The 230686-nt window shown below is 59.9% G+C and carries 199 protein-coding genes and 17 pseudogenes (2 of these 216 cut by a window edge); 131 read left to right on the forward strand and 85 right to left on the reverse strand.

Annotated elements, in window-relative coordinates:
• A protein-coding gene (locus ACEN42_RS32335; RefSeq protein ID WP_371882768.1) for an HAD family hydrolase crosses the window boundary here: on the reverse strand, positions 1-253 show its 5' end (the start). It extends 410 nt beyond the left edge of the window; only the first 253 of its 663 coding nucleotides appear in the window; the start codon lies at positions 251-253; its stop codon lies off the left edge, out of view.
• Between the two features lie 231 nt (positions 254-484).
• Between ACEN42_RS32335 and ACEN42_RS32340 the strand changes: the two genes are divergently transcribed.
• Genes ACEN42_RS32340 through ACEN42_RS32350 form a run of 3 tightly spaced genes read left to right on the forward strand, consistent with a single transcriptional unit; the run spans position 485 to position 2859 of the window.
• Positions 485-1423 (forward strand): Ku protein, encoded by a 939-nt coding sequence (locus ACEN42_RS32340; protein WP_371882769.1) that lies wholly within the window; start codon positions 485-487, stop codon positions 1421-1423.
• A complete protein-coding gene (locus tag ACEN42_RS32345; RefSeq protein WP_371882770.1) occupies positions 1420-2259 on the forward strand; it encodes a tetratricopeptide repeat protein in 840 nt (279 codons plus the stop codon). The genes ACEN42_RS32340 and ACEN42_RS32345 overlap by 4 nt, the downstream gene beginning before the upstream one ends.
• Before the next feature lie 9 nt (positions 2260-2268).
• Positions 2269-2859 carry a DUF2934 domain-containing protein gene (locus ACEN42_RS32350; protein ID WP_374191228.1) on the forward strand — a complete coding sequence of 197 codons (591 nt, stop codon included), beginning with the start codon at positions 2269-2271 and terminating at the stop codon, positions 2857-2859.
• 68 nt (positions 2860-2927) lie between these two features.
• Here ACEN42_RS32350 and ACEN42_RS32355 read toward each other — a convergent pair.
• From ACEN42_RS32355 to ACEN42_RS32365, 3 pseudogenes are all read right to left on the reverse strand, one after another.
• Positions 2928-5045 (reverse strand): annotated as a pseudogene (locus tag ACEN42_RS32355) (PHP domain-containing protein).
• A pseudogene (locus ACEN42_RS32360) lies at positions 5036-5782 on the reverse strand (DNA polymerase Y family protein); the annotation flags it as partial. The pseudogenes ACEN42_RS32355 and ACEN42_RS32360, both read right to left, overlap by 10 nt.
• Positions 5781-6093: pseudogene (locus ACEN42_RS32365) on the reverse strand (integrase); the annotation flags it as partial. The pseudogenes ACEN42_RS32360 and ACEN42_RS32365, both read right to left, overlap by 2 nt.
• A 993-nt stretch (positions 6094-7086) precedes the next feature.
• Between ACEN42_RS32365 and ACEN42_RS32370 the strand changes: the two are divergent.
• Together ACEN42_RS32370 and ACEN42_RS32375 are read left to right on the forward strand one after the other, a co-directional pair.
• A pseudogene (locus tag ACEN42_RS32370) lies at positions 7087-7708 on the forward strand (tyrosine-type recombinase/integrase).
• Between the two features lie 154 nt (positions 7709-7862).
• A complete protein-coding gene (locus ACEN42_RS32375; RefSeq protein ID WP_371882771.1) occupies positions 7863-8099 on the forward strand; it encodes a hypothetical protein in 237 nt (78 codons plus the stop codon).
• A gap of 31 nt (positions 8100-8130) precedes the next feature.
• Here the strand turns inward: ACEN42_RS32375 and ACEN42_RS32380 are convergent, their stop codons facing one another.
• Positions 8131-8844, reverse strand: a complete 714-nt coding sequence (locus ACEN42_RS32380) for an IclR family transcriptional regulator (protein ID WP_238210594.1) — start codon at positions 8842-8844, stop codon at positions 8131-8133.
• A 200-nt stretch (positions 8845-9044) separates the two neighbouring features.
• Between ACEN42_RS32380 and ACEN42_RS32385 the strand changes: the two genes are divergently transcribed.
• From ACEN42_RS32385 to ACEN42_RS32445, 13 genes and pseudogenes are all read left to right on the forward strand, one after another.
• Positions 9045-9737 carry an RraA family protein gene (locus ACEN42_RS32385; RefSeq protein WP_187609366.1) on the forward strand — a complete coding sequence of 231 codons (693 nt, stop codon included), beginning with the start codon at positions 9045-9047 and terminating at the stop codon, positions 9735-9737.
• Positions 9737-10681, forward strand: a complete 945-nt coding sequence (locus tag ACEN42_RS32390; protein WP_371882772.1) for an NAD(P)-dependent oxidoreductase — start codon at positions 9737-9739, stop codon at positions 10679-10681. The genes ACEN42_RS32385 and ACEN42_RS32390 overlap by 1 nt, the downstream gene beginning before the upstream one ends.
• Before the next feature lie 20 nt (positions 10682-10701).
• Positions 10702-11628, forward strand: a complete 927-nt coding sequence (locus ACEN42_RS32395) for an SMP-30/gluconolactonase/LRE family protein (RefSeq protein ID WP_371882773.1) — start codon at positions 10702-10704, stop codon at positions 11626-11628.
• Between the two features lie 114 nt (positions 11629-11742).
• Positions 11743-12964, forward strand: a pseudogene (locus ACEN42_RS32400) (MFS transporter).
• Between the two features lie 52 nt (positions 12965-13016).
• Complete coding sequence (locus tag ACEN42_RS32405; protein WP_371882774.1) at positions 13017-14168, forward strand: porin; 1152 nt, start codon at positions 13017-13019, stop codon at positions 14166-14168.
• 1 nt (position 14169) lies between these two features.
• Positions 14170-15213: an amidohydrolase gene (locus tag ACEN42_RS32410; protein ID WP_371882775.1), complete on the forward strand. Its 1044-nt coding sequence runs from the start codon at positions 14170-14172 to the stop codon at positions 15211-15213.
• Positions 15213-16493, forward strand: coding sequence for an MFS transporter (locus ACEN42_RS32415; protein WP_371883210.1), 1281 nt, complete (start codon positions 15213-15215; stop codon positions 16491-16493). Before ACEN42_RS32410 ends, ACEN42_RS32415 begins: the two co-directional genes overlap by 1 nt.
• Positions 16490-17719 (forward strand): MFS transporter, encoded by a 1230-nt coding sequence (locus tag ACEN42_RS32420; RefSeq protein WP_371882776.1) that lies wholly within the window; start codon positions 16490-16492, stop codon positions 17717-17719. Before ACEN42_RS32415 ends, ACEN42_RS32420 begins: the two co-directional genes overlap by 4 nt.
• Before the next feature lie 25 nt (positions 17720-17744).
• A complete protein-coding gene (locus tag ACEN42_RS32425) occupies positions 17745-19121 on the forward strand; it encodes an MFS transporter (RefSeq protein WP_371882777.1) in 1377 nt (458 codons plus the stop codon).
• Positions 19015-19911 (forward strand): 2Fe-2S iron-sulfur cluster-binding protein, encoded by an 897-nt coding sequence (locus ACEN42_RS32430; protein ID WP_371882778.1) that lies wholly within the window; start codon positions 19015-19017, stop codon positions 19909-19911. The genes ACEN42_RS32425 and ACEN42_RS32430 overlap by 107 nt, the downstream gene beginning before the upstream one ends.
• A 94-nt stretch (positions 19912-20005) precedes the next feature.
• On the forward strand, positions 20006-21121 hold the full coding sequence (locus ACEN42_RS32435) for a Rieske 2Fe-2S domain-containing protein (RefSeq protein WP_371882779.1): 1116 nt from the start codon (positions 20006-20008) through the stop codon (positions 21119-21121).
• Positions 21122-21221: 100 nt separating this feature from the next.
• Entirely contained in the window at positions 21222-22661 is a 1440-nt protein-coding gene (locus tag ACEN42_RS32440) for a short-chain fatty acid transporter (protein WP_371882780.1), read from the forward strand.
• Positions 22662-22915: 254 nt separating this feature from the next.
• Positions 22916-24214 carry an MFS transporter gene (locus ACEN42_RS32445; RefSeq protein ID WP_187609085.1) on the forward strand — a complete coding sequence of 433 codons (1299 nt, stop codon included), beginning with the start codon at positions 22916-22918 and terminating at the stop codon, positions 24212-24214.
• A 15-nt stretch (positions 24215-24229) separates the two neighbouring features.
• Here ACEN42_RS32445 and ACEN42_RS32450 read toward each other — a convergent pair whose 3' ends face one another.
• A complete protein-coding gene (locus ACEN42_RS32450; RefSeq protein ID WP_371882781.1) occupies positions 24230-25126 on the reverse strand; it encodes a LysR family transcriptional regulator in 897 nt (298 codons plus the stop codon).
• Positions 25127-25283: 157 nt separating this feature from the next.
• Between ACEN42_RS32450 and ACEN42_RS32455 the strand changes: the two genes are divergently transcribed.
• Positions 25284-26300 (forward strand): TauD/TfdA family dioxygenase, encoded by a 1017-nt coding sequence (locus ACEN42_RS32455; protein ID WP_371882782.1) that lies wholly within the window; start codon positions 25284-25286, stop codon positions 26298-26300.
• Here ACEN42_RS32455 and ACEN42_RS32460 read toward each other — a convergent pair.
• The 5 genes from ACEN42_RS32460 to ACEN42_RS32480 are packed head-to-tail and all read right to left on the reverse strand — an operon-like array spanning position 26288 to position 31283.
• The gene (locus tag ACEN42_RS32460; RefSeq protein ID WP_371882783.1) at positions 26288-27823 is read right to left on the reverse strand and encodes a class I adenylate-forming enzyme family protein; all 1536 of its coding nucleotides are present in this window, start codon (positions 27821-27823) and stop codon (positions 26288-26290) included. The genes ACEN42_RS32455 and ACEN42_RS32460 overlap by 13 nt on opposite strands.
• Positions 27824-27836: 13 nt before the next feature.
• Entirely contained in the window at positions 27837-28571 is a 735-nt protein-coding gene (locus tag ACEN42_RS32465; protein ID WP_371882784.1) for a CoA-transferase subunit beta, read from the reverse strand.
• Positions 28564-29397 (reverse strand): CoA transferase subunit A, encoded by an 834-nt coding sequence (locus ACEN42_RS32470; protein ID WP_371882785.1) that lies wholly within the window; start codon positions 29395-29397, stop codon positions 28564-28566. The genes ACEN42_RS32465 and ACEN42_RS32470 overlap by 8 nt, the downstream gene beginning before the upstream one ends.
• A gap of 12 nt (positions 29398-29409) precedes the next feature.
• Complete coding sequence (locus ACEN42_RS32475; protein ID WP_371882786.1) at positions 29410-30138, reverse strand: enoyl-CoA hydratase/isomerase family protein; 729 nt, start codon at positions 30136-30138, stop codon at positions 29410-29412.
• Positions 30135-31283, reverse strand: a complete 1149-nt coding sequence (locus tag ACEN42_RS32480) for a CaiB/BaiF CoA transferase family protein (protein ID WP_371882787.1) — start codon at positions 31281-31283, stop codon at positions 30135-30137. The genes ACEN42_RS32475 and ACEN42_RS32480 overlap by 4 nt, the downstream gene beginning before the upstream one ends.
• Before the next feature lie 228 nt (positions 31284-31511).
• On the opposite strand from ACEN42_RS32480, the gene ACEN42_RS32485 reads away from it, so the two are divergent.
• Positions 31512-32261, forward strand: a complete 750-nt coding sequence (locus ACEN42_RS32485; protein WP_371882788.1) for an IclR family transcriptional regulator — start codon at positions 31512-31514, stop codon at positions 32259-32261.
• Positions 32262-32336: 75 nt separating this feature from the next.
• Here the strand turns inward: ACEN42_RS32485 and ACEN42_RS32490 are convergent, their stop codons facing one another.
• From ACEN42_RS32490 to ACEN42_RS32500, 3 genes are read right to left on the reverse strand one after another with little or no spacing between them, the layout of a single operon-like run.
• On the reverse strand, positions 32337-32855 hold the full coding sequence (locus tag ACEN42_RS32490) for an IclR family transcriptional regulator (protein ID WP_371882789.1): 519 nt from the start codon (positions 32853-32855) through the stop codon (positions 32337-32339).
• A 48-nt stretch (positions 32856-32903) separates the two neighbouring features.
• Complete coding sequence (locus ACEN42_RS32495; protein WP_371882790.1) at positions 32904-33155, reverse strand: 3-keto-5-aminohexanoate cleavage protein; 252 nt, start codon at positions 33153-33155, stop codon at positions 32904-32906.
• Positions 33156-33159: 4 nt separating this feature from the next.
• A complete protein-coding gene (locus tag ACEN42_RS32500) occupies positions 33160-34077 on the reverse strand; it encodes a LysR family transcriptional regulator (protein WP_371882791.1) in 918 nt (305 codons plus the stop codon).
• Between the two features lie 104 nt (positions 34078-34181).
• Between ACEN42_RS32500 and ACEN42_RS32505 the strand changes: the two genes are divergently transcribed.
• The 7 genes from ACEN42_RS32505 to ACEN42_RS32535 all read left to right on the forward strand — a co-directional run bounded on the left by ACEN42_RS32505 (position 34182) and on the right by ACEN42_RS32535 (position 44885).
• Positions 34182-35624 (forward strand): aldehyde dehydrogenase family protein, encoded by a 1443-nt coding sequence (locus ACEN42_RS32505; protein WP_371882792.1) that lies wholly within the window; start codon positions 34182-34184, stop codon positions 35622-35624.
• A gap of 23 nt (positions 35625-35647) precedes the next feature.
• Positions 35648-36634 (forward strand): dipeptidase, encoded by a 987-nt coding sequence (locus ACEN42_RS32510; RefSeq protein ID WP_371883211.1) that lies wholly within the window; start codon positions 35648-35650, stop codon positions 36632-36634.
• A gap of 59 nt (positions 36635-36693) precedes the next feature.
• Positions 36694-38253, forward strand: a complete 1560-nt coding sequence (locus tag ACEN42_RS32515) for a BCCT family transporter (RefSeq protein ID WP_371882793.1) — start codon at positions 36694-36696, stop codon at positions 38251-38253.
• Positions 38250-39998, forward strand: coding sequence for a hypothetical protein (locus tag ACEN42_RS32520; RefSeq protein WP_371882794.1), 1749 nt, complete (start codon positions 38250-38252; stop codon positions 39996-39998). Before ACEN42_RS32515 ends, ACEN42_RS32520 begins: the two co-directional genes overlap by 4 nt.
• A gap of 8 nt (positions 39999-40006) precedes the next feature.
• Positions 40007-40717, forward strand: a complete 711-nt coding sequence (locus tag ACEN42_RS32525; RefSeq protein ID WP_371882795.1) for a DUF3726 domain-containing protein — start codon at positions 40007-40009, stop codon at positions 40715-40717.
• Positions 40704-41126 (forward strand): RidA family protein, encoded by a 423-nt coding sequence (locus tag ACEN42_RS32530; RefSeq protein ID WP_371882796.1) that lies wholly within the window; start codon positions 40704-40706, stop codon positions 41124-41126. Before ACEN42_RS32525 ends, ACEN42_RS32530 begins: the two co-directional genes overlap by 14 nt.
• Before the next feature lie 417 nt (positions 41127-41543).
• Positions 41544-44885: an AAA family ATPase gene (locus ACEN42_RS32535; protein WP_371882797.1), complete on the forward strand. Its 3342-nt coding sequence runs from the start codon at positions 41544-41546 to the stop codon at positions 44883-44885.
• A 170-nt stretch (positions 44886-45055) separates the two neighbouring features.
• On the opposite strand, the gene ACEN42_RS32540 is transcribed toward ACEN42_RS32535, so the two are convergent.
• Both ACEN42_RS32540 and ACEN42_RS32545 read right to left on the reverse strand, forming a co-directional pair.
• Positions 45056-45220 (reverse strand): hypothetical protein, encoded by a 165-nt coding sequence (locus tag ACEN42_RS32540; RefSeq protein WP_371882798.1) that lies wholly within the window; start codon positions 45218-45220, stop codon positions 45056-45058.
• 402 nt (positions 45221-45622) lie between these two features.
• Positions 45623-46234 carry a hypothetical protein gene (locus tag ACEN42_RS32545; RefSeq protein ID WP_371882799.1) on the reverse strand — a complete coding sequence of 204 codons (612 nt, stop codon included), beginning with the start codon at positions 46232-46234 and terminating at the stop codon, positions 45623-45625.
• A 1422-nt stretch (positions 46235-47656) separates the two neighbouring features.
• Here ACEN42_RS32545 and ACEN42_RS32550 point away from each other — a divergent pair.
• Positions 47657-48652 (forward strand): AraC family transcriptional regulator, encoded by a 996-nt coding sequence (locus tag ACEN42_RS32550; RefSeq protein WP_371882800.1) that lies wholly within the window; start codon positions 47657-47659, stop codon positions 48650-48652.
• A gap of 2092 nt (positions 48653-50744) precedes the next feature.
• On the opposite strand, the gene ACEN42_RS32555 is transcribed toward ACEN42_RS32550, so the two are convergent.
• On the reverse strand, positions 50745-51767 hold the full coding sequence (locus ACEN42_RS32555) for an IS30 family transposase (protein ID WP_086974111.1): 1023 nt from the start codon (positions 51765-51767) through the stop codon (positions 50745-50747).
• Between the two features lie 407 nt (positions 51768-52174).
• Here ACEN42_RS32555 and ACEN42_RS32560 point away from each other — a divergent pair, with 407 nt between their 5' ends.
• The 5 genes from ACEN42_RS32560 (at position 52175) to istB (ending at position 56758) form a co-directional block, all read left to right on the forward strand.
• Positions 52175-52378 carry a hypothetical protein gene (locus ACEN42_RS32560; RefSeq protein WP_371882801.1) on the forward strand — a complete coding sequence of 68 codons (204 nt, stop codon included), beginning with the start codon at positions 52175-52177 and terminating at the stop codon, positions 52376-52378.
• 95 nt (positions 52379-52473) lie between these two features.
• Positions 52474-53304, forward strand: coding sequence for an ADYC domain-containing protein (locus ACEN42_RS32565; protein ID WP_371882802.1), 831 nt, complete (start codon positions 52474-52476; stop codon positions 53302-53304).
• Between the two features lie 396 nt (positions 53305-53700).
• Positions 53701-54483 carry an ABC transporter substrate-binding protein gene (locus ACEN42_RS32570; RefSeq protein WP_238294720.1) on the forward strand — a complete coding sequence of 261 codons (783 nt, stop codon included), beginning with the start codon at positions 53701-53703 and terminating at the stop codon, positions 54481-54483.
• 413 nt (positions 54484-54896) lie between these two features.
• Positions 54897-55943: an IS21 family transposase gene (gene istA, locus ACEN42_RS32575; protein WP_371882803.1), complete on the forward strand. Its 1047-nt coding sequence runs from the start codon at positions 54897-54899 to the stop codon at positions 55941-55943.
• Positions 55940-56758 (forward strand): IS21-like element helper ATPase IstB, encoded by an 819-nt coding sequence (istB, locus tag ACEN42_RS32580; RefSeq protein ID WP_371882804.1) that lies wholly within the window; start codon positions 55940-55942, stop codon positions 56756-56758. The genes istA and istB overlap by 4 nt, the downstream gene beginning before the upstream one ends.
• An 84-nt stretch (positions 56759-56842) precedes the next feature.
• Here istB and ACEN42_RS32585 read toward each other — a convergent pair whose 3' ends face one another.
• Positions 56843-57301: a response regulator gene (locus ACEN42_RS32585; protein WP_371882805.1), complete on the reverse strand. Its 459-nt coding sequence runs from the start codon at positions 57299-57301 to the stop codon at positions 56843-56845.
• Positions 57302-57661: 360 nt separating this feature from the next.
• Here ACEN42_RS32585 and ACEN42_RS32590 point away from each other — a divergent pair, with 360 nt between their 5' ends.
• Together ACEN42_RS32590 and ACEN42_RS32595 are read left to right on the forward strand one after the other, a co-directional pair.
• Positions 57662-57781 (forward strand): maltose acetyltransferase domain-containing protein, encoded by a 120-nt coding sequence (locus ACEN42_RS32590; protein ID WP_371882806.1) that lies wholly within the window; start codon positions 57662-57664, stop codon positions 57779-57781.
• Between the two features lie 223 nt (positions 57782-58004).
• Positions 58005-58208 (forward strand): cold-shock protein, encoded by a 204-nt coding sequence (locus ACEN42_RS32595; RefSeq protein WP_371882807.1) that lies wholly within the window; start codon positions 58005-58007, stop codon positions 58206-58208.
• Between the two features lie 136 nt (positions 58209-58344).
• Here ACEN42_RS32595 and ACEN42_RS32600 read toward each other — a convergent pair whose 3' ends face one another.
• On the reverse strand, positions 58345-59091 hold the full coding sequence (locus ACEN42_RS32600) for a hypothetical protein (protein WP_371882808.1): 747 nt from the start codon (positions 59089-59091) through the stop codon (positions 58345-58347).
• A 665-nt stretch (positions 59092-59756) separates the two neighbouring features.
• A complete protein-coding gene (locus ACEN42_RS32605) occupies positions 59757-60521 on the reverse strand; it encodes an H-NS family nucleoid-associated regulatory protein (protein ID WP_371882809.1) in 765 nt (254 codons plus the stop codon).
• A 164-nt stretch (positions 60522-60685) separates the two neighbouring features.
• On the opposite strand from ACEN42_RS32605, the gene ACEN42_RS32610 reads away from it, so the two are divergent.
• The 3 genes and pseudogenes from ACEN42_RS32610 to ACEN42_RS32620 all read left to right on the forward strand — a co-directional run.
• Complete coding sequence (locus ACEN42_RS32610; protein ID WP_371882810.1) at positions 60686-61033, forward strand: H-NS family nucleoid-associated regulatory protein; 348 nt, start codon at positions 60686-60688, stop codon at positions 61031-61033.
• 262 nt (positions 61034-61295) lie between these two features.
• On the forward strand, positions 61296-61859 hold the full coding sequence (locus ACEN42_RS32615) for a sugar O-acetyltransferase (protein WP_371882811.1): 564 nt from the start codon (positions 61296-61298) through the stop codon (positions 61857-61859).
• 405 nt (positions 61860-62264) lie between these two features.
• Positions 62265-63400: pseudogene (locus ACEN42_RS32620) on the forward strand (IS3 family transposase); the annotation flags it as partial.
• Positions 63401-63647: 247 nt separating this feature from the next.
• Here the strand turns inward: ACEN42_RS32620 and ACEN42_RS32625 are convergent.
• Both ACEN42_RS32625 and ACEN42_RS32630 read right to left on the reverse strand, forming a co-directional pair.
• Positions 63648-64778, reverse strand: a complete 1131-nt coding sequence (locus tag ACEN42_RS32625; protein ID WP_371882812.1) for an alkene reductase — start codon at positions 64776-64778, stop codon at positions 63648-63650.
• Positions 64779-64866: 88 nt separating this feature from the next.
• Positions 64867-65859 carry an LLM class oxidoreductase gene (locus ACEN42_RS32630; protein WP_371882813.1) on the reverse strand — a complete coding sequence of 331 codons (993 nt, stop codon included), beginning with the start codon at positions 65857-65859 and terminating at the stop codon, positions 64867-64869.
• A gap of 90 nt (positions 65860-65949) precedes the next feature.
• Between ACEN42_RS32630 and ACEN42_RS32635 the strand changes: the two genes are divergently transcribed.
• The 6 genes from ACEN42_RS32635 to ACEN42_RS32660 all read left to right on the forward strand — a co-directional run bounded on the left by ACEN42_RS32635 (position 65950) and on the right by ACEN42_RS32660 (position 69846).
• Positions 65950-66165, forward strand: a complete 216-nt coding sequence (locus ACEN42_RS32635; RefSeq protein WP_371882814.1) for a LysR family transcriptional regulator — start codon at positions 65950-65952, stop codon at positions 66163-66165.
• A 13-nt stretch (positions 66166-66178) separates the two neighbouring features.
• Positions 66179-66598: an IS66 family insertion sequence element accessory protein TnpA gene (locus ACEN42_RS32640; RefSeq protein WP_371882815.1), complete on the forward strand. Its 420-nt coding sequence runs from the start codon at positions 66179-66181 to the stop codon at positions 66596-66598.
• Between the two features lie 44 nt (positions 66599-66642).
• Positions 66643-66939 carry an IS66 family insertion sequence element accessory protein TnpB gene (tnpB, locus tag ACEN42_RS32645; protein ID WP_371882816.1) on the forward strand — a complete coding sequence of 99 codons (297 nt, stop codon included), beginning with the start codon at positions 66643-66645 and terminating at the stop codon, positions 66937-66939.
• Between the two features lie 63 nt (positions 66940-67002).
• Positions 67003-68526 carry an IS66 family transposase gene (locus ACEN42_RS32650; RefSeq protein WP_371882817.1) on the forward strand — a complete coding sequence of 508 codons (1524 nt, stop codon included), beginning with the start codon at positions 67003-67005 and terminating at the stop codon, positions 68524-68526.
• 14 nt (positions 68527-68540) lie between these two features.
• Positions 68541-69029: a hypothetical protein gene (locus ACEN42_RS32655; protein ID WP_371882818.1), complete on the forward strand. Its 489-nt coding sequence runs from the start codon at positions 68541-68543 to the stop codon at positions 69027-69029.
• Positions 69030-69147: 118 nt separating this feature from the next.
• Entirely contained in the window at positions 69148-69846 is a 699-nt protein-coding gene (locus ACEN42_RS32660) for a LysR substrate-binding domain-containing protein (RefSeq protein WP_371882819.1), read from the forward strand.
• A 348-nt stretch (positions 69847-70194) separates the two neighbouring features.
• Here ACEN42_RS32660 and ACEN42_RS32665 read toward each other — a convergent pair whose 3' ends face one another.
• Complete coding sequence (locus ACEN42_RS32665) at positions 70195-71847, reverse strand: sigma-54 interaction domain-containing protein (protein ID WP_371882820.1); 1653 nt, start codon at positions 71845-71847, stop codon at positions 70195-70197.
• 241 nt (positions 71848-72088) lie between these two features.
• On the opposite strand from ACEN42_RS32665, the pseudogene ACEN42_RS32670 reads away from it, so the two are divergent.
• The 21 genes and pseudogenes from ACEN42_RS32670 to ACEN42_RS32770 form a co-directional block, all read left to right on the forward strand.
• Positions 72089-72328: pseudogene (locus ACEN42_RS32670) on the forward strand (CoA transferase); the annotation flags it as partial.
• An 80-nt stretch (positions 72329-72408) separates the two neighbouring features.
• Complete coding sequence (locus tag ACEN42_RS32675; RefSeq protein ID WP_371882815.1) at positions 72409-72828, forward strand: IS66 family insertion sequence element accessory protein TnpA; 420 nt, start codon at positions 72409-72411, stop codon at positions 72826-72828.
• Positions 72829-72872: 44 nt separating this feature from the next.
• Positions 72873-73169, forward strand: a complete 297-nt coding sequence (gene tnpB / locus ACEN42_RS32680; RefSeq protein WP_371882816.1) for an IS66 family insertion sequence element accessory protein TnpB — start codon at positions 72873-72875, stop codon at positions 73167-73169.
• 63 nt (positions 73170-73232) lie between these two features.
• A complete protein-coding gene (locus ACEN42_RS32685) occupies positions 73233-74756 on the forward strand; it encodes an IS66 family transposase (protein ID WP_371882817.1) in 1524 nt (507 codons plus the stop codon).
• A 14-nt stretch (positions 74757-74770) separates the two neighbouring features.
• On the forward strand, positions 74771-75259 hold the full coding sequence (locus ACEN42_RS32690) for a hypothetical protein (protein WP_371882818.1): 489 nt from the start codon (positions 74771-74773) through the stop codon (positions 75257-75259).
• Between the two features lie 54 nt (positions 75260-75313).
• Complete coding sequence (locus ACEN42_RS32695; protein WP_371882821.1) at positions 75314-76294, forward strand: CaiB/BaiF CoA transferase family protein; 981 nt, start codon at positions 75314-75316, stop codon at positions 76292-76294.
• A gap of 20 nt (positions 76295-76314) precedes the next feature.
• Entirely contained in the window at positions 76315-77094 is a 780-nt protein-coding gene (locus tag ACEN42_RS32700) for an enoyl-CoA hydratase-related protein (protein ID WP_371882822.1), read from the forward strand.
• A gap of 32 nt (positions 77095-77126) precedes the next feature.
• The gene (locus ACEN42_RS32705; RefSeq protein ID WP_371882823.1) at positions 77127-78794 is read left to right on the forward strand and encodes a class I adenylate-forming enzyme family protein; all 1668 of its coding nucleotides are present in this window, start codon (positions 77127-77129) and stop codon (positions 78792-78794) included.
• 1 nt (position 78795) lies between these two features.
• Positions 78796-79566 (forward strand): enoyl-CoA hydratase/isomerase family protein, encoded by a 771-nt coding sequence (locus ACEN42_RS32710; RefSeq protein WP_371882824.1) that lies wholly within the window; start codon positions 78796-78798, stop codon positions 79564-79566.
• A 1-nt stretch (position 79567) separates the two neighbouring features.
• Positions 79568-80314 (forward strand): SDR family NAD(P)-dependent oxidoreductase, encoded by a 747-nt coding sequence (locus ACEN42_RS32715; RefSeq protein WP_371882825.1) that lies wholly within the window; start codon positions 79568-79570, stop codon positions 80312-80314.
• A 43-nt stretch (positions 80315-80357) separates the two neighbouring features.
• Complete coding sequence (locus ACEN42_RS32720; protein WP_371882826.1) at positions 80358-81524, forward strand: acyl-CoA dehydrogenase family protein; 1167 nt, start codon at positions 80358-80360, stop codon at positions 81522-81524.
• 9 nt (positions 81525-81533) lie between these two features.
• Complete coding sequence (locus ACEN42_RS32725) at positions 81534-82409, forward strand: 3-hydroxyacyl-CoA dehydrogenase family protein (RefSeq protein ID WP_371882827.1); 876 nt, start codon at positions 81534-81536, stop codon at positions 82407-82409.
• A gap of 2 nt (positions 82410-82411) precedes the next feature.
• Positions 82412-83065, forward strand: a complete 654-nt coding sequence (locus ACEN42_RS32730; RefSeq protein ID WP_371882828.1) for a 3-hydroxyacyl-CoA dehydrogenase family protein — start codon at positions 82412-82414, stop codon at positions 83063-83065.
• Entirely contained in the window at positions 83062-84207 is a 1146-nt protein-coding gene (locus tag ACEN42_RS32735) for a CaiB/BaiF CoA transferase family protein (protein WP_371882829.1), read from the forward strand. The genes ACEN42_RS32730 and ACEN42_RS32735 overlap by 4 nt, the downstream gene beginning before the upstream one ends.
• Complete coding sequence (locus ACEN42_RS32740; RefSeq protein WP_371882830.1) at positions 84204-85193, forward strand: NADPH:quinone oxidoreductase family protein; 990 nt, start codon at positions 84204-84206, stop codon at positions 85191-85193. Before ACEN42_RS32735 ends, ACEN42_RS32740 begins: the two co-directional genes overlap by 4 nt.
• A gap of 144 nt (positions 85194-85337) precedes the next feature.
• Positions 85338-86575, forward strand: a pseudogene (locus ACEN42_RS32745) (ABC transporter substrate-binding protein).
• A gap of 208 nt (positions 86576-86783) precedes the next feature.
• Complete coding sequence (locus tag ACEN42_RS32750; protein WP_371882831.1) at positions 86784-88124, forward strand: MFS transporter; 1341 nt, start codon at positions 86784-86786, stop codon at positions 88122-88124.
• A gap of 113 nt (positions 88125-88237) precedes the next feature.
• Complete coding sequence (locus ACEN42_RS32755) at positions 88238-88987, forward strand: electron transfer flavoprotein subunit beta/FixA family protein (RefSeq protein ID WP_371882832.1); 750 nt, start codon at positions 88238-88240, stop codon at positions 88985-88987.
• 15 nt (positions 88988-89002) lie between these two features.
• The gene (locus ACEN42_RS32760) at positions 89003-89935 is read left to right on the forward strand and encodes an electron transfer flavoprotein subunit alpha/FixB family protein (RefSeq protein ID WP_371882833.1); all 933 of its coding nucleotides are present in this window, start codon (positions 89003-89005) and stop codon (positions 89933-89935) included.
• Between the two features lie 410 nt (positions 89936-90345).
• Positions 90346-91548, forward strand: coding sequence for a 3-oxoadipyl-CoA thiolase (pcaF, locus tag ACEN42_RS32765; protein WP_371882834.1), 1203 nt, complete (start codon positions 90346-90348; stop codon positions 91546-91548).
• 7 nt (positions 91549-91555) lie between these two features.
• Positions 91556-92593: pseudogene (locus ACEN42_RS32770) on the forward strand (3-hydroxyacyl-CoA dehydrogenase); the annotation flags it as partial.
• Positions 92594-92631: 38 nt separating this feature from the next.
• Here the strand turns inward: ACEN42_RS32770 and ACEN42_RS32775 are convergent.
• The 5 genes and pseudogenes from ACEN42_RS32775 to ACEN42_RS32795 form a co-directional block, all read right to left on the reverse strand.
• Positions 92632-93120 (reverse strand): hypothetical protein, encoded by a 489-nt coding sequence (locus tag ACEN42_RS32775; RefSeq protein WP_371882818.1) that lies wholly within the window; start codon positions 93118-93120, stop codon positions 92632-92634.
• Positions 93121-93134: 14 nt separating this feature from the next.
• On the reverse strand, positions 93135-94658 hold the full coding sequence (locus tag ACEN42_RS32780) for an IS66 family transposase (protein WP_371882817.1): 1524 nt from the start codon (positions 94656-94658) through the stop codon (positions 93135-93137).
• A gap of 63 nt (positions 94659-94721) precedes the next feature.
• Positions 94722-95018 carry an IS66 family insertion sequence element accessory protein TnpB gene (gene tnpB, locus ACEN42_RS32785; RefSeq protein WP_371882816.1) on the reverse strand — a complete coding sequence of 99 codons (297 nt, stop codon included), beginning with the start codon at positions 95016-95018 and terminating at the stop codon, positions 94722-94724.
• Between the two features lie 44 nt (positions 95019-95062).
• Positions 95063-95482, reverse strand: a complete 420-nt coding sequence (locus ACEN42_RS32790) for an IS66 family insertion sequence element accessory protein TnpA (RefSeq protein WP_371882815.1) — start codon at positions 95480-95482, stop codon at positions 95063-95065.
• A gap of 54 nt (positions 95483-95536) precedes the next feature.
• Positions 95537-96678, reverse strand: a pseudogene (locus ACEN42_RS32795) (sensor histidine kinase).
• A gap of 374 nt (positions 96679-97052) precedes the next feature.
• On the opposite strand from ACEN42_RS32795, the gene otsA reads away from it, so the two are divergent.
• The 4 genes from otsA (at position 97053) to ACEN42_RS32815 (ending at position 99570) form a co-directional block, all read left to right on the forward strand.
• Positions 97053-98456, forward strand: coding sequence for an alpha,alpha-trehalose-phosphate synthase (UDP-forming) (otsA, locus tag ACEN42_RS32800; RefSeq protein WP_371882835.1), 1404 nt, complete (start codon positions 97053-97055; stop codon positions 98454-98456).
• A 123-nt stretch (positions 98457-98579) separates the two neighbouring features.
• Positions 98580-98828 (forward strand): DUF2934 domain-containing protein, encoded by a 249-nt coding sequence (locus ACEN42_RS32805; protein WP_371882836.1) that lies wholly within the window; start codon positions 98580-98582, stop codon positions 98826-98828.
• 31 nt (positions 98829-98859) lie between these two features.
• Positions 98860-99108: a hypothetical protein gene (locus ACEN42_RS32810; protein WP_187609336.1), complete on the forward strand. Its 249-nt coding sequence runs from the start codon at positions 98860-98862 to the stop codon at positions 99106-99108.
• Between the two features lie 252 nt (positions 99109-99360).
• A complete protein-coding gene (locus ACEN42_RS32815) occupies positions 99361-99570 on the forward strand; it encodes a response regulator (RefSeq protein WP_371882837.1) in 210 nt (69 codons plus the stop codon).
• 324 nt (positions 99571-99894) lie between these two features.
• Here the strand turns inward: ACEN42_RS32815 and ACEN42_RS32820 are convergent, their stop codons facing one another.
• The 9 genes from ACEN42_RS32820 to ACEN42_RS32860 all read right to left on the reverse strand — a co-directional run bounded on the left by ACEN42_RS32820 (position 99895) and on the right by ACEN42_RS32860 (position 108495).
• Positions 99895-100770, reverse strand: a complete 876-nt coding sequence (locus ACEN42_RS32820) for a manganese catalase family protein (protein ID WP_014253385.1) — start codon at positions 100768-100770, stop codon at positions 99895-99897.
• A 245-nt stretch (positions 100771-101015) separates the two neighbouring features.
• Positions 101016-101192: a hypothetical protein gene (locus ACEN42_RS32825; protein ID WP_238218426.1), complete on the reverse strand. Its 177-nt coding sequence runs from the start codon at positions 101190-101192 to the stop codon at positions 101016-101018.
• 61 nt (positions 101193-101253) lie between these two features.
• Complete coding sequence (locus ACEN42_RS32830) at positions 101254-102156, reverse strand: YsnF/AvaK domain-containing protein (RefSeq protein WP_371882838.1); 903 nt, start codon at positions 102154-102156, stop codon at positions 101254-101256.
• Positions 102157-102208: 52 nt separating this feature from the next.
• Positions 102209-102685, reverse strand: coding sequence for a YsnF/AvaK domain-containing protein (locus ACEN42_RS32835; RefSeq protein WP_371882839.1), 477 nt, complete (start codon positions 102683-102685; stop codon positions 102209-102211).
• Positions 102686-102717: 32 nt separating this feature from the next.
• The gene (locus tag ACEN42_RS32840; RefSeq protein WP_371882840.1) at positions 102718-103434 is read right to left on the reverse strand and encodes a hypothetical protein; all 717 of its coding nucleotides are present in this window, start codon (positions 103432-103434) and stop codon (positions 102718-102720) included.
• A gap of 395 nt (positions 103435-103829) precedes the next feature.
• Positions 103830-104396, reverse strand: coding sequence for a TIGR01841 family phasin (gene phaP, locus ACEN42_RS32845; protein WP_371882841.1), 567 nt, complete (start codon positions 104394-104396; stop codon positions 103830-103832).
• A gap of 262 nt (positions 104397-104658) precedes the next feature.
• The gene (locus ACEN42_RS32850; protein WP_371882842.1) at positions 104659-105735 is read right to left on the reverse strand and encodes a PHB depolymerase family esterase; all 1077 of its coding nucleotides are present in this window, start codon (positions 105733-105735) and stop codon (positions 104659-104661) included.
• 1149 nt (positions 105736-106884) lie between these two features.
• The gene (locus ACEN42_RS32855; RefSeq protein WP_371882843.1) at positions 106885-107154 is read right to left on the reverse strand and encodes a DUF1488 family protein; all 270 of its coding nucleotides are present in this window, start codon (positions 107152-107154) and stop codon (positions 106885-106887) included.
• A gap of 72 nt (positions 107155-107226) precedes the next feature.
• Positions 107227-108495, reverse strand: coding sequence for a tyrosine-type recombinase/integrase (locus tag ACEN42_RS32860; protein ID WP_371882844.1), 1269 nt, complete (start codon positions 108493-108495; stop codon positions 107227-107229).
• A 92-nt stretch (positions 108496-108587) separates the two neighbouring features.
• Here ACEN42_RS32860 and ACEN42_RS32865 point away from each other — a divergent pair, with 92 nt between their 5' ends.
• The 5 genes from ACEN42_RS32865 to ACEN42_RS32885 all read left to right on the forward strand — a co-directional run bounded on the left by ACEN42_RS32865 (position 108588) and on the right by ACEN42_RS32885 (position 113183).
• Positions 108588-109604, forward strand: a complete 1017-nt coding sequence (locus ACEN42_RS32865) for a DNA-binding protein (protein WP_371882845.1) — start codon at positions 108588-108590, stop codon at positions 109602-109604.
• 84 nt (positions 109605-109688) lie between these two features.
• Positions 109689-109964, forward strand: coding sequence for a hypothetical protein (locus ACEN42_RS32870; RefSeq protein ID WP_371882846.1), 276 nt, complete (start codon positions 109689-109691; stop codon positions 109962-109964).
• A 72-nt stretch (positions 109965-110036) separates the two neighbouring features.
• Positions 110037-110315, forward strand: a complete 279-nt coding sequence (locus ACEN42_RS32875; RefSeq protein WP_371882847.1) for an HU family DNA-binding protein — start codon at positions 110037-110039, stop codon at positions 110313-110315.
• Between the two features lie 375 nt (positions 110316-110690).
• Positions 110691-111026, forward strand: coding sequence for an SET domain-containing protein (locus ACEN42_RS32880; protein WP_371882848.1), 336 nt, complete (start codon positions 110691-110693; stop codon positions 111024-111026).
• A 1146-nt stretch (positions 111027-112172) separates the two neighbouring features.
• A complete protein-coding gene (locus ACEN42_RS32885; protein WP_371881115.1) occupies positions 112173-113183 on the forward strand; it encodes an IS30 family transposase in 1011 nt (336 codons plus the stop codon).
• Between the two features lie 1329 nt (positions 113184-114512).
• Here the strand turns inward: ACEN42_RS32885 and ACEN42_RS32890 are convergent.
• Complete coding sequence (locus ACEN42_RS32890; protein ID WP_371882849.1) at positions 114513-115370, reverse strand: hypothetical protein; 858 nt, start codon at positions 115368-115370, stop codon at positions 114513-114515.
• 60 nt (positions 115371-115430) lie between these two features.
• Positions 115431-115595, reverse strand: a complete 165-nt coding sequence (locus ACEN42_RS32895; RefSeq protein WP_371882850.1) for a hypothetical protein — start codon at positions 115593-115595, stop codon at positions 115431-115433.
• A 1437-nt stretch (positions 115596-117032) separates the two neighbouring features.
• Between ACEN42_RS32895 and ACEN42_RS32900 the strand changes: the two genes are divergently transcribed.
• The 3 genes from ACEN42_RS32900 (at position 117033) to ACEN42_RS32910 (ending at position 123502) form a co-directional block, all read left to right on the forward strand.
• The gene (locus ACEN42_RS32900; RefSeq protein WP_371882851.1) at positions 117033-118523 is read left to right on the forward strand and encodes a hypothetical protein; all 1491 of its coding nucleotides are present in this window, start codon (positions 117033-117035) and stop codon (positions 118521-118523) included.
• Positions 118520-121402, forward strand: a complete 2883-nt coding sequence (locus ACEN42_RS32905) for a trypsin-like serine protease (protein ID WP_371882852.1) — start codon at positions 118520-118522, stop codon at positions 121400-121402. Before ACEN42_RS32900 ends, ACEN42_RS32905 begins: the two co-directional genes overlap by 4 nt.
• A 1266-nt stretch (positions 121403-122668) precedes the next feature.
• A complete protein-coding gene (locus ACEN42_RS32910) occupies positions 122669-123502 on the forward strand; it encodes an alpha/beta hydrolase (protein ID WP_371882853.1) in 834 nt (277 codons plus the stop codon).
• 220 nt (positions 123503-123722) lie between these two features.
• Here ACEN42_RS32910 and ACEN42_RS32915 read toward each other — a convergent pair whose 3' ends face one another.
• The gene (locus tag ACEN42_RS32915; protein WP_371882854.1) at positions 123723-124337 is read right to left on the reverse strand and encodes a tyrosine-type recombinase/integrase; all 615 of its coding nucleotides are present in this window, start codon (positions 124335-124337) and stop codon (positions 123723-123725) included.
• A 423-nt stretch (positions 124338-124760) separates the two neighbouring features.
• The gene (locus ACEN42_RS32920) at positions 124761-126872 is read right to left on the reverse strand and encodes a hypothetical protein (protein WP_371882855.1); all 2112 of its coding nucleotides are present in this window, start codon (positions 126870-126872) and stop codon (positions 124761-124763) included.
• Between the two features lie 522 nt (positions 126873-127394).
• On the opposite strand from ACEN42_RS32920, the gene ACEN42_RS32925 reads away from it, so the two are divergent.
• The gene (locus tag ACEN42_RS32925) at positions 127395-129173 is read left to right on the forward strand and encodes an ATP-dependent endonuclease (protein WP_371882856.1); all 1779 of its coding nucleotides are present in this window, start codon (positions 127395-127397) and stop codon (positions 129171-129173) included.
• Between the two features lie 472 nt (positions 129174-129645).
• Here the strand turns inward: ACEN42_RS32925 and ACEN42_RS32930 are convergent, their stop codons facing one another.
• Positions 129646-129897, reverse strand: a complete 252-nt coding sequence (locus ACEN42_RS32930; protein WP_371882857.1) for a hypothetical protein — start codon at positions 129895-129897, stop codon at positions 129646-129648.
• A 368-nt stretch (positions 129898-130265) separates the two neighbouring features.
• Between ACEN42_RS32930 and ACEN42_RS32935 the strand changes: the two genes are divergently transcribed.
• From ACEN42_RS32935 to ACEN42_RS32945, 3 genes are all read left to right on the forward strand, one after another.
• Positions 130266-130667: a Fic family protein gene (locus ACEN42_RS32935; RefSeq protein WP_371882858.1), complete on the forward strand. Its 402-nt coding sequence runs from the start codon at positions 130266-130268 to the stop codon at positions 130665-130667.
• Between the two features lie 228 nt (positions 130668-130895).
• The gene (locus ACEN42_RS32940; RefSeq protein WP_371882859.1) at positions 130896-131750 is read left to right on the forward strand and encodes a hypothetical protein; all 855 of its coding nucleotides are present in this window, start codon (positions 130896-130898) and stop codon (positions 131748-131750) included.
• A 62-nt stretch (positions 131751-131812) separates the two neighbouring features.
• Positions 131813-132574 carry a substrate binding domain-containing protein gene (locus ACEN42_RS32945; RefSeq protein ID WP_371882860.1) on the forward strand — a complete coding sequence of 254 codons (762 nt, stop codon included), beginning with the start codon at positions 131813-131815 and terminating at the stop codon, positions 132572-132574.
• On the opposite strand, the gene ACEN42_RS32950 is transcribed toward ACEN42_RS32945, so the two are convergent.
• Positions 132571-132750, reverse strand: coding sequence for a hypothetical protein (locus ACEN42_RS32950; RefSeq protein ID WP_371882861.1), 180 nt, complete (start codon positions 132748-132750; stop codon positions 132571-132573). The two genes, ACEN42_RS32945 and ACEN42_RS32950, sit on opposite strands and share 4 nt — an antisense overlap.
• A 675-nt stretch (positions 132751-133425) precedes the next feature.
• Between ACEN42_RS32950 and ACEN42_RS32955 the strand changes: the two genes are divergently transcribed.
• Together ACEN42_RS32955 and ACEN42_RS32960 are read left to right on the forward strand one after the other, a co-directional pair.
• Complete coding sequence (locus tag ACEN42_RS32955) at positions 133426-134235, forward strand: AraC family transcriptional regulator (protein WP_371882862.1); 810 nt, start codon at positions 133426-133428, stop codon at positions 134233-134235.
• Between the two features lie 112 nt (positions 134236-134347).
• Positions 134348-135415 carry a low specificity L-threonine aldolase gene (locus tag ACEN42_RS32960; protein ID WP_371882863.1) on the forward strand — a complete coding sequence of 356 codons (1068 nt, stop codon included), beginning with the start codon at positions 134348-134350 and terminating at the stop codon, positions 135413-135415.
• Between the two features lie 409 nt (positions 135416-135824).
• Here ACEN42_RS32960 and ACEN42_RS32965 read toward each other — a convergent pair whose 3' ends face one another.
• Both ACEN42_RS32965 and ACEN42_RS32970 read right to left on the reverse strand, forming a co-directional pair.
• Positions 135825-137204, reverse strand: coding sequence for an MFS transporter (locus ACEN42_RS32965; RefSeq protein ID WP_371882864.1), 1380 nt, complete (start codon positions 137202-137204; stop codon positions 135825-135827).
• Between the two features lie 23 nt (positions 137205-137227).
• Complete coding sequence (locus ACEN42_RS32970; RefSeq protein ID WP_371882865.1) at positions 137228-138979, reverse strand: FAD-binding protein; 1752 nt, start codon at positions 138977-138979, stop codon at positions 137228-137230.
• 305 nt (positions 138980-139284) lie between these two features.
• Here ACEN42_RS32970 and ACEN42_RS32975 point away from each other — a divergent pair, with 305 nt between their 5' ends.
• Positions 139285-140277, forward strand: a complete 993-nt coding sequence (locus ACEN42_RS32975) for an ABC transporter substrate-binding protein (protein WP_371882866.1) — start codon at positions 139285-139287, stop codon at positions 140275-140277.
• 45 nt (positions 140278-140322) lie between these two features.
• On the opposite strand, the gene ACEN42_RS32980 is transcribed toward ACEN42_RS32975, so the two are convergent.
• The 3 genes from ACEN42_RS32980 to ACEN42_RS32990 all read right to left on the reverse strand — a co-directional run bounded on the left by ACEN42_RS32980 (position 140323) and on the right by ACEN42_RS32990 (position 144964).
• Positions 140323-141096 (reverse strand): SDR family oxidoreductase, encoded by a 774-nt coding sequence (locus ACEN42_RS32980; RefSeq protein WP_371882867.1) that lies wholly within the window; start codon positions 141094-141096, stop codon positions 140323-140325.
• Between the two features lie 68 nt (positions 141097-141164).
• Positions 141165-142037, reverse strand: coding sequence for a 4Fe-4S dicluster domain-containing protein (locus ACEN42_RS32985; RefSeq protein ID WP_371882868.1), 873 nt, complete (start codon positions 142035-142037; stop codon positions 141165-141167).
• Entirely contained in the window at positions 142007-144964 is a 2958-nt protein-coding gene (locus ACEN42_RS32990) for a molybdopterin-dependent oxidoreductase (RefSeq protein ID WP_371882869.1), read from the reverse strand. Before ACEN42_RS32990 ends, ACEN42_RS32985 begins: the two co-directional genes overlap by 31 nt.
• Before the next feature lie 217 nt (positions 144965-145181).
• Between ACEN42_RS32990 and ACEN42_RS32995 the strand changes: the two genes are divergently transcribed.
• Positions 145182-145718 (forward strand): MarR family winged helix-turn-helix transcriptional regulator, encoded by a 537-nt coding sequence (locus tag ACEN42_RS32995; protein ID WP_371882870.1) that lies wholly within the window; start codon positions 145182-145184, stop codon positions 145716-145718.
• A gap of 78 nt (positions 145719-145796) precedes the next feature.
• Here the strand turns inward: ACEN42_RS32995 and ACEN42_RS33000 are convergent, their stop codons facing one another.
• From ACEN42_RS33000 to ACEN42_RS33015, 4 genes are all read right to left on the reverse strand, one after another.
• Entirely contained in the window at positions 145797-146942 is a 1146-nt protein-coding gene (locus ACEN42_RS33000; protein ID WP_371882871.1) for a porin, read from the reverse strand.
• A 92-nt stretch (positions 146943-147034) separates the two neighbouring features.
• Complete coding sequence (locus ACEN42_RS33005) at positions 147035-148045, reverse strand: ABC transporter permease (RefSeq protein ID WP_371882872.1); 1011 nt, start codon at positions 148043-148045, stop codon at positions 147035-147037.
• Positions 148046-148053: 8 nt separating this feature from the next.
• Positions 148054-150531 carry an ATP-binding cassette domain-containing protein gene (locus ACEN42_RS33010; protein WP_371882873.1) on the reverse strand — a complete coding sequence of 826 codons (2478 nt, stop codon included), beginning with the start codon at positions 150529-150531 and terminating at the stop codon, positions 148054-148056.
• Between the two features lie 15 nt (positions 150532-150546).
• Entirely contained in the window at positions 150547-151674 is a 1128-nt protein-coding gene (locus ACEN42_RS33015; RefSeq protein ID WP_371882874.1) for a substrate-binding domain-containing protein, read from the reverse strand.
• 484 nt (positions 151675-152158) lie between these two features.
• On the opposite strand from ACEN42_RS33015, the gene ACEN42_RS33020 reads away from it, so the two are divergent.
• Positions 152159-152449 (forward strand): DUF4148 domain-containing protein, encoded by a 291-nt coding sequence (locus ACEN42_RS33020; protein WP_371882875.1) that lies wholly within the window; start codon positions 152159-152161, stop codon positions 152447-152449.
• Between the two features lie 123 nt (positions 152450-152572).
• Here ACEN42_RS33020 and ACEN42_RS33025 read toward each other — a convergent pair whose 3' ends face one another.
• Positions 152573-153115: a MarR family winged helix-turn-helix transcriptional regulator gene (locus ACEN42_RS33025; RefSeq protein WP_371882876.1), complete on the reverse strand. Its 543-nt coding sequence runs from the start codon at positions 153113-153115 to the stop codon at positions 152573-152575.
• 354 nt (positions 153116-153469) lie between these two features.
• On the opposite strand from ACEN42_RS33025, the gene ACEN42_RS33030 reads away from it, so the two are divergent.
• The 4 genes from ACEN42_RS33030 (at position 153470) to ACEN42_RS33045 (ending at position 157288) form a co-directional block, all read left to right on the forward strand.
• Positions 153470-154414 carry a 3-keto-5-aminohexanoate cleavage protein gene (locus ACEN42_RS33030; protein WP_371882877.1) on the forward strand — a complete coding sequence of 315 codons (945 nt, stop codon included), beginning with the start codon at positions 153470-153472 and terminating at the stop codon, positions 154412-154414.
• A 152-nt stretch (positions 154415-154566) separates the two neighbouring features.
• Positions 154567-155616, forward strand: coding sequence for a homogentisate 1,2-dioxygenase (locus tag ACEN42_RS33035; protein WP_371882878.1), 1050 nt, complete (start codon positions 154567-154569; stop codon positions 155614-155616).
• Between the two features lies 1 nt (position 155617).
• The gene (locus tag ACEN42_RS33040; RefSeq protein WP_371882879.1) at positions 155618-156127 is read left to right on the forward strand and encodes a nuclear transport factor 2 family protein; all 510 of its coding nucleotides are present in this window, start codon (positions 155618-155620) and stop codon (positions 156125-156127) included.
• A 51-nt stretch (positions 156128-156178) separates the two neighbouring features.
• Positions 156179-157288, forward strand: coding sequence for a Gfo/Idh/MocA family protein (locus ACEN42_RS33045; RefSeq protein WP_371882880.1), 1110 nt, complete (start codon positions 156179-156181; stop codon positions 157286-157288).
• 142 nt (positions 157289-157430) lie between these two features.
• Here ACEN42_RS33045 and ACEN42_RS33050 read toward each other — a convergent pair whose 3' ends face one another.
• Positions 157431-157571: a hypothetical protein gene (locus tag ACEN42_RS33050; protein ID WP_371882881.1), complete on the reverse strand. Its 141-nt coding sequence runs from the start codon at positions 157569-157571 to the stop codon at positions 157431-157433.
• Between the two features lie 44 nt (positions 157572-157615).
• On the opposite strand from ACEN42_RS33050, the gene ACEN42_RS33055 reads away from it, so the two are divergent.
• Together ACEN42_RS33055 and ACEN42_RS33060 are read left to right on the forward strand one after the other, a co-directional pair.
• Positions 157616-158032 (forward strand): hypothetical protein, encoded by a 417-nt coding sequence (locus ACEN42_RS33055; protein WP_371882882.1) that lies wholly within the window; start codon positions 157616-157618, stop codon positions 158030-158032.
• Between the two features lie 51 nt (positions 158033-158083).
• Positions 158084-158391: pseudogene (locus ACEN42_RS33060) on the forward strand (HAMP domain-containing protein); the annotation flags it as partial.
• 7 nt (positions 158392-158398) lie between these two features.
• Here the strand turns inward: ACEN42_RS33060 and ACEN42_RS33065 are convergent.
• From ACEN42_RS33065 to ACEN42_RS33080, 4 genes are all read right to left on the reverse strand, one after another.
• Positions 158399-159259 (reverse strand): pirin family protein, encoded by an 861-nt coding sequence (locus ACEN42_RS33065; protein ID WP_371882883.1) that lies wholly within the window; start codon positions 159257-159259, stop codon positions 158399-158401.
• 45 nt (positions 159260-159304) lie between these two features.
• Complete coding sequence (locus ACEN42_RS33070) at positions 159305-159721, reverse strand: hypothetical protein (RefSeq protein ID WP_371882884.1); 417 nt, start codon at positions 159719-159721, stop codon at positions 159305-159307.
• A gap of 199 nt (positions 159722-159920) precedes the next feature.
• Positions 159921-160826, reverse strand: coding sequence for an NmrA/HSCARG family protein (locus ACEN42_RS33075; RefSeq protein ID WP_371882885.1), 906 nt, complete (start codon positions 160824-160826; stop codon positions 159921-159923).
• 49 nt (positions 160827-160875) lie between these two features.
• Positions 160876-161454 (reverse strand): YceI family protein, encoded by a 579-nt coding sequence (locus tag ACEN42_RS33080; RefSeq protein WP_371882886.1) that lies wholly within the window; start codon positions 161452-161454, stop codon positions 160876-160878.
• 192 nt (positions 161455-161646) lie between these two features.
• Between ACEN42_RS33080 and ACEN42_RS33085 the strand changes: the two genes are divergently transcribed.
• Entirely contained in the window at positions 161647-162564 is a 918-nt protein-coding gene (locus ACEN42_RS33085; RefSeq protein ID WP_371882887.1) for a LysR family transcriptional regulator, read from the forward strand.
• Here the strand turns inward: ACEN42_RS33085 and ACEN42_RS33090 are convergent, their stop codons facing one another.
• The 7 genes from ACEN42_RS33090 to ACEN42_RS33120 form a co-directional block, all read right to left on the reverse strand.
• Positions 162565-163245 carry a MarR family winged helix-turn-helix transcriptional regulator gene (locus ACEN42_RS33090; protein ID WP_371882888.1) on the reverse strand — a complete coding sequence of 227 codons (681 nt, stop codon included), beginning with the start codon at positions 163243-163245 and terminating at the stop codon, positions 162565-162567.
• A gap of 85 nt (positions 163246-163330) precedes the next feature.
• Positions 163331-164275 (reverse strand): alpha/beta hydrolase, encoded by a 945-nt coding sequence (locus tag ACEN42_RS33095; protein WP_371882889.1) that lies wholly within the window; start codon positions 164273-164275, stop codon positions 163331-163333.
• Positions 164276-164283: 8 nt separating this feature from the next.
• Positions 164284-165111: an SDR family NAD(P)-dependent oxidoreductase gene (locus ACEN42_RS33100; protein WP_371882890.1), complete on the reverse strand. Its 828-nt coding sequence runs from the start codon at positions 165109-165111 to the stop codon at positions 164284-164286.
• Between the two features lie 10 nt (positions 165112-165121).
• Positions 165122-166387 carry a Rieske 2Fe-2S domain-containing protein gene (locus tag ACEN42_RS33105; protein ID WP_371882891.1) on the reverse strand — a complete coding sequence of 422 codons (1266 nt, stop codon included), beginning with the start codon at positions 166385-166387 and terminating at the stop codon, positions 165122-165124.
• A gap of 26 nt (positions 166388-166413) precedes the next feature.
• Positions 166414-167718, reverse strand: coding sequence for a Rieske 2Fe-2S domain-containing protein (locus ACEN42_RS33110; protein ID WP_371882892.1), 1305 nt, complete (start codon positions 167716-167718; stop codon positions 166414-166416).
• A 29-nt stretch (positions 167719-167747) separates the two neighbouring features.
• A complete protein-coding gene (locus ACEN42_RS33115; RefSeq protein WP_371882893.1) occupies positions 167748-168740 on the reverse strand; it encodes a 2Fe-2S iron-sulfur cluster-binding protein in 993 nt (330 codons plus the stop codon).
• 29 nt (positions 168741-168769) lie between these two features.
• Positions 168770-169213 (reverse strand): bacteriohemerythrin, encoded by a 444-nt coding sequence (locus ACEN42_RS33120; protein ID WP_371882894.1) that lies wholly within the window; start codon positions 169211-169213, stop codon positions 168770-168772.
• Between the two features lie 65 nt (positions 169214-169278).
• Between ACEN42_RS33120 and ACEN42_RS33125 the strand changes: the two genes are divergently transcribed.
• The 3 genes from ACEN42_RS33125 (at position 169279) to ACEN42_RS33135 (ending at position 171774) form a co-directional block, all read left to right on the forward strand.
• Positions 169279-169464: a hypothetical protein gene (locus ACEN42_RS33125; protein WP_371882895.1), complete on the forward strand. Its 186-nt coding sequence runs from the start codon at positions 169279-169281 to the stop codon at positions 169462-169464.
• Positions 169461-170612, forward strand: coding sequence for a porin (locus ACEN42_RS33130; protein WP_371882896.1), 1152 nt, complete (start codon positions 169461-169463; stop codon positions 170610-170612). The genes ACEN42_RS33125 and ACEN42_RS33130 overlap by 4 nt, the downstream gene beginning before the upstream one ends.
• Before the next feature lie 157 nt (positions 170613-170769).
• Complete coding sequence (locus ACEN42_RS33135; protein ID WP_371882897.1) at positions 170770-171774, forward strand: AraC family transcriptional regulator; 1005 nt, start codon at positions 170770-170772, stop codon at positions 171772-171774.
• Here ACEN42_RS33135 and antB read toward each other — a convergent pair.
• The 5 genes from antB to ACEN42_RS33160 all read right to left on the reverse strand — a co-directional run bounded on the left by antB (position 171765) and on the right by ACEN42_RS33160 (position 175707).
• Positions 171765-172256 (reverse strand): anthranilate 1,2-dioxygenase small subunit, encoded by a 492-nt coding sequence (gene antB / locus ACEN42_RS33140; RefSeq protein WP_371882898.1) that lies wholly within the window; start codon positions 172254-172256, stop codon positions 171765-171767. The two genes, ACEN42_RS33135 and antB, sit on opposite strands and share 10 nt — an antisense overlap.
• Positions 172253-173647, reverse strand: coding sequence for an anthranilate 1,2-dioxygenase large subunit (gene antA / locus ACEN42_RS33145; protein ID WP_371883212.1), 1395 nt, complete (start codon positions 173645-173647; stop codon positions 172253-172255). Before antA ends, antB begins: the two co-directional genes overlap by 4 nt.
• Before the next feature lie 11 nt (positions 173648-173658).
• On the reverse strand, positions 173659-174129 hold the full coding sequence (locus tag ACEN42_RS33150) for a bacteriohemerythrin (protein ID WP_371882899.1): 471 nt from the start codon (positions 174127-174129) through the stop codon (positions 173659-173661).
• Positions 174130-174140: 11 nt separating this feature from the next.
• On the reverse strand, positions 174141-175160 hold the full coding sequence (benC, locus tag ACEN42_RS33155; RefSeq protein WP_371882900.1) for a benzoate 1,2-dioxygenase electron transfer component BenC: 1020 nt from the start codon (positions 175158-175160) through the stop codon (positions 174141-174143).
• Positions 175161-175299: 139 nt separating this feature from the next.
• A complete protein-coding gene (locus ACEN42_RS33160; RefSeq protein WP_371882901.1) occupies positions 175300-175707 on the reverse strand; it encodes a nuclear transport factor 2 family protein in 408 nt (135 codons plus the stop codon).
• Positions 175708-175803: 96 nt separating this feature from the next.
• Between ACEN42_RS33160 and ACEN42_RS33165 the strand changes: the two genes are divergently transcribed.
• The 6 genes and pseudogenes from ACEN42_RS33165 (at position 175804) to ACEN42_RS33190 (ending at position 182229) form a co-directional block, all read left to right on the forward strand.
• Positions 175804-176379, forward strand: a complete 576-nt coding sequence (locus tag ACEN42_RS33165; protein ID WP_371882902.1) for a TetR/AcrR family transcriptional regulator — start codon at positions 175804-175806, stop codon at positions 176377-176379.
• A 30-nt stretch (positions 176380-176409) separates the two neighbouring features.
• Entirely contained in the window at positions 176410-177318 is a 909-nt protein-coding gene (locus tag ACEN42_RS33170) for a LysR family transcriptional regulator (RefSeq protein ID WP_371882903.1), read from the forward strand.
• 85 nt (positions 177319-177403) lie between these two features.
• Positions 177404-177835 (forward strand): MarR family winged helix-turn-helix transcriptional regulator, encoded by a 432-nt coding sequence (locus tag ACEN42_RS33175; protein WP_371882904.1) that lies wholly within the window; start codon positions 177404-177406, stop codon positions 177833-177835.
• Between the two features lie 124 nt (positions 177836-177959).
• Entirely contained in the window at positions 177960-179468 is a 1509-nt protein-coding gene (locus tag ACEN42_RS33180; protein ID WP_371882905.1) for an efflux transporter outer membrane subunit, read from the forward strand.
• A gap of 29 nt (positions 179469-179497) precedes the next feature.
• Positions 179498-180659 (forward strand): annotated as a pseudogene (locus tag ACEN42_RS33185) (HlyD family efflux transporter periplasmic adaptor subunit).
• Between the two features lie 13 nt (positions 180660-180672).
• On the forward strand, positions 180673-182229 hold the full coding sequence (locus ACEN42_RS33190; RefSeq protein WP_371882906.1) for a DHA2 family efflux MFS transporter permease subunit: 1557 nt from the start codon (positions 180673-180675) through the stop codon (positions 182227-182229).
• Positions 182230-182309: 80 nt separating this feature from the next.
• Here ACEN42_RS33190 and ACEN42_RS33195 read toward each other — a convergent pair whose 3' ends face one another.
• From ACEN42_RS33195 to ACEN42_RS33205, 3 genes and pseudogenes are all read right to left on the reverse strand, one after another.
• Entirely contained in the window at positions 182310-182759 is a 450-nt protein-coding gene (locus ACEN42_RS33195) for an ester cyclase (RefSeq protein WP_371882907.1), read from the reverse strand.
• Positions 182760-183219: 460 nt separating this feature from the next.
• A pseudogene (locus tag ACEN42_RS33200) lies at positions 183220-183438 on the reverse strand (aliphatic nitrilase); the annotation flags it as partial.
• Positions 183439-183758: 320 nt separating this feature from the next.
• Positions 183759-184115 (reverse strand): annotated as a pseudogene (locus ACEN42_RS33205) (LysR family transcriptional regulator); the annotation flags it as partial.
• 85 nt (positions 184116-184200) lie between these two features.
• Here ACEN42_RS33205 and ACEN42_RS33210 point away from each other — a divergent pair.
• The 5 genes and pseudogenes from ACEN42_RS33210 to ACEN42_RS33230 form a co-directional block, all read left to right on the forward strand.
• Positions 184201-185661: pseudogene (locus tag ACEN42_RS33210) on the forward strand (CoA-acylating methylmalonate-semialdehyde dehydrogenase); the annotation flags it as partial.
• A 149-nt stretch (positions 185662-185810) separates the two neighbouring features.
• Positions 185811-186197, forward strand: coding sequence for a MarR family winged helix-turn-helix transcriptional regulator (locus tag ACEN42_RS33215; RefSeq protein ID WP_371882908.1), 387 nt, complete (start codon positions 185811-185813; stop codon positions 186195-186197).
• Positions 186198-186510: 313 nt separating this feature from the next.
• Positions 186511-187521 carry an IS30 family transposase gene (locus ACEN42_RS33220; RefSeq protein WP_371881115.1) on the forward strand — a complete coding sequence of 337 codons (1011 nt, stop codon included), beginning with the start codon at positions 186511-186513 and terminating at the stop codon, positions 187519-187521.
• A 19-nt stretch (positions 187522-187540) separates the two neighbouring features.
• Positions 187541-187987: a tautomerase family protein gene (locus ACEN42_RS33225; RefSeq protein WP_371882909.1), complete on the forward strand. Its 447-nt coding sequence runs from the start codon at positions 187541-187543 to the stop codon at positions 187985-187987.
• 78 nt (positions 187988-188065) lie between these two features.
• Positions 188066-189691: an MFS transporter gene (locus tag ACEN42_RS33230; protein ID WP_371883213.1), complete on the forward strand. Its 1626-nt coding sequence runs from the start codon at positions 188066-188068 to the stop codon at positions 189689-189691.
• Positions 189692-189801: 110 nt separating this feature from the next.
• Here ACEN42_RS33230 and ACEN42_RS33235 read toward each other — a convergent pair whose 3' ends face one another.
• Positions 189802-190191: a tautomerase family protein gene (locus tag ACEN42_RS33235; RefSeq protein ID WP_371882910.1), complete on the reverse strand. Its 390-nt coding sequence runs from the start codon at positions 190189-190191 to the stop codon at positions 189802-189804.
• A gap of 1132 nt (positions 190192-191323) precedes the next feature.
• On the opposite strand from ACEN42_RS33235, the gene ACEN42_RS33240 reads away from it, so the two are divergent.
• A complete protein-coding gene (locus ACEN42_RS33240; protein ID WP_371882911.1) occupies positions 191324-191719 on the forward strand; it encodes a tautomerase in 396 nt (131 codons plus the stop codon).
• Between the two features lie 36 nt (positions 191720-191755).
• On the opposite strand, the pseudogene ACEN42_RS33245 reads toward ACEN42_RS33240, so the two are convergent.
• A pseudogene (locus tag ACEN42_RS33245) lies at positions 191756-192359 on the reverse strand (GlxA family transcriptional regulator); the annotation flags it as partial.
• A gap of 29 nt (positions 192360-192388) precedes the next feature.
• Complete coding sequence (locus ACEN42_RS33250) at positions 192389-192607, reverse strand: hypothetical protein (protein WP_371882912.1); 219 nt, start codon at positions 192605-192607, stop codon at positions 192389-192391.
• Between the two features lie 269 nt (positions 192608-192876).
• Between ACEN42_RS33250 and ACEN42_RS33255 the strand changes: the two genes are divergently transcribed.
• From ACEN42_RS33255 to ACEN42_RS33295, 9 genes are read left to right on the forward strand one after another with little or no spacing between them, the layout of a single operon-like run.
• Positions 192877-193611 (forward strand): VWA domain-containing protein, encoded by a 735-nt coding sequence (locus ACEN42_RS33255; protein WP_371882913.1) that lies wholly within the window; start codon positions 192877-192879, stop codon positions 193609-193611.
• Between the two features lie 34 nt (positions 193612-193645).
• Positions 193646-195421, forward strand: coding sequence for a Card1-like endonuclease domain-containing protein (locus ACEN42_RS33260; protein ID WP_371882914.1), 1776 nt, complete (start codon positions 193646-193648; stop codon positions 195419-195421).
• A complete protein-coding gene (locus tag ACEN42_RS33265) occupies positions 195421-195891 on the forward strand; it encodes a VWA domain-containing protein (protein ID WP_371882915.1) in 471 nt (156 codons plus the stop codon). The genes ACEN42_RS33260 and ACEN42_RS33265 overlap by 1 nt, the downstream gene beginning before the upstream one ends.
• Positions 195888-196607 carry a PP2C family serine/threonine-protein phosphatase gene (locus ACEN42_RS33270; protein WP_371882916.1) on the forward strand — a complete coding sequence of 240 codons (720 nt, stop codon included), beginning with the start codon at positions 195888-195890 and terminating at the stop codon, positions 196605-196607. Before ACEN42_RS33265 ends, ACEN42_RS33270 begins: the two co-directional genes overlap by 4 nt.
• The gene (locus tag ACEN42_RS33275) at positions 196600-197946 is read left to right on the forward strand and encodes a serine/threonine protein kinase (RefSeq protein WP_371882917.1); all 1347 of its coding nucleotides are present in this window, start codon (positions 196600-196602) and stop codon (positions 197944-197946) included. Before ACEN42_RS33270 ends, ACEN42_RS33275 begins: the two co-directional genes overlap by 8 nt.
• Positions 197943-201359: a DEAD/DEAH box helicase gene (locus tag ACEN42_RS33280; RefSeq protein WP_371882918.1), complete on the forward strand. Its 3417-nt coding sequence runs from the start codon at positions 197943-197945 to the stop codon at positions 201357-201359. Before ACEN42_RS33275 ends, ACEN42_RS33280 begins: the two co-directional genes overlap by 4 nt.
• A complete protein-coding gene (locus ACEN42_RS33285; RefSeq protein ID WP_371883214.1) occupies positions 201359-203395 on the forward strand; it encodes a hypothetical protein in 2037 nt (678 codons plus the stop codon). Before ACEN42_RS33280 ends, ACEN42_RS33285 begins: the two co-directional genes overlap by 1 nt.
• A 2-nt stretch (positions 203396-203397) precedes the next feature.
• A complete protein-coding gene (locus tag ACEN42_RS33290) occupies positions 203398-205911 on the forward strand; it encodes a chromosome partitioning protein ParA (RefSeq protein ID WP_371882919.1) in 2514 nt (837 codons plus the stop codon).
• A complete protein-coding gene (locus ACEN42_RS33295; protein ID WP_371882920.1) occupies positions 205908-209216 on the forward strand; it encodes a DNA-binding protein in 3309 nt (1102 codons plus the stop codon). Before ACEN42_RS33290 ends, ACEN42_RS33295 begins: the two co-directional genes overlap by 4 nt.
• A 615-nt stretch (positions 209217-209831) precedes the next feature.
• On the opposite strand, the gene ACEN42_RS33300 is transcribed toward ACEN42_RS33295, so the two are convergent.
• Positions 209832-210347, reverse strand: coding sequence for an RES domain-containing protein (locus ACEN42_RS33300; protein ID WP_371882921.1), 516 nt, complete (start codon positions 210345-210347; stop codon positions 209832-209834).
• Positions 210344-210748 (reverse strand): DUF2384 domain-containing protein, encoded by a 405-nt coding sequence (locus ACEN42_RS33305; RefSeq protein ID WP_371883215.1) that lies wholly within the window; start codon positions 210746-210748, stop codon positions 210344-210346. Before ACEN42_RS33305 ends, ACEN42_RS33300 begins: the two co-directional genes overlap by 4 nt.
• A 434-nt stretch (positions 210749-211182) precedes the next feature.
• Between ACEN42_RS33305 and ACEN42_RS33310 the strand changes: the two are divergent.
• Positions 211183-211419: pseudogene (locus ACEN42_RS33310) on the forward strand (NAD(P)/FAD-dependent oxidoreductase); the annotation flags it as partial.
• Between the two features lie 54 nt (positions 211420-211473).
• Here the strand turns inward: ACEN42_RS33310 and ACEN42_RS33315 are convergent.
• From ACEN42_RS33315 to ACEN42_RS33345, 7 genes are all read right to left on the reverse strand, one after another.
• On the reverse strand, positions 211474-211962 hold the full coding sequence (locus ACEN42_RS33315; RefSeq protein ID WP_371882922.1) for a MaoC family dehydratase: 489 nt from the start codon (positions 211960-211962) through the stop codon (positions 211474-211476).
• Between the two features lie 34 nt (positions 211963-211996).
• On the reverse strand, positions 211997-212836 hold the full coding sequence (locus tag ACEN42_RS33320; protein WP_371882923.1) for a sugar phosphate isomerase/epimerase family protein: 840 nt from the start codon (positions 212834-212836) through the stop codon (positions 211997-211999).
• A gap of 20 nt (positions 212837-212856) precedes the next feature.
• Positions 212857-214014: a dihydrodipicolinate synthase family protein gene (locus tag ACEN42_RS33325; RefSeq protein WP_371882924.1), complete on the reverse strand. Its 1158-nt coding sequence runs from the start codon at positions 214012-214014 to the stop codon at positions 212857-212859.
• Between the two features lie 16 nt (positions 214015-214030).
• Positions 214031-214891, reverse strand: a complete 861-nt coding sequence (locus tag ACEN42_RS33330) for a shikimate dehydrogenase (protein ID WP_371882925.1) — start codon at positions 214889-214891, stop codon at positions 214031-214033.
• Positions 214888-216492, reverse strand: a complete 1605-nt coding sequence (locus tag ACEN42_RS33335; RefSeq protein WP_371882926.1) for an acyl CoA:acetate/3-ketoacid CoA transferase — start codon at positions 216490-216492, stop codon at positions 214888-214890. The genes ACEN42_RS33330 and ACEN42_RS33335 overlap by 4 nt, the downstream gene beginning before the upstream one ends.
• A gap of 45 nt (positions 216493-216537) precedes the next feature.
• Complete coding sequence (locus tag ACEN42_RS33340; protein WP_371882927.1) at positions 216538-217878, reverse strand: MFS transporter; 1341 nt, start codon at positions 217876-217878, stop codon at positions 216538-216540.
• 115 nt (positions 217879-217993) lie between these two features.
• Positions 217994-218749, reverse strand: a complete 756-nt coding sequence (locus tag ACEN42_RS33345; protein ID WP_371882928.1) for an enoyl-CoA hydratase/isomerase family protein — start codon at positions 218747-218749, stop codon at positions 217994-217996.
• Between the two features lie 279 nt (positions 218750-219028).
• Here ACEN42_RS33345 and ACEN42_RS33350 point away from each other — a divergent pair, with 279 nt between their 5' ends.
• From ACEN42_RS33350 to ACEN42_RS33410, 13 genes are all read left to right on the forward strand, one after another.
• Positions 219029-219688 carry a TetR/AcrR family transcriptional regulator gene (locus ACEN42_RS33350; protein WP_187603358.1) on the forward strand — a complete coding sequence of 220 codons (660 nt, stop codon included), beginning with the start codon at positions 219029-219031 and terminating at the stop codon, positions 219686-219688.
• Between the two features lie 84 nt (positions 219689-219772).
• Positions 219773-220819: a Gfo/Idh/MocA family protein gene (locus ACEN42_RS33355; RefSeq protein WP_371882929.1), complete on the forward strand. Its 1047-nt coding sequence runs from the start codon at positions 219773-219775 to the stop codon at positions 220817-220819.
• Positions 220816-221631: a shikimate dehydrogenase gene (locus ACEN42_RS33360; protein ID WP_250484402.1), complete on the forward strand. Its 816-nt coding sequence runs from the start codon at positions 220816-220818 to the stop codon at positions 221629-221631. Before ACEN42_RS33355 ends, ACEN42_RS33360 begins: the two co-directional genes overlap by 4 nt.
• A 72-nt stretch (positions 221632-221703) precedes the next feature.
• Positions 221704-222738 carry a LacI family DNA-binding transcriptional regulator gene (locus tag ACEN42_RS33365; RefSeq protein ID WP_371882930.1) on the forward strand — a complete coding sequence of 345 codons (1035 nt, stop codon included), beginning with the start codon at positions 221704-221706 and terminating at the stop codon, positions 222736-222738.
• Between the two features lie 248 nt (positions 222739-222986).
• Positions 222987-223970 carry a TRAP transporter substrate-binding protein gene (locus tag ACEN42_RS33370; protein ID WP_187603354.1) on the forward strand — a complete coding sequence of 328 codons (984 nt, stop codon included), beginning with the start codon at positions 222987-222989 and terminating at the stop codon, positions 223968-223970.
• Positions 223971-223993: 23 nt separating this feature from the next.
• On the forward strand, positions 223994-224554 hold the full coding sequence (locus ACEN42_RS33375; RefSeq protein ID WP_371882931.1) for a TRAP transporter small permease: 561 nt from the start codon (positions 223994-223996) through the stop codon (positions 224552-224554).
• The gene (locus ACEN42_RS33380; protein ID WP_187603352.1) at positions 224551-225816 is read left to right on the forward strand and encodes a TRAP transporter large permease; all 1266 of its coding nucleotides are present in this window, start codon (positions 224551-224553) and stop codon (positions 225814-225816) included. The genes ACEN42_RS33375 and ACEN42_RS33380 overlap by 4 nt, the downstream gene beginning before the upstream one ends.
• Complete coding sequence (locus ACEN42_RS33385; protein ID WP_371882932.1) at positions 225792-226586, forward strand: 3-ketoacyl-ACP reductase; 795 nt, start codon at positions 225792-225794, stop codon at positions 226584-226586. Before ACEN42_RS33380 ends, ACEN42_RS33385 begins: the two co-directional genes overlap by 25 nt.
• A 40-nt stretch (positions 226587-226626) precedes the next feature.
• Positions 226627-227793: a dihydrodipicolinate synthase family protein gene (locus ACEN42_RS33390; RefSeq protein ID WP_371882933.1), complete on the forward strand. Its 1167-nt coding sequence runs from the start codon at positions 226627-226629 to the stop codon at positions 227791-227793.
• 11 nt (positions 227794-227804) lie between these two features.
• Positions 227805-228563: an enoyl-CoA hydratase/isomerase family protein gene (locus tag ACEN42_RS33395; protein ID WP_371882934.1), complete on the forward strand. Its 759-nt coding sequence runs from the start codon at positions 227805-227807 to the stop codon at positions 228561-228563.
• Between the two features lie 3 nt (positions 228564-228566).
• Positions 228567-229385 carry an aldo/keto reductase gene (locus tag ACEN42_RS33400; RefSeq protein WP_371882935.1) on the forward strand — a complete coding sequence of 273 codons (819 nt, stop codon included), beginning with the start codon at positions 228567-228569 and terminating at the stop codon, positions 229383-229385.
• 33 nt (positions 229386-229418) lie between these two features.
• Complete coding sequence (locus tag ACEN42_RS33405) at positions 229419-229883, forward strand: MaoC/PaaZ C-terminal domain-containing protein (RefSeq protein ID WP_187603347.1); 465 nt, start codon at positions 229419-229421, stop codon at positions 229881-229883.
• 1 nt (position 229884) lies between these two features.
• Positions 229885-230686: the 5' portion of a CoA-transferase gene (locus ACEN42_RS33410; protein ID WP_371882936.1), read on the forward strand. 746 nt of this gene lie beyond the right edge of the window; 802 of the gene's 1548 nt are visible here — the first part of the coding sequence; its start codon is at positions 229885-229887; the stop codon falls past the right edge of the window.

Below are 230686 nucleotides of genomic sequence, written 5' to 3' on the forward strand. Positions count from 1 at the left end.
GCACCATCGACAAATAGTTTTCCTTGAAGTGTTTTCCTCTCCAGGATTCGAGCTGTTTGCCATGGTCTCGCAGTTCAGCGTCGGACAGAAAGACCGGCATCAGATTATCTCCGCCCTTACCGATTTGACTGCGCGCCTGTTCGAAGCTGACGTCATGTCCGAAACGAGTGAAGGCCTCATGCCAGGCCAACGCATGGAGATCGACCGAGTCAATCAGCGTCCCGTCGATGTCGAAGATTGCAGCGAGTGGCATAGGGCCTCCGTGGATCAAGGCGTTATGCAAAGCGCGTACCAGCTCACTCTTCTAGGATAGGCAATCCGCCTGCTCCCGGCACGGCAACTGCGAGGATTGCGCGCGGTGCTATCCTGCATCTTGCTCGTTGATCCTTTGTTAGTCGCTCGCCTCACGTCCGTTGATCACGCGGACCAGCGTATTGATAAGCTGAATTCACTGGCTGCGGTCGTTGTCGCCAAGGAGAAGCCCATGCCGGCCCGCTCAATCGCCTCGCTTTCGCTGTCCTTTGGACTGGTCTCGATTCCGGTCAAGCTCTATTCAGCGACCGAAAGTGCCTCTGATGTCCGCTTCAACCTGCTTGGACCCGACGGCTCGCGCGTGAAGCAGCAATACGTGTCAGAAACCACGGGGAAGGTGGTGGAGCGCGCCTCCATGCAGAAGGGCTATCAGTTCGAGCGTGACAAGTACGTGGTCTTCACGGCGGACGAGTTGAAGGCGCTCGAGGAGAGCGCTAGTCACGTGGTCGAAATTGTCTCCTTCGTGCCCGAGAAGTCAGTCGATCCGGTTTTCTATGACAAGGCCTACTTCATCGCGCCGGACAAGCGTGGCGGGAAGCCGTACAGCCTCCTGCAAGAGGCACTCGCCCGGACCGGACGATGTGCGCTCGCCAAGTGGTCCTACAAAGGGCACACACGGATCGTTCAGGTTCGGCCAGCGGAAGACGGCATGGTCTTTCAGCAACTGCTCTTCGCTGACGAGGTGCGCTCGCTCAGAGAGCTCAACATCGAGCATGTGTCGGTTTCGGACTCAGAACTGAAGCTTGCGATCCAGATCATTGAGCAGGGTGCCGAGGACAACTACGACGCATCAGCCTATGAGGACGAAGAGAAGAAGCGCATCCTCGCGGCGATCGACCGCAAGATCGAGGGCAAGGAAATCGTTGCCCCTGAGGCGCCAGAAGCCGAAGCGGGTGGCGAAGTCATCGATCTGATGGAGGCGCTGCGGGCGAGTCTCGCCAAAACCAGCGCGAAAGCGACGAAGTCTGCGGCCACCAAGCGAAAGACCGCGGCCAAGCCCGTTGAAGAAGTCGCGGAGGTGGTGAGCGTTCCCAAGACCAGAAAGCCTGCCGCGCGCGCTCCGAAGGTTGCTGCGACGGAAGCACCCGCCAAGGTGCGCGCGCGCAAGTGAAGCGAACCCTTTCGCACGATGTGACGCTGTCGAAACTCCAGTCGATGCTGGGCGTGTCCCGGCGCGTGGTCGAAGGACTGATCGAAGCTGGGCTGGTGACGCCGGCGCGCGGCTCGCGCAATGAGATGCGCTTTTCGTTTCAGGATGTCGTGATGCTTCGCACGGCGCTGCAGTTGCGATCGTCCCGCACCTCGCCGCGCAAGATCCGCGAGGCGCTCGCTCGGCTCAAACGTGAGTTGCCCGATACGCTTCCGCTGTCCGGCATCCGTGTGGCGGCAGAGGGTGATTCAATCGTTGTCAAGACCGGGCCATCACGATGGGATGCCGTGACGGGCCAGATGCTGCTCGATTTCGAAGTGGCAGAGGTCAAGGGCGACGTCGTCGTCTTCGACGCGACGCCGGAGCGCAAGAGTGCTGCGGCCGCGCAGGCCCAGGAGTGGTATGAGTTGGCCGAACAGTTGGTGAAGAGCGACCCCGCCGGCGCGGAGCACGGATACCGACGCGCGATTGAGCTGGCGCCCGGGCCCTTCTATTCAGCGTATGTCGATCTAGGGGCCTTGCTCTGCGAGACGGAAGGCCAGTGTCAGGACGCGCTGACTGTCTTCGAAGAAGCCTTGTCGCACTTCCCGGACGATGCCGTTCTGCACTTCAATCGGGCCGTCGCACTGGACATGCTGGATCGGCTCGATGAGGCCAAGCAAGGTTACGAGCGGTGCCTTGCCATCAATCCAGAGTATGCCGATGCGCACCACAATCTGGCTATTCTTCTGGACAAACGCGGAGATAGGCACGGCCTCATCCGGCATCTGAGCGCGTACCGCCGACTGAGTAGCTAACAGCGCGATTTGGAACATGACGAGTTGAGCGCCCGGAGGCACCTTGCTAAGGTTCGCGCTGATGATTTTGTCCTCGGAGTCGGAATGCCACCCACGTCCAGCCTCGCCTTAGCCGAAGAGCATATTCGAACCCGCGCCTATCTCTTGTGGGAAGCCGACGGCTGCGCGCATGGCCGCGACGACCACTACTGGCGCGAAGCCATTGCGCAGCTTCAGGCTGAAAGCATTCAGCCATTGCCGAGTACGCCCGTGGCGCACGAAGTCATCGCAGTCGAAAAAGCTCAGACGACGTCGAGAGCGGGCAAGAGCGTCGGAAAGAAGGCCGCGAAGCATACCGCTGAGGCGGCTGGCAACGCGAAGGCTAAAACCAGCAAGAAGGGCAGCGAGAAGGCCTCAACGAAAGCCGAAGATAAAGTTGCCAGTAAGGCGGCCGAAGCGGTCGATGAGCCCAAGGCCGCAGCAAAAAAATCGAAGACTGCCAAGACAGTGGGCGAGGTCAGCCAGGGTGGAGCGGCGTCGCCTGCGCCCGCGCGAGCGAAGAAGCCTCGCAAGACCGCGTCCAGCGAGTCGAAAGTCTCGGCGCAGCGGTCCGCCGAATAGAACGTGGATCGCGATCTTTCAGCGTGATAGGCGTCACACGCAGTTAAGGGTTGCACCCAGCGTCCGCTTCAGCAGAAATTGCGACTGACGGTTGTGAGTCCGCCCAGAAGATGCGACATGTCGACAAGTCGCTGAGCGACGAGGTGGCGGACCTCGCCTTCGCATTGCCATGTGCCATACACGGCAAGAAGCGCCGCACCCAGGGCTTCCTTTCGTTGCTTCTCGAGGAGCGACGGCCAGATGATCACGTTGACGTTGCCTGTCTCGTCCTCGAGCGTCACGAACATGACGCCTTTGGCTGTGCCTGGCCTTTGCCTCACCGTGACGAGTCCGCAGCCGCGTGCAAGTCGACCGTTCCGATAACTGCGAAGCGTGGAAGCGGGCATGAGTCGATGTTCGAGCAACGTCGGGCGCAGGAGGGAGAGAGGATGGCGCCCCAACGTCAGACCTGCCGCGTTGTAGTCGCTGACGATGTCTTCGGCCTCGGACGGCGCGCCGAGCTCGGGCGTCTCGTCGTCGATCCGGCTGTCGGCAAGGATGTCCCGATCAGGCACGGCTGCAACCGACTGCCAAAGCGCTTCACGTCGATTGCCGGCAAGTGCGCTTAACGCGTTGGCGCCCGCCAACACCTGCAGGTCGTGCCGATCGAGCTGAGCGCGTCGCGCTAAGTCGCTCACGCTTGCAAAGGGCTTCACAGCGCGCGCGTTCTCGATGCGCTCCGCCGCGCCGTCACGCATGCCCTTGAGCAGCGACAGTCCGAGACGAACGACCGGCTTCGCACGATCGGTGCGTCGCTCAAGCACCGAGTCCCAGCCGCTGATCGTGACGTCGATCGGCACGACCTCGACGCCATGACGCTTCGCGTCTTGCACGAGCTGCGACGGCGAGTAAAAGCCCATCGGCTGCGAATTGAGCATCGCGGCGAGGAAAGCTGCGGGCTCATGAAACTTGAGCCAACTGCTCGCATACACCAGCAGCGCGAAGCTGGCCGCGTGACTTTCCGGAAATCCGTACTCGCCAAAGCCCTTAATCTGCTCGAAGATCGCTTCGGCAAATGCAAGTTCGTAGCCGCGCTCGCGCATGCCGTTGACGATGCGGTCGTAATATTGCTGCAGGCCGCCCTTGCGTTTCCACGCAGCCATCGCGCGGCGTAGTTGATCCGCCTCGCCTGGGGTAAAGCCTGCAGCAAGAATCGCCACTTGCATCACCTGCTCCTGAAAGATCGGCACGCCGAGCGTGCGACCGAGCGCCGTCTCCAATTCCGCACTCGGATAGGTCACGGGTTCGATCTTCTGACGTCGCCGCAGATACGGATGAACAGCGCCGCCCTGAATCGGACCAGGACGCACGATGGCGACTTCGATGACGAGGTCATAGAAGGTCCGCGGTTGCATGCGCGGCAACATGCTCATCTGCGCGCGCGACTCAATCTGAAACACACCGACCGTATCGGCCTGCGAGATCATCTCGTAGGTTGCGGGATCTTCTGACGGGATGTCCTGCATTTCGAACCGCTCGCCGCGCTGCTCGGAGACGATATCGAGCGTGCGGCGGATCGCCGAGAGCATGCCGAGCGCGAGCACATCGATTTTGAGAAGTCCGAGGGCTTCGAGGTCGTCCTTGTCCCACTGGATCGCGCTACGATCGGCCATCGCGGCATTCTCGACGGGCACGAGCCGCGTGAGCTTGCCTCGGCTGATGACAAAACCGCCAGAGTGTTGCGACAAGTGCCGCGGAAAATTCAGGATCTCAGCGGCCAGCTTGGCCCACATCACGATGAGCGGGTTCGCAGGATCGAGCCCCGACTCTTCGAAGCGTCGCAGCAGATCTTGCGAGTGATCGAACCATTGAAGGGCTTCGACGGGTCGTGCGGCGTGAGCAGGTAGGTGCCCTTCGCGGCACGCATGCGTCCGAGCGTGATCAGTTCGGACAGTTTGCCGTACCCGTTGCGGTTTTGAGCGAGCAGGATCAGTCCGAACGCCGGGCTTTTGTCCGCATGAACGAGACGGAAGTAAGAGCCAATGATCAGCGGTAGCTTTTCTTCCTTCGCCTGGACGTGCGCGCGCACCACCCGCAAGCGAGCACTCGTCGGTGATCGCCAGACCCGCGTAGCCGAGTTGCATCGCGCGCAGCACGAGCTCTTCCCCGTGCGACGCGCCGTGCAAGAACGAAAAGGAAGGAACCAGCGGACTTCCTCCGTCTTCACGCTCGGTCGTTCACGGTAGATCCAGTAACAGCTTTTATCGGTGGCCTCGGCGACATAGTAGTCGCGCGTCACCAGTTCGCCATCATGCCAGCCTGCTTCGATCCGCTCGCCCGTCGAGACCAGCTTGAGCGGCGAGCCATAAAACGGTCGATGATTCTTGATCATGAGCCGCACAGGCGCGTCGAGCAGCCACGTTGGACGGGGCAGTTCAGCCGGGGCCGTGCACGCTTTCGTCGTGTCCTGGACGGGTACCCATTGGTTCGCAAGCTCAGGTCTATGATCCGATGTCGGCGCGGGCCGCAGCACATTTTCCGCACCCAAGCGAGCGACCAGCAATTCGAGCAGGCGGTTGTGATCCTGCGCGGAACCACCCGGGTCCGGGAAAAGCGAATCGCTAGGCGGCTCAGCGGGCTGTACTTTCGATGCCGTGAGTCGAAGCGCGATGACGGCCGCTTCGAGCTCGACGCGCCCGAGCCGCTCCTTGAGCAGACGGACGAGGTGTTCCTCGTGCCATGTGGGTTCCGCGAGCGCGATGTCGATGACCGTCGGCTCGATCGCCTGGCGTCCGCGCTCGTGTTCGAGCGTGATGGTCGCCTGCGTGAGTGCGAGTTGCTGCGCGCTCAACCATCCGGTTAGCTGCACGATCAGGCGTCGCGCGGAAAAGAGGATCGCCTCAGCGTGCTCGACGCGATCGGGTAGTTCGGTGCGCGCGCTAAATGCGCAGCCCGCCGAGATAGAGCAGGGTGAACAACCATCGGACGCAATAAGCGTGGGCCTTTTCCCGGTCCGTTTGCTTCGGCATCGTCGTCGCGATGAAGTCCTTGACCTCCTGCCACACGCTCGGCTCCAGATAACGGGTGACGCGTGGCGCGGCGTGTCGGGTCCGTTGGCGTGAGAGACAGCGGATTGCCGGCCAGACAGCCGGCCTGCACCAGCCACGAGAACATCACGTTCAAGATGACGGTCGCCTGGCGTTGCTTGGATGGCGAGAGCGGACCGTAGAACGGCCGCCAGCGTGCGTCGCTGCGCGTGAATCAAACTAAGTCCGTCAACTCGGAAAGCTATCGATTGATCGAATACTTTTATGTCCGCATTGGCACATGTATTCGCAATTCGAACGAAATAAAATCATCAATTCGCATGAGTCCGCATTAACTTTGTCAACTCGCATTCTAGACTCCGACTCGCTGATCTAAGTATCTGATCCCATGGAACAATCTAGGAAGCCTCTGGAGCCAATCAGCATCGCCCGGCCGCGCGGCTCGCGTCGGATCGAAACGTTCATTCCGAAGATGAACCGAACGCTGACGCTATATCGTTGCAGTGAGTTGAATTTATGGGTGCGCATTGAGACGGGCCCGACTGTTCGCTCTCTTTGCGAGCGCCCTGGGTATGCTCAGTACGATAAGGATCGGCAGGTAGCAGATTTCCTGGCCGCGTATCGAGACAGTCAGGAGATTCTATTACTGACTGAGCGAGAAGTTCCTGACGATCTGAGATACGACGGGAACGTCGGAACCTCACTCAGCATCCGGTCTGTTAGCGCAGCCGACCTGGCCGCAACACAGGTTTGGATTGACAACTGGAAGCGCATGCTTCGCTGCATCATTATCACTCGGGGCCTCTTGTCGAACGCGCTCCTCAATAGGGTCAAGCATTTTCTGACAAGCGCCCAAACCTTGGCGGCCGTCGAACGCAAATTTTCAGGCGGGGATCCGATTCTTGCGCGCGCGGCAACGTTCGCGCTCTTTGTCTGCAGTTCGGGCTTACGACGAGTCATGCTACATCCCATGGCAGACGAACGGGGCCAACGACGACAATGACGTTACTTGATCTAGCGACTTGGCCCTGCGTTGCGTGGACGGAACTTGACGCGGCGGCGCGCACGCTCATCGAGACGCGAATGCAGGCCATTGAGCGTTTCGCCCGTGGCGACGCAATCAACCCTATCGAGGAGGCCACCGGCGTTGACCGGCGTCAATTATATCGTTGGCTGAAGCGCGGATTGGCGACTCACCCCGATGGACGGATTTTTGGGTTTCGCGGATTGCATAGGTACCGAAGGGTCGCGGACTACGTACGCGTCAGCAAGATCACCGTGCAGGGTGAGCGAGGTAGTCGCGGTGCGGCAGGGGCGTTCTGCCAACTGCTCGACGCTCATCCGTCACCTCGCGATCGACAGTAAGCTGCGAGCGTGCGACTTGACGCGACTACAGGTGCAGGACGTCTACATGGGAGGTCATGCCGTAGCTCGCGCGACATTCATGCAGCAGAAAACGCATCGACAAGTGCAGTTCGAAATCACGGAGCAGACTCGTCAAAGTGTCTCCGCCTGAATTTCGGCGCGGGGATTGAAGCCTGCCGACTATTTGTTTTCAAGTCGACTGCATGCCTCGGCGCATGTGTCGACGCGCCAGTATGCGCGCATCGTTCATCGTTGGATCGCGTCGATCGGACTTGATGACACTGCGTATGGCACGCACACGATGCGACGCGCGAAAGCCTCCTCGATCTATCCGACGCACCGAGAACCTGCGCGCGGTCCAACTGTTGTTGGGCCATACAAAAATTGAAAGCACGGTGCGATACCTCGGGATCGACGTAGACGATGCACTTGAGATGGCCGAGCAGACGGAAGTCTAATAGCCGGCGGCCGGCGAGCGTGCGCTTGCCGGCCACTTAGCGACATTCGCCCGCAGTCTCCTAGAGGCACCTAAGGGACTTCGACCAAACCGCGACCCACGATGTCATAAGCCATTAGGGGTGCGGCGAGCCCGTCTTCGACCGACCACCACAATTGCCGATCTTCAAGTCCGGCTCGCGCGATGCATACACGGCCGCTTTCGTGACGCCCGTGTTCTCGGCTGGGAACAAATTTGCAGGCGCGTTGACGCTCTCCGGCGCTGCGTCGACGCTCGAAGCGGCCAATGTCGCCGGCGAGTTCGTCGAGCCTCAGCTTGTCGCCGCGGCAAACCTCTCGCGAGCACTGGGCGCGAGCCGTGCGTTCTGCCAGCGTATCTACACGCCTCGATAAGTACATGGCCGCGTTGTCGGGCCTCGCCGGTTTAGCGGATGGCGTAAGTGAACTCGCAGAACGCGATACTTGCTCCGAGCTTTCGCGACAGGTCGGAGGCCGCGTTGAGTTGCAGCGCGATCAACTCGCCGGTCTTGTGGGCCGCATTAAGTCTCGACGCTGGTCCGGAGAGCGTGAGGGCGGCCATGAACTTGTCCGATGCTCCAAAAATCGGAGTGGCGAACGCGGCGGTATGTTCATCTCGCGCGCCTGAAGTGAAGAGCGGCAAAGAAGGAGCTTTCTCGTAAAGCGGCTCGCCTAGTCCCCAGTATCTCAGGACCTGGCTGATCGCCGTGTCATCCAGAGGCAAGGATGTTCCCGCAAGCCTGGTCTCTCTCAGACCTTCAGACGGCTCCACTCGGAAAAGGCAAAGGCGCTGCGTCTTGTCGATGACGTAATACGACGCGCTTTCCTTCGTCGAGACGGCAAGGGAGTGCAGGATCGGTTCGACGATCGTGGAGAGGTGGAAAGACTGCTCGTACAGCTTTCCAAGATACAGAACCCGATGACCCAGAGAATAGGACCCTGCTTCGGACCGAACGACATACCCCATCCGTTCGAGCGAGTTCATCAGCCGATAAACCGTCGTCTTGTGCATGCCCGACGCTTGCGCGAGCGCGGCCAATGAAAGCGACTCCACACCTGGTTTGAAGCAATCGAGCAGCGAAAGCGCCTTTTCAACCGCTGCCACACCTTCGTTTCCCACGCTTGTTCTCCCCGTCGCTTGTCTCGTCGTCGCATTTTACACAGTAAAACATCCTTGGCGAAGGTGTATCTAGTACAACGCTGTTGCACATAGTAAAATGGTTAACGCCGATGGCGTCGCGCCGAGGCCGTGATTAATATAATTTCATCATGTACACCACAGTTGTACCAGATACAACATCAACCAAGGGTGATTTCCAAATGAGCACGACGTCCAACTCTTCCATCGACCGCAGTGTCGAGCGCGTGAGCCCCGAACTCGTGGAGGCCGCTGGCAAGTTCCAAGCAGCCATTCTCGCCGACGTGGCGGGCCGCCGCGGCACGCTCAACGGCCGCGTGAAGCCGCTCGCGCCGACGATGAAGGTAGCGGGACCCGCCGTCACCGTCGAAGTGCGGCCGGGCGATAACCTGGCCATCCATGCAGCGCTCGCCGTGGCCAAGCCAGGCGACGTGATCGTGGTGGATGGAAAGGGCGACGTCAGCTGCGCCCTGATCGGAGAGATCATGGCGACTCAGGCCCACGCCACAGGTATCGCGGGCTTCGTCATCGACGCCGCCGTGCGCGACTCACATGAACTCGCGCAAGGCGAGTTTCCGGTATTCTCGGCCGGCCTCAATCCGTGCGGACCGACCAAAAGCGTCGCAGGCCGCGTCAACTTCCCGATTTCGGTGGCGGGCGCCAGCGTCAATCCGGGCGATCTCATCGTCGGCGACGCTGATGGCGTCGTCGTGATTCCGAAGGACGACGTTGCGCGCATCGTCGAACTCGCGCAAAAGAAGCTCGACGCCGAAACCGCCCGTATCGCGGCGATCCGCAACGGCGACACGCGTGCCGGCTGGCTCGAGAAGGAACTCCGCGCGGCGGGCATGCTCGCGGAAGGCGAGGTGCTGTAATGGCCGCGAATTCTGCCAAGCCCGTGCTGCTGGTGACGGCAGCGGACCTCGCTCCCCAAGCGCTGGAGATGCTCGACGATTTTGAACTCGTGTTCGCCGGCAAGCAGCCGACGGAAGACGACGTCGTCGCGCTGTGCGCACAGCACAAGCCGGTTGCCATCATCGTTCGGTACGGCAAGGTCAATGCCCGCATCATGGATGCGGCCGAAAACCTCCAGGTCATCTCCAAGCACGGCAGCGGCATCGACGTGATCGACCAGGAAGCCGCAGCGGCACGCGGCATTGCAGTTCGCGCCGCTGCCGGAGCCAACGCCGCGGCCGTGGCCGAGCACGCGTGGGCGCTGATCCTGGCATGCGCGAAATCGGTTCCTCAACTCGATGTGCGCATGCGCGCGGGTCACTGGGATAAGTCGACACACAAGTCCTTCGAACTCGAAGGACGCACGCTCGGACTTGTCGGACTGGGTGCCATCGGCCGTCGCGTCGCGAAGGCAGGTCTTGCTTTCGGCATGCAGGTTCAAGCGTTTGACCCGTTCGCGAAGGAGACACCCGAGGGCGTCAAGCTCGTGTCGCTCGAAGATATCTATTCCAGGTCGGACATCGTTTCGTTGCATTGCCCGCTCACCGCGGAGAACCGCGCAATGCTCAATCGTGAAGCGCTGAGCCGATTCAAGCGCGGGGCGATTCTCGTCAACACCGCGCGTGGCGGTCTCATCGATGAAGAAGCCTTGATCGAAGCGCTCGCGAGCGGTCAATTGCGGGCAGCAGGGCTCGACAGCTTCGCCGTCGAGCCGATGACGACGCATCCGTTCCAGTCCGTTCCCAACGTCATCCTTTCGCCGCACATCGGCGGAGTGAGCGATGCCGCGTACGTGAACATGGGCAAGGGCGCGGCAGCGAATGTCCTGGCCGTGGTCGCGGAAAACGCGCGCAACGTGGCCTGATCCGGTAAGAGAGGTCAAGCATGTTCTATCTCACATCGCCCGAAGTCCGCACCGCTGAAGTCTTCACGCGCATGCCGCAAAAGTTCCGTCAGCCGGACATTCAAACGGAATGGGCGCGCGCGAACCGAGGCGGCGTGTCCACGGACTCCTTCCTCGAAGGGCCCGTCTGGGATCCGGCCGGTTTTCTGTTCGTGACCGATATCCCGCACGGTCGCATCTTCAGGATTTCGCTGGCGGGCGAGTGGGAACTCGTCGCGAAGTACGACGGTGAGCCAAACGGAATGAAGCGTTTCGACGATGCCCATCTGCTCATCACGGACTATCGCAACGGGCTGATGCTGCTCGACATCGCGCGCGGAGAGGTTCGTCCCTACCTCGAGCGGCGCAATACGGAGCGCTTCCGGGGCGTGAACGACCTGACCTTCGATTCCGCCGGAAATCTCTACTTCACCGATCAGGGACAGACAGGGCTGCACGATCCGACCGGCCGCGTTTATCGGCTCGCGGCAGACGGCAAGCTGGACGTGCTGCTGGGCAACTGCCCGAGTCCCAACGGACTGGTGCTGTCGCCCGACGAAAAAGTGCTGTTTGTCGGCATGACGCGTGGCAATTGCGTATGGCGCGTTCCGCTTCAGGCCGATGGCTCCGTGAGCAAGGTCGGCCAGTTCTTTACGTCGTACGGACCAAGCGGCCCGGACGGACTGACCGTCGATCTCGACGGACGCATCCTGGTCGCCAATCCTGGGCTTGGCCGCGTGTGGGTGCTGAATCATCGCGCCGAACCGGTCGAGATTCTGACGAGCCCGGAGGGCGCTTCGCTCACGAATCTGTGTTACGGCGGCGCCGACATGAAGACGCTTTTCATGACCGAATCGGTATCCGGAACGATTCTGCGAGCCGACATGGCGGTCGCCGGCCCACTGCCCAAGCGAGCGAAGACGAGCTAGTCCGCGCGCTCGACTCATCCAAGCCACGAGAGAAACACGTCGCGCCAAAAAGAGCGCGATGGAGGAGCACACATGAACATGTCGCAAACTGTGAACGGCGCACAGACTTCGCCGATGATCGAAACGAAGCCGGTCCAGAGCATCAGCAGCGAGGAGTACGCCGCGAGCGAGCGCACCCTGGCGAAAGTCTTCCGGCGGATATTGCCTTTTATCTTTGCGTGCTACGTCATTAGCTACCTCGACAGAACGAACGTCGGGTTTGCGGCGCTGACCATGAACAAAGACCTCGGCTTGACGGCTGAGCAGTTCGGGTTCGGCGCGGGCATGTTCTTCATCGGGTATTTTTTGTTCGAGATTCCCAGCAATCTCATCATGCAGAAGGTCGGTGCGCGCATCTGGATCGCCCGCATCATGATTTCGTGGGGAATCCTCTCGATGGCGACGGCCTTCGTCGTCGGTCCGAAGAGCTTCGCAGCGGCGCGCTTTCTCCTTGGGCTGGCCGAGGCCGGCTTCACACCCGGCATCTATCTGTATTTCACGCACTGGTTCCCGGGAAAGTGGCGCGCCAAAGTGACGGCAGCTTTTCTCGTCGGTATTCCGGTGGCCAATATCATCGGCTCGCCCATCTCCGGCGCGCTGCTGCAACTGGGCGGCATGCATGGGCTACGACGAGAAGGCCGCGCTTGCCCGGAGGTTGTCGGCGGAGCAACGCGACATTGGTGCCAAGCACGGCAACAAGCTGCGCGACGCGATGACCAACTGGCGCGTGTTCGTGCTTGCGTTCATCAACTTCTGCGGCATCGTCGGGTCGATCGGCGTCGGCCTGTGGATGCCGCAGATCATCAAGCAGCTGGGCGTCGAGCATTCGGTCGTCGGCTGGCTGACCGCGATTCCCTACGTCGCAGGCGCCGTGGTCATGCTGCTGTGGGCAAAAATCGCTGCCCGAGCGGCGAACCGAATTCCCTACGTTGCAGGCGCGCTGGTGGTTGCAGCAGCGGCCCTTTGCCTGAGCACTTACGTTGACGGCGCCGTTCTCAAGCTGCTGTGCCTGTGCTTCACGGTGAGCGGAATCCTGTCGTTTCAAGCCACCTACTGGGCGATTCCGTCTGGCTTTCTTACGGGCCGGGCGGCGGCGGGAGGTCTCGCATTGATCGTGTCGGTCGGCAATCTCGGCGGCTTCGTCGGCCCGTCGATGATCGGTGCACTCAAACAGATGTCAGGCGGTTTCACTGTTCCGTTGTTCGCCATTGCGGCAGTGATGCTCGTCGGTGCGGGGACCATCGCATGGCTTGGCGATCCCGGCGCCAATGCAGGCGAGGCATCGGCGACGCATTAGAAAACACGCGCGTCGAACAAACAAAATCTATTACCCACTGTCTGGAGACACCATGTCTTTGAAGAAGGCTCCCAAGAAAGCCAACCTCAACACTAGCTTCTCGCTTGGCGCCGTCGCAGCGGCAAGTCTGGTATTCGGATCCAACCTGGCGCATGCGCAAAGCAGCGTGACGCTTTATGGCATTGCCGATGTCGGCGTCGAATTCCTCAACAACACGACGGCGGGAGGATCGCAGGTCAGGGAAGTGTCGGGCAATCTGTCCGGCTCACGCTGGGGCCTGAAAGGCGTCGAGGATCTGGGCGGCGGCGTGAAGGCCATCTTCCAGTTGGAGAACGGTTTCAACATCAACGACGGCACGACCGCGCAATCGACGCGCGGCCTCGGCGCGAATCCGACGACGACCAGCCGGCTTTTCGGCCGCCAGGCATGGGTCGGGCTTTCCTACAAGGGCCAGCAGTTGACGTTGGGTCGGCAGAACGCCCTTATCTATGAACAGTCGATCGTGTTCGACCCGATGGGCGTGTCGTCCCGCTACTCCGCGCTTTCGCTCGACTATGCGCTGGCCGCGCGCATCGACAATTCCGTTAAGTACACGGGAAAGTTTGGCCCAGTGACGGCCCAGGCGATGTATAGCACGCGCTATGACACAGGATACGGTGCCGAAGTGCCCGGCGCGCTCATCACCGGCCGGTTCTTCAGCGGCGCCCTGACGTATGCCAGCGGCCCGGTCGCCGCGACCGCCGTCTACGAGCAACGCAACAGCAACACGGTCGCCACCAACACGAGCACCGAACGTCGGGCACTGGCCGCTGCGAGCTACAACTTCGGGCCCGTGACGGCCTACGCCGGCTATCGCTATCTGCGTGCGTCGAATGCATTCCTGCCGGCGAATCCGATCGCAGTCGCCAACGGCTCGGATGCCAATGCCGCAAATCTCTACTGGCTCGGTGCGCAGTATCTGATCACGCCGTCGTTCCAGCTGACTGCTGCCGGCTACTACCACGACGTTCATTCGACGGGCGCGGATCCGTGGCTCGCCGTTCTTAACGCGGACTACTTCCTGTCGAAACGTACGGACCTGTACGCGACCGTCGCCTACGCGCACAACAAGGACAATTCGGCGCTCGGCGTGAACGGCTACGGCACGGTCGCAGCGGGCCATAACCAGACCGGCGTCACCGTCGGCCTTCGCCAGAAATTCTGACGTGCAAATCGTCCATGCCCCTCATTTGCCCGTCCGCGAAGACTGGCTTGCATTGCGCGAGGAGCCGGTCCTCGAGCCCGAGCTACCCATCGTCGATGCGCATCACCATCTTTGGGATCGTCAGACAGGCCGATACCTGACCGACGAGTTCGGCAAGGATGTGCGATGCGGTCATCGAGTCGTATCGACCGTCTATGTGCAATGTCGTTCCATGCTGCGTCACGACGGTCCCGAGTCGATGAAACCTATTGGCGAGATCGAATTCGCTAGCGGCATGGCGGCGATGTTCGCAAGTGGAGGGTATGGGCCGACGCGCGGTTGCGAGGCCATCGTTGGCGGTGCGGATCTCACGCTCGGCGACACGCTCGAGAACGTGCTTGAAACGATGCTGGAGGTTTCGGGCGGGCGGTTACGCGGCATTCGCAATCCGCTGGCGTGGCATGAGAGTCCCGAGGTGAGTTCGAGTCCGGTTACGCCGCCGCGCGATCTGATGCTCGATTCAGCTTTCCAGCGCGGCGTGAAGACGTTGGCCCGCTTCGGTCTATCGCTCGACGCGTGGGTGTATCACACGCAGTTGGGGGAGTTGTACGAGCTGGCTCGCGCTGCAGCGGATGTGACGGTCGTCATCGACCACTTTGGAGGACCGGTCGGCGTCGGGCCGCACGAAGGCAAGCGTGAGCAGGTATTCGCCGACTGGAAACGCGGCCTTGCACGTCTGGCGACTCTGCCGAATACACGTATCAAGCTCGGCGGCGCCGGCATGAGCGTATTCGGCTTCGATTTCGCGCGCCACGACTTACCGCCTTCTTCCGAGGATCTCGCCGCCGCGTGGCGACCGTACTTCGATACGTGCATCGAATTGTTCGGCGTCGAGCGCTGCATGTTCGAGAGCAACTTTCCCGTTGATAAGGGCATGTTCGGCTACGGCATCGTGTGGAACGCCTTTAAGAGACTAGCTGGTTCGATGACGCTGCAAGAGAAGGCAGCGCTCTTTAGCAAAACCGCGGCGGCGACTTACCGACTGTCACTTCACGGAGACAAATGATGAAGACAAGCGCGAGCCTTGCGCAGATTCGACCCGATAACGAGGTCGAGGCAAAGCGCTACAAGGACATCACCCGCGTCGAATGGCGGTCGCTTTCCCTTGCGGGACTCGGATGGACGTTCGAGAGCTACGACTCGTTCCTGCTGTCGCTTCTTCTGCCGACGCTCGCCCTACAGTTCGGACTCTCAAAAGCTCAGCTCGGGCTGTTCACGAGCATCACAGCGGCGGGGCAGATCATCGGCGGGATTTTGTTCGGCTACGTGTCGGACCGGCTCGGGCGCGTGCGCACGGCCATGCTGTGCATCGGCATTTATTCGCTATTTTCGGGGCTGCTCGCGTTCGCACCGAACGAACACTGGTTCGCCACCATCCGCTTTTTCGGCGCGTTGGGGATGGGCGGAACGTGGACTGCCGGTGCGGCACTGATTGCCGAAACCTGGCACGCGAGCCGTCGGGGCAAGGGCGGTGCGCTCATGCAGATGGGCTTGCCGATTGGCGCGATTCTCGCCATCACGATTTCGAGCATCGTCGCAAGCGTCAATGACGGCTTGGGCGGCAACGGCTGGCGAGTGTTGTTTTTGATCGGCGCGCTACCGTTTTTCATCCTCTTCTTTGTCGCACGCAAAACGCCCGAGTCGCCGATCTGGCTTGAACGCAAACGCGCGAATGCTCAACCCGTGATGCGAAAAGCACCGGCCGACGAAGCGCTCAACGTTCGTGGTCTCTTGACGGCGTTCACGTTCATCTTCTTTCTCCAGTACCTGTACTGGGGCGTGTTCACCTGGACGCCGACGTTTCTCGTCGCGGTCAAGCACCTGGATTTCGTACATAGCCTCAAGTTCGTTTTCGCCCTTCAGTTCGGCGCAATCAGCGGTTTTCTGTTGTTCTCGGCCTTCGTGGATCGTCTCGGCCGCCGGCCGATGTTCATGGCCTATCTGCTCGTCGGCGCGGCGGCGGTGTTCGGCTACATCATGTCGTCGAGCGCACTGGTTCTGATGGTGGCGATCTTCTTCACCGGCTTCAGCGTGAACGGCATCTTCGCGGGTGCGGGGCCATTTCTCGCGGAGATTATCGGGAATACGGCGTCGAGAGGGTTCTTCATGGGGCTCGCCTACAACGGCGGGCGACTCGGCGGCTTCATCGCGCCATTGGTCATCGGCACGCTGGCGTCGACGTCGGGTGGCTTCGTTCTCGGGCTTTCGACGACGATCGTCGCGTTCATCGCGGCGGCCATTGTTGTGTTCTTCGCGCCTGAGACGCGGGGCAAGGCGCTTTCATGAACACGGCCGCACGGTCATCGGGCATCGTCAGCCGGCTTTTTCCCGCGCTGACCGAGCCGGCGCTGCGGCGATATCTCAGCGGGCAAGTCGCATCTGTTCTGGGCAGCTGGACGCAGAACGTGACGTTGAATCTGCTCGTTTATCACCTGTCGGGTTCGGCGGCGATTCTTGCTCTGCTGAACTTCCTCCTGTACGGACCGCAGTTGGTCGTCGCGCCGATTGCAGGTTCGCGGATTCGTTCCGAGAACGCGAGGCGTGTCACGCTTTGCGTGTTGACGGTGTCGCTCGTTCTGACCGTCAGCCTGATTACTTTGTCGACGCTGGGCGTGTTGGGTGTCAAGCTGATCCTCGCGCATGCTCTGGCAATCGGCGTTTCGAGCGCCGTAGAAGTCCCCGCGCGCCAGGTCCTGCTGCTGACGAGCCTGCGAGACGGAACCCTCACGTCCAACGCCGTGGCGATGAACACCATGGTCTACAACGTCGGGCGGATGGTCGGGCCAACGATCGCGGGCTTCGTCTATCCGACGCTCGGACCGCGCGTATCGTTCGCCATCTACGCCGTGGCGCTTTGCTTCATGGCGACCTGCGTGCGCTCGATCCCCCTGTCCGATAAGGCTACACCGTCTCGCGCTGAAAGCAGCCTGCGTGACGCCGTCGGCTATGTCATGTCCGACGCTTTTTCAGCGCGCTACTTGCCGATTCTCGCGTGCATCGGTTTGTTCGCGGCGAGCTATCAAACGCTGGTTCCGCTGCTTGCGGACAAAGCGTTCCACGACGCCGCGCGCTTCACCGGCGTGTTCTTCGCGTGCGCGGGCGCCGGCTCGCTGAGTTCGGCGGTGCTGTTGTCGTCGGCGCTCGGGCCGCGTGCATCGGCTCGGTTCATCGCATGGGCGCCGTGGTCGGCCATTGCTGCTTTGATGGTCCTCGCGACGACCGATGCCGCCGCCGCGTCCATGCCGGCGTTTTTTATCCTGGGCTTCAGCCTCACCTTCGCCGCGACCTCGACGAACGCAACGATCCAGCGACAGTGCCCGGAACACGTGCGCGGCGGACTCGTGGGCATGTATGGCATGGCCTACAACGGGACGATGCCGTTCGGTTACCTGCTCGTCGGGACGGTATCCGAAGCGCTGGGTGTGCGGCACACATTTGCGGCGATGGCCGTGGTGCTCGCAGTAGGTGTCATTTCCATCGCCGCATGGCAACGAATCAAGGAACAGCGCTGAGGCGCAAAATAGAGTGGAGACAAACATGCAAGCTACCGGTGTCATGGCGAAATCGGACATTGAGCGCCGCACCATACGGAAGGTCGTATGGCGGCTGATTCCCTTCCTGATGATCTGCTACCTGCTGGCGTTCATCGACCGCGGCAACGTGGGCATGGCGTCCTTGCAGATGAATCATGACCTCGGCATGTCGGCGAGGGTGTTCGGATTCGGCAGCAGCCTGTTCTTCATCTCGTACTTCTTCTGCGAAGTGCCGAGCAATATGGCGCTGCAAAAGTACGGCGCCCGCATCTGGATTGCCCGCATCATGATTACGTGGGGCATCGTCTCGGCGGCAACGGCGCTGGTGCACAACGCAACGACGTTCTACATCCTTCGCTTTTTGCTCGGCGCGGCCGAGGCCGGATTCTTTCCGGGCGTGTTGCTGTATCTGTCGTACTGGATTCCTGCTTCATATCGGGCGCGCATTGTCGCCACGTTCATGGTCGCGATTCCGGCCGCGAGCTTCATCGGCTCACCCATTTCCGCGGCGCTGCTGCAGATGGACGGGTTTTGGGGGATGCGCGGCTGGCACTGGCTCTTCATCCTCGAAGGCATTCCCACGGTGCTGCTCGGCGTTGTCTGCCTGTTTGTCCTGACGAACAAACCTGCTGATGCAAAGTGGCTCCAGGACGACGAACGGCAGTGGCTCGTCGATGCGCTCGCCAGTGAGACCAAGGCACCCAAGAAGGTGCTCGACATGCCGCTGACGAAGCTCTTTCGCAATCGCTATGTGTTGTGTCTGGCGCTCGTTGATACCTGCGCTTCGGCTGCCGGCAGCACGTTGTCGGTATGGCAGCCTCAGTTGCTGAAGTCGTTCGGTCTGTCAGTCATGCAAACGGGTCTCATCAATTCGATTCCCTACGCAGTGGCATCTGTCCTGATGGTCTATTGGGGTCGCCGTTCCGACCGTTCGGGAGAACGTCGCTGGCACACTGTCGTGCCGATGCTTCTGATTGGTGGCGGGCTGTTTGCAACCTCGCTGAGCGGCTCGCTCGTGCCGACGATTTTCATGCTGTGCGCAGTGCTCGTGGGTGCTTACTCCTTCAAAGGGCCATTCTGGGCGCTTGCCACGGACATGTTGTCGAACAGCGCGGTTGCAGCGGGCCTCGCGACCATCAACGCGATCGCCAACCTTCTCGGCGGCGACGCGCGAGGAGGCGGTTGCTCGTCCGGACGACGAACGGCAGAAGAAACTGTACGTCACGCTGAAGTCCATTACCTCGCTGGCCGACGACATCAACGCATTCGAATTCGTGAGCGCCGATGGCGAGCCCTTGCCCGCGTTCACGGCGGGTGCGCATATCGACGTGCACCTTCCCGACGCAACCATTCGACAATATTCGCTCTGCAATTCGCCTGACGAACGAGATCGCTATGTGGTCGCCGTGCTGCGCGATCCGGCGGGGCGCGGCGGGTCGGTCGCGATGCACGACACATTGCGAGCGGGCCATAAGCTCTTTGTTTCAGCGCCGCGCAATCACTTCGCGCTTTCGAAATCGGCGCGCAGACATGTGTTTATCGCCGGTGGAATCGGCATCACGCCGGTCATGGCGATGATCGCGGAAGTGCGAAAGCGCGGCGAACCGTTCCATCTCTTCTATTGCGCGCGCAGCTCGCAACGTGCCGCGTTTCTCGATCGCCTGAAGACGCTCATCGACCGCGGCGATGTCTCGCTGCACTTCGATAACGGCGATCCGCGCAATGGACTCGATCTCGTATCGACGCTCGAAAGACGGCCCGCCGATACGCATCTCTACTACTGCGGCCCCGGCCGTTTCATGGACGCGATCGAAGCCGCCAGTGCGCATTGGCCCGCGGGCACGCGTCATTGCGAACGCTTTTCCGCAAGCGGCGCGATCAAGGAAAGCGAGGCAGCGACCGAAACCGAGACACCCTTCGATATCGAACTGCGGCGCTCGCAAAAAATCCTCACGGTGCCACCGGGCGAAACCATCGTCGATGTCATGCGCGCCAACGGCGTGGAAGTCGATACGTCGTGTTGCGAAGGGTATTGCGGCACGTGCATGACGCGCTATCTCGCGGGCGAACCGCTGCATCGCGACACCGTGCTCGACGACGAGGACCGCGAGGAATTCGTCATGATCTGCTGCTCGCGTTCGAAGTCGCCGAAGCTGGTGCTCGATCTTTGAAACGCCTTTTCAAGCGGTTTCAGTAAGAACACGCGGAGCGACTGGTTCCGCTCGACTCAACGTTCCCCACTCATCGAGAAAGAGGATGCGCGTCATGAGCACATTCGAATATGTGAAAGATTGCTGGTATCCGATCGGCTTTTCGTCGGAGTTTGCTATCGGCCAGTTGCAGGGGCATAAGATCGTCAATCGCCCCATTGTGATGTGGCGAGCCGAGAGCGGCGATGTCGTCGCGTTCGACGATCGCTGCTGCCACAAGCGCTTTCCGCTTTCACAAAGCAGGCTGCTCGATAACGGTCAGCTCGAATGCGCGTATCACGGCTTGTGCTACGACGCGGCGGGCCAGTGCGTGGCGATTCCGTCCGCACCCGACAAGCCGATTCCACCGCAAGCGCGCCTGAGCGTCGTGCCCGTGCGCGAACAGGACGGCGTGGTCTGGATCTGGCCGGGCAACATCGCGGCTTCGCAGCGCTGTGAGCCGCCGCGCACGCCCGAGGTCACCGATGCGGAGAACCTGTCGATCGGCTCGCCCGAACCGCTTTACGTGCCCGCAAATTATTTATTGCTGATCGAAAATCTGCTGGATATCACGCACTTTTATCCGCTACACGACGGCAATATCGGCGATAAGGAAAACAGCAGGATTCCGGTGGACCTCGAAGAAGGCGACAGCGAAGGCTACACATTCGTGCGTACGACGCGCCACGTGCATGGCTATCGGCAGCCGCCGTATCTGAAGGAATGGTTTCTGTATGACGAAGTGGAGCGCGTTCACACACATTGCATGGTCACGCCCGGACTCACGCGCGTGGTGATGCGCGTCGCGCCCGAGGGAGAACTTGGCACGGACAAGGAACGCGGGTATACGCTCCTGCATCTCCACTTGCCGGTCGATGAACGCAACCTCGTGTGGCGTTGGAACGTGTCGTGCAAGAATTGGCACACCACATTGAGCGATGCGAACATGCCCACCGCGAAGAAGGTCGCGGAGATGTTCCCTGCGGTCGTCGCGCAGGATCAATGGGCGCTGGAGCGGCAGCAACGGATGATGGAATACCCGGACGATGGCTATTCCGAACTCTTTCTCAAGACCGACAAGGCATTGCGCCGCGCCCGTCAGATTCTCGTCGGTCTGCAGCGCAAGGAGCGCGAGCTTCAGATCAGCCTGGCAGGAAAGAGTGCGCCCGCGAACGAATCTGCGATGGCGTAAATCTTTAGGTCACTGCCGCCTTTACCCGCCATCCCGCGTGAAAGGCCTGAAAACAAGGCTCCATACGAGAGAGCATCGACCCCGGTTCAGGAGACACACGATGGAAACCCATGATTCCCCGCCGCTGGCGGTGAGGCCTCAAGCCGTCCCCGATCATCCGGACGAAGGCAAGACCCTGTTGCAGCGAGCGGTGTCTTCGTGCGTGTATCTGTTCGAACGCGTGATGCCGGATCCGTTCGTCATCGTCATTCTGCTCACGGCGATGGTTGCGTGTCTCGCGCTCGTCTTCGCACCGAAGGGCACGCCCGAAGTGATCCTGACCGGCTGGTACAAAGGCATTTTCGGCATCTTCACCTTCGCGTTCCAGATGGTGCTCGTGCTCGTCACAGGCTATGCGCTCGCGAGCGCGCCGCTCATCAAGTCGGGCTTGCGCAGCGTGAGCAAGCTCGCGGTGGGGCCGGTTTCCGCCGTGCTGCTCGTGTTCGGCGTCGGGGCTGTCGCGACGTTCCTGAACTGGGGCTTCGGCCTGGTCGTCGGCGCATTGTTGTCCAAGCAAGTCGCGCGGCAGGTGCGCGTGGACTTCGCATGGCTCGTGGCCGCCGCGTATAGCTCATGGGTGCTGTGGGCGTTCACCGGCATGTCGAGTTCGATAGCGCTCTCTATCGCGTCGCCGGGCAATCCGCTCAATATCGTCGAGCAACATACGCACTCGGCGGTGCCGCTCGCGCATACGGTGTTCGCAGGATGGAACCTGCTCGCGGGCATCGCTGCAATGGTGCTGATTCCGGTCGTTTTCATCCTCATGCGTCCCGCCGATAAAGACGTGATCGCCGCCGACGCCGCGTTGCTCGAAGCGGAAGACAAGAAGGTCGACGATACTGACGATTCGCGCGCCGGGACCTTCGCAGGCCGGCTCGAACGCTCGCGCATCTGCGCCCTGTTTTTTGTGCTCGCGGGCGTGGGCTACCTGGCAATCCAGTGGACGCGTCACGGCGTGAGCCTGGACATCAACACGGTCATCTTTATCTTTCTGCTCGCAGGATTGTGTCTGCACGGCAGTCCGCGGCGGTATGTCGGCGCGGTGACGGAGGCCGCGAAGGTCACGGGGCCGATGTTGCTGCAGTATCCGTTCTATGGCGGAATCATGGGCATCATGAGCGCGACCGCACTCGATGAAACCGTCGCGCATGCCTACATTCACGTTGCTTCGAGCACGACCTTGCCGTTCCTGAGCTATCTCGCATCGGGCGTGATTACGTTGTTCATTCCGAGCGGCGGCGGTCACTGGGCGGTGCAGGGGCCGTTCACGATCCCCGCCGCCATGCAGCTCGGCGCGTCCTTGCCGGGCACGTCGATGGCGATTGCCGCGGGCGAAATGGCAGGCAGTCTGTTGCAGCCGTTCTGGGCGATTCCGGTCGTCGCCATCGCGGGCGTCGGCGTGCAGCGCGTGCTGGGCTTCACGCTGGTTATCTTTCTGACGGCGGGATCGCTGCTCGGCTTCGTGTATCTGTTCGTCGTGCCGGTGTGGGCGGGCACGTAGTCCGGTTATTTCACTGATCCGTTCGATGCCCGCGCGCTTCACACCCGCGCGGGCATCGGCATTTTTAGCATTCGATGGGATGCCTATCAACTTCGTCGAGATGGCGCGCTCGTATCGGACAGATAAGCCCATTCGTCCTATAACATAGGACTCTACATTCAAAATGTGGTTTACACGATGCTCGGTCCGTCGCAGAATGTGGTCGAACAAGAGGGCTGCGAGCAGAGAGCGCGAATCAAATGGAGACGCACGTCATGCAATCAGGCACATCGGGTAAAGCGCACGAGGCATCGGCACGAACGATCTTGCGCGTCACGAGCGGCAATTTCCTGGAGATGTACGACTTCTCCGTCTACGGTTTCTACGCGCTTTCGATCTCCCAGGCGCTCTTTCCGCGCGGCAACGAATTCGTCTCGCTGATGCTGTCGTTCGCTACATTCGGCGTCGGCTTTCTGATGCGGCCGATCGGTGCGCTCGTGCTCGGTTCCTACATCGACCGGCGCGGACGGCGTGCGGGCCTCTTGCTTACGCTCGCGCTGATGTCGGTCGGCATGTTGATGATCACCTTCGTGCCGGGCTACGACACAATCGGCATTGCCGCGCCGATCATCGTCGTGCTGGGGCGCTTGTTGCAGGGCTTTTCCGCGGGCGCGGAACTCGGCGGCGTGTCGGTGTATCTCGCGGAAATCGCGCCGCCGGGACGACGCGGCTTCTTCGTCAGCTGGCAATCGGCGAGCCAACAGGCGGCGGTGGTGTTTGCAGCGGTGCTCGGCGTGGGCCTGCGCTTCACGCTCACGGCCGAACAGATGAATAGCTGGGGCTGGCGCATTCCGTTCATGATCGGCTGTCTTATCATTCCCGTGCTTTTCATGATTCGCCGCCGTCTGCGAGAAACGAAAGAGTTCGAATCGCGCGCGCGGCATCCGACGAGCAAGGAGATCTTTGCGTCGCTGCGAGACAACGCGCGTCTCATCGGCGGGGCGATCATGCTGGTGACGCTCACCGCCGTCATGTTCAATCTCATCACCGCTTACACGCCGACTTACGGCTCGCGCGTGCTTCACCTGCCCGCCATCGATTCCTTTCTCGTGACGATGGCTGTCGGCATCATCAACTTCACGATGCTGCCTATCGTCGGCGCGATTTCGGACAGGGTCGGGCGGCGGGCCGTGCTCACCGTATGCGCGGTGCTCGTGATTCTTACCGCCTATCCAGCGATGTTATGGCTCGTGCAGGCGCCCAGTTTCACGCGCTTGCTCGCCGTGGAGATGTGGTACGCGATGATCTACGGCTCGTATCAGGCAGGCATGGTGGTCGCGCTTACGGAGATCATGCCCGCGAGCATTCGCGGCACGGGATTCTCGCTCGTATGGAGTCTCGCGCAGGCCATCTTCGGCGGCTTCACGCCGTTCATTTGTACCGCGTTGATTCAGGTCACGCAGAATCGGGCGGTGCCTGCGTTGTGGCTCTCGTTCGCCGCGCTGATCGCGTTGTTCGCGACCTTCCGCATGTTCGCGCGGCCTTCGGGCGAGCCCCGGACCGCGTTGCCTTGAGCCGACACAGCGCGATCACGCATTGCCCGGCCGTTCGAACTCGCTCGTCTCCAGCGCGAGCTCGGCCACGGCCGCGACGACGGGATCTGTCGTCGTATGCCGATGCAGCGCGACGAACTGCACCGGACCGATCTGCGGTGCGGTATCGATGACGCGCAGCTTGCCCGCCGCGATTTCCGCGTGATACGACGCGCGTGGCAAGAGGCTCACGCCCAGACACGATACGGTCAACTCCGCGAGCACGCGCACGTTGTTGCACGAGATGACCGGACGATAATCGGCGTTCGCATCGCGGAACCATCGTTCGATGACCGGATAGTGATGCGATTGCGACGACAAGCCCAGCACAGGCCACGTCGCGAGCTCGGCGGGCGATAGCTTGCGCGCGGGCACGGCAAGCGCGGGCGAGCACATCCAGACGAATTCGTCGTAGCCGAGCGAAATGGCTTGAAGCCCGCTTTCCACGACCGGGCCCGTCACGAGCGCGAGATCGAGATCACCGTTGCGCAGCTTGTCGACGAGCGTCGCCGTCAGACCCATATCGAGCACGACCGCGAGATTCGGATAGCGCTCGCGCAATGCGCCCATCAACTTCGGCAGCCACGTAATCGCGACGAGCCCCACGACGCCGAGTCGCACCGTGCCCGTGAGCGCGTCCTTATCGCCGATACGATGCCTCACGCGCGATGCCAGCGCGACGATCTCGCGCGCCGATACAACGAGGTCTTGCCCCTTCGCCGTGAGCCGCGCGCGATGCTGGCTGCGATCGAACAGATCGACGCCGAGCGAGCGTTCGAGCTCGCGAATGCGCGCGGAAACGGTCGATTGCGTCGCGTTGAGCGTTTGCGCGGCGGCGGCGAAACTGCCCGTATCCACGATGCGCAGAAAGGTCTCCAGTTGTCGAATGTCCATTGCTCTTCATGGCGGTTGGGCGGCATCACTTCATCGCTTATTTCGATGATGCGCGATCGGAAAGTCTCGCTATCCGGCGCGGCGCGCACGCCCTAGACTGGCTTGCATCGCGGCATAAAACACACGACATTGCGCCGCAAAAAAAGGAGCCCCGGAGATGACTGATCAAACGATGATACTGGAAGAAGACGCCGCGCACGATCTCGGCGAGCCGGTACGCATGACGCCTTTCACCGGCAAGATTGCGTGGACGCGTGACAGCCTCTCGCCCGAAGACGGCATCGTGAAGATCGACGATGCGTGCCGCCGCGAACTCGATGAAGTCGTGGCGACGCTGCGTGCGAATCCGCTGCCGACGCCGCTTCTGCGTCCAGACGACTTTTCGCTCGAACGCTGCCGCGCGATGATGCGCGAGGCGGCGCAATTGCTGAGCGACGGGCCGGGCTTCGTGATCGTCGACCGCTTGCCGATGGAACTGTGGAGCAAGGAAGAAGCAACGGCGGTGTATTGGCTGCTCGCGCAGATGGTGTCGCGTCCCGTCGCGCAGAGCTGGGACGGCAAGATGATTTATGACGTGCGCGATCTCGGCAAGCCGCCCGGCAACGGCGTGCGGCCGGACATCACCAACGCGGAACAGAATTTTCATACCGACAATAGCTATAACGTCTGCCCGCCGGATTACGTCGCGCTGTTGTGCCTGCATCCCGCCAAGGAAGGCGGCGTAAGCAGTATCGTCAGTTTCTATACTGTCTACAACCAGATGATCGAACGTTATCCGCATCTGCTTGAGCGCTTGCATCGGCCGTATCTGTTCGATCGGCAACGCGAGCACGCACCCGGCGATTCGACTATCATCAGTCATCCTCTATTTTGCAAAGAAGCGGACGGTGTCGTGTGCAGGCTTTCGCATCGTCATGTGATCAACGGCTATCGGATGGCGCAGCGGGAGATGGACGAGGAGACCCTCGAAGCACTGGAAACGCTCGAAGCCGTCATGCGCGAACCGCAATGGGCGCGTGAGTTCTTTTTCGAGCCGGGCCAGATTCAAATCGTCGATAACTTGCGTTGCGGACATCGACGCACGAACTTCGTCGATTTCGATGAAGAGCATCGCAAGCGGCATCTCGTGCGTCTGTGGCTCCGCGATGCACGCCGGCGGTTCTATAACGGCTGAGTATCGTAGAAGCCTTTGGCAAGGCGCGCCGCGAGCGCCTTGCGATCCACCTTGCCGACCGCCGTCTCAGGCAACGATTCGACGAACACCACGTCGTGCGGCACGTAGATGCGTGAAAGGCGCTTGCGTACGGCGTCCTGCACGCGTTCGGCATGTATCGCGGTAAGGTCTCTCGGCACGACGAACGCAACCGGCACTTCACCGAGATCGCGATCCGCGCGGCCCACGACACAGCACGCAGCGACATTCCCTTCCGCCACGATCACGCTCTCGATCAACAACGGCGAAATGTTTTCGCCGCCGCGGATGATCACGTCCTTGATGCGGCCTGTCACGTAGAGATAGCCATCGTCGTCGAAGCGGCCGAGATCGCCGGTGCGCAGCCATCCATCGACGATCGTGCGGGAGGTTTCATGGGCGGCGCCCAGATAGCCTGTCATGAGATTCGGCCCCGCGATGCAGATTTCACCTTCGAGATTCGGTGTATCGATCATCGTGTCGTCGGCGGCGCACAGCCTGACCGTCTGTCCCGGCACGACCTTGCCGACCGAACCCACGCGTCGCGCGTTCGGTGGATTGAGCGTGCTCGTACATGTAGCTTCCGATAAACCATAGGAAATCACGAGCGGACAACCGAGCTTCGCTTCCACTTCGCGATGCAAGGCTTCCATGATCGGCGCGGAACCGCAGCGCGCCATGCGCAGCGTTGCGAGCGAGTCGGCGTCGAAGTGCTGCGCCAGCATGCGCGAATACATCGTAGGCACGCCGGTGATGATGGTCGGCCTGAAGCGCGTCATCAAATCGGGCATGTCTTCCGCACGAAAACGCGGGCAAAACAGGACGCTTGCGCCCGCGAGCAACGGCGCGAACAACTGATTGTTCACGCCATTCGTGTGATAGATCGGCATGACATGAAGCAGCCTGTCATCGCTCGATAGCGCGCTTTGTTCGAGCACGCCGAGCGCATTGTTGAGCAGCGCGGCCTGAGTGAGTTGCACAACTTTCGGACGTCCCGTGCTGCCCGAAGTGAAGAGCAGGAGGGCAGGGCAATCGGCAGCGACATCGACAGGCGGCCAGTACGCCGGCTCCGTCAGACGCGCGAAGTCGATGATCGTCGTATGCGAGGGAATGGCAAGTTCGCTCACGAGCGATGTGTTGTCGTCGTCATGCACGAGAAAACGTGCACCTGTTTCGACGAGACGCGCGCTCACTTCGTCCGGTGCGAGCTTCGGTTCGAACACGCACGGACACAGTCCCGCGCGAATCGCTGCGAGCAACAACACAACGGCATCGAGCGAGCGCGACATCGTGATAGCGACGACATCGCCCTGGCGCGCGTGGCGGCCCGACAAGTGCGCCGCGACGCTGCCGGTCTCGCGTGCGAGTTCGACATACGTCAGCGAACGCGTGCCATCGCCGATTGCGGGAAGGTTCTGCACATTACGCACATGCCAGTACTGTTCGAAGGCTTGCGCGAGACTCGTCGGTCTGACATCGAAATGCAATGCGGTGGTCGTCGTCACTGTGTCGTTCTCGTTACCTAAGTCGAACGGCTGCATCGCGCTCGAATTGCCCGTGCGGGTCGAGTGATTCGAGCGCTTCACGCTCGCGCGATGTCGGCGGCGCGGTGGGCCCGGCGTCGCTTGCATCGAACGTGAAGCCGGTGCGTTCGCGCACTTCATCGAGACTCGATTCCGGATGCCACGATTGCAATGCAAGCTTGCCGTCGCGCCTCACGAATACGGCGATGGGCGTGACCACGCCATGCATGCCGCCCCACGATGTCACGAAGTCGAGCTTCGCGACGAGCGTGCGTTTCGAATGCTCGGTGCGCCACGTGCAGGCGCGTCTGGCCGTCGGCAGCATGACCGCGCCGCCGCCGCCGCCCGGCAGACGCACTTCCGGATGCGCCCATTCGCCGATGCACGAGTTGTTCGCGCAGCCTGCGCCGTCGAGTTGCGCCGCGCCTAGGAACGTGAGATCCATGCGGCCGCGCGTGCAAAGATCGTAAAAATCCTCGTTGGCGAAGATCGATGCCGAGCCTTCCGCAAGCAATGGGTCGGAGCTCGAAATCGGAATGGAAGAGGGCGACGGATCGACGCCGCCCGCCACGTTGATATACACGAAGTCCCAGTCATAAGCGCGCTTTGCGAGCAGACATGCGAGCATCGGCGGCGTGGAGTTCACGCCGCTGAACGTGATCTCGTCCGGCCGGATGAAGCGCGCGAGATTCGTGACGATGTAGGAGAAGCCGCTCCATTGTTCAGCCATGTCGATGAACCTCCGCTTCGGGCGCGGCATCGATATGGCGTGCGAGCGCTTCGGGGCCTTCTTGAAGATACGCATCTACCGCCGGATAGTCGATCGCATACGATGGCCAGCACGAGCCCGGCCATGCGCCGTTCTTCACGATCGCGTAGTTTTGCAACATGAAATAAGGCACGATCGTGAGTTCGGGCTGATCGGCGAAGCGCGTATCGCTGAGTTCTTCGGCCACGACGAGCACGCTTTTGGCGGCGCGGCTCATGATGCGGTCCCAGTGATACGTGCCGGCCACGCGCACGTTGCCATCGCGATCCACGCTCGATGCGTGAATCACGGCAAAGTCCGGCGAAATTGCGGGAATCACGTAGGTTTTCTGGCCGCTGCCATAGGGATCGTCGAGACGTTTCCAGTCGTTGATCCGCACGAGATCGCTGCCGTGCAAGCCGCCGCACGGCATGAACGGCACGCCGAAGGCAGCCGCGCGCAGTCCCGCGGTGAGGCTCGCGCATGCGTGTTCTTCGAGCTTCAGATGACCCTTCTCGACCGCGCGCCGATACCATGGCGCAAGCCCGAAATTGCCTTCCATCGCGACGATGCCGCAACGCGCGCGCGAGGCCACGCCCGCGCGGCAAAGTATGTCGATGTCGTAACCCGGCGACTGCTTGATGATCTCGATGTCGCGCTTCTCCTGCCGGATCAGTTCGCGCACGAACGCGAACGGCCCGCGATGCAGAAAGCTGCCGCCCAGGCCCAATGACGCGCCATTGGGTACGAGCGCAGCCAGTTCGGCGAGCGAGACCTGTTTGTCCTTGCTTGCGAATCCCGAACTCATACGAGACGTCTCCTAAGCCTTCTTCGACGACGCCAGGTACGCTTCGATGCGCTTGTGAATGCCCGGCGCGGACGCCGATCGAACGAGCGCGGCGAGGTCGGTATCGCCCTCTTCAGTGTCCAGCGCGCGTCGCAACATGGCGCGGCTCTCGGCGGGCAAGGCGCGCGCGCGTTCCACCGCTTCGGCGACGACTTCCGAGTACTGCTCCGGACCCGCCACGCGTTCGATGAACCCGTTCGCGCAGGCACGTTCGACATCGAACGTGGCGGCTGTTTCGAGAATGCGCTGCGCCTCACGCGTGCCGACGATTCGCGCGAATCGCGCCGAACCCAGCACGAGCCCGAACTTCAGCCCCGGCATGCGAAACGTCGAACCGGGCGCGGCCACGCGCAGATTGCACGCCGCAATCAGATCGACACCCGCGCCGAAATTTCTGCCATGCGCGAGCGCCACGGTGAAGCACGACGCGCTCGCAATCTTGTTCAGCAACGTTTCGATGCGGATAAAACGCAGCACAAGATCGCCTTCGCTTTGCGCATGCACGTCGCTCATATCGAATCCCGCGCTAAAGCATCGGCCTTCGCCTTGCAGCGTGACGAGCGATATTTTTGCGGCATCGGCAGCGTCGAAAGCCTGAATCAGTTCCTCCACGATACTCGCGGATAACGCATTCAGCTTGTCCGGCCGATTGAGCGTGATCGACCAATGCGTCGGGATTTTCTCGACGATGATGCCGCTCATGCCTCGACCTCCGAGCGCTTCAGCAACTCGGCGTTGTGTTCACCGAGTCCCGGCGGACGCAGGCGAATGTCAGGCGTTTTACCGGAGAATTTGACGGGCGATGCGAACGTCTTCGTCTGCACGCCATTGGGCAATTCGAGCGGCTGCACCCATTCCATATGCTCGACTTGCGTGTCCTTCAAAACTTGCGAATACGTGTTGATCGGCGCGCACGGCACGCCCGCCGCACGAAAGCGCTCGATCCAGAGTTCGGCGTCGTCAGCGGCGAAGATCGCCTCCAGCGTGTCGCGCAATTCGACCTGATGCTGCGCGCGCAGCGTGGTCGTCGCATAACGCGAGTCCGCCTTGAGATCGTCGCGTTGCACGACCTTGCACACCGATTCCCACAGCGCGTTATTGCCTGCAGCCATGCCGAAATACGTGTCCCGCGCCTTGAACGCCTGATAGGGCGCGTTACGCGGATGCGCCGAGCCGAGCTTCTGCGGATCGCGCCCCGTGCCGAAGTATTCGGACGTCTGCAATGCGGCGATGGCGAGCGTCGCGCCGAGCATCGGCACGTCGATATGCGTGCCTTCGCCCGTTGCCGCAACGCCGCGCAGCGCCGATGTCACCGAGAACGCGGCATACAGGCCAGCGGAGAAATCCGCGAGCGGTACGCCGCACTTGACCGGCGCACCATCGGGTTCGCCCGTGATGCTCATGATGCCGCTCATCGCTTGCACGGTCAGATCGAAACCGCCTTCCTGCGAGCGCGGCCCGGTCTGACCATACGCGGAGATCGAGCAATAGACGATGGATGGTTTCATCGCGCGAATGTCTTCGTAACCGAGCCCGAGGCGATGCATCACGCCGGGACGATTGTTCTCGATGACGACATCGGCTGTCTGAATCAACGACTTCGCCTGAAGGATGTCCTCGGGGTTTTTCAGATCGAGCGTGACCGAGCGCTTGTTGCGGTTGAGCGACGCGAAATTCTCGCTATAGCCATCGGAAATGGGTGGCCACGCACGCAACGTATCGCCGCCGTTCGGATGCTCGACCTTGATGACGTCCGCGCCCATGTCCGCGAGCAGCATTCCGCAATACGGCCCCGCCGCGACGTTGCAGAACTCGATGACCCTGATTCCTTGAAGTGGATGATCCATGTGTTTTCCCTGGCGATCCCGTTGGCATGCGGCGGCGCTCGTGCGCGTCGATTCGATTGTGGCGCGATCTTCCGGGCGTGTAAACCAAAAAATGATATACGAATCCTATAAAATAGGATGACGTGGCAGAGGACCGTGAACACGCACCGGGCAGATTGCCGGATCGATACGCGGCTCTTGCCGCTACGCGCGGTGTAGAATGAACTTTTAATCCTAAATCTTAGGACAATGGACAAGACGTTGCTGAAGGGCCTGATGCTGCTGGAGGCGCTCGCCGATCAGAATGGCAAGCCCGTCACGATCCCGGTGCTGGCCGAGCAGGTCGGGCTCACGAAGAGCAACACGCACCGCACGTTGCAAACGCTCGCGCACGCAGGCTATGCAACGCGCGATGAAACCACGGGCAACTATCGCAGCACGTTCAAACTCTTCGAGCTGGGCGCGAAGCAGATGGCGCAGATCGACGTGCGGCAGTTCGCGGCCGTGCATATGCGTGCGCTGGTCGATCTCACGCAAGAGACGGTGCATCTGTCGATTCTGGATGGCGCCTCGGTCGTGTATGTCGACAAGATCGAGAGCGCGCAGCCCGTGCGCGCGTACTCCGTGCTCGGCGGCCATGCGCCTGCGTATTGCGTTGCGACGGGCAAGATTCTTCTCGCGCATCAGACGCAGGAATTCCTCGCGCGGCATCTGGTCGATCTCACCGCACACACGAAGGCCACCATCACGGATTTGCAGGCGCTCAAGGTCGAGCTCGCGCGCGCGGCGACCAATGGCTATGCGATCAATCGCGGCGAATGGCGGGACAGCGTGGGCGGTGTCGCCGCGCCGATCTTCGATGCGTTCGGCCTTCCGGCTGCGGCCATCGGAATCTCGGGGCCGTTGGAGCGCCTGAGCGTCAAGCGCATGAAGGAATTCGCGCCGGCGGTTCAGGATGCGGCGCTGAACATCTCGCGGGCGATGGGATATCGCAAGTGAAGTGAGCGACGCTGGCGCCGGGGCATTTGCCCTGGCGCCGGATGTTCGCTGCGTTGGGCGGATGCGGGTCGTTTCCTACAACAACGCGGCCGAATCGCTCTGGGTCACGTGGCTGGCTTGTTTGTTGAGCGGCGCCATTGCATCCGCGATGGCGCTGGCCGCTCCACGCAAGTGCAGCGGCACGCGCGTACCCGGCTCCAGATGCAGACGCAAGGGCATCGGCGTTTCGACGCGATCGAGATAGAGCACCTGATTGCCGTCGAGGATCGTCACGTTGAAGGTTTCGCCCACTGCGTCCACGAGTTCCTGCAAGACCGTGTGCGGTTGCGAGCGCAAGGTGGAATGGCGCAGCACGTCGAGCGCGAGCGCGGCCGAGCGCGCGCCCACCGTGTACCGCTTGCCGAGCGGTTCGCGATAGACGAGATCGGCCTCGAAGAGCATTGACAGGATACGGAACACCGTCGGCTTGGGGAGCTTGCAGGCGTGGGTCACATCGTCGAGGGAAACGGGCGTGTTCGCATGCGCCACGTATTCGAGTACGGCAAACGCCCTCAACGCGGTCGATTCCGGCTTCTGTGGGTCAACGTTCAGCATTGCGCGTCGCAAGAATCCTCGAAGCGGCCATTGCACGTGAGCACCCCTTCACGCCGCCTGCGGCAGCTTCAGGATCGCGCGCGCTTCCTGGGGCGTCGCGGGTACGCGATCGAAGCGCTCGCAAGCGTCGACGATCTTGCCGACGAGTTCCGCGTTGCTCGACGCGAGCCGCGTCTGCACCGCATCGCGGAGGTCAGCAATGCGGCGCGCTGCAGTCCCAAGGCGGCTGAACGCTTTACCGATAGTGCGATCACGCTGGCCCGCATTCAGCATGTCCGCGATCTGCGCGTTCCAGACCATCGCATCAATCGAGCGTCAAGCGGCGAACCTGCTTCGGTAGTACCGACACGCCGAGATTCTCCAGGAAACTCTCGCGCAGCGCGAGCGCTGCCGGACTCAACGACCTTCCGGTCGGCTCGACGAAGCCCACGGTGCGCTCAACAGGCGGTTCGTCAAGCGGAATGAAGCGCAGCATGTCCCGATGTCGCTGCTGCGCGAGATAAGGCAGTACGGTGAGACCGACTTCACCTTCGACGGCCGAGAGCAGGGCGGTGGTGTTGGCGATGAAGATCTCCATCTGTCCGATCGCATCGAGCAGGGATGCCGGCAATGCGCGCATCGTGCCGTTGCCGATAAGTTGATACCCAGACAGATCCTTCCACTTGATCTTCCGATGCCGGAAGAGCGGATGGCCCGCCTTCACCACGACGCACATCACATCGGACAGAAGCGGTGTGAAGCTCAGCTCCGGCTCTCCCTTGGGCTCGCCTGCGATGCCGAAGTCGATCACGCCCGAGCGCACCCGGTCGTGGATATAGTCCGCGGTACCGTCTTCCACATGCAATTCGATGCCGGGATAGCGCTGCGCGAAGCGGCTGATCGCGCGCGGCAGCATTTCGTGCGCGATGGATGGCACCGCGGCCACGCGCACGCGCCCATGCCGCACCCGGACGACGTCGACGGCCGAGCCGATCACGCGCTCGTAATGCTCGACCAGCTTGCGCGCCTCGCCGTAGAGCATGGTGCCGAAGGGTGTGGGCGACGCGTGACTGCCCTTCTCGAAGAGCGCGGCGCCCAGCGCGCTTTCCAGCTCCTTGATGGACAGCGACAGCGCGGGCTGGCTCCGAAACACGGCGGCGGCGGCAGCCTTGAAGCCGCGATACTCGACCACGGCCACGAAATGACGCAGTTGGGTGATTTTGACGTCGGGGAGGCGGTCCATTTTTCGATAAGAGAAGCAAATAAAATCATAAAAATATTTGGCTTTGATTATCTTAGCCCGATTTTTAGAATCGCTTCAAGTCAATGGAAAAAGCGAGATCGGGTATGACGTCGCAGACCTTTTTGAATTACATCGATGGACGCTGGCAGGCCGGCGATGAGCTCATCGACAACCGGAGTCCGTCGGACACCGAGGACGTGATCGGCCGCTACGCGCAGGCCACGCCGGCGCAGGCGCGCGAGGCGATCGAAGCGGCGCGCATGGCTCAACCGCGCTGGGCGGCGAACGGTCTCGAAGCGCGTCACGACGTGCTGCGCGCGATCGGCGATGAACTGATCGCGCGCCGCGACGAACTGGGCCGGCTGCTGTCGCGCGAAGAGGGCAAGACGCTTGCCGAAGGCATCGGCGAAGTCGCGCGGTCGGGACAGTTCTTTCACTATTTCGCCGCGGAAGTGCTGCGTCAGCTCGGCGGCAAGGCCGATTCCGTCCGTCCCGGCGTCGAGATCGATATCCAGCGCGAGCCGCTCGGCGTCGTCGGTATCGTCACGCCGTGGAACTTCCCGATGGCGACCGCGAGCTGGAAGATCGCGCCCGCGCTCGCGTTCGGCAACGCGGTGGTGTTCAAGCCGGCCAATCTGACGCCGGCGAGCGCCTGGGCGCTGACCGAGATCATCAGCCGCCAGGCGCTGCCCGCCGGCACGTTCAACCTGGTGATGGGGCCGGGCGAGGCGATCGGCCGCGCGCTCGCGGATTCGCCGGACGTGGACGGCATCACCTTCACCGGTTCGCTCGAAACGGGCCGGCGCCTGGCCGCCGCCGCGGCGCCGCAGCTCATCAGGCTGCAGATGGAAATGGGCAGCAAAAACGCGCTGGTCGTGCTCGACGACGCCGATCTCGACCTCGCCGTCGATTGCGCTTTCAACGGCGCTTACTCGGGCACCGGACAGAAGTGCACGGCTTCGTCGCGCCTCGTCGTGACGCCCGGAATCCATGCGGCGTTTGTCGAACGGCTCGCGCAGCGTCTGCGTGACGTGCGCGTCGGACGGTCGCTGGACGACGGGGTGCAGATGGGGCCGGTGGTCGACCAGCGTCAGCTCGAATCGAACCTTCGATACGTCGCGCTGGGCCGACAGGAGGGCGCGCGGCTCGTGTGCGGCGGCGAGGCATTGGCCCGGCCTGAGCGCGCGTGGTGCATGTCGCCCGCGCTGTTCGACGAAGGCCGCAACGACATGCAGATCAATCGCGATGAAATCTTCGGGCCGATCGCATGCGTGATTCCCGTGCGCGACTACGAGGAAGCGCTGGCGGTCGCGAACGACACGCCCTTCGGGCTCACGGCGGGCATCGTCACGCAGTCGCTGCGGCACGCGACGCATTTCCGCCGCCACGCGAAAACCGGCTGTGTGATGGTCAATCTGCCCACCGCGGGTACGGACTATCACGTGCCGTTCGGCGGCCGCAAGGCGTCGAGTCACGGTCCGCGCGAGCAGGGGCCGCACGCGGCGGAGTTCTACACGACGCTCAAGACCGCCTACACACGGGCATGAACGGACAAGGAAACATGATGAGCCTGCACGACTCGCTGGTGGTGATCGACGGCACGCAGTATTCGAACTGGAACCGGCAGATTTTCGAGGAGATGCGCGAAGGTGGCGTGGCGGCGGTGAACGCCACCATCGTCTACTGGGAAAACGCGCGTGAAACGCTGTCGCGCATCGCCGAATGGAACGCGCGCTTCGAGCGCCATGCCGATCTCGTGATGCCGGCACGCACCATGGACGACGTGCTCGTCGCGAAGCGCAGCTGCAGGATCGCGATTCTCTACGGGCTGCAGAACTGCTCGCCGATCGAGGACGACATCGGTCTCGTCGAGGTGTTCCGCGATCTGGGCGTGCGCACGATGCAACTGACCTACAACAATCAGAGCCTGCTCGCGACGGGCTGCTATGAAGCCTGCGACGGCGGCGTCACGCGCTTCGGGCGCGCGGTGATCGAGGAGATGAACCGCGTCGGCATGATCGTCGACATGTCGCACAGCGCGGAGCGTTCGACGCTCGAGACGATCGCGCTGTCGAAGCGGCCGATCGTCATCAGTCACGCGAACCCTTCCTTTTTTCATGCGGCGAAGCGCAACAAGTCGGATGCGGTGCTGCGCGCGCTGGCGGAGCGGGGCGGTCTCGTCGGTTTCAGCCTCTATCCGTTTCACCTGAAGAACGGCAGCCGCTGCACGACGGGCGAGTTCACCGACATGGTGGCGCGCACGGTGGACATGATCGGCGTCGACAACGTGGGCATCGGCAGCGACCTGTGTCAGGCACAGCCATACAGCGTGCTCGAATGGATGCGCAACGGCCGCTGGAGCAAGCAGACGGATTACGGCGAAGGCAGCGCGGAGCACGCCGCGTGGCCCGACCCCGTGAACTGGTTCCGCTCGAACGCGGACTTTCCAAAGCTCACCGACGCGCTCGCCCGCGCGGGATTCTCCGATGCCGAGGTGGCGAAGATCATGGGCGGCAACTGGATGCGCATTCTGTGCGACGCCGAGCGGCGCGACTAGCGCGTGGTGCGTTGCACGAGACTACATCGCACGAGACTACTATTCGAACTGGAGGAGACATGGAAATAGATACCACGCCCGCGCTCGCGGCCAGACGCGATGAGCGGGAAGTTCATACGCGCAGCATCGACTGGCCCATCTTTCTCATCAGCGGGGGCTTCTTCGTGCTGTTCCTGGTGGCGGCGCTGTGCAACCTCTCGTGGCTCTCGACGGTCGTCGATACCGCCTTCGGCTGGGCGACGCGCGTCTTCGGCTTCTACTGGCAGGTGCTGATGCTCGCGACTTTCGCGGTCAGTCTCGCGATCGCCTTCTCGAAGCTCGGCCGCGTGAAGCTGGGCGGCGCCGCGCAGGTTCCGTCGAACTCGACGTTCAACTGGGTCGTCATCATCATGTGCGCGCTGCTGGCCGGCGGCGGCGCATTCTGGGCCGCCGCCGAGCCGCTCATGCATTTCATGAGCCCTCCGCCGTTCTTCGGCGCGGCGCCGCGCACGCAGGCAGGGGCCGTGGCGGCGCTCGCCCAGTCGTTCCTGCACTGGGGCTTTCTCGCGTGGGCCGTGCTCGGCAGCCTGCTCGCGATCGTGCTGATGCATCTGCACTTCGACCGCGGCTTGCCGCTCGCGCCGCGCACGCTGCTCTATCCGCTCTTCGGAGCGCGCGCGCTCAAGGGCCCGATCGCGACGCTCGCCGACGCCACCTCGATCATCGCAGTGGCGGCCGGCACCATCGGCCCGATCGGCTTTCTCGGGCTGCAGATCGCCTATGTACTGCATTCGGTCTGGGCCGTGCCCGATACCGTCGTGACACAGGCGCTCGTGATTCTCGCGGTGACCGTGATCTTCACGTCGGCCTGCATCGCGGGTCTGGAAGGGCTGCGCTTCGTCTGCAAGATCCACGTGTGGCTCATGCTCGGGCTGGCGGCCTATCTTTACGTCTTCGGGCCGACGGCCTTTCTGACGAGCGTGTTCTTCCAGGCGTTCGCGACGCATGTCGTCGATTTCGTCCAGACCGCGATGTATCGCGGCGACGACAAGTGGCTCAATGCCTGGACGCTCTTCTACTGGGGCTGGTTCATCGGTTATGCGCCGATGATGGCGATCTACGTCGCGAAGGTGTCGCGCGGCCGCACCATTCGCGAGCTGGTCGTGCTGCTTTCCATCGCAGCGCCCGTGATCACGATGCTGTGGTTCACGCTGGTGGGCGGCGCGGGCATCGGCATCGAGCTTGCCTCACCGGGTAGCGTCGTTTCGCACGGAAGCCTGCCCGAGGCGCTGTTGCTCGGCGTGGCGCAGGCGCTGCCGTTGCGCAACCTGATCTCGGCGCTGTTCCTGTTTCTCAGCTTCTTTTCGGTCGTGACCAACGGCGGCTCGATGGCGTATACGATCGCCATGGCGATGTCGGGTGATCGCGGTGAGCCGCGTCACTGGCTCAAGATTTTCTGGGCCATCGGCATGGGGCTGGTGGGCGCGGTGCTGATCACGATGGGCTCAGGCGGCGTCAGCGCGCTGCAGTCGTTCATCGTCATCACGGCGGTGCCGGTGTCGATCCTGATTCTGCCCTCGCTTTGGGACGCCGTGCGTATTGCCCGGACGATGGCGATCGAGCAAGGAGTCGACCGATGAACGATGAGGCCATCATGAATGACGACAGCGTGAACATCATGCAGAACACGCATCCGGCGCTGCGCAGCGCCGACGTCACGAACCGCACCGAACGTCTCGGCGCGATGCACGGCACGCGGCTGAGCTTCGTGCGGGCGCTCGTCAGGCGCATGGCGCGCGACCAGTGGCGGGTTCGCGTCGCGCACATGGAGCTGGACGACGAGGGCTACGGCGTCTGCATCTATTCGATCGAAGCCTACGGCGAGCGCTACAGCCAGGTGATTTTCTCGCAGCATCTCGACGCGGCGGAGCGCACGGATCGCGTGATCGCGCAGAAGTGGGACATCACGTCCGCACTCATCTGCGGCGTGCCGCAGCCGGGCGACCTCGAGCGATTGCGCGCCAATGTGCCGTTGCAGGAGGCGGGCCGGCTCGATGCGAACGATCTAGTGCTGTGCCGCGCCAACAAGAGCGTGCGCAACTTCGACCATGTGGTGAGCTGTCTCGCCGAGGGGCGTCAGCCGGATTCATCCGTCTTCGAGCGGGTCGGCTACCTGGTTCGTACGACGGCCGTGTATGGCAACGGCAAGTTCGGTATCGCGGACTATCCGCGGATTGCCGGCACTCGAGCGTTTCGCTCGGGCTTTTCGGCGCAGATGTGCGCCGTGTATGTGCTACGAGACTTCAGCGTGCGTCTCGCCGAACACGTCGCGGTGCGCCGCAATCCACGCATCGCCGTGAAGCTCGCGCGCAGTTGCCGGCGCTATCTCGGCGTCGGCAACGCCACCGGGCTTGGCATGGCGCCGTTCCTCGTACGGCATCCGCTTCAGCTCGATCAATGGGTGCGCGGACGGGAGACCGCGCTAGCACGCGTGCTGGCCGTCGAGTCCGTCGATGCCCCTGCGACGACACGCGCACAAGCCCTGCTGGCCCGCGCGGCGCGTCACATCGCGCAGGTGCACACGGACCATCCGCGCGAGGCCGCGCGCAACGCGGTGATCGTCGGCGAGCTGCCGATCATCCAGGATGCGCTGCGGCGCCTTGCCGCGACGCCTGAAGCATTCCACTGGGATATGTTGCTGGCGTGGACCGGCGAGCGGGTGTCGAGCGCCGCGCAGGAGGTGCTGGTGGCCGTCCTGCTGGAACTCTATCCAGAACTCGTCGATTCGATCGATTGCGGCGCGCCCGTCGACGATACCTTGCGCCTCGATTCCGATATGCGTACGGGCGAGTTGCGCCAGCTCGTTGAGGACGACTATCGATGGGCGTTGCAGCAGCCCTCTGCGCTCCGCGACGATACGCATTTCTTCTGGTATCGCTCGGCGGAAAAAGAGGAGCCGCGTCTGGGCGTACGAGACCGTGAGCCGGGCTCGGAGCGTGAACTGCCACTCGATATCGCGCGCCAGGTCGGACGGCTTCACGCGGCCCTGCACGCGCTGCGCGACGACGACATGAGCGTCGCGGAGTTCGTCGGGATGCATCCGGAGCACCGCGCGATCGTGCGCCGCGTGCAGACCCTGATCGGCCGGCCATACGGCGAGATCCGCGAGAACCTGCTGGCGGCGGACACCCTGCCGATCGACCTCATGCGTGCCAAGCTCGCGATGTTCGGTGCGAGCAAGTTCGATCCCAAGTCGAACCTCTGGGTACGCGTCACATTGTTCCAGGGCGCGCCGACACTCGATGAGCTCGCGCCAGACATGGCCGATGACTGGATTTTTCCGTGCGTGCCGGACAGCAACGAAAGAGGACTTGGACAAGCATGAAGACGGCGATGAATGAGTTGACGTCGCTGTGCCGCGCGGCGCTGGAAGGCAGCGGATGGGCGCAGGGCGATTACGAGGATGCAGCGGATGCGGCCGTATGGCTTCAGGCCGTATGCTTTGGCGGTCTCGAAGCGCTTGATGGCATGCTCGGCGCGCAGGCGCGCGAGCAATACACCGTCAAGGGCGCGGCCTGTGGCGAACATCCGGCACGGCAAGCGCCCGGTCTCGCTGGATGCGTGCTGGCGTTCGAGCTTGCATGGGCGAGGGCGACGAAAGAAGGCATCGGCGTGGTGCGCGTTTCGGGTGCACTTGCGCCGCGTCTCGCGCTGTATGGTCTGAAGACGATGAGCGGGCGCTCGCGCCGCTTCGATCTTTCGTGGCGGGACGCGGGCGGCTGTCATTTCGCTTGGACGGATGGGGGTAGCCTTTACCCCACCTATCTGGGCTGCAACGCGCGCTCCGGTGCGGCCATTGGGGAGATCGTCGTATGCTGCCGCACGAGCGAAGCGATTCCTTCGCCGATCGACGTAGAACCCGGCCTCTCGCACGAGCTTGATCCGGAAGAGTTTGAAGCGCGGCATTACGGAGCGATCTGGAATGGCGTCGATGTAGAGCCCGCGCAACTGGCGCGGCTAGTCGACTGGAAGCGCCGCGTGCTAGTGGCCGAGAGCGAGGCGTCGCGCACGCATGGGGCAGGAGGTTCCGATGACGGCTTCTGACCGGAACGCGCGGGGGGCGCGCAGCGTCAGGCAGATTCACACCGGACTACCGGAGCGCGCGGACTCGCTCTTCTCCTGGGCGGTCGCGGCGAACGGAACACTCTATACCGCACAGATTCCCGTGAGCGCGGACGGCGCGCTCGTGAGCGGCGGCATCGAGGCACAGACACACCAGGTATTCGAGAACCTGTTCCGGACGCTAGAGGCCGCGGGCGCTACGGCCGGCGACGTCGCTCAGGTGCTCATCTACGTGACGGACCGGGCGTGGCTTCCTTTCGTCAACGCGGTCTGGCTGCGGCATTTTCGGGCGCCGTTTCCAAATCGTGCGTCGTTCGTCGTGGCCGGTCTCGCGCGCGAAGAGATGCTAATCGAGATCGTTGCGTACGCAGGCGTGGCGAACAATGCCTGACTAGATGCGTTGCTGCGGTGTCGATCTGATGAGGGTTGGCTCGACCAATTCCAGACGTTCACCGTCGAGAGACTGCAGACATTCAAACGGCAGACCGCAGGCGTCGACGAGCCGGCCAGCAATGGCACCTTCGTCAACGCCTAACGACATCGGTGACGCGGTACAGAAGTCGCTTTCCTGCCGTCCAACCGTTGTCAGGCGAGAATGTCAGGCCCCGCTGCCAGCAAACGCGTGATACTCCCAGACTTCAGTTTCCGCACGTGCATGATGTATGGTTTGTAGCCCACAAAAATGCGCCTTGCCTACGAGCCATCTGCTTGCTACGGTATGTAGTAGGTTTGGTTGCCCAGATTAATTGCGTTTCACCTTGACGCCCTGGCCTGGCAAGCAGGTTGCAGTCGTCACCAGAGTCTGTCCATGGATACGCTCGCATCGTGGCTGCGCCCCCTCGGGCTTGACCAGTACGTGCCATTGTTCGAATCCCATGGCATTGACCTGCATTCGCTGCCACTTCTCTCGGAGGAAGATCTAGTCAAACTCGGCGTGCTGCTCGGGCACCGCAGGCTTTTATTAAAAGCTATTTGCACGCTTGACAACGACAGGCACGTTGTGGCGTCGACAATGCAATCGGCCCAGGATGCCGGGCGCCGTCAACTCACTGTACTGTTCTGCGACCTTGTCGGCTCGACGGAACTCGCGCGGCGGCTCGACGCGGAGATGCTAAGGGACCTGATGCACGCTTACCAACGCGCATGCGGGGATATTGTTTCCCGCTATGCCGGTCACGTGGCGCAATACCTCGGCGACGGCATAGTCGTGTACTTCGGTTTTCCCCAGGCGCATGAGGATGACGCGGAGCGCGCCGTGCGCGCTGCGCTCGAAATGGTAGCCGTCGTCAGCAAAGTGCCTGCTTCAACTCCGTTGAGAGTGCATGTTGGCATCGCAACCGGTTCGGTCGTTGTCGGCGACAGCGGCGCGTGGGACGCTCTGCGATCGAATGCGGCCGTGGGCGAAACCCCCAACCTTGCCGCGCGTCTGGCCGCGCTTGCCGACCCAGATCAAATTGTGATTTCTTCGGGCACATGTCGGTTGCTCGGAAATGCCTTCAGGATCGAGGATCTCGGTGAGCACGCGTTGAAAGGCATCACCGAACCCGTAAAGGCATATCTCGTCAGGGATCTGACACGTAATGAAAGCCGGTTCGACGCGAACCGAAAAAGCCGCTATACACCTTTTGTCGGTCGCGAGTCCGAAGTTGCTTTACTTCTGTCCCGCTGGGAAAACGCACGCGAAGGCGAAGGTCAGGTCGTACTACTGACTGGGGAACCCGGCATCGGGAAAAGTCGCATTGCACACGTGCTCAGTCGACATCTCGCTGACACACATCATCTGCGGCAGTTCTATCAATGTTCTCCCTATCACAACGGTTCGGCCTTCTATCCGCTTGTCGAACCGTTCGAGCGCGCTTTTGGATTTGAGCGCGATGATACGCCAGAGCAGAAGCTCGATAGGCTAGAAGCGTCACTGAATCTCGACTTCGACGAGTTGCCGCTCGTCGCACCTTTTTTTGCCGCGCTACTGTCGCTGCCGACCGATCGTTATCCGACGCAGATGCTCGCACCGCCAAAGCACAGGGAGAAGACGATAGCCGCATTGGTCGAGCAGATGCTGCGTTTGGCGAAACGCCAGCCCATCCTGATGATCTGCGAAGACGCACAGTGGGCCGACCCAGCGACACTCGAGACGATGGCGTTGATGGTCGAGCGGATACGTGAAGCACCCGTCCTCCTCATCGTAACCTGTCGCCCCGAATTCGTGCCACCCTGGACGGGACACGGCAATGTGACGCTTCTGCATCTGAACCGCCTGTCGAGACGGCAGGGAGAGGCGATCACTGATCAACTCGTCAGCGGAAAGCCGTTGCCCGGGGAATTGCTCGACCAGATTCTCGAACGTACCGACGGGGTGCCACTATTCGTCGAGGAGCTGACACAGGCGGTGCTCGAGTCCGGTATCCTGCGCGATGCTGGCGACCATTGGGAACTGCCGGGACCGCTGCCGCCGCCAGCGATTCCAACAACGATTCAGGACTCGTTGATGGCACGCCTCGATCGTCTCGGAACATGCAAAGAAGTCGCTCAGATCGGCGCGTGCATCGGCCGCGAGTCCGATCGCGGACTGCTCGCGGCGATCAGCCCGACGAACGAGGCTGATTTGCAGGAGTCACTCGACCGCCTCGTCGACAGCGGACTAATCTTCAGGCATGGCAGCGGTGGGGAAGCCGTGTACATGTTCAAGCATGCGCTCGTGCGCGATGTCGCCTACGACGGGCTACTGATGAGCCGGCGAAAGCAGATTCATGCGGCGATTGCACGCGCGCTGGCCACCGAACTCAAGGACCGGACGAAGACCCGGCCCGAACTGCTTGCGTTGCACCTGACACGCGCGGACCTGGTCGATCTCGCACTGCCGCAGTGGCGTACGGCTGCGCGGTCGGCGATCACGAAGAACCGTCATCGCGAAGCCCTGGAATATGTCGATGCAGGCCTTGCACTGATCGATCGGGCCGCTATCGAGCACCGTGCGGACCACGAAGTGGGACTCCTTGTTACGGGCGCCGCCTGTCATTGGGTGCTCACAGGCTATGCGTGCAAACAGGCTTCGGCGTTGTGGGCACGTGTCGAAGCGTTGGTCGATCAGGTGACTGATCCACGGCTCTCGATCCTCGCGCTGTCGGGCATCAACATCTGTGCGTATGCTGGTGCGGATACCCGAAAGGCGCTCGCCACCGCGGAGCGGCTGATCTTGCTGGGCGAGAGTACAAAGGACATCGACAGCAAGCTCGTCGCGTTCTCGTGCGTCGGACCCATTCTCCACCAACAGGGTCAATTCGAGCGCTGCACCAGATTGCTCGAATTTGTCATCGACTCGTACCGACCAGACCGGCAAAGCGGTTTTGGCCGGCTCAACGACTCGAAGGTGACTGCATGCAACTGGCTCAGTTATTGCCATCTGGCTGGTGGCCGCTTCGATCAGGCGAAGCACTATGCGCGACTGGCCGTCGACCATGCGACGGATATTGCGCAGCCGTTTGTGCTGTCACAGGCACTGAGCGTCGCGGCACGGGCCTTCGCGGAAACCGGTGATGAAAAGACGACGTTCGACCTGTGCGATCGCTGTATCGAACTGTGCGACACGCAGAACCTTCCGTTTTGGAAAGGCTGGGCAATGGTGTACGAGGGAGTCGCGCTCGAGCGGCGCGGAAAACATCAGCAGGCTGAGGCGCGCCTCGCGCAAGCAATCGAACATCTCGCTGCAGGCGGTGGCCGCAGCGATCTGGGATACATGTACGCATGCAGGGCGCAAGCGCTCGCAAATCTGGGCCGTTTCGATGATGCGCGGCGCGACATCGAGACGGGTTGCGCCGAATGCATCAGCACTGGACAAATGATCTCATTGATCGAGCTAGCCTACTCCCGTGCCGTGACCGAACTGCTTGATCCCGGATCTGACGCCCGCGTCGCGGAACACTGGTTCAACGTTGCCCTGACCGACGCGCGCTCGCTTGGTCTGACACTCGTCGAACTGCGTGCGGCGATGTCCCTGGCCAGCTTGTGGAAAGCCGACGGAAAATGCCGCCAAGCACAGGTCGTACTCGGGCGCGTTGTTAGCGCCTGCACCGAGGGGCTGGACTGCCAGGACGTTATGGCCGCGATCGCACTGCTCGACAGTCTCGATGATGTTGACCGGAAAACGTGAATCCGATGGGTCTGGCCGATTCGCGCCGGTCGAGCGCCCCAGGATCAATTGGATCGCAGCTAGAGTTGGGACACTTGGGCCGTCGATCGCTCATTGTCGATCGACAAGACGAACGCCGGTGACGCATGCTCAAGTGCGAATACGGTCTTGAGCGCGTCGCGCGCATCTGACTACTTGTCGGTCATGACGACATCCGGCGTCGAACCGGCGAGGCAATCGGCGAGCGCTTTTGCGTTGGCTGCACCACCCGCGAACCCGAGCGCCGGTTTAGCCTCGACAAGCGCCTGCAGGCTTGCGCGCAGTTGCGACGACTGCTCGAATCCAATACCTGCCATTGAACTTCTGACGGCGCGACCGTCGGCTTCGGGTCGCCAAGCGAAGCTCGCCCGCCATCGCGTTCAGCGGCGAGCCGCGCGTCCGACGAACTTCGGGGATCGGCCAGTCGGAGACGTTCAACCTAACGTTCAATTGGACGTTCAAACGTCCGCTTCCTCAGCAACGACCGACTCACGCTCGCGACCATGTCGATCGACACTCGCATCGTCAGTTGCCCCGATCACGTTGGTGGCGCCGGTATTCATCACGTGCATCGGTGCCCCGGATCGTGATAGGTCGGGGACGTGGCGCAATCTTCAGGAAGAAAGCGCCGAGAGTAAAGGACCGAAAACCCTGCGGAAGGTCGGGCTCAGCACCACTCACGGGAAGCGCGTTTCGCGAGTAGGCCATCCAGGACCCGACTAACGGAAGCCGTAGACCAGGACCTTCTTCCCCTCAAAGCTTTCCTGCACACCTTGCTCGCAATTTGGTGGACACTTTGCCATAAGGTCCGCACTCGCGCCTGACACGGTGACCGCCCTGGAGACAACGGATTCGATGAGCGTCCCGTCGGCAGCGACGACGATGTTCAGATCTGTTTCGACGCCAGCCGGCACGGCTCCGCCGGCCTCATAGACGATTTTCATGGTGCCGGTGCAATCGGAGTTCACCCTGTAGGTGCCTTTCTGGTTTGGATTGAAAGTCGTCTGCCCCCCTTTCGGAAGCCCGCCGATGACTCCGAAGTCGGTGCGTGTAAAACCGCCTGTGCCGTCGAACGTCACCAGTGCGACGTCATCGAGGATCAATGGGGCTGCGTACGGATGCAATGTGCCATCGGCAATCAATCCAAGAATTTCTCCATGACCGATAAATCCAAACGGTCCCTTTAAGGTTGCGTTCGAGCACAACCCACGGTGGTGGCCGTGGCCGCTGGAGTCGCCGGAGTCGTCGGAGTCGCCGGCCTGCGCGGCACCGCTGAGCAAGAGAAGTGCAACGGCTGCTGCCGACGCAATGCTTGAATGCTTGATATTCACGGTCATCTCCTTGTCAGCGAATCGGGCTCTCAACATCGCGGCGCGCATGGCCTATGGCCGGATAGAGCACCCAATTCAGAATGAAATTCAAAAAAGGCCGCAGCGAATCCTGACTACCGTCGTTTGCGGAGAAAGCAGAGATTGAGTGGGAGTCAATGCGCCCCGGTGTTCCGGAGTGTGAGGCGAGAAGCCGAGGTGCGGGCGAAGTAATAACGGAGAAACGCTTTACCGAGCAGTTATTTTCGCTTGGTGTCGGCAGACCCGCGCAGAAGAGGTGCACGAAAGTCCGCGCCTTTGTGACTTCGTGAGTCGGCCATGCATTAAGGTCGCATGGTAAAAATAGTGTAATCCACGATCGTCCCACGTGCCAGGTAGAATTCGGACCAAATGACAGGCGTGTCGAAAATCGAGCGGTGCGAATAATGCGCTCTCACCATGTCGCGATGGATGCCGCATAGGTCGGCAACACGAAGCGGCGATGACAGTTGCGCCCCGGAAGCTGCAGCTCACTTTGTGCATGCCTCAAAGGCGGTTCTGGGTCGCATGCAGCCGATCGCCACCCGCCAGCGTTGGCCATGAACCCTCCACGAAACAATGCGAGTCGAGCCGAGCAATCCAATTGATAGCGGCCCAACCACCACGCCGTTTCATCAGCACTTCGAGAGGTACATCAGACCCCTTCTTGCGCAGACCATGTCTGCGAATCCTCGCCGGCGCACTCTATTCGGAGTTCTGTCAATTCCCACTTTGCCTAAGCGCTTCGACCAAAATCCCAGTTTCATCGCCCGGGTCAAGTTTGTCATATTGACTAGGCGTACCTTGCTCGCGGTCTTCAGATTCACAATGAATTCCTGCTTGATAGGCACTACCCGCGTTGCCATCAAGATAACAAGCCAGATCGCGTACAAAAAAGAGCTTGATATTTCTTCACAAGAGCTCCCCCGACGAGTGCGGTTGAAAGGCGGCTTACCGAAATGGCCAGACGAACTATCCTTGGAGCGGTCCAGGCATGTGGTGATTCGCGTGCCAAAGCCAACCCCTCAAGTCGAGGTATCGCAAGCGGGAGCCGTGTCAAGCTCACGACCGTTCGCTTTGGTCTCCGTTTGCGTAGCAACGTAGCGAGCCATAGTCTATCGGGCATTGCATCGACCCTAGCAGGATAAATCAAGAGGGGACGACAGTTCTTGCCCCTCGAGACTGGCAAAGGCCGAGAACGAGCATGATCGATGATGGAGCGACTGCACCAGATGCGCATAGAGCCTTACGCTATTCGGGCGGCCCTAGTTTTGCTCGATCATACCCTGTACCCTTGAAACGGTCATCACTCGGATACACGGTTCTCGAGGCCGTAAATGCGAGGGACGATCGGAAAATTGACGGGCGACAGAACGAGCAACGCGGGCACTAACAGGAGACTGTGTCATGGACGCGGTTTCTGACGTACTGAGCATGGTGCATTTGCGCGGGGCCGTGTATCTCAATGCGACGTTTACGGCACCGTGGTGCGTTATTGGTCGACCGGTTGCTGCGCTCTGTGCGGCCTACCTACCGCAATGCGAGCGCGTTGTTTCGTATCATCTGATAACGGACGGAAGCTGCCAGGCCCAATTGGCGGGCGACCCATGTTCGGCCATACAGCTTAACGCGGGCGAATTGCTGGTAGTGCCTCAAGGGGAGATGCACCTGATGGGCAGCAGCTTGGACGTCACACCCGCTCCGGTAGAGTTGTTGTTATCTCATCTAATAGCGATAGCGCCAGGCGAGGTGATGACGCTGTCTCATGGCGACGGCGGAACGCCGACTCGCATGGTGTGTGGCTTTTTGGCCTGTGACGATACGCTGAACAACCCTTTGCTCTCCTCGCTGCCGCGAATCTTCAAGATTGATCTACGTAACGAGCCGCGTGCGGCTTGGCTCGAGGCGTCACTCAGGTTTGCTACCGCAGAGGCGGCCGAATCCAGGGTGGGAGGGACGATCGTACTCGGCAGGCTGTCCGAATTACTATTCGTCGAATCGGTCCGTTGCTGTATTGAAGCGTTGCCTGAGGAACAAACTGGATGGCTGGCCGGAGTGCGCGATCGCTTTGTGGGGCGCGCACTTTCACTGCTTCACGCTCAACCACTCTACAGTTGGACGGTCGATGAACTTGCGCGCCGAGTGGGACTATCGCGTTCGGCGCTGGGACATCGATTTACGCATCTCCTCGGACGACCGCCAATGCAATACCTGGCGCGGTGGCGCCTGCAAATTGCGGCGCAAGAACTCCTGATTCAAGGTAAGTCGCTTGCTACGGTCGCGGAGCAGGTTGGTTACGAGTCGGAGGCTGCATTCAGTCGTGCCTTCAAGCGCGAATTCGGAATGCCTCCGGCCGGGTGGCGTAAGAATCAACAGGGAGAGTGTACAGCGCCTCCGAGTTGACACATATCATGCCTGCAACGCGCTAACATTCCGAAGCACGCTTATGATGACGTGGGCCGGCCCCACGAAAGCCAGGCAATGGGCAACGGTGAAACGACGCGGTAGTCTTCCCACCTATGTTTAAGCCTACGACTTCCATTATGGAACCGTTGAGGTCCCGACCCAGCCGCAGCCGCACCAACGACGCTCGCTCGGAGAGAATCTAGCGATTGTGCGAGAAACCTTCGAACTCGGAGACATCGTCTCTGGTGTGAGCCGTCGTCATAACGTGATTGCGAACCGGGCGTTCGCGTGGCGCGGGCCCTATCAGTACGGCAGCTTGCGCGGTGAGTACCGGTAAGCGGGTGGGTTGGACATCCGACCTAGCTGAAGCCATGAAGCATATCGGCAACTCCAGCGACTACTGGGTAAAAAGGCAGTGGAAGTGGGCATTCTGCGCGAAGCAGCGGGGTATGGTCGGGCAAAAAAGTCAATTTCTTGCTCCACCATTGCCGTCGTGTGATGACCGATGAACACGGTCTGTGAAGCCTTTGGGTGTGTCGCATTCGAACCTCGTAGTTAAATCAAGGCGACAGTCGATTGCGCTGCCAGACGCAAGACGCCGACCCTGGACGCCAAGCCGCTTGTTGCAGAGAGCCGGGAGTTGGTTGCCGACCTATCCATCTACGGTTATCGGCGTGCATGGGCGCTGCTCAGACGTCGCCGCGAAGCGCTGGGCCGTCCACGTTTTAATGCAGAACGGGATTATTGCGTTAGGTACGCCTATCGTTTGCTAATTGACCGCCGTCCACGCCATTCCTCGCCCTCGCGGCAACACGATAGCAAGGTCGCGACGAATTGGAGCAATGCCCTCTGACGCTCGAACGGCTTCGAATTTCGCCGCGACGACAGCGCGCCGTTGTGCGTCATCTTTGCATCGGACTGTTGCGGCGGGAAGCCATAATCCAAGGTTTGACGACGGGTGGCTATATCGGCGACATGGTGCGCGCCGTGATACGTCAGGTGGTGGAGAACCGTTTCAATGATGCTCGAAGGCCGACGGCGAAACTGAATGGCTCAGTGATAACGGTTCCCGCTAGATCGACGTGGAAGCGCTGGTGTTCTTGCAGAAAAGCGGCTTCCCGCCCGTTACAACGCCTTTCGGGAGTCCGCAGAGGAATAGCAGAGCGGTTGGTCAAAACGATAAAGTGAGACTGTGTTTCGTGGATGTACTGCAGAACCCTTGATCATCCCGTTTGACCACTATCACGAGCCGTATCCGCGCAGCGCCTTGCCAGATTTGCTTGCCACGCGAATTCCGTCTGCGTGTCCGCTCGTGCAGGGGCAAGTCCATGACGTTCTTTGCACTCGCCAAACTAATCCGGCGTTTCGGCAATAACTCACGGCAGCCTGATCATAGAAAGCTCGATGTCTTAATCCTATATTTCGGTGCAATGGTAATGCCTGAACGCGGTTCTTGGAAACCATATAGCGAATTTAAGTTTGGATCAACTGTTTGCGTATAGCCGCTACGCAAACCGTCACTCGCTAGCGGCAAATCCAGCCTCGACGCGACCGAAGCGCGTCGAATTTGTGGAGACATATCGTGAAATACTCATTTAGGTTTTCCTTCTGCGGAGCCGTCGCTGCTATTTGTGCTACGGGCATCGTGTTTGCTCAGGGTGGTGGAAACGGTAATGGTGGGAGTGGCGGAGGCAACGCGCATGGTGCGGCGACTGCCGGCACGACCTATCACGGAGATTCAGTTCCCCGCCAGTTAAATGCTATGTCCGGCGAAACGGGCGGGTACGGCCAAGCAATCGAAGGTACTAGTACAAGTGGCAGTGCAACTCTCTATCAGCCGGCTAAATGTGGTCATCTCTTCCAATGCAACGCCGATAGCGGGCGGTAAGCGAGAACGTTGGAACGGTACCCGTTTCCCCGGATCGGCTTGGCTCTTTCACGAGGGCCGTTGCGCCACAGAAGATTGCATAGAATCGCGGTTGCGTGGGTGGTCCCTGAGAAGGGAATAGGAGTGAAAAATTGGCCCCGCGATGGGATAGATGCTCAAGGCAAGGCTGGGCGGTTTCAAGGTTGAAGTGCAACAGCGGTTTTAATGTTTAGAGCCATGAGGTTGAGCTGCCGAAGCGAGTGTTGCGGCGAAGACCTCGAGCGGCGAATGGAAGGCGTGAGTGGCGCGAGGCCTGCTGTTCAGACTGTCGGCAATGGCGTCAAGTTCGTCCTGACTGTAGACGGAAAGGTCGGTGCCTTTGGGCAGATACTGGCGCAGCAGGCCGTTGGTGTTTTCACACGTGCCGCGTTGCCATGGGCTGTGCGGGTCGCAGAAGTACACCTTCACACCGGTGGCGGCGGTGAGCTCTGCATGCCGCGACATCTCCTTGCCTTGGTCGTAGGTGAAGCTCTGCCGTAATGGCTCGGCAATCGAATTGAGTTTGGTAGAGAAGCCTGCCAGCGCGGAAGCAGCTGTAGCATCTTCCATCTTCGCCAGCAGCACCAGGCGGCTGGTCCGTTCCACCAGCACTCCGACTGAAGACGCATTGTTGGCGCCCTTGATGAAGTCGCCCTCCCAATGTCCGGGCAGCAGTCGGTCCTCGATTTCGGGCGGCCGCACATGAATACTGACCATGTCGGGAATCTGTCCGCGTCGGTCTGTACCCCGTGTGCGCGGCATGCGTGTGCTGTGGCCGTGGCGCAGGCAGGCGATAAGCTGACGGCGCAGTTCGCCGCGCGGCTGGGCGTAGATGGCCGTATAGATAGTTTCGTGGGACACGTGCTGGGTCGGGTCGGTCGGATACATGCGCTTGAGTGTGCCCGATATCTGCTGAGGTGACCATTTCCACTCGAGCAGGGTAAGAACGATGCGCCAGCACACACTCTGCGGGCAGAGCTTTGTGGGACGGCGACCCGCACTCCGACGCGCGGCGCTGAGCACTTCTGCAGGTGCGGATGCATAGCCCGCAGGAGAACGATTTCGCCTCAGTTCACGGCTGACGGTGGCTGGCGAGCGGCCGAGTATCCGGGCCATGGCCCGGATACTCGAACCCTGCAAATGCAGGCTGGCAATGGTCAGGCGCTCTTCGGGTTGAAGCTGTTGATACTGGGTCTTTTCGTGCATCGCAACACCTTATACGAAACAGGTGTTGCACTTCAGATTTGAGGCCGCCCTGCTTTATTACGGCCGCCTCCGCCTAGGGATGCATAAAACGGACGTCTTCCGACGGAGATGTACATTAAATAAGGAAGTATCCATAGTCGCCTATTCGTCTTGATTCAATACACACTCGAACACGATTCAGCTCACGTTGAGGTTTATGCACGCATCGCAATACCAACCGCTCACCTCATCGTTGGCGGAATCGTATCCGTAGCGGTGTATTTGGGATCCCGCTATGAGACGCGATTTGTTGCGACGGGCCCCATGACTATTTGATCGTCAATGTCGACGAAGTCGGTCCCACGGCAATGTACGCGTGTGAATCACTATTTTCGCGCGGGTACTCCACCTTACTCAGGAGATACACCATGAAACCTCTCAAGACTCTCGCCACCGCCGCAACCCTGGCTGCCGCTGGCGCCATCACCGTCGTCCCTGCCGAGGCGAAGCTTAGCGCCAACGGCGTCTCCTTAAACGGCATGGTCATGAATGGCGCTATCGCCGCCGGCATCGAGACCGGCCAACCTGTCGCTGTAACCCTGCCCGACGGTAGCAGCTACGCCGTTCGCTAGCCGCTGCGATCTGTACACCTGGCGCCAGTCCCGCGCTTCAAATCACCCTCGGCCGGAGACTGGCGTTGTTTAAAGCTGATTTGACGAATGCAAGCATGTTCCTCAACGTCCCCATCCGCGCAGGATTTCAGCGCGGCACGGTTATTGTCATGCTAGCCTTACCTTCGGTACGAGCGCTGCCCGATGCCGGGCTGCGCATTGCAAAACTCAGCGTCGAGGGCACCGCCTTTGTCCTGCGCCTTCCTGATGGCCGCGTGCTAAAGGGCGCGGAACTGCAGGGCGCAATCGTGCAATTGGCCAGCGACGACGGCCAGATCACCCCGATGCACCTCAAGAGCATCCAGCCCGATCCGAAAGACCCCGAGATCCTGCGCCACGAATATGAGATGCCGGACGGCAAGGGAGGGTGGAAGCCGGCGTGCCAACCGAATTTCTACGGCGAGACCTGGGGCTTTCCGATCATGCTTCCGAAAGGGCACCCGGGTCGCGACGGCGTGATTACGTTGACTTGCTCATCCGGCGCCGTCGGCAAGTGCGTACGCTTCGGCTACAAGCCCTGGAGCAAGGGCCCCCACGGTGAGGATCTCACTCCCTATCACGCGGCCTGCGTGCGCATGGTGCGTGCCGACTACTGTGGCGACGGCCAGACACACACCAAGAACGGCACCTCCATCAATCTTTATGACGTACTCGGCGTCCAGAAACGGGACCCCAACGACGCGGACTTCGCTTTCGAGGCCGGCTGGGCTCCCAGTGGTGCAGTGTGTGTAGCACACACGCGCTGGAGCCACGTAGTGACATTGGCCGAGTTGCACCAGAGCTGCCCGCGGCTCGCGCAGGCCGAGACCTGCGACGAGGCAACCGCACGCAGCAAAGGCGCGCTGCTGTTCAACAGTTCGCGGCCCACGCCACGGATCGGAGAATAGGCAACCGCTTCTCCTGGCGAACAAGAACCCGCCGCACCGCCCACTGACGGTCCGCCTCCTGAACCCTGGTGGCTTCGCCCTCAGGTCGTCGTGATTGAGGGCCACCGCGCATGCACTTGGGCCGTTGTCGAGCGCGTACGCAATGAGGAAGGCAAAGAGCAATAGAAGGAATCTCGCGCGGCGCGGCATGGCTTTTCGGTTTCCTCGGCCGCACGCCTCCGAAGATTCCGGCAGCACTGCTCCTACGCTGGCATAAGCGGTAAGGGCATTTCTCACCGGCGCTAGCACTAAACGGTTGATTGATGGTTGAGACATACTTCGCGGGGTCGCCGTTCCTTGCAGACTCATGGGATTCAACATCGCCGCCACCGGCGCTGCGGTCACGAGAGGGACATCATGAACAAGTTCAGCAAAATGGTGATCGCGACGGTCGTCGCGTTGGGCGCGATCGATTGCTCGCCGCCTTCTTGGGCGCAGCAACCAATCAAGGTCGCAGGTCAGGACGTGCAGCCATGGGTTTTCCACGAAAAGAACTCGAGCTCGCTCTCTGGAGTCTTCGTCGACCTGACAAACGCCATCGCCAAAGATGCGGGCCTGCCGGTTCAGTATCAGGTCATGATATTCGGCGACCTCATCCCTGCGCTGGCCAGCGGCAAGATCGACGTGATCGCGACTAATATGGCGATCACCCCCACACGCGCTGAGCAAGTCGATTTCAGTAACCCGATTTACAATGCGCCCACAGAAGCCTTGGTCGTCCTAGCGAACGACACGACGTCCTATCGAAGTCTGGCGGACCTCAAAGGTTTCCCCGTAGGCGCACAGAAGGGGAGCATTCAACTTGCGCTCCTGCAAAAGATTGGCGGCTTCTCCGAAATAAAAATCTATGACACGGTAGAGGATGCCTGGTCGGCGGTCGTTTCAGGCCAGGTTAAAGCAGCGGTCACCGCCGGCCCTGATACGATATTCGCTGGTAAACATGATCGACTACCAAATCTGCGAATTGTGAGCTCCTACCAGTCGCAGTCACCAAAACCTCGGATCGGCATCGCGGTGCGAAAGGGAAACAGCGACCTGCTTGAAAAAATAAATCGCTCTTTGGCCAAGCTCGAAGCAGACGGCACGCTCAGAGCGATCTTCGTCAAATATGGTGTCGATGATTGGGCGCCGCCGAAATAGGACCGTCGCATAAGATCGGACTGCACAGGATCGCGGGTTAGGCGGCATCGCACGCGCCAGACAGATCCGCGATCTGTCGGAACCATTCGCTGCCTTATCCCCACGTTGTGGAGGAGCGTTAAGCCAGGCGCAACCGATCCAGTAGTATTTCGAGACCTGCTTGACCGCTTCAGATTCTGCTCCGCATCATCACGGTCGCTTGGCTCCATCGCGGCGCGAATGCTGGCCGCGTCGAGATGGAATGGCTCGCTCGTTCGCCTCTTTCGTCGGCAGCAACATGGGGCGTTGGCGCTTGTCTCCCTTCGCCTCGGTGCACTTCGCGTTACTGTCATCGGCACCTGTAAATTGATACACCGTCGGCACTGAGGAATTGATACACCTCGACAAAGGGATAATATCCGCTTTGAGCGGCGATGATCTCGTACGAGGGATACATGCAGATCAGGATATTGCACAAGCAGGGCAAGAGCCTGCGTGCCATTGCTTGTGAGGTTGGCTGCTCCGTCAATACGGTGAGGAAGTATCTGGCGACGCAGGACGCGCCGACGTTTCGGCCCACGGCGACTCCGCGCGAGTCGATACTGAAACCGTTCGAAGCCTATCTTCGGGAACGGATTGCGTCAGCGGCGCCGGACTGGATTCCAGCGACAGTTCTGTGGCGCGAGATTCAGTCGAAGGGATTCGATGGCGGCGAGAGAATCGTGCGCAAGTTCGTTGCCACATTGCGGCCTGTACCGGTGCCCGATCCTTTGGTGCGATTCGAGACTGCTGCGGGCGATCAGATGCAGGTCGACTGGGTCGAGTTCCGCAGACGCAAAGGAGCGAATCTGTTCGCATTCGTGGCCACTCTCGGCTATAGCCGTGCGACCTACGTCGAATTCGTTTCCGACATGCGGCTCGATACTTTGCTGAGGTGTCACGTCAACTGTTTTAACTGGTTCGGCGGTGTGCCGCGCCGTGCGCTGTACGACAATATGAAGACCGTTGTCATCGAGCGGGATGCATACGGTCCGAAGCAGCACCGCTTCCAGCCGGGGTTTCTCGACTTCGCCCGGCACTACGGGTTTCAGCCCCAGCTCTGTCGGCCCTATCGCGCGAAGACCAAAGGCAAGGTCGAACGGATGAACGGATATTTGCGCCGCAGTTTTTACGTTCCGCTGGCCGCTCAGTTCAAGGCGGCCAACGTCGAACTGGACGTGACGACCGCCAACACTGAAGTCTGGCGTTGGCTACGCGAAGTTGCGCATGTCCGGATACATGGAACGACCCGGTTGAAGCCAGGCGAGCAACTGCTTGTTGAGCAGAAGGCCTTGCAGAGCGTGCCGCCACCGTATCCGGCGCTGTTACCAGCAACGACACCGGCGAGCGGACAGGAGTTGCGCGAGCGATTCCACGACTGGCTGTCTCCGCTGCAGCACCCCCTGTCCGTGTACGACCAGCTGATTCGGGTTGCCGCATGAACATCGCACACGAACGCGTGGCGCAGCTATGCGCCCAATTGAAGCTCACGACCATTGCAGACGCGCTGCCACACCTGGCGCAAAAAGCAATCGCCGACGAGGTGAACCTGACAGAGTTTCTCGAATCGGTACTAAAGGCCGAGCACACAGCGCGGCTCGTCAGACAGCGCGCGACGTTTGCGCGCCTGGCAGGCTTCCCGACGATCAAGACCCTCGACGGCTTCGACTTCGCGGCAGCCAGCGGTGTGCCCAGATCTCAGGTCCAGGAGCTGGCGAGTCTGACGTTTCTGGAGCGCAACGAGAACATCGTACTGCTCGGTCCGAGTGGCACAGGCAAAACGCACATTGCAATGGCACTGGGTTATGCAGCAACGCAAGCTGGGATCAAGGTGCGCTTCATCACCGCAGCGGACCTGCTGATGATACTGACCACGGCACATCGACAGAATCAGCTGGGAGACGCGCTAAAACGATTCGTCAACCCGTACAGGCTGTTGATCATCGATGAGATCGGATACCTGCCGATGAGCCGTGAGCAGGCCAACCTGTTCTTCCAGGTGATCGCCAAACGATACGAGCGCGGCAGTCTGATCGTGACCAGCAACCTTCCGTTCGGGCAGTGGGACCAGACGTTCGCCGATGACGCAACGCTCACTGCTGCCATGCTCGACAGGCTATTGCATCACGCTCACGTCGTGACAATCCAGGGCGAGAGCTATCGACTACGCGACAAGCGGCGCGCCGGACTGGTTATGAAGAGATCGACTACAGCAAAGGAGAACGCCGCCAACGGAATGCGGTCGGCACCGCAATAACACTACAACCCGGTGTATCAAATCTGAAGTGCCGATGCCGACAGAAACTGTATCAATTCCTGAGTGCCGTTGACAATCGGATGTTCATTCCCCATTTGCCGGCTCAGCCGTCGTTCGCGTGAGGTCCGAGAGCAGGTCGATAAGAGGTTCGAGCATTAGTCCCTTCTGACAGTATCCGTCAAAGTCCTCCTCGGAAGCTCTGTCTTCCACGTATCTCCGGTCATGTGCGGTCAGCGCGACGATTATGAGCGACGACGTCCGGTCGTCGCCCCGAAGCGCCTTCGCCGCAGCGAAACCATCCACTTCAGGCATCGAAATATCAAGGAGAACGATGTCAGGCTTCCAGTCTATGGCTGCGGCGAGTGCAGCAGTCCCGCCATAGACTGCAAGCGCCCGTGCGCTCAGTCTGCTTACTTCGAGGTACGTTGCGAGGGCGTCCGCGCCATGAACGTAATCGTCAACGACGAGAATGCGCGGATTTCGACCGATTACGTTCGCCGACCGGGAGGTCCAGCGGAGCGGAGGTGCAGTGTGACTTCCCATCTCTCAGATGATTAATTAGCTATTTCACGACAAGATTAGCTCATTTCGCGTCGCTCCTGAGGTGCAGGCTCACAGTGGAGGCAGGTTGCCGCTTGCAAACCCCTGCTAAGGGTTTATACTCGGTTCGTCTACTCCATGTCTCAACCGACTCGGATTCAAGCCTGCGTTCGCGCAGGCTTTTCCTTTTTTCGGAGTCGCTTTTCGGGACCTGGACGATAGCGTCGGCGTTGCACGCCACGCCGCAGGCTTCAGTTTCACTGTGACGTTCCAAACGTTTCGTTGGCGTTATGCTAATGACGCCGCGGTCGCGAACGGCGAGCCTCGAACGCGAGGTACGTATGGTCCGAACAGAGAGAGAAGATGCTGGCAGGCGAGTTGTACACGGCCAATTCGCCGGAGATACAGGCAGACCAGGGCGAGGCCCGAACGTGGATGCAGCGATTCAATGCGAACATCGACATGCCGCTTGCCGAGCGATAGCAGATGTTGAAGGACCGCTTCGCCGGTGTCAGAGCAGTCCCTGTGCAGAAGTCAGAGCGTCGCGAGAGGCCCATGCCCGACTCAACCATGACCTTGCATGCTCCTTGCTGACACGCAGATGCGGCAGTCATTCACGGCGTGATATAGCCCGATTTGCTGCGTCGTGGGGTGAGCCGCAGCCTCAAATCGCTGCGAGTTATTGCTTATTCTGAAGAGGTTACAAATGGCAACTGGCACAGTGAAGTGGTTCAACGATGCGAAGGGGTTTGGCTTTATTAGCCCGGACGACGGTGGGGAAGACCTGTTTTCGCACTTCTCCGAAATCAAGGCCGAGGGGTTCAAGTCGCTGCAAGAAAACCAGAAAGTGAGCTTCGAGGTGAAAATGGGTCCGAAGGGCAAGCAAGCCTCGAATATCAAACCTGTCTAATTAGGAAGGTCGTCGGCGCTGGACATTCGCGGCGTCGGTGGCTAGCACACGGCAGGTCGCGCCTGGCGCTTAAATGCCTCTCAACCACAAGCGGTTATGTTGATGAGCCCGTCTGAGCAATCGCACGGGCTCATTGCTATTCAGGTGCGGTAAGCTTTGTACCATCGGCATAGACTAAAGATTCGGGCACGAACCGAGATTTGTACTGACCGTTTTGCAGATTCCAAATGGCCCGGTGCTCCGGAATGAACTGGTTGTAGTCGCGCTCGCCATGCCACAGATATTCCCCGCCAGATGCGATATGTTGGATGATGCTGAACTGAACAGACCCGACTTGCTTGTCGAACACGTCGATGAACTGGAGTTCTCCGGAAACGCCGACCAATTCTTTCTCTGAAGTGTTCTTGACACCAATCTTGAGCCGTTGCGTGTCGCTGTATCGGCGGACGCGGTAGTCTGACGGTTGCTCGGACTTTTCGACCAGCGTGACGATTACCGCTTTGTTCATTGCGGCGACGGCGGCTGTGCGTTCGGCCTCAAGCTTTTGTTTGAGAGCCTGCGCGTCTGCCTCCTGCTTCTTTTGGTCCGCCGCCCAGCTGCGTTGCTGCTTAATCGCATCTCCGATAGTGAAACCCACTGGTATGCCTTTGCCGCCGAGCGCTTCGCCCACTTTGGCGCGCATCAAGTATCCCACCGCAAGCCCGCGGTCCTCTTCAGAGAGCTTCTGAAGTTTTGGCGCCAGCTGCGTGTCCCATTGCGCCATGTCGGTCGGGATGACGGTATTGGTCGGCGCAGAGCATGCGACGAGAGCTATGCTCATCACAGCAGCCGCAATCGCCGAGGCTAGGCGGCGATTATTCGAAGTTTGATTGTGGGTAGACATCGTAATGCTCCGTGAGTCCATAGAAGCGCCCGATTTTCGAGCGGCTCTGCGACGACTCTTTTCGTGTAGGCACTCCAGTGAAGTTGTCAGTGCATTGGCCTGGAGTGGCTGTCGCCGGCTGGTTCGGTTGCTGTTGGCATTCGTTCGTAAGCTGGCTTACTAAATATTAGGTGGTGGCATTACCCAAATGCTGCGGCGGGCTGTCGCACTTTTCGTCGATTTTATGAAACAAACAATTTCGAGAATGGCGGCAGCGGGACGTCGCAATTGCAGCACGCGAAACTCCTTCTTTCCCTTCGTGGGACTGCGCGTATTCTGGCTATCGTCTCAACGGTAAGCGACCCGGCGTTTCAGGATGTCGCCGGCCGTATCACATCGCTTGTTCTCTCGCGTGATTCGCGCATAGGCGTTGAACCGAAGCCCCGACGGCGGACATTAAACCTCCGATGAGCGTCGACGCAGATTTGAATCTGAGACGTACGCTCTTAAACGATGAGGCCGCTTCCGCGGGTCGTCACGTGATTGTTTGTCCTGTCTTTCGGCATATGCCGGAGGCATCGGGTGTCGCCGCGGTGAGCCTGGTCCTTGGCAAACACCATAACTGACCGTTCGAACGAGAGCTTCCGCGTATTGCTGTGAATGTTACGCCGACAACCCTCGCAGCTTCAGACGTCAGCATTCACGCCGGCGCCGTGAGCAGCGTGAGAAGAAACCTTTTTTGCAGCCCGGGTTGGCTTTGCGGAAGCATTCTTCGTGGTCTTCTTTACGACCGCAGAATTCTTGAGTGCCGCCGTCTTCTTGGCACCGACTTTCTTGCTCGTAACACGGACCTTCGGCGCAGCTTTCGACGTGGTCGACTTGCGAGCCGGCGTGTCTGTCGGAGCGGAAGATGCCTGTTCATTCAAAAACTTGGTTCGGTCCTTTGCAGAGGTCAGCCACTTGGGCGCAGGGCCGCGACCGCTCCATGTAGCTCCGGACTTGGGGTCTCGATATTTTGCTGGCAGCGCACCTTTTGATCGCACTTTGCGAACCGGGGTCTTGCTTCCGGACACGTCGACTGCCTTTGTTGAAGACGCAGTACCGGCGCCGCTGATGAGGAATTTCGTGCGGTCTTTTACGTCTTTAATCCACGCCGGTGGCCGAGCATGCCCGCTCCAGGTCTCGCCGGTTTTGGGATTTAAGTATTTTGCGGGCAACTTTCCTTTGGTAGCGGTGAGTGTCTTAACGCCTCGACTGGCGGCGATGGGACCGCCTGCTTTTGCGTCTCTTTTCGCTTTCGCCTTGGCCTCGATGTCGGCGGTGGTCAGGCCGTGCTTCAACATTAACTTCCGAATCTGGTCGACTGCGGATTGTGCGTTCTTGGCGAGAATGGTTTCCGCTTGTGCTTGCAGCTTCTTCATTCGGGCCTGGATTTGTTCTAGTGTCGCCATGGTCTTCTCCGTGTGGTGTTCCGGAAAACTATGACACACTGCCGACCGATTTGGTACGCTACCTTACACCGCCTAAAGGGACCAAGAAGCGTGGCGGTCTATAATCTCCAATCCCACTACTTGGTCTCGCTTCAATCGAAGTCCGACGACAGTTCTCCGAACCTATGGCATATCAAAGTTCTGAAATCGCACAGCTTCGTGCCCAGCAGGAAGCATTAGACAAACTGTTGGCTGAATTAAAAGAGCGCGAGACGCGCCAAGCGTTGAATGAAATCATGGCAAAGATGCGCGAGTACGGCATCTCCATCAACGAACTGATGGGCCGCAAGGCGGACTGTCTGTCTGATGAGCATTCAGCGAAGTATCGAGACCCGGTGACCGGGTCAACTTGGAGCGGACGGGGGCGCGCACCCGGCTCGCTTGCTGGCAAGGACCGTAACGAGTTCCTGGTCGATACGCAGGCAGCCACTCGAACCAAAGTTCAAGCGGCGTTGTTTGCTCGGGAACGGTGAGTAATACTCGCTTGCAAACCCGTGGTAAGGGTTTATACTGGGTTCGTCTCCTCCATGTCTCAACCGACTTGGATTCAAGCCTGCGTTCACGCAGGCTTTTCTTTTTCGGTTGTCGTTTTTCGAGGCCCTAACTTTGACGTCAGCATTGCGCTTCACTCCGTCACGCAGGCTTCAATTTCGCCGTCAGGTTCGAAGCTTCTCGTTGGAGTTATGCTAGGTGACGTCGCGGTCGCGAACGGCCAGCCTTGAATGTGAGGTACATATGGTCCGAACAGAGAAAGAGAAGATGCTGGCAGGCGAGTTGTACACGGCCAGCTCTCCAGAGATACAGGCTGACCAGGCTGAGGCCCGAGCGTGGTTGCAGCGGTTCAACGCAAACATCGACATGCCGCTTGCCGAGCGATACCAGCTGTTGAAAGACCGCTTCGCCAATGTCGGAGCGGACTCGATGGTCCGCCCGCCGTTTTTCTGTGACTACGGCTACAACATAACGCTGGGGGCTGGTGTATTTCTGAACTATGGCTGCACAATTCTTGATGTCGTGGCAGTGGAAATCGGCGACATGACGCAGATTGCTACCGGTGTGCAAATTCTGACCGCTGACCATCCGCGCGACCCAGCGGTCCGAGCAAGTGGCTTGGAATTCGGTCGTCCCATCCGGATTGGGCGGAACGTTTGGATAGGCGCAGGCGCAATCATTCTTCCGGGAGTCACCATCGGTGACGACGCATTGATTGGTGCCGGCAGTATCGTTACTCGCAATGTTCCGGCGGGGATGACGGCGGTAGGTAATCCGGCTCGAATTCGTACGGGCGAAACACGATAAATCGTGAGTTGACGGCAGAAAGACAAGCCGTAACCCAAGACAGCCACCCATCTTGGGTAAAATGGTGATGGAAGGGAGCAAGCGATACAAAAAGCTCGGCGGACAAGGCTATGCGAACACTCACCTAAAGGCGAACGAATCTACGACTGCATGTCGACCCGCATTCCGGAGAAATTACCAAGAGTGAGCGGAAGCGCTGACAGCATGTAGTCGCACGCGTGCCGGAGCAGGATAAACGCTTCGGCACCAAATCGCGCGCGCTACGGTTTGAGGTCGGGCCACGCCGTCGCTTGGGCGAGCCGAGCTTCCTCCGAGCCCTCGGGTGCCAGGTAATCGTCGCAAACGGCAATTGAGATTGACCCGCCAAAACGGACACCTATCCTTTAGGAAAAAGGGGGTGCCAAAATGGGCAAGCATCGAGCACCGTACCCGGCGGAGTTCCGGGCTCACATCGTCGAGCTGGTGAAGGCGGGGCGAACACCCGAGGAGCTAGCGCGAGAGTTCGAGCCTAGTGTGCAGACGATAATCAACTGGGTGGCGCAGGCGGATATTGACGCCGGCGTGCGTCAGGAGGGGTTGACCACGGCTGAGCGCCAAGAACTCACCCGTTTGCGCCGCGAGAATCGGCAATTGAAGACGGAGCGCGACATTCTCTCTCACGCTGCAGCCTGGTTCGCCCGCGAGACAGGAGCCGTATCCTCGAAGGATACGGATTCATGAGAGCGAATCAGGCCCGTTGGCCCGTTGCCACGATGGCCCGGCTGCTGGGAGTCTCGACCAGCGGCTACTACGCGTGGCTGGTGCGGGAGCCATCAAAGCGGTCACGTAGCGATGCTCAACTACTGACGCGCATTCGTACGTTGCATGCGAGTTCACGAGGTACGTATGGGGCGCCGCGCATCCATGCGCAACTTGCGCGCGAGGGAGTGCACGTGGGACGCAAACGAGTCGCGCGCCTGATGCGCATCGCGGACCTACGGGGAGCAAGCCGACGGCGCTGGCCACGTACAACGCGCCAGCGTGCCGGGGCACGGCGCGCGCCGGACCTCGTGCGCCGGCACTTCAATGCGGAAGGGCCCAACATACTGTGGGTCGCAGATGCCACCTACATTCCGACAACAGAAGGCTTTCTCTTTCTGGCTGTGGTGCTTGATGTCTTCAGCCGGCGCATCGTCGGCTGGGCGATGTCGAACCACTTGTACACCGAACTGATGTTGCGCGCGCTCGACATGGCCCTCCAGCAGCGACGTCATGAGGGCGTGATTTTGCATTCCGACCAGGGGGCCCAATACACATCCATCGCCTTTGGGCGACGCTGCCGCGAAGCCGGCGTGCAGCCGTCGATGGGTACAGCCGGCGACGCGTACGACAATGCGATGTGCGAATCCTTCTTTGGGACACTTGAAGCAGAGCTCCTGTCGCGCGAACACTTCGCGACCCATGAACAAGCACGGAGGCGCATCTTCTCCTTCTTGGAAGGCTGGTACAACGTACGCCGCCTGCATAGCAGCATCGGCTATTGTTCGCCGCTCGAATTCGAAAACCTGAGCGCGAAGACAAAAACCGCATCACCCTACGAGTTGTCCACCGACGGGCAGCGTCGTGGTCGTGAGAAGCGACCCGCTGCCCGTCCGTGGACAACTCGCGACTCAACGCTTAAGGGAGGCCGGACCACGACAAATCTTTAACTGCAAATCTGTCCGTCGGACCGGGTCAATCTCAGTAGACCCGGGGGCGCAGATACATTCCACTTGAAAAGCGCTCTACCGCATCACTGACTCCAAGCCGTCAGGCCTGAGCGTAAGGCGGGTAGTCGATGTAGCCCTCCGGTCCGCCGCCGTAAAAGGTGCTTGGGTCAGCGGGCGTCAGAGGCCACTCGTTCTGCATCCGAGCGACGAGGTCCGGATTGGAGATGAACGCCGCGCCAAAAGCCGCCAAGTCGATAACGTTATCGGCAATCATCTGCTCGGCGCGATGCCGGTCCATCTTCCCAGCTAGGATGAGAGCGGTATCTGGCAAGAGCGGTTTCATCGACCGCAGCAAGCCGAGAAAGCCAGTTTCGGCTGCACTTTCAAGCGCGTGGTCGAGTCGAGAGTAGCCCGATTGATTCATGACGTGCACATACGCGACGCGTCGACGACCTAGTTCACGGCAAAGCTCCATGTACGTTTCATCAATTTCATGATGTTGCGGCATGTCGAACAACTGCCCGTAGGGCGAGATTCGAATGCCGACATGTTCAGCGCCGATTCGCGCCGACACAGCGTCAATCACCTCAAGCGTGAAACGCAGGCGGTTCGCTATAGTGTCTCCTGAATAGGCGTCAGTCCGGTCATTGATGAGCGGATTCATGAACTGCTCAAACAAGTAGCCGTTGGCCCCATGAATCTCGACGCCATCGAAGCCCGCCCGCATAGCGTTGTCCGCTGCCTGCGCGAACTCCTGCACGATGCGCGGAATCTCGTCTGTTTCCAGCTGGCGCGGTGCGGGAGTGTCAACCGGAGCGGGGTCGCCGTGCTCGTTATAGGCGAATGCTTTTGCGTTCATCGCTTTCTTTGAGCTCGGGCTGACCGGCAGCTTTCCGTCCTCCTGCAGAGAGGGATGCGAGACGCGGCCGACATGCCAGAGCTGCGCGAAGATGCGTCCTCCCACTGAATGGACTGAGTCGGTCGTGATGCGCCAGCCGGCAACCTGCGCCTCGGTGAAGATTCCCGGGTTAAAGAGGTAACCCCGACCTTCCCTTGAGATTGACGTGCCCTCGCTGACAATGAGGCCAGCGGTCGCGCGCTGGGTGTAGTAGAGCGCCGTTCGCTCATCAGCGACGTCATTTGATGCTCGCGCACGGGTGAGCGGCGCCATGACCACGCGATTCTTGAGAGCCGTGCCTGAAAGATTGAATACGTCGAAGAGAGATTTCATGGGTGGATTCGGTTGGCTTAAATAGTCTCATGGAAGTTCTCCGGGAGCGGGGTTTCGCGACGAGAAAGCTGCCTGATGAGACAGTCGGTCATTGCGACGGGAAGTGAGGCAGGACCTCCGCGGCGAGCTCGTCCATCAGGTCCGCATAAGGTCGTCGACTAACCTTCGGATTGAGCGCAATGTGATTCACACCGGCGGCTTGCGCATCCTTCAAGAAGCGCATCAGACTTCGGCTGCCCGAGCGGAAGCCGCCTCGAGTACGAACGAGCGGCTCTTCTGGGTCTTTCACCAAATCGAGGAAGCCGCCGATGCCCAGGGGTTTGAATTGCTCTTCACCGCACTGGGCTTGCACCTCATCTCGCCACTTCGCGGCGAACGCCGGGCGCTGCTGCGGGACGGGCGAGGATCCGATGAAGGCGTCCATGTTTTTCGCAATCCACGCCAGACTCTGCTGTGCTTGACCTACCGCGATGGCGGGTGTGCGAGCAAAGGGTGCCTTTGGCACCAAGTCGTGCATGCCGTCGGAATGACCGAAGCGAGGCGACGAAAAGCGCGGAAAGCTTTGCTCGGAAACCGTCTTGTACACTTCGAAGGCATCTCTGAACCGGTCACCACGAGTCTCGAAGTCGATATCAAAGAGCGGATACTCGGCGGGCCGGTCACCGGACGAGAGTCCCAGTACCATACGTCCTCCGGAGAGGTGGTCCAAAGATGCAATCTGCTTCGCAAGTATCAGCGGTTCTCTCATTGGCAAGACGATGCCAGCGGTTCCGAGGGCGATTCGTTGCGTGAACGCGGCGAGATAACCGATATAGGCAATCGGGTCAAAAAATTGGCCTACATCACCGTAACGCGGGTCATAGAACGGCACGTCTCGCATCCACAGCGCGGCGAACCCAAGCTCCTCTGCCTTCTGCGCCATGGTCACATGGTCGCGCATGGTGGGCGCGGGACTGTCGGGATGAGTTTCGAGCGGAAGGATGAGGCCGACTGTCAGCTTTTCAGGTGCGAACAGCCGAGCGTAAGCCGGCTGTTCGACGATAGGGTCGATGGAAAAATCGTGCTCGGCAACGGTGTTCATGCGGACCTCCACGGTTATTTACATTCTAATTTTGTCGTTGTGGGAAAATAACCGTCTCGAATTCCAATCACTTCATCCTGGGATTCCAAAATGATCGATAAGGAACGGTTTTCCGGGCTACACGAGTTCGTGCTCTCGGCACAGGCGGGCAGCTTTACGGCAGCAGGTCTCCAACTGGGTTTGACGAGCAGCGCGGTGGGTAAGGCTGTGACCCGTCTCGAGGAGCGGCTGGGAACAAAGTATCCGTCAGCGCAACCCGTCTTGAGTGTCCGAGTGCACGATGCGAAGGTTTCGGCATCGTGGTGATTGGAGTGGTGCGATGGACGACGACGTGATGGGGAGAACTGCCGTGCGAACGGGCGCTCGGCGCCCCCGCCAAGGCGAGGCGTTCTGGCGAGAGATGGTGGCAGCATGGAAGATGAGCGGCGTTGGCACTCGGCGCTTCTGCCGCGAACAAGGCCTGGCCGTCAGCACTTTCGGGTTGTGGCGCAAGAAGTTTACGGGCGAGACGCCTGCAACGATTCCGCTGGCTGTGACGGCCGACGCCGCGTTTGTCGTCGCTCGCCTCGAAGGTGAGCCTGCGGCGACACCATCAACTGCGTCGGCCGATACGTCATCGTTGTCAACGCGTGATCGCGTCACCTTATCGATCGCCGGCGTTCGCATCGAAATGAGCGGCGTGCATGCGGAGCGCATTGTGCGCTTCGTGCTCGGACAGCTTGGCGGTACACGGTGCTGATCGCCGCTGACGTTCGAGCTTACATATGCCGCGAGCCGGTCGACATGCGCAAGTCGATCGACACACTGTCGTATCTGGTCGAACCGCTGCTTGCGCAGAAGCCAAGTTCAGGCAACTTGTTCGTGTTCGTCGGCCGTGACCGCAAGAAGGTGAAGTGTCTCTATTGGGACCGTACCGGCTTCGCGCTTTGGTACAAGCGGCTCGAACTTGGGCATTTTCCATCGCCCGCGGCATTGGCACAGCGCGGTTTCACGCTCGCAGAGCTCAATGCATGGCTTGAAGGTATAGAGATTCCGGCGCGCGAACCTCATCGCGCCGTCGCCGTGACGCGCGTTGCGTAAGCGCCTGAATCGCGCGTAATTCAGGGCTGGCGACGCTTGTAAACGTCGCAAGAGTTGGGCATCATGGTTGACATGTTGCCCGCCGCCGTCACTGCCGGGGATCTGCCACTGGAGCTCGAGGCGCTGCAAGCCTTCGCACTCGAACAGAACCGGCTCGCATGCGTGTTGTGGGAGCAACTGGAGAGCCTTCAGCATCAGATCGCACAACTCAATCGCGCACGCTTCGGCGCGAGTTCTGAGCGCCTGGCGGGTCAGGCCGAGTTGTTTGACGCTGCCTTAGATATTCCCGTTCCTCCCGAGCCGGCGAAGGTTCAAGTCACGGGGCACACCCGGAAGGGACGCCCCGCGTTGCCAAAGGACTTGCCACGCACGCGCATCGAATATGACTTGAGCGACGAGCAGAAGGCCGCATTCGACGCGCTTGAGCGCATCGGCGAAGAGCGTAGCGAGACGCTGCACTACGAGCCATCAAGGCTCACGGTCATCGAACATATCCGTTTCAAGTATGCAGCGAAGAAGGATGGCGAGTCGACCATCGTGACGGCGAGCGCTCAACCTTCGCCGCTGCCCAAGAGTAACGCGAGCGCGAGTCTGCTCGCGAACATCCTGGTCAACACCTACGTCGATCATCTCCCGTTGAATCGGCAGGAGATGCGCTATGCGCGCCGTGGCATTCACCTGCCGCGGGCCACGCTGTGCGAATGGAAGCTGGCCGCAGCAGAATTGCTCGCTGCGCTTATGCCACCGCTGCGTGCGCATCAGTTGCAGGCGCCGCGCATGCACGTCGACGACACGACACTGCCTTTGCTTGAGAAGGGCCGCAAGACCACCCGCACTGCTCGATTATGGGGCTATCTGGGTGCGGGCCAACGCGAGGAGAACGGCGTTTGGGTAGATCACCCTCCGGCGGTCGTGTTCGAGTTCGCTGAATCACGCGCGGGCTCGCATCCGCAGGGTTACCTACGAACTTACAAGGGCTACTTGCAGGCCGACGCATACAGCGGGCACGAGGCCCTCTACGAAACCGGCGACATCATCGCGGTCGGTTGTTGGGCGCATTGCCGCCGTCGGTTCTTTGAAATCGCCAAGACCCAAAGCAAGCCGGGACTCGCGGCACAGGCGCTGCAATGGATCGCCCAGCTATACGCCATTGAGTCGCGAATCAACCATCAGACCCCTGACCGCAAATACGCGGCGCGGCAAGCGGAGGCATTGCCGGTACTGGCGAAGTTCCGTCAATGGCTGGAAGGCAACGCCATCGGTTTGCCGACTCAGGCACCGCTCGCCAAAGCGTTTGGCTACGCGCTACGTCATTGGCAAGCGCTGATTCGCTACACTGAGAGCGGTGTTCTGTTACCGGACAACAACGCGTTGGAACGGCAAATCCGGCCGATTGCTCTTGGAAGAGTCAACTGGACCTTCGCGGGCTCGCCGCGAGGCGCTCGTGCGACGGCCACCATGTATTCGTTGCTTGGCACGGCTCGCTTAAACGGTTTCGAACCGTATGCATGGCTGAAGGAAACACTGGAGAAGTTGCCGTCGTATTCCGTCAATCGCGTGCACGAACTGCTGCCGCTTGCCCGCTAGCTACCCCGACATTTATGGACATTCTGGATTCCCTTCGGCAGGCGCCCAGCGCCGAGTTGTATCGCCTCTATCTGACCATCGGCAAAATGCTCGATGACCCCCGACGCATTCTCGAAGTCCGTCAACGACTGCACATCGGCATGACCGTCAGATACATCGGTGACAATCCGTTGGGACCCCCTTCGGAAGGCACTATCACCGAGCTGCGACATACGCAAGCGGTCGTACAGGACAACGTGACTCGACGCCGATGGGCAGTGTCGTATGCGGCGATTCTCCTCGATGCCACCGCAGCCCCAATTCAAAAGGAAGCGCCGCCACCGCGCCCGCGTCCCGAAGAGTTCTTCATCGGCGACACCGTGGGATTCACCGACAAGCATCTAAACGAGCGTGTCGGCACCGTCGTCAGGCTGAACGCCAAAACGGCGTCGATCGCCGTGACAGACTCCGAAGGACACTGGCGCGTCTCGTACGGTCTATTACGGAAAATCCTCGATATTTGATTGAAGCCCTGTCAACACGGGATGCGCTGACGGATACGGAACAAAGCTCGTCCATCGCACGACGCGGCGCCTGACGCTAACGAACGAGGGAGAGGCGTACCTCGCGACCTGTCTGCGTGTGCTCGGAGACCTAGATGAGACGGAGAGTTTCCTGACTACTGGCCGTCAGGAGCCGGTCGGAAGAGTTCGAATCGAACTCCCCGCGACATTTGGCCGGCGTCATGTCCTACCGTCACTGCTTCGGCTCGCATCCCAGCACCCGCGCCTGGACTTTTCCACGAATTTCAGCGAACGTCTGGCGGACCTTATCGGCGAAGGCGTGGATGTCGCCGTTCGAATCGGCCGCTTGAAGGATGATGCCGACATCGCAGCGCGACGGCTTGGCGAGCAGCGGCTGGTCATTTGCGTCGCGCCTGACTACCTAGACCGCTACGGAGCGCCGAAGAACAGAGAGGAACTGCTGACCCACAACTGCATCGCCGGCTTGCAGCGAGGTCAGCGTGCGGCCTGGTTGCTCCGAAATGAGGCAGGTGAATTCGAACTCACGCCTGTCACGGCTCGTCATGAATGGGGCGACGGCGAAGCGATGCTTAACGCTGCGCTTGCCGGATGCGGCGTGGCGCAACTGCCGACCTGGCTCGTGGGCGAACATATACGGCGTGGAGAGCTGGTGGAGATTCTCAGCAATCTGTCCGGAGGAGAGATGCCTGTCCATGTGATCTGGCCACGAACGAAGTATGTGCAACCGCGCGTGCGTGTAGTGATCGACGAACTTGTTCGTCTCGCTAACGAAGATAGCTCCGGCTTCAAGCCGTGAAAAATGTCAGGTCATCTTTTAACAATGTTACGACGCCGGCACGACCATCACAAAAGTCGTCGTGCGGTCCGGGGAATCGGTACTGTATACCCGCGCGCTCGCCTATGTCCCGGTCAGGTGAGGGTTCGCCTGCAGAATCAAATAAATCGCTGGCCTGCTTGGCATAGGAGATAGCAGGCGGTGCTTGAAAATCACTTCCATGATTGACTGCAGTACAGCCGGGAGTGGGAATGGGGGCCTGCCGCCGCGACACGAGTGATATTGGATTGAATCGGGCAAGCGAATCTCGCCGATTGCCCCAACAAACCCGGCGTCGCTCGAATCGCGCACCATGCGCGGGCCAGACGTTCAATGGTTTTCAAGCTCCTTCAACCGCTTGTATAGATATGAGCGAGACATTCCAAGCGATTCTGCAACGCGCTTCTTGTTTCCGTTGTGCTCTGCCAAGGCTTGCTTAATCAAGTCGAGTTCCACCTTCTCCTTAGCGACCCGAATACCTGCCATGCTCAGCGATGGACGGGGAGCGAGATCGGGATAGCCGGAAGGCTCAAGGTCGGATTGAACCGACGATTGTTCGAAGTTATCTACACTGAGGTACTCGGTGTCCGAGAAAATTGCGGCTCGCTCGATGGCATGCTGCAACTGTCGAATATTGCCGGGCCACGGACGCTGTTGAAGATGAAGTATCACGTCTGGTTGCAAAGACTTTTTTGTCATCCGATGGCGGGTGGCGAAATCGTTGAGGAATTTATCCGCTAGCAAGGGGATGTCGTCTAGGCGCTCTCTCAGAGGTGGTAGACGAAGCGTGACAGCACTGATCCGATAGAAGAGATCGAGCCGAAAACTGCTATCTTTAATCATGGCGTCGAAGTTGCGGTTACTTGCAGAAATGAGCCGAAAATCCGAGCGCATCGGGCGGCCACCTCCCAAGCGTTCGAAAGTGCCATCCTGCAGTACGCGCAGTAGCTTGACTTGCATCTCGAGCGGCATGTCGCCGATCTCATCGAGGAACAGGCTTCCCGTGTCTGCAAGTTCGAACTTGCCTTTGCGTCCCTTCTTATCGGCGCCAGTAAAAGCGCCGCCTTCATAGCCGAACAGTTCACTTTCTACCAGATTGGCGGGCATTGCTGCGGCGTTGACGAGGACTAGGGGTTTGTCGCTGCGACCACTGAGAAGGTGTATCGCGTGTGCTACCAGTTCCTTACCTGTACCGCTTTCGCCAACGAGCAAGACCGGTACGTCAAGCGGAGCAACACGAACGATGTCGTCCTTCAGGCGTCTCACCAATTCACTGTCTCCAACGATTTGGTCAAGCCCGTATGCGCGATTACGCATGCCTGACAGTTCGCGCTGGTAGAAAGCCAGTTCCTGACGCACTCGTGCCAATTCGACGCTCAGTTGCTCAATTGCTTCCGGACCTTTGAACATAACCTGGCCAATCGCGCCAACGCAGTTCTGATCGCGATCGAAGATAGGTGTGCGCGTTACGACGCGCGTAATCCCGTTCATCTCCTGCACCTGTCCAATCTCGCGCTTTCCGGTTTTCGCGACTTCCGGTAGCCGGGTGTTCTCGATTACCTCAGTGACGGGCCTTCCCGTCCCAGCTCCGTGGCGCAATCCAAAGAATCGTTCGTGTATTGGGCTGATGTAGCGAAGTGTTCCTTCCTTGTCGACTACGGTGACCGCCTCGTATGGGTTGGTGACGAAGTGGCGCAGAATTTCGTCAGAAAAATCTACGCTGGCGATGAATTCAGATAACTCGTCGCCTTGCTCGCCAAGAAATAAGAGAAAGCACGCGCCTTGGGCCGTGCTAACGGTCGCTACGGTCAGGGGCCGCTCCGATTCGTTGAGAGCGAACATACGCTTAAGCGGCGTTGTTGCTCGCCGTTGCCAGCGAGTGGTGACAGCATCAATAACGGATGTATCACTGCCCAATCCGGCAGCAAATCGCACCTGGCCCGCTGTGTCGAGCACCAGCACGCCGGTAGTAGGGTGTCCCACGTCCCCTCCCTTAGATGTGTTTTTGTGTATTCCAAGTGTAGTCGAAAACACACAGAGTCTCGGTGAGTGTCCTCATTGATGGACACATTTCTTTCGCTATTTATTTTTGCGACGCAGCATTTTTCAACTTACAGACAGCGCGGAGCGCTTTAATAGTCGCCTCTATCGGAAAGTTGCGACGCAGCATTTCCCAAGTTGGCACGGTTGTCGCATAAAGAGAGCAAACAACAGAGACACCGCAATGAGCCCATTAGACACACTTCCGACCGCAGCAGGTACCACCGGACTTGAACTTTTAAAGGGAGTTCGAGTGTTAGACCTGACGACCTCCATTGCCGGACCCTACGGAACACAACTACTAGCCGACCTTGGCGCAGAAGTAACTAAGGTGGAGCGCGTCGGCGCTGGCGATGATACACGCGCATGGGGGCCGCCGTTTCTGGATGGGGAATCACTTTGGTTTCTCAGCATTAACCGCAACGTATCCGTCAGCGCAACCCGTCTTGAGTGTCCGAGTGCACGATGCGAAGGTTTCGGCATCGTGGTGATTGGAGTGGTGCGATGGACGACGACGTGATGGGGAGAACTGCCGTGCGAACGGGCGCTCGGCGCCCCCGCCAAGGCGAGGCGTTCTGGCGAGAGATGGTGGCAGCATGGAAGATGAGCGGCGTTGGCACTCGGCGCTTCTGCCGCGAACAAGGCCTGGCCGTCAGCACTTTCGGGTTGTGGCGCAAGAAGTTTACGGGCGAGACGCCTGCAACGATTCCGCTGGCTGTGACGGCCGACGCCGCGTTTGTCGTCGCTCGCCTCGAAGGTGAGCCTGCGGCGACACCATCAACTGCGTCGGCCGATACGTCATCGTTGTCAACGCGTGATCGCGTCACCTTATCGATCGCCGGCGTTCGCATCGAAATGAGCGGCGTGCATGCGGAGCGCATTGTGCGCTTCGTGCTCGGACAGCTTGGCGGTACACGGTGCTGATCGCCGCTGACGTTCGAGCTTACATATGCCGCGAGCCGGTCGACATGCGCAAGTCGATCGACACACTGTCGTATCTGGTCGAACCGCTGCTTGCGCAGAAGCCAAGTTCAGGCAACTTGTTCGTGTTCGTCGGCCGTGACCGCAAGAAGGTGAAGTGTCTCTATTGGGACCGTACCGGCTTCGCGCTTTGGTACAAGCGGCTCGAACTTGGGCATTTTCCATCGCCCGCGGCATTGGCACAGCGCGGTTTCACGCTCGCAGAGCTCAATGCATGGCTTGAAGGTATAGAGATTCCGGCGCGCGAACCTCATCGCGCCGTCGCCGTGACGCGCGTTGCGTAAGCGCCTGAATCGCGCGTAATTCAGGGCTGGCGACGCTTGTAAACGTCGCAAGAGTTGGGCATCATGGTTGACATGTTGCCCGCCGCCGTCACTGCCGGGGATCTGCCACTGGAGCTCGAGGCGCTGCAAGCCTTCGCACTCGAACAGAACCGGCTCGCATGCGTGTTGTGGGAGCAACTGGAGAGCCTTCAGCATCAGATCGCACAACTCAATCGCGCACGCTTCGGCGCGAGTTCTGAGCGCCTGGCGGGTCAGGCCGAGTTGTTTGACGCTGCCTTAGATATTCCCGTTCCTCCCGAGCCGGCGAAGGTTCAAGTCACGGGGCACACCCGGAAGGGACGCCCCGCGTTGCCAAAGGACTTGCCACGCACGCGCATCGAATATGACTTGAGCGACGAGCAGAAGGCCGCATTCGACGCGCTTGAGCGCATCGGCGAAGAGCGTAGCGAGACGCTGCACTACGAGCCATCAAGGCTCACGGTCATCGAACATATCCGTTTCAAGTATGCAGCGAAGAAGGATGGCGAGTCGACCATCGTGACGGCGAGCGCTCAACCTTCGCCGCTGCCCAAGAGTAACGCGAGCGCGAGTCTGCTCGCGAACATCCTGGTCAACACCTACGTCGATCATCTCCCGTTGAATCGGCAGGAGATGCGCTATGCGCGCCGTGGCATTCACCTGCCGCGGGCCACGCTGTGCGAATGGAAGCTGGCCGCAGCAGAATTGCTCGCTGCGCTTATGCCACCGCTGCGTGCGCATCAGTTGCAGGCGCCGCGCATGCACGTCGACGACACGACACTGCCTTTGCTTGAGAAGGGCCGCAAGACCACCCGCACTGCTCGATTATGGGGCTATCTGGGTGCGGGCCAACGCGAGGAGAACGGCGTTTGGGTAGATCACCCTCCGGCGGTCGTGTTCGAGTTCGCTGAATCACGCGCGGGCTCGCATCCGCAGGGTTACCTACGAACTTACAAGGGCTACTTGCAGGCCGACGCATACAGCGGGCACGAGGCCCTCTACGAAACCGGCGACATCATCGCGGTCGGTTGTTGGGCGCATTGCCGCCGTCGGTTCTTTGAAATCGCCAAGACCCAAAGCAAGCCGGGACTCGCGGCACAGGCGCTGCAATGGATCGCCCAGCTATACGCCATTGAGTCGCGAATCAACCATCAGACCCCTGACCGCAAATACGCGGCGCGGCAAGCGGAGGCATTGCCGGTACTGGCGAAGTTCCGTCAATGGCTGGAAGGCAACGCCATCGGTTTGCCGACTCAGGCACCGCTCGCCAAAGCGTTTGGCTACGCGCTACGTCATTGGCAAGCGCTGATTCGCTACACTGAGAGCGGTGTTCTGTTACCGGACAACAACGCGTTGGAACGGCAAATCCGGCCGATTGCTCTTGGAAGAGTCAACTGGACCTTCGCGGGCTCGCCGCGAGGCGCTCGTGCGACGGCCACCATGTATTCGTTGCTTGGCACGGCTCGCTTAAACGGTTTCGAACCGTATGCATGGCTGAAGGAAACACTGGAGAAGTTGCCGTCGTATTCCGTCAATCGCGTGCACGAACTGCTGCCGCTTGCCCGCTAGCTACCCCGACATTTATGGACATTCTGGATTCCCTTCGGCAGGCGCCCAGCGCCGAGTTGTATCGCCTCTATCTGACCATCGGCAAAATGCTCGATGACCCCCGACGCATTCTCGAAGTCCGTCAACGACTGCACATCGGCATGACCGTCAGATACATCGGTGACAATCCGTTGGGACCCCCTTCGGAAGGCACTATCACCGAGCTGCGACATACGCAAGCGGTCGTACAGGACAACGTGACTCGACGCCGATGGGCAGTGTCGTATGCGGCGATTCTCCTCGATGCCACCGCAGCCCCAATTCAAAAGGAAGCGCCGCCACCGCGCCCGCGTCCCGAAGAGTTCTTCATCGGCGACACCGTGGGATTCACCGACAAGCATCTAAACGAGCGTGTCGGCACCGTCGTCAGGCTGAACGCCAAAACGGCGTCGATCGCCGTGACAGACTCCGAAGGACACTGGCGCGTCTCGTACGGTCTATTACGGAAAATCCTCGATATTTGATTGAAGCCCTGTCAACACGGGATGCGCTGACGGATACACCGCAACAAGGAAAGTTTGACGCTCGATATCAAGCAGCCGGAGGGACGGCACATTCTCGACCAACTCCTAGCTACGACAGACGTAGTTGTGGTCAACGTGGTTCGAGACGTTCAACGAAGGCTTGGACTGGACTTCGAGTCGCTGAAAACCCGATACCCGAAGCTGATTCATGTGGCACTTACAGGGTTTGATTCGCACGGTTCACGGGCCAATCTGCCATGTTACGACCTCATCGCGGAGGGATATTCAGGGGTGATGGACCTTACCGGAGAGAAAGAATCTGGCCCGCAGAAAGTAGGCACGCCGGCAGCAGACCTGCTTGCCGGTCAGGACGTTGCTTTGGCAACTGTCGCAGCCCTGTTTGAGCGGCAACGGACAGGTCAGGGCAAGAGCATTGATGTTTCGATGGTAGCCAGCATGGTCCGATTCATGGCCCCTCGCGTTGTTCCTTATCTTGGGTCGGGTGAGCGCATCACTCGGTCGGGAGGTCGAGACTCGGTCATTGCCATCTATCAGGTCTTTGAGACCGCGGATGAGCCGATCACTCTCGGGCTAGGCAACGACGCCATATGGCAGCGTTTCTGGACGGCGGTAGGGAAACCGGAATTTGGCGCTTCAGCGTCGCTCGCGACGAATGCAAGCCGGCGGGCTCAGCGCGCAAGTATCGTAGAGGCGATTCAATCATTGCTCGTGACTCGCGAGCGCCACTACTGGTTAGCGTTATTTAACGAAAACCGAATTCCGGCAGGTCCGATAAATCGAGTGGACCAGGTTGTAGAGGACGAGCACCTTCTGTCCGAAGGACTGTTCTATTCGGTCGAAGGAGTGGGGGGCAAAGTCCCGCAGGTTGGTCTGGGTATTCGCTTCGATGGCAAGAGTGATGTGCATCGCCGTGCTCCGCCAGTTCTCGGTGCCGACACCGAACGGGTCTTACGCGAGCGCTTGGGCATGTCAGACGTTTGCATTGCAGGGCTTAAAGATCGTCAAATTGTTTGAATCTTAGAACGGAGACAAAGATGAAATTCGAAGAAATCTTGTATCAGGAAGACGGTCCCATCGGCACGATTACGCTGAATCGTCCGCACGACGGAAACATGTTTACAGAAAAGATGTGTCACGAGATCCGCGACTGCATCGAACTCATCCGTCGGGAAACCCGCACGCGGGTCGTGGTCATCACAGGTGCGGGGGACAAGTTCTTTTGCACGGGTGGCCGAAAAGATGGCATGGAAGACTCGTTGCTCTACGCGGGGGTGCTCCCGACGCTGGAGATGTACGAGAGCATCGACCGCTTGCAAAAGCCCGTTATCGCGTCGGTAAATGGCTTCGCGGTTGGCGGTGGAAACGTACTGCAGGTCGTATGCGACGTCACCATCGCGAAGGAAAGCGCCGTCTTCAGGCAGGTTGGTCCGATGGTCGGCAGTTTCGACGCCGGTTACGGAACGTGGTACCTAGAGGACCTCGTCGGAAAGAAGCGTGCGAAGGACATCTGGTATCGGAACCCGAAGATCAGCGCACGGGAAGCACTCGAGTGGGGTCTCGTCAACATGGTTGTGCCAGATAACGAATTGAAGGACGCGACTCGCAAGTACGCTCTCGAGATTGCGCAACGTGGATCGTTGGCACTTGCGTCGATCAAGTCAGCCTTCAACGCGCGGCATGGCGGCGTGAGCGGGCTGTCCCGGATGTCGCATGACATTCTGCTGCGCGGCTACCTTGAATCCGATGAGCACGCCGAACTCGCATCGGCATTCTCCGAGCGCCGTGAGCCCGATGCGTCTAAGTTTGGTCACTGACCAGCCTTCTCATCGACTTTCGGACGGACGCCATGCAAAACATACTGACGCTTCACAATCCCCAAAGGGCGCGGGAATACTATCTGACGGGCGTGTGGCAGCAGGACACGCTGTACAGCCTCGCGCGTCGTCATACCCGCGAGCGGCCTACGGCTTACGCGCTGCGGGACGCTACCCGGCGGCTCACGTGGCGTGAAGTCACTGAATGGGTCGACAGTGTCGCAGAGTCGTTGCATCGCGGCGGGCTGCGACCGGGTGACCGAGTTGGGGTGTGGCTCCCGAACGTCATAGAAACGGTCATTATCTTTCTTGCGTGCTCGAGAAATGGCTACGTTTGTGCGCCGTCCTTGCATCAAAACTATACCGTTGAGGAAATTGCAACTCTGCTCGAGCGCATCCAGTGCAAGGCGTTTTTTGCGGAGCGCGAGTACGGAGCCAATGGTCGCGAGCAGTCCATCTTCGAGCGAGCGGAGTCCATTCCCGGACTTTTGATGGTCTTCGATCGTCAGGCTGAGTCAGACAATCTAGGGCAGCTGCCTTTCCCCGAAGGAACCCCTCCCTCCGTGCTGCTTGCCCCCGATCTGGATGCAGACAAGATCGTATATCTTGCGTTCACTTCAGGGACGACAGGCGCACCCAAGGGCGTAATGCACAGTGACAACACGCTTCTAGCCAACGGTCGCGCGCTTGCAGCGGACTGGGGGCACTCAAGCAATACCAAGCTGCTTTCTCTAAGCCCGATGAGCCACCATATCGCGACCGTGGCGATTGAGCAGATGTTAGTGGCGGGCCTCGAGTTGATCATGAGCGATCCTACGAAAGGCGCGTCCGGTTTTGATTGGATTGTCGAAACAGAAGCGGACTATGTGATGGGTGTCCCGACGCATGCAATGGATGTTCTCGCAGAGCTGCGTCGACGTGACATTGCTACTCTTGGAAGCGTGAAGACGTTTTATATGGCGGGGTCAGCGATTCCGCGTGACATCGCGCAGCGCTTCATGAGCCTCGGTATCACGCCGCAAAATGTCTATGGCATGACCGAGAACGGCTCGCATAACTATACGCGCCCCAGCGATACCGCAGATACCATCGTCTCCACGTGCGGGCGCCCTTGCAACGGCTACGAAATCAAGCTTTGGAAGCAGGACAACATCGATGTCGAAGTGGAGCCCGGAGAGATTGGCGAGATTGGTGGGCGCGGCGCCGTTCTCATGCTCGGCTACTTTAACAATCAGGCGGCCACTGAATCTTCCTTCAATCGAGACGGTTGGTTCATGAGCGGGGATTTGGGTGTGTTGACCGAGACTGGATGTCTGCAGATTGTCGGCCGCAAGAAAGACCTGATTATTCGCGGCGGCCACAACATCTTTCCGGCGACTATCGAAGAACTTGCAATGCGTCACGCCGATATCGACCGTGCTGCCGCATTTCCCGTATTTGATGAGCGACTCGGCGAGAAAGTCTGTCTGGCGATCGTCCCGAAATCGGGAACGATCGTCAGTGCTGAATCGATGCTCGACCATTTGGCGGAAGCCGGCTTGTCGAAGTACGACATGCCCGAGTACTTCGCCTCGCTGGATGTGTTTCCACTCACGGCGAGCGGAAAGATTCTGAAACGGGAACTGGTGGATTGGGTGAAATCAGGTGGCCTTTCTCCCGAAGCGGTTCGTTACCGCGCGAAGTCCACTACAGGAGGTTGAATTGTCAGTCACGCTCAACATCATTGACGGCCTGGCATTGGTAGGCCTGAACCGTCCTGAAGCACTCAACGCTTTGAGCTTCGCTGTTCTCAATGAGCTCTCTACAGCCTTTGACGAGGTTGCACGTACCGATGCTAGAGCGCTCGTGATTACTGGGAGCGGGGGCAAGGCATTCTGCGCCGGCGCGGATATCAAGGAGCTCATGGGAAGAGACCTTGTGGCCCAGCGAGACGGAGCCGAACTCGGACAGGCGACGTTTTCAAAGCTGGACAAGCTGCACATTCCGTCGATCGCGGTCGTCAATGGCTACGCATTTGGCGGCGGACTCGAACTTGCGATGGCCTGCACGTTCCGGATCGCCACACCCAACGCGAAGATGGGTTTGCCAGAGATTAAGTTGGGGCTCATTCCAGGCTATGGCGGAACGCAACGGCTGCCGCGCCTGGTCGGTCAGGCGCGGGCGCTTGAAATCATACTTTCCGGCAAAAGCATCGACGCGGTTGAAGCGGAACGCATCGGTCTGATCAACCGGATTGTCGAGGGTACCGACCCGGTAGCGCTGGGGCGCGAGTTTGCTGCTCAGTTTGTTGGGTATAGCCGCTGTGCGACGCTTTTCGCAAAAGAGGCGATACAGCGGGCCGCGGAGGTCAGCCTTCAAGATGGTTTGAAGGTTGAGGCCGACCTGTCAACGTTGGCTTACCAGACTGCGGATGCCGCAGAGGGTATGAACGCCTTTGTTGAAAAGCGCAAACCTGCTTTCAAGGATCAATGACATGAACAAAGGCTGCATCCTCGTAACCGGCGCAAGCAGAGGGATCGGCGCCGCGATCGCTGAAGCGCTGGCAAACGACGGCTTCGCGGTGGGTTGTCTCTCACGCTCCGGCGCACTTCCGACTCGGGACATCTCAGACCCCGAAGTTCGTGCGCGCTTCATTACCGCGGAATGCGACGTAACAAGCTACGAATCGGTCAAGTCGGCTATCGCAGAAGTTATGCGCCGAGCCGACGGACCACTCGTCGGTCTGGTTAACAATGCGGGCCTCCATATGGACGGAGACGCAGAGTCTCAGTCCATCGGCGACTTCGAAAAAGTTATGTCGGCGAACGCCAGTTCTGTGTTCATGACGAGCCAGCTTGCATATCCCTATCTTTGTGAGGGCGGGAGCGGGACGATCGTAAATATCGGCTCCTTCTTCGACAAGCTTGGCGTCAAGCGTAACGCCGCATATTGCGCATCGAAGGCAGCCGTCGGAGCCATTACACGCTGCCTGGCCGTGGAGTGGGCAAGCCAGGGAATACGCGTTCACAACGTTGCCCCCGGGTACATTGCCACCGATTTGAATAAAGAGTCGCTTCAAAGCGGTCCGCTCAGCCGGTTCCTCGCGAAACGGATCCCCACCGGTGCGCCTGGTGCCTCCGAGGATGTAGCCCAGTTGGTAAGGCTGCTCTTCACAGTCCCTGGCGGCTTCATGACGGGCGAGACGCTGTACTTGGACGGCGGACAAGGCATGGCGCTCTAGGCGTCCATGAATCGGCACAGATAGTATCAAGGCGATTTCAACGATGAATGTACTTGAAAGACTTGACGCGAGCATCACGTTATCCGACGAAGAAAAAATGATCGTTGATAGCGTGAAGTCGCTGGCCCGTGAACAAATTGCGCCGCGCGCGGCGGAGTATGACCGCACAGGGGCGTTTCCGTGGGACAACATCAAAGGCATCAATGAACTGGGCTTGAATGCGATGTTTATCCCGGAAGAGTATGGCGGGGCGAAGCTCTCCTTCACCTGCTATGCCGCATGCGTGAGGGAAATCTCGGCGGCGTGCGCTTCGACCGGCATCGTGTGGGCGACCAACTTCCACGCCATTAAACCGCTCGTCGAGTTTGGAAACGAGGAACAGAAGGCGAGGCTTTTGCCACGGATTGCAGAAGGTGGTCTCGCTTCTCTCGCAATCACCGAGAACGGTGCCGGTTCAGACGCGACGGGCATGCGGACAACGTTTACGCCAGATGGCGACGACATCGTCATCAACGGCAGTAAGGTCTTCATTACCAATGGCGACGTGGCGGACTTGTATTTGCTGTTTGGCAAGTGGTCAGAGATCGACAACGGCAAGGACGCTATCTCAGTACTCGTTCTGGAAAAAGGAACAGAGGGAATGTCGGTCACCGGAACCGAACACAAGATGGGCACGAGAGCATCGAGCACGGCGGCGCTGTCGTTCGACAACTGTCGCGTACCGCGCGCTAATCTCATCGGCCAGCCGGGTGACGGGCTGCGAATCCTATTCGGTTCTTTGAACCGTTCGCGTCCGAGTGTCGCCGCGCATGCCCTTGGCATAGCGCGGGCGGCGTTCGACGACGCGACAGCATATATCAACGAACGAAAGCAGTCAGGGCGAAAGATCATCGAGTTCCAAGGGATTCAATTCATGCTGGCCGATATGGCTGCTGAACTGGTTCTTTGTGAATCGCTGTTGTGGCAGGTAGCGGGCAGGGTGGACGGTGGCGAAACCGACATCGGAATCGAAGCATCGATTCTTAAAATGCGCGCGACGGACGCCGCAATGCGGATCACGACTGACGCTGTGCAACTGCTTGGTGGCTATGGTTACTGCGCAGACTATCGAGTGGAAAGGCTGATGCGTGACGCCAAGATTACTCAGATCTGGGAGGGCACTAATCAAGTCCACCGCCAGCTCATCGGTCGCAGCTTCATCGAAAAATAGGAGACTCACATGACATCTATCAAAACCGTGGGCGTTGTTGGTGCCGGCACAATGGGCGTAGGGATTGCTATCGTCGCCGCGCGCGCAGGATTCGTCACGCGAGTTTATGACACGCGGGAGGACGCGCTCGCTCGCGCACGTACGCAGACAAACGCTTTTCTCGACACGTCTGCACAGCGTGGCAAGCTCCCAGCCGACTCGATCCCTGAGATCATGTCCCGCTGGCACGGGACGACGCAGATCGAGGAGCTCAAGGATTGCGACATCGTAATCGAGGCGGTGTTTGAGGACCTGCGTGTAAAGCATGATCTGTTTGAGCAGCTCGACTCGATTTGTCCGGCTCATGCGCTCTTCGCATCCAACACCTCAACTATTTCCATTACTGAAATCGCGGGTGGGTCGGGACGGCCGGACCGATTTGTCGGTATGCACTTCTGCCTCCCTGCGCAGTTGATGAAACTGATTGAAATGTCCGCCGGGCTCACTACAAGCGCTGAAACATTTGATGAAGCCTGGAAATTTGCGCAGGCTCTGGGTCAGACGCCGGTGCGAACGCAAGACACCCCCGGATTCATCCTCAATTATTTCCTCATCCCTTTCAACAACGACGCTATCCGTCTGGTCGAACAAGGCGTTGCCGAGCCGGCAGACATCGATCTCGCAATTAAGACGGCGTTGGGATATCCAATGGGGCCTCTGGAACTCTTGGATCTGGTTGGGATGGACACGCAAAAACTCCTTTGCGCCGCGATGTACGAACTGACCAATGAGCCTCGCGCGGCATGTCCACCGTTGGTGCGTCGAATGATGGCTGCCGGGTGGCTCGGCAAGAAAGCAGGGCGAGGTTTCCATTCCTACAGTGACACGAAGATGTTTGGAGCATGACCATGAGCTACAAAGTAATTCAGTCTGGCGAGAGCCGCTCGTTTCCGTCTGCTCATCCGTTTGTCACGGCAGGAAATGAGGGACCTTCGATGGTCTTTGTAGGCGAAGCTGCGGGCACTGCATTTCGCGACGCTAGTGACCTGGCTCAAGATGCGCCATTCGTGGCGATTGAGCTCGGGACCGAATGTCTCGGTGAACATACCGGCGAGAACTCCGCAAAAGAAGGGTCGAACGTAGTCGGATTCGCACGCTTTCGGCTCGGTGACGCTGAGCCGAGCAATCTGATAGAGCTGGTTCGCCAACCCCAAACCGAACCCGAAGCGATTGCGCAAGCGCGTGCCGCCTTCGAGGCTGCTGGGTTCAAGGTCGCCGTCTGTGGTGATTTCCCTGGACGCATTGTTGACCGCCTGGTTAGGCCTTATTACAACGCTGCATTGCGCCGTCTCGATGAGAAACTGGCTACCGCAGAGGATCTGGACATGACGTTGCGTCTTGGACTTGGCTATCCGGAAGGACCGATCGCGCTACTGAATCGCACAGGCCTGAGTCACCATTGCGAAGTGTCCATGGCGCTCTATCGAGCGCTTGGAGACCCAGCCTATGCGCCGGCGCGTCGGGCGCAGGTAGCCCATCACCGTGTTGCGGGAGGCGAATGATGTCTCATCAGCCTCTCAGCGGGTTGAAAGTCCTGGATTTCAGTACGCTCTTGCCGGGTCCTTTGTGCACGTTGTTGCTTGCAGAGGCGGGAGCCGACGTCCTCAAGGTTGAGAAACTTGAGGGCGGCGATGATATGCGGTCGTACACGCCCCGCTGCGGTGACGATAGCGTCAACTTTGGCTTGTTGAATCGTGAAAAAAGGTCGATCGCGATCGACTTGAAGTCCGATGAGGGACGAAAATCGATACTCTCCCTCGTTAACGAGGCTGACGTGTTGGTTGAGCAGTTCCGGCCGGGGGTCATGAACAGGCTAGGGCTTGGCTTTGAGGCGCTTGTTCAGTTGAATCCAAGGCTCATCTACTGTTCGATTACGGGGTATGGCCAGTCAGGGCCGAAGTCGAACCGCGCGGCTCACGATCTTAACTACATGGCTGAAAGCGGTCTGCTCGGATTGACGAGAGGGTCTGATGGCGCTCCCGTTCTTCCCCCTGTGCTGGTTGCCGATATCGCCGGCGGAGCTTATCCGGCGATGATGAATATTCTCCTCGCTTTGCGACAGCGCGAAGCGGACGGGCAGGGGCGGCATCTCGACGTGTCCATGTCAGACAACCTCTTCACGTTCGCGTATTGGGGGTTGGCGCAGGGCCTAACGGGAAACGGCTGGCCACGCCCTGCGGGCGAGCTTGTGACGGGCGGCACTGCGCGATATCAAATTTACTGCGCCGCAGATGGCCAGTATCTTGCCGCAGCTCCACTCGAGAACAAGTTCTGGCGCAATTTCGTAAATGAGTTGGGCCTGCCTGAACTTTCCACCGCTGAAGGCACCGGTGACGAGGTGAAAGAAAAGATTGCGTCCGTTATTCGGCAAAAGCCCGCGGCCTTCTGGCTAGACAAATTCGCTGGCGTAGACGCGTGCGTTGCTCGCGTCGTTGATCTCGAAGAGGCGATGGCGGATCAGCATTTTCAGCAACGCGGAATTTTTTCAGACAAGGTTCGGCTTTCCGGCGGCGAGTCAATATCCGCACTTCCTGTACCCGTCGATCGGCTGTTCCGCGCTAAGCAGGAGGTCATTGACGCTCCTGGCCTGGGCGCAGATGCGGCGTCCTTCCAAGACCCTGAGCGACGAGGTGACCAAGAATGAAGGCGCTCGTTGTTCGCAAATTTGGAGAACCGGAAGATGTTGACGTGGGAGAGATCGCTGACCCTGTATTGAGTGACGACTCCGTTTTGATTGACGTCCACTCAGCGGCTATCAACTATCCGGACTTGCTCGTTATTCGTGGCCGCTATCAGAATCTGCCTGCTTTGCCCTTCGCTCCCGGCAAGGATGCTGCAGGTGTGGTGCTCGCGGTCGGGCCAGCTGTCCGTCAAATCAAGCCAGGGGACAGGGTGGTGGCTCAGATGGAATACGGTGGCTACGCTTCGCGCGTCGCCGTTCCGGAGGCCAACTGTGAGTCGTTGCCGGAGAAGATGTCGTTCGATGACGCCGTGGCCATGGGCTTGCCCTTCCAGACGGCCTACTTTGCTCTATGCGAACGCGGTCGATTCTTTGCGGGAGAAACGGTGCTTGTCACCGGTGCGAGCGGTGGAGTCGGAGCGGCCGCGTTGCAACTGGTGCGCGCACTTGGAGGGAAGGCCATTGCGGCAGTCAACCGCCCCGAACAGGCGGCGCAGGCCCTTGCGGACGGAGCATCACACGTCGTCGACCTCTCGATGCCCGACGTCCGCGAGAGCTTGCGACGGCAGGTCCTGCAGGCGACGGGTGGCCACGGAGTGGATATCGTTCTCGATGCGCTCGGTGGAGATGTGCTTGGTGCCGCACTTCGTGCACTTGCGTGGTGTGGAAGGGCGGTTGTGATTGGCTTCGCGTCTGGTGAGATTCCGCAAATCAAAGCCAATTACTTGCTCGTTAAGAACGTTGAAGTTTCGGGCCTGCAGTGGAGCGACTATCGCGATCGGATGCCACAAAAGGTAAAAGAAGTTCAGCGGAGGCTCAATGAACTTCACGTAGCAGGCCATATTCGAGCTCGCATTGCGCTCAAAGTGCCTCTCGAGAGCGGGGTCCAGGCGTTGATGGCAGTCGAAGGGCGTGCTGTCTCGGGGAGGGCGATTCTTAGCTTCGAGTAACGAGAGAAGCATTCAAAGATCCAGCGTAGGACTCAATCGCCATCAATTAGGTATGCGAATAAAATTAATTGGATTCAGTGGCGTCGGCGGCGGAACGACTGACCGAACAGATACAACGAACTAAAATATGCAAGGAGACACAGAATGAAATCGCAACACTCATCCGTAACTCGGACGGTCATAAGCTTTCTGACCGCTTGTTCTCTTGTATCAGTGACGACTGTTAGCCACGCAGCCGATGCGGCTGCGGCGGGGCCGCTGCGCATCGGCGTCATCGTTGATATGAGCGGCGTGTATTCGGGCATTGGGGGTGCGGGGGGCGTAACGGCGGTCAAGATGGCGGTACAGGATTTCGGAGGCAAGGTCCTGGGCAAGCCGGTCGAAGTCCTTTCGGCCGACTATCAGAATAAAGTAGACGTAACCGCGACCAAAGTTCGTACGTGGTACGACCAGGATAACGTTCAGGTCGTTATTGAATCGACCGACTCAGCATCGGCCCTGGCGATGCAAAAGCTTGGTGCCGACAAGCGAAAGATCACCATCTTCGCCGGGTCTGCGACGACTGAACTTACAGGGAAACAGTGTTCACCGTATGGCGTCCACTATGTCTACGATACCTATTCCCTCGCCAACGGAACTGCACGTGCGTTGGCTAAGGCAGGCTATAAGCGCTGGTTCTTCATAACGGCTGACTACGCATTTGGGAATTCTCTTCAAGGCCAGGCTACGCGGGTAGTCAAGGAAATGGGGGCGACGTGGTGGGATCCGTGAAGCATCCGCTGTCGGCATCAGATTTCGCGTCTTATTTGTTGCAGGCACAGTCCTCGAAAGCGCAAGTCATCGCTCTGGCGAACGCGGGACGCGATACCCAGAACGCGATGAAGCAAGCCGCCGAGTTTGGGTTATCGAGAAACGGTTCAATCGTGGCGCCGCTGCTCATCTTCGACACCGACCTCAAGGGGATGGGTCTGAATATCGCGCAGGGACTTCAGTTCACCACCGCTTTCTACTGGGATCAAGATGAACAGACTCGAGCATTTGCGAAGAAATTCTACTCGGCGACGAACAAGATGCCGACTATGGTTCAAGCGGGTATGTACTCTGCGACGATTCATTATCTGAACGCTGTCCAGGAATCGGGAACAACGGACAGCGACAGAGTCATGGAGAAGATGCGTGCGACGCCAATCAGGGATTTCTTCGCGAAGGATGGTCGCATAGAGGCAAACGGCCTGATGGTACATGACATGTATCTGGCAGAAGCCAAAAAGCCATCGGAATCCAAGGGCGAGTGGGACTTGTTGAAGATTCGTTCCGTCATCCCAAAGGCTGAGGCGTTTGAGTCATTGGCTGATAGTAGTTGTCCACTCTTGAAGAAATAACGAGTAGTGCTTGGACTGACTTATCTCGCCAGACGGGCCGCTGATCCTGCCACTTAGTGACGGGTGTGATCAAAATTGCGCGGCGGACGGTTTGTCAGCCGGCAATTACGGCCACGGTAGCTTTACGAGAATCACGGCGACATTTAGCTCGGGCGTAGTTGCGGCGCCTGACGATCGTGTCGGAGAGTATGAAAAATTGGAGACAGTTATGAAAACGGTAAGCGTTGACGAAATCAAGGACGTATCTCGAGAAGGGACCACCGACGAGAAGCGGAGGAGCGCCATCAAAGGCGCTGTGTTCTCGGAATTTATCGATATGTTTGACATATATCTTCCGGTGATCATCCTCGCACCTATGCAGGCGTACTTTCTTCCAAAAAACGTGTCGGGAGGGCATCAGGCAATCTTGGAGTCGCTCGTATTCATCACCACGCTTCTCGGCCGTCCACTCGGCGCGATTATTTTCGGCCGCATCGCGGACCGGGTTGGTCGCCGCGCTGCCTCAATTGCTTCGGTGAGTGGCTTCGCTGTTGTCACGTTCATGATCGCATTGATACCCGGTTATGAGTCGATTGGGATCGCGTCGTATTGGCTTCTGGTGATTCTCAGGTTTGTCGACGGGATTTTCCTCGGTGGTGGCTACACTGGAGCATTGCCGCTCGCGATTGAATACTCCAAGAAGGAGCAACGCGGTTTGGTGGGAGGCTTGATTCTGGCAGGCTTCCCCGCGGCATACGTCGCAATCAATCTGCTCGCCATGATCATGTTTGCCGTCTTTCCGATGGATGGACCGCAGTCGGAATACGCTCGCTGGGGATGGCGGATTCCTTTCGTTCTCGGCGCCCTAATGGCGGCGCTGCTGGCTCTCTACTATGTTCGCAAGGTCGCTGAGTCTCAGGTTTGGAAGGGAAAATCGTCAGGGAAGCCACAAAACACGTCCGCTAGCCGCTTGGTAAACGGTCAGGCACGACGCAACCTCTTGCAAGTATTGTTGATGATGACCGGGTTCTGGCTTACGCAGAATATCGTTGGTCTCTTCCTTCCGACGGGAATTCTGCTTAAGACTCTGCATCTCACGCCGCTCCAGATGACGGGAACTCTGATGCTTGCGTACACCGTTTTGTGCTTTAGCTATATCGGCGCGGGAATGCTGGGCCAGCTAATCGGCCGCCGGACGATGCTGTCTCTTATTGGGGCTTTGACGACGACCGTCGGTGCTGGACTTTTTTATTTTCTTATCAATGCAAGTGGGATGGGGCTTCCGATCATCGTGCTGGTTGTCTGCGCACTTGCAATCACCGCTAGTTCGGCATGGGCGGTCATTGTCACCTACATCAACGAACGTTTCGCGACCGGGGTTAGAGCGACTGGATTTGGCGTCGGATATAGCTTGTCGGTCATCATCCCTTCGTTCTATGCGTTCTACATGAATTGGCTGAGCGCGATTATGCCCATGAAATACGCACCGGTAGCGCTTCTCTGCATCGGGGGGGCAATTGCGTGCATCGGTGCGCTCATGGGCCCGGAGACGAAGGACGTCGATCTCTGATCGTGATTCGCTTTTTAGCGTTGCATTGAAGGTGGTGCGGCGTCGAAGACTTTGTCGCACCTGTCGCGGGAAGCAGAAGCCCCTTCTAGAGGCATCGTAGTTGGAGAAAGACAATGAAGATTCTTGTAGCTGTGAAACGCGTGGTCGACTACAACGTGAAGGTCCGTACGAAATCGGATGGCAGCGGCGTCGATATCGGGAACGTGAAGATGTCGATGAACCCGTTCGATGAGATCGCTGTTGAAGAGGCGGTGCGCTTGCGTGAGGCCGGGGTGGCGACTGAAGTCGTCGCGGTCTCGTGCGGTGTGACGCAGTCTCAGGAGACGCTGCGTACCGCGTTGGCAATTGGCGCGGATCGCGCGATTCTTGTCGAATCGACCGAGGAATTTCAACCGCTGGCGGTGGCGAAGATTCTGAAGGCGTTGGTGGATACGGAGCAGCCTCAACTGGTGATCCTCGGCAAGCAAGCCATCGATGACGATTCGAATCAAACCGGTCAGATGCTTGCCGCTTTAGCTGGCCTGCCGCAAGCTACATTTGCGTCGAGGGTTGTCGTAGCCGATGGCAAAGCCACGGTGTCGCGTGAAGTCGATGGCGGTTCGGAAACGCTGTCGCTGAAGCTTCCCGCCGTGATCACGACCGACTTGCGCCTGAATGAACCGCGCTATGTGACGCTGCCGAACATCATGAAGGCGAAGAAGAAGCCTTTGGAAACGGTGAAGCCCGCTGATCTCGGTGTTGACGTGGCCCCGCGCCTAAAGACGCTGAAAGTCGCAGAGCCGGCCAAGCGCTCCGCTGGTGTGATGGTGCCGGACGTGAAGACATTGGTCGAGAAGCTGAAGAACGAAGCCAAGGTTTTGTAAGGGAGACGCACGAAAATGACGATTCTGGTTATTGCAGAACACGACCACACATTGATCAAAGCGGCGACGTTGAACACGGTTGCAGCGGCGACGAGGATCGGTGGCGACATTCATGTGCTCGTCGCGGGCTCGAACGCACGAGCCGCAGCGGATGCTGCCGCGAAAATCGCAGGCGTCTCGAAGGTGTTGCTCGCCGATGCCCCGCAACTCGCCGAAGGACTGGCTGAAAACGTCGAAGGCACGGTGCTGAATATCGCGAAGAGTTATTCGCACATTCTGGCTCCGGCCACCGCTTACGGCAAAAACATCGCACCGCGTATTGCCGCACATCTGGACGTCGCACAAATTAGCGACATCACGGCAGTCGATTCTGCTGACACCTTCGAGCGCCCGATCTACGCGGGCAACGCAATCGCGATCGTCCAATCGAGCGATCCGATTAAGGTGATCACGGTCCGCTCGACGGGTTTCGATCCGGTGGCGGCGGAGGGTGGAAGCGCATTGGTGGAAGAAATCGGAGTTGCTGCGGACGCTGGCATCTCGCAATTCGTGTCCCGCGAACTGACGAAGCAGGACCGTCCAGAACTCACATCGGCTTCGACCATCGTGTCGGGCGGTCGTGGCTTAGGCAATGGCGAGAACTACGCCAAAGTCCTTGAACCACTCGCGGACAAGCTCAGCGCAGCGCTCGGCGCATCGCGCGCTGCAGTCGATGCAGGGTTCGTCCCGAACGATTACCAGGTTGGCCAAACCGGCAAGATCGTTGCGCCGCAGTTGTACGTTGCGGTCGGAATCTCAGGCGCGATTCAGCACTTGGCGGGGATGAAGGACAGCAAAGTCATCGTCGCGATCAATAAGGACCCGGAAGCGCCGATCTTCAGTGTCGCGGATTACGGTCTGGTCGCCGATCTTTTCGTCGCGATTCCGGAACTCGTCGGAAGCCTTTAGGCTTTCTTCTAACGACAGACTAACAATCTACCGGAGCAAACGTGCGGACGACTTGTCACGAGGAAGTGCGGGCCGATGCAGCCCAACTTGCCAATAAGGAAGATGCCTCCCTCTGGCGATGGTTCTGCGGGCTGTACGACGAAGAGCGCATACGGTGGTGCAGATCTGCGCAGGGGTGGCTTGTGAGCATAGACCACAAACACCTCGCAACCGAACAAGACTTTGACGCAGCCATTCGAGTGGCACGGCAACGCTTCTTCTCCGGAGGTAGACAGAGACTAGGGAGATCCTCTCAATCGGTCGTCCGGTAAAGAAGGGGCAATCGGTGCTTGGCGATCCAGGGAACCGGTGATGCTTGGCGAAAGTGCCAACAATTCTTGCCAATTCACTATCGTAACCTTGAGGAAATTATGGCAGACGTATTTATTTGTGACGCGATTCGGACACCGATTGGCCGCTATGCGGGAGCGCTTTCGTCAGTGCGTGCCGACGACCTCGGCGCCGTGGCCTTGCGCGCGCTGATGGAGCGCAACAAGGAAGTCGACTGGGACGCCGTCGAGGAAGTGATCTTCGGCTGCGCGAACCAGGCTGGCGAGGACAACCGCAACGTCGCGCGCATGTCGGCGCTCTTGGCGGGTTTGCCGGAAGGTGTGCCGGGCACGACCGTGAATCGCCTGTGCGGCTCGGGCATGGACGCGATTGGCATCGCCGCGCGTGCGATTAAGTCGGGCGAAGCAAGCTTCCTGATCGCGGGCGGTGTGGAGAGCATGAGCCGTGCGCCTTTCGTGCAGGGCAAGGCGACCTCGGCGTTTTCGCGTCAGGCCGAGATCCAAGATACGACCATCGGCTGGCGCTTCGTAAATCCGCTGATGAAGAAGCAATACGGCGTCGACTCGATGCCGGAGACGGCGGAAAATGTCGCCGACGACTATAAGGTCAGCCGCGCCGACCAAGACGCCTTCGCGATGCGCAGCCAGCAAAAAGCAGCGCGCGCGAAGGCAGATGGCACATTTGCCGAGGAAATCGTTCCCGTGACGATCGTGCAGAAGAAGGGCGACCCCATCGTCGTCTCGCAAGACGAGCATCCGCGCGAGACAAGCATTGAGGCGCTGGCGAAATTGAAGGGCGTCGTGCGTCCGGATGGCAGCGTAACGGCGGGCAACGCTTCGGGCGTGAACGACGGCGCAGCTGCGCTTCTGATCGCCGATGAAGACAGCGCAAAGCGATTTGGCCTCGTGCCGCGCGCGCGAATTCTCGGTCTCGCGACCGCCGGTGTGGCGCCGCGCGTGATGGGTATAGGTCCGGCGCCGGCGACTCAGAAGCTTCTGAAGCGCCTGAACATGACAATCGAACAGTTCGACGTGATCGAACTGAACGAAGCGTTTGCGTCGCAAGGGTTGGCCGTGCTGCGGATGCTCGGTGTCGCGGACGACGATCCCCGCGTCAATCCGAACGGCGGAGCGATCGCGCTCGGCCATCCGCTCGGCATGAGCGGTGCGCGCCTAGTCACGACCGCGAGCTACCAGTTGCAGCGCACAGGCGGACGCTTCGCGCTCTGCACGATGTGCATCGGGGTGGGGCAGGGCATCGCGGTCGCGATTGAACGAGTCTGAGGCCGAAATGAAGAACGTTCAAGACGCGAAGATTGGAATTGTGGGCGCCGGAGCTATGGGGCAGGGCATCGCCCAGATCGCCGCGGTCGCAGGCCTTGAAGTCCGGCTGATGGACATCGATGCCGCAGCAGCGGCGCGTGCCATCGCGGGGGTCGGTGTCATGCTCGACAAGCTCGCTGGCAAAGGCAAACTCACGTCGGATCAGGCGCAAGCGGCGCTGGGGCGCATTAAACCAGTTGACTCCGTCGGAGCACTCTCCGATTGCGATCTGGTGATTGAGGCAATCGTTGAAAAGCTCGAAGTGAAGCGGGCTTTGTTTGGGCAACTCGAAGAGGTAGTGCACGAAGACGCGGTGCTCGTTTCGAACACGTCGTCGTTGTCGATAACCGCAATTGCTGCTGGGTGTCGTCGTCCGCAGCGGGTTGCGGGCTTCCACTTCTTCAACCCGGTGCCGCTCATGAAAGTGGTTGAAGTAGTACGCGGGCTGCGTACCACCGAAGCCACCATCGACTGGCTTGCAGCGCTAGCCGCGAAACTTGGACACACGGCGGTCCGCTGCCGCGACATGCCGGGCTTCATCGTGAATCATGCGGGACGCGCATTAAACACCGAAGGCCTGCGCATCGTTCAAGAGGGGGTGGCGGACGAAAGCACCGTCGATGCGATCGTGCGCGATCAGATGGGCTTTCGCATGGGGCCCTTTGAATTGCTGGACCTGACCGGTCTGGACGTGTCACATCCCGTGATGGAGTCAATCTATCGGCAATTCTATGACGAGCCGCGCTTCCGACCGTCGCCGATTACAGCGATTCGCCTCGCCGGAGGAATGCTGGGGCGCAAGACTGGTTCGGGTTTCTATGAGTACGAGGGCGGGACAAAGGTGACGGCGCCCGCTGCCGCCCAAGCAATGACGGGATGGAAGCCCGCTGCGGTGTGGGTAAGTTCGCGTAATCCGGAAGAAGCGCAACGGGTCCTGGACTTGCTTCAGGCGTTGCATGTCGAGGTGGAGAAGGACATTGCGCCCAGTGACGACGCCTTGATCATTGGTATCCGTCAGCGCATCCCGTGTTGACAGGGCTTCAATCAAATATCGAGGATTTTCCGTAATAGACCGTACGAGACGCGCCAGTGTCCTTCGGAGTCTGTCACGGCGATCGACGCCGTTTTGGCGTTCAGCCTGACGACGGTGCCGACACGCTCGTTTAGATGCTTGTCGGTGAATCCCACGGTGTCGCCGATGAAGAACTCTTCGGGACGCGGGCGCGGTGGCGGCGCTTCCTTTTGAATTGGGGCTGCGGTGGCATCGAGGAGAATCGCCGCATACGACACTGCCCATCGGCGTCGAGTCACGTTGTCCTGTACGACCGCTTGCGTATGTCGCAGCTCGGTGATAGTGCCTTCCGAAGGGGGTCCCAACGGATTGTCACCGATGTATCTGACGGTCATGCCGATGTGCAGTCGTTGACGGACTTCGAGAATGCGTCGGGGGTCATCGAGCATTTTGCCGATGGTCAGATAGAGGCGATACAACTCGGCGCTGGGCGCCTGCCGAAGGGAATCCAGAATGTCCATAAATGTCGGGGTAGCTAGCGGGCAAGCGGCAGCAGTTCGTGCACGCGATTGACGGAATACGACGGCAACTTCTCCAGTGTTTCCTTCAGCCATGCATACGGTTCGAAACCGTTTAAGCGAGCCGTGCCAAGCAACGAATACATGGTGGCCGTCGCACGAGCGCCTCGCGGCGAGCCCGCGAAGGTCCAGTTGACTCTTCCAAGAGCAATCGGCCGGATTTGCCGTTCCAACGCGTTGTTGTCCGGTAACAGAACACCGCTCTCAGTGTAGCGAATCAGCGCTTGCCAATGACGTAGCGCGTAGCCAAACGCTTTGGCGAGCGGTGCCTGAGTCGGCAAACCGATGGCGTTGCCTTCCAGCCATTGACGGAACTTCGCCAGTACCGGCAATGCCTCCGCTTGCCGCGCCGCGTATTTGCGGTCAGGGGTCTGATGGTTGATTCGCGACTCAATGGCGTATAGCTGGGCGATCCATTGCAGCGCCTGTGCCGCGAGTCCCGGCTTGCTTTGGGTCTTGGCGATTTCAAAGAACCGACGGCGGCAATGCGCCCAACAACCGACCGCGATGATGTCGCCGGTTTCGTAGAGGGCCTCGTGCCCGCTGTATGCGTCGGCCTGCAAGTAGCCCTTGTAAGTTCGTAGGTAACCCTGCGGATGCGAGCCCGCGCGTGATTCAGCGAACTCGAACACGACCGCCGGAGGGTGATCTACCCAAACGCCGTTCTCCTCGCGTTGGCCCGCACCCAGATAGCCCCATAATCGAGCAGTGCGGGTGGTCTTGCGGCCCTTCTCAAGCAAAGGCAGTGTCGTGTCGTCGACGTGCATGCGCGGCGCCTGCAACTGATGCGCACGCAGCGGTGGCATAAGCGCAGCGAGCAATTCTGCTGCGGCCAGCTTCCATTCGCACAGCGTGGCCCGCGGCAGGTGAATGCCACGGCGCGCATAGCGCATCTCCTGCCGATTCAACGGGAGATGATCGACGTAGGTGTTGACCAGGATGTTCGCGAGCAGACTCGCGCTCGCGTTACTCTTGGGCAGCGGCGAAGGTTGAGCGCTCGCCGTCACGATGGTCGACTCGCCATCCTTCTTCGCTGCATACTTGAAACGGATATGTTCGATGACCGTGAGCCTTGATGGCTCGTAGTGCAGCGTCTCGCTACGCTCTTCGCCGATGCGCTCAAGCGCGTCGAATGCGGCCTTCTGCTCGTCGCTCAAGTCATATTCGATGCGCGTGCGTGGCAAGTCCTTTGGCAACGCGGGGCGTCCCTTCCGGGTGTGCCCCGTGACTTGAACCTTCGCCGGCTCGGGAGGAACGGGAATATCTAAGGCAGCGTCAAACAACTCGGCCTGACCCGCCAGGCGCTCAGAACTCGCGCCGAAGCGTGCGCGATTGAGTTGTGCGATCTGATGCTGAAGGCTCTCCAGTTGCTCCCACAACACGCATGCGAGCCGGTTCTGTTCGAGTGCGAAGGCTTGCAGCGCCTCGAGCTCCAGTGGCAGATCCCCGGCAGTGACGGCGGCGGGCAACATGTCAACCATGATGCCCAACTCTTGCGACGTTTACAAGCGTCGCCAGCCCAGAATTACGCGCGATTCAGGCGCTTACGCAACGCGCGTCACGGCGACGGCGCGATGAGGTTCGCGCGCCGGAATCTCTATACCTTCAAGCCATGCATTGAGCTCTGCGAGCGTGAAACCGCGCTGTGCCAATGCCGCGGGCGATGGAAAATGCCCAAGTTCGAGCCGCTTGTACCAAAGCGCGAAGCCGGTACGGTCCCAATAGAGACACTTCACCTTCTTGCGGTCACGGCCGACGAACACGAACAAGTTGCCTGAACTTGGCTTCTGCGCAAGCAGCGGTTCGACCAGATACGACAGTGTGTCGATCGACTTGCGCATGTCGACCGGCTCGCGGCATATGTAAGCTCGAACGTCAGCGGCGATCAGCACCGTGTACCGCCAAGCTGTCCGAGCACGAAGCGCACAATGCGCTCCGCATGCACGCCGCTCATTTCGATGCGAACGCCGGCGATCGATAAGGTGACGCGATCACGCGTTGACAACGATGACGTATCGGCCGACGCAGTTGATGGTGTCGCCGCAGGCTCACCTTCGAGGCGAGCGACGACAAACGCGGCGTCGGCCGTCACAGCCAGCGGAATCGTTGCAGGCGTCTCGCCCGTAAACTTCTTGCGCCACAACCCGAAAGTGCTGACGGCCAGGCCTTGTTCGCGGCAGAAGCGCCGAGTGCCAACGCCGCTCATCTTCCATGCTGCCACCATCTCTCGCCAGAACGCCTCGCCTTGGCGGGGGCGCCGAGCGCCCGTTCGCACGGCAGTTCTCCCCATCACGTCGTCGTCCATCGCACCACTCCAATCACCACGATGCCGAAACCTTCGCATCGTGCACTCGGACACTCAAGACGGGTTGCGCTGACGGATACATTTCTTCATCAACGTGTGTCGCGGAAGGCTGATCGTAAATATGCATCCGACGCCCGGAACATCGCGCACGCTCAGAATGCCATCATTCAGTTCGACGCTTCGACGTGCTATCGACAATCCGAGCCCTAGCCCGGATTTATCGGCTCCGAACTGGGTGAATGGCAGAAACATCTGTTCTGCCTTTCCTGGCGGCAAACCACCGCCATGATCTTTCACATCAATAAGTATCTTGTCGGCGATGGCATACGCGCTCAGTGTTACTTCGGAGTTTGGTTGGGTAAATTTAAAGGCGTTTTGTATGAGATTACCAAGCGCTGAATAAAGGAGGTCACGGTTTCCGCTGACAGCGAGCTGGGGATCGACTGACGTCACGACAAATTTGCACCCGCGTAGCTGTGCGGCCAGATTTGCCGCGTGCTTTGTTTCGTTTATGAAGTCAGAAACTGAAAACAGCGCCCATTTAGCGCTATCACCTGCGGGAACGCGGGCGTCGTCGATTGAACGCTCAATGAGCTTCTCCAAGCCCGTCAGGCTCCGCTCCAATACGGCACCCGTAGCGCCAAACAAGGGCAAATTTCCAGCTTTTGCAGCAGCAAACGCAAGGGTTGCCGTGTGCAGGAAGTTGCGAAGCTCATGAGCGAAAGACCCCATGCGTTCGCCTTCATCAAGTGCATTTTGAGTAGCTATCTTGAAATCGCGTTGGTAACTGAACTCGGTGACAGCATCGGCGATCGCGTTGTCCAGGCAGCGGTTCAGCGTGCGGAACTCGTCGATCGAAAACGGGGCATCGCGTTCATGTGCAAGGTCAGTAATGGCCTGACAGAGGTCTCCATAATCATGGACGACCTGGTCAACCGTTCGTGTCCATGACGGGCCGCTGCCTCCCCGATCTCCGAACGGCCGGAATTACCTCCAGGCGAGCCTGACACAATGAGGCTTTCTGACGGGCGTTCAGGTTGCTCGATTTTCAGCGTTTCAATCAGTTGTTCAAGAAACAGCGGAACGCCGTTTTCGAGTTGAAGGGCGGACGCACCACGCGCCGGCCGCAGCGCCACTTTGGACCTGCAGCGCACGATCAGTTCATCGCGGTTATTTGCTAGAAACGTATGAAGCATGGCGCCTCCTGCATGATGCATGCCGTAAGCCAAACTACTGCCGAAGCTCGCTGTCCTCCGCCTGGAAGTCGAACCATGCGCGTTCGAACATTTGATTCCCATCGGCCAGTCAAACCAACCGCGAATCGGCATAACGGAGAAGCGACATAAATGGTGCGAAGCAAAAAAGACGCCCATGTCTAATCGACCTGCACACAGATGCTGGTCGTCTCCGTGAGCCAACTCCTACGATGTCCTTGATATGGACCGTCTCGCGCGCCTGGACAGACGGTGGGCGGTAAATTAAGTCGTATTAGCGACGCCTTATCGACTGAAAGCGCGACGCATCATGTTACCGTGCCAGTGTGGATTAAATTGCCAACTCAGAGCCTGATATGAGCCGTCTGGTGGTCGTATCAAACCGCACTTCCGATCCTCGCAAATCTGCGGCAGGAGGCCTCGCCGTCGCCCTGCGGGAAAGTCTTGAACAAACTGGCGGAGTATGGTTCGGCTGGAGTGGCAAACTAAGCGACGACACGGAGGGAGGGGCTGCCGACCGGCATGGACTTGAGATTCATACAAGCGGCAACGTGACACTGGCAACGCTCGATCTGACCCGCGACGAGCACGACACCTATTACGTTGGATACTCCAACGGCGTGCTTTGGCCGGTGTGCCACTATCGCCTGGATCTCGCGAAATTCGACACACGCTTCGCTGAGGGGTACCGACGCGTGAACCGGTTGTTCGCGCGTAAGTTGCTCACGATGTTGAAGCCAGATGACATCCTGTGGGTGCATGACTATCATCTGATCCCGCTGGCCGCAGAATTGCGTGCGGCCGGCTGCAACCATCGCATCGGCTTTTTCCTGCACATTCCGATGCCGCCCCCACTGATCATGGCGGCGATCCCCGAGCACGAGTGGCTCATGCGGTCGCTCTTCGCATACGATCTCGTCGGCTTCCAGGCGCAGTCCGATGTCACGCACTTTTCGCACTATGTCGAATCGGAGGCTCGGGCCGTCCGCGTGGGTCCGAATCACCTCCGTGCTTTCAATCGCACTTTACAAGTAGGGGCCTTTCCGATCGGCATCGACGTCGAGGAATTTGCACGCCTTGCCAGGGCCAAGGAAGGGCGCGAGATGTTTGCGCGCATGCGTGACGAATACTCGCGGCGGCGCTTGCTTCTCGGCGTCGACCGACTCGATTATTCGAAGGGATTACCGCAAAGGATTCACGCCTTCCGGCAATTGCTGGAGCGCTACCCGGAAAATCGTGACAGCGCTACGCTGATTCAGATTGCGTCGCCGAGCCGCGAGGACGTCGGGGCGTACGATGATCTTCGCCGTGAAATGGACAGCCTGTGCGGCGCAATCAACGGTGACTTTGGAGAATTGGACTGGATGCCGGTCAGGTACATTCATCGCAATGTAGCCCGAAAACGACTGCCGGGACTCTATCGCGCAAGTCGTGTCGCGCTGGTGACGCCGTTGCGCGATGGCATGAACCTGGTGGCGAAGGAGTTTATCGCTGCTCAGGACCCGGCTGACCCGGGCATGCTGGTGCTTTCGCGTTTCGCCGGTGCGGCCGAACAGCTGACGGACGCGCTGCTCGTCAACCCCTATGACACACAGGGCACCGCAGACGCCATCCAGCGCGCATTGGTCATGCCGCTCGATGAGCGCATGAATCGACATGCCGCACTCGCCGACCGGGTCCGCAAAGAGAATGTTCGCTGGTGGTCCGAATCGTTCTTGAAGGCGCTCGCCGAGACGGAGATGGCTTCGGGGAAGAATTGAACGAATCTATCCGCGGGTCGCCGGGTCTTTTCAAATATCAATCAAATCGCGCTGAGTTTCGCGCCGCAAAAAAGCGCATCATCAGGACTCGACCTGTGAATATTCGAAGCGTGTGACGGCACCATGACGGGTGCGCACGCAGGGTCGGCTCAACCTCAGCGAGGCAAGACATGGACGTTCGCATCACCGAAGACCAGATCCTCGTGCGCATATCAACTCTGGACCGAAGCGGGGTGTCCGGAAGGTCGGGCTGACGAATTCTGGCAGCGTGCCCAGTTGCAACTCGGCGTTATCGAAAAGCCGACTCAATCCGATCTCGTCGAGGATTCGGACGAATTCGCTGCCGCGCCAGCAGCGCCGTCGTCACCGTGATTGCCGCGGTGGCTCACTGGAGGGAGGGCTGATGACAGTTCAAAACTCGACATACAGGGATTGCAACATCAGCGTCGACGTGATCGGTCCTGACGCTCGCGGCGCTTACTCGGGAACGTTTGTTATCACGCATGAGGTGGGTGACGCTGACGACGACAGACAGTTCACGCCTGCCTGGCGGACCGCCGTATTCTCGGAAGCGGAAGCGCTCACCCGGCTCACACGGCTGGCCGAAGACGTCATCGATGGGAAGAGAGATGGTTCGGAAATTAGCACCTGAGTTCTTCGAATCACTCTTTTCCGCGAGCGAGCAATCATCGCGTACGCATGCAGTCGGCATCGAGTTCGACCTGTACGGGAACAACGTCGAACGGGCAAAACTTATGGCGGCACTTCGCCTGACTTCCCTGAAAGCTCATCCCAATGTCTGAACTTGTCGACGTTAGACAGCGGTTCGATCTGGGAGGGAATAATAATCCGTCCGTCGGGAATGCCACGTGCGCTTGATGTAGGGCACACCATCGAGAAGACAATGCGCAAACCGACAGCACCTCGGCTTCTCCTGGCTGATGACAACACTGTAGTGCTTAACGCGAGCGCGGCTGCTCTGATGCTGCACGGTTTCGAAGTTCACACGGCCATTGACGGATTATCTGCCTTGACCGCTATTCAGCACTGGCATCCAGACATTGCCTTACTCGATATCGAAATGCCACTGATGGATGGGCGCACCGTAGCTTGAAACGTTCGAGCCATGGTGTTAGAAACGCAACCCTTGCTGATCGCGTTGACGGCCTTGACGTCCCTCGCGGATCGGTTAGCGTCGATTCAGGCAGGTTTCAATTATCACTTCACTAAGCCTGTTCAGTTCGAGGCGCTCCTGCGAACGCTGGACTTTCATCTTGACCGGTCGCTCAAGCACTTTCAGCCTACCGACGGTACAACGTGAATACATTTCTAGGCATATATTCGAGTGATGTAGCAGGATTAGAGCGTAAGTATGACGCCCAACGCAAAGCGGCCCTTGCGGGCCGCCGATCCAGCTTTCCATGCGCAAAGTTGCGAGTCAGGCAGCTTGACCCGCCCCGAGTTCAGCACCCGTGACCGGGTCGCTGCTAGCGTCGGAAGCCGTGCGTGCCGCCATGGCTTGTAGTGTCTCCACATCCGCCGAAGTCACCGTTACCGTCGCCAATCCATCGCCGCCATCCACAGCGGGTCGGGGATCGTCGACGAACGTCCACTCCGGTCCCTCATTCCACGGGCCACGCGTTGCTGACTCTTCGCCTTGCGACATCTTGTAGTAGACGCCGGTGAATTCCGGGAAGCCGGGAAGTTTGCCTTGCGGAAAGTTCGGCTGTATCGAATGAAGGGCTTTTTCGAATGACTTTTGATGCGCGATCTCTCGCGTCATAAGAAAGCCCAGCGTTTCGCGAATGCCCGGATCGTCGGTTACGTTGATGAGCCGCTCATAAACAATCTTGGCGCGTGCTTCGGCCGCTATGTTGGAACGCAGGTCGGCGGTCGGCTCGCCGATCGTATCGACGTACGCGGCCGTCCACGGCGTGCCGGCCGAGTTGATCAGCGCTGGCCCACCACCATAAAGCAGGGACGTGGTGTGCGAATCGTTGCCGCCGCCAGTCATCGAGCGATAAAGTTCTGCCTCGCTTTCGACCGCTTCGGCCAACTGGCCTTTTGCACCCTTGTTCAGCATCGCGATAATCGAACCAATGATTTCCAGGTGGCTCAGTTCTTCGGTTGCAATGTCGAACAGGAGATCCTTACGGCCGGGATCGTCCTCACCCACTGCCTGCGTAAAGTAACGGCACGCAGCGCCGAGTTCGCCTTGCGGTCCTCCGAACTGTTCCAGCAGAAGGTTCGCAAGACCGGGATTGGGCGCTGCGACGCGCACCGTATACTGAAGGCGCTTGTTATGAATGAACATGACTTTTTCCTTTGGAGAAGAGCTTTCGCCATACGCGCGACGTTGCGCATTTGGTGAGCGTTTCTCGCGAGTGACGATCTTTCGCCGAGCGGTCCCGCGCCAGAATTGACGCGGCACGCCTCCTCATGGAGGCGCTCAGTTCTCAAAGCGAATATCGCTTTGGCGTGGTTACTTCAGGTTGCTGACGGGGTTTGTCGGGAAGAGGTGACTTCATCTCGCGATGAGATGTGAGCACCGGAGGTCAGTTATGGATTTACCTTGCGCTTTTTGGGTTTGGCGGGCGTAAGCGCTGCAGTCCAGAAATCGACCACACCGCGCTTTGCTGCGGCGTTCGCGCGACCTCGCGCCGAGCCAATCACCGTGTTCGCGCCGCTTAACCACATGCTCATAAACGGATTCTTTTTCGTCCAGGGATTCTTCATGGATGCTCCTGTGAGCAGGCGAGCGCCCTCCAGGCTGTCGGGCAATCGCCTTGTCTTTGATTTAGGCAGATTTCGTCGGCGTCTTGATCATCGATTCATTCGCGCTTGGCACGCCACGCGGAAGTTCCGACTCCCCCGGCTCAAGACCGGCTGCGCTCGCGCCAACACGCTCGACCTCGACATCCGTGCCACGCAGGGTCTCATTGATGGTTTCCGTGTGTTCCGTTGCCTCGCGGCCCACGACGACCTCTTCAATCACGTGTGCGGTTTTTGCCACCACGGCGTGCTCAGCCGTTTCACGAATTTCTACCGAGCCTTCCTTCAGGTCCGCTGCCGTGGCAATACGATCCACCGGCCGCCGCTCGATCGTCGCGTGTGCTTCGCGCAGATTCACGCTCTCGGAAACAGGCGTTTCCGTGGAACGGGAATAGACCCGCACGCCACCGGTTTCCACTTCGCGCTTGCCTACGTCGAGCGATTCACGCGTCACTGCGAACGCTTTGCGATCTGCGATGACTTCATCGGGGGTGTAAGCCTTGGCTGTCGCGTCGAAGCCTGTGTAACCATTGCTTTTCCATTGCGCGGCTCGCTCATCGACATCTACGGCCCCTGCCTCATGCATTGTCGAACGAACCATCCCGACGTGCGCTTCATCGGCCACCGTAACGGTCAGCAATGCGCCACCGCGCCGGACGGCTTCCTGATAATGGCCCACTTCTTCTGGCCGATCGTCGGCGCCGAACATATTGCTGAAGAAGTGCTCGATCTTGCCGAATACGCCGGCTTCTTCGGTCGTTACGGTCGACGGTCGAGCGTCGGCTAGAGCAACGTCGCCGGGCGCGCCGGCTTGATCAGCGGCATGCACTTCCATGTCGGTACGATTCAGGCCACTCGCGACCAGACGGGAGACAGCGGTCTCGGCGTCCTGAAACGAGTCGAATACACCTACGATTACTTGAGTCATGTGAAACTCCGAATGAGATTGAGCAGCCTGACGTGCGGCCAAGAAATAAAATCTAAACAGCGGGATTTGAAACGGAATCGCCTGCGCCAAAGGACGGTATCGCGGGGTCCGCAATCCAGTCTCCCGCTGATCCGACTCGTCTTTCAACGACGACTTGCTGACGCTGCACCTCTGCAACGTGAACGTCGGTCTCGGTAGAGACGACGGTCGTTATACGTACCTCTTCCTTGAGCAACAGCTTCAATTCGGTCACGGGCACGTACTCGAAGACGGGCACGATCAAGGTGTCGCCCTCTTGGTGCGGGGCGAACTGGGCGTCGACGAATCTATTGACTGCAACGCGTTCTACCTGCACCGTACGGCTGTGCAAGAGCACGGGAAGCTCGTGTAGCTCGGTATGAGTGACGGTTCGAACCCGAAGCGCGCCGGTCTCCTGTTCACGAGCCGTAAGGGCAAGCCGTTCCTCGCTCGCGATCAAGGTGGCCGACCCGCCTTCGAGATTCGGCGTGGGTTCATCGTTACCGCTCATGCCCGTCCTCCACTCGCAAAGTTGGATCGCGCTCAGTGCGCAGGACGGCTGCCCGGTACGGTGCGTCGCGGTGAGCGCACGGCGTCGTCCTTGTATGCAGCACCACCGGCGTCCTCGAACGGCGGCTGATGGCGAAAGCCCGCAACGCCGGAAACGATTGCGATGATCGCGCCGACCACGAGCGCTGCAAACGAGAACCATGATGCACGGGCGACGCCGCGCGCTGCAGTGTCTGCAGCCTGGCGTGTGTCGGCTTCAGCTTGCGGACTGGAGGCCATGGCCGTCGCCGAGGCCACCGCGCCCTGGACCTGCTCCTTGAGTGAACTCATCATCGTTCCACTGGCTGCGGACGGACCCGCTGCCGCGGTCGCCGTTGCGCCTGTCGACGCAATACTGCCGGCGGCGTTGACGGCGCTTCCTACCAGCGACGTTGCGCCGTAAGCCATAACGATGATCATCACCGCCCAGGCGAGGAGGCCGTGAAGCCAGCCCAGTACCGGCGCGCAACGGCCGGCGAAGTATGAACCGATGAACACCGCGATCACCGTCATCACGATCATGTAAGCGCCCGATCCGAAGGCGAATCCGCGCGCGGGATCGGGCTGAGTAAGCGGCGACAGGACAGACGCCCCAATTGCAGTTCCGAGCACCGTGAGGATCAGATAAGCGATGAGGGAGAGGATGACCCCGGCGATGACGGCACCCCAGGAGATACGGGGAAGACCGTCTTGTGTAGTGAGCAGGCGCATTTTGAAATCCATGAAGTTAGGAAAACGAAAAAAAATGATGTTCTTGGAAATTGGTGTTGTGGTGTATAGCGCAAGGGCTATTCCCAGGTGGGTCGGACGACGGCCCGAACCCTTATCTGCAAGTTACGCCACTTGAACGAATGCAAATAGGGGGTATCCGCTCCAAGCGTGAGAATCGAAAGAATTTATTGCCCACGACGAAAAGTCCAGCGTTGCACTGGAGCAAGTTCGAGTTGAGGGATGATTCAAAAGTCTGGAACGGCGGACAGCCACGCCAGGTCGCGAAGGGGCGCGCTTGCGTTGCTTTCGGAGTTCAACAAACAAAAGCCCGCTCGGAAGCGGGCCTTTGCTTGTCGTTGCAGTGACTAGTCCTGAAGCAGCGGGACTGCAGATGCTTAGTGCTTTTGGTTCGGCTTGTTCATCGATTGCATGGCCGTATCGGCGCCGGTCTTCATTGCATTGCTCGCGGCCGAGACATTCGACTGGGTTTCCTTCGCCAGGGATTCAGCGGCGTTCGCTGTCGCCTCGACCGAGGCCGTGGTCGCTTGCTTCAAGTTCGTCTCCAAGGCCACAGCAGCCTTTTCCGACGCCTCGGATGCGTGATCAACCGCAGTCTTGAAGATCTCGTTCATGTGACCGCCATATGAGGCAAACTGGCTTTGCGCCTCTCGCGCCACCTGCTCGCCTGTTGCCGAGACAATCGCAAAAAAATGCCGACTATACGATGCGGCCTTTTCGGGAACTTGCGTAAGCAATTTCGATTGCCATTCGTTCACGTCGCTGGCATTTTCAGGCGCTGGCCTGGTTACACCCTCGTTTTCGGAAATGAGCGTTCTAATGGTTTGCACATTAAGTTGCGTTAGCTTTTGAAAGCCGTCCATATACTTATCGGTCAAGCTCATCCACGCCTGGAATTTAGCTTTTTGAAATGCTGCCATTTGCTGCGGAGGAAGAAAGAACATGAATTACTCCATTTAATTTTTAGACGGGTTTGGAATTTCGGGAGAGGTGAAAAATGCGTTGCTGCATTGCACGGTGAAATTCATCCTACAGCATTAAATTCAAGCGTCAAGCCTTATTTCATTTATGCAAGAATGCAATTTGCGGTTAGTATTTTTTACGTCGCCCTTTTTTATTCCTAAGCTGAATAATTTGAAAAAGGTATAAACGACCCAATTATTATTTTGACGCGCTGCCTATTTGGCCCGCGCGTTTGCGGGCCATCTATCGTGAGTCGGCGACGGCCTCGAAGAATCGCATCATCTCTCGCGCAGCGTTCGGTCCCCGGGCGTCCGTGTGAGTGGCGTTGGGATCGCCACCCGACCAGGCGTGACCAAGCCCGTGGATCAGCCACTGTTCGCCGAAGACCTCCCCGCCGCCGCTACGTCGATACGTGTTGCGGGTATAGGGATAGCCTTGCTCCACTTGTCCGAGTTCGGTGGTAACCGAGGCGTATGCCTCATCCGTGCCGAGCATCAGGTTCCGATGCATCTGCATCAGCCCCTGGGCGTTCAGCGGATGCACCGTGGTGTCTTGATCACCGTGAAAGACGATGAGGGGCACCGCACGACAAACGCCCATCGCGTCTCGTGCGGCGCTCAGTTGGGCCGTGCAGGTTCCCGTCCTCATTGCGGTCATCGCCGAAAATGCTTCGTCGGCGACACCGAACGCCAAGCCTGAATGAATCCCGGCGGCCGAGTAAAGGTCGGGATGAGTGACCGCAAGGTTCACGGCCATCGCCGCGCCGGCCGACATTCCGGCAATGAAAACGCGGGTCGGGTCGATCTCGTAGCATGCCATCACCTCGCGCGTGATTCCCGCGATGATCGAGGCTTCGCCTGAATCGCGGACTTGATCTGCCGGCCGAAACCAGTTCCAGCACCGGAACATGTTGGCACCCGTTCCCTGTTCGGGATATACGACGATACAACCGCCACTTTCAGCGGCCAGATTCATTCCGGTGCCGAGAGCAAAATCATCGGCGTCCTGGCTGGCGCCATGAAGCATGACTATAAGGGAGGTGGGTGCGCCGCGATAATTCGCCGGAACGTAGACCTTGAAGTCGTGGACGCCCGTCGGGTGGGAAAACCGACCTGAGAGCCATTGCGGCCCGGATTGAAGCGCGCGAGTGGTTTTCTTTTGAGCTTCCGGTGAGCACGAATCGAGATCCGCAGCTTTGACCACGTCGTTGGCGACGCGAGAAACAAACAAGCCTATTAAGGGAGACGATGAACTTGATGAACTATCGAAAGAGGGGTGACCCGAATTGTGCATTACGGCTGTTGCGTTGATATTTTTCATTGGACTCTTTTATTCGGACTGATTTGCGCGAGTGTCGAGTATCGATCGGATAATGACCCGCCACCGGTTGGTGCCCGGAAACTCGAATGTATTTTTCTCGGCGAGGACAAATGCGGTGAATCCTTGGAAACCAGGTTGGACGCGTGGCTGTTGGGAAGGTCGGGCTCGGAAGCAAATATCGTTTGCGATCAATTCGCTTTCGTAATGGTGTTGATCCCGGATTTAGAACTTCGATTTCAGGTTCATCGTACCCGCGTTTACCCTTGGCGCGAAGCCGAATAAAGATATTTACGAGTTTAGGTACCACAAGGCATCGACATTCCGATGGGAGGTGGCAACACGGTCATCGTTTCCGGCGGGCGACCCTGCCGTCGGCCGGGGGGCGGTCCAAACGCGCAGCTAGGCAACCAAGACGAAACGTACCCGCTTCCTTCCACGGATTGAGCGTTGCCGATCCGCATTGAGCCACTCTATATCGAGCAGCAGCCAACTTCTGATCAGGCGGCAAGTGCCTAATTTGGATGATGTGAAGCACATCAGAGCGGCGGCGTCGGCGGCAAAAGGCCATAGATGCCTCGATTCGGCGATGGCTCGCATTGCTCATGAGGAGCGCAGGATCCCCCTGGTGCCTTAGCGCTGAACATTGGCTCGCGAGCATTGACAACAGGCACGTCGCGACGGATAGCAGCTTTGGTAAGGCGACCCGGATTACGAGAGAGGCCATACTGAAATCTGGAGCGGAGTCGTCGCAGAGACACAAGCGACAACAGGGCGGCCTGTACTGCGGCTCGCCGACGGAACAAGCGGCAGTTCAGCATGGTTGTCCGACCGCCCTCGTGTCAGAAAAAAATTACGGCGCTGGCGGGTTCAGGCCGCACGTCGCCAAGCCCCCAGTGAACACCAGAAAATCCGCGCGAGTGAAGGGCCGTTGAGCATTGCAATCGGCCGTTGCTTTCGCGGCAAACCGAATGGCGGCAAGGGGTCCGAAAGTGTGCGTTGCCGCCGACGCTTGGCGGACTTGCCGTGATCGGACAGGCGCGGTTTCGCCTGCCGGCGGATGCAACTAATCGTCTATGTTTCCCTTCCCCTTGAATTGCAACGAGCTCGCGAATTCCGGGGCCGTGTCTGCAAAAAGAGGAGACTAGCCGGTCAACCACTTGAAAAGTCAGCCTCCGTCAGGCGGACATGACTCGTTGGCCGCGCCCGCAGCTTTCGTCGGGCGACCGCTTCGATCCGAGCGAATCCGTCCCTGAACACGCTCACCAATCGGCTATCGTCCGCGTTGGGCGCAAGCCAGAAAAAGACTTCTAAGCAGCCGCGCGGCACGACACACGTTACGCTTTCTCCGCGCCAATCGATCACGAAGCTGAGCATTTGTTTGTATGTACAGATCTGGGGTTCGGACACAGGGACTTTCATGAGCGGAGTGGCGGTTGGCGGACGGAATCGGCAGGTACGTTCATCGGGATGGTTGGGTGACTTCGCCAAGTTTCACCAGTCTACCCGGTGTTTTTCTTCGGTCTCCTGATGCCGCCGATCGTCGTCGACGTGCAAATAAATGCTGGTTGTTGTCAGCGATGCATGTCCGAGGTTGTCGCGCACCATGCGCAGGTCAATCTTTTGGTCGGCCATGTGCGAGCCGGCACTGTGCCTGAGCCAATGCGCGGAGGCCTTCTCAAGCAGATCGGCGCGTGAGCTTGCCGCATCGTCGCGCTCCCGCAGACGCGCGGCGGCACCCGCGAACACATCCTTGACGATGACGTGCAGCGCCGCGCGCGTAAGCGGCGCGCACGTCTTGGTGCGTTCGTTCGACGCCGTGGCGCCTATCGGCAGCACGAGCGGTGTGTCTTCATTGGGCGACGGCAGAGCGCTCAAGCCAAGGTGCTGCCGATAGCGGGACAGTTCCATCATCATCTCGCGGGTGGCCGGCACGAGCCGTTGCTTATCGCCTTTGCCGTGAACGGTGAGCCACCAACGCAGCGCGACGTCCGCATCGTGTCGCACGAAGAACTGGCCCATGGTATTTGCGCCGACCTCCGCAATGCGCAGCCCGCCGAGATAGAGCAGGGTGAATAACCATCGGACGCGGTACGCGTGGGCTTTTCCCCGGTCCGTTTGCTTGGGCATCGTCGCAATGAAGTCCTTGACCTCCTGCCACACGCTTGGCTCCAGATAACGGGTGATGCGAGGCGCTGCGTGTCGGGTCCGTTGGCGCGAGAGCGATAGCGGATTGCCGGCGAGATAGCCGGCCTGCACCAGCCACGAGAACATCACGTTCAGGATGACGGTTGCCTGGCGTTGGCTGGACGACGAGAGCGGCCCATAAAACGGCCGCCAGCGCGCGTCGCTGCGCGGATGCTTGCGCCCGCCCCCGGCCACCCACGTGCCGGCAGGCTGCGGATCGGCGAGAAAATGCTGATAGCGCAAGCAGTCTTCGTGGGTCAGAGAAGAGAGGGGTTTGCCCATCTCGACGACCGACCAGAGCAGAAGGCGCTCGGCCTCCTTGCGGTAACTCTCGAAGGTGGTTTTCGTGTCGACAAAGCGTGACAGCCATGCGCGGATCGCATCGAGGTCGTGATCGGCGGCAATCTGGGCGCGCCCGGTCACTGCACGATTCAGCCCCGCGGAGCCGTCCAGCTCGGCTGGAATGACGAGCGTTTCGAGCGGTGCCGGCTGCAATGCATACGGTGGTGTGGTCGGCGCAGCGGGTTGTGAAGTCACGTTCGTTTTGGCGGCAATTCCGCATAGAATTATCAACATTATACGGTTAATGTCAAATCCAAGGCGCCGATGAGTTAGATAAATAGCGAAATACGTTGTATTATCATTGCATTCTCGGCTCTTACCCGCTTATGTCCGAACCACTTTCCGACGAAACCCGTCTCGCGTCCGATATCGAGCGCCTCAAGATCGAATTCCCCAAGACGCGCGAACTCTACCGTGAGGTGTGTGCGCTGCTGTTTTTCCGCTTCGGCGTCGCGCCGACCGCCAATCGTCTCTACAACCTGGTCCGCCGCGGCACCATGAGCACGCCGGCCTCCGTGTTGAGCGAGTTCTGGGCAGAGCTGCGCGAGAAAAGCCGGCTGCGCATCGAGCACCCGGACTTGCCGACGGACTTGAGCGAAGCGGCGGGCGAGCTGATCGGGACGCTCTGGACTCGGGCGGCGACGTCTGCCCAGGCCGAACTGACGTCCCTGCGCGACGAAGTCGAAGCGAGTCGCGCCGAGGCAGAGCAAAAGGTCGTCGCCGCACGGGAAGAACTGGGTCGCACGGAAACGGCGCTGGAGCAGCGTACCGCGGCACTGCTAGCGGCCCAGGTCGAGATTCGGGAATTGGAGCGACAGCAAGCAGAAGAGGCCGCCACGCGTAAAGCGCTCGAGGCGCAGATCAAGCATCTAAGCGAAGAGGCCGTCGCTCGCGAGCGGGAGCTGGAGAAGGTGCGCGACACGTTCTCGCGTGATCTGGAGAAGCTTCGTGAGACCGCGAGCCGTGCCGAGGAGCGCGTGCGCGCGTCGGAAAAGCGGGCGCTCCTGGAAATCGATCGGGAACGCAGCGCCACAGCAAAGGCTCAGAAAGAATTGGCCGAGGCGGCCAAGCGGGCAGACAAGCGAGAGGCCGAGCACCGTCGCACCATCGAAGCGCTGCAGGAGCAGCAGGGCGATGTGCGCCATCAGACCGGGGTGCTCCAGGGCAAGCTCGCCGCGCTCGAAGCGGCGCATCAGTCACTTCAGGAACAGTTGAAGTCGCTGCGCACAGCGGCGCGGCCGTCCACGCGACGTGTGCCCACCGCCGAAGCCAGTCCGCCAGCTAGGCGAGCCGCTCGAAAGGCAGCGGCAGTCAAAACGGCGAGCGTGAAAGGTCGCCCGTAGATATTGATCGGATGGCGCTGCGCAGCGGCGCGGTCCACGGCCAGTTAACGTCGAAGTCGCGCCGACGGCCCAAAAGGAGAACAGATGAGAAGATCAGCAGAGAACAAATTGAGGGTCGTGGCGGTGCGCATCGACCCCGTCATCGAACAGCGCTTGCGGGTGCTCGCGGAGGCAACGGGGCGCAAGCAGTCGTTCTTCCTGCAGCGGCTGATTGAGGAAGGCATCGACGCGATGGAAGAAATCTGGCTGTCGCCGGACACGTTGGCCAAGGTTCGAAACGGTGGCTTGCCCGAACTGCTCAGTGCACACAGCACCACCTCGGATCTGTTCGACCTGGATGCGACCGGCGCAGCCTCGTAGCAGTAGCGGTGGCCACATTTCAAAACCGATCGCAAAGATCGCGTTCAATTTCACTTGAGAGGAAGGGATTCAATGAACAAGCAGGAACTGATCGACGCAGTTGCATCGGAGTCGGGTACAAGCAAGAGCGCCGCTGAAGAGGCGATCAATGCCGTGTTGAACACCATTTCGAAGGAAGTGGCGGCAGGCCACGCCGTTCAACTTGTTGGCTTTGGTACCTTCGGAAGTGGCGAGCGGGCAGCACGGACGGGTCGAAACCCCGCGACGGGCGAAGCGATGGAAATTGCGGCCGCGAAAACCGTCAAGTTCACAGCGGGCAAGGCATTCAAGGATGCCGTCAATCAGGCTTGAATACAGCGAGGACCGGATGCGCGCTTGGCGGCAGACGACCCAGTTGTCTACTGCCTCGCCGATCGAGTGACACCCGGTCAGAAAAGCTGTGTCTCGAGGGGCACGAGGTTGACCCATTTCACCGCCGTGCGGCGCTCTTGTCCGTCCGGGTGAATCGAACGGATCATCACGCGTTGCCCGCGCGCTTCACCCATCACCTCGGCAATGCGATCCTGGTAACGCACCAAGGTCCCGCGCGCTGGCTTGCGCTTAAGTTTCGTGCGACGAGTGGGAGCGGGCATAGCTTGACGGCCGGGCACGCAATGATGTGCGATTATGCCTGTCGTCACGCAGCTGCGGACGTTTCGCCTGCTCGAAAACCTGTGAGAACACACCATGCGTCGTATTGCCGTTCGGACCTCGCTGATTCATGGTCGAGGCGTTTTCGCGCTCACCAACATCGCCGCCGGCGATCCAATCATCGAGTACAAGGGCGAGATCATCACGGCGAAGGAAGCGCAGCGCCGGGTCCAGCGGTCGACGGCGGAGGATGGACGTACTTTCTTCTTCAATCTCGACGACGGTCGTATGCTCGACGGCGCCCGAGGAGGCAATTCGGCGCGCTGGATCAATCACTGTTGCGCCCCCAACTGCGAAGCGGAGCAGCAAGGGGATCGGATCTTCATCCACGCAACCCGCGCGATTACAGAGGGGCACAGAACTCTTCATTGACTACCGGTTGGGTGTCGAAGGGCGCAGAACAACAGCGCTGAAACGGATGTACGCATGCCGCTGCGGCGCGCGTCGCTGTCGAGGAACCATGCTGGAGGCCCGTCGGTAGGGATCGGTTACTACGGCACCATGAGGTGGTGTGAGAACGACCACTGAAACGTGGGGTGACAGCTTCCTCGACGCGGTGAAATCGATTAGCCTAAACGCGCCTTCGCATGAATCCTTCTTGAGCGTGACGTTGATCGCCCTTCGTCAAGAACTCAGCCGCTTGCACGCCGGCCTGTTTGACGTGTACATGGCGACACGGAGCGTGCGGCATCGATGATTCAGCGTGTGCCACCGGCTTCGCTTCTGAACGGTTGCTGCGGACTTTTTGCTGGAATGGAACATAAACGCGCGCCGAGATGATGCCGCTAATGCTGGCTCTGCCTGCTCGATATCAAGTGAACAGTCCGCGCGATGATGCCAGAGGTCCCAATGCAGTCATCCCGAGTTGTCAATCATCCTCGAAGAGGGCCGGCGCGCTGCTGCGCAAAGCATCAACGCACTGATGAGGGCAACCTATTGGTTGGTCGTCCGTCGGATCGTCTAATCTGAGCAGGGTGGACAGGGCGGGCGGCATAGGACAGGCACTTTCGCAACGTCTCGTCTGACGGGGCTGGTTGGATGAGGCTTTGGCGCTGACAATCTGAAGTTGATGCGGCTCCTCTACCAGAGCTATCCGCCGGGCGAGGTTTCCGAATCGGTGATTTGGAAATCTCCAACACGCCCGTCCAGAACGAAAGCCGGATCACCGATTCGGGACTTTTCCCTTGCGCGGTTGGCCGAGCGCCGTCGCTCGCTATCCAACACGTTCAGTCGTCGGTCCGGTGATCGGCCTTTGCGGACATTGAGGTCGGTCGTGTTTAGCGTCTGCACCCCGGTGGATTGCTGACCTTGCCGGCGTCGCGCGACGGGACAGCAGCTACCGCCGTCAGCGAACTAACACTCACGACCCGAAGCCGTCTCTCGAACCTTCAGCTCTTCAACGGCACCTGTCAGAGTGAACCGGTCACCTAAATTTCTGACAAAAAAAATAGGTGGGCGGCCTCAAAAGCGAGGTGCAACACCTATCTCGTATAAGGTGTTGCAATGCCCGACAAAACTATTTCATACCAGCATCTTCAACCTGAAGAACGCCTCGCCATCGCAAGCCTACGACTGCAGGATGTGAGCATTCGGGCCATGGCCCGAATGCTCGGTCGCTCGCCGTCCACCGTGAGCCGTGAACTGACGCGCAACAGCTCTCCTGCTGGCTACGCATCCGTGCCAGCTCAAGCACTATGCGCCGCCCGCCGTAGCGCTGGGCGCGGCCCCGCCAAGCTTTGCACGCAGGGCGTTCGCTGGCGGGTTGTGCTCACGTTGCTGGACTGGAAGTGGTCGCCCCAGCAGATATCGGGCACACTTAGGCGAATGTATCCGACCGACCCGACCCAGCACGTATCGCACGAAACCATCTACACGGCTATCTACGCTCAGCCGCGCGGCGAACTGCGCCGCCAGTTGATTGCCTGCCTGCGCCACGGCCACAGTACCCGTATGTCCCGCACACGCGGCACAGACCGACGCGGGCAGATTCCCGAGATGGTGAGTATTCACGTGCGCCCGCCCGAAATCGAAGACCGCCTGCTGCCTGGACACTGGGAAGGCGACTTTATAAAAGGCGCCGGCAACCAATCCTCCGTTGGCGTACTGGTTGAGCGCACCAGCCGCCTGGTGTTGCTTGCCAAGATGGAGGATGCTACGGCCGCCTCAGCTCTGGCGGGCTTCTCGGCCAAACTCAATTCGATTCCTGAACCCCTGCGCCAGAGCTTCACCTATGACCAGGGCAAGGAACTCGCGCGCCATCAGGAACTCGCCGCGGCCACCGGCGTGCGCGTGTACTTCTGCGACCCGCACAGCCCGTGGCAACGCGGCACTTGCGAAAACACCAACGGATTGTTGCGCCAGTACTTACCTAAGGGAACCGACCTCTCGGTCTACACACAAGACGAACTCGATGCTATCGCCGACAGCTTGAACAACCGGCCGCGCGCAACTCACGCGTTTCATTCACCGTTCGAGGTCTTCGCCGCCACGCTCGCCTCAGCAAGTCAACCTCAAGACGCTAAACATTAACCCCTTGTTGCACTTCGGCTTGAAACCGCCGTGCTTAGTTCCAGGCTGTGGGGTCAAGTTAGAGCTTAAGTTGGCCGCTCAGTGCTGTCCGTCTGGCCAAAACTGGGAAGCGCGCTCGTCCGCCGACAAGCGCCTCCGCCCAAATGCATTTGTTTGCATACCGACCGCGGTCTACCTTGCAGCTAGGTCGATGCCATGGGGACGATGGTGAGCTGCCAAACCGGAATATCGGCCGCACTCGTTTTCACGCTCATCTGTGTGACAACCGCGGCCTCCGAACAAGCGCCAGCGAAGACAGCTGAGGAGCACGTGACGGGGGGCAATGAGTATCGGTTCACCTTACCGACGAACCACGACGGGTCACTAGGAACGCCACCCGTGGGCAACAAACATTCGTTCCAAGCGACTTGGTTGTACGAGACAGGCGTGCCTCCTGGCGACGGAAATCAGAGCAGTAAGTTCGTGATAAACCCAACGAAACCTTCCTATCGAGAAGCGAAGTTCTGGGCCACCAATACGCCTGCGTTGAAGACAAATCCGTTCCTAGAGAAACAGCGAGAGGGAACAGAGGAAACTTCGGGAAGAATGCGAATTGGCGCAAAACTGGATAGATTGCGGCGAGCTCGGAGAGATCGAGGACAATACACGTCTTTCCGAAGAGGCAAACGAGTAACGAATTCCAATCGTCATAACGAAGGCGCAAAAGAAGATCAAACGGATCCATGGTATGCCGCCCCGCCTGCGAATACCGATGGACGTGTCTCATGTTCCCAACGCTTTGCGCGTTCCGTGCGACGATCTCGCTCCAATTCACGAGCGACATCGATCAGTGGGTCGGTGCCAGACAGCGCGCGACCTAAGCGGTCAGCCAGTTGCAAGGCGTGGCGGCATAGATCGGTCTTGGGTCGCTCACCACCACTCAGGTCCTGGTGATCGAGTAAGGCCCAACGCGCATGATCACATTGGATACAGTAGAGGTTATCGGGCAATCAGTTGATAGCGTATGTCACGCTGTCTCTAAAGGGACCCAAACAATGCGGACGGGAAGAAATCCGGTGGCGATGGCGGTGGCAATTTGGCTTCGGAATTAAACCTGGTTCCCGACTCCGTTTTTATCCGTATGCCCGATATTCCCGTGAACCGAGGAAAAACCTAGCCGCTCGTGGAGGCACCGTACAGACACTGTGTCAGTGTAATGCGCGAAAAGCGCGATCGCCTGCGATTTCACGGCGCTCGTTGGCGGCAACAGTTTATTCGACGGATGCACTGTGAACGACTCCTCGTGACAGAATTGTGTGCGGGCACTCATCAGCGCTAGCCGGCTAACGCTTAGTTCGTTCCTGTGCCCTTGGGTCTGTGGGAAAGTTTACGGAAGGAGTTAGTCTTCTTACGTGGTGACTCTGGCACTGAGCGCCTCTGCTCTTGCAAACCCGAATTCGGAAGCAGTTGATTGGCACCAAGGATAGCTCCGACGCCCGAGATCAAACGATTTAGAAGCAAGATAACTAGTGTGGTGCTAAACCCTAACAGAAATGGAAGCAGGAGCCGTGCAGCTTGCTCCCATTCGCTTCGCTGTTTGCCGGACGCGTCGGATGAAGCAGACGTGGTGGAGGAAACCGATGTAGGGGGTGAAACGGGTTTAGTGGATGGGGCTGGCACAAAGAATGGAAATCGTTCATTAGAAGAAAGGGAACGCTGATCGTTGTGACTTGAAGTCGCGATATTATCCCCGAAATCCCAGAACACCTGCCACGAGAAGGGCAACGATAACACGAGCCCGAAGAGCGCACCGATGATAATTCGAACAACGAGCATGCGACCGCTTGTCAAGTCGAAGGTCACATCTTCCTGAACAGATAACAGATTCATCGAAACAAAAGCAATTGCTCCTAGAGCTCCCATTGACACCAGCCATATTACATAGGGTATGAAACCAAAAAGCGAGTCCAGCCCAAGTCCTTCAAAAAAAACTACTGCTACAAGACTTAATATCACGAATACAAGCGAAAGAACTGCGGCAACTGGCAACCACCATGGAAATTGACTCAATAGAAATCTGCGCCGCTCTGCGTCATTTAAAAGTGAAAAGAGGTCCTCAAGCGCGGTTTCCACTTCTTGCCACTGGCCCGCAGTCGGCAACGAGCCCCACCAAGAGAATCTCACATTCTTCAACGATGCGATATGCATTCGCGCTTTGACTTCTGGACGGATTTCAACGCCGTTGAAAAGTACAAAAGCATACAAATCTCATAACAGCATTGTTTGTCGAAAAAATTTGAAATTTCCCACCTTGCACGCAAGAGCCAACTTGTGTCGGTCAGATTCCTGCTCTGTCGGCGCGACCTCGGGCATTTCATTTTCCCCTTGTTTTTTTGGAACAATCCCAGGAACTTTCGAAGGTGAAATCGTCATGGCGCTCTCCCACGACAAACGGTTCGCTAAGATGTTTCCTTGCGGTCTATCTTGATGGTATGAGAAATCGATAGGTACGCAAGGTCGATTTAGCGAGAGAAACTTCTTTGTCAGCGTCGCCGGCGTCCAAGATTACGTACTGCTGTCGTTGATACATCGATAGGCGCGTGCGGAATTCGGCAAGCGACGTTGCTACGCGTGGCGTGGCGCGGCGTGACGTGGCGTGGCGCGACCTTAATTTATCCAACTAATTGCAGATTACGGGTGGAGAACAATCCGAACATATTCGGGGGCGATCAATGCCCTGAACAGCAAGTCGGCCGCGAACGAAAAAGGGGAGCCGTACTGGGTATGTCGAGCGGTTCACTGAAAGCGGGTCGGGCCTTAACAATTCGGTTCGCGTGATATCACATTTTGCCGCGCGGCGCGAACCGTGCCCCTACCCCTTAATCAAGCGCCTCCGCTAGATTTGGCCTTTCATCAAGCGTGCTCGTCAGATCTGAGTAATGCAATGGGCATCGTAGGCAAGCCCAGTACGCCAGCGACCGGAAACTGAGCGGAGCTGGCGCCTGCATGTCGGGTCCGCGATATCGACTAATGTCTTTTCACAGCCGGCTGCCGAAAATCGCAGTTCGAGCGTTGTTCATCTGCACCGACCGTGCCCAAGCTGCCCTACACCCGATCCGAGGCCAACAGTCAACTCGCCCCCGCCTCAATGGCAGCTCCCTGCGCGCGACGGCCAAAGGACATCGATAACCTATCAAATTATCTCGCAAGATGTGCTCGTCGAAGTTCATCTGAACACGCGCATACAACGTCCCTTCGCTTTCCGGATCTTGCGGATCGCTGACCGTTTCGCGCGCTGCGCGAGAATCTTGCACATCCGTGGCAGACGGACCAGGCTTTTGCGTGGTAGCTGCACTATACCGCGCGTGAATAGGAGGCTCATGCGAGGTGCGACCCTCGCACTTTATAGGTGACACGTTTTGAACGATCTCTTTCGTTATTTGCATACATAATTTCGATCAATGAACCAGCAAAACAATCCAAGTCTGCGAAAAACATCGAGTGTTACTTATCCCACACTCACCTCTGTTTGCCGATTTACGCGAGTCGGCCACAGACTATTCTTTGTTAGACGCCTAGCGATAGGCGTCTAAAATTGAACGAACATTCGACCTTATTATCGAGGAAATGTGAAATGAAAAAGCTATTATTAATTCTCGTTGCTGTGATATCAATGTTATGTGAGAGCTCAATTGTCATAGCGGCCCCGGATCCAGGACCTACTCCCCCACCGTCGGGTAAGCCATGAGGACGTTGTCTGCAAGAGTAAATATTTCGGTATGGTCGACCAAATAGGCGCGTCTGTGTCAGCGAACAAAAAGAGGTTAGGTCCATTCGATCTCTTACAATGAACAATGCTATGGAGGCGGAGTGAAAAAAATCCTGTTTGTCATCTCCGACCTTCATATTGGCGGCGCTTATTCTGTGCCGAGCGATCCTACCGGGCGTGGATTTCGCCTTTGCACCCACGTTGATGTTCTAGCAAGCTTTGTTCGAGCCCTGATAATGGGAAGATCGAAGACTACCGAAAAAATCGAACTTGTTGTAAACGGAGATTTTCTGGACTTCTTAGCCGAAGAGCGGGGAGTCGATCAAGAAGACCCAGAAACTGGTACAAAATGGTCCCCTCTGTTTAATAAGCCTGTAGACGCCGCAAAGACGCTAGCACGGATGATCGATAGAGATCAAAATCTATTTGATTCGCTTAGGAATTTTTTGGGGGCCGGCCATAGGCTCACCCTCTTACTAGGTAATCACGACATCGAATTGTCATATCCGTCCGTGCGGCGACTTTTGATCACCTCACTCGATGCGGATGGAAAGGACTTTCAGTTTATATACGACGGCGAAGCGTACGCCGCGGGAAATGTTTTAATTGAGCATGGCAATCGTTACGATGAGTGGAATGTCGTAAGTCATGATTTTCTGAGGAGAGAGCGTTCGATCCAGTCTCGAAATGAAAACACGCCTGACATTGAACAAATTTTCGAAGCTCCCGCAGGAAGTTACCTTGTCGCCGGAGTAATGAATTTAATTAAAGAGCGCTACCCTTTCATCGATCTTCTCAAACCAGAAGGTGAGGCCGCTGTTCCAATTTTGCTCGCACTGGCGCCGGAATACCGGCGCCATGTGATCGAAATCGCGGGACTGTTGTGCAGGTCTAGGAAACACCGCATCGGAAAGAATGGACTCCCGTCGTTCGCTGCTGATATCTCCGATCATGGCGAACTGGCTTTCGATGGTGAGCAACTTGTTCAGCAAATTCTGCGAAAACGACTTTCGTCTGAAGACGTAGAAGCCCTTTATTCAGGTGCTGCCGGCGTGCCCGACTTCGACGTCGACGTCGACATTTCTGATGTTGGATCAAATGTATTATGGTCAAAAATCAAGCTTCTAACTGTTAGCCCATTTCAGGGGCTCGAGGAAAGACTGCAAACTTTATCTCACGTATTGCAGGCAGCAAAAGGTGATTTTTCGTTCGACACAAACGCGGAATCTGAACAATACGTGACCGCAGCGAAAAGACTATTGAAATCTAATTTCGAATTGGTCATCTTCGGACACACTCATCTCGCGAAGGATATTACATTCGAGGTTGGAAGATACATCAACACCGGTACGTGGGCCGACTTGATTTCGCTGCCTAAAATTTTGACCGGTATCTGGGATGCAGAAGATCGAGAAAATAAACAAACGGAGTTTCTGAACAACGTTCGCATTTTTGTCGAAGACATGCGGACATCAAGACTCAAACAATACCTGCGATTCCGCCCTACGTATGCCCGTGTTGCACTTGACGAGGCCGGACATCTCATCGAAGCAGGTCTTTTTGAGTATTCGGGAGAGGAGCGCATCTCGTGATATCTGATGCTATCGGGCGTCTCATAGTCAGTCGCCAAGACGGAACTGAAGCTAGAGGCACCGCGTTTCTAGTGTCGGATCGTCTTATTCTTACCGCCTTTCACGTAATCGGAAATCGAGGTGAAACGCTGAAAGGCGGCAAACCGGTCCTATTCCCTAAAGCCTCCTTTGAACTGAGTCACTACGCGCAAGAAGCTACCCTGGTCGAGGAGTGTTACGACGCTGTCGACGACTGGGCTATGTTGTCTTTGACTTCGCCCATCCCCGGTATACGTCCTATTCCAATGGGAGAACTTCAATCGGATGAGATAAATGACGGCGGGCGTATATTCTTCAAGACGTGGGGATTCCCCCGAGCTGGAAAGATCGCGGGGCACCACATCATGCTAGAAGGCCGCATACAGGATGCTTGCGCAAGATTCCAGGACTCCCTCGCTTTCCAGCTCTACTCTGAAAACGCGGCGGCAGATAAGGGCGCTGCGCTCAATGGACTTTCCGGTGCCCCGTGCATCGTAGACGGAGCGGCTGTTGGGATAATACGTGCGAACCTCGTCAGCACAGTAAATGAAAGTGGCGTGCTTTTCGGCGTTATTTATGCCTGCCCATTGACCGCCGATAGTTTCATCAAGCGGACTTCCCGATTCCTCTACATAGTAGACCCATTGCGTGGTCTGCCTGGACTTCCGCGGCAGAAACTTCCTTCAAAACCTTTTCAATATCTTCACTGGTATGGCGCCGAACACTGTGAAGTGTATTTCGGCCGCTCAAAGAAGATTAGGGAACTCTTCGCGAAAATCTCGGGCCTTAATGCGCCTAAGATCATCCTCGTTTATGGCGCGTCCGGTGTGGGAAAATCTTCACTACTTGCTTCAGCCGTACTTCCTCGCCTAATGAATGATTATTGCATCACAGTTGCTCGTCGCAACCTGACGCAGACGCTTGTTCAAACGTTTGAGAATCTTCAGAAGTGCATTGAAGACGAAAAGAGTAGGCGACAAAAACCGGCTATTTTTCTGCTGGATCAGATCGAGGAAGTCTATACCGATCCGAGAGTGAATGGCGACCAAGAGCTCAGCGAACTTGCTGGCAAGCTGTTCTCTTTCACAGAATCCCATCCGTCCACTCGGATAGTTCTCAGCTTTAGAAGCGAGTGGCTGGCGCCGATCCGCCGCCGCCTTGAGGAAGCGGACGTCTCATACGGTGAATCCTTTATTGAACGAATGTCGAGAGAGGACGTGATAGAGGTCGTGCGCGGAGTATCACGAACTAAGCGTCTACGCGAATTCTACGGTGTGACAGTCGACCCGGGCCTTCCCGACCAAATTGCGGGGGATCTGCTCAGAGACCCCAACTCCCCGATAGCCCCTATATTAAGCATCATCATGACGCGGCTTTGGGAGCAAGTTAAAAATTCCGATGATGCCGATAAAAGGCTTACAACTGATCTGTATGTCAGTCGAATGAGAAGTCGGCTCGATCTTGACCATTTTCTGAGCGAGCAATTAGACCTTCTTGCTGAAACACGCAAAAGCGAAATAGAGTCGGGATTGATTCTCAACATCTTAGTCCAACACACCACGGAGTTGGGTACGGCAAAGGAAATTGGTCAGGCAGACCTTTTGCGTGATTACCCCCGACTGTCGGCTACTGGCACCGATGGCCAGTCTATATTACTCACGAATTCGTTGATTTCACATTCACTATTATTTAGCGCTCGACGCGAGAATGCAGACGGCAATAACTCGTCGAATGAACTAGTAACGCGTCTTGCTCACGACACGCTCGCACCTGCAGTTGCGGCGAAGCATCGACTTTCGAACGCACCCGGACAACGCGCTCAAAGGATTCTTGAAAGCCGGGTGTCGAGCTGGGACGAGACCCACCCGCGAGAAGGTGTTCTTGATGCCACGAACTTAAAAATCGTTAAGTCAGGATTAGAGGCTATGCGCCGCCGAACGGAAAAGGAAAAAGCACTGCTAAAGGCCTCTGAGTCAGCCGTCGGGCGCATGCGCGTGGCAAGATTAACGATCGCAGTTGCGCTCATAATTGGGGCCGGGGTCTCGCTCTCGTTTCTTCTATATCCTCCTATTGGACAGTCCGAAGTTTTTGAAACGCCTTCAGGCCGATTCGAACACAAGGCATTTTGGATATTTAATAATACATGGCACTACTACTATCAGATGCCAAAGGCTGAGGCTGATGAGGCTCAAGAAATCGCTTACACATTCGTCGAAAGTAACGATAGGAGAGATGGAAAAATCTTACTAACGAGTAATCCCGCTTTATTTCAGCATCCTCTCGATTGGATGGCAGTAAAATTAGGGGGAGCCAACGCGGGACTTGATATTGAAATTCCGATATCGGGCTGTGTGGCTGAAGGAAGGGTAAACAGTAGCCACAGCTCGCAATGGCAAGGCCTGTTCATTATCCGAAAGCAAGTTACGGCGATAGACGAGTTCGCTAACAGCAGAGCGATAGACGATACACCGTCCGTCTACTACCACCCCACATATGGACGCTTTCCAGAAGGAGAATACGTGCGAGAAGGAGATCAGTGGGTGGAGAAGCCACCCGCGCAGGATGGGAGCAATCCACCAGTGACACTCACTCATCGCGAATGGTGTCGTGATAAAAACTACATTTATTTATGGGACCATACCCGTGTTGCCAGTTTAAGAACAACTTTGAAACAGACTGATGCTCATCTACCGGATCCGCCTTTGAAAGGTTCGGTAGTTATAATCATGTACGTACGCATTCCCCTTAAAGGAGGAGATGCCGACTGGTCTTATCACAATCCGATTAGCTGGGCGCAAATGTATCCAGTAATTCCTGCATCGACGGACCAGCTGCAGAAGGCCGCTTCAATTACGCAATAGCGCTTCACACATAGGAAGAGAACGCGAATAATGATCGGCGCCTAAATCGAGGTGACCAGTGAGTGTCAGCGAGACGCTGTTTGGCCAATTGTTAGCCTAGAGCGCGAGCATCGATTGCGCCAAATTTTCTTTCAACTAATGCTTCCGCGTATCGGCCGCTCTGAAACTTGACCATCGCGAAAACTTCAAGTTACATCGCCACGAACCCCAATAGAGAACGACGCACACGCCAAAGCGTTTTCTGGGGCGTTCGACCGGCTTTTATGCTCAGTGTAGCGCCCCAGAAATGTCACTCAAACTAAAAAGATTCATTGGAGATGGCTAGTCAAATCAGTTGTGAAGGCCCCTGAGCCGGAACGGGTAGCTATCGCTTCAGGCTTCAATTACTGTACACCGGTATTGCCAGATCCACCGGAAGAACTGCCAGTGCCTCCGCTCGACGAACCACTTGAAGAACTTCCGCTCGAAGAGCTACTTGAAGAACCTCCAGAGGAGCTACCACCGGAGTGCGGTGTTGGACCCGGTGTCTGCGCAAAGCTTTGCAACGAAAACAGAAAAACAAAAAGCGCAACGGTCCCTCTCATAGCCGCCTCCCCTTATCAGTAAAGTTTTGCATTCGAAACGTAATCGGATCCCAGCAAGTTCATGCGACCGATAGTTACTAAGTATAGGAAAAGATAAACAATCCGCTAGGAGATTCTTAGAACGGAGAGGCTTACGTTTCTAGGAAGCCCAGGGTCCCTGAAAAAAGCGCCAGCAGCAAAACCTATGCGAGCCACAATGGGGCTCCGTTAGAGCAGTGCTGGCGCGCCTAACAACTGTGTCTCAGTCGTTTCACAACGCGACGGCAGCTTTCATGGCAGAGTTTAAAGGCAAATTCCAATTGCCGCCTCTTGAGCCGCCTTCCCGGCAAAAAGGAAGCCAACTATCAGCAACGTGATGAATGCGCGCAGAAGCGTCGGCCTTATCTATCGACTTCGGGATCGAAAGTATCAAAGCCGTCGGGATCGCGGACCGACTCGGTTGCTTCCGCGCAATCCTCTGCGCGGCACTGTGCCACCCGAACATGAAGATCTAGCCAGCGCCTCGGACGCGCTCCATGCAAGAAGAACCTGCGATTCCACGCAGATTCGACTACCGTGCATTGTAGCGATGGGGGCGATTTGAATTTACATATGATACCACCAATAGTCTACTGCTTTTGACCATTTCCCCCTTCGTCCGATGCCGTTAAGATATTTAGATTGCTCCGCCTAGGGAGACGGGATGAACAAGGGTATGACGTGGCTTGTCCTGTTTTCAACTTGGTGTGGAGGTGCATCTTGGGCATATACCGTTCAACGAGTTTCGTTGCCGAGCGCGGCCATGGACACGAGTCCGCTCGCCACAATCGTATTACCCGATGTGTACGCTACAACCAGCGGTTCTTACTCCACGATATATGTCCTTCATGGCTGGAGTGGGAACGATATGGACTGGACGGCGAACACTGATATAGGCAGGCTTGCCGACGAGTATGGCCTTATTCTCGTAATGCCAGATGGCGGTTATAACAGCTGGTACATCGATAGTCCCGTAATCGCGAAAAGCAAATTTGAAACCTACATCGGCAAGGAGGTTGTATCCTATATTGATTCACACTACCGAACGGTAACTTCGAAAGGCGGCCGAGCGATCACCGGTCTCAGCATGGGAGGCTTTGGAGCACTTAACATCGCGATCAATAATGCATCAACATTTGGTTCGGCCGGTAGTATAAGCGGTGCCGTCGACCCACGAAGCTTCTGGGAGAATTGGGGGCTTGAAGGAACGTTTGGGGATCACCTTGCGAACGCGAACTTCTGGAATGAAAAGGCAATCATCAATAACGCGGATCGTTTTGCCGAAAATGGAATCAATTTGACGATCGACTGCGGTGTAGACGACTTTTTTGTCGGCTCGAACAGGACACTTCACCAACGCTTGCTCGTTTTGAACGTCCCACACGATTACACCGAACGCCCCGGTGGACACACGTGGGCCTATTGGCGAAACGCGATTAGGTATCAGGTGCTTTTTTTCTCGATCAAGTTTGAAGAGGGACGCGGTTCGCTTCGCTGACTTAAGTCTTGAGACGAAATCGACAATTTATCTCACAAAGTCGACGCGGGTCATTGTCCCAGGTTTAGACAGTCAAAGACCGATGGGGCCGAGTAGAGCAGACTCTCGAGTGGCCCTGCGGTTGGAATTGCGAATGGCGGCAGTTGGCCGAGAGGAGCGGTGCGCTAAAAGCGCGAGGCGGCCGCAGCGACCAACAGCCTGTCGCACGGCCGCAGGACCTCTAGATCTCAGTTTGCTCGGAGATCTCAAGCGCATCGTCGACCTCTATACCGAGGTATCGAACCGTGCTTTCGAGTTTGCTATGCCCAAGCAGAAGTTGAACCGCTCTCAGGTTCTTCGTTCGCTTGTAGATCAATGTCGCCTTTGTCCGTCGCATCGAATGCGCGCCGTAGGCGGTCGGATCCAGGCCGACTGCGGCGACCCATTGATGTACCTTCCGGGCGTATTGCCGCGTTGAGATATGCGGCGAACCGGAAAAGCGGCTTGGGAACAGGTATTCGTCGGACCGCAGCTTAGCCTTTTCGATCCATGCAGCGACCGCAACCCGAGCGGGCTCGGTGACCTCGAATTGCACTGGCCGCTTGGTCTTGCGCTGCATTATCATCGCACGCGGCAGTATTTGATTGCCGTGGGTTACGTCGCGCACATGTAGGTTGACGAGGTCGCAGCCACGCAGTTTGCTGTCGATCGCAAGATTGAACAGCGCTAAGTCCCGAACCGCGTGCCTGTTTTGGAGGTGAATCCGGATTGCCCAGACGTCTTTCGGCTTCAGCGGCGGCTTCTGACCGACCAACTTGCCTTTGTTCCAGGGCTCACGGCTTAGATTGCTTCCCATGACAGACTCCCATTGAGTTGATGGGAGTTACATTGTCTTCCTTCATCTTTTTCGTCGTGAAGGTCCGTTGGTTCACCTTGCCCAAGTCGGCCTTAGCGGACGCTCGTTGATCGCGGGCGGAACGGCTGTTCAACTCTCGGCACCGGCCGTTAATATCGCGGTCATCTTGAACAGCAGTCTCCTCCCGACGGTCAGGCGAAATCGACCCACACTGCCGTTCGTCGCGGCGAGCCATCAGTGGCCGGTTGCGACGTACTACCGCCCTTTCCAAGATGCTTCGTTCGAAGCAGAATCGAACACCCACCTGGATCGCACCGGCTGGCGGCCTGGGCGGCATTTTTCGTTTTAGCTAAAGTAATAGCCTAGTTTGAAGTTGCTGGAGCAAATACTCCGATGACCGAGACAGGGCATCACTCGCTTTAGTCAGTCGAGCCGTACCTTCAACTTATCCTTGTAGATGCCGAGGCGCAGTTCGGCGCGATCGATAAACTGGTTATAGAACAGCAATTCCGAATACAACTCGCCATATCGGAAGCCGGTTTCAGGGTCCTCAAGCGCGCCAGTATGAAAGTATCCTTTGGTGCTCGCGAATCTAGTCCATCCCGTAGGCATACGCGAGTGATTCAATTTATCCCCAATGAGATAGCCGTAGAATTTCTTTATCTTCCCACTAGATTTCGCAGCCAACAAGCGAGCGTACTGAGCCAAGTCATTAATATGATCTTGAATCTCCACGTCCGGTGCCTTGAACTCGATGATGATAGCTGCGCCTTCTTGGTTGAAGAGAGCTATGTCAGGTCGCTTCGCCGCATGTTCCTGATTATTCTCTGCAAATAGAGCCTCTAGACTTTTATCAATATCAGCATCGAATAGAGTCTGACCGTCCAGCCATTTCAACGAACTAAGTGGCTTATCCGACGCGATGTGCTCAAAGTACTGATATTCTTCGTTCAATAGCCAGATATCGTGGTCTTTCGTGTCAGCGCTGTCTTTACCGGTCGGAAAAAAGACGTTATGGATAATGCGCTCATGTTCGTTCCGCTTTCCTTTCTCTTGCTGCTGGCAGACGAGAAGCTTATTAACGGCATGCCGAAGCACTTCAATCATCGCCGTGCGCCGGACGACCAGCTGAGACAGGTTTGTCATATCCATCTTTTTAATGGTGCTGGTGTATTTCCAGGACAGTTCATTAACTTTAGCGCGGAAGTCATCCGTTCGTGGGTCGAGCTTTAAGAGTTCCTCTTTCACCTTGAAGAGATTGGACGTATCGCCAACGATATCCTCCTGGAGCTTTTTCAGGACGCGGCGAGCAATATTTTCCTCAGTGTCGCTGTAATGGATTTTGACATTCGTGCCTTCAAGCATTTGCTGCGTGATGCCGAATTTACGTTCTGTTGCGCGGACCAATTCGTCCCTATCAAAATCTTTGGGAGTAATTATGCTGTAGACGTAGTCTTCTAATGAATTAATCACATCTTCCAATGAAAATTTCCCGTCGAGACTTTCGCTTTCTCCACATTCGGACGGTACATCAAATCCGTCACGCTGCTGATTGACTGTATCTTCGAGAAGATCGCTTTCCACCAAGATGAGTTCGAACCTACCGTCAATTGGCTTCCGTCTATCCGTTGCCGATTTCAAGTATCTTCGGGTAAGCCGTTGAACGATTGCAGAATTTGCACATAAAGCGACTTCGTGCTGGAAATTGGAAAAATCAGCTTCAGAGAATGAGTAGCGGCTGACTTTCAATTGCGGGCCAAGTCTACAATCCTTGCCGTGCATGCAAGTTAAAGGAATCGTCTTGGTGTCGGTCGGCGACGGTAAATCGATCCCACGAATGGTTTCGCTGTCAGTCTCGACGCCGCGAGTCGACTCGACCTGAATTGCAAAATCTCCAATCAGTCCCTTCAGAACGATCAGGCGTTGAAGAAAGGAAGTATACAAATGAGCCGCGACGGCACTACACAGGAACGATTCTGGTGCGCTCGCGTGCTCTGCTCGGTTCTCCGAATTGCCATACTCACTGCGGCGGTGGCTCAATTTGATCGTCGTAAACAGTTCGCCAGACTGCAGAGGCGTCTCAATAAATGATTCTTTTGAAATTTCTCGCGTGCTTGTGTCGACGATCAGACTCCTGCGAAGAAACGAATCACCTTGCCTGCATACGCTGTCGACGGAAAATCTATCGAAATGGTGGAAATATTGGATTCGCCCGGCGCCTTTGCACTTTCCAATCCCCTGGATTTGAAGCTGATCCTTGTAAGTTGAGTCCTTTGTTATGAAGGCTTTCACTTGATCATCTCCGAATCCCGCACCGTTATCTGTGCACGAGATTTCAACTTCGAAGCGATCGCCGAAGAGACTCGCGTCAATGATCGTTGTGTGAAACTTAACGAAAAAGACTGGCGAGCCGTTTTCCCCGTTTCGACGAATTAGATACGAATCTATTGCGTTAGAAAGCAGCTCTTCGAACACCACGTAGTCGCTGTTGTTGATTGCGGTATTCTTCAGTCCGCCGCGAATATCAAGAGTCATGTCTACGCCAGGAAATGGTACTAAGGTTAGAATGGTACAATGAAGGCAATTTGTAGGCTACACCAACGCGAGTTCCTTTTTTCACTGTCTTCTGAGCCATTGAGTGCGCGCGATTGGCTCAATGTTACTGCGGCCGTCGTCGATGGTGTCTCACGAGTCGATCGTCTAGGCTCGCACGGTCTTCGCCTTACCTGGTCCCCCGCAGACCGGCAAGGTCTGTTCCCCGGTGGTCTCGGGAGCGCGCAGCATTGCATCAATCAAACCCCGCACTTTTATCGCTCGTGATAGTCGGCTGCCGCCATCAATTATCCCTCAATCCGGCGGGAATAGTGGCCTGTTTGTACTTGCTCGGCTTGGAAGTAAGAATACTCACGATGTGGAAAGCTGGCTGCTCTCCCGAAGCAGAGGCCTACCGTTCAATGCAGGGCGCGCACCGTCCTACGCAATCGAGAGTCTCACCACTCCCTGCGGCGTCTATCCTATAATGTCGCGACATAATAAACTGAAGAGGTTACATGCGGGATGGCCAAACAATCTAATTCTGCACGAGTAACGAGCATAACGTTTTCCCACTACAAGGGATTTCGTCGCTACAGCGTGTCACTCGATCATATTAATGTTTTCACAGGCGCCAATAATTCAGGTAAGTCTACAATTATTGGCGCCTTTCGTAGTTTGGCTGTCGCGTTACGCACAGCTCGCACTCGGTCTCCTCAACTACTGACCGTTGGGGACGTGCAGACCTATGGTTACTTAATCAGTGAAAGTCAATTGCCTATTTCACTCGAGAATGTACGTACAAATTACGAGGAGGGTGAATCGCGTGTTAGTTTTCGGCTAAGCAATGGTAATCAACTCCATCTGCACTTCGACGAGAAGAGCTGCGTATTAGTAGCTGAGGCACGGGATGCTGCTGTCAGAACACCTGCTGCCTTCAAGGCGAACTTTCCTCTTGAACTGGCGGTCGTGCCGGTGCTTGGCCCGGTCGAACACCGTGAGATATTACGCGAAAAGGAGACAGTTTCATCTGCGTTGGCAACGCACCGAGCATCGCGCCACTTCAGGAGTTATTGGTACCATTTCCCTGACAATTTCCAACAGTTCGCCGAACTGCTCGAATCGACGTGGCCAGATATGATTGTCCATCCCCCAACGCTCGCGCTTAATCGTGAACTAACAATGTTCGTGCGCGAGGGACGAATCGATCGGGAATTATACTGGGTTGGCTTCGGGTTCCAGATATGGTGCCAACTGCTTACAAACGTCCATCGGGCAACAGATACTTCATTAATTGTCGTGGATGAGCCAGAAGTCTATCTTCATCCAGATGTGCAGCGCCGACTGTTGGAAGTACTTCGAGGTGTAGGTCCGGACGTTATTATTGCAACTCATTCTACAGAAATCATTGCTGAAGCCGACCCAACGGAAATCATTCTAATCGACAAGACAAAATACAGTTCAGAACGGATAAAAGACATCGACGGCGTACAGAGAGCGATGACGCAGCTCGGGTCTCAACAGAATATTTCACTGGCGGCGTTAGCGCGCAATCGTCGAGTTGTATTCGTCGAAGGTGAGCACGACTTCTCACTAATGCGGCGCTTCGCGAAACGCCTTGGATTAAACGATCTAGCAGCAGGAGTCGGCTTGGCGGCGATGCCTTCGGGAGGCTTCGGATCTTGGTCGAGAATCTCAGCGCTAGCGCAAGGCGTATCGCAGACGCTCGGCACTGATTTGCTCATTGCGGCAATCTATGACCGCGACTATTACTGCAACGCGCAAATCGAGGATGTGCAAGTCAAACTCCGAACGGCGCTGAAATTTGCACATGTGCATGAGCGAAAGGAGATTGAGAATTATCTCCTAATACCGGAGGCTCTCGACCGCGTAGTCACAAAGGGTATTGCCGAGCGGAGATCTAAAGGAGCAGAAGTAAGCGATTTGACGGAGCCGGTCGTTCAAACACTGCTGAGAATTTCAGACGAACTAAAAGATGATGCGCAAGATCAGTATGTTAGCAAATACCTTGAGTTCCATCGATCTGGACCCAAAGATACGTCGACGAGGATGAAGGAGGCGGCAACCGTCTTCCGTGCCCGCTGGAAAGTTCCAGAGGAACGCTTGAAAATTGCGCCGGGGAAGGAGCTGTTACGACGCTTCCGGGAGTATGTTCAAAACACTTTCGGGGTGTCCGTCACAGATGCCAAGATCATCGAAGCTTGCCGTCACGACGAGTTGCCGAACGACCTGATTCAGCTGCTCAGAGGCATCGATGCGTTTCGCCAACTAAAGGTCGCCTAACCTGACGTCGCTTCTAAACAGCCCGGCGAGATACACACGCGTGACACGACCCGAACCGAGAGCATGTCACCGAGGCGCTCTTGGAGAAAGGGAGCGTTCTGAAGGCTCTGACAGATATTTCCCGTTTGTTCGTGCGAGTTGGAATGATCGATTCGGCTGGCGACTGGTCACGAAAAGGCACGCGCGAAGAGCCGTTACCGTTTTGCAACCTGCCATAGCGCTAGGTATAAGGTTGAAAGACGGTTATGGTTCTGAGCGCGTGTTCGCTGATGAAGGCAGTTGCAGTGCTGCGGCGCGACGCGGCGAACGTCAGCAATCCGCCAGGCTGCTAACGCTGAACGGAACCGGCCTCAGTGTCCGCAAAGGCCGAGAAGCGGCAGAGATCCCGCGGAAACCGACCGTCCGACGCCGCTCGAACTCACTCTTGACGGCCTGGAAGTCCAATAGAAAGTTGACGGTCGAAACGGCGAATTCACCGATCCCAGAATCGCTTGTCCACCTGCACGATCTCACATGCGCGCCAACGTACCATCACGCTGACGCAGAGCGCGCTACGCTCAAGCGCAGCCGCGACCCAAAGTGTCCGCGCTGCTGACGAGGCAGGCTTCGGCCATCCATCAACCACCGCCACCTCCATCATTTCCAAAGCTGTTCCATATTGACGTTCGTTCAAACGCCAGTTCACACCCGCAGCCACACTTCGCCGCCGATAGACCGGAACCATGAACTCGTCCTTACAACGCATCGGGAAGCGATCGACGCCGACAAGGCACAACTGGACGTGACACGCCCGCTTTCCCCTCCAGCCATGGCATCGCTGCAGCAAAGGCTGAGGCTCGAATGGACGCCTGATGCGAGCGCATCCGAGCATCACACGCTCTCAGTGCGCGAAGCTCAGGTCGTATCGACAATTTGAGGTTGGCGACAAGTCGCTACGGCAGCACAGCGGGACCATGGGCCGTCCCAACGCGATACGCTACATCGAGGAGATCATCGCAAACAACGAGCCAATCTCGACCTGGCAGATCCGCAACATCCACAACGGCCGTGCTGTAGCACAGCGTCGGTGAGAGGGCGTGTCGGTACCGTCATGTGAATGTGGCGATCGCCGACGCGCGAACCACGTCGCCCGACTTCCTGGATCTTCCGGCTGAACTGGCGGCGCTCCTCGTGTGGCATGCAAGAGCCGGGATCATGCATCCCATCGAGCGCGCAGCGGAACTTCATAGGCGGTTGGTCGGGATCCATCCGTTCGTGGACGGAAACGGCAGAACAGGTCGCCTGCTTCTGAATATCGAATTGATGAAATCGAGCTATCCCCCGGCTGTTATCCGCAATGAGGAACGCGCAGCCTATTGCGATACGCTGGACGACGCTTGCGTGAGCAACAACCACGCGGGCATCGCTCGGCTGATCGCCGAATCGGTCCTGCGTTCATTCGACCGCTCGGTTTGGCTGCCGACCAAGGACCTTCCTCGGCCCCTCGGTAAATAATAGGGATACCGACACTAAGGCGCGCAGTCGCGTTATCTCTAACGTTCCATGTCGATGGCGTGACGCCGCGCCCAAGCGGCCAGATGTTAGACTAACAGCCCTAGTCTGGCCTCGTCACTGCGAGGAAGAGAGCCCTTCCATATCGAACGAGCGGCCACCCGGGCCCGTCGCATCAAGCACTTCTCAGGGCTGACGTTTCGTTCGCACTTCACGAGGAGGAGAGTTTAGATGGACGAACAAGGCGTTCGCGCCCCGATTGTCACGGGAACATGCGCACGCTGCGGAGGCAAGGTGCCGTGGCCGATTTCGTCCTGTCCTCATTGCGGTGCGCCTGCGCGGTTTGTGTTTGGCGATCGTGCACCCGCCGCGAGGAAGCCCGGAGCGGCAGCGCACAGTGCACCGAACGGGCGTGTTGATCGTCCGCCTAACACGCCGCCGTGGCCGCGGCAAAATGCATCCTCGTTCGCATCGAACGACGCCGTTTATCCCGACGACCAGGTCCATCCGACACCGCGCCGCGATACCGGTCGTCGGGGCATGAAAAAGGGGGCAGTGCTGACGCTTGCGGCGGCCTTCGTGCTCATCGGCGGATCGGGGCTCTTGTACTGGATTCAGAATCATGACACGCAGGAAGAGCCGACGAGATCGATCGGCACGCGAGGAATGGTGACGTCGAACGACTTGAATCAGCCCGCGCAGGCCCCGACCATGCCGCAGGTTCCGACGATTACGCCAAGTTCGGAAGCGCCGCTGCCGAGTGACAAGGCATCCGCTGACAAAAATCAGAAGTTGATGCCGCTTGCCCTCGCGAGAGCGCACGACGGTCTCCAAAAAAACAACCTGCAACTGGCGCGGTCCGGCATTTCTTGGGCGCTTTCGTTGCAGCCGGACAGTCCCGAGGCCCTCCGGCTCAAGCAGGATTTGCTGTCGCGGGAGAGGGCTCGCAATGCGGCCTTGCAGGCGGCACGCAGTTGCGTCGTGCAGGAGCGTGCCATGTGTGCTTGGCAAAATGCCAACACTGCGCTGTCGATCGATTCGAGCAGCAACGAAGCGAAGGGAATCGCCTCGCGCTCCATGCAGTAGCGCATCCAGCGGCTGAAGCAGCACTTCGGACTCAGGCTGTTCAGCCGAACACGCGCTCGCTGATGCTGACGCCGGAGGGGCGGAATCTTCTGGAGCGCACGCAGCGGTTATTGCGCGAGGCGGAAGGTATCGAGCAAGGCGTCGCCGCCGCGCGCGCGGAGCCGGCCGGAACGCTCAAGGTGACCGCGCCGTTGCCCGTCGGCGTGAACATCCTCGCGCCCGCATTGCCGGCGTTTTGCCGACAGCATCCGAAAGGGACGGTCGAGTTGCGCCTGAGCGAACGCTACGTCGACCTGAGAGAGGAGGGCGTGTATGTCGCCATTCGAGTCGGCGAACCCGGCGACACGCGGTTGATCGCGCGCCGTCTCGTTCCGCATCAGATTTGCTCGTTCGCATCGCCCGGATATCTGCGGGAGCGAGGCGTGCCGCAGCATCCGAACGATCTCTTGCGGCACGATTGCGTGAACTTCAGATATCAGTCGCCTGGACAGGAGGCGATTTGGCCGTTCGACGTGGGAGGCAAACTCGTCGAGTTCGCGCCTCCGTTGGCTTCAATTATCGACGTCAGCAACTCGATTGCCGCGACGTTTGCCGCCGGTGCCAGAATCGGAACATCGACGACGTACATCGCCGCGCCTCACGTTCGACGGCGCGAACTCGTGCCTGTACTTCACGAGTTCGCTTATGACCGATTCCATCTGCATGCGGTGTGGCCGGAAAGGCGCCGCAGCAACTCGGCGGTAAAAGCGTTCATCGGCATTTTGCAGGACATTTGTCCGTCTCCCGCGCCTTGGGACGTCCTGGTGCGGGATCATGCGATCTAGCGCGTGCGTGTTATCGGGCGCTCGTCCTTCGCCGCATCGAATCTTTGCGCATAACCGAGCTGCCGAAAGCTCTCAATCACGAAGTCGATGAATACGCGCGTCTTCCCCGGCAGAAGCCGCCGCGAAGCGTAGTAAAGCGAATTCGTGCCCGCGTCTGCATGCCATTTGGGCAGCATGCGCACAAGCTCGCCGTCAGCAAGATCCGGCAGTACGTCGAAGGCGCCAGCATCGCGACATCAGTTCAGTCCCGAGCGTGACGAAGCACATCCGCGGGGTCGGCGCAATGGACCTCATCCGCTCGGTCAGCGAGTGGTCGAGAATGCGGCGGATCGCGCCGCGGGATGGGTTCGTCGGTTAATGCGGCAGCAAGCGGCGAATTGCTTTGCTTCAAGAGAGACCGGCGCACCATGCGGGCGGGGCCGTGAGTACGTCGGCGCTCGAAATATTGGGAACTTCGTTCCGATCGGGACCGTCCCGCAAGGCGGGATCCCGCGCGCGCGGACGCGTTTTTATGCGCGCTAGTTTAGCGCCAAAATGCGGCTATTAGGATAATAGTAGTTATCTTAATAGTCGCGTTTTGGAGCAGACATCGGCGGAAAGGGGTCCCCATCGGACACGCGTGGATATACCGCTCGGATCTCGCATGCCGTTCACAAGCCGTGTTCATCTTCCTTCATTGAGAAGCTCGTCAATACCTCTCGAACTCGATATCGAGGCATGCATGATGGAGCAGGGTGCAGATGTGCCGCGCAGCCGGTGAACGAGCGCCTACCGGGGCTTCGCTGGATAGAGCTGAATCAAGCCGAAGCTGGGATAATGGAGCTGACGCTCAGCCTTTCGAGTAGGCTCCGATGCCAGAAGAAGTTCAATACAGTCATCCCGGCCATATCCCGGGATTGATCCTCGGTACCGCCCAGTTTGCGGCGTTTCAGTTCGAGCCCCATTATCATCTCGACTGTCACATCGCACTGGTTGCCAGCGGTGTGCAGCATCAATCTTTTCGGGGCGAATCCCTTCTGCTCACACGCGGCGCGATTCAGATCATGCCGCAGGGGGAAGTACATGATGGCAACGCGGGCGCCGACGAGTCGTATACCCTCCAGACCTTCCGCCTTTCGCCTGCATTGATCGAGAATTTCGGTGGGGAAATCACCGGCAGGCACTACTTTCCTTCGCAGGACGCCGTCGTTCTGCAAGATGGCCATCTCGCGGAGCAGTTGCTCGGAATACATGCGACCCTACGCCAGCGTCACGCCGACCCGATGCTGAGTGAGACATACGTTCTGGCGTTGCTGGAGTCGCTGTTTGCGCGTCTGAAACAACCCGCCCCGCAGACGATCAAGGGCAACCTGTCCGTCCAGCAAATGGGCACGGTCAGGGACTTTGTCGAATCCCACCTTGCCGACAAGATCATCCTTGAAGACCTATCCGTTCTTGTCGGCCTCGACCGGTTCCGTTTCCTGAAGATGTTCAAGCGGACCATCGGCATGACGCCCCACGCGTGGTTGCTGCGCTTGCGGCTGGAAAAGGCGATTGCGCTCATCAGCGCGAGCAAGAGCATGTCGATTACTGAAGTTGCGCACGCAGTGGGGTTTTTCGATCAGAGTCATTTTACGCGGGCTTTCCGCCAGGCGTACGGAGTCACGCCAGCCCGGTTCTGAGCGTGGAGCGGCAATTTTATACAAGGAGATTGGTTAGACCATCGATAACCTGCCGGCTTTAGATGTCGCGCTTCTCGCAACGCGACCTTCATCCAAGGCACAAAGGTACTCAATGGCTATCTACAGTTTTCTCGACGACTACAGTGAAGGCGCTCATCCAGATATTCTCAGCGCGCTGGTCGGATCGAACTACATTCAGCAAGCACCTTACGGCGAAGACACTTACTCTGCCGACGCCACGAATCTGATCAGGGCCCGTTTGGGATCCGGATTCAACGGTGCAATTCACTATGTTGCGAGCGGGACCACGGCGAATATCGTTTCGATATCGAGTTGCCTGCGTCCTCACGAGGCCGTCATCGCGGTGAACTCCGGCCATATTGTCGTGCGCGAAGCCGGAGCCATCGAGGCAACGGGCCATAAACTCATCACCGTCCCCGCCGTCGACGGAAAACTCACGCCGAAGAATATCGAAGCCGCGCTTTCGGGCAATGCCCATTTCCCGCACATGGCGAAGCCCCGGCTCCTTTACCTCTCGAATGCGACGGAAACAGGCACGGTCTATACCCTCACGGAACTGCGGGAAATCTCCGCCCTTGCCAGGCAACGCGGCCTCATCCTGTTTCTCGATGGCGCGCGTTTGGGCGCGGCACTGGCTTCGAGCAGGAACGACGCAACGCTGGCCGATATTGCATCCCTCGTCGATCTTTTCTGGATCGGTGGAACCAAGGCGGGCGCACTGCTGGGCGAGGCCATTGTCGTATGCAATCCGGCGTTGAAGGAAGACTTCGCCTTTCACATCAAGCAGCGCGGCGGCATGTTGGCGAAGGGCAGACTGCTGGGCATCCAGTTTCAGGCGTTATTCGGGGTCAAGGATCTGTTCGTCGAGAATGCCAGACACGCCAATGCGATGGCCGCAAGGCTCGCTGCGGGAATCGCGGATCGGGGTTACGCACTGGATGCGGAAACGGCCACGAATCAGGTGTTTCCGATCCTGCCGGATTCCGTCATCTCAGCATTGAAAGAGCACTTTGCCTTCTACATCTGGACAAAAGCACAAGGCGATCATTCAGTCATTCGGCTTGTAACGTCATGGGCGACGGACGAGCAGCAAATCGATGCGTTCCTGGCTCGGCTCGACGAGCCCTCGACGCATCGAAGAGCGGATGCGAGCGACTGAGGCCACGGAGCTCAAATGCCGCGTGGATGACGTGCGGTGACGGTGCACTGCGGCTTGGAGCGCGTGCGCTCCCCGATATCCTTGGCGGCCTTCGCCTCCGCCATCAGCCCCGTGATAGATGCAGCGCAGCCCGTCGCCTTCCGCGCGCGCCAGTTGCATCGCTTTCACCATCGACGGCGGCGTTGTCCCGCCCGCATCGACCCAGTTGCCCGGCGTGAATCAGACCGGGGTGGCGGCAGGCATGCGGCACACTATCTGAAGCGCCGGAGGCCACAGTTTCGTACAGTGGCCTTTGGAGCCTGCAAGCAGCGCGCGATGAAAAATGGCCCGCACGATTCGGCGGGCCGAGTCCATGCCCGGGGAGGCATGGCGGAGACGACGATGAACCCGAGCAGCCTGGCACCCGCAATCAGACCGGCGAGCGCGGCGTTCGAGGATCGATGGTGCTCACGACGTCATGCGTCGCGCGCGATGCCCGCGGACGTGCAAGGTGCTTGATCAGCAAGGCAATGCACGCGAGTCCCGCCGCAGCGGCAACCGTGGTGAAGACTCCGGCGAAAGCGAAGTGGCGGCGCATCAGTTCGGCGACAAGAAAGGACCCTGCAATGCCGCCAAAGCGGCCGATGCCAAGCATGCAGGCGACGCCCGTGCCGCGTCCTTCGGTCGGATAGAAGGCGGCTGCGAGCGCGTTCATCGAAGCCTGTGCGGTATTTAGCAACACGCCGGACAACAGCACGGTGGGCACCAGCAGCGCCACGTTTCCGACCGTCTGTCCGATGCACAGCAGGCTGATTGCCGCGAGCGCATAACAGCCGGCGATGACAAGACTGGCATTGAACCTATCCATCAACGCGCCGCACAATACCGCGCCGACACCGCCCAGCGGGAACAGGACCGAGATCAGCGTCGCGCTCGTTGCGCTCAGGCCCGCATCGCGCAGCAAGAGCGGCATCCAGTTGATCGCGGCGTAGAAGACCACGAGACCCATGAAGGCCGCCACCCAGAGCATCAGCGAACCGACGATGTACGGCCGCGACATGACGAGGCTCAGCCCTTTGAAGCCGGTCGGCGGCGCGCTTTCGGTCAGCGTGAATCTGCCTGCATGGTCTGCTTCAGGACCGATCCGCGCGAGCACGGCGCGCACGTCCGGAGCCGGTTTGCCGTTCGCGACCATGAACCGTACCGATTCAGGCATCACGAGCAGCAGCAGCGCGCCGTGCAGGATCGGCATCACTCCGCCCAGTATCAGGACGCTGCGCCAGCCTGCGTGTGGAATCAACCATGCGGCCAGCGTTCCGCCCAGGGCGGCGCCGAGCGGGAAGCCGCAACACATCAGGCTCGTGATCGTTGCGCGGCGCCGGGTGGGGCTGAACTCGTCGATCATCGTGACTGCGTTGGCCATCGCGGCGCCGAGACCGACGCCCGTGATGAACCGCAGCACCGTCAATTGACCGATGCTGGTCGCGAAGCCCGACGCGAGGCAGGCAATGCCGAAGAGGAACACCGCGCTGACGACCAGCTTGCGCCGGCCGACGCGATCGGACATCGGGCCGGACGCGAGCGCGCCGAACGCGAGTCCGAGCAGCGCGGCACTCAGCACCGGTGCCAGCGCGGGCTTCGCGAGGTGCCATTCGCCCAGCAATGCGGGAGCGATGAAACCAATCGCCGCTGTGTCGAAGCCATCCAGCAGGACGATCACGAAGCACATCAGAAAAGCGAGTTTCTGAAACCTTCCGAACGGATGCGCGTTGATGAACGTCTGAACGTCGACGACCGATTCATGTTTCATGAGCATCTCCATCGAAGCCCGAGTCAGGCCAGTTTCACGTTCGGTTCGGCGGGTGAAGCCAGCTCGGGATTCACTGGTTTCTCTGTCGCGTCATTCCGGGCCAACGCCATCGCGGCAAGGTAGCCGAACGTCAATGCCGGCCCGAGGGTAATGCCGGCCCCAATGTAATGTCCGCCTACCGGCGAGTTCATGTCGTTGCCACAGGCGTACAGGCCTCGAATGGGACGGCCGTGGTCGTCGAGAACTTCCCCGTGCGGGCCTGTCACGAGTCCGCGGCTCGTGCCAAAGTCGCCGGGCATCAACTTGACGGCGTAGAAAGAGCCTTTCTCGATGGGACCGAGACAAGGATTCGGCCCGTGCGTCGGGTCGCCCTTGTACCGGTTGTACGCGGAAGATCCCTTGCCGAAGTCTTCGTCGACGCCTGTCTTCGCGAAGCGATTGTTGCGCTCGACGCTTCTCGCCAGTCCTTTGGGATCGACGCCGATCCTGCTCGCGAGTTCGCCGAGCGTGCGGCCGCTGAACAGATAACCGGCCTTTTCATGGCGGCGCAATGAAAGGCTGCCGGGCAGGATCACGCCGATTCCATACTTCTTCACGGTCGCGGCATCGGCGATCAGGTAGGCCGGGATCGCGCCTGCGTCGAACATGCCGAGTGTGAAGGCATGGTACGAGGCAGCTTCGTTGGTGAAACGGTTGCCGTCCTTGCCGACGGCAATGAAGCCGGGTTTGGGGCGATCGAGCATGAAGTGCCCCCAGGGCTGCATGTTGCCCGCCTTGTCCGGAAAGAGGGACATGGGAACGTAATAGCCCGTGTCCCGAGCGTTATGGTCCATTCGGCCGCCGACCGATTCGCCCAGGCGCAGACCTTCGCCGACGTTGCTGGGCAGTCCCAGACCGAGTTCCACCGTTGGTTGACGGGAGTGCTCGCGGCGCATGGCCTGATTGCCTGGATAGCCGCCGGTCGCAATGACGATGCCGCGCCGGGCGCGAACGCGGATCTTCCGGCCGTCGCGCGTGACTTCCGCGCCGATGACCTTGCCGTCATCCATGATCAGACGCGTGGCGGATGCCTGCAGCCAGACGTCGATCTTCTGATCGAGCATCGTCTTGTAGAGACGACCTGCGAGTGCATTTCCGCCGACGAGCCGCGTGCCCCGGTGATGATTCACGCGGTCCACCGCATAACGCGCAAGGCGCTTCGATACGTGAACGAACGAACGCGCCGAGCGGGTGAATGAAAGGAAGTGAAGAAGGTCGACGAGATCGAGCATCATCCCGCCGAATGGTGCAAAAGCGGGCAGTGGGGCGCGCAGGTTTCTGAAGTTCGGGCCTAGCTTCCGGGCGTCGAATTCGATGGGAGCATGCGCACGCCCGAACATGCCACCCGCCAGTTCGGGACTGTAGTCCGGATACTCGACCGCCGCGACCTCGAGTTCCGAGTGGCGCAGCATATAGTCGAGCGCGACACGGCCCTGTGAAATATAGGCTTCCTGCAATGAACGATCGACTGTGTCCCCGACGGTCGCGGCGAAGTATTGCCGTGCCTTGTCGGGCGAATCCTTGAAGCCGGCCGCCTGCATCGGCGTGCTGTCGACGAACCACATCATGCCGACCGACCACGCGGTGGTGCCGCCGACCTGATCGGTCTTTTCGAGAACGAGCGGCACGAGACCTTCGTTCTTCGACACGATAGCGGCCGTCATGCCGGCCGCGCCCGCTCCCATGACGATGACGTCGACCTCGCGGTCCCAACTCTCCGCCGCACGATTGTTCATGACATTTGTCCTGTATCGGCACTGCTGTTCAAAACCCGGTTGTGCCGGCCACGACCGTGGGTCACGGGGCAGGCCATATGATCATCGCCGGGCATATAGATTTATATCGAATGATGCGTAACAGTATGAACCTTGTCAAGGAAGTATTGGGAAATCCCTCGTGCGGATCGAGGCAGACCTTCTTCCCGCTGATTCAGAAAACGTCTTGACATGAATTAACCGTAATAGGATCATTCGATATAGATCAAATTGGTGATGCGTCCGTCTTCACCAATCTACTTTCTTGGATATGTTCGGGAGCCACAATGAGCAAGCTTCAGCTTTCCGTCGCCGTAGGCAACTACGACCGGATCAGGCCGCTGGTCGACGGCGAGGTGCAGATCGAGGGGGTCGATCCGGTCTTCATGCTGCAGGATCCCGAGGAGATCTTCTTTCGGGCCTTCAGGCATGCGGATTACGATATCTGCGAACTCTCGCTCAGTAGTTACTCGGTGAAGACGGCTGCCGGCACGTCGCCCTATATCGCCGTTCCGGTGTTTCCGTCGCGAGCGTTTCGGCACTCCTCGATCTATGTGAGGGCGGACCGGAGCATCGACAGTCCGGAGCATCTGAAGGGCAAGCGTATCGGCGTGCCCGAGTACCAGTTGACGGCGAACGTCTGGGTCCGTCTCTTTCTCGAAGAAGAGTACGGCGTGAAGGCGTCCGATGTGACCTGGGTTCGCGGCGGTTACGAGGATGCGACCCGCGTCGAAAAGATCGCGCTGAATCTGCCTACCGATGTAAAACTCGAAAACGCTCCCCAGGGCCAGACGATCTCGAACATGCTGGCGGAAGGCCAGATCGACGCCGTCATCGGGCCGCGCGCGCCTTCGTGCTTCGACCGCGGGCATCCTCAAGTCAAATATCTATTCGATGATCCCCAGAAAGTGGCCGCCGAATGGTATTCGCACACCCGGCTTTTCCCGATCATGCATACGCTCGGGATCAGAAAGACGCTCGCGGACGCGCATCCATGGCTGCCGGGCGCCGTGGTGAAGGCCTTCGAGAAATCCAAGACTGTCGCGCTCGCGCGGCTCAGCGATACATCCGCTACGAAGATCACGCTGCCTTTCGTGGAGGATCAACTGCGCGCGGCCCGCAAGCTGATGGGCGACGACTTCTGGTCATATGGTTTCGCCGAAAACGAGAATGTGATCGACCGCTTTCTCGCACGTCACTACGCCGAAGGTCTTTCGAACCGCCGGCTCGAAGCACGGGAACTCTTCCATCCGGCAAGCCTTGAACGCTTTGCGATCTGACGATCTGATTGAAGCGCGGGCGACGCGGTCGCATCGCGCCGCCATTCACACCCGATACGCCGGTGCTCCTTGCGGAGCACCCGATGCGCCTCCATCGACGACGATTTCCGCTGCCTGAATGCTTCTGGAGTGGTCCGAAGCGAGAAACAGCGCGGCCTGCGCGACTTCGTCGACGTCATTGAGACGGCCGATCGGAATGCTTCTGATCAGGTTCCGCTCGAGCGCCTGCAACTCCGCCTCCGTGCTCGCAAGCGTGTTCCAGATCGGCGTATGCGTGGGTCCCGGAACCAGCGTGTTCACGCGAATGCTTCGAGGGGTGAGCTCCGAGGCCAGCGCGCGTGCCATGCCGGAGAGTCCGGCCTTGCTTGCGGCATAGGCCGAGAATCCGGCGATGCCCATCGTCGCGACGACGGAGCCGACGAGAATGACCGATGCGCCCGCGCTCAGGTAGGGCAATGCGGCCTGGACCGTGTAGAAGCTGCCGGCGACATTCACGCTGAGGATGCGTTCGAAAAGCTGCGAAGGCGTGTCATCGAGCGGCGTGGGCGATACGATGCCGGCGCCCGCCAGCAGAACGTCGATGGAAGCAAATCGGCGGCCGACTTCGCCGAAGGCGGCGCGCAGGGCGTGCGCATCGGTGACATCCGCCTCGAGCGTCAGGACCTTCGCGCCCAGCCGATCATGAACCGCTCCGAGCGAGACCGGATCGTTGCTGATGATGACGACTTCGGCGCCCTCCTGCTGGAACAATCGCGCCGAAGCCAATCCGATTCCACTGTCTCCGCCTGTGATGACGGCCACCTTGTTGGTCAGTTGCATGTCTGTTGCCTGTCGTGATCGTGCGAGATGGAGTGAGGCTGGTTGTGTCGCCTCGTTCGGGGCCGATGTCAATACAGCAAGGTGCCGAGATTGACGCTCCCCGAGCGTTCTCTCGTTGCGATGACCTTCTCGCCGCCATCCCTTCTTACGCGTAGCTCGATGGTCGAACTCGCTTCGGTCAGCCCTGAAAACCGGAAATCGCCGAAGCTGTCTGTTGTGGTGGTGCGTTCCCGGTCATCGGAGAAGTCGCGCATCACGATCTCGACGCCTTCCAGATTGCGCAGCCGGCCGTCAGCGGCTGCTTCGCAGATATTGCCCGCGACGAGATGCGTCAGAGCGTCATCGAGATGCCGGTAAAAAACGCGTGGCTTCGTGCCGAACTCCGGATGGATGACCGACAGACCTTCGTTCGCGACCATCGCGTCCAGTTCCTTGTCCTGCATGTTCACTGCGCGAATCGCCCTGGTCGGACACGCTTGCGCGCAGCGTGGCTCTTTCCATCCGGCGTCGAGCAAATGCGCATCGAAGTTCCAGTTCTGCGGGACCTGCTCCTGTTCGTTCCATTCGATCATGCCGTAAGGGCAGCTCTTGACGAGCTCGCGCCGGCCGCGCGATTTCTCGGGGTCGATGATCACGACGCCGTCCGCGCGCTTGTAGATCGCCCCGTCCGCCGCCGCCTTCACGCAGGGCGCGTTGTCGCAGTGATTGCACATCTTCGGAACATAGGTGACATCCACGAGTGCGCCTTCTCCCCGCACATGACGCTCGACACGAATCGTTTCCAATCCTTCGGGGGGATGAGGCGGCGAGTAACCAGGAAACGTATTGCCCGAGTATTCGTCCTTGGTCGAGATCACGCAGTTCCGGCAGTTGATGCAGAGCGAAACGTCGATTACCAATGCCCGTCCGGTCATGCTGCCCTCGCTATTTCCGTGTCCCATTTCTCCACCTCCACCCAGCAAGTGTTGGGCATGATTCCATCCGCGGTCGGGCTCATCTTTCGTCCCGGAGTCAGAAGATTGAGGCATCCTCCACGATCCACCGGACCCAGACGAGTCTGAATCAGATCAAGTTCGCCACACGATTCGTTCCCGCGCGCAACGCCGGCCTTGACGAGTTGCGAAACGTCGATTGCGCAGATGACCGACGCTTGAGCGTTATAGACCCGCACCAGATCGCCCAAGCCGAGTCCGCGCGCCGCGGCATCGTCGGGGCTCATGCGCAGCACCCAGTATCGATAGCCATCGACGTTCAGCCTGTGCTCGTCGATCGTGCTGATGTGACTGTTCTTTCCATCGGCCTGGGTATGAAAGCTGTAGACCGGATGATTGGTCACGAGCTGCAGCGGAAATCTCTGTTGCGCGTTGCCCGGCTTGTTGATGTAGCGGTTGACCGCCGGCCGCGCGGGATCGATGTGCTCGATGCGGCGCAGGCTCGATGGCACGAATTCGAACTTGCCGGATTGCGTCGGAAGCCCCTGGTTGAATCCGGTCGAATACACGCCGGGAAGGGGATTCGCTTCCGGCAGGTCCTTGGCGCGGCCCTCCGCGAACCAGCGCATGTCCACCGGCGGCCTGTCATGGTCGGAGGGAGGCGGCACGACGTGATAACCCTTTTGCAGGAACTTCTTCCAGCTGATTTGCGTGGGCAGATCGGTGGAATGGAACACGCGCTCGCACCACGTCAGTTCCGATCCGCCGCCTTCCGAGTACATGCCGCCATAGCCGAGCCTCGTGGCGAGTTCAAGGAAGATCTGATAGTCGGACTTCGACTCGCCGAGCGGCTCGATACACTTGTGCTGCATGATCATCATGCGATGATTGAGCTGGGTCTGCGCATGCTGGATATATCCGCCGCAGTTCGCCCATTCGGAGATGTCGTCGCGTTCGAGCGCTGTGCATGCGGGCAGGATGATGTCGGCGAACTGCGCTTCGTTCTCCATCCATACCGACTGGTTGACGACGAATTCGAGCGATGCATGGCGATAGGCATCGACGAGTCTGTTCGATCCCGGCACCGTGCCGAACGACGACGAGCCGTAGCGGTACAGCATGTGAACCCGTGAATGCCCCAGCTTGGGATACGCGTATTGACCGAATTGCCCTTCAGCCGAGAAGCCATCCCAGAAGAAGCCTTCCGCGTGTCCCTCCGTGATCGCTTCGGCGAAGCGCTGGCGCGGGATGGACTGCTTCACCGGATTGATCGTGATGATGTGCGGCATGCGGCAATAGTTGTTGGCCGCGCTCGCCGTGTAGTTGAGGTCGCCCGAGATGCCGCCTTCCGCGTAGCCGGGGAAGTAGAAGTTAAGATCCTGCGGCGCGCCGATCTGCAGATTGCCGAAGTTGATGCCGGGCTTTCCCCATCCTTGCATCGCCATCATCATGACGAGGCTGCGCGTCCACTGGGCGCCTGTCTCGGTGCGGCATGCGCCGCCGAATCCCGCGCCGAGGCCGCCTGCGGCGAGGTAGGTCTTTTTGGCGGCCCATAAGGTCGCGAGACTGCGGACGTCCTTGGCGGGAATGCCTGTTTCCGGCTCCTGCCACTCCGGTGTCTTCGGAACGCCGTCTTCTTCGCCGAGCACGTAGGCACGCCATTCATCGAAGCCGGTGGTCCTTGCCGCGACGTACTCCTTGTCGTAGGTTCCGTTGATGATCCATTCATGCATGACGGCGATGGCGAGCGCAGAATCGGTGCCTGGCTTGATGGGGAGCCATTTGCCGCCGAGAAACTGGGCGCTTTGCGTCAGGTACGGGTCGATGTGAACGAACTGAATCCCAAGCTGCTTGGCCCGCAAACGTCTTTCGGTGCCCTCGAAACCGGCGTACACCCCGTTGGTCGACTCGGGATCGCTGGACCAGAAAACGATCACCTCTGCGTGCTCCAGACAATCCTCGGTCGTGCCGTAGAAGCTCGGCGTGCCGAGACGCAGGCTGTTGCCGTAGTGATGCATCGCGCCCCAGTACCAGCCTTCCCAGCTGATCGGGCTCATTTCGATGCGCGTATAGCCGATCAGATTGCCGAAGCGCTGCATCGCGCTCAGGTAGTAGTTGATGTTTCCCCACTGATGATGGGCGCCCGTGGCCATCGCGATCGCGCCGGGGCCGTGTTCCTGCTTCATGCGGCGGATTTCGCCCGCGACGATGTCGAGTGCTTCGTCCCAGCTGATGCGCTCGTAGCCTGATATTCCGCGGTTCTGGGGATTGCGTTCACCGTTCGGATCGAAATCGATCCGCTTCATCGGATGGAGAATCCGCTTGTCGGAATAGACGAGCGATTTGAGCGAGAGCGCATGCGGGCTGACGGTTGCACGACGAGCGGGCGAAAACCGATGTCCGCGCGCGCTGATCGTCCAGCTCGGTCCGTCGTCCTGCTCCAGATCGATAGGGGTGGTGCGGATGATCCGGCCGTCCTTCACGAAGACGAAAACCGGCCCGCCGTTGGTGAGCGTGACGTGACGCGTGGTTCCGTCTTTCATGCGGGTGCCTCTGCGCCACGACGCAGTCTTCATCGTGTTCACGAGCTGACCGAACCAGACGAGCGCCGCATCGCTGCCGCCTTGCGTGATCTTGAAGTTCTTGAGCGCATCGATGAGAAACGCATGATCGGTCGTCGGAGCCAGCATCTGGCGCGCGGTGGCCGCGTCCATGAAGACGAGTTCGGCATCCGGCTGAGGCGCCACGCCCCAGCGCGCGGACAGGACGCCGCCTCTGAAATGAAGCTGCCTCGCGAGACTGTTGTCCCGCAGGCGCAATTGAATCACGCAGTCCCGCGCGCCGAGGTGCTTGCGCACGGGAGGAAACATGCGTGCTGCCATCCGCAGCGCGATCGGCATCAGCCAGAGTATCAGTACCAGAACGTGTCTTTGCATGAGAGCCTTTTCCTGAAGCCGACACACGCCCCTGCGAGCGCGAAGGACGGAGTTACCGACCACCGTCACCTGTTGTATGATCTCAATTAAGACGAATCATCTGCGAAAAGATGATTCCGATCAAAATCGATTTATATCGAATGATGTGTCTCGGAATGAATAAAGTCAAGAACTTCGCGTCATTCCGTGATTGGTACTTTCAGAAAGGAATCGTCGAATGCCCAAGTCAAACGCTGCCGCTGCCAAGGCCACCAAGCCTGCCGTACCAACGGGACCCGGAGAGAAGCAACCTTCAGACGTTTTCGATGAGCGAGGCCGGTCCGTGCCGTGGATGGCGCGAACTGTCCACAGGCTTTACGACGCGCAAGCGCAGAAGATTCTCGATCGGGAGGACCTTGCGATCGCATACTGGTATTACCTTCGCGTGCTGGCGGAGCGCGGTGAAGTCAATCAGCTGGAACTGAGCAGGCGAGTGGGCATTGCGTCCACTACGGCGGTGCCGGCTCTGGATAACCTCGAAAAACGCGGTCTGGTACAGCGGACCCGGGATCCGAACGACAGACGAAAGTACTTCGTGACTCTGAAGGATGAGGGCAAGAGGCTCGTCAATGAACTCTTGCCCGATCTCACCGACATGATTTCCGCGTCGCTCGAAGGAATTTCGGAAAGAGACATGCGCGTGTTCTGGAAGGTGACACATCAGATCGAAAAAAATCTGATGCAGATGTCTCAGGGAGACACGGTCGTGGATTGAGCGGTGGCGCTCGGGCATGTGCTTCCGGTTCCAGCGCGGGGCGCCGTCCGGTGCCCCGCGCTCGCTGCGGACAATCGTTCAGAAGAAATGCATGATGCCGAAGTAGCCGCCCTGCTGATTGTGGCCGGGCAGCGGTTGCGAGTCGGCCGTCTCGACCGGGAACGCCGACGAACTTCCGTTGAACATGGCGCCCAAGGTCATGTATAGAAACGTGCGTTTCGACAGGTAATAGGTCGTGCCAAGCGCAGCAAGATTCCCTGTGCCGCCGCCATGATTGACATTGCCGTGGTACCAGGCGGCCTGCAGGGCAAGCGCCGGAGTCACCTGGTAGAAGGCGCCGAGCCACTCCTGCTGGGCGCGCGTCGCCGCGAACGGGTTGAAGGTATCCGCGACGGTGTCCTGGCCTGACGAGACGAGTTGCTGATAGCCTGCGTAGAACTTCACCGGGCCCAGCGTGTAGGTGGCGCCCGCCATATACTCACGCGACGCCGTATAAAGCCCCGAGAACTTTCCGTTGGCGTCACGCAACTCTTCGTATACACCGTAAGCCGCGAACGCTGCCGCCGTGTATTGCGCGCTCACACTGAATTGCCGTCCGCCGCGAAAGTTGCCCGCGTCGTTGCCGAAGCCGTCCTGCGCTCTGAATGAGAAGCCGGCCCAATTGGGCGAGTTGTAAGTGACGACATTCGATCGCGGTCCCCACGCGCGCCCGAACGCGAAGTTTCCGACGCCTATGCCCACCTGTTCTCCCAGCGGGTCGAGATACCAGCCGGTTTCATCCGTGAGACTCATGGCGCGTCCAAACCAGATGCTGCCGTATTTGTCGTGAGACAAGCCGACATACGCGTCGCGCGTGAAGATCGTGTCGGGCGGGATCTGACCTGTGCCGGCAGTGAAGAGGCTTTCGAGCTTGAAGACCGCGTGGAAGCCTCCTCCAAGGTCTTCATCGCCTTTGAGGCCGAACCAGCTATATCCATACTGGTTACTGCCGAACCTGTAGTTGTTTTTCGACTGACCGTCCGGCGTCGCGACGTTGGTGACGAAATCAAGGCCCGAGGCAACGCGTCCGTACAGGGTCACGCTGCTCTGCGCGTAACCATTGCATACGCCACATGCCACAAGAGCCGCGCAAAAGACTGACCTTTTCATTTCGGTATCCTTAGTGTATGAATCTCCAGAATTGGGTTGCACGGCCTCTTGCGAGCCAGAACGATCGACTTGCAAGTCAGGCCGGCTCTTTCGATGTTCCAGCGAACCGGTCGGGCCAACGGTCGCGACTATCGGATGGCGCTATTCATGCCGCTTACGGCTTTCCACTACGCCTGCTTGCGAAACTTCCGCATCATCGACGGCAGATGGCGCACGGTGGTTGCGAGCAGGATCGCGCATGCCTGCACCAGTAACTGGACGGCAGGGCCCGCGCCGAGCGCCAGCACGAGCTGGCCGAGCTGCGCCATGAACAAGGCCGCGACCGCGCTGGCGATGACGCTTCCTTTGCCGCCGGTGAACGGCGTGCCGCCGACGACCACCGCTGCGATCGCAGGCAGGAGGTAGTCGTTGCCCGACGTTTGCGACGCGCTGCCGATGAATCCGCCCAGCAGCATGCCTGCCGCGGAAAAGCAGACCGCGGATGCCACATACGCGCCGATCCGATAGTGCATGACGCGCACGCCGGCGGCGTCGGCTGCACGCGGATTCACGCCCACGGCCACGAATCGGCGCCCAATCGCGGTTTTTCGCGTGATCACCCATGCCGTCATCACGAAAACCAAGGCGAACCACACGTTGGCCGGCAAGCCGACAACGTGGGCATGGGATACCGTCTGCATGGCGGCGGGAACGCTGACCGGAACGTTGCCCGTCAGGGAGCGGACGCAGCCGATGAGAAGCGCGTTGACCGCGAGCGTCGCGACCAGCGGCGTGATGGCGAGCCGTGACACCAGCGTTCCGTTGACGATTCCGACGAACGCACCGACGAGCACCGTCATGACCACCGCGAGGACCATCGAATCGAACCCGGCACCGGTTCGGGCCATCACTACGCCGGCCAGCGAGACCATTCCGATCGCCGACATGTCGAGGCCTCGCTGCTGGATGACGAGCGTCTGACCTGTCGCGACGATCGCGAGGATGCCCGCGAAGGGAAGCATCGCCAGAATGGAGCCGTGCGTCACGGTGCCGGGGGCGACGACCGCGCTCACGGCAAGGAGAAGGATCAGGCCGACCCAGATCCACCAGAACTCGCCAAGGGCCGAAACCCGGAACGACTTCCACTTCGGAGCGCGGGACCGCAGAAGGTCCGAAACGGCGTCTGACTGATTGCTCATGACCTTTCTCATTTTGCCACCGCCATTTCCCGGCTCTTCGAGTAGAGCGCGACCGACGCGAGGATCATCCCGCCCAGCAGATAGGATTGCCAGGCGTCCCCGATGTCCAGGAACGACGTGACCACGTTCACCTGAATGATGAGCAGTGCGCCGAGCAACGCGCCTACGAACGACCCACGCCCGCCGAAGAGGCTCGCACCGCCGATCACAACCGCAGCGATGCTGGCGAGCGTGTAGTTGATCCCAGCGCTCGGGTCGCCTGAGCCGACTTGCGCCATCATCGGCACGGCCCCGACGCCCGCGAGAAGCGAGCAGCCGACATAGGCCATGAGCAAGGTGCGATGAGGACGCACGCCCGCCATGCGAGCTGCGTCGATCCGGGAGCCGACGCCGCGGAACGCGAGTCCGAGCCGGCTCTTGAACAGCGCAAACTCGAGCAGGACCGCGAGAACGACGGCAAGAATGAGGAACGCCGGGATGAATGCGGCCTGCGCACCGATGGTCTCGACAACGCCATCCGCGATCAACCCGCCCGGGACCGGACGCAGGAACAGGGAGATGGCCTGCAGGGCCATATAGGTCGCCAGCGTGGCCACCATCGGATGGAGCCTGAACGGGTCGACCAGGATCCAGTTCACCAGTCCGACGGCGAGCGCCGCGACCAACACGATGATCCACCCGGATAACTGGTGCATCAGCGGGGAGCCGTCGCTCAGGAAGAACGACTGTATGACGACCATCAGTCCCATCAGAGGCCCGACGGACAAATCGATTCCTCCTGCGAGCATCAGCGCCTGCTGTCCATAAGCGACGATGGCCAGCGTTGCGACCAGCGCCAGCATGCCGCTCAGATTGCGCGCGGACAGATAGCTTTCGTTGACATGCGCGGCGAAGAAACCCAGCGCGAAGACCGCGAGCGCGAGCATCACCAGCGGCGCGGAATCTCCCGCGGCCCATTTCCAGAACCCGGAGACATCGGCCGACCCGCGTTCGCGCTCCGTGGTTGCCGTGAGCACGGCTGACGTGATGTTGTTCTCGCTGACGCCCGCGTCGCGCAGCTCCTTGACGATGTGTCCGCGGGAGAAGATGAACACGCGGTCGCATAGGCCCGCCACCTCGAGTGCGTCGGACGAGACCACGACGATCGCGGTGCCCGATGCGGCCGCTTCGCGGAGCACCTTGTAGATTTCCATTCGCGCGCCGATGTCGACGCCTTGGGTCGGCTCGTCGACGAGCAGGACCTCGGGCCTGCTTGCCAGTACGCTTGCCAGCACCAGCTTTTGCTGATTTCCGCCCGACAGGGAGCGGATCGGTGTTTCCACCGACGGTGTCTTGACCGAAAACGCTTCCACGGCCTGTCGCGTGCGCTTTGCTTCGCGTCGCTGGCTGATCCAGCCTTGAAGGGCGTCGAAGCGAAGACTGCGGATCGAGAAGTTCTCGCGCAAGGAAAGCTCGCCGAAGATGCCTTCTCTGTGCCGGTCGCCGGGCAGGTAACGAATGCCGGACCTGGCGGCGGCCTCGGAGCTTTGAAGTTTCGTCGGCCTTGTGTTCACGTCGACTCTGCCGTGGCTTCGGTTCAGGCCAGCAAGCGCGCGCATGAACTCGCGCTGTCCGTTGCCATCGATGCCGGCCAGCCCGACGATTTCTCCCTTTCGGACCTGGAGCGAGATGTCGGTAAAGCCCGCACCTCGCAGGGACGTCACGCCGAGCACCGTGCCGTCGCGTTCGCTGCCGGCTTTGGGCGGGAAATCCCGGTCGAGCGCCGCTCCGACGATCAGCTCGACGATTTGCTGCTCGCTGAGACCCGTTGCTTCATAGGTTCCTTGCCCCTGTCCGTCGCGGAGCACGGTGAGGCGGCTCGCGATCTGCCGCACCTCGCGAATGCGGTGAGAGATATAAACGACCGCACAGCCCGACGCGGTCACCTTGCGAATACGCTCGAACAGCCGATCGACATCTTCCGCGAGCAGGTGCTCGGTAGGCTCGTCGAGCACCAAGACCTTCGGATTGGCGGCGAGCGCCTTCACGATCTCGACAATGAAGCGCTGCTCGGGATTCAGGCTCAGAACCCGTTCGTCAGCGTCGATCGCAACATCGTCGCTCCATTGCCGGAGAAGTCGCCGTGCCCAGTCGCCGGTTCGCATCAGCGAAGGGCGTTGCTCGACGGGCACGCCGAGATAGAGGTTTTCCGCGACGGTCAGATCCGGCATGAGGGCCGGCTCCTGGCGCACGATCGCGAGCCCGAGCCGGCGCGCCTCGTCGGTATCGCCTCTGGTTTCGACGCCGTTGATCAGGACACGTCCCTCTTCGGCGACGAGCGCGCCGGACGCGACCGCCATGAGCGTGGACTTGCCGGCGCCGTTCTCCCCGACGAGCCCGTGGACCTCGCCGGCGAGCACGGAGAACGTGACGTTATCGAGCGCCCGTACGCCGGGGAAGATCTTCGTGACGCGATCTATCTGAAGCAGTGTTTTCTGTTCGATCATGATGTCTCTCCGCTATTACTGCTCAAACACGGCCTTGAGCTTTTCCGGGGGAAGGGCGGACGACAGGTCGGCGTCGGGCGGCGCGCTCGGGTCGCATTTGGGATCGAGACCCTTCGCGCTGTCGGCGTAGGCGAACGGAAGGACCGCGGGCGACTCCTTGTCGGACGTGCCCTGATAGCTGGCTACGCCATGGCGGACGGCAAAGCGCACATAGGTGGTCGTGCCATCGAGCGTGTAGTAGGGGAAGCTTGCGCCGGACTTCTTCTTCGCCAGATAGTGGCAATTCAGCTCATTGTTGCTGGCGATGGTGACGATGGCGGGCACCGGCAGGTGAGCCTGCTCGAAGGCTTTCGCCGCCGCGAATGCCGTCACGCCGTAGTCCGTCACGATGGCGTTGATCTGCGGATACTGTGCAATGAGTCCCGCGGTGGCTTTTTGCGCGTCGACCGGGCTCCAGTTCGTCACGACGAACTGTTCATTCAGCAGCTTCATGTCCGGATATTTCCTGAGGCCAGCCTTCAGTCCGTCCATGAAATTCTGGGATCCGGCCGCGCCCGGCGATCCGCCGAGGAACACCACGTTGCCTTTCCTGACGCTCGCTCCCAGCCAGTCGGCCCAGAGCACGCCGATCTCCTTCGTGTCCCCGACGACATTGACGACATAGTCGCGTCCCGCCACTCCCGCTATCTGGGCCGAATAAGGGACGACTGACACACCGGCTTTCATGGCCGAGCGCATCGCCGGGAGCTGCACGGCCCCGAAATCCGGAAGCATGATCAGGACATTGACGCCCTGAGCAACCATGCTGTTGATGTCGGAGTTCGCTTTCTGCGGATCGCCATTGGCGTTGCTGTAGATGATCCGCTTGACGTTCTTGCAGCGACTCAGTTCGTCCTTGACCTCGGCCAGGCCGGTCTTGCGCCACGTGTTGCCGCCGTAACCGTCGGATACGCCGACGATCATCGGCTTCGTGCCGCAAAGTGGCGTAATGTCGCCTTGACGGTTCGTCAGGGAGTCGTCCGCAGCATGTGCGGCGGCGGAGAGCAGCGCGGCCGAGACTAACGGTGCGGCACGCTCGACAATGCGGCGAAGTGAGGTTCTGCCTGGAGATGCGGCGTGCCGGAAGCGGGATTGGCTGAGCATGATCGTTCTCGAACGGTGTGGTTGAAATCGCGTGCGATATCTGTCAAGACGTGCGTCGATGTCTCAGACGTCATCTGAAATTACGTACTACGTATTCCTATCTAATTGCGTGCGATCGTGCCGCGTGTTGTTCGTCGTCGCCGTCGGCACGGGATCGCGCTAGATTGTGCTATGTAGAATCAATTTATATCGAATGATGTGTTTCGGGACGAACAAAGTCAAGCAACTAGGGGAATCTCCCTAGCGATGAAGCAGCCGCTCACGCCCTGTGGACAGGCCTCAGCCGCTTCAGGTGCGAGCCGATTCAATGACGCTTCCGCGACTTCCGGAAGGCATTCTTCACTCACGCATTGTTGACGTCACGGCAACGCAGAGTTTGTAAAACTAGTAGTTACCCGAATCGATTTTGACGTTTACACTTTCAGCCACTTGTGGCCAGTCAGTGTTTGTCGCGCCGCTAACAACAATCGTTGAGGTAATGATCATGAAGTCGTTCACCAGAATGGTTCTTTTTGCCGCCGTGGTTGCGGTACCGGCTGCGGCGTTTGCGCAGTCCAGTTCCAGTCAGCCGGCAAGTCGTGCACAGGTGCGTGCGGAACTGGCGCAACTCGAGAAAGCGGGCTATGACCCGCATGATTGGGTGCACTATCCCGAGAACATCCAGGCAGCGCAGGCCAGACTGGCGGCACAGAACGCCGCGGCGCAAGGCGCCGGGACGGCATTTGGGGGTGCCTCCGACGGTGCATCCCGATCGGGTTCGGCAAGTGGTTTCTGACGTCGTGCGCTAACACTCGGCGCTCAGCCATCGCGACCTGCGGCTGAGCCTTCCTGCCTGAGACGGCAGGGAGGCTCAGCCGTTTTCTTATGCGCACCAGGTGATGCGCATGCACCGGACACGTCAATCGACCACGGAATCCTCGCTGGATTTGTCCAGGAGATTCTGCGCGATCTGATGCAAGACCTTCCAGAAGACGCGCATCTCGTCCGGGTCCACTCCGTCGATCGAATTCGAGATCATGTGAACGATCTCCGGCATCATCGTCTCCACGAGACGTCGTCCGTCGTCGGTGAGACTGACGTAGTACTTGCGGCGATCTTTCGGGTCTCGCGTTCGCTTGAGCAGACCACGCTTCTCCATGCTGTCGAGAGCAGGTACGGCCGTCGTCGAGGCGATGCCGACGCGCTTGCTCAACTCCAGCTGATTCAGCTCGCCGCGCTGTGCCAGCACTCTCAGGTAGTACCAGTGCGCGATGGACACGCTCTCCCGGCCCAGGATCTTTTGCGCTTCGGCGTCATAGAGCCGGTGCAATGTTCGGGTCATCCACGGCACTGTCCTTCCCCGGTCGTCAAGGATATCGGGCGTCTCTCTTCCCGATGAGGCGCGAGACAGAGCGATGTGATCCAGGGGCGTGTCGATTGCGGAGGGGCAGGACTTGGCCATGGGCTCATTCCTCAAGATGGGGACAGGCTCGACGCTCCGACGTCTGTCCGGGGCTGCAGTCACGACGCTTTCTAGGGAATTCCCTAGCGTCCTTGACTTTATTCATTCCAAGACACATCATTCGATATAAATCGATATCTAACGGAATCATCTTAGCACAAATGATTCGGTCGTGATACCAGCGGGTGGTCCTGCGGCATGAATTGTTGCCAGGACCGCATCCGTTCGATTTTTATTGATACAGGACTACGAACCAAATAATCGGACGCGATGACATCTGCATCTACCGGAGTCAGGTGGCCGAAGGTTCGGAACAGTTCTACCCTTACTTCACCATCTTTGTAGAGGATCACCATGATCGAAAAGCTGCCACTCTGGGAAGCCGCGAAACGCGAAATGGAGGAGTATCAATTCATTGCAGGGGCAGAGTTGCAGCCCAAGTGGGACGTCTCGGAGAAAATCGCAATCAACGCCGCCGTCTCCGGACGCTTCGAAGACACGACGTCGTTCCAGGCGTACGTGGATGAAGCGACCAGCGTGATCGAGGCGGGCGCGTGCGGCGTTCATATCGACTTCTCGTTCATGACCGACGCACAGGGGCGTCGCCTCGACCGCGACATCCTGCCGGTCGAAGCGTACAAGCAGGTTATCGAGCCGCTGCGCGCCCGCTTCGGCAATGACTTCGTGCCGAATGTGAACGTGCTTCATGGCACTACGTTCGATATGTGCATGAGCCCCGCACGAGAAGGGCTGACCGAGGTTGCGCCATGTGCGCCCGGACATCCGGAGGCCTTTGCAGTGCCGGCTGTCGCAACGCTCGAGGAGGTTGGCGTGAAGCCGGAACTCGCGGTTCATAGCTCGGGCGAAATCGAACTCGCCAAGCGCAAGTTGATCGATACCGGCATTCTCAAGAAGCCGTACAACTGGCTGATCCTGTACGGCCTGCCGTTCAACGTCGGCCGCACGCTGGTCTCCGGCACCTGGGTCAGCGACGCACAGGACATGGCGCAACACATGTTCCTCATGGTCGACCAGATTCGCAAGATCGATCCGACCTCGGTCATCAGCGTCTGCGCGGCGGGACGATCGTCGCTGTATATGACTACGCTTGCCACTATGATGGGTCTGCATATCCGTGTCGGTACGGAAGACACGCCGTGGAAATTCCCGAACAGCGATGAGCGCCTCAAGAGCAATCTCGAGATGTTCACGATGGCGCGCGACATCGCCGGCCTGCTCGGGCGTAAGCCCGCCAGCGCCAACGAGTATCGTGCGCTGGTTGGAAAGCCGACGCGCTGACCACGCATCACGGCGATGGCGTCGCTGAGCCGGCGCCATCGGCAATACACCGATGTGGCGTCGGACGGGACAGCGGACGACGTCGCATGAAGTCGATCCGCTTCCATAGCGAAGTGCCTGTTGTGAGTGTTTGACACCGAAGGAGACTGAAAATGGGTGATAAGCCGAGCGGCGGCGAGCCTCCCGTGCAGTTGTGGACGCGGGACGGCTTCATGGGCGCGCTTTCTGTCGTGACCCGATCGACCTATGCGCCGGACTACCTGTCCGTGGAAGGGCCCCATGCGCCGCGGCGAGCGGTGCTGGACGGCCTGATTCCCGACGATCAGGACGACGCGAAAGCCCTTCCGACGGCGGTAGCGACGTCCCGGCTTGGCGTCAAGCTGCTTGTCTCGGCGCGCCGCAAGCCGATGCCCTATGTGGTGCGAAACGTCGAAGCGGACGAGATCCATTTCATTCAGTCGGGCACTGTCCGATTCGAAACCGATGTCGGCTGTCTCACGGCAGAAGAGGGTGACTTCGTCTGTATCCCGCGTGCGGTCGCGTACCGCTACGCGCCGATCGGCGAGGGTATGCGCAGCGTGATCATCGAAAGTCCGTCGGCGTTGGGACTCGCGCCGCCGGCGCCCTCTGGGATGATCAACGCCGCGAGGGACGTGACCTACGCGGCGGTGAGCGCCGATATTCCCGTGGGTGGTCCGACGCGGCTGGTGCTGAAGACGTCGGACGGGGACAACACCGTCTTCACGATGCCGCACGACCCGCTCTCGCTCGGCGTGCAGTTGTCCGAGTCGGTTCCGGTATGGAAGCTCAACCTGACGAAGATCCAGGTGCACACCTATTTGCCGGAAGGCGGACCGCCGAGTCAGTTTCTGTCATCCGCTACGGGCGATGTGCTGCTGTTCAACCTCAGTTCGCGCCCATCGGGCCGCCCGCCGATTCATATCAACGCGGACTTCGACGAAGTGATCTGTTATGTGCGAGGACCCGGCGTCTGGGGCGGTTGTTCCGAACCGGGCACGCTGACCTGGGTTCCCAAGGGCGTCATTCATCACGGGCCTTCCGAGAACGTGCCCGAAACCTATCAGGCGTGGCTGCTCGAAACGCGCGCGACGCTGCGCTGGACACCGAGAGCGCTCGCGGCGTCGCAGTTGATGGAAACGGGAGAGTACGGCCCTCAACCAGGCATGAACAAGGAGGATTAACGTGGAATCGCGGCTTCAGCAGTTTCTCGACGAGGCGGAAATCAAGCGCGTTCATATTCGCTATTGCCGGGGCATCGATCGCATGGACTGGGATCTCGTGCGTTCGTGTTATCACCCAGACGCGGTCGATCATCACGGCGCCTATGACGGCGGCGTGGAAGGATTCATCGAATGGGCCGCCGAGTTGCTGCCAGGCTTTGAATGCACCCAGCACTTCACGGGCAACCAGTATGTCGAGGTCAACGGCGACGTGGCGTGCGCCGAGCACTACGCACAGGCCTTTCATCGCACGAAGCCAGACGGCGACAAGCCCGCCAGAGACTGGGTCGTGAACGTCCGTTACGTCGATCGCATGGAGCGGCGCAATGGCGAGTGGCGCATCGCTGACCGCGCCGTGGTGCTCGATTCGCAGCGATCGGATCCCGTCCCCGGCGACCTGGCGCCGCTGGAGAACTCCAATGTCGGGCGACGCGGCCGCGATGATCCATCGTACAAGTATGGGTTCGCGTGAAGCGTCCGGCGCGCTGCGGCAAGCCACTCTTTTCTATGGTTCGAGGAAGCGATGAACAAACGTTTACGTGTGGGGATCGTGGGTCTTAGCGCGGAGCGCGGATGGGCCACGACAGCTCACATTCCGGCACTGCGGGCTCTGTCGGATGACTTTGAAATCGCCGGCGTGGCGAACACCAGCCTGACGAGCGCTCAGGCCGCTGCGGCCGCCTTCGGAATTCCGCGCGCATTTGCGAATGTGGCGGAACTCGTCGCGTCTCCCGATATCGACGTCGTGGTGGTCACAGTGAAGGTTCCGTATCACCGGGAAGTGGTCGGCGCGGCCATCGAAGCAGGGAAGGACATCTACTGCGAATGGCCGCTCGGGAATGGACTGGCCGAGGCCACCGAGCTTGCCGGGCTCGCGCACGGGAAGGGCGCGCTGGCCGTCATCGGAACGCAGGCAATCGTGTCGCCTGAACTGGAGTATGTACGCCGGCTGGTGGCCGATGGTTTCGTCGGAGAGGTCTTGTCGTCGACATACCTTGGTTCTGGTTTCACCTGGGGCGATGAAATAGCACGCGGCGACGCGTATGCAATGGACTCCAAAAACGGCGCGACGCTGCTTTCCGTCATCGGCGGACATGCCGTCGCTGCGATACAGCGCGTGCTCGGTCCCATACAGGAAGTGGGTGCGGAACTGTCACAGCGGCGGAAGACCGTGAGGATCATCGAGACCGGCGAAAGCTTTCCGATGAAGACACCGGATCACGTGATGGTCAATGCCATCCTTCAATCGGGAGCGCCGCTGTCGCTGGAGCTTCGCGGTGGCTTGCCGCGCGGAACCCGGCTTCTGTGGGAGATCAACGGAACAGAGGGGGACGTGCGTATCACGGCGGCGGTCGATCAGGTGCCCGTGATCAATATTTCTCCGTTGCGCATCGAGGCGGCCCGCAAAGGGGAGGATGGTTATCACGAAGTCGAGGTACCGCGATCGCACTATTTCGGCCTCGAAGATGCCATTACGGCCCGGAACGTCGCCGGTATCTACAAGTTGATGGCGAATGACCTGCGGCACGGCACGCATACGGCGCCCGATTTCGACGACGCCCTCGTATTGCATATGACGCTCGATGCCATCGAACGGTCCGCCGCGACGGGGCAGCGGGTACGAGTTGGGTAGTCCAGTCCACCGGCGCTCCTCGCGCAGCGCACGCCGTGACGAAATGGCGCCCGCCAAGCCGTCGGATTCGGTCTGCGCGCAGTTGAGGAAGTATCCGGTGAACATCGACGCCGCCATGTAGATGATCAGAGGGATGCAAGCCTTACTGGTGAATGGTTTTTGCATAGTCGAAACAACGGTACGTCTTGTTGTCGACGGTCAGATCCTTGACCGCCAGATTGATCGTGTAGGTGCCCTTCGCGAGGGAGGCATCGGCGGTCGCGCCGGTCGGGTCCGTCGGCAACTCGAAGCGCAGGCCGGTAGCGGGCGCGGGCGGTGTGATCGTCGATGCCGCGACCTGCCGGCTTGCATTGCCCGGCGGATCTTGCAGCGACTCGCGTCGGTGTCGTTCCGACGGTCGCGCATCTGCTCGGCCTCTCGATGCCGCACGCCGACGGCCGTATCATCAACCACCACCGACGACGTCTTGAACAGCGGCCCGTTCGCGATGCGCGTGTTATGGACGTCGGTGCCGAAACTGCCGTGCATGCCGCGCTGACCGGCGACGCTCTCGAACTCGATGCCTGGCAGGCTTTGCACGCTCGTCTGATCGTTCCACGCGAAGCTCGCGACCACCTCGGGCTGGCCGTTGTTCTGACGCGTGGCGTTCTCCAGATTGACTATCGACATCGGCAGCGGACCGTGCAGACTCCCGTAGCGGCTATCGACGAAGATCGCGCCGAATTCCTTGCGCTGATCGCCTAATACTTCGTGTTTGCCGTACCGCACAGAGCGCCGGTGGTATCAACCTTGAAGGGGACCGTGGCCATGTTGAGGCCGCTCAATCACGCGTCGGGCTGCGTGCAGGCGTTTGCGACCAGTGACCTGTCGCTCGAGTTTGATGCGCGAGGCAAGGACGAGATCGCCGAACTGCTCACCGCGCTCAAGCACATGCAGACGAGTCTCGCGCAGGTGGTCGGACGAGCGCGCCACAGCGCCGAAAGCGAGACGACGGCGGGCGTGCAGATCGCGCCGGGCAATCTCGATCTTCGTCGCGTACGGAGGAACAGGCCGTGTCACTGCAAGAGACGGCGGCCAGCATGGAGGAGATCACCGCGACCGTCGACTAATTCAAGGCATCATGCCCTTGTCGCGCAGTTCTTGACCGATGCGCGCTATTTCATGTTCGCCCTCGATTAGGGCGGAGGGGTTCGTATGCACCGAGTAATGGCCAAGGTGGAGATCGTGTGGATGCGGAATGGCGGTACCGAGCACGAAGCGCGCATCGGTTACAGCCTCGAATTCGATCGCCGCGTCGGATGGATTGAAGACGGCTAGTTCACCTTTGTCGACCGGATCGGGCGTGCGCAGACTCCCGTCCATCACCGCTATCCAGCCGACACGGTAATCTTGCGGCGGCTGGTAAGTCCAGCGCTCGCCGGCCTTCAACTGCACGACGAAATAGTTGATGCCGGAAGGCGCATCGATCGGGCTGATCGCCTCGCCACTTCGGCCGAGCAGCACGCGTGCCGGGCCGTCCGAGGGGATGTCGGACGACGAAAGGTGCTGGCTGAACGCGGGAGCTAGTTCGCGCTCCGGCGGCAACGCAATCCACAGCTGGAAGGCTTTCATCGGCGGCAGAGCAACGCCGGAATGCCAGACGCCGCGACCTGCGCACATCCATTCGATATCGCCGGCCACCGTGCTCCCTTCGTGGCCGATCGATTCGACATAGCGACTTTGCCCTTGCATGGCCAACGTCAGGGTAGCGATGCCCGAATGCGGATGCCAGCCGAAACCCTGCTGGCCCATCGCGTCGTGCATATCGATGAGATCGAGAAATACGAACGGCTTGATCAACTTGCCGACGTCGGATGGGCTCACCATGCGGACGATCGGTCCATGCGCGTTTCCGCGCGTGCGGAAGATTACCCGACGGCCTACACCGGCGGGGGCGTGGACGGTCGGCGGATTCGGGATGACGGGATTCACGGAGTGGTCTCCAGACGTTTGACTTGGCATCGATGAGGTATCAGCTCAGATGTCTGCTTCGCTTTGCGCGTAGTTGAGAAAGTATCCCGTGAACGACGTCAGTCCGAGATACGCAAAGGCCTCGGTCAGATGCACATCGTTCCAGCCGGCTTGTTGAGCGGTTTTCCACGTGGCGTCCGTGACGCATCCCGAGTTAGCCGCGGCTTCCCTGACCACGCGGATCCTGGCGTCGCTCGACGTGGTGCCGGTTCGCAGGGAGGCTGTTTGTGCTTCGGTCCAGCCGCTCGCGCGGGCGAATCGACTGGCAATACCTGTCATGTAGTCGTTTCCGACCGTGGCCGCAGTTGCGAGATTCAGCGCCCAGTTGATCTTCGGACTCAGGGTGCCGTGCTCGGCGGTCGCGGCGCGCAGCGATGCGTAGGAGGCCAGCACAGCCGGAGCATTTGCCATCTGGGCGTGCACATTCAGCGGAAGTCCTTTAGGAGAGGACTGGGCGACCTTTTGCAGAAGCGGGCGCGATGCATCGGGTGCGCTATCGATTGTGTGATAAGGAACTCGTCTCATGGATATTGCTCATTCGTGACTCGATGAGGGCGCGTCGGTCATGTCGAGCAGCGACGATGAACGGACGCGGTCGACCTGATCGTCCGGAGAGGCCTTTTCAGGAGACCGCCGCGATCGCGAAGTTCGCTCTCGCCCACTCGACAAAATTCGTGGGCTGCCCGCCGGCGACCTTGTTGGCGAGCGCGATGGCGTCGCGCGAATCCGAGCCGAGATAGGTATGCGCTTCGAAGTAGGCGAGCATGGCCGCGATATCTCCGGCGCCGGGAAACCAGCTAGCAAAAACCTCGCGCGGGACCTGCGTGAACGAGAACGCGTTTCCTTGGCGATTCAACGTGGCGATGATGTCGTTGAAGCTGACGAAATCGCCCACCAGCGGCAAACGTTCACCGTGTCCAACGAGCTCCGGTTGCGCGAACGCGCCAGCCACCAGCCTGCCGAGTTCATTGATGTCGCCCGCGTGAATGACCCGCCGTTCGGGATCGAGCGGCAGCGCCCAACCCGTCGTGCCGTTCGCCTGTTTCTGCGGGCCCATTGCGCCGAGCAGGTTCTGGTAATAGAACGGTGCGATCACGAACGTATGATGCGCAAATCCGGCTTCGCGCACGATGCGCTCGACCTTTGCCTTGTTGGTGAAATGCGGCACGTCGATCTTGCCGCCGCTGATCGTCTCTACGTTCGGCAGCGTCGACCAAATGAGGTGCTGCACGCCGGCGTTTTTCGCTGCGGTGACAGCGGCGAGCGCCTGGGCCGAATCGTCCGCTCCTGCTTCCCAGGAGTTGGTCACCAGAAAAACGCCATGTGCTCCGGCGAACGCCGCTTTTAGTGTTTCCGGACGATTGAAGTCTGCTGGAACGACTTCGTCGCCCAGCTTCGGATGCGCGGCCGGATTGCGGGTCAACGCGCGCACCTTGAATTGATCGCTTGCTTGCAGTGCGCGCACGACAGCGCCGCCTTGTTGACCCGTTGCGCCGACGACGGCGATGAGCTTCTGTGTGTTCGACATGATTGCTTTCCGTTAGGTTTTGCAAGGAGCGTGCGACGCTCCGAATGGCTTATTGCTTGAGTGCTTCGGCCGAGATAAGCAGTTTGGTCTTCATGCTGAAGCCGTACGTTTTGCCGAAATCGACGCCGAAGTCTCCGCGATCGAATTCGCCGACCGCGTCCACGCCACACACTTCGCGCTTGAGCATCGGATGCGGCATGCACTTGAACGAATCGATATTCAACGTCAGCGGCTTCGTCACACCGTGCATCGTCAAGTTGCCGATGACCGAGACTGGCTTGTCGCCCTTGAATCTGATCGTGCCTTTGTAGCTTGCTTCGGGGAACTTCGACGCATCGAAGAACCGATCCGACTGCAGTTCCTGATCGAGCTTCGTGCTGCCGGTGTGGACCGACGCGATGTCCGTCATCACTTCGACGGTGCCGGTTCTGGACGCGCGATCAAGCGTCACCGTACCCTGCGATTTGTCGAACTTGCCACGCCAGACTGAGAGGCCACCGATGTGATCGGCCTCGAATGACGGATACGTGTGGCTCGAATCGAACTGGTACGTCGCGACGTCTGCGAACGCCGAAAATGAAAGCGATGCGGCGAGGGCGCCAGCCGCGATGATCAGATGCTTCTTCAAACCAAGCTCCTTGAAACGTTTAGTTGCCGCGCTAGTGCGCGGTGTCGGGTGAGGGGCGGGCGCCGGGACAGCTTGTGGGCGAACAGACCTGCGAGCGGCCGCTTACTGTGTGTACCTCAAGTATGAGGACGAACGAGGTCTCACACTAGACGGTAGAATCGGATTGGATTAATCCAATTATGGATAAATGAGATGATCGATCTGAATGACCTCGCGATGTTCGTCCAGGTCGTGCGCGCGAGCAGTTTCTCCGAGGCGGCGCGACGCCTCGGCATGCCCGCAAACACGGTCAGCCGAAGAATCGACCAACTCGAAGGTCAACTAGGCACTCGTCTGCTGCATCGCTCTACTCGCAAACTCGCGCTGAGTGCCGATGGTCAGGCGCTGTTCGAGCGATATGCGCCGGCGCTCGATCAGATCTTCGAGATAGGAAGGCTTCATGCGGACGAGCGGGCGCCGTCCGGGTCCGTGCGCGTGGCATCGATGGCGGGTCTGTTCGAACTCGTCGGAATGGACTGGCTGGTCGAGTTCTATGCGCGCTACCCGCAGATCAGCCTCGACTTCGTGCTCGACGATACGCCGACAGACCTGATCTCCGAGCGCATCGATCTCGCAGTGCGCATGGGCATCGAGACAAGTAGCGGTTTCAGGACACGTCGGCTGGCCCCGAATGCAATGATCCTCGCGGCGAGTCCGGCCTATCTGAAACGGCGGCCTGCGCCACGCACGCTGCGTGAACTCGCCGACCACGATTGTCTGACGATATCCAACCGGCAGGGACGTAACACATGGCGTCTGCAGGGCCCGCGCGGCATGCAGGAGGTTTCGATCGACAGCCGGTTCGCGGTCAATGACATGCGAGTGCTGGCGCAAGCGTGTATCGCCGGGTTGGGTATTGCGCTACTGCCAGAGTTGATGGTCGAGTCGGCCTTGGCGAAAGGCAAACTGGTGCGCGTACTGCCAAGCTATCGGCGCGTGAGCACGGGCCTCGGCCTGCAGCTCGTCTACACGAGCCGTCCACCTGTGCCGCCCGCAGTCGCGGTCTTTGCGGAATTTCTTGTGGCGAAACTGGGCGAAATGATGAAGGATCCATCAAAGGGACATCAATGATCAGCCACGGCCCCTCGATGATTTCCGCGCGACCTTGCCTCGTGTTTTCGTCGACGTGTTGTCGGCGTCTTCGAGCCCGGGCAAGACCAGCTCTTCCATCAATGCCAGGGTGCGCAGGCAGAACTGATTGCCCGCGTCGCGCTCCGCGTCCGTGAAATGCGCCATCGCGGGTGCGATCGACGATTCTTTCGCGAGCTTCACGATCGCCTTCTCGACGATATCGAGTCCCTTCTTCGTCAAGTGGACGATGAAGCCTCCGCCGTGACTCGGATCGGCCAGCCGCTCCACGAAGCCAAGGCTCGTGAGCCGGTCGATTTTCTTGGTGATTGCACCCGAGGTGACGAGCAACGCGCGATACAGGTCCGTAGGACGCTTCGCATAGGGATGACCGCTGCGGCGCAGTGCAAGCAGCACACGCATGTCCGACCCGCTGATGCCGCACAGGTTCTGGCACATCCTGTCGAAATCCTGCTCGATGAGCGTGCCGAGCCGCATGAAGTAGATGGCAAGCAGAAAGTCCGAGAGATCGAGCTCGTTATGTTCACGTTGCCATTGCAGCGTGATGAGGTCGATCTGGCTGCGACCGGGAAGACTCGGCTTCCTGGCCGCCTCCGGCTGTTCCGCCGCAGTATTCGCGCGGGATCGGCGGGACGGGCTTCGTTTTACGGCGGCGGTGCTCATCTCGTTGGCTTCCCCGGAAGTAAATTGGCTCCTCGGAAATTGTAACCGGACTGCCTCGGCCTGCGTAGCGTCGTCCTTGACGCGTTCATGCAGCTCGCACCGCCCGGCGCAAGGTATCGGCTATCTGACGTTGAGCGAGCGTGGCTGCATCTACTTGACCGCGCATGCTGTAGAAGGTATGCAGCATGCCGATATAGCGCACGCACGTCGTCGGCACGCCTGCTTCGGCGAGCTTGCGCGCGTATGCTTCGCCATCGTCACACAATGCGTCGCACTCTGCGGTGATGACGATCGCGGGCGGCAGTTCTTCGTGATTTTCGGCGAGCAACGGCGAGAGTTTCCAGTCAGTCGGCGACACGCCATGATCGAGCGCGTAGGTACGAAAGGCGTACGCGACATCGGCCTTGCGCTGCATGAAGCCTTCGGCGTAAGTGGACAGGGACTCGCCTTGCTGACGCGCGTCCGTCGCAGGATAGACGAGCGCTTGCGCGAGAATGCGCGGGCCCGCGTGATCCCGCGCAAGCAGGCACACCGCCGCCGCGAGATTGCCGCCGGCAGACTCACCGAACACCGTCATGCGCGCGGACGGAAGGCCCAGTTCGGCGCCATGTCGCGCGACCCAGCAGGTCGCGGCCCACACATCGTCGAGCGCGGCAGGGAAGGGATGCTCCGGTGCGAGTCGATAGTCGACACTCACGACCGCCAGTCCCGAGTCGCTGGCGAGATGCCGGCAGACCGCATCGAAGCTGTCGCGATTGCCCATCAGCCAGCCGCCGCCATGAAAGGCCATCGTGACGCCTGGCGCGTCTTTGGGATGGTAGATCCGTACCGGAATATCGGCGCCCATAGCCGGAATGACGAAATCGTAGACCTTGTCGATCTCGGGTCCGGGCGCGCGCGTGGCTGTGCGCGCAGCCATGGCCGCCCGCGCTTCCGTGGCGCTCGTTTCCGCCATGCCCGGTGTCGCCGCAGCGGCTGCCGCAATAGCCCGAAGCGACGGATGAATTCGATTCTGAACAGTGGATGACATCGTCGGTATCAGGGCGTCGGAGTCGTGGAAGGCGCGAACGTAATCGGCGGAATGGCGGCGAGCACACTCAGCCCGCCATCGACGGTGACGATTTCACCCGCCATATGCGCGCTCAGATCGGATGCGAGGAACAGCAAATGCCCCGCTATCTCGGCGGGCGTGGCGGCGCGTCCCAGCGGAATCGCTCGGCCGACGGACGTCCACGTCGCTTCGCTCAGACGCTGATTCAGTCGCGGCGTGCGGACGAATCCCGGCGACACTGCATTGATTCGCACGTTATGCGGCGCATACTCCGCGCCCGCGCTGCGCACGAGATGATGCAGTGCCGCTTTCGAGGCCGCATAGGCGACCTCGTTGGGAATGGCGCGATCGCCGGCGAGCGAGCCGACGAACGCGAAGGTGCCGCCGCCATCGGCCTTCATCATCTCGCCGCCGATCTGAATCGCGAGGTATGCATGGCGAACGACGATATCGAATTGCTGGTCCCACGATGTGTCGTCCACGGCGGAGAGCGGCTTGATGCCCGCAACGCCGATGATATCGACCACGCCATGAATGCGCCCGAAGTGCGCGCGCGCCGTCTCGAACACGCGCTGCATGTCGGCGCGGGATGTCGCGTCGGCCCGGCACGGAATGCCGCCCACGGCCTCGGCGATGTTGCGGGCAAGCAGCTCGTCCTTGTCGACGCAAAGCACGCGCGCGCCGGCCTGCGCGAGTGCGTGCGCGGTCTGTTCGCCGATGCCCTGGCCCGCGCCCAGCAGCACGAAACCGCGGCCGTCGAGCCGCAGAAGGGACAGGTAGTCCGGCACCTTGTTCTGAAAATCGTGGGTCGTCATGTGGGTCTCCTCAGGCTGCAATCTGTCGATGCGAGGGCAGCAGATCCTGCCACGCCTTGCCCTCTTCGAGCTGCGCGTCGCAGGCGCTGACGCCGCTCAGGTCGAGGCCGAGCGCGGGCGGTTTCCGGTGCTCCGTCACGGCCTTGATCGCGTCCATCAGCACGCGACGCACGCGCACGACGGCCTGATCGGCGGGCACCAGATGCTCGCTCGAACGGTCGTAGAGCGGGCCTTGAGAGAGGCCGATGGAGGCGTCCTCTACTTCTACGCCGCGTAATCCCGTCCAGTTCTCCTTCATCCGCTCGCGGTCCTGCCCGAAAGTATCCGCCCAGCTTGCCGTGAAGGTGCAGGTCTTGCGATCGTAGTACTTCGGATCGTCCAGGCCCAGCAGTTCGATGATCTTGTCCTCGGTCACCGGCGCATCGCCGTGCACGACGATGAAGGTGCTCGTGTGCGTGTCGTCCTCGGGCACTTCGAGCACGGTGAAGAGAAACGCCGGCGCCGGAATGATGCGGCCGTAAGGCACGATGAACGGCACGACACGCGCATTGCGAACGTTCGGATCGTCGGTCTTGCGCAGCGCCACGTAATGAAAGCCGAAGGCCGTCGTCTCGATCTTCAGCGCCGGCTCCAGATCGTTGGATGCGAGCGCGGCGGGATTGACGACATCGGTGTTGCGCGTGAACGCGTCGTCTTTCCAGCCGGGACGCGCCATGTTCGTATGCAGAACACCGACGTGCGAGCTATCTTCGCCGCCTTCGACCAGTTGCAGATAATTGCACGCCACATTGATGCGCAGCACGACGCGATGATCCGCTTCGGCATCCATGAACGCATAGCGCGAAAACGCTGGCATCTGTTCTGGTGCGCCGACATAAGCCCAGACGATTCCGCCTTCCTCGCGAACGGCAAACGCGGGCGCCTTCATCCGCGCGGCGTACTTTGGATCGGCATGATTCGGCGTCTCCATCACGTCACCGGACACGCTGAACTTCCACCCGTGATAGAGGCAACGGATGCCGCCTTCCTCGACTCTGCCGAGCGCAAGCGACGCGCCGCGATGCATGCACAGCTCTTCGAGAAAGCCGACCTTTCCGTCGCTGTCGCGAAACGCGACATAGTTCTCGCCGAGCAGACGGACGCGCAGCGGCGGGCAGTCCGGATGCGGCAACTGGGCCGATGTGCATACGGGATGCCAGAAGCGTCGCATCAGTGCGCCTCCGGGCGTGCCTGGACCGACGCGGCAAAGTATGTCGTTATCTTCGCGGCTCAACATGTGAAGCTCTCCTTTCCTGACTTGCGTTATTGATTGCGCCCGGCGCGAGTCGCGCCCTGCGTCGAAACGATCCGATGGTGCGGCACCAGCGAACGCCAGTCTTCGTTCGGACCGATTTCCGCGGATATGCCGATCGCGTCGCCGGCATCCGCTCTCATCGCCATGATCGGTTGCTGGTCGCGGGCCGCGCGGGCGTAGGTGAGCAGGCAGCGTTGCAGCCGGCTGATCGCGATGTCGGCCGTGGACAGCATCTCTTGCGAGCGATCCCGAATCGTGCCGCTGGACACACTGCAAGCGGCGTCTTCCTGCGTGATGCCGGCGAGGCCCGTGAAGTGACCGTTGCGCATCTGCGCGCGGTTTTGCAGATAACCATTGGCGACAGACATCGCCGCAGGTGTGTTGCAGGTATCGGTCGTCATGCCGTACTTGCGCAGCGTTGGCTCATCGAGGCCGACGAACGTGAGCTGCGCGCCGCGCAACGGCTCCTCGCCAATGCGCTTTTCGGCATCCCACCACACGTGATACAGGTTGCAGCGCTCATCGTTGACGGGGACGATCGCGAGGAAGACATCGCCGTTCGCATTCGCGATGTAGCACGGCGCGATAAACGACGTGACCCGGGCGATGCGCGTGCCCGCCGATTCGCGGATCGCGGCGTAGTGAAAGCCGAAGTCGGTTTCATCGGCGTCGATTGTCGGTGCGGCGTCGAACTGCATGTGCGATGTCTTCTTCGCGTAGTCGAGATCGGAGTCGTTCGTTTTGGCGAGCGCCGAACTGTGCAGCACGGTCAGATGCGATGAATCGACGAGACCTTCCATCACCTGGACGAAGTTGGCGTTGATGACCGCACAGGCGTTGATGCGATGCGCGTCCGGCTGATCCATGAAAGCCCGGTGCGGAAAGGGCGGCTCTTCGCGCTGTGGTCCCAGATACGCCCAGACGATGCCTCCCGCTTCCCGCACCGGATAGGTCCGCCCCTTGATGCGCTTCCTGAATTTCGGGTCTTCCACGTTGGGCGTTTCAAGCACGGTGCCGTCGACCGCGAATTTCCAGCCGTGATAGATGCAGCGTAAGCCATCGCCTTCCGCGCGCGCCAGTTGCATCGAAGCGCCGCGATGCAGGCAACCATCCGCATAGACACCGGGACGCCCCTGCTCATCGCGCCAGACGACGAAGCGCTCGCCAAGCAGCTCGACGGTTTGTGGATCGCCGTTCGCCTGCGGCATGTCCGACGACTGGATCACCGGCAGCCAGAAGCGGCGCATCGCATCGCCCATGCCGGTTCCGGAATCCGTGCGGCACATCAGTTCGTTGTCTTGTCTCGTCAACATGTCTTGTCCTTCGCTACAGGATTGGTTGGTCAGAGATCGAGCGTCAGGCGCGACGTCTTCGAGCGCGAGCAGCAGGGCATGAAGACGTCGTTGCCTGCTCGCTCATCGTCGGTCAGATACAGGTCGCGGTGGTCGGGCGTGCCTGAGAGAACCTTCGTCATGCATGTGCCGCAGACGCCCTGTTCGCATGAGAGCGACACGTCGAATCCGGCATCGAGCAGGGCGTGTGCCGCGCTCTGACCGGCAGCCACCTTGACGATCTCGCCGCTGCTGACGACCTCGATTTCGAATGCTTCGTCATCGGACGAAGTGGCAGAGGTAGCCGCGAAATACTCGCGATGCAGGTGCTTTTCGTCCCAGCCGAGTGCACGCGCCGTCGCGAGAATGTGATCCATGAAGCCCGCAGGTCCGCAGACATACAGATGCTTGTCGTCCGATGGCGCACCGATCGCGGCGCGCGCATCGAGTTGCTGTTTGGGCGCGCCGTCATCGACGTGCACTTGTACGTTCGACTCGTCGCCGACGCCCGTCTCTTGCAGGCGCTCGACGAACGCCATCGCTGAAAGCGTGCGTCCGCAATAGTGCAACTCGAATGGGCGGCGCTCGTTCGAGAGTTGTTGCGCCATGCAGAGAATCGGCGTGATGCCGATGCCGCCAGCAAAGAGAATCGAGCAGTCGTTCGTGGCGCTGTGCAGCGCAAAGTGGTTGCGCGGCGCGCTGATCGTCAGCGTATCGCCCGCATGCACGTCTTCGAGCAGTTTGATGGAGCCGCCGCGCGAGTTCGGATCGCGCAGCACGCCGATCCGATAGCGCGCATGCTCGCCCGGCAAGTCGTACAGGGAGTACTGACGCACGGGACCGTTTGGGACGTGCAGGTCGATGTGCGCGCCCGCTTCGAAGGCAGGCAACGCATCGCCCGACAACGTCGAGAGTTCATAGCTCGCGATGTCGTCGGTCAGCCAGACCTTTGCGGCGACTTTGACGTGCAGCAACGTGTTTGCGGAGATCGATTGAAGTTCCATGGGGATGTGAGCCTTGAAAGTCGAACGCGTCACGCAATGACGCGAAGCTGCCTGCGGACGACGACCGGCGACGCGCCCAGTTTCTGTTGAACGAGCCAGCGGGCCAGGCCCTGATCCATTACGCGCACGTGCTCGGGAAACCACTCGGCGAGTGCTCGCGCAAAAGATCGCACGACATCCATCCGGCCTTTCGCCAGCATGGCGCGAACATCGTCGAGTGAACGGAGCACGGCGGCATGCTCGTCGATATGGCAGCCCGCCGAGCCGTAGACCGAGTCGCGCATTGCGTCGTCTTCGTCGCCGAAGTGGTGACGCGCATGCTTCGCAAACGCATCGAGCGCGTGTTCGAGTTGCGCTTCATCGACTGTCAGCAGCGCATTCACGCATGCGACGAACTCGTGATGCGTTTCGTCCATCGTCGGGTGGCCGAGGGCGTAGTCGTCCTGCCAGGTAAAGCCGTCTGTCTCTTCCATTCGGTGATCCACGCTCGTATAAATTGCTTCCGTGGAAGATAAATGCTTACGAGGGAGATGTCGACATGGGACAAATGCCTATCCGTGATGCAAATTCGCATATCCTCCGGTATAGCCTTTACTGGCATGAATCGGTGAGGTTTGAAATCGTATCGATCCGGGAAACTTCTGACCGCCGACTGTTTGACATGGAAGACGTTGAAAAATTACCTTCCATGGAAGAAATTAACCAAACGGCGGAGGAAGAATGAATGCGCGGCTGAAGCGGGCAGAGAGAGGGTTTGGGTGGCGTCGGCTGGTTTGCTGGGGACTTCTGTCATTGGCGTTTTGCACGCCGGGAACATCGCAGGCACAGAGTTCGGTGACGCTGTACGGAATCATCGATACCGCCATCGAATATGTGAATAACATTGGTCCGACAAAATCGAGCGCGTTCCGCATGCCATCGCTGACAGGTTCGATACCGTCGCGATGGGGTCTTCGCGGCAAGGAAGATCTCGGCGGCGGTCTGAGCGCGGTGTTCGTGCTGGAATCGGGCTTCGCGCCGTCGCAGGGCACGTTGAATCAGGGTGGCCGGCTGTTCGGCCGGCAGGCGTACGTCGGTCTGTCGGGAAAGTGGGGAACGCTCACGCTCGGGCGTCAGTACTCGCAGATCTACTGGGCGATACCGGGCGACACGATGGGTCCGAATATCTATGCCGCGGGCGATCTCGATCCTTACCTGTCGCAGGCGCGCGTGGACAATGCGATCGCCTATAGCTTCACGACGTCCGGACTAACGGTGGCCGCCACCTATTCGCTCGGGCGTGACGCAGTGGATCCGGCGGCGGCTGGCGGTTGCGCCGGTCAGTCGCCGACGGACTGGCGCGCGTGCAAGTCGATGTCCGCGATGGTGAAATACGAAGCGACGAGCTGGGGCATGGCGGCCGCGTTCGACCGCAATTACGGGGGAGGGGGAACAGGATCGCCGCTGCCGGCCAGTTCGCTGACCGATACGCGCGCTGTGATCGATGGTTACGTGAAATTCTCCAACACCACGATCGGCGCGGGCTTCCTTCACCGGATCAATCACGGCGCGCAGACCGCGACGCTCTTCGACGTGGTGAGTAATTACTGGTGGTTCGGCGGAACGTATCTTCCGGTGCCGCAAGTCGCCCTCGATGCGCAGTTCGGCCACATATCGACGAGCAGCGGGACTTCGGCGGGAGCCTCGGTGATCGCGGCGCGTGCATCGTATCTGCTCTCGAAGAGCTCGTTGCTGTACGTGACCGCGGGGCACATGTTCAATCAGCGCAACGGGACGTTCACGATCGATGGCGGCGTGGTCCCGCCCGCATCGACGCCATTGCCCGGCGTGGATCAGACCGGGGTGGCGATAGGTATGCGGCACACGTTCTGAACCCGAATCGCCGATGGCCGCTGACCCGTCAGTGGCCGATTCCGGGCGCAAATGTGAATGAATCACTTAATTTCCGTTTGCTCGATGCGGCATTCTGGAAGGCATGACTTTGCGACGTATCATTGGGAATCTCGATCGCGACCTTCGTGGAGGAGCCATGCCCCTGTCGCCCAAAGCGCAGGCGCTTTCCGCGCTTTATCGAAACTGCGTCTTCCGGTCCGACACACGGTCGGACGCCCATGAGCACGTGGCGCGCGAACTGTCCGATCACGTGGTCACATGGAAGCAGGGCGCGCCGGACGCCGCGCTCTACAAGGGCGAACTCAACCAGTTGCGCATCTATTCCCTGCGTTACGGGGCGCAGGTCGAAGTCACGCCACAGCCGTTCGAGGGCTTCACGCTGGTTCACACGTCCCTCGCGGGCGGAGCCGAATTCATGTGCGACGGCCGGTCCATCCATGTCGCCGAAGGCCGGACAGCGGTGCTGGCGCCGAAAAAGAATTGCCGTCTTCGCTGGCTTGCCGGCACGCAACAACTCATTGTTCGTGTCCCCGACAGCTTGCTGCGAGATGTGACGGGCGAGCTGCAGGGCGACATCGTGGAGTTGAATGCGGGACTGCTTCCGCGCGCGTTGGCCTCACAGTGGGACCTGATCACTCAATCGCTTCTCAACATTCTTTCGATGCCGCAAGAGGCCGGCTTGCGCGCCGCGTGGCTGGAGCACTTCGAGCGCAACCTCGCGTTGTTTCTGCTCGCGCATCAGCCTGATGCAACGTCGCCGATCGAAGACCGGGCGCAATCGTCGAAGAATCAGGGAAACGATGTGCACGCGAACGGCATCCGCGAGATGGATGCCTTGCTCGCCTACATCGACTCACGGCTCTGCGCGCCGATCTCCCTCGAAGATCTGGCCCGTGCCGCGGGCGTGAGCGTTCGCACGCTGAATATGCTGTGTCATCGTCATCATGGATTGCCGCCGATGGAACTGCTGCGCAACCTGCGGCTCGATGCCGTGCGTGCACGCCTGCTCACCGACGCCTCCGCGAGCATCACCGAGACAGCCCTGGCATTCGGCTTCGGGCATCTCGGCAGGTTCTCCGCGTACTATGCCGCGCGCTTTCACGAGTTGCCGCGCGACACGCAGAGACGCGGTCATACGTGATAGAAGTCGAGCACGGAATCGATCGTATCGTTGAGCAGCACGACATGCTTCTTCATGATGATCCAGCTCGCGCCCGACGGCTTGAGCCGATACGTCGAGTCGCCGAAGAAGTGCGATGCCTGTGTGAAGCGATAAACATGCGTGACCCATTTCGCGGATACTTCGATCTCCCCGTCTTCGAGCGGCTGAATCATCACGTTGCTCACCTGATGCAGCGTGCGCGGCATCGGAGAAGAGGCCGCCGATTTGCCCGTTCCCAGCCGGAAGACGCGATCTTCAAGACCAGCGCGCGTCGCATAGAAGATGAGCGACATGCTGCGCTTCGGGTCCGTCGTATAGACGTGCTCAGATTCCCACTGCGGAATATGGAACTCGGACCTGGGATCGAAGAGTTCCAGATAATCGACCCATTGCCGCCTGTCGCACAGATCCGCCTTGCGATACAGGAATTGTTCAACGCTGCGCTGAATATCCGTCGTCATTGCTGTTCTCCTTGATTCGCCTGGATGCGGGCATCGAGTCCTTTCACGAGCGCATCGCGCCACGCGCAGTGCTGATTCACATACAGCCCCTCGTGCGTCAGCTCGACACCGGTCAGAATCGGCTGGATGCCGAGCGTTTGCGCGTTCGCCGTGCTGCCTTCGATCCACTTGTCGCAGCCGCGCGAGATATCGTTCCATTTCTCCATGCGGCCTTGAAAACCGCGCTGCGCCTCACGGAATTCGGTCAGGTCATCCGGCGTGCCCATGCCCGAAACGTTGAAGAAGTCTTCGAACTGCCGGATGCGATTCTCTCGATCCTCGTCCGATTCGCCTTTCACGCCGATGCACTGACTGATGATCTCCGTCTTGTTCCACGCAACCGGGCGGATGATGCGCAATTGCGAGCTGATCTGATCCATGAAGAAGAGGCTCGGATATAGATTCAGATTACGCAGGCGGTTCATCATCCATTCGGCCTTTTCCTTGCCGTATGCATCGACGAGACGTGGCATGTTGCTCGCATAGCCTGGCCGCACTTCGGGATTCGGCATGTCGCTGAACAGCACGCTGTGACCGTTCTCGAACGAGAACCAGCCGTCGTCGGTATTCGAATCACCCGCTCCGAGTTTGCGATAGTCGAGCGTGCTGTTGACATCGAATCCTTCTTTCGCGTTGATCTCCATGCGATGCGTGACCGTCGCGACATAGTTGTAGTGCACGGTGCTGACGTGATAACCGTCGAGGCCGTTTTCGTTCTGCAGCTTCCAGTTGCCCTGATACGTGTAATGTCCTTTGCCGGGCAGCACTTCGAGCTCGCCGGTCGGCGACTGCGCGACCATCAGGTCGAGAAAGACCTTGGCATCGCCGAGGTTGTCTTCGAGCGACTGAGTGCCTTCGGTATCGAGATTGACGAACACGAAGCCCTTGTAGCTCGCGATGCGCGCCTGCTTCAGATCGCGCTGGGAGATGTCGAATCCCGGTGGATACCCGGACGGCGCCTTCACCTTCAGCAGCTTGCCGTCGGTGCGGAACGTCCATGCATGAAACGAGCACGTGAAGGCCGACTGATGTCCGCGCGAAAGGCGCGTGAGCGTCGCGCCGCGATGCGCGCACGCGTTGATGAGCGCGTGCAATTGACCTTTGCCGTCACGCGTGATGATGAGCGGCTGGCGGCCCGCTTGCATCGTGACGTAATCGTTGGGCTGACTGATCTCGCTCTCGTGACAGGCGTAGATCCACTTCTTCTCGAAGATCATTTCCATTTCGAGATCGAAGAGTTCGGGTTCGGTGAACATCGCTCGCGCCACGCGATAGACGTTGTCTTGCGGCCGAAAATCTAGACAACCCGTGACGAACTCGCGCCACTGCTGTTCCGTACGCTTGGTGGACATCATGTCTCCAGTCAGTTGAGTGGGGATGCGAGGCTCGCTCGCGGAGCTTGCGACATCATGCGGCGCAGCACGAGCGGCGCGCCGCCGGCTGTCTTCTTCGCGATCCATGCCGCGAGCGCCGAATCCATGTAATCGGAGTGGCCGGGGAACCAGTCGGCGAGCGCCTGCGCGAGTTCGACAGCGACATCCGTGTTGCCCGCGGCGGCGAGCGCATTCACTTCGTGCACCGATGCGAGCACCTTGTCGTGTTCTTCGACATGACATTCGCGTGCCGGAAAGGCGTATTGCTCCATGAGCCGCGTCTCCAGCGCGAAGTGCTCTTCGACGTGACGTGCAAGTGTTTGCATCATCGCGGGGACTGCTTCGGGCGCCGCGTGCAGCATCGCGTCGAGGAGGCCGATGAATTCTGCGTGCGTGTCGTCGATGCCACGATGACCGATCAGATAGCGGTCGTCCCATTCGATATGCGTGTCTGTGTTCATGTCGGCGTCCCTCAACTGATGCTCGGTGCGAACTTCTCGAAGTGAAACGATGCCGCGTCGATGCTGTTCTCGCGCAGGTGTTGCGCAACGGCTTCGACCATCGGCGGCGGGCCGCACAGGTAGATGTCCACGTCACCGTCATACAGGTGCGCCGGTTCGAGGTGATGCGTGACGTAGCCTTTCTTCGGATAGCAGCTGTTCGCATCGACGACGCACACTTCGAACGTGAAGTCGGGAATGGCGCGCGTGAAGGCTTCGAGCCGTTCGATCTCGACGACATCGCGATCGGTATTCACGCCGTAAATCAGATGAATGGGATGCGCGCTGCCGCCCGCAGCGACGATCTTGTCGAGCATCGCGAGGAACGGGGCGAGTCCGGTGCCGCCCGCGAGCATGAGGACGGGTCTTGCCATCGAGCGAAGATAGAAGCTGCCGAACGGGCCGTTCATGACGAGCTCGCCACCCGGCGCTGCACGCTCGCTCAGAAAGCCGCTCATGAGGCCGCCGGGAACGTTGCGAATCAGGAACGTGACGGTGTCGCCCCTCGCGGTCATCGAACTGAAGGAGTAAGCGCGATGATGACTCGCTTCTCCCGGCACCTGCAGGTTGGCGTACTGCCCCGGCAGGAACGCGAGCGCACTGAGGGCATCGCTCTGAAGCTCCAGCGCGAACGTGCTGTCCGAAAGCTGCCGCACGTCCTTGATGCGCGTCACGTAGCTTTGCTGCTTCGTGCCGCACGCTTCCGATCCGGTCGGGATGAACACCACGCAATCGGATGAGGGGCGCATCTGGCAGGCGAGGGCGTAGCCCGTATCGGCTTCGTCCTGCGAGAGGGCGTCCTCGATGTACTCGCCGAGCCCGTAGTCGCCCGATTCCACGCGGCATTTACAGGTGGCGCAGGCGCCTTCACGGCAGTCCATTGGAATGCTGATGCCTTGCCGATAGGCGGCGTCCACCACGGTCTCCGACTCGTTGCAACTGATGAATCGTGTGACGCCGTCTTCGAAATTCAACGCGATGCTGTAGCTCATTCCCAGTCTCCATTCCTTGTGCCTCCGCGTTCGCCGCGTGAGGTGTTGCTGTGGAATGAAGTCTAAGAATGCGGTCCGGCGCGCGCTATCCGGAATCTGCGGGAAACATGAGCGGTTCTATCCGTTTTTTGCGCGGCCGTTATGAACGTTCATTCGCGAAGCTGTCACCGAACATCGGATGTCCGCCGGCGGATTCATCGCGCGTCGCTTCGTCCTGCAACACGTCCCAATGCTCGACGATCTTTCCATCCTCGATGCGGAAGATATCGACGGCGATGAGCGGCGCCGGAGTCGATGCGCTCGTGTAACGGCTATGCACCCAGACGAAATCGTCTTTCGCGATAGCCATGTCGTGTTCGAAGCGCACGTCGGCCATCGTTCGGATGAGACCGAACAGGCCTTCGCGTTCGGCGGGAACGAGGCGGCTATGCTGAATGTAACGATCCGACCAGAACTGCTTCGCCTTATCGAAGTCCTTCTTGTTGAAAAGCGTATCCAGCGCTTCGAGAACGAGTTTCTGGTTCTGTTCTTCGATCGAATTTTGCATCGTCAATCTCCAGTTATAATCTGCAGGCCGATCGTACTACACAAACAGCATTGCGCTCGTACTGCTGTTCGTCAAGACACTATTCCGGTTGAAGCAATGGGACACTCACAGGCAGAAAAGGCCGCGAGCCGGGAGCGCATCCTGGAGGCTGCGGCGCAACAGATCAGCGAACGCGGGCTCGACAGCGTTGCCGTCGCGGAGCTGATGCAGAACGCGGGACTCACGAAAGGTGCTTTCTATGGGCATTTCGAGTCGCGCGATGCGATGATCGCGGAAGCCGCACGGCGCGCGATGCAGAACGGCCAGGACAAACTCGATCCGCTTTTCGAAGGCAGGAAGCCGCCGACGCTGGAAAAGGTGATCGATGTCTGGCTCGATCCCGAACATGTCGATAACCTTGGCGGTGGCTGCGGCATCTGCACGCTTGCCGGCGAGGCGCGCTACGGGGGGCCGCAGGTTCAGCAGGTCGTCGCTGACCAGTTCAAGGCGAATGTTGCGCAGATCGCGCGCGCGTTGGGCGATGAGAAGCGCGCCACCGCGCGCGCAACTGCGATCCTTACAGCGATCGTCGGCGCGGTCAGCATGGCGCGCGCGGTCGGCGATCCGGGAATGGCGAAGGCGATCCTCGCGAATACTCGCGCGTTCATTCTGAAGAATCGCGGTGCTGCGTAATGTGATCGCTCTTGTCGGAGGAATATCGCCATGGAATACATCGAAAGCCTGCGCGTCTTCCGTTCCGTCGTCGAATCGAAAAGTTTTACCCGGGCGGCCGATATCCACGGCCTGACGCGCCCCGCGGTATCACGCGCGATCGCCGCGCTCGAAGAGCGCGTCGGCTGCCGGCTGCTGCACCGGACCACGCGACAGATTTCCCTCACGGAAGCGGCCGAGCGATTCTACGAAGGCTGCGTGCGCATTCTCGACGACCTCGATGCGCTCGAAGCCGATGTCGCGAGCCATACGCGCGAGGCGGGCGGCATGCTGCGTCTCGTCGCTCATACGACGGCGGCGCTGAACCGGCTGGTCCCGCTGATCACGCGCTTCAGGCAGGCGCACCCGAAGGTCACGCTCGATGTGACGCTGACCGAACGGCCCGTCGATCTCGTCGCAGAGGGCTTCGATCTCGGCATCCTCGTGCCGTACATGGTGACGAGCGATACCACCGTCGTGCGCCTGCTCGAACGCATTCCGTTCGTGCTGGTCGCGACGCCCGACTATCTGCGCGCGAACTCGCTTCCGCGCGAGCCTTCGCAACTGGCGGATCACCGGTTCGTGCCAATGTCGCCGTCGCTGCGTCGTCCTAGCATCAGCTTTCGCAACGGCGCGGAAGAAATCAGCGTGCCGCTGCGCTTCGACGTGTCGTCGAACAGTCCGATACTCAATCGCGAACTGGTGTTGAGGAGTCTCGGCCTCGGCATGGTGCCGAAGGATCTCGTCGAGGACGAACTGGCGTCCGGCAAGCTCGTGCGCCTGCTCGCTGATTTCGAACTGGTCGACAACAGCGTCGAAATCTGGCTTGCCTACAGCAATCGCGCGTTGCTGCCGGCCAAGGTGCGCGCGTTCATCGACTATGCGGTTGCCTTCTTCGGCGAGCTCTCGCAAGCGCGCTGAAAGCAACGATTGATGCTCGAACCCATAACAGTCTGATCGCCCCGCGTGCATCGCTCGCCGCCGCTCGTCGCACTAAGCTGCGCACATGCACTCGAATGACCTTCACGACGACGACTGTTTCGCCCTGCGCCAGGCCGCGCGGCACATATCGAAGCTGTACGAGCGATATCTGTCCGAGGCCGGCATCACGCCAACGCAGTTCAGCATTCTCAGGACGTTGAGCGGCGCCTCCGGCCTGACGATGACTGAACTCGCCACCGCGATGCTGATGGACCGCACCACGCTCGTGCGCGTGCTCAAGCCGCTTCTGAACGATGACCTCGTGGTCGCGCATCTGGAAGGGCGCGGCAACCGGCTGCGCGTCGTGCTGACTGAACGCGGATCGAAAAAACGCGACGCGGCGGCCGCACATTGGGCTGCCGCGCAGGCGAGTTTCGAGCGTGCGTTCGGACAACGGGAAGCGGAGCGATTGCGCAGCGAACTGTTTCGCATGACGACCAGCCCGTTCGACAGGTAACCCCGACGCAACAAACTGGTGTTTGCAGGCGCATTTATGCGAGGTCAGCCGAACGCTATGGTGTGCATATGCACTTCGCTGGCGACTTTGGTCAGCAACTTCAAATTTCATACGAGCAAACGAAATGGACACGACGATCAATCACTCCCGACTCGGACCGCGCATGAGCGCATGGGCGGCTTCGATCGCGTCGGCGGTGGCGACCATCGGTCTCGCCGGATGCGTCAACTATGCGGGTATTCACAGCGATGCGCATATCGATCCGCCCACGCAGTTCGAGACGAAGCAAAGCCTGCCCGCTGAAGGCGGCCAGTGGCCCGCGATGGACTGGGCGAAACAGTTCGGCGATGCGCAACTGCCCGCGCTCATCGACGAAGCGCTGAAGGGCAATCCGAGCATCGAACAGGCGCGCGCACGCATCGAGAAGGCGACGTCGTATGTCGGCACGTCGAAGTCGGCGCTCTATCCGAATGTGACGGGCAGTTATTCGTGGACGCGTCAGCGTTATTCGGAGAACGGCATCGTGCCGCCGCCTTATGCGGGAACGTGGCAGAGCGAGAACACGGTGCTCGCCAGCGCGTCATGGGATCTCGACCTGTGGGGCAAGAACCGCGAGCGGCTGCGTCAGGCGATCTCGCAGGAAAAAGTCGCCGATGCGGAAGCCGAGCAGGTGCGCATCTCGCTGGCTGCATCGGTGGCGAGCACCTACAACCGTCTTGCGCAACTCTATGCATTGCGCGACATTCAGGCGCGCGAGGTGAAGAATCGCGAGGGCATCTCGCATATCACGGACGGGCGCGTCGGCGCGGGGCTGGATACCAACGTCGAACGGCAGACGGCATATGGCGACACCGCGACGAGCCGCGCGAGCGTCCGCGATCTCGACGGACAGATCACGATCGTTCGATATCAACTGGGCGCGCTGCTCGGCGCGGGACCGGACCGCGGCCTCGCGATTGCGAAGCCAACGCTCGGAGAGGGCGCGAACGTCGCGCTTCCCGATAACCTGCCCGCCGATCTGCTGTCGCGCCGTCCGGACATCGTCGCAGCCTATTGGCAAGTCGATGCCGCCACGCACGACGTGAAGGAAGCCAAGGCCGAGTTCTTCCCCGACGTGAATCTGTCGGCGGCGGCCGGGCTCGATGCATTCGGCTGGGGACGCTTTCTCACGGCGGGCAGCCGTCAGATGCAACTTGCATCCGCGATCCATCTGCCGATCTTCGATGCCGGTGCGTTGCGCGCGCAACTGAAGGGCCGCTACGCGGACTTCGACTACGACGTCGCGACCTACAACCAGACGCTCATCAATGCATTGTCCGATGTGGCCACGCAAGTCTCGCAGGTCCGCTCCGCCGATCTTCAGCTCGTCGATGCGCGGCAGGCGCTCGACGCGCAAACGAAGGCATATCAACTCGCGCTCGTTCGCTACAGGTCCGGCCTCGCCCAGCAATTGACCGTGCTGAACGCCGACGACAACCGCCTCGCCGCGGAGACGGCCGTCCTCAATCTCGAGATGGACCGCCGCGGCACGCAGATCGCGCTGATAAAGGCGCTGGGCGGAGGCTTCGATGCGTCGCACGAAGGACTTGTCGCGACCGCGCAGACACCGATTCCCGCATCGCGCGCCGAATGAATCGTTATCAATTTTCGCTGGAGTTATCGATGAACACACCGCAATCGCCGTCGACTGGTGCGCCGGCCAGTAAGTCTTCCAAACGCAAGATTCTGCTCGCGCTGCTCGCCGCAACGCTCGGTTTGAGCGGAGCCGCATACGGAGCGTACTATTATCTCGACGCCCGCTATTCACGTCGATACCGACGATGCCTATGTCAACGGCAATGTCGTGCAGATCACGCCGCAGGTCACGGGCACCGTGATCGCGGTCAACGCGGACAACACGCAAGTGGTGAAGACCGGCGAGCCGCTCGTGCAGATCGATCCCGCCGACGCGCGCATCGCGCTGGATCAGGCCGAGGCCAATCTGGGGCAGACGGTGCGCCAGATTCACGGCCTTTACGTCAACGACGACAAATATCGCGCGGACATCGCGCAGCGCCGCTCTGATCTCGCGAAGGCGCAGGACGACTTGCGTCGACGTCTTTCGACCGGCATGACCGGCGCGGTTTCCGACGAAGAGATTTCGCACGCACGCGACGCCGTGCGCTCGGCGCAGGCCGCGCTCGACTCGGCCCAGCAGCAGCTCGGCGCGAATCGCGCGCTGACGGCGAACGTGGCGATCGATCAGCATCCCGACGTGCAGGCGAGTGCGGCCCATGTTCGCGACGCGTATCTCGCGTATGCGCGCACGACTTTGCCCGCACCGGTGAGCGGCTACGTCGCACAGCGCACCGTGCAGGTCGGCCAGCGCGTCTCGCCCGGCACGCCGATGATGTCGATCGTGCCGCTCGATCAGGTGTGGGTCGATGCGAACTTCAAGGAATGGCAGCTTCGTCACATTCGCGTCGGGCAGCCGGTCGAGCTGACGGCGGACGTGTATGGCTCGAAGATCGTCTATCACGGGAAGGTCGTGGGCTTTACGCCGGGCACCGGTTCGGCGCTCGCGCTCCTGCCTGCGCAAAACGCGACTGGCAACTGGATCAAGGTGGTGCAGCGCCTGCCGGTGCGCATCGCGATTCCGCCCGACGAACTGGAGAAGCATCCGCTGCGCGTGGGGCTTTCGATGAACGTCGATGTCGATGTCAAGAACACCTACGGCGATCAGCCCGAGAACTGGACCGCGTCGGCCTATAAAACCGATGTCTTCGCGAAGTACGGCGACGAAGCGAATGCCGCGATCTCGCGCATCGTCACCGCGAACGAATGACCGGAGCCGCGTCATGTCCAACCAGGCTATCAATCATCCCCCCCTCACGGGCGCCGCGCTCGCGCTCGGTTCGCTGAGCGTGGGCCTCGCGGGCTTCATGACGGTGCTCGACTCGTCGATTGCCAACGTCGCGATTCCGACCATTTCGGGCAATGTCGGCGTGTCCGTCGATGAAGGCACGTGGGTCATCACCGTCTTCGCGGCCGCCAACGCGATCGCGATTCCGCTGACCGGCTGGCTTACTCAGCGCTTCGGGCAGGTGCGCCTGTTCGTCGGCTCGATCCTGCTGTTTACGATCGCGTCGTGGTTGTGCGGCATTGCGCCGTCGCTGCCAACCCTGCTGCTCGCGCGCGTATTGCAGGGCGCCGTGGCCGGTCCGCTGATTCCGATGTCGCAAGCGCTGCTGCTGAGTTCCTGGCCCAAGGCGAAATCGTCGCTGGCGCTCGCACTCTTTTCGATGATCGTCGTGACCGGCCCGATCGTCGGCCCCGCGCTCGGCGGCTGGGTGACGGACAGCTATAGCTGGTCGTGGATCTTCTACATCAACATTCCGGTCGGCCTGTTCGCCGCTGCGATGGTATGGATGCTGTATCGCCATCGCGACACGCCCGCGAGGAAATTACCGTTCGATGTCGTTGGGTTGGTGTTGTTGATCGTCTGGGTCACGGCGCTTCAGGTGATGCTCGACAAGGGCAAGGACCTTGACTGGTTCTCGTCGAACACGATCATCGTGCTGACGATCGTGGCCGTCGCGGGTCTGGCCTTGTTCGTGATCTGGGAGTTGACGGAGAAGAACCCGATTGTCGATCTCACTTTGTTCAAGGAGCGCAATTTTCTCGGTGGCACCATTTCGATTGCAGTCGCGTATGCGATCTTCTTCGGCACGCTCGTGCTGCTGCCGCAATGGATGCAGGAGTATCTCGGCTATCGCGCGGTCGATGCAGGACTCGCGACCGCGCCGCTCGGCATCTTCGCGGTGATCGGCGCGCCGATCATGGGCAAGATCCTGCCGCGTTCGGATGCGCGCATCATCGGCACGTTCGCGTTCATCGGCTTCGCGGCGGTCTATTACATGCGCTCGTTCTTCTATACCGATCTGAGCGAGGGCTACATCATCCTGCCGACCTTGCTGCAAGGCATTCCGATGGCGTTGTTCTTCGCGCCTCTCACGGTGATCATCCTGTCGGGGCAGCCGCCCGAGAAGGTGCCGGCGGCAGCGGGGCTTTCCACCTTTGGACGCATCTTCTTCGGCGGCATCGGCACGTCGCTGGCGAGCGTCGTGTGGAACAACCGAACCATTCTGCATCATGAAGTGCTGACCCAGCAGTCGAGCGCGACCAACCCGATCTTCAATACGCAGATCCATGACTATCATTCGGTGCTCGGCCTCGGGCAGCAGGCGTCGTATGCGCTGTTCGATCAGACCGTGCAGACGCAGGCCGCGATGCTGGGCCTGAACGATGTGTTCTACGGCGCGGCCGTCATCATGATCATCATTATTCCGCTCATCTGGATCACGAAGCCGGGCAAGGCGGGCGGGGCGAGCGACGCGGCGGCGGCCGCGCACTGACATCCGCGATCTCATGAACAGGCCGGGGTGGACCCGGCCTGATTTCATTGTGGCGTTCGATATGTGCAGCGTTGCACAGATCAGGCAGCCTTGATGAGTCCGAGCTGTTGCAGCGCGGTCACGCCGTCGTCGAGTCCGATTTCTTCGACTATCTTCCCGTCTCTGAGTCGAAGCACCGTCGTGCCGGTAAAGCGCATTTTCCGACCGGTCGCAGCCGGCAACGATCCGATGAGGAAGTCGTTGAATGCAGTGCCGGTATGTGTGCCGCCGCCTTCCCATCGGCCGACGACATAGTCTCCCTCGGCGATGAGGTCAGCGGCGCCCCAGAAATTGAGGTCGGGAAACGCTTCACGGAAACCGTTCATGAAAGCCTTGATGTCTTCGTGGCCACGTCGCGGCTCGTGCAGCGAATAGTGAAGAAGCATGTCGGGTGCAGCGAGTTCATCGACGATGTCGAGTTTGCATGTCTTGCCCCAGAAATCGGTGAACCAACGCCCCACGATGGATTTGTTGTCGTCTTCCTTGGACATGGTGAGTTCCTCATTGAATGATGTTGGGAGAGAGGGGCTTTCGCTTCCCTCTGACTCAACGATATTCACGCGAGCAGTCGGGTGCCCCCCGATTCTTGCTGCAACACTCGATAGTGATGCTTTGTTCGCATCAGTCAGACAGCAAGAATCGGGGTGTCTGGGGCGGGGCAGATGCCGTATGTTTCCTGTTCGTCGCCTATCGACTGGAGGTCGATCATGTTGCCGCTACCACTATCGCTTCATGCGCTCGCAGCCCAACGCGGAGATGGACTGCGTCCTGAACTCAGAGCGCTATTCGAACGTCACGCAGAGATAGTGACGGGCCTCGCTGCTGCCATTGAGCCTCTCGGGCAAGTATCTCTGTGCCAAGTGACAGACGCAGCCCTTGGCGAAGACCTTGAGGCTGCACAGCGGCGTAGCCTACGACGTACTTTTCTTCCGTGCCGGAGTCATCGCCCTTCGCCGGGCGCACGGCGCGTTCATGCACGTGCGAGGCCGGCGTGCGGGCGATCATGAGACTGAGCAACTCGGGACGGTTGTAATAGCTCGCAGCGTCCATCAACATCTTGCGGCGGTCGATCGACGTGAAGTCGAGATCCAAGATGACTTCGCCTTCGCCCGAGCGCAGCGGCTCTGCCATCAACACGCCGTCGGGCGACACAATCGTGGTGAAGCAACCAGACCCGTGCGAAGAGCGAGCATCAAGGTAATCAGCGTCGAAATATTTACGCTGTATCCGCGGTTATTTGATCAGGCGACACGATGAGCCCGATGTCGATGATCGACGCATGGACCATGCTTTCGCGAATAAACGTCAGGAGCCGCGGCTTCTCGGTCAAGCCGAGCATCGGGGTAAGGGCCCAATCGAGCACGACCGCAGTCTTTATGCGGGTCAAACGAGACCGTTCGTCTGGTGAACTGTATTTGACATAAGTAACATGATAATTTGAACTCCGAATAATATCCTGTGAACGCGATCGGATTGAGGTGCTAGTGGTCTTGCTGACGTGCAAATGCGACTGGCGCGGTTACTCGTACAAGTCCGCGTGGTACGCCAGAAAGCTCCCTCACCATGGCGAAGCTTGACGCGATCTGAGCATACTGGCTCCTCGTACTGTCCACGAGCTGCTGTCCGGCCTCTGTCAGGCGGACGCTACGTGTCGTTCGCTACACTAATGATATTCCTGCCGCTCGCTCAAGTTCGGCGATGCGGTGGCTCATTGCCGCTTTGCTAACGCCAAGTCGGCTAGCCGCCGCTGTGTATGTTCCCTGCTCGGCAAGCATGGTCAGCCAATGCAGATGGATCCAGAGATCCTCGATGTTTGTGCAGCCATACGGTGATTGTTCATTCCTCAAAACATTAATTTCAATAGTACCTCCTTTCGCTGCACATGAACGACTTCTACACTGACTTCACACTTAGGCCTCTGGAGACACTGCAATGCAAGCGTTTGAAGACACCAACGACGTCGGCCATTTCATTAACGGCGCGCGCGTCGCAGGCACGGGCTCGCGAACCCAGCCGATATTTAACCCCGCCACAGGCGCCCATGCTCGGAGACTTCTTCTGGGCGAAGCGGCAGAGGTGGAAGCTGCAGTCGCCAGTGCGCAGAAAGCCTTCCCCGCATGGAGCGACACGCCTCCGATCAAGCGTGCCCGCGTCATGCTTCGGTTCCTGGAGTTGATGAACAAGCACCGCGATGAACTTGCAGCCATCATCACCGCAGAACATGGCAAAGTGTTTTCCGATGCGCAGGGAGAAGTCTCGCGCGGCATCGATGTCATCGAGTTCGCTTGTGGGATTCCGCAGCTATTAAAGGGAGACTATACGGAACAGGTCTCAACGGGCATTGATAATTGGACGATGCGCCAGGCTCTGGGCGTGGTAGCAGGGATCACACCTTTCAATTTCCCGTGTATGGTCCCGTGCTGGATGTATCCGGTCGCTATCGCGGCCGGAAACACGTTTATCCTTAAGCCGAGCGAGCGCGATCCGTCGGCGGCGCTCTTCATGGCGGACCTGCTCAAGAAGGCTGGGCTGCCCGACGGCGTTTTCAATGTCGTTCAGGGCGATAAGGCCGTTGTCGACGCACTCCTCGTCCACCCTGATGTAAGAGCGGTCAGCTTTGTCGGGTCGACCCCGATCGCCAACTACATCTATGAGACAGGTGCCAAGCACGGCAAGCGCGTCCAGGCGCTCGGCGGAGCCAAGAACCACATGGTGGTGATGCCCGATGCAGACATCGAAAAGACGGTTGACGCCCTGATCGGTGCGGCATACGGCTCGGCCGGCGAGCGTTGCATGGCAATTTCGGTCGCACTCTTCGTGGGTGATGCCGCAGAAAAGGTAATGCCACTCCTCGAAGAACGCACGCGTACCTTGATCATCAAAAATGGCATGGAGCCGGATGCCGAGATGGGCCCGATCGTTACGCGACAGGCTCTCAAATGTATCGAGGGTTACATCGCGGAAGGCGTAAAGGAAGGCGCTACACTTGTCGTCGATGGCCGCGGCCTGAAGGTCTCCGGTCACGAAGACGGCTTCTTCACGGGTGGCACGCTGTTCGACAACGTCACGCCCGACATGCGCATCTATAAAGAAGAGATTTTCGGACCGGTGCTGGCGTGCGTTCGGGTCCAGGATTTCTCGGAGGCGGTTGAACTGATCAACGCACACGAGTTCGGAAACGGTGTTGCCTGTTTCACGAGCGATGGCCACATCGCCCGCGAGTTTGGACGCCGAATTCAGGTGGGTATGGTTGGTATCAACGTACCGATTCCCGTGCCGATGGCATGGCACGGTTTCGGGGGGTGGAAGCGAAGCCTCTTTGGCGATACACATGCATATGGTGAGGAGGGCGTACGCTTCTACACTCGGCGATCGCGACTTGACTTTTGGCCAGTGGGATGTCAACTTACGGAGAAGATGTATGTATATGCATTCGTTTTGGCGAATCGGTACGATCCGCCAAACCATCGAGATGCCTGGCTAGGACCGACTTCATGTTCACTGACTGCTACTGTACTCAATTTCGACGTTCGGCCAACAGGTTGACGAGCATCTACGACGCGGCCCTTCGTCCGGTTGGATTGAAAATCACTCAGTTCTCGCTTTTGCGGGCGCTCGAGCGTCTCGGAACGGCGACCTACGGCGAAATTGCCGAGGAAGCGGCCTTGGACCAAACGACGATCTCCCGGAACCTGAAAATTCTGATTAACGCTGGCTGGGTTAGCGTCAGCGTTGATCCCGAACAAGACGCCCGATTTCGATTGGCTCGGTTGAGCAAAGAAGGGGTGAAGAAGCTGCGAAGCGCGGAACCGTACTGGAGTGTCGCTCAGCGTCGCGTGGAAGACGGCGTCCAAGGCTTCCTCAACGGCCCCGCAAATAAGCAACTTCTCGAAGCGCTGGAGACGTTGCAACGCGTCGCAATCAAGTAGGGAAGCCTCAGGGAATATCCCTAACCAAAGCAACTCGAAAAACGGCTTTTCGCGTATTGACTTGCATAGTGCGCCATATAACATGTATCTACATGTACTTTGCGGTGCGTTTCGGCCGATGCCGACCGGAAAATTCAGATTAATAGTTGTAGCTACAACCTCTGACTCATTCCGACCAGGTAACAGCGTCGGAAGGATCACATTCGGTTAAACGTCCTTATCGGAGATTTGAAAAATGCCTACTTACATGGCGGCCTCAAAAGCGAGGTGCAACACCTATCTCGTATAAGGTGTTGCAATGCCCGACAAAACTATTTCATACCAGCATCTTCAACCTGAAGAACGCCTCGCCATCGCAAGCCTACGACTGCAGGATGTGAGCATTCGGGCCATGGCCCGAATGCTCGGTCGCTCGCCGTCCACCGTGAGCCGTGAACTGACGCGCAACAGCTCTCCTGCTGGCTACGCATCCGTGCCAGCTCAAGCACTATGCGCCGCCCGCCGTAGCGCTGGGCGCGGCCCCGCCAAGCTTTGCACGCAGGGCGTTCGCTGGCGGGTTGTGCTCACGTTGCTGGACTGGAAGTGGTCGCCCCAGCAGATATCGGGCACACTTAGGCGAATGTATCCGACCGACCCGACCCAGCACGTATCGCACGAAACCATCTACACGGCTATCTACGCTCAGCCGCGCGGCGAACTGCGCCGCCAGTTGATTGCCTGCCTGCGCCACGGCCACAGTACCCGTATGTCCCGCACACGCGGCACAGACCGACGCGGGCAGATTCCCGAGATGGTGAGTATTCACGTGCGCCCGCCCGAAATCGAAGACCGCCTGCTGCCTGGACACTGGGAAGGCGACTTTATAAAAGGCGCCGGCAACCAATCCTCCGTTGGCGTACTGGTTGAGCGCACCAGCCGCCTGGTGTTGCTTGCCAAGATGGAGGATGCTACGGCCGCCTCAGCTCTGGCGGGCTTCTCGGCCAAACTCAATTCGATTCCTGAACCCCTGCGCCAGAGCTTCACCTATGACCAGGGCAAGGAACTCGCGCGCCATCAGGAACTCGCCGCGGCCACCGGCGTGCGCGTGTACTTCTGCGACCCGCACAGCCCGTGGCAACGCGGCACTTGCGAAAACACCAACGGATTGTTGCGCCAGTACTTACCTAAGGGAACCGACCTCTCGGTCTACACACAAGACGAACTCGATGCTATCGCCGACAGCTTGAACAACCGGCCGCGCGCAACTCACGCGTTTCATTCACCGTTCGAGGTCTTCGCCGCCACGCTCGCCTCAGCAAGTCAACCTCAAGACGCTAAACATTAACCCCTTGTTGCACTTCGGCTTGAAACCGCCCATCGTATCAGCAACACAAAACCTCCTGACGCCTGATCACAAGAGAAAGGTTGCGAAGGAAATTACCCGCGCCCATAGCCAAGCAACAGGCGCGCAAAGTTTTTTTGCCCAGGTCACTTTTACTGAAATTCCAAACGGCTCACATTTTATGGGTGGAGTTCAGATCGACACGCCGCAAGTATTCATTCACGGCCACATCCGTGCCGGTCGCACGGAAGAGCAAAAGCGGCGCTTGCTTGCGGATATCACGGAGTCGATCCACGTCGCAACGTCAATCGAGAAACGGTTTTTGTGGACCTATATTTCCGAGTTGCCGCCAACGAACATGGTGGAGTACGGGGAGGTTCTGCCGCAACCTGGCAAGGAAGCCGAGTGGCTCGAGTCGCTGCCTTCCGAGGTTCGCGATTACATGCTGAAGTTAAGCGCAGACCAATAACGCACCCAAACGACCCAAAAATTCTCGTAGGAGACGCCCTTGAATTCCTCAGCCCTTCCTTTGCAAGAGTCACATCGGATGACTTCCGACCAACGCAAGATCATATTTGCTTCGTCGCTTGGTACTGTCTTTGAGTGGTATGACTTTTACCTTTATGGTTCGCTTGCAACTGTGGTCGGAAAGCAGTTTTTCTCTGGAGTGAACGAAACGGCGGCGTTCATCTTCGCGTTGCTCGCATTTGCGGCGGGGTTTGCAGTACGTCCCTTTGGTGCGCTTGTGTTTGGGCGTCTTGGTGATCTTGTTGGCCGCAAGTACACGTTCCTTGTGACCATTCTGCTGATGGGTGCTTCGACGTTCCTGGTCGGCGTTTTGCCTTCGTACGCAAGTATCGGTATCACGGCCCCGGTAATGCTCATCGTGCTGCGGTTAGTTCAGGGACTCGCACTCGGCGGGGAATATGGCGGAGCAGCGACCTATGTGGCCGAACATGCGCCGGCGACGAAGCGAGGTGGTTACACAGCGTGGATTCAGACCACAGCAACGCTCGGGTTTTTTCTTTCGTTGCTGGTTATCCTTGGGACCCGTTTGATTGCAGGTGAGTCGGCCTTCGCCGACTGGGCATGGCGCATCCCGTTTGTATTCTCGATAGTCCTCGTGTCGATTTCGGTGTGGATTCGACTCACTCTCAGCGAATCGCCGGTCTTCCTTAAAATGAAGTCGGAGAATGCGACTTCGAAAGCGCCGATCAAAGAGGCGTTCGGTGAGTGGAAAAACGTGCGCCTCGTACTGATTGCCCTGTTCGGCGTAGTTGCGGGTCAGGCGGTGATCTGGTATGCAGGCCAGTTCTATGCGCTCTTTTTCTTGACGCAGACGCTGAAGGTTAATCCGGTGACTGCGAACCTCCTGATTGCTGCGGCCCTATTAATTGGTACTCCTATGATTGTGCTATTTGGTACGCTTTCAGATCGAGTCGGCCGCAAGCCTGTCATCCTCAGCGGGTTTCTCTTGGCGATCGTACTGTACTTCCCGATCTTTCATGGACTGACCATGTTTGGAAATCCCGCGCTGTATGCCGCGCAGGAGAAGGCGCCGGTGACGGTTGTCGCGGATCCTAGCACCTGTTCGTTTCAGTTCAATCCAGTCGGAACGTCGAGCTTTACAAACTCGTGCGATCTCGCAAAGTCATTCTTAGCAAAATCGGGGGTGAACTATTCGAATCAAGTCGCTCCGGCTGGTTCAGTTGCCTATATAAAAGTTGGCGACGAGCGCATTGAAAGCGTAGATACTGCGAAACTGGACAAGACTCTAGGCGCCCAGAAAATCAAAGATTTTGAAACCAAACTTGGTTTTGTTATCAAGTCTGTCGGCTATCCGACTTCGTCGGACCCGAAACTCATCAATTACCCGATGGTGCTGTTGCTTCTCGTTGGGCTGGTTCTAACTGTTGCAATGGTTTATGGACCAATCGCTGCGACGCTGGTTGAACTGTTCCCTACGCGTATCCGCTATACGGCGATGTCGCTGCCGTATCACATCGGAAACGGCTGGTTTGGAGGCTTTCTGCCGACGACTGCGTTCGCACTGGTGGCCGCAACCGGAAATATCTATGCCGGCGTGTGGTATCCGGTTGTGATCGCAGCCATCTCTCTGGTGATAGGATTTTTCTTCCTGCCGGAAACCCGCTTGCGCACCATCGATGACTAAATCATCACATCGGTGAATAGTGCTGCGCTCAATGAAGGACGCAGCGTTCGATTGGTTACCGTATATAGGCTACCGCGCACGCCAGAGTGGTGTGCGCAGATAGCCGATGTTCAAAGTTCGCAAGTTAGAAACTGTGCGACTCCATGACCAAAGCTCCAGTCTTCATCGGAATTGGTAACGAACGACACAACAACATCGCTCGGTTCGATGCCGCAGTATTCCTGAAGCAGACGGGTGAGCATCCTGTAAAAATTCTGCTTTGCTGCCTGGAGTCGAGGTCGGCTGATCACAGTCATCATGATCATGTTGTTCGTACGGGTGATACCAAGGCCCGTGTCTTCGATGATCAGGTGCGATGCACGATGTTCGTAGACGACCTGATAACGGTCCCCTTCAGGCACCTGAAACGAGTCGACAACGGCGCGATGGGCTGCGTCGAGCATCGATGTTATTTGAGAAGTACTACGACCTTCAAGAATGTCGAATTTGACGAGAGGCATGGTTTTCTCCTGATAGAAATGTGAGGTCGATGAATCTGCTAACCGGTGAATCCAGTGTATTTCTATCGATTCACGAATTAAATAGCGCGTGCGATAAATCATTGTTCAAGAAAATGAACAATGATTGTGCGGACGCCATTGAGTGTTGTGAGAACGATCCCGCGGACGAAGTGTCTTCGGGATGAGGATTCCCTACTGCGCAGTACGACGTGTTAGATTTCGGTGCATCTAGGTCATTTGAGGATGACGCCGTCGCTACGTACGACCCGCGCGCAGATTATCGACGTGCTTTCGTCGCAGGCCAATATTGCTGGCTATAAGGCAGTCCGATTAGGCGCAACGGCCAGGATTGACACTATGCGGGAGGAATAGGCCTCCGCTCGAGCAACTTCGGCGCAGTCTCCGTCACTGCGCATTTGAATGTTAGCAGTCGTTTATGTAGCAAGGAGAAAGCAGAAATGACATGCTCGTAAGAGACGATTTTGCTAAAGGCGTTGACCACATAAAAAAACCGAGCTCGACGTCGATGACTGTGCTTTCGTCAGCTTTAATTGCCTGCGTCAGCAGCGTCACAATAACCTTTCACAAGGGTCGAACGAACCATTCGACCAAGAGATCGAAGCGCTCTCGGCACCTTGTATGACGAGGCATTCGATGCGGTCGGCATCGAACGGATTGCGGTGCAGAACGACGGCGTGCCGCCCACGCTGCAGAATCTGGCGACGACGCTTGTCATCAAGATATCCGCCGTGACTCACGCGCTCCGGCCGCTCGTTCGCGACGGGTTGGTCGCCCTGCGCCCCGACGAACAGGACGGGCGTGCCAAGTGCGCTGCATTGAGGCGCGAGTTCGAGTGGCGTTACTGCACTGGACCGAAGTCAACGAGCGCGTCGAAGGTGTGCTCGGGCGGGAATCGGCCGCGGCCTTGCGGGCGCTGGCCGATCATGCCGCGTCGGATGACTTCCTCGCGGCTTACGAAAGCGCCCGCGCGAATGAAGTCTCATTCGCCCGCGCGAATGAAGTCTCATCTTCAGAATAAGGATCGATGGCGGCAATGGCCGGAAACCTTGCGCATGTGACATTGGAGCGGCCCCGTATCCGATCAAGAATGGGGCTTTCGAGGAGTACGACCATGCCCTACCTGCAGTTGGATGTACGCGGTCACTATCCGGTGAAAGAAAAGCAGCGCCTGGCGCTGAAGATGAGCGAGACCTACGCGCAGATGATGTCGGTGGATGTCCGGCGCATCAGCGTTGCGATTCGGGAACTGGGTGATGGTGGCGTGTGGCGGATTCCCGCACCAGGTGAAGAACCCGTGCCGGTCGCGGTCATGATGCTGGACATTAGAAAGGGCAGGCCGCCCGAGTTGCGTATGGACGTGGCGAAAGCGCTATGCGCGCATTGCATCGAGATTCTCGGGCTGCGTGAGGACCGGCTCAATGTCGAATTTACGCAGCATTCCGGGGACGAGATGTATCACCCGACGCTGGGCGGTTATAGCCCGGAGTGGACGCCCGGCGAACAATAGGAAGAGCAATGAGACAAGCGTCGCTTGCGATGCAGCTCAGTGCGCAAGCGGCGTGGCTCCCGACGCTCGCTGAATGGACTGCGGCGGCTGACCGAACGCACGCAGGAAGGCTTGGCGCATGCGTTCACGGTCACCGAAACCGGTCTCTCGCGCGACCACCTCGATCGGATGACGCGTTGTCTCCATCATCAGTCGCGCCGCTTCCACGCGCAGCCGCTCGACCGCCTTGGCGGTGCCCCGTTTCCTCACGAAATACCCGGCTGAACTGACGCGGGCTGAGTCGTGCCGCTTCGGCCAGCCGCTCGACCGATAAATCGCTCGCCAGATTTTCGCTCGCATAGGTGAGCGCCATCTGCACGCGGTCCGAGCGTGCTCCCATCTCAAGTAGCGCCGAGAATTGCGATTGGCCGCCCCCGCGCCGTTGATACAGCACGAGTTTGCGCGCGACCATGCGCGAAGTCTCCAGCCCGAAATCGCTTTCGACGATTGCGAGCGCGAGATCCACGCCGGCGCTCATACCCGCCGAGGTGCACATCTGCCCATCGACCACGTAGATGCGGTCTTCTTCGAGTCGGATGTTCGGATACTGCGTCTGGAAGGCACGCGCGTGAAACCAGTGCGTCGTGGCTCCCTGCAGGAGGCGCTCGGCGGGAAGCGGTATTTCGTTGGCTATGCCGCTCTTTTCTTCTCGTGGGCTTTGATGCCCTCCATGAACTGCACGGATGCATAGCTCTTCGTGATGTTCTTCAGGCGAGTAACTGCATCCGCCTCAATCTCCTGAATGTCGTTGACACCTTGGAAGTTGGCACGAAAGGCAGCTTGATAGTGATTGTCGAACAGCTCGGTAATCTCCCTTAGTCGGTCATCAGCGCCCGAGTTCGTGAACAACACCGATTTCGGGCTTTTCGGGTCATTGAAGACGTTATGTGGTCTTGTTGGGGTGTAGCCAGCGGGAACCGACCGGTAACCGCAGGCCGACCGGTTGACATAACGCGTGTGTCGTTAGGCGCAGATCGGGAGAGTTCGAGCACGTTGTTCAGCGACCAACTCGGAGCATGCCGATGTTATATTAATCAGGTACTGAATCTGTTCGAAACGCATTTTGCAAACTCGACAAGCCAAGTGCAAGCACCCGTCGTGTTACCTAGGAACTTCATATGAGCAACATCCCGTTCGATCCATCAAGATTCACCGTGCCTAACGCAAAGCCTTTGCCGGTTGTCTTGTTGCTCGATGTCAGCGGAAGCATGGGCGGCGAAAAAATTCGCACGCTGAACGAGGCCGTTCGCGACATGCTGAATGCGTTTCGCGACACGGAGACGAACGAGACCGAAATCTCCGTTGCCATCATCACATTTGGTTCCGAGGTCAAGCTGCATCAGCCGCTGGCCAGTGCGGGCGATATCGAGTGGCAGGACCTCGTCCCCGGTGGCCTGACACCGCTGGGCGTCGCACTCCAGATGGCGAAGGCAATGCTCGAGGACAGAGACGTCGTGCCGTCGCGTGCATATCGGCCGACCGTTGTGCTCGTTTCGGACGGGCATCCGGACCCGGGCTGGGAAGCGCCGCTGCGTGACTTCATCAGCGATGGCCGCTCGGCCAAATGCGACCGCATGGCCATGGCGATCGGCGCGAAGGCGAACGAAGCTGTCCTCGGTGAATTCATCGCTGGGACATCAAACCAGCTTTTCTATTCCGAGAACGCCCGACAGCTCAGGGAATTCTTCAAGTTCGTCACTATGTCCGTGACCATCCGGACGCAATCGCAAACGCCGAATGTCGTGCCGGATGCAAAGCTCATCGAGGTCAAGCCGGCCACCATCGAGGCACGCCCGGAGAAGCACGCAGTCGCGACCGAAAACGTGTCCGAGGACGCGGCCGACTATTGGTAATGCATCCGACAACCGATGTAGAGTCCAAAATAGAATGAGAAAGTTTCTGCTGACGTGGTATGGAATCACCGATTTTCGGGCATCGTTGGAATTCGAGCACACGGACGGACCGATCGCGGCGGCACTCGCGGCAGGCCATTACTCCGATGTCGTCATCCTCTGCTATACGCGCGCCGATGCCGCTCCGGACGAATGCGCGGCGACCCACGCCGCCTTCGAGCATGAACTGGCGGCTATCCGCGCTGCGGGTCACGAGAAAGACTGGAAAACGACTGCCGATTTCGTTTCCAGGTTCGCCAACACCGAAGCCGCACACCGGCACTTCGAGCGCTGGCTGAAAAAGAAAGCGCATGAGATCGGCCGTTTCTCGAACTTCGTTTTCAAGAGCGAGAGGTTGCGTGAGCTGAACGACTCCGAAGGCATCTACGCCTGCGCCATTCGCGCGTTGGATTTAGTCGCGGAGCAGAGCGGCGACAAGCTCGTGACGCTCTATCTCAGTCCCGGAACGCCCGTCATGGCGTACGTCTGGTCACTGGCCGCACTGGCACGTCCCGGACTCAAGAAGCGGCTCATTGCATCGCCTGTCATCGGCAAGCCACCGGAGACGGTTGCATTGCCCGCCGAATGGCTGGATCGATACGGCGTCAATCAGCGCGCGATCCGCCACGCCGACGATGGATTCGACGTGACCTTCCATCTGTTTGGAGAACAGCGCATGCCCGCCTTGCTGGGCATTCGGCAATTCGAATCGAAACGCCATATTTTCGTGAATTCGAAGGCGTTTCCTGCTAGCTGCATGCAACCGTTCCTGTCCGACGGCCAGCCGGAGGAACTGAACGTCGATCCGTGGGATGCCCGGGCCGTCCGCGAACGGATCATGCACGTAGCCGAGAGCCTGTCGCCCGACGATCGCATCGGCATGAACGTGACCGGCGGCACGAAGCTGATGTTCGCCGGGGCGCTCTCGGCAGCGCGCGCACTGGGTGCGGTTCCGTTCTACTTCGACAGCCAGCACCGGCGTGTGACCTTCGTCGATAGTCTCCATAGTTCGGCCATCAAGCCGGTGGATTCGGTCGAGACGTTCCTGAAGCTGCACGGTGACGGGCTGACGATCGAGGAAAGCGGTGTCGCGGAAGTGGGCTCGCCGGATCGCCTGCGTCTGACGGAAGCGCTCTGGAAGCACCGGTCTGAGATGACGAAGCACTACAACCGCCTCTGCGAGATCAGAAACAAACACCGGAACCGCCGACAAGCCACCGCTTTCAGGGTGCAATGCGGCAGTTTCGTCTTCAGCATGGATGACAACCACGCGGCAACAGCCGTCGTCGATGACCTGAACCTGCGCTTCGAAAACTGGCCCGACTTCGCAAGCTATCTTTCCGGAGGATGGCTAGAGGAATACGTCTATCTGCATTGCAGACCCTATGAGGACCGCGGCGTCATCAAGGACCTGCGCATCAATGTGAAGCTGAAGCTGAGCCAGAAAGCGGGCCATGAGCGGCCGAAGCTGACCGATTTCAACGAACTCGATATCACATTCACCGATGGCCACAGCTTGTACATCGTCGAATGCAAGGCCGGCAATGTGACGCAGGACCACGTGATGAAGTTGCAGAACCTCGTGCGCTACTACGGCGGCGTCGAAGGTCGGGGGATTCTCGCCTGCTGTTTCGGTCCCGAACGGGAAGCGATTCGAAGAAAAATCGAGAACGCCGGATTGGCGGTCTGTCCGGGGCCGTCGTTCTCCGATCAACTCAAGACGCTTATGGACGGCATTGCGGCGCGGGCCGGAAGCGTCGGAGTGGCGTAATGGCGGTTCACCTCGTGTGCGACATCTCCGGCAGCATGAGCGACAGTGGCAAGCCGTTCATCATGAGGACGCTCGTCACGACCGTTGCCCAATGGGCGCGCCTCGGCTATGGACAAACGGAACTCACGCTCAGCACCTGGGGCGCGGAAGTACGCGAACACACTGACTGGCGCGCGGAACATGAGTGCCCCGCCGCACTGCTCGCCTGCGAAGGCAGTTCCAGCGCCGATGCACTGACTGGCCTGCTCGAAGCAAACCGGGACGACACGTTCCTGCTTTTCACGGACGGATTCTGGGCGCAAGGCGTGGAGAAGCAGTTGAAACAGTGGAAGGGATGCCTGCCGCCGGGTGCATTTCGCATCGTCAAGGTGGGCGCGGATGCGAATCCCCGACTCAAGGGCGAACATGTATTTGCCGCAGAGGATTTGCTCGCCGCGCTAGATGGCTTGTCCGGAGGCAGTCCGTCATGACGCTGTGGAAGAGTTTCGGCGCAAGCGTGCGTGGGCCCGCCCATGTCAGCGCAGGCAAGCCGAATCAGGATGCGTGGGCATCGTTTCACCGGACGTGGGGTGACGGCATCGTCGTCTCGGACGGCCTGGGTTCCAAGCCGTATTCCGATCTTGGCAGCGCGGCGGCCTGCTTTGCCGTGGCGCGTGCCGCCAACGCGTGTCGCGACCAGCAAGGATTCGATGCCGCATCGCTCGCGGCGTGCGTCAAGCGCCACTGGTTGTCGCTCGTATCGCCGCTCGAACCCGCCGATTGCGCCGCCACGTGCCTGCTCGCGGTGCGGCCGGGAGATGGCGCCCTTCATCTGGGCATGCTCGGCGACGGCCTGATCGTCGCGATGAAAGTCGATCGCACCGTCGTGCGTCTGGCAGAGGACCGCGCGCAAGGCTTTTCGAACATGACCGACGCGCTGTCGGCCGAACTGTCGGCGAAGGACTGGCGGTATGCGTCGCTGCCGGAGGAAGAGTGCCGTGCGGTGCTTCTGTGCACGGACGGCGTGGCGGACGATCTCCAAGACATCGACGGATTCGTCAAGGAGTTCGTGGATACGCACCGCTCGCTCGCCGCCGTCAGCGCCAACCGGCATATCCGCGAGATGCTGGAGAAGTGGCCGGTGCCTAGGCACGGCGACGACAAGACGATTGTGTGTCTTTGCCGCGAGACGATTCAGGATGAATAGCCAAGACACGACGCGTTTGCCTCAGCCGCTTTCCGACGACTACGGCAACCGCCATTTTCGAGCCGATGAAGTGGCGAGAGGCGGTCAGGGCGTGGTGTTTCGCACCCGGGACGTCGATCTGGCCATCAAGCAGCCACTCGATGCATCGGGACAGCCGGATCGTCATGCCGACTTGCGGCAACGCTTTCAGGACATCCGCCTGTTGCCGCTGCCGTCGCGCATCCCGATTTCGCTTCCGCTCGTCATTCTGCGCGACGAACCGGGCTACGTGATGCGCTTGCTGAACGACATGAAATCGTTCAGCAGTTTCGATCTGAATGGCAAGATCAGGAACGAACTCAAGGTAGCGCAAGCCACACTTCCACACTGGCTCGCGGGCGTACCTGATGGCGAACAAGCCTGGCGACTCTTCCACTACGCGCTCGAAGGTTCGACACGACGCCGCCTAGCGGCGCTCGCGAAATGCGCGTCCATCCTTGCACGGCTGCATTGCGCGGGACTCGTGTATGGCGATATTTCGTCGAACAATGCGTTCGTCGGCCAGGCTGCAGCGCCGGAAGTGTGGCTGATCGATGCAGACAATCTGCGCTTCGAGCAGGCCGTCGGCGGAAGCGCCGTCGTCACGCCGGGCTACGGCGCACCGGAAGTGATGCAGGGCGTCGATGCGTCCCGGCCTCGCACGGATTGCTGGAGCTTTGCGGTCATGGCGTTCAGGACCCTGGCGCTGTGTCATCCGTTCATCGGCAGGAAAGTGACCGAACCCGACGACGATGCAGACGACTGGGACGCCGAACCATCGGACGGCAGCGCTGCGGTCGATCTGTACGCGCAGGCGTATGCTGGTCACTTCCCTTTCATCGACGATGAACAGGACGCCTCCAACGCAAGCCAAAGTGGCCTGCAACGCTCGCTCGTGGCCACGCCGGCCATGCGCCTGCTGTTTCAGGAGACGTTCGGCGCGGGAAGGCAGCAACCGCATCGGCGGCCCGCCATGTTTTTCTGGGCGATGGAATTGAGCAGGGCGTTCGACCGTTCGCTGGTCTGCCGCGAATGCAAGATGAGTCACTTCGTCGATAGCCAAGCGCAATGTCCCTACTGCGGCGCCTCGCGCCCGGCCTTCGTTCGCGTCCGTACTTCGCGCTGGGAATGCGTCCTCGTCGACGATGCGAAAGTTCATGCGCTGCCGCATCGACTGTTTCATCCTTTTTCGCTGGAGCACAACGCAGATGCGGCGTATCACGCGGTGATCGACTTTGCGTCACGGACCGGCGAACCTGAACGGGACACCCAGGATTTTCCTGCCGGGCTGACATTCGAGTTCGTGGAGGCGGGCGCATGAACTTCGAAGACATTCCGGTGCAACGCCTGTCCATTCGCGTCAGGCCGACGCATGGTGTCGCGCTCGACGGCTATCAGCCAGTTTTCTCGATCGATGCCAGCGGGACGAAAGCGCATCAGTTCGATCTGCGTCTGAAGGATGGCATCGTCACCGCGGCGGTCGTCCTCGAAGCCGACAGTCGCCGTCTCAATGCCGAACTCGCGTGGGGACGGACGATGCTGGCGCGGCTCGCCAATCGTGCGGCGGATGGGAGCGTAGAGCTTCAGATTGCATTTTTCTTCGGCGAATGTCTGGAGATGGGAAGCGTCGAGATTGGCGTGGACGAGTTCGTGGATGCCTCGGTCGCCAAGATTGAACGCTGGAAAGGCAGCGTGCAGCGGCAGCGCGTCTGTGAGAGGCTCGATCGACGTTGCTGCCTAATGCATGGCGGCGAAGCGTTCTTCTTTCTCACGGCGGGACCCGCAATCGACGAGGCGTTGAGCCTCGAAGCCGCCCCCGTCGACCGAGGCAACGCGGCGCAAGAAGCAACGTCGGAAGAGGAAAGTGACGATGCTCAGGCAGTCGAAGCGCAACCGGCCGGGCATTCGTTCGGCGCGACGCAGGTGCGCAAGCCCCGGCCGACGCGCAAGAACTCCTTCTGCGTGATGGGCGAGGGCATTCGCCTCGTCGCGACGCAAACAGCGCTGCCCGCCGGCAAAACCATCTTCACCGTCGCGCGCATGCCGGCGAGCAATGGCACGCCGGACCGTGCCGTGCGCCTCGCCAGAGGGCAGCTAGTCTTCAAAGACTGGAAGCAGGCCGAGCCCATTCGGATCCTGACGAAGGTGCAGATGGCCGCGCTCACCCGGGACACCGGAAGCTACCTGAGAAAGTGGGACGAATTCGGCGAACTGGAAGGCGAGTTGCTGTTGAAGCGCGCCCGTGAGTTCGGCGTGCTGCACTGTAGCGATCCGCAGTTGGTCCGGGACGGCACATCGACGTTGCGAATCGAGCAGGCAACGGAATTTGCACTGAGCGCGCTCGACAGCAAGGACGTGGGTGAAGTCACATTGGTCGATACCGTGCCCGATTACCTCGCCGACGACTCGCTGACCTTCAGTGCGTTCGCTGGGGCGATCGAACGTGAGTCGGAGCGAGGGTCATCGAAAAAGAGCTCGAAAGTGACGGACTTCGATGCCGCAACGAGAACCATCGCGCTTGCCATCGAGACGCTCGAAAATCAGCCCAGGACGCTGGTCTTGTCGCTGGCCGGCGAGATTGCGCAGATCAAGCGCCGGATGAAAGCGCGCCGCGCCATTCTCGAAGGTCGCGCAGCCAATCCGCAACTCGGACCGCTGATCGAGGAAGACGGCAGGATCATGCCCGTTCGCCGGCCGGGGAAGACCGCACCGCTGACGGCTTTCGTCCGCCAGAAAGTATTTGCCAAGGACCCGACGATGATGCAGGTCCGAGCGATCGACGTCGCTTTGAACACGCCCGACATCGCGCTCATTCAGGGGCCGCCGGGCACAGGAAAGACCACGGTGATCGCCGCCATCCTCGAACGCCTGAACGAGCTGTCGGACAAGCGCAAAGCGCAGATGAAGGGGCAGGTGTTGCTGACCGGCTTTCAGCACGATGCGGTCGAGAACATGATCCAGCGCCTCTTGCTCAATGGCCTTCCGGTCCCGAAGATCGGCAAACGCTCGACTGAGGACGAGCAGGATGTCACGGCTTTTGAGAAGACGCTGGAAAACTGGTGCGGCGCACTCGCTGCCGACCTGCGCCGGAAGAATCCGCACATCGACGAGATCGAGCGCGAAACGGAGATCGGCAATCTGTGTTTGCAATACGTTCGCGCACCGACCCGCGCGCTGGCGAAGAGTCTGACCGGCAAGATCGCCGCACTCGGCGTGAACCTGCTTGGTGCGGCCTGCGCGCGGCGGGCGGCGGCGCTCGTCACGCGTCTCTCGCAGGAAGAGGCGCTTACCGGCGAAGCGGACCGGCTGCTCGGTGCCGTACGTCGCATACGCGTGCGCCGCGAAAGTTTCGTCGATGACGGTCCGGACCGCGCAGTGGACGCGCTCGTCGATCTGGACGCGGTCCTGGAACCGGATCAGCGCGCCGTGCTCGACACCGCCAGTCTGTGGCGTCGCGAAGACGGCGATCCATCATTTCTCGATGAACTGACAGCGCTGCAACAGGCGTTGCTGGCCCGGTTCAGCACGCAACCGGTCTTTCGCGTGGAAAAGCAGAACGACGAGGTCGTTGCGCTGGCGGAAGAAGCGATCGCGCGCATCGGGCATGCCGGCCATTCGGCTCGCGATGCAAAGGCCGTCGCGCTGGCCGAGTTTCTGGCGGAACTGGAAAACAACCCGCATGGAATGATCGATGCCGTGTCGGATTACAGCTTCGCGTTCGCGGCGACCTGCCAGCAGAGCGTCACCCGGGAAATGCAGACCCTGAAGGGCGTGAGCGACGACGATCCCGGCAAGTCCATCGAGTACGAGTATGTGATCGTGGACGAGGCCGCCCGCGTCTCGCCGCGCGACCTGATGATTCCGATGGTACTGGGCAAGCGCATCATTCTCGTGGGCGATCATCGGCAGTTGCCGCATATCATCGACGATGAAGTCGCCCGGCAAATGGAAGAGGATGAGACCGGACCGCGGCAGTCCGAATGGCTCAAGAAGTCCATGTTCCATTACCTGTTCTCCGAACGCCTGAAGGCGCTCGAAGAGGCCGATGGCGTGCCCCGTCGCGTGACGCTCGACAAGCAATACCGCATGCATCCGCTGCTGGGGCAATTCATCAGCCGCAACTTCTACGAGCGCTTCGACCCGCTGGAGAAATTCGCATCCGGACGGCAGGCGAGCGAGTTCGCGCATGGCCTTCCACGCACGGGAAACCGGCCCGCGATGTGGCTGGACGTTCCAGCTGCGAAAGGCAGGCACCGCAAGGAAGGGACGAGTTGGGTCCGCACGGCCGAGGCGGCCGCGATTGCGCGGCAGTTGCAGGAGTGGATGAACTGCGCCGAAGGACAAAAGCTGACCTTCGGCGTGATTTCGTTCTACAAGGCGCAGGCGGATCGCATCAGACGCGATCTCGCGGGCCTGACGAACGACGACAAGAAACTTCGCGTCGGCACGGTGGATTCGTTCCAGGGCATGGAATTCGATGTCGTGTTCCTGTCGATGGTCCGGACAGTTCCGCAAGACTACACCCCGAACGACGGCGACCGCGAGAAACAGGCGCGAAGATTGTTTGGCCACCTCTGTCTCTACAACCGGCTGAATGTGGCGATGAGCCGGCAAAAGAAACTGCTCGTCGTCGTAGGCGATGCCAGCTTGCTGCGACACGAGCTGGCGGCGGAGTTCGTTCCGGGTCTGGTCGATTTTCTCGGTTTGTGCGAGACCGGCGGAGGCTTCCTGTGATGCCGATGAAGTATCTGGACTTCGGCGAGCCGCCTCGTCCGTTCGGCGAAATCTTCGGCCGTCCGCGGCATGTGGCGTGGCCGGTGAACGCGTATCGCGTGACCTTGCCGAAGGTGTTCGATGACAGCAACCGCCTGAACGCGTTCGAGCGTGTCATTCTCAGACTCGTCGATGCCACCGGCGCGGTGAATGTGCGTGAACTGGCAGAAGACACCTGCATCCCGCCGGACATGGTCGAAGGCATCCTGCTGCGTTTGCGTGACCGGGAGTTCATCGACGAGCATGGACGCGTGATCGAACGCCAACCCGACGAAGCCAGCGTAGCCAACGAGGCTGCGCCAGTGTTCATCACCGCGCTCGTGTTCCGCGAACTCGCGACCGGCAAGATCTTTCCGTTCCTGCGCCAGGTCGACGATATGAATCCGCTCCGCAAACTCGATGCCGGCAAGCATGTCGATTACAGAATCGATATTGATAAAGCGCATGAGGCGAGTGGTCTCGCGCCGCGCGAGGTCGTCAGTGCGCTGCGGGCAATGAAGAAGCGCGCTGCTGCATTCGGTTCGCGCGACCGGTTGCCGCCGGTTCAGCAAATCAGGCTTGCAGGACCGCCGGAGCCTTATTTTCTTCGATGCCCCATCGCCATCCAGAAATGCGATGGCGAATTCCGTATTGCCGATCCTTTCGGCAACGGTTTCTCGCTGATCCTTGAAAGCGCGTTCGAGCGCCTGCTCGAAGAAGACGAGATGGTCGGCAACTTTCTGCTCGACTGGAAGAAATCCGTGGCGGAACGTCGCCCGTCGAGTGCGAGGAGAGCGGAAGGAAACGCGAAGAAAGACATCGATCGTGTGAGAGACGGACAGCGCTATCCGGAGCTGGCTGCGCATCTGCGTCAATCGGGCGGCGAGCGGTTCCTTTCCATTGCACGGATTCACGCGTCGATCGAATGGGCGTTGTTCTACGCGTGCAGCCTGAGGCCATTCGATCTCGCTCTGCAAATTCTCAGGCACACGGCGCCGGCTGACCACGCTGCACTACTGTCCGACGCGGCGAAGGACATCGGACTGCGCGTGCCCGAGCATGGCCTGAAGCGCGTCAAGGGAGGAAAGCTGGGTGGATTTCCGAACGGCGGCGCGGAGTTCGACACGGTGCTTGCCATCGCGTTGTTGCAGGCACAGCAAGATGCATCGCATCCGCTGCGGCGGATCGCAGCGTCGCATCCCGATGCCATCGGGCAACTCTTCGCCATCAAGCGAAAGCGAGACCAGCACGGGCACGGCAAAGGCGCTGCCCGGGCGCTGAACGCGGAATTGCCGGACGATCCGTTCATGCGAGAGATCGTGCACGCGCTCCTGCCCGATATCGTTTTCCACGATACCCCCGATGCCACACAGGCAGATCACGACATTCGCGCCGATTCGTTTCTCGAAGCGCGTGCCAGCCTCCAGGGCGAATTCAGGTTCAAGGTCTTCAATCGTCTGGGCGCGAACTTGCAGAATCGGCTGGTCCATGCGGAGCGGGTGTGGCTGTCATGCAAGGAAGCGGATGCCGTAGCGGATGCAAAACGAGCAGAGCAGGCAGACACGACGGCGGACAAGACAAGGGACTACGATGCCCGCTCGTTCGCCGACGACCTGTATGCCTCGGTCCAGTCTGCATTCGATACACGGCTTGCCGGTGGCATCTCGCCCGACGTGAGTGATTCCTCGCTGATCGACATGGCGGTGACGAAGGCATCCGCGGCCGGACTCGGCGATACATTGCCCGCCTGCCTGAGCACGGTGAAGACGTCCGCCATTCGCGGCACGCTGGAAGGCCGGGGGCAGACGCTCGGCGCATGCGTCATCGCGTTCCTGCTCGTATCCGACGACGACACGCTGAGCGCCATCGGCAACGCGCAGCCGTCTTTCATCGACAACGTCGCAAGCGTCATCGACCGGCGCAGACACGGCAACGAAGTACTGCGCTTGCCCAGGACCGACATCTGGAAGCTGCGCAAGGCGGCGTACACCACTATCAAAACACTTATCGAGGCCTAGAGATGGAGCAACCCGGCAAATCAGCAACGGACACCGGTCTGGCCGAGCAGGAACGCCGCGCATCTGATGCAGAGCAGGAACGTCGTGCGCTGGATGCAGAGCGCCAACGCATCGCATCCGATGCAGAGCAGGGACGTCGTGCGCTCGACGCAGAGCGCCAACGCCTCGCACTCGATGCAGAACAGGAACGCCGCGCCATCGAATCGGAGCACGAACGATTGATGGCGCTCGAAGACCGGCTGAACGCGGACGTGCAGGCGCTGCGGGACAAGACAGGCGATTTGGACCGGCGCGAGCGGGAAGTACGGGAGGCCGAACGACTGCGCGACACCGGTTTCGCCGACGCGCGTCGCACGTTGCAAGCCGAGTTGCACGACAAGCGGACGCAGGCGGAAAAGGAAATCGAGCATGCGCGCGAGACGAAACTGTCCGAGATGCAGAACGAGGTCGCGGTCCTCAAGGCCCGGCGTCTGGACGAAGTGTCACGCGCCGAACAGGCGGAGCGCGACCGCATCAGGGCGGAAATCGACAAGGAACGCGGCGCATGGACCGCTCAACAGGATGACCTTCGCAAGCAATTCGAGTCCGAACGCACGGAACTCGAAAAGCGAAAGGGCGCGCTATCGGCCTTGCAAAGCGAGTTCGAAGGCCGCAAGGCAATGCTCGAAGGTGACGAACGGACGCTCGAACGCCGGGCGCAACGTCTGGAGCAGCAATGGCAGAAGCGCAACGAACAACTGGATGATGAACTGGCGCGTCTGGTCGACGAAGAGCGAAAGTCGCTGGAATCGCAAAAGCAGTGTCTCGGCGAGGAGAACACGCGGCTGCGCAAGACCATCACCAGTCAGGCGAGCGCGTTGATCCGGTTCGATCATCTAAAGCGGCAACTGGGTGACGAGGATGTCGCCGAGGTCCTGCGCAAGATCAATAGCCAGACCGACGAACTCCTGCGTCTGCGCGACGAACTCGCGGTCCGTCCGACCGAGGAAATGCGCGAGCGCTATCACCAGCTGGAGGCCAGGGCGAACGACCAGAAGACGCGCGCCGACCGGCTTCAGGAACAGGTCGACGACAACGAGGCGGCCGTCGCCGAAGTCAACGAACTACGCCGCAGGAATCTGGAATTGAGTGCGGAAAAGAAGTCGCTCGAACACCGGTCGTCCATTTTCGAGCAGGCGGTCAACGAGGCGCAGGCCGAACTCGACCGGCTCCGTGCCGCGTACGAGCGTCCCGCTGATGTCGCTGCGCGCTACGCCGAGATCGAAATGCCCTACGTCGCGGCAGAGAAGATCGAACCGCCAGTCAAGGCGGCGAAAGACGAGATGACGTGGCTCGCCAACGTGGGCAACGAGTGCGATAAATACGGCCTGCATTTCAATCCGCGTATCCTGAAAGCATTCCATACCGCGCTCAAGACGGCCGAATGGTCGCCGCTCACGGTGCTGGCCGGAGTTTCCGGGACTGGCAAATCCGAGCTTCCGCGTCTTTATTCTCACTTCGGCGGCATCCAGTTCGAATCGATCTCCGTGCAGCCCAACTGGGATTCGCAGGAGTCCATGCTCGGCTTCTTCAATTCCATCGACAACAAGTTCGACGCGCAACCGGTCTTGCGCTTTCTTGCGCAGAGCCAGAAGGAGTGGACCGCCGAAACGGACGACCGCGACGCGTATCCCGGTCTGTCCGATGCGCTCTGCCTGGTTCTGCTCGACGAGATGAACCTTGCGCATCCCGAGCTTTATTTCGCGGAGTTTCTCAGCAAACTCGAACTTCGACGCGGACGGAAAGGATCGGAAGTGCCGTTCCTACCGGTGAAGATCGGGGCGGGGCTGGAACCGTATAAGCTCAAGCTCGGCCGCAATGTCCTGTGGGCCGGCACCATGAATCAGGACGAGACGACTAAATCGCTTTCGGACAAGGTCATCGACCGTTCGATAATCATCCATTTCCCACGTCCGACCGAACTCAAGCGCCGCCTGAAGCTGGCGCCGCTCGATGAGACCAATCGCGGGCCTGCATTGCACAAGTCCACGTGGCAAAGATGGCTCGCCGACGCAAGCGGATTCTCCGAAGAGGAGGTGCGGCCGTTCCGGGTGTTCATCGAGCGCATCAACGCTACGCTCGAAGTCGCGGGTCGCGCCATCGGACACCGGATCTGGCAATCGGTCGAGTACTACATGGCCAACTACCCGGATGTCCGCGCCGCCCAGCAGGCGAAGGACAAAGACTTTCTCTCGAAGGCCATGCATATCGCCTTCGAGGACCAACTGGTGCAGAAGGTTATGCCCAAGCTGCGTGGCATCGATACGCGAGGTAAGAGCAAGACCGGCTGTCTGGACAAGATTCGCGGGCAAATCATCGAGGGCATTGGCGGCAACAGCTTCAACCTTACGACGGACTTCGATCTCGCCTGCGAACTCGGCTATGGCCAGTTCATCTGGCAGTCGGCAAATTATCTGAACGCGGCTGGCGCGAGGCCGGTCGTTGCAGCGGAGAGCCCGCAACCGGTCAAGGCATGACGAGCACACTGAAAGCGCTTTATACCGACTATCGGGACCAGCGGGACGGCTACGAAGCGGCACGCGCGCTGCTCGGGCAAATGGACTGGTTTAACCATGTCGCCAGGTTCGATCCGAAGACCGGTGAGGCATTGCCGCAATCGCTGTCGCCCGTTCTCAAAAGCATCGCCGAATATCCGTCGCCCGGCTCGGGCCGCGCCATTCGCGACCGGCTCTGGTGGATTGCGGATCATAGTCGCCCGTCGCTCGAACGACTTATCCGTTCGCTGAACGAAAGCCCGCATCGCGAACATGCGCTGCTTGCGGTTCATGCCGTCCGCGAACTGGATGCGAACAGCTTCATCAAACTCAGCAACCGGCCGGGGCGCACCGTGCGCGAGAAGCTGGCGGGCAAACCTTATCTCCAGGCAGTGCGCCGCTTCCAGTCGGTCGATCTGCCCGAGAATCGCCTGCTGAAAGCGTTCGCCATTCGTCTTGCCGAACTGCTCGAATTACGCCTGGCATACCTTGGCGAAGACCACGAACTCCTGCACGTAATCCATTCGTGGATGCATTCGGACGATGCACACGCCATCGGCAGATGGGACAACCTTCCGCCCAACAACGTGCTGCTCTCTCACCGGGAATACCGTCGCATCTGGGACGCCTGGCGCCGGCTGCAAAGCCTGGACGACGATCTCGAACACGACCGGTCGCAATTCGACGCACGCGGTCAGACGATCCGTCGCTGGACCGAATATGCGCAGATGTGGGCCGATGGCATCCATCTGTTCGCGGAAACGCCGGTTCGTTTCGACTTCGACAGGTTCGGGGTGCGTCCTTGGTCGTCGGAGCCGGTCACGCAGAAAACGAAGCAACGAATCTTGCGACACGGCAAAGACGCGGCCATTGCCGGTCCGGCTTGCGTCGATTTCACCGGCTTGCGCCCGTGCTATGCCACGGCATCGGCGTCGGGCACCTTGCGTGAGACGTATCTCTGGCAGCACTGGACGGACGGCGATGAATCGATCGATCTCGAACTGTTCGACATCGACGCCGCCTGTCTTCATTCCGATGCGACCACGATCTCGTCACCCGACCTGTTCTTCTCCAGACGCTTCCCTACCGACCTCATCGATCGTGCAGCGCGCGCATTCACTGCGCGAGTGCGCGAAGTCGTCTGCGAGGATCCGCTCGTCTGGCTCGTTCCCGACGCACTCAGCGACTTCGAGCTCGAAGTCATGCGTCGTCATCTCAACGCTCGCTTTCGCGGTGCCAGGCCGCTTCCGCGCAGCGTGGCTGCCGTGTTCGAGCAGGTGGACGCCTCGACGATCACGAAAGAAGGCTTCACCGTGGCAGTAATCGACCACGTGGGCGGCATGCGCTGCGTGACCAGGCTGGTCGCGTGCGTCGATCAACGGCTCAAGAAACGTGTGCCCGAGAGCCAGGGAGTGTATTGGGAGCGTTGTCCGCCGGTGATCCTTTCGGGCGAGAACCAGACCCGTGACGACCGCCCGGGCTATGACCTGATCACGGTCGGCGTAGACGAGCAGTGGCGCGACGCGCATCGGCCGGCAAGCGCACCATCCACCGACGACGATGCACTCAGGCGCGATACGCGCATCGAACGATTCGACCACAGCATCGATCTGACTGCCAGTCCGGTCGCGGGTGGCATGCGGCTTCATTCGCTGCAACAGCGCGCAAGCGATATCCCACTCTGGCGCGACCAGATTCCCGAACTTTCGATCAAGCTCATGAAGGACGGGCTCTATCAGCGCTTTCATCTCGTCTCTCGTGGCGCAACGATCAAGCCACTGCGCGGCGTGTCAGTCCCGATTTCGGTCGATGAAACCTTCACGCTGCTCGCCGGAAAGCCGTTCTACCAATTCCCGCTTTTTCAGGGTGAAGACGCGAGAGAACTCGGGTTCTCGGCACAGCTCGATTCCCCTGCGTTTCCGTTGCAGGACGACGCCGTGTGCACGCTTCATCTTACGTTCGAGTATGGCGCGGACGAACCGTATCAGTTGACATTCAATGCGTGCGACGGACGGTTCGACCCCGTTCGGGCCCAATGGCGAGAAGTGGAAGAGCTTGCGATCACTGAGGCGTTAGCCCCGGACTATCCTGCGCCGATGACGTGGGACGATCTCCGACGCATGCCCAGCCGTGATGGGAGAGGGGCGCTCGATCTGGTCGACTGGATGCGGACGGGAATCGCGCAGATTGAAAAAGGGCTTTCCAGAAAAACGGGCCGCATAACGAAGCAGTGGTCTGTCGATCCGAAGGGGCAAAAATCCACGTACGTTCTCTGTGACGAACTGCCGGATGCGATCTCCATTCATGAAGCCAGTTTACTGCACGGCGTCCTCACTGAGAATCTCCAGCCAGGCGACCGCGTTTCGTTCGAGTGGCTGAAGAGAGGCGGCAAGTATCAGGCGGGGAGAGTCGCCAAGGATGGCTCCAGGGAACTTAACGAACATCTGGCTCGCAGCCTCAGGAGTCTTCGCTTTTCGATCATCCGAATATGGGATCAAGGACGTTGGATCGGAGATGCAAATTGTCCGTCGAGCTTTGCGGATCAAATGAGGCCGACCGTCGAATATCTTCGCGGCCTGTCGCAGCGCGATGCAGTCCCTCCGGCTGCTCGGCAGACTGTCTTGTCTCTTCTGGCATGCATGCATAAGGAGGCGTCACCGGATTGCATCAAATGGATCAGGCAACAGGTCCGTGACGGCAAAGTATCCCATCCACGAACCGTAGGCTACGCCCTCGGCGACGTGTCGGAGCCATGGCAGAAAGAAATCTTCGCAAAGCTGCTGCCGGCCAACTCGAAGGATTCCCTTCGTGTTTTCGGTTGTGCAATCTGGCGCGAGAAGCACTTCGTCGAAAGATTCGACATCAAGCAACTGAATGTCATCCTTCGAAAGCTGACGACGGCGTTGAGCGAAGAGTCGAATGCGGTTGCACGCCGCGACCCGAACGTCAAGGATATCGCCCGTCACAAGCTCACGGTCATAGCCGATCTGCTGGAGTTGCTGCTCGGACTGCTGCGCACCCGTAATTCATCGGATGCCAAAATAAAGATGCTTCTTCAGCCGCATCAGAAGGTCACTAAGGAACTGGCCAGACATGTCGAGCGAATAGGTGAAACGCTTGTGCAGAGCAACGCTACGCTTCGCTCGCACTTGCAGATCAGCATACCGAGACCCGAAGGCAAGAGCCGCACGCCGGATCTTCTTCTAGCGCTCAGCCGGTATCTCGCAGGCGACGACGCAGCCAACGCAATCCATATCACGAGCAGCGCCGAAGGGGACTCTGGCTGAGAAACCGCACTGTACACGTTCTGGCCACAGGCACTCGACGTCGCAACTAACCCAGTTTTTGTGTCCAGCGGCAACTCGCGGAAGGACGGAAATACTTTCGAAAAACCGGCAGTGGGGATACAAATCCAAACCGCGCGAGTCGAAGGCGATGTGGCTACGGCGCGGACCGGCAGTCGTGACGCAGGGCGATTTCGCAGCGTACCACGTCGGCCAAACCGGTCGAATGGGCGGACGGTCGGAACGTGGCCTCACGGCAAGAATCGTCTGGCGGTTTCGCGTGTTCGGCTATCCTATTTCATTGCGCCCGCCTGATGAGCGCGTTACTTAGATTCTGACGATCAACACGACTTGGTCGGGGAGCCGACAACTAGCTGCGCGATTCTCGCGGGTCACGACAACACCGCGAGTATCAAGCGGCTCACAGCCAACTGTTTGACATAACGCCGTCTGATCGTTCGGATAACTTAATAAATTATGCGTACAAACACTCGATCCTGCCAAACCGTCGACCGCACCAGGCATGTTCGACCCTAGATGTCGCATTGATATTGATTCCGTTGGGGAGGAAAGGGCGCACGATGTCCCGATTTCCGTCGAGCTCTGTGAAGCTCAATCTCAAGAAGACTGGTTTTTCGGCAGAGCGTTATGTGGATCGTAGACGTCGAGATGGTCTGTAGAGTCAAGATGCTCCGTGTAGAGAACGAGGTTCGTACCGTCAGGGGTCAGTCGTGATTTGAAAAGGATACCCTTGGCACCGCTCGCGACGACCTCATCGCCAAGCATCCAGCTGGGCGGCTCGATCCGTTCATTGAACCAACAGTGGCGCCAGTCGCAATAGAAATCCTCCCACAAAGGAGACCACTTTCCGCTCTCGTATCCGCCAGTGAAATCGACAACCGGAGCGGCCGTGAGGTTGTAGCTGACCAACGTCCCCGGTGGCATCAAGGACGATAGCTGCTGATACTCGCTGATGGCCGTGTCGTGGTCCAAGGCCAAATAGAGCGCATTGAGCCCGACACGATTCGCGCGCCCGCCATGCGCTCCGGCTCCCGCTCCACTTGTCGGCGCGACAGCCCACCTGGGAACATGCATCCGATAGACAGTTACCCCGGCCAATTCTCTGAGGATCATCCTGCCGCGCCCGCCTCTAGCGATGAAACGTAGCGAAGGACGTCGTCGGCCCGGCCTTCAGACACCAATTGCTCGGCGGTTTTGTAGTTGAACACGGGCAGCGGTTCGTTTCGATACCAGAACAGCGCCTTCGTGACGTCGCCTGAGATATCCGTCGCCGCGCGAATGACCCGCAGAGCGTCGCGCAGGAATCGTTGCACGCTCTCGGCTGCAGGCTGCCGGCTGATCGTGTTCCGATGTACGTGGGCTTGCTGGGCAAGGGTTTGCAAGTCGATATGCAAGGCCTCGCCGAAGCGTCGAGCGGAGACAATCGGAGCCGGGTCTTCGGGATCGCGTAATGAGGCCATGAAACGGTCAAAGCTCACGTCCGCATTGGGAATTGCACTGGCATCCGAGTTCATGGTTCGCCACAAGCACATAATTTGCACAATTTTAGCATAAAAATCGATGCCACCATACAGCGCGAAAACTAGGGTTCCCTTGTCGCCCGGCATGTATGTGCGCCTCGGCGGCTATCGGAGCGAGATCCGGCCAGAATACGGTAATAAAGGGTTGGAGCAGTGCATTGATTGTGCATTTACACCGCACGCATGTCCGAAATTTCACGTGAAACCATGCACGGCAATCCGGCGTGTCTTCTCATATATCTGCATACTTAAAATTCGATAATACTATTTATGTAAACTCCATAGGTTATCCCGACACCGTTTCGAATTGCCGAGAACTCCACCGCTCGCGCCGTTGACCTTTTCCAACGTGCAGTGAACGCGCGCCGAACGCGGCAGCAGCCTGACGGCGAGCGATTTGTCCAGTTCCACGACGGCCTTCTACACGGTCGTTCCCGCTCGGCGGGCGCCTCGACGCCGAGCCTTGGCTCGGGCGCCGACCATGCACGCCTGACATAATGCCTGTGGTCGGCCCGGCGCCGCGCCATGCAAATTTGCGGTTCGCCTTCGGTCACGCGCATCACGGGCTCACGCTCGGCCCGATCACCGGACGGATCATCGCCGCGATGATGACCGGCGAGCATCCGCTCGTGCACCCGCGTCCGTTTCGTGCGGATCGGTTCTGATCGAGCGAACGGCAAAAACACGAACTCGCCGTGCGGAATGCGTTGACCGATACGCTAATCCCGATTCGCCATCAGCAACAGCGTTTGCCCGTCCTGAAGCACCGCTTCGTGCTGATTCAACACAGTCAGCTTCAACGTCGCGATGCCGCGGTCGGTTCGTTTGGTAACGCGCTTCTCGACGACTTCGATACGCACCTGAATTCGATCGCCGATCATCAGCGGCGCGCGAAACGCCCAGTTCCAGCTCAACGTCGCGAGTGCGCTGAAGCGGACGTCGCTGCGCGTCTTGAGGCCGTCGGCCAGCGCGAGTCCGAGCAATCCATGCGCGATACGTCCTGGAAAGCCCGCCTCCTGCGCGGCGACGTCGTCCATATGCAGGTCGTACAGATCGCCCGAGACGCCCGCGTAGTTGACGACGTGTGACTCCGTTACCGTCATCCCCGAGGTGACGTAGTGATCGCCGGGCTCGATGTCGTTGAGGTCGTATTTGCCCGCCGGAAGCAGACGTCCCGTGCGCGCGTCTTCGTTGATTGCCTGGGTCATGTTCTGTCTCTTGTCTCTGTCGTCTCTGTTGTCGTCAGCAAACCGATTGCAGGCGCTGCGCGCATACGGCCAGCACTTCGTCCGGCGCGACCTTCCACCATCGGTCGCGCGAAAATATTTCGACTTCCATCATGCCGGCGTAGCCTGCGTCTTCCATCTCGCGCCGGAAGCCCGCCAGATCGATGACGCCGTCGCCCATCATGCCGCGATCCATCAACATGTCCTTCGTGTCGGCGTGCCAGTCGCACACGTGATACGCAAGAATCCGCCGGGCGCGGCCCGCCGCCGCGATCGACGCCGACAGCAGCGGGTCCCACCAGCAGTGATACACGTCGATGGCGATGCCCAGCATCGACGGATCGTCCGGCGCGATGCGTTCGCACATCGCGAGCGCTTGCCCGATCGTGTTGACGACGGAACGGTCCGCCGCGTACATCGGGTGCAAAGGCTCGATGGCAAGCGGCACCTTCAGCTTGCGCGCCTCTTCGAGCAAACGCGCGATGCCCTCGTCGACCTGAGCACGCGCGCCCGCCAGATCGCGGCCGTTCGCGTTCACGCCGCCGACGACGAGCACGAAACAGCGCGCGTCGAGTTCGGCGGCATCGTGCAGCGCCGCGATATTGCCGTCGATGCTCGCGCGCCGGTCCGCTGGCGTCGCGCCGGTCAGATACGTCGAGCGGCAATAGCCGGTGACCGTGAGTTGCAGCGCGCTAAGCCGGCGCGCGACCGCTTGTGCGCCGATTGCCTCGACCTCGTGCCGCCACGGCGCGACGCCGCCGAAGCCCGCGCGCGCGATGCGCTCCAGCGTGACATCGAGCGATTCGCGATGTCCGAGCGTCGCGGTATTGATGGCGCATCGTTTTAGTGAATCCATCTCGCGCTCCCTTGCATCGTTCACAGGCCGAAAGTCTGCATGACGAGCCGCATGCGATGCACCGCGAGCTCCGGATCGCGCAGGAGGTTGGCGGCATCGGCGAGACGGAACACATCCGCGAGGTAGAGCGGCGGACGCGCGCCATGATGGCCGCCCGGCATGAAGAAGTGCGGCTGGAATCCGTTCAGGTACGCAAGAAAGACGACGCCCGTCTTGTAGTACTGCGTCGGCGCGCGAAAGATGTGCCGCGAGAGCGCGACCGTGGGTTCGAGCACGCGCTCGTATCGCCCGATATCGCCGCTGGCGAGCGCGGCGAGCGCCTGCGACGCGGCGGGCGCGATCGCATCGAAAATGCCGAGCAGCGCGTGCGAAAAGCCCGCTTCGTCGCCCTTGATGAGCGACGGGTAGTTGAAGTCGTCGCCCGTATACATCTTGACGCCTTCGGGCAGACGGCGGCGGAACGCGATCTCGCGCGCATCGTCGAGCAGCGAAATCTTGATGCCGTCGATTTTGTGCGCGTTCTCCGCGATCACCGCGAGGCAGGTATCGGCGGCTTCGTCGAGGTCGTCGCTGCCCCAATAGCCCTTGAGCTCGGGATCGAACATGTCGCCGAGCCAGTGCAGAATCACGGGCTGTTCGCACATCGCAAGCACTTCGCGGTAGACCCGCAGGTAGTCGTCGCGGTGCCGCGCCACGCGTGCGAGCGCGCGGCTCGCCATCAGGATCACGCGGCTGCCGGTGCGCTGAACGGCGTCGAGCTGCATCGCGTAGGCGCGAATCACGTCATCGCACGATGTCGCCGCATGCGCGGGAAGATGGTCGGTGCCGCAGCCCGACGCGATCAGCGCGTTAGGCATGTCGCGCGTTTCGGCCATCGTGCGTTGCACGAGTTCGAGCGCGATTTCCCACGATAGACCCATGCCGCGCTGCGCGGTATCCATCGCTTCGGCAATGCCGAGGCCCTGCCCGATCAGATAGCGCCGGTATTCGATGGTGCGCGGCCAGTCGAGCGCGGCAGGCTGATTCAATTCGCCGCTGCGATGCGGATCGGCGACGACATGCGCCGCCGAATACGCGATGCGGTTGAACGTCGCGCCCGCCGACGCACCGCCGATCGGGTCGCCCTTGAGCGTGTAGGTGTCGAACTGGCCGGAAGCGGCCGGAAGAACGATTTGCATGATGGTGGTGGCGCGCTCAGGCGTGCTCGTCGGAGAAACATGAAAACGAGGCGGGCATTTCGATGCCGAAGAACGTCGCGAACGCTGCGAGTTGTCCTTCGATCATCGGCCGGCCGTTGGTCGCGCGGCAGCCCCACTGCCGCGCATGTTCGAGCAGCGGGGTCTCGGCGGGCGTCATGATGATGTCGACCACCTGAAGCGCCGGCGAGAACGCGCCGAACGCCGCGGGCATGCCGTCACCCGGCCGCATGCCGACCGGCGAGCAGTTGACGAGCAGATCGATGCCCGCGAGATTCGCCGGATCGATATCGACGCTCGCCGCGCAGCCCGGATAGAACCGGTTCAGCCGCGCCGCCAGTTGCTCGGGCAACTCGCGCTGCGGATCGGCAAGCGCGATGCTCGCCGCGCCCGCTTCCGCCAGCGCATGCGCCACCGCCGCGCCCGCGCCGCCCGCGCCGAGTTGCTTCACATGCTTGCCGCGCACCTCGAAACCGATGCGCTTCAGGCCCAGCACGAGGCCGGTGCCGTCGAACATGTCGCCGAACCAGCTTCCGTCGGGACGCTCGCGCATGACATTGATCGCGCCGACGCGGCGGGCGGTGTCGGAGACTTCATCGACCATCGACATGGCGCGCACCTTGTGCGGCACCGTGACGACGAGCCCGTCGACGTTGCCGAGCGCCTGAAGCCCGGCGACGGCCGGCTCGAACACATTCACGGGGACATCGAACGGCAGGCAGACCGCATCGATGCCGCCCGCTTCGAACAGCGCGTTCATCAATTGCGGCGTTTTCACCTGCGTCACCGGATTGCCGACGATGCCGAACAAGCGCGTCGCCCCGCCGATGCGATGCTTGCGCGTGGCTGGTGGCGTCACCGCTGTCCCTCCGCGAAACCGGCGAGGCGCGCATGACGCGGCCACGACTGTGCGTCCATCGCGGCAGCGAGGCCCATCGGCTCGGGGCGGAACAGGCGTTCGTCCATCAGCTTGAGATCGGGCGAGATGACCGGGCGGAACGCCATGTGCGCGAGCACGTCGCGTTCGACATCGATGCCCGGCGCGATCTCGATCAGTTCCAGCGCACCCTCGATGGCGCGAAACACCGCGCGCTCGGTGACGAAGAGCGTCGTCTGGTTGCGTTCCCGCGCGTACGGCCCGCTGTACGACACCTGCTGAAGCTTCGACACGAACTTGCGGTGCGCGCCTTCCTTGAGGATCTGCAACTGCCCGCCTTCGCACGACACTTGCAGGCTGCCCGCCGTGAACGTGCCGCCGAACACCATCTTGCGCGCGTTCTGGCTGATGTTGATGAACCCGCCCACACCGATCAGCTTGTTCGCGAAGCGGCTGATGTTCACGCTGCCCCGCGCGTCGATTTCCACGGCGGAAAGAAACGCGATGTCGATGCCGCCGCCATCGTAGAAATCGAACTGATAGGGCATGTCCACGATGGCGCTGTAGTTGCGCGCCGCGCCCGCGTCCCGACCCGCGGCAGGTGCGCCGCCGATCAGCCCTTGCTCGTTGGTCAGCACGATGTGATGCAGCACGTCCTCTTCCGCCGCGACGAGCCCGATGCCCGTGCACACGCCGGAACCCACGTTGCACACCGCGCCGACGCGCAGTTCCATCGCCAGACGCCGCGCGATGATCTTGCGTTCGTCGAGCGGCAGGCGCGGAAAGCCGCCGAGCGGGATGCGCAGTTCGCCGGTGAAGGCGGGATCGTAGGCGGTCTGGTAGGTCATCGGCTGATCCGGCTCGACGACCACCGCATCCACCAGCATGCCGGGAATCTTCACCGTCTTGGCGGGCAACGTGCCGCGCCGCGCGAGCCGCTTGACCTGCACGATCACGAGGCCGCCGTTGCGCCGGGTCGCCTGCGCCATCGAAAGCATGTCGGCGAACACGGCTTCGTGCTCCATCGATACGTTGCCGTCTTCGTCGGCGGTCGTGCCGCGCAGAAACGCGACATCGACTTCGAAAGGCTTGTAGAACAGCCACTCGCGCCCTTCGATCTCGATCAGGCTCACGAGCTCGTCGTCGCTCGGCGCACCTTGCAGGCCGCCGCCGTTGCGCGGATCGACGAAGGTATGCAGGCCGACGTGGCTGACGAGTCCCGGCCTTCCCGCCGCCATTTCGCGCGTGAGTTGCGACAGCGCACCCTGCGGCAGCGTCCACGCTTCGACTTCCTTGTTCAGCGCCATCTGCGCGAGCGCCGGCGAATCGACCAGCGTGCCGCACACGACGCGCTTGAGCAGTCCCGCATGCGCGAGCCGCGATGCGCCTCGCTCGCCGCGATCGCCGAGACCGACCGGATGCACGGACGTGATCCGGCGCGGCTCGCCCTGCGCGAGAAAGCGGCGCTCGAGCGCCTCGATGAGCGATTCGGGCACGGCGTGTCCGCTTCCCGATCCGCCGATCATCAACGTGTCGCCGTCCTTCAGGAGGGATGCAGCCTGGTCGGCGGTCAAAATTTGCATGTTCTCTGCTCCGGTGTTTTCTGTGTCTGTCGATGCGTGCCGCTGCTAAGCCGCCGAGCGCGATTCCGCGAATACCTGCTCGTCGTCGCGGTGACGCGAAAGATGCTTGCCGAGCAGCGCGGCGATCAGCGTGAACAGGCAGAACGCGGCGAGGTACAGCATCACGTAGGTCGGCTTGCCGTCGGCATAGGCGACCAGCGCCGTCGCGATGAAAGGCGTCGGCCCGCCGATGAACGCGCCCGAAAACTCGCGGCACATGGCGATGCCGGAAAAGCGGTACTGGGTCGGAAACAGGTTGGAGAGGAACGCGCCCTGCGCGCCGCAGGTGCAGCCCCAGCTGATGCCGTAGACTGCGCTCATCGCGATGGTGGCGAGCACGACGTCCTTCGAATCGATCGCCTGGAAGAGCGGCCACACGAGGGCGAGCGCGATCATCGCGCCGGCGGCGAATACGTTGCCGCTGCCGTACTTGTCCGCGAGCATGCCGCCGACGGGCGCGCAGAACAGCGAAAAGCCGAGCGCGATGATAAGCACGACTAAACTGTCCGCCTTCGCCATGCCCACGGTGTTCGTCATGTAGCTCAGCGCGAAGGTGTTGAGCACGTACGACAGCGCCTGATGGCCGCCCATCGCGAAGAAGCCGCACAGCAGTTCGCGCCGGCTCTTGCGGAACAGTTCGGCCACGGGCACTTTCGCGGCCTTGGCCTTCTCGCTCGCCTTCTCCATCGCGGCGACGTACTCGGGCGTTTCGTCGAGTTTCGAACGAATGTAGATGGCGACGCCGAACAGCGCGAGCGACAACAGGAACGGCACGCGCCACACCCACGAGAAGAGAATGTCTTCGGGCACGTACGAAATCATCAGGAAGGTGGCGATGGCGATCATCACGCCGAAGTTGGTAGCGGCGTTCGGAATCGACGTGAAGAATGCGCGCCGGCTCGGCGGCGTGTATTCGGCGATCAGCGTGATCGCGCCCGCGAGTTCCGCGCCCGCGCCGAAGCCCTGCATCATGCGCAAGAGCACGAGCAGAATTGGCGCGAGGATGCCCGCCTGCTGCCAGGTCGGCAACAACCCGAGGCCGACGGTCGCCGCGCCCATGATCGTCACGCAGAACACGAGCGCGGGCTTGCGGCCGTATTTATCGCCGATGTGGGAAATGACGATGCCGCCCAGCGGCCGGATGATGAAGCCCACCGCGAACGTCGCGAACGCGGCGAGCGTGCCCGCCAGCGACGACAAATGCGGAAAGAACAGCTTGTTGATGATGAGGCCCGATGCCGCCGCATAAAGCCCATAGTCGTACCATTCGATGATGGTTCCGAGCGTGGACGCGAATACGGCGCGCCGGATGTTCCTGCGGTCTGCCCGCGCGAGTGCTGGTTGCATGGCGCTGTCTCCTGCTTTTCTTGTCTGATCTCGTGTGCGATGCCGCGCGCCTGAAGGTCACGGCATCCGTTGACGGTTTCGCTGCTGATCGTCTCGATCGTGTCGATCTCGTGAATCAGGTCCGGCCGCGATTGCCGAACGCGTTGGCGCCCTCCTCGTAATTGCCCGATGCGAAGCAGAGCGAGGTGAGTTCGTTCTCGTAGCGGATGCCTTGGTCCACGCTCATGGAGAGCGCCGCGCGCACCGCTGCCTTCACCGACTGCGTGGCGATCGGGCTGAACTCGGCCATCTTGCGGCACAGCGACATGGCGTGATCGACGACGGCCTCGTCGCCCACCACCATCTCGACCAGGCCGATACTGCGTGCCTCGTCCGCATCGATGGTGTCGCCGGTCAGCAGGAGGCGCATCGCCTGTCCGTAGCCGACCAGACGCGGCAGCATCTGCGAGGCGCCGCCGCCGCCCACCCAGCCGCGCAGCACTTCTGGCGCGCCGAACTTCGCGCTCCGGCCGGCCACGCGGATATCGGCGCCGAGCATCATTTCCAGTCCGCCTCCGAGCACCCAGCCCTTCAGTGCGGCGACCACGGGCTTCGTGAAATCGCGCACGACCATCGCGTAATCGGTGCGCGCGCGGAATTCCCACGCGCTCCGGTACGTCTTGAGCGAATGCAGATCGCTGCCCGCGCTGAACGCGCGTTCGCCTTCGCCGCGCAGCAGCACCACGCGAACCGTCTCGTCGCGCTCGATGTCCTGCCGGATGCCGACGAGCGTCTGCGTCATCTCGGGCGTGATCGCGTTCATCTTCTCCGGCCGGTTGATGACGATCTCCGCCACCGCGCCGTGCTTGCGCATCAGTATCTGTTCCTGCATCGCGCCTCCTTTTGCCGACTGCCGCGGCCGTCATGTCCCTTTCGTGTTTTCCCTTATACTTACTTACTAGTAAGTAGCTTGAGCGGACATTAACATCAATCTCAAACGTTGCGCAACGGGAATTTCGAGGAGGGAAAAATGCGAGGCGACACAGCGGATGGGAAGACGCTCGAAGCACACGCAGGAAAGCGGCCGACCGATAGGGGTCGTGTAAAATCAGCCGTTGCTTCGCCCCGTATGAGGCTTAGTCACCACACCGATCCTCACCGAGGGAAAACCTTGAGTCAGACCGAGAAGCCCGCGAAAACCGACAAGACGGCTCCAGCGACCCGGCAGCGTTCCTCCATGTACGACAGCATCAAGGACGTGGCCAAGCGGCTTCTGATCGCGCACGGTTATCACAAGACGACGTTCGGCGTGATCGCGAAGGAACTCGGCATCACGACGACCAACATCCACTATCACTTCGGCAACAAGAACAGTCTCGTCGAGGAAGTGGTGAAGGATTACGTGGCCGGCGCAACGGAAGGTCAGAAGAATATCTGGCTCGACGAAACCATGTCCTTGCAGGAAAAGGTGCAGGCGGAAATCGCCTTCAACCGCAATCTCTTTCGCAAGTACAACCCCACCGGCAAGACGCGCAAGCCGTGGAGCCTGATCGGCCGGCTGCGCCTCGAAAGCGACGTCCTCACCGACGAAGCGCGCGCCGCGCTCGCGGGCTTCACCACCGAAATCCACGGCGCGGTGGAGTTCGCGGTCGCGCACGCGAGCCGCAGCGGCGAGCTCAAGCGCGACACGCCCAAGGAAGACCTGATCTTCCTGCTCACGCATCTGATCGACAGCCTGTCGGTGTTCGCCCAGGACGCGGGTGGCTTCGAGCGCGTCGAGCAATTCATGAACTCGTTCTCGCGCGTCGTGCTCGCGAAATACACGAAGTAAACCAGCGTTTTTGCGCATCGCGGACGTGCCGCGCGCTGGACAATTAGATCGATCTACCTTATTGTCGCGGTACGGAGACAATTCATGAGCGATAACGCCTTCAGCATCGCCGTCGTGGGCGCGGGCATGGCATCCGCGCCGCATCTCGCGGGCCTTCTGGACTTGCGGGAGCGGGTGACCGTGCGCCATGTCGTCGCGCGTTCCGAAGACCGCGCGCGCGCCTTCGCACATGCTCTGCCGCACGCCCGCGTCACGCTCGATCTGGACACCGCGCTGGCCGATCCGCGCGTGAACGCCGTGCTGCTGCTCACGCCACCGAACACGCATCTGGAACTCGGCGCGAGGATCGCAGCGGCGGGCAAGCATCTGCTGATCGAAAAGCCGATCGATGTCACGACCGCGCGCGCCAGCGAACTGGCGGACACATGCGAGCGGCACGGCATCGTCGCGGCGACGGTGCTGCAGCATCGCACGCGCGATGCCTCACGCAAGCTGCGCCAGTTGCTCGATGCGCGCGCCCTCGGCGACATCCACAGCGCGAGCGTCGCGGTGCCGTGGTGGCGTCCGCAATCCTATTACGACGAACCCGGGCGCGGCACGCTCGCCCGCGACGGCGGCGGCGTGCTGATGACGCAGGCCATTCACACGCTCGATCTGTTCCTGTGGCTCATCGGCTGTCCCGACGAAGTGTTCGCCTACGCGATCACCAGCCGCGCGCATCGCATGGAATGCGAGGACACGGTCGCGGGCGTCATGCGCTATGGCAGCGGCTGCGTCGCGTCGCTGCACGCGAGCACGGCGGCGTATCCCGGCTTCGACGAACGCATCGAGATCAGCGGTGCGAACGGCAGCGCCACGCTCAGCGGCGGCAGGCTCGTCGTGCATTACATGGACGGCTCCGTGATCGAGGAAGGCGAAACGGCGTCCCTCGGTTCGGGTGCGAATCCGATGGCCTTCTCGCACCACGCGCATCGGGCGGTCATGGCCAATTTCATCGATGCCGCCACGCGCGGCGCCGAGCCGGTTGCGTCGCTGCGCAGCGCGCTCACCGTTCACCTGCTGATCGATGCGCTCATCGCGTCGTCGGCGAATCGTCGACCCATGCCGGTCAAGCCCGGCTCGCCAACATGACCCACACGCTCAATGCCGCCGTCTCCGGCGATACGCGCCTTTTCGCCATCGTCGGCGATCCCATCGCGCAGGCACGCTCGCCGCTCGTGTTCAACGACATCTTTCAGCGCATGGGCGTCAATGCCGTGCTCGTGCCGATGCGGATTCCCGCGGCTTCGCTCGCGACGGCGATCGCGGGACTCAAGGCCGTCGGCAATCTGGACGGCATCGTCGTCACCGTGCCGCACAAGATCGCGATGACGGAACTCGTCGACCGGCTGCTGCCCGCCGCGCAGCAAGTGGGCGCGATCAACTGCATGCGCCGCGCCGAAAACGGCGAATGGGAAGGTGACATGTACGACGGCGAAGGCTTCACGCGCGGACTGCGCAAACAGGGCCACGAGCCGCGCGGCATGGCGGTGTTTCAGGCGGGCGCGGGCGGCGCGGGAAAGGCGCTCGCGCATGCGCTCGCCCGCGCGGGCGTGCGCTCGCTGCAACTGACCGATGTGGATCGCGCGAAGCAGGACGCGCTCGTTGCGCAGATCGCGCGGGCGTATCCGGACGTGCGCGTCGTCGCGGGCGGCGCCGAACCCGAGGACGTCGATATGGTGGTGAACGCCACGCCGTGCGGCATGGCGCCGGGCGACCCGCTGCCGTTCGCCATCGACAGGCTCGGCCGCGATGTGCTGGTCGCCGACATCATCATGAAGCCGGAGCGCACGCCGCTGCTCTGTCGGGCGGAAGAGCGCGGACATCGCATCCATCTCGGCCGGCATCTGCTGGAGAATCAGGCGGAGCTCGTCGCGGAGTTCTTCGGCATCGCACCGATGTGACGCAAGACGCCGGCAGCGGAACGTCCGGCCGTTTCGGATACACTCCGGGCATACGACTCATCGACCGTTCCAATGTCCCGAGGCAAACCAGGTTCATCCGTCACGCTGCTGGACATCGCCAACGATCTCGGCCTGTCTCGCGCCACGGTCTCGCTCGTTCTGCGCAACAGCCCGCGCATTTCCGAGGCTACGCGCGAGCGCGTGCTCGAGGCCTTCAAGCACAAAGGCTATGTCTATAACCGCCACGCAGCGGGCATGCGCAGCAACCAGACGCATACGGTCGGCGTGGTCGTCAACGATCTCGCCAATCCTTATTTCACCATGCTCGTGCGCGCCATCGAGGCGAGCCTGAGCACGCAAGGTTTCATCACGCTGCTCGGCAACACCGACGAATCGCTCGAACGGCAAAGCCGCTTTCTCGATACGGTGCGGCAGCACAACATCGACGGTCTCATCGTTTGTCCGACGGAGTCCACCACGGCGTCGCAGATGCGTCAGGTGCTCGCGTGGGGCATTCCGTGCGTGTTCGCCTCGCGCTATGTGGCGGGCCTGCAGGCCGATTACGTGGGCGTGGACAACCGGCGCGGCATGGCGCTCGCGACCTCGCATCTGATCGGCCTCGGGCATCGCCGTATCGCGATGATCGGCGGCGTGATGCGCGCCTCCACCGGCAGCGACCGCGCCGAAGGTTATCGCGAAGCCCTGCGCGCCGCGAAGATCAAGCTCGACGAACGGCTGATCGTGCCGTCGCCGCTCACGCGCTCCGACGGCAAGCGCATCATCACCGAACTTCTGCGCCTGAAGAATCCGCCGACGGCGGTCGTGTGCGGCAACGATATCGTCGCGTTCGGCGTGATGCTCGGCCTGCGTGCGCACGGCATCGAACCGGGCGCGGACTTCGGCGTCGTCGGCTTCGACGATGTCCCCGAAGCCGCGCTGTGGGAGCCGCCGCTCACCACGGTACAGGTCTTGCAGGACGAGATCGGCCAGACCGCCGCCGACCTGCTGCTCAAGCGCATGACGGAGCCATCGCGCACGCCGACGCGCATCGTGTCGGAGCCGGTGCTCATCGTGCGCGGAACCTGCGGCGCGCGCGGCAAGCCCTGAAAACAGGCTCGCTTTCTCATCGTCCGAACTTTCCCGAGCCGCCCGGTTCGGGTTTCCCTTAGGCAAAATCCGCTTGCGTCACGTCTGCGCAGCCCCTAATCTACGCCCATAGTAGATCGATCTAACACACGTCAACGACGTGTTCATGCGGCAGCCTTCCGGTCAGTTCCAGCCGCTCCTCCGTGCACTTTCGTCGTAGTGCGATACGGCAGTGCGATACGGACATGAAAACCATAGGAATCCGATTCATGCGTGACTACCTGCTCTCCCGCCGCAAGCTGCTGATCCTCGCCGCCGCGTCCGCCGCCGCGGGCTATATGCCGCGCCTCGCGCTGGCGGACGGACAGACCATCCGTATCGGCGATGTCGTGGATCGCCACAATCCCGAAGTCATCACCGAGAACGTGATGGCGAAGAAACTGAAGGAATCGACCGGCTTCGACGCGCGCGTGTTTCCCGACGGCGTCCTCGGCTCGCACACGCGCATGAACGAGCAGTTGCGCAACGGCACGCTCGAAATCACGGTCACGAACGTCGCGGATCTGGAAGGCTACGACAAGCGTCTCGGACTGTTCGCGATGCCCTTCGCCTTTCCCGATCGCAAGTCGCTGTACGCGGCGCAGGACGGTGCGCTCGGCCAGGCGTACGCGGGCATTCTGGACAAGCTCGGCTTCGTGCTGCTGGGCTGGTTCGATTCGGGCCAGCGCAGCGTCTATAACCGCACGCGCGCCGTTCACGAACCGGACGATCTCAAGGGCCTGAAAGTACGCACGCAGGGCAATCAGATCATGATCGCCACCTTCAACCAGCTTGGCGCTCAGGCTACGCCGCTCGACACCACGCAGATCTACTCCGCGCTGCAGCAAGGCGTGGTCGATGGCGCGGAGAACTCCGTCACGTTCTTCGTGCAGCAGCATCACAGCGAGGTGGCCAAGTACTACTCGTACACGAATCACTTCTTCTCCATCGACCCGATGCTCGCCAGCAAGAAATGGTTCGATGCGCTCGACCCGAAACAGCGCGACGCCGTGAAGCAGGCGGGCGTCGAAGCGCAACAGCACGAGCGCGAACTGTGGATGGCTTCGGACGCGAAGTATCTCGCCGAAGCGAAGAAGAACGGCGCGGCCTTCAACGACGCGAACATTCCCGCGTTCCGCACGGCGGTCAAGCCGATCTACACGAAGTACCGCTCGAACTTCGCCGAACTGGCGACGTATCTGCCGGATCTCTGACCTTCAGCCACAGGTTCTCCGACATGAAACCTCAACCGCTTTCGCCTGCGCACCGCGACGGCATCAATCAGACCCGCGCGTTTCGCGTGCTCGCGAGCGCCGAAGATCTGCTGATCGCCGTGCTGGTTTTCGCGATCTTCTGCGTCGTGCTCGCGGGCATTCTGTCCCGCTTCGTCTTTCACGTTTCGCTTTCGTGGAACATCGAGATCAGCGTCACGCTGATGATCTGGATGACGTTCATCGGCATCGCGGTGGGCGTGCGCGACAAGGTGCATGTCGCCTTCGAACTGTTCGAGGACAAGCTGAGCGGCCGCTGGCTCACGTTTGCCTCGCTCGTGCAGATGCTGCTGATGGGTTTTCTGCTCGTCGCGCTCGCGTGGGGCGGCTGGCAGTTCACGGAACTCGGCTTGAATCAGCTCACGCCGAGCGGCATTGCGCAGTGGATCTCGTTCGCCGCAATTCCGGCGGGCAGCGTGCTCGGGCTTGTGCATCTCGCGGCGCATGCGTGGGACCTCGCGGCGCACGTCGATCTCGACAACGGCGCGCATCGCGGCCACGGCCATACCGAAACGAGGACGCAATGATTCTGACCATCGGACTGCTCGCGCTGTTCGTGCTCGCCGGCGCGCCGATCATCGCGTCGCTGGGCGCGGTCGGCACCATCGACGGCTTGATGCAGGGCCTGCCGCTCACCAATATCGCGCAGGCGATGTATCACGGCGTGGACTCGTTCACGCTGCTCGCCGTGCCGCTGTTCATCCTCGCCGGCGAAATCCTGTTCCACTCCGGCTCGGCGGGCCGGCTCGTCAACTTCATGAACCTGCTCGTCGGCCGCGTGCCGGGCGGACTGGGCGTGAGCGCGGTGGCATCGACGATGGTGTTCTCGGGCCTGAGCGGCTCGGTGAACGCCGACGCCGCCGCGATCAGCTCCGCCATGCTCCCGTCGATGGAAAAGGCCGGCTACCGCAAGGAATGGTCGTCTGCGATCATCGCGGCAGCGGCGGGCACGGGCATCCTGATTCCGCCGTCGATCACCATCATCGTGCTCGCGACGGTGGCGAACATGTCGGTCACCAAGCTCTTTCTCGCGGCCACGCTGCCCGCCATTCTGGTCGGCGTGACGAAGATGCTCATCATCATGTACCGGGCGCGCCTGGAGCCGCCGGTCGCGCCGGTCCACTTCAGCGTGCCGGAACTGGGCCGCGCGTTCGTGCTCGCCATTCCCGCGCTGGGTGCGCCGATCATCATTCTCGGCGGCATTTTCATGGGCTTTTTCACGGCGACCGAATCGGCGGCGGCGGCGGTCGCCTACGTGACGATCATCACGCTCCTGCAACGCTCGATTCCCAGCCGCGCGTGGCTCGGCATCCTGATCAAGGCGGGCCGCACGAGCGCAATCGTGCTGTCGCTCGTCGGCGTCGCACAGATTCTCGGCTACATGCTGGCCTACAACTCGGTGGGCGAACAGGTCGCGGAATTCGCCTCGCAACTGACCAGCCACAAAATCGTGTTCACGGTGTTCATCGTCGTGGTGTTCTGGCTGCTGGGCGCGCTGCTCGACGGCATTCCCGCGCTCATCCTGCTGATTCCGCTGTTCCTGCCCATCGCGCAGGACGCGGGCTTCAGCGACATTCACTTCGCGATTCTCGCCATCGCCATCGTCGGCATTTCGCTGGTGACGCCGCCGATCGGCACGGCCTGCTTCATCGTCACCGGCGTCGCCAATATCCGCATGGTCAATCTGGTCCGGCCGATGCTGCCCTTCATGGCCGTCATGTTCGTCACCATCCTGCTGCTCGCCTTCGTGCCGGCATTCTCCGAATGGCTGCCTCGTCTTTTGTACTAGCGCCCGAACGGGCGCGGCCGCTCGCACTCGTGACCGGCGCGCGGCGCGGCATCGGGGCGGCCATCGCGGTGGAACTGGCACGCTGCGGCTTCGACCTCGCGCTGGTCGATATCGACGAAACCGGCGCGAACGATACCTGCGCCGCCGTCGAATCGCACGGCGGCCGCGCGGGCTTCTGGCGGCACGATCTCGCCGACAGCGCCGCGCATCCGGCGCTCGTCGGGCGCATCGTCGCGTCGTGCGGGCCACTCGCTTGTCTCGTCAACAACGCGGGCGTGTCCGCCGACCGGCGCGGCGACCTGCTCGAACTCGGCGAATTGTCCTATGACCGGGTGGTGGACATCAACATGCGGGGAACGTTTTTTCTCACTCAGGCGGTGGCGCGGCACATGGCGTCGAGCGGCAACGAGCATGCGCGCGCCATCGTCACGGTGTCGTCGGTGAGCGCGGAGCTGGCGTCCATCGAGCGCGGCGAATACTGCATGTCGAAGGCGGGTCTCGGCATGCTCACGCGGCTTTTCGCGCTGCGCCTCGCGGCGCTCGGCATCGGCGTATTCGAGGTGCGGCCCGGCATCATCCGCACGCCGATGACCGAATCCGTCGCCGCGCAATACGACGAACGCATCGCCGGCGGCATCGTGCCGATGCAGCGCTGGGGCACGCCGCAGGACGTCGCCTCGGCGGTGGCGGCGCTCGCGTCCGGGCGCATGGGATTCGCCACGGGAAGCGTGCTGAATATCGACGGCGCGTTGTCCATTCCCCGTCTGTGAGGTTTCCGTCCTTTTTCAACTCAAGCGCGAGTAACGCGACATGAACAGCCTCGAACTGCCTACCTCTTCCGGTGCGCTGGAACGCTATACGCTCGCCGGCACGCCGCTCCCCGATGTGCCCAATGCCGCGCCCTTCAACCGGATCGCGCTGTCGGCGGCGCACGTGGTGGCCGATCCGTTCGCGAACGCCGATCCTTGCGACGGCGGCCGGATCGACTGGGACAAGACGCTCGAATATCGCCGCTATCTCGCGGGGCTCGGACTCGGCATCGCCGAAGCGATGGACACCGCGCAGCGCGGCATGGGCCTGAGCTGGCAGGAAGCGCTGCAACTGATTCGCCGCACGCGCGCGGAACTCGCCGACGCCCGCGTGCCGATCTTCAACGGCTGCGGCACGGACCATCTCGATCCCGCATCCGTCGATTCGCTCGATGCCGTCATCAGCGCGTATCTGCAACAGGTCGATGCCATCCAGACGGCCGGCAGCCGGCTGATCCTGATGGCGAGCCGCGCGCTGGCCCGCATCGCGCGAACGCCGGAGGACTATGCGACGGTGTATCGCCGGGTGCTGGCGCAGGTGGAGCAGCCGGTTATCCTGCACTGGCTCGGCGACATGTTCGATCCCGCGCTCGCCGGCTACTGGGGCACGGACGATCTCACCGCCGCCCGCGACGTGGCGCTCGAAGTCATGCGCGAATCCGCCGCGAAGGTGGACGGCATCAAGGTCTCGTTGCTCGACAAGCAGCGCGAGATCGACATGCGCCGCCTGCTGCCCGCCGGCGTGAAGATGTACACGGGCGACGACTTCAATTACCCGGAACTGATCGCCGGCGACGAAGCGGGCTATTCGCACGCGCTGCTCGGCATCTTCGATGGCATCGCGCCCGCCGCGTCGGCCGCGCTCGCCGAACTCGCGGCGGGACGTCGCGAACGCTTCCACGCCATTCTCGCGCCCACGGTGCCGCTGTCGCGCCACATCTTTCGCGCGCCGACGCGCTTCTACAAGACGGGCATTGTCTTTCTCGCGTTCCTGAACGGCCATCAATCGCATATGACGATGCTCGCGGGCCATCAGGCCATGCGCCCTCTGCCCTATTTCGTCGATCTCTTCAAACTCGCCGATGCCGCCGGCCTGCTGCGCCAACCGGAACTCGCGGTCGCGCGCATGAAGCGCTTTCTCGCCGTCTACGGCGTGTCCCAGGACTGAGGAGACATTCGATGGGACAACTTATCGCGCGCCGCGACGGCGCCGTGCTCACGCTGGAACTGAGCAATCCGCGCAAGGCGAACGCGCTCGACTTCGCGATACTCGCCGCGCTCGACGAGCAGATTGCGCACATCGAAGAAGACGAACGCATTCGCGCCGTCGTGCTGCGCGGCACCGAAGGCGGCGCGTTCAGTTCGGGCGCGGACATCGGCGAATGGTCCGCGCTGGAGCCGGAGGTGTTCGCGCGCAAATGGGTCGGCGAAGGCAACGAAACGTTCCGGCGCTTCGAGCGCCTGCGCTGCCCGAGCGTCGCGCTGATCGAAGGATTGTGCTTCGGCGGCGGGCTGGAGCTTGCGCTGTGCTGCGATCTGCGGCTCGCCACGAGCGCCGCGCGGCTGCGCTTTCCGGAAGTGGCCATCGGCGCGATTCCCGGCTGGGAAGGCGGCGAGCGCCTGCAGCGCATCGCGGGGCGCGCGCGTGCGCTCGAAGCCGTGCTGCTGTCGCGCGAGATCGATGCGCCGACCGCGCTGCAATGGGGCGTCCTCAATGCCGTCTGCGCGCCGCAAGGCGCCGGCGCACACCTCGCCGACTGGACCGCGCGGCTGTGCGAGGTGTCGCCGCGCGCTGCCGCCTCCGCCAAGGCGCTGATTCTCGATGATGCCAAGGACGCGCGCATCGCCTATCCGCAAGCCGCGCTCGACGTGCGCAACAGCGCCGACGCGCAACGCGGCATCGACGCCTTCTTCGCTAAAACCACCGCTGTCTTCTAAACCATGAACGTTCTCTTCCAGCGCACGCATCAACGCTCGTTCGGCACGTGGCCGCTACAGGGCCGGCAACTGCACGACGCCCTCGCCGCCGCCATCGAAACGGGTTATCGCGCGATCGACACCGCGCAGCTCTACGACAACGAAATCGGCGTCGGCTCGGCGCTGCGTGCGATCGGCGTGCCGCGCGACGAGTTGTGCATCACCACGAAAATCGCGCCCGCCAACGATTCCGACGAACGCTTCATGCCGGCGCTGCGCGAAAGCCTCGACAAGCTGAAGGTCGAACAGGTCGACATGCTCCTGCTGCACTGGCCGCCCGCCGATGGCGATGTCGGGCCTTCGGTGCGAAGGCTCGAGCAGGCGCAGCGCGCGGGACTGACGCGGCATATCGGCGTGAGCAACTTCACCGCCGCGATGATGCGCGCCGCCCGCGCCGCGACGGCGCTGCCGCTCGTCACGAATCAGGTCGAGTTTCATCCGCTGCTGGACCAGCGCGTCTTGCTGCGCGCCGCGACCGAAACCGGCATTCCGCTGTCCTCGTATTGCTCGGTCGCGCGCGGCGAAGTCTTCAAGTATCCGCTGTTCGGCGAGATCGGCGCGCAATACGGCAGGAGCGCCGCGCAGGTCGTGCTGCGCTGGATTCTCCAGAAAGGCGTGCCGATCAACACCATGTCCACGCAGCGCAAGAACATCGAGGCCAATTTCGACGTGATGGACTTCACGCTGTCGAGCGTCGACATGGAACGCATCGACGCGCTGAACGCGATGAATCACCGCATCGTCAATCGGGATCGGGTGCCGCATGCGCCGGAATTCGACTGACTGCGACGCAGGATAGCCGACAAGGACAACGACATGAGCCATTCCCTGCTTTACGAGGAGATCGAACCGGGTCTCGCCTTCGCGACATCGGGCATCGTGGTGACGGAAAGCCACGTGGTCCAGTTCGCAGGCATTTCGGGCGATTTCTTCGATGTCCACATGGACGACGAATTCGCGCGCGGCGTCGGCTTTTCGGGGCGCGTCGCGCATGGCCTCCTGTGCCTCGCGATGGTCGACGGCCTGAAGAATCGCGCGGCCACGCGACTGGCCGCCGTCGCGACGCTCGAATGGACGTATCGCTTTCACAAGCCGGTGCTGATCGGCGACAGGATTCAGGGGCGCATCGCCGTGCTCGACAAGCGGCCGACGCGGCGCGGCGATCGCGGCATCGTGCGTCTGCAAGTGGAAGTGCGCAACCAGGACGGCGTGCTGATCCAGGACGGCATCAATGTGCTGATGGTCCGCACGGGCGCGCGGACGGGCCACGAGGAACAATGAAATGAAACGTGCAAACCTGACTGATCCGGACGTCATGGCCGCCGCAATTTTCGATGGCGCTGTCGTCGTATTGAGCGGCTCGGGCGGCGGTCTGGTCGAACCCGATCACATCACGTCGGCCATCGAGCGGCGCTTTCTGGCGACCGGGCATCCGCGCGATCTCACGCTGATTCACGGACTCGGCATCGGCGACGGGCTCTTCAGCGGCGTAAGCCGCTTCGCGCACGAAGGCATGGTGAAGCGCGTCGTCGGCGGTCACTGGACCTGGTCCAAGCCGATGCAGAAGCTCGCCCGCGAAGAGCGCGTCGAAGCGTACACCATGCCCGCGGGCGTCATTCAGACGCTGATCCGCGAAGCGGGCGCGGGGCGGCATGGACTGGTGACGCACATCGGGCTGGACACGTTCGCCGATCCGCGTCACGGCGGCGGCCGCGTCAACGCCCGCGCACGCGACGATCTCGTCGAAGTCATCACGCTGGGCGGCAAGGAACTGCTCTGGTACAAGCCGTTCGAGATCGATTTCGCGATCGTGCGCGGCACGACTGCGGACATGCAGGGCAATCTCACGTCACGCGAGGAACCCGCCGACATCGATGCGTTCGCCGCCGCGCTTGCCGCGCACAATGGCGGCGGCCGCGTGTTCGCGCAGGTCCGCGACGTATCGGCGGCGCCGATCACGCCCGCGCGCGCGGTGACGGTGCCGGGCGTGCTCGTCGACGACATCTGCGTCCACGCCGAACAGAAGCAGACGACCGGCGCAGCCTACGATCCCGCCATCAGCGGCGAGCTGCCCGCGCCGGACA

Origin of the sequence: Caballeronia sp. S22 (assembly GCF_964261745.1) — a bacterium.
In the GTDB taxonomy this organism is placed as follows: domain Bacteria; phylum Pseudomonadota; class Gammaproteobacteria; order Burkholderiales; family Burkholderiaceae; genus Caballeronia; species Caballeronia jiangsuensis.

Excerpts from the sequence above, each read along its gene's own strand:
- ACEN42_RS32340 (WP_371882769.1), top strand. The coding sequence starts at position 485 with ATGCCGGCCCGCTCAATCGCCTCGCTTTCGCTGTCCTTTGGACTGGTC.
- ACEN42_RS32385 (WP_187609366.1), top strand. The coding sequence starts at position 9,045 with ATGAGCACGACGTCCAACTCTTCCATCGACCGCAGTGTCGAGCGCGTG.
- ACEN42_RS32390 (WP_371882772.1), top strand. The coding sequence starts at position 9,737 with ATGGCCGCGAATTCTGCCAAGCCCGTGCTGCTGGTGACGGCAGCGGAC.
- ACEN42_RS32395 (WP_371882773.1), top strand. The coding sequence starts at position 10,702 with ATGTTCTATCTCACATCGCCCGAAGTCCGCACCGCTGAAGTCTTCACG.
- ACEN42_RS32405 (WP_371882774.1), top strand. The coding sequence starts at position 13,017 with ATGTCTTTGAAGAAGGCTCCCAAGAAAGCCAACCTCAACACTAGCTTC.
- ACEN42_RS32415 (WP_371883210.1), top strand. The coding sequence starts at position 15,213 with ATGAAGACAAGCGCGAGCCTTGCGCAGATTCGACCCGATAACGAGGTC.
- ACEN42_RS32420 (WP_371882776.1), top strand. The coding sequence starts at position 16,490 with ATGAACACGGCCGCACGGTCATCGGGCATCGTCAGCCGGCTTTTTCCC.
- ACEN42_RS32425 (WP_371882777.1), top strand. The coding sequence starts at position 17,745 with ATGCAAGCTACCGGTGTCATGGCGAAATCGGACATTGAGCGCCGCACC.
- ACEN42_RS32435 (WP_371882779.1), top strand. The coding sequence starts at position 20,006 with ATGAGCACATTCGAATATGTGAAAGATTGCTGGTATCCGATCGGCTTT.
- ACEN42_RS32440 (WP_371882780.1), top strand. The coding sequence starts at position 21,222 with ATGGAAACCCATGATTCCCCGCCGCTGGCGGTGAGGCCTCAAGCCGTC.
- ACEN42_RS32445 (WP_187609085.1), top strand. The coding sequence starts at position 22,916 with ATGCAATCAGGCACATCGGGTAAAGCGCACGAGGCATCGGCACGAACG.
- ACEN42_RS32450 (WP_371882781.1), bottom strand. The coding sequence starts at position 25,126 with ATGGACATTCGACAACTGGAGACCTTTCTGCGCATCGTGGATACGGGC.
- ACEN42_RS32455 (WP_371882782.1), top strand. The coding sequence starts at position 25,284 with ATGACTGATCAAACGATGATACTGGAAGAAGACGCCGCGCACGATCTC.
- ACEN42_RS32465 (WP_371882784.1), bottom strand. The coding sequence starts at position 28,571 with ATGGCTGAACAATGGAGCGGCTTCTCCTACATCGTCACGAATCTCGCG.
- ACEN42_RS32470 (WP_371882785.1), bottom strand. The coding sequence starts at position 29,397 with ATGAGTTCGGGATTCGCAAGCAAGGACAAACAGGTCTCGCTCGCCGAA.
- ACEN42_RS32475 (WP_371882786.1), bottom strand. The coding sequence starts at position 30,138 with ATGAGCGGCATCATCGTCGAGAAAATCCCGACGCATTGGTCGATCACG.
- ACEN42_RS32480 (WP_371882787.1), bottom strand. The coding sequence starts at position 31,283 with ATGGATCATCCACTTCAAGGAATCAGGGTCATCGAGTTCTGCAACGTC.
- ACEN42_RS32485 (WP_371882788.1), top strand. The coding sequence starts at position 31,512 with ATGGACAAGACGTTGCTGAAGGGCCTGATGCTGCTGGAGGCGCTCGCC.
- ACEN42_RS32490 (WP_371882789.1), bottom strand. The coding sequence starts at position 32,855 with ATGCTGAACGTTGACCCACAGAAGCCGGAATCGACCGCGTTGAGGGCG.
- ACEN42_RS32495 (WP_371882790.1), bottom strand. The coding sequence starts at position 33,155 with ATGGTCTGGAACGCGCAGATCGCGGACATGCTGAATGCGGGCCAGCGT.
- ACEN42_RS32500 (WP_371882791.1), bottom strand. The coding sequence starts at position 34,077 with ATGGACCGCCTCCCCGACGTCAAAATCACCCAACTGCGTCATTTCGTG.
- ACEN42_RS32505 (WP_371882792.1), top strand. The coding sequence starts at position 34,182 with ATGACGTCGCAGACCTTTTTGAATTACATCGATGGACGCTGGCAGGCC.
- ACEN42_RS32515 (WP_371882793.1), top strand. The coding sequence starts at position 36,694 with ATGGAAATAGATACCACGCCCGCGCTCGCGGCCAGACGCGATGAGCGG.
- ACEN42_RS32520 (WP_371882794.1), top strand. The coding sequence starts at position 38,250 with ATGAACGATGAGGCCATCATGAATGACGACAGCGTGAACATCATGCAG.
- ACEN42_RS32525 (WP_371882795.1), top strand. The coding sequence starts at position 40,007 with ATGAATGAGTTGACGTCGCTGTGCCGCGCGGCGCTGGAAGGCAGCGGA.
- ACEN42_RS32530 (WP_371882796.1), top strand. The coding sequence starts at position 40,704 with ATGACGGCTTCTGACCGGAACGCGCGGGGGGCGCGCAGCGTCAGGCAG.
- ACEN42_RS32535 (WP_371882797.1), top strand. The coding sequence starts at position 41,544 with ATGGATACGCTCGCATCGTGGCTGCGCCCCCTCGGGCTTGACCAGTAC.
- ACEN42_RS32540 (WP_371882798.1), bottom strand. The coding sequence starts at position 45,220 with ATGGCAGGTATTGGATTCGAGCAGTCGTCGCAACTGCGCGCAAGCCTG.
- ACEN42_RS32550 (WP_371882800.1), top strand. The coding sequence starts at position 47,657 with ATGGACGCGGTTTCTGACGTACTGAGCATGGTGCATTTGCGCGGGGCC.
- ACEN42_RS32555 (WP_086974111.1), bottom strand. The coding sequence starts at position 51,767 with ATGCACGAAAAGACCCAGTATCAACAGCTTCAACCCGAAGAGCGCCTG.
- ACEN42_RS32560 (WP_371882801.1), top strand. The coding sequence starts at position 52,175 with ATGAAACCTCTCAAGACTCTCGCCACCGCCGCAACCCTGGCTGCCGCT.
- ACEN42_RS32565 (WP_371882802.1), top strand. The coding sequence starts at position 52,474 with ATGTTCCTCAACGTCCCCATCCGCGCAGGATTTCAGCGCGGCACGGTT.
- ACEN42_RS32570 (WP_238294720.1), top strand. The coding sequence starts at position 53,701 with ATGAACAAGTTCAGCAAAATGGTGATCGCGACGGTCGTCGCGTTGGGC.
- istA (WP_371882803.1), top strand. The coding sequence starts at position 54,897 with ATGATCTCGTACGAGGGATACATGCAGATCAGGATATTGCACAAGCAG.
- istB (WP_371882804.1), top strand. The coding sequence starts at position 55,940 with ATGAACATCGCACACGAACGCGTGGCGCAGCTATGCGCCCAATTGAAG.
- ACEN42_RS32585 (WP_371882805.1), bottom strand. The coding sequence starts at position 57,301 with ATGGGAAGTCACACTGCACCTCCGCTCCGCTGGACCTCCCGGTCGGCG.
- ACEN42_RS32590 (WP_371882806.1), top strand. The coding sequence starts at position 57,662 with ATGCTGGCAGGCGAGTTGTACACGGCCAATTCGCCGGAGATACAGGCA.
- ACEN42_RS32595 (WP_371882807.1), top strand. The coding sequence starts at position 58,005 with ATGGCAACTGGCACAGTGAAGTGGTTCAACGATGCGAAGGGGTTTGGC.
- ACEN42_RS32600 (WP_371882808.1), bottom strand. The coding sequence starts at position 59,091 with ATGTCTACCCACAATCAAACTTCGAATAATCGCCGCCTAGCCTCGGCG.
- ACEN42_RS32605 (WP_371882809.1), bottom strand. The coding sequence starts at position 60,521 with ATGGCGACACTAGAACAAATCCAGGCCCGAATGAAGAAGCTGCAAGCA.
- ACEN42_RS32610 (WP_371882810.1), top strand. The coding sequence starts at position 60,686 with ATGGCATATCAAAGTTCTGAAATCGCACAGCTTCGTGCCCAGCAGGAA.
- ACEN42_RS32615 (WP_371882811.1), top strand. The coding sequence starts at position 61,296 with ATGGTCCGAACAGAGAAAGAGAAGATGCTGGCAGGCGAGTTGTACACG.
- ACEN42_RS32625 (WP_371882812.1), bottom strand. The coding sequence starts at position 64,778 with ATGAAATCTCTCTTCGACGTATTCAATCTTTCAGGCACGGCTCTCAAG.
- ACEN42_RS32630 (WP_371882813.1), bottom strand. The coding sequence starts at position 65,859 with ATGAACACCGTTGCCGAGCACGATTTTTCCATCGACCCTATCGTCGAA.
- ACEN42_RS32635 (WP_371882814.1), top strand. The coding sequence starts at position 65,950 with ATGATCGATAAGGAACGGTTTTCCGGGCTACACGAGTTCGTGCTCTCG.
- ACEN42_RS32640 (WP_371882815.1), top strand. The coding sequence starts at position 66,179 with ATGGACGACGACGTGATGGGGAGAACTGCCGTGCGAACGGGCGCTCGG.
- tnpB (WP_371882816.1), top strand. The coding sequence starts at position 66,643 with ATGCGCAAGTCGATCGACACACTGTCGTATCTGGTCGAACCGCTGCTT.
- ACEN42_RS32650 (WP_371882817.1), top strand. The coding sequence starts at position 67,003 with ATGGTTGACATGTTGCCCGCCGCCGTCACTGCCGGGGATCTGCCACTG.
- ACEN42_RS32655 (WP_371882818.1), top strand. The coding sequence starts at position 68,541 with ATGGACATTCTGGATTCCCTTCGGCAGGCGCCCAGCGCCGAGTTGTAT.
- ACEN42_RS32675 (WP_371882815.1), top strand. The coding sequence starts at position 72,409 with ATGGACGACGACGTGATGGGGAGAACTGCCGTGCGAACGGGCGCTCGG.
- tnpB (WP_371882816.1), top strand. The coding sequence starts at position 72,873 with ATGCGCAAGTCGATCGACACACTGTCGTATCTGGTCGAACCGCTGCTT.
- ACEN42_RS32685 (WP_371882817.1), top strand. The coding sequence starts at position 73,233 with ATGGTTGACATGTTGCCCGCCGCCGTCACTGCCGGGGATCTGCCACTG.
- ACEN42_RS32690 (WP_371882818.1), top strand. The coding sequence starts at position 74,771 with ATGGACATTCTGGATTCCCTTCGGCAGGCGCCCAGCGCCGAGTTGTAT.
- ACEN42_RS32700 (WP_371882822.1), top strand. The coding sequence starts at position 76,315 with ATGAAATTCGAAGAAATCTTGTATCAGGAAGACGGTCCCATCGGCACG.
- ACEN42_RS32705 (WP_371882823.1), top strand. The coding sequence starts at position 77,127 with ATGCAAAACATACTGACGCTTCACAATCCCCAAAGGGCGCGGGAATAC.
- ACEN42_RS32715 (WP_371882825.1), top strand. The coding sequence starts at position 79,568 with ATGAACAAAGGCTGCATCCTCGTAACCGGCGCAAGCAGAGGGATCGGC.
- ACEN42_RS32720 (WP_371882826.1), top strand. The coding sequence starts at position 80,358 with ATGAATGTACTTGAAAGACTTGACGCGAGCATCACGTTATCCGACGAA.
- ACEN42_RS32725 (WP_371882827.1), top strand. The coding sequence starts at position 81,534 with ATGACATCTATCAAAACCGTGGGCGTTGTTGGTGCCGGCACAATGGGC.
- ACEN42_RS32730 (WP_371882828.1), top strand. The coding sequence starts at position 82,412 with ATGAGCTACAAAGTAATTCAGTCTGGCGAGAGCCGCTCGTTTCCGTCT.
- ACEN42_RS32735 (WP_371882829.1), top strand. The coding sequence starts at position 83,062 with ATGATGTCTCATCAGCCTCTCAGCGGGTTGAAAGTCCTGGATTTCAGT.
- ACEN42_RS32740 (WP_371882830.1), top strand. The coding sequence starts at position 84,204 with ATGAAGGCGCTCGTTGTTCGCAAATTTGGAGAACCGGAAGATGTTGAC.
- ACEN42_RS32750 (WP_371882831.1), top strand. The coding sequence starts at position 86,784 with ATGAAAACGGTAAGCGTTGACGAAATCAAGGACGTATCTCGAGAAGGG.
- ACEN42_RS32755 (WP_371882832.1), top strand. The coding sequence starts at position 88,238 with ATGAAGATTCTTGTAGCTGTGAAACGCGTGGTCGACTACAACGTGAAG.
- ACEN42_RS32760 (WP_371882833.1), top strand. The coding sequence starts at position 89,003 with ATGACGATTCTGGTTATTGCAGAACACGACCACACATTGATCAAAGCG.
- pcaF (WP_371882834.1), top strand. The coding sequence starts at position 90,346 with ATGGCAGACGTATTTATTTGTGACGCGATTCGGACACCGATTGGCCGC.
- ACEN42_RS32775 (WP_371882818.1), bottom strand. The coding sequence starts at position 93,120 with ATGGACATTCTGGATTCCCTTCGGCAGGCGCCCAGCGCCGAGTTGTAT.
- ACEN42_RS32780 (WP_371882817.1), bottom strand. The coding sequence starts at position 94,658 with ATGGTTGACATGTTGCCCGCCGCCGTCACTGCCGGGGATCTGCCACTG.
- tnpB (WP_371882816.1), bottom strand. The coding sequence starts at position 95,018 with ATGCGCAAGTCGATCGACACACTGTCGTATCTGGTCGAACCGCTGCTT.
- ACEN42_RS32790 (WP_371882815.1), bottom strand. The coding sequence starts at position 95,482 with ATGGACGACGACGTGATGGGGAGAACTGCCGTGCGAACGGGCGCTCGG.
- otsA (WP_371882835.1), top strand. The coding sequence starts at position 97,053 with ATGAGCCGTCTGGTGGTCGTATCAAACCGCACTTCCGATCCTCGCAAA.
- ACEN42_RS32805 (WP_371882836.1), top strand. The coding sequence starts at position 98,580 with ATGACGGGTGCGCACGCAGGGTCGGCTCAACCTCAGCGAGGCAAGACA.
- ACEN42_RS32810 (WP_187609336.1), top strand. The coding sequence starts at position 98,860 with ATGACAGTTCAAAACTCGACATACAGGGATTGCAACATCAGCGTCGAC.
- ACEN42_RS32815 (WP_371882837.1), top strand. The coding sequence starts at position 99,361 with ATGCGCAAACCGACAGCACCTCGGCTTCTCCTGGCTGATGACAACACT.
- ACEN42_RS32820 (WP_014253385.1), bottom strand. The coding sequence starts at position 100,770 with ATGTTCATTCATAACAAGCGCCTTCAGTATACGGTGCGCGTCGCAGCG.
- ACEN42_RS32825 (WP_238218426.1), bottom strand. The coding sequence starts at position 101,192 with ATGAAGAATCCCTGGACGAAAAAGAATCCGTTTATGAGCATGTGGTTA.
- ACEN42_RS32830 (WP_371882838.1), bottom strand. The coding sequence starts at position 102,156 with ATGACTCAAGTAATCGTAGGTGTATTCGACTCGTTTCAGGACGCCGAG.
- ACEN42_RS32835 (WP_371882839.1), bottom strand. The coding sequence starts at position 102,685 with ATGAGCGGTAACGATGAACCCACGCCGAATCTCGAAGGCGGGTCGGCC.
- ACEN42_RS32840 (WP_371882840.1), bottom strand. The coding sequence starts at position 103,434 with ATGCGCCTGCTCACTACACAAGACGGTCTTCCCCGTATCTCCTGGGGT.
- phaP (WP_371882841.1), bottom strand. The coding sequence starts at position 104,396 with ATGTTCTTTCTTCCTCCGCAGCAAATGGCAGCATTTCAAAAAGCTAAA.
- ACEN42_RS32850 (WP_371882842.1), bottom strand. The coding sequence starts at position 105,735 with ATGAAAAATATCAACGCAACAGCCGTAATGCACAATTCGGGTCACCCC.
- ACEN42_RS32855 (WP_371882843.1), bottom strand. The coding sequence starts at position 107,154 with ATGAAAGTCCCTGTGTCCGAACCCCAGATCTGTACATACAAACAAATG.
- ACEN42_RS32860 (WP_371882844.1), bottom strand. The coding sequence starts at position 108,495 with ATGTTGATAATTCTATGCGGAATTGCCGCCAAAACGAACGTGACTTCA.
- ACEN42_RS32865 (WP_371882845.1), top strand. The coding sequence starts at position 108,588 with ATGTCCGAACCACTTTCCGACGAAACCCGTCTCGCGTCCGATATCGAG.
- ACEN42_RS32870 (WP_371882846.1), top strand. The coding sequence starts at position 109,689 with ATGAGAAGATCAGCAGAGAACAAATTGAGGGTCGTGGCGGTGCGCATC.
- ACEN42_RS32875 (WP_371882847.1), top strand. The coding sequence starts at position 110,037 with ATGAACAAGCAGGAACTGATCGACGCAGTTGCATCGGAGTCGGGTACA.
- ACEN42_RS32880 (WP_371882848.1), top strand. The coding sequence starts at position 110,691 with ATGCGTCGTATTGCCGTTCGGACCTCGCTGATTCATGGTCGAGGCGTT.
- ACEN42_RS32890 (WP_371882849.1), bottom strand. The coding sequence starts at position 115,370 with ATGCATATCGCATCGTTGAAGAATGTGAGATTCTCTTGGTGGGGCTCG.
- ACEN42_RS32895 (WP_371882850.1), bottom strand. The coding sequence starts at position 115,595 with ATGACGATTTCACCTTCGAAAGTTCCTGGGATTGTTCCAAAAAAACAA.
- ACEN42_RS32910 (WP_371882853.1), top strand. The coding sequence starts at position 122,669 with ATGAACAAGGGTATGACGTGGCTTGTCCTGTTTTCAACTTGGTGTGGA.
- ACEN42_RS32915 (WP_371882854.1), bottom strand. The coding sequence starts at position 124,337 with ATGGGAAGCAATCTAAGCCGTGAGCCCTGGAACAAAGGCAAGTTGGTC.
- ACEN42_RS32920 (WP_371882855.1), bottom strand. The coding sequence starts at position 126,872 with ATGACTCTTGATATTCGCGGCGGACTGAAGAATACCGCAATCAACAAC.
- ACEN42_RS32925 (WP_371882856.1), top strand. The coding sequence starts at position 127,395 with ATGGCCAAACAATCTAATTCTGCACGAGTAACGAGCATAACGTTTTCC.
- ACEN42_RS32930 (WP_371882857.1), bottom strand. The coding sequence starts at position 129,897 with ATGGTTCCGGTCTATCGGCGGCGAAGTGTGGCTGCGGGTGTGAACTGG.
- ACEN42_RS32940 (WP_371882859.1), top strand. The coding sequence starts at position 130,896 with ATGGACGAACAAGGCGTTCGCGCCCCGATTGTCACGGGAACATGCGCA.
- ACEN42_RS32945 (WP_371882860.1), top strand. The coding sequence starts at position 131,813 with ATGCTGACGCCGGAGGGGCGGAATCTTCTGGAGCGCACGCAGCGGTTA.
- ACEN42_RS32950 (WP_371882861.1), bottom strand. The coding sequence starts at position 132,750 with ATGCTGCCCAAATGGCATGCAGACGCGGGCACGAATTCGCTTTACTAC.
- ACEN42_RS32955 (WP_371882862.1), top strand. The coding sequence starts at position 133,426 with ATGCCAGAAGAAGTTCAATACAGTCATCCCGGCCATATCCCGGGATTG.
- ACEN42_RS32960 (WP_371882863.1), top strand. The coding sequence starts at position 134,348 with ATGGCTATCTACAGTTTTCTCGACGACTACAGTGAAGGCGCTCATCCA.
- ACEN42_RS32965 (WP_371882864.1), bottom strand. The coding sequence starts at position 137,204 with ATGAAACATGAATCGGTCGTCGACGTTCAGACGTTCATCAACGCGCAT.
- ACEN42_RS32970 (WP_371882865.1), bottom strand. The coding sequence starts at position 138,979 with ATGAACAATCGTGCGGCGGAGAGTTGGGACCGCGAGGTCGACGTCATC.
- ACEN42_RS32975 (WP_371882866.1), top strand. The coding sequence starts at position 139,285 with ATGAGCAAGCTTCAGCTTTCCGTCGCCGTAGGCAACTACGACCGGATC.
- ACEN42_RS32980 (WP_371882867.1), bottom strand. The coding sequence starts at position 141,096 with ATGCAACTGACCAACAAGGTGGCCGTCATCACAGGCGGAGACAGTGGA.
- ACEN42_RS32985 (WP_371882868.1), bottom strand. The coding sequence starts at position 142,037 with ATGGGACACGGAAATAGCGAGGGCAGCATGACCGGACGGGCATTGGTA.
- ACEN42_RS32990 (WP_371882869.1), bottom strand. The coding sequence starts at position 144,964 with ATGCAAAGACACGTTCTGGTACTGATACTCTGGCTGATGCCGATCGCG.
- ACEN42_RS32995 (WP_371882870.1), top strand. The coding sequence starts at position 145,182 with ATGCCCAAGTCAAACGCTGCCGCTGCCAAGGCCACCAAGCCTGCCGTA.
- ACEN42_RS33005 (WP_371882872.1), bottom strand. The coding sequence starts at position 148,045 with ATGAGCAATCAGTCAGACGCCGTTTCGGACCTTCTGCGGTCCCGCGCT.
- ACEN42_RS33010 (WP_371882873.1), bottom strand. The coding sequence starts at position 150,531 with ATGATCGAACAGAAAACACTGCTTCAGATAGATCGCGTCACGAAGATC.
- ACEN42_RS33015 (WP_371882874.1), bottom strand. The coding sequence starts at position 151,674 with ATGCTCAGCCAATCCCGCTTCCGGCACGCCGCATCTCCAGGCAGAACC.
- ACEN42_RS33020 (WP_371882875.1), top strand. The coding sequence starts at position 152,159 with ATGAAGTCGTTCACCAGAATGGTTCTTTTTGCCGCCGTGGTTGCGGTA.
- ACEN42_RS33025 (WP_371882876.1), bottom strand. The coding sequence starts at position 153,115 with ATGGCCAAGTCCTGCCCCTCCGCAATCGACACGCCCCTGGATCACATC.
- ACEN42_RS33030 (WP_371882877.1), top strand. The coding sequence starts at position 153,470 with ATGATCGAAAAGCTGCCACTCTGGGAAGCCGCGAAACGCGAAATGGAG.
- ACEN42_RS33035 (WP_371882878.1), top strand. The coding sequence starts at position 154,567 with ATGGGTGATAAGCCGAGCGGCGGCGAGCCTCCCGTGCAGTTGTGGACG.
- ACEN42_RS33045 (WP_371882880.1), top strand. The coding sequence starts at position 156,179 with ATGAACAAACGTTTACGTGTGGGGATCGTGGGTCTTAGCGCGGAGCGC.
- ACEN42_RS33055 (WP_371882882.1), top strand. The coding sequence starts at position 157,616 with ATGCCGCGACCTGCCGGCTTGCATTGCCCGGCGGATCTTGCAGCGACT.
- ACEN42_RS33075 (WP_371882885.1), bottom strand. The coding sequence starts at position 160,826 with ATGTCGAACACACAGAAGCTCATCGCCGTCGTCGGCGCAACGGGTCAA.
- ACEN42_RS33085 (WP_371882887.1), top strand. The coding sequence starts at position 161,647 with ATGATCGATCTGAATGACCTCGCGATGTTCGTCCAGGTCGTGCGCGCG.
- ACEN42_RS33090 (WP_371882888.1), bottom strand. The coding sequence starts at position 163,245 with ATGAGCACCGCCGCCGTAAAACGAAGCCCGTCCCGCCGATCCCGCGCG.
- ACEN42_RS33095 (WP_371882889.1), bottom strand. The coding sequence starts at position 164,275 with ATGTCATCCACTGTTCAGAATCGAATTCATCCGTCGCTTCGGGCTATT.
- ACEN42_RS33100 (WP_371882890.1), bottom strand. The coding sequence starts at position 165,111 with ATGACGACCCACGATTTTCAGAACAAGGTGCCGGACTACCTGTCCCTT.
- ACEN42_RS33105 (WP_371882891.1), bottom strand. The coding sequence starts at position 166,387 with ATGTTGAGCCGCGAAGATAACGACATACTTTGCCGCGTCGGTCCAGGC.
- ACEN42_RS33110 (WP_371882892.1), bottom strand. The coding sequence starts at position 167,718 with ATGTTGACGAGACAAGACAACGAACTGATGTGCCGCACGGATTCCGGA.
- ACEN42_RS33115 (WP_371882893.1), bottom strand. The coding sequence starts at position 168,740 with ATGGAACTTCAATCGATCTCCGCAAACACGTTGCTGCACGTCAAAGTC.
- ACEN42_RS33120 (WP_371882894.1), bottom strand. The coding sequence starts at position 169,213 with ATGGAAGAGACAGACGGCTTTACCTGGCAGGACGACTACGCCCTCGGC.
- ACEN42_RS33125 (WP_371882895.1), top strand. The coding sequence starts at position 169,279 with ATGGGACAAATGCCTATCCGTGATGCAAATTCGCATATCCTCCGGTAT.
- ACEN42_RS33130 (WP_371882896.1), top strand. The coding sequence starts at position 169,461 with ATGAATGCGCGGCTGAAGCGGGCAGAGAGAGGGTTTGGGTGGCGTCGG.
- ACEN42_RS33135 (WP_371882897.1), top strand. The coding sequence starts at position 170,770 with ATGCCCCTGTCGCCCAAAGCGCAGGCGCTTTCCGCGCTTTATCGAAAC.
- antB (WP_371882898.1), bottom strand. The coding sequence starts at position 172,256 with ATGACGACGGATATTCAGCGCAGCGTTGAACAATTCCTGTATCGCAAG.
- antA (WP_371883212.1), bottom strand. The coding sequence starts at position 173,647 with ATGTCCACCAAGCGTACGGAACAGCAGTGGCGCGAGTTCGTCACGGGT.
- ACEN42_RS33150 (WP_371882899.1), bottom strand. The coding sequence starts at position 174,129 with ATGAACACAGACACGCATATCGAATGGGACGACCGCTATCTGATCGGT.
- benC (WP_371882900.1), bottom strand. The coding sequence starts at position 175,160 with ATGAGCTACAGCATCGCGTTGAATTTCGAAGACGGCGTCACACGATTC.
- ACEN42_RS33160 (WP_371882901.1), bottom strand. The coding sequence starts at position 175,707 with ATGCAAAATTCGATCGAAGAACAGAACCAGAAACTCGTTCTCGAAGCG.
- ACEN42_RS33165 (WP_371882902.1), top strand. The coding sequence starts at position 175,804 with ATGGGACACTCACAGGCAGAAAAGGCCGCGAGCCGGGAGCGCATCCTG.
- ACEN42_RS33170 (WP_371882903.1), top strand. The coding sequence starts at position 176,410 with ATGGAATACATCGAAAGCCTGCGCGTCTTCCGTTCCGTCGTCGAATCG.
- ACEN42_RS33175 (WP_371882904.1), top strand. The coding sequence starts at position 177,404 with ATGCACTCGAATGACCTTCACGACGACGACTGTTTCGCCCTGCGCCAG.
- ACEN42_RS33180 (WP_371882905.1), top strand. The coding sequence starts at position 177,960 with ATGGACACGACGATCAATCACTCCCGACTCGGACCGCGCATGAGCGCA.
- ACEN42_RS33190 (WP_371882906.1), top strand. The coding sequence starts at position 180,673 with ATGTCCAACCAGGCTATCAATCATCCCCCCCTCACGGGCGCCGCGCTC.
- ACEN42_RS33195 (WP_371882907.1), bottom strand. The coding sequence starts at position 182,759 with ATGTCCAAGGAAGACGACAACAAATCCATCGTGGGGCGTTGGTTCACC.
- ACEN42_RS33230 (WP_371883213.1), top strand. The coding sequence starts at position 188,066 with ATGACTTCCGACCAACGCAAGATCATATTTGCTTCGTCGCTTGGTACT.
- ACEN42_RS33235 (WP_371882910.1), bottom strand. The coding sequence starts at position 190,191 with ATGCCTCTCGTCAAATTCGACATTCTTGAAGGTCGTAGTACTTCTCAA.
- ACEN42_RS33240 (WP_371882911.1), top strand. The coding sequence starts at position 191,324 with ATGCCCTACCTGCAGTTGGATGTACGCGGTCACTATCCGGTGAAAGAA.
- ACEN42_RS33255 (WP_371882913.1), top strand. The coding sequence starts at position 192,877 with ATGAGCAACATCCCGTTCGATCCATCAAGATTCACCGTGCCTAACGCA.
- ACEN42_RS33260 (WP_371882914.1), top strand. The coding sequence starts at position 193,646 with ATGAGAAAGTTTCTGCTGACGTGGTATGGAATCACCGATTTTCGGGCA.
- ACEN42_RS33265 (WP_371882915.1), top strand. The coding sequence starts at position 195,421 with ATGGCGGTTCACCTCGTGTGCGACATCTCCGGCAGCATGAGCGACAGT.
- ACEN42_RS33270 (WP_371882916.1), top strand. The coding sequence starts at position 195,888 with ATGACGCTGTGGAAGAGTTTCGGCGCAAGCGTGCGTGGGCCCGCCCAT.
- ACEN42_RS33275 (WP_371882917.1), top strand. The coding sequence starts at position 196,600 with ATGAATAGCCAAGACACGACGCGTTTGCCTCAGCCGCTTTCCGACGAC.
- ACEN42_RS33280 (WP_371882918.1), top strand. The coding sequence starts at position 197,943 with ATGAACTTCGAAGACATTCCGGTGCAACGCCTGTCCATTCGCGTCAGG.
- ACEN42_RS33285 (WP_371883214.1), top strand. The coding sequence starts at position 201,359 with ATGCCGATGAAGTATCTGGACTTCGGCGAGCCGCCTCGTCCGTTCGGC.
- ACEN42_RS33290 (WP_371882919.1), top strand. The coding sequence starts at position 203,398 with ATGGAGCAACCCGGCAAATCAGCAACGGACACCGGTCTGGCCGAGCAG.
- ACEN42_RS33295 (WP_371882920.1), top strand. The coding sequence starts at position 205,908 with ATGACGAGCACACTGAAAGCGCTTTATACCGACTATCGGGACCAGCGG.
- ACEN42_RS33300 (WP_371882921.1), bottom strand. The coding sequence starts at position 210,347 with ATGATCCTCAGAGAATTGGCCGGGGTAACTGTCTATCGGATGCATGTT.
- ACEN42_RS33305 (WP_371883215.1), bottom strand. The coding sequence starts at position 210,748 with ATGAACTCGGATGCCAGTGCAATTCCCAATGCGGACGTGAGCTTTGAC.
- ACEN42_RS33315 (WP_371882922.1), bottom strand. The coding sequence starts at position 211,962 with ATGACCCAGGCAATCAACGAAGACGCGCGCACGGGACGTCTGCTTCCG.
- ACEN42_RS33320 (WP_371882923.1), bottom strand. The coding sequence starts at position 212,836 with ATGGATTCACTAAAACGATGCGCCATCAATACCGCGACGCTCGGACAT.
- ACEN42_RS33325 (WP_371882924.1), bottom strand. The coding sequence starts at position 214,014 with ATGCAAATCGTTCTTCCGGCCGCTTCCGGCCAGTTCGACACCTACACG.
- ACEN42_RS33335 (WP_371882926.1), bottom strand. The coding sequence starts at position 216,492 with ATGCAAATTTTGACCGCCGACCAGGCTGCATCCCTCCTGAAGGACGGC.
- ACEN42_RS33340 (WP_371882927.1), bottom strand. The coding sequence starts at position 217,878 with ATGCAACCAGCACTCGCGCGGGCAGACCGCAGGAACATCCGGCGCGCC.
- ACEN42_RS33345 (WP_371882928.1), bottom strand. The coding sequence starts at position 218,749 with ATGCAGGAACAGATACTGATGCGCAAGCACGGCGCGGTGGCGGAGATC.
- ACEN42_RS33355 (WP_371882929.1), top strand. The coding sequence starts at position 219,773 with ATGAGCGATAACGCCTTCAGCATCGCCGTCGTGGGCGCGGGCATGGCA.
- ACEN42_RS33360 (WP_250484402.1), top strand. The coding sequence starts at position 220,816 with ATGACCCACACGCTCAATGCCGCCGTCTCCGGCGATACGCGCCTTTTC.
- ACEN42_RS33365 (WP_371882930.1), top strand. The coding sequence starts at position 221,704 with ATGTCCCGAGGCAAACCAGGTTCATCCGTCACGCTGCTGGACATCGCC.
- ACEN42_RS33370 (WP_187603354.1), top strand. The coding sequence starts at position 222,987 with ATGCGTGACTACCTGCTCTCCCGCCGCAAGCTGCTGATCCTCGCCGCC.
- ACEN42_RS33375 (WP_371882931.1), top strand. The coding sequence starts at position 223,994 with ATGAAACCTCAACCGCTTTCGCCTGCGCACCGCGACGGCATCAATCAG.
- ACEN42_RS33380 (WP_187603352.1), top strand. The coding sequence starts at position 224,551 with ATGATTCTGACCATCGGACTGCTCGCGCTGTTCGTGCTCGCCGGCGCG.
- ACEN42_RS33385 (WP_371882932.1), top strand. The coding sequence starts at position 225,792 with ATGGCTGCCTCGTCTTTTGTACTAGCGCCCGAACGGGCGCGGCCGCTC.
- ACEN42_RS33390 (WP_371882933.1), top strand. The coding sequence starts at position 226,627 with ATGAACAGCCTCGAACTGCCTACCTCTTCCGGTGCGCTGGAACGCTAT.
- ACEN42_RS33395 (WP_371882934.1), top strand. The coding sequence starts at position 227,805 with ATGGGACAACTTATCGCGCGCCGCGACGGCGCCGTGCTCACGCTGGAA.
- ACEN42_RS33400 (WP_371882935.1), top strand. The coding sequence starts at position 228,567 with ATGAACGTTCTCTTCCAGCGCACGCATCAACGCTCGTTCGGCACGTGG.
- ACEN42_RS33405 (WP_187603347.1), top strand. The coding sequence starts at position 229,419 with ATGAGCCATTCCCTGCTTTACGAGGAGATCGAACCGGGTCTCGCCTTC.